The sequence below is a fragment of the Micromonospora halophytica genome (assembly GCF_900090245.1).
Lineage (GTDB): Bacteria > Actinomycetota > Actinomycetes > Mycobacteriales > Micromonosporaceae > Micromonospora > Micromonospora halophytica.
Window position 1 is genome coordinate 80169 of sequence record NZ_FMDN01000004.1, and the last position, 224490, is coordinate 304658.

212 protein-coding genes, 5 pseudogenes and 2 riboswitches (1 of these 219 cut by a window edge) are annotated in these 224490 nt (G+C 74.4%); of the genes and pseudogenes, 88 read left to right on the forward strand and 129 right to left on the reverse strand.

Annotated elements, in window-relative coordinates; translation table 11 throughout:
• The 4 genes from GA0070560_RS29020 to GA0070560_RS07865 all read right to left on the reverse strand — a co-directional run.
• The coding region (locus GA0070560_RS29020; RefSeq protein ID WP_091293688.1) for a hypothetical protein at positions 1-573 on the reverse strand (573 nt) is incomplete at its 3' end.
• A gap of 613 nt (positions 574-1186) precedes the next feature.
• Entirely contained in the window at positions 1187-1795 is a 609-nt protein-coding gene (locus GA0070560_RS07855; protein WP_091293209.1) for a hypothetical protein, read from the reverse strand.
• Positions 1796-1806: 11 nt separating this feature from the next.
• Positions 1807-3501 carry a DUF4012 domain-containing protein gene (locus tag GA0070560_RS07860; protein WP_245675411.1) on the reverse strand — a complete coding sequence of 565 codons (1695 nt, stop codon included), beginning with the start codon at positions 3499-3501 and terminating at the stop codon, positions 1807-1809.
• Between the two features lie 222 nt (positions 3502-3723).
• A complete protein-coding gene (locus tag GA0070560_RS07865; protein WP_091293214.1) occupies positions 3724-4938 on the reverse strand; it encodes a glycosyltransferase family 4 protein in 1215 nt (404 codons plus the stop codon).
• 168 nt (positions 4939-5106) lie between these two features.
• Between GA0070560_RS07865 and GA0070560_RS07870 the strand changes: the two genes are divergently transcribed.
• Complete coding sequence (locus tag GA0070560_RS07870) at positions 5107-5649, forward strand: arsenate reductase/protein-tyrosine-phosphatase family protein (protein ID WP_245675412.1); 543 nt, start codon at positions 5107-5109, stop codon at positions 5647-5649.
• On the opposite strand, the gene GA0070560_RS07875 is transcribed toward GA0070560_RS07870, so the two are convergent.
• Positions 5630-7084 (reverse strand): tyrosine-protein kinase domain-containing protein, encoded by a 1455-nt coding sequence (locus GA0070560_RS07875; RefSeq protein WP_091293220.1) that lies wholly within the window; start codon positions 7082-7084, stop codon positions 5630-5632. The genes GA0070560_RS07870 and GA0070560_RS07875 overlap by 20 nt on opposite strands.
• Positions 7085-7262: 178 nt before the next feature.
• Here GA0070560_RS07875 and GA0070560_RS07880 point away from each other — a divergent pair, with 178 nt between their 5' ends.
• Positions 7263-9116, forward strand: a complete 1854-nt coding sequence (locus GA0070560_RS07880; protein ID WP_091293223.1) for a polysaccharide biosynthesis protein — start codon at positions 7263-7265, stop codon at positions 9114-9116.
• Positions 9117-9195: 79 nt separating this feature from the next.
• Here GA0070560_RS07880 and GA0070560_RS07885 read toward each other — a convergent pair whose 3' ends face one another.
• The 7 genes from GA0070560_RS07885 to egtA all read right to left on the reverse strand — a co-directional run bounded on the left by GA0070560_RS07885 (position 9196) and on the right by egtA (position 15221).
• The gene (locus GA0070560_RS07885) at positions 9196-9507 is read right to left on the reverse strand and encodes a hypothetical protein (RefSeq protein ID WP_091293226.1); all 312 of its coding nucleotides are present in this window, start codon (positions 9505-9507) and stop codon (positions 9196-9198) included.
• Positions 9504-9878, reverse strand: a complete 375-nt coding sequence (locus tag GA0070560_RS07890; RefSeq protein WP_091293228.1) for a DUF1622 domain-containing protein — start codon at positions 9876-9878, stop codon at positions 9504-9506. The genes GA0070560_RS07885 and GA0070560_RS07890 overlap by 4 nt, the downstream gene beginning before the upstream one ends.
• 39 nt (positions 9879-9917) lie before the next feature.
• The gene (locus tag GA0070560_RS07895) at positions 9918-10502 is read right to left on the reverse strand and encodes a TMEM165/GDT1 family protein (RefSeq protein ID WP_091293231.1); all 585 of its coding nucleotides are present in this window, start codon (positions 10500-10502) and stop codon (positions 9918-9920) included.
• Between the two features lie 361 nt (positions 10503-10863).
• Entirely contained in the window at positions 10864-11829 is a 966-nt protein-coding gene (gene egtD / locus GA0070560_RS07900; protein ID WP_091293233.1) for an L-histidine N(alpha)-methyltransferase, read from the reverse strand.
• A 59-nt stretch (positions 11830-11888) separates the two neighbouring features.
• A complete protein-coding gene (egtC, locus tag GA0070560_RS07905) occupies positions 11889-12635 on the reverse strand; it encodes an ergothioneine biosynthesis protein EgtC (RefSeq protein WP_091293235.1) in 747 nt (248 codons plus the stop codon).
• Positions 12636-12651: 16 nt separating this feature from the next.
• Positions 12652-13989: an ergothioneine biosynthesis protein EgtB gene (gene egtB / locus GA0070560_RS07910; protein ID WP_091293237.1), complete on the reverse strand. Its 1338-nt coding sequence runs from the start codon at positions 13987-13989 to the stop codon at positions 12652-12654.
• The gene (egtA, locus tag GA0070560_RS07915) at positions 13986-15221 is read right to left on the reverse strand and encodes an ergothioneine biosynthesis glutamate--cysteine ligase EgtA (RefSeq protein WP_091293240.1); all 1236 of its coding nucleotides are present in this window, start codon (positions 15219-15221) and stop codon (positions 13986-13988) included. The genes egtB and egtA overlap by 4 nt, the downstream gene beginning before the upstream one ends.
• 490 nt (positions 15222-15711) lie before the next feature.
• Between egtA and GA0070560_RS07920 the strand changes: the two genes are divergently transcribed.
• Positions 15712-16092, forward strand: coding sequence for a VOC family protein (locus GA0070560_RS07920; protein ID WP_091293242.1), 381 nt, complete (start codon positions 15712-15714; stop codon positions 16090-16092).
• A gap of 72 nt (positions 16093-16164) precedes the next feature.
• Here GA0070560_RS07920 and GA0070560_RS28630 read toward each other — a convergent pair whose 3' ends face one another.
• Both GA0070560_RS28630 and GA0070560_RS07930 read right to left on the reverse strand, forming a co-directional pair.
• On the reverse strand, positions 16165-16926 hold the full coding sequence (locus tag GA0070560_RS28630; protein ID WP_170839325.1) for a hypothetical protein: 762 nt from the start codon (positions 16924-16926) through the stop codon (positions 16165-16167).
• A gap of 1 nt (position 16927) precedes the next feature.
• Positions 16928-17563 carry an RNA polymerase sigma factor gene (locus tag GA0070560_RS07930; RefSeq protein ID WP_091293246.1) on the reverse strand — a complete coding sequence of 212 codons (636 nt, stop codon included), beginning with the start codon at positions 17561-17563 and terminating at the stop codon, positions 16928-16930.
• A 555-nt stretch (positions 17564-18118) separates the two neighbouring features.
• On the opposite strand from GA0070560_RS07930, the gene GA0070560_RS07935 reads away from it, so the two are divergent.
• On the forward strand, positions 18119-19501 hold the full coding sequence (locus GA0070560_RS07935) for a serine/threonine-protein kinase (protein ID WP_091293248.1): 1383 nt from the start codon (positions 18119-18121) through the stop codon (positions 19499-19501).
• 169 nt (positions 19502-19670) lie between these two features.
• Here the strand turns inward: GA0070560_RS07935 and GA0070560_RS07940 are convergent, their stop codons facing one another.
• From GA0070560_RS07940 to GA0070560_RS07960, 5 genes are all read right to left on the reverse strand, one after another.
• Positions 19671-22151 (reverse strand): ABC transporter permease, encoded by a 2481-nt coding sequence (locus GA0070560_RS07940; RefSeq protein ID WP_091293250.1) that lies wholly within the window; start codon positions 22149-22151, stop codon positions 19671-19673.
• Between the two features lie 5 nt (positions 22152-22156).
• On the reverse strand, positions 22157-22963 hold the full coding sequence (locus tag GA0070560_RS07945) for an ABC transporter ATP-binding protein (protein ID WP_091293252.1): 807 nt from the start codon (positions 22961-22963) through the stop codon (positions 22157-22159).
• A gap of 153 nt (positions 22964-23116) precedes the next feature.
• Positions 23117-23779 carry a response regulator gene (locus GA0070560_RS07950; RefSeq protein ID WP_091293254.1) on the reverse strand — a complete coding sequence of 221 codons (663 nt, stop codon included), beginning with the start codon at positions 23777-23779 and terminating at the stop codon, positions 23117-23119.
• On the reverse strand, positions 23776-25014 hold the full coding sequence (locus GA0070560_RS07955; RefSeq protein WP_091293256.1) for a sensor histidine kinase: 1239 nt from the start codon (positions 25012-25014) through the stop codon (positions 23776-23778). Before GA0070560_RS07955 ends, GA0070560_RS07950 begins: the two co-directional genes overlap by 4 nt.
• Before the next feature lie 92 nt (positions 25015-25106).
• Complete coding sequence (locus GA0070560_RS07960) at positions 25107-25790, reverse strand: DUF305 domain-containing protein (RefSeq protein ID WP_091293258.1); 684 nt, start codon at positions 25788-25790, stop codon at positions 25107-25109.
• 139 nt (positions 25791-25929) lie between these two features.
• Between GA0070560_RS07960 and GA0070560_RS07965 the strand changes: the two genes are divergently transcribed.
• Positions 25930-27399 (forward strand): LVIVD repeat-containing protein, encoded by a 1470-nt coding sequence (locus GA0070560_RS07965; protein ID WP_091293260.1) that lies wholly within the window; start codon positions 25930-25932, stop codon positions 27397-27399.
• A 59-nt stretch (positions 27400-27458) separates the two neighbouring features.
• On the opposite strand, the gene GA0070560_RS07970 is transcribed toward GA0070560_RS07965, so the two are convergent.
• From GA0070560_RS07970 to GA0070560_RS08010, 9 genes are all read right to left on the reverse strand, one after another.
• On the reverse strand, positions 27459-28475 hold the full coding sequence (locus GA0070560_RS07970; RefSeq protein ID WP_091293262.1) for a linear amide C-N hydrolase: 1017 nt from the start codon (positions 28473-28475) through the stop codon (positions 27459-27461).
• Between the two features lie 76 nt (positions 28476-28551).
• Positions 28552-30153: an asparagine synthetase B family protein gene (locus tag GA0070560_RS07975; protein ID WP_091293265.1), complete on the reverse strand. Its 1602-nt coding sequence runs from the start codon at positions 30151-30153 to the stop codon at positions 28552-28554.
• 5 nt (positions 30154-30158) lie between these two features.
• A complete protein-coding gene (locus tag GA0070560_RS07980) occupies positions 30159-31115 on the reverse strand; it encodes a DUF5715 family protein (protein WP_091293268.1) in 957 nt (318 codons plus the stop codon).
• A gap of 99 nt (positions 31116-31214) precedes the next feature.
• The gene (locus tag GA0070560_RS07985; protein WP_091293270.1) at positions 31215-32006 is read right to left on the reverse strand and encodes an isocitrate lyase/PEP mutase family protein; all 792 of its coding nucleotides are present in this window, start codon (positions 32004-32006) and stop codon (positions 31215-31217) included.
• A complete protein-coding gene (locus tag GA0070560_RS07990; RefSeq protein ID WP_245675413.1) occupies positions 32003-33004 on the reverse strand; it encodes a cytochrome P450 in 1002 nt (333 codons plus the stop codon). Before GA0070560_RS07990 ends, GA0070560_RS07985 begins: the two co-directional genes overlap by 4 nt.
• A 122-nt stretch (positions 33005-33126) precedes the next feature.
• Complete coding sequence (locus tag GA0070560_RS07995) at positions 33127-33864, reverse strand: ArsR/SmtB family transcription factor (protein WP_091293272.1); 738 nt, start codon at positions 33862-33864, stop codon at positions 33127-33129.
• Positions 33865-33928: 64 nt separating this feature from the next.
• Positions 33929-34456, reverse strand: a complete 528-nt coding sequence (locus tag GA0070560_RS08000; RefSeq protein ID WP_091293275.1) for a 2'-5' RNA ligase family protein — start codon at positions 34454-34456, stop codon at positions 33929-33931.
• A gap of 140 nt (positions 34457-34596) precedes the next feature.
• Complete coding sequence (locus tag GA0070560_RS08005; protein ID WP_091293277.1) at positions 34597-35202, reverse strand: response regulator transcription factor; 606 nt, start codon at positions 35200-35202, stop codon at positions 34597-34599.
• Entirely contained in the window at positions 35199-36350 is a 1152-nt protein-coding gene (locus GA0070560_RS08010; RefSeq protein WP_091293280.1) for a sensor histidine kinase, read from the reverse strand. Before GA0070560_RS08010 ends, GA0070560_RS08005 begins: the two co-directional genes overlap by 4 nt.
• A 145-nt stretch (positions 36351-36495) precedes the next feature.
• Here GA0070560_RS08010 and GA0070560_RS08015 point away from each other — a divergent pair, with 145 nt between their 5' ends.
• The gene (locus GA0070560_RS08015; RefSeq protein ID WP_245675414.1) at positions 36496-37329 is read left to right on the forward strand and encodes a hypothetical protein; all 834 of its coding nucleotides are present in this window, start codon (positions 36496-36498) and stop codon (positions 37327-37329) included.
• 68 nt (positions 37330-37397) lie between these two features.
• Positions 37398-39194, forward strand: a complete 1797-nt coding sequence (locus tag GA0070560_RS08020) for a DEAD/DEAH box helicase (RefSeq protein ID WP_091293282.1) — start codon at positions 37398-37400, stop codon at positions 39192-39194.
• Positions 39195-39245: 51 nt separating this feature from the next.
• On the opposite strand, the gene lon is transcribed toward GA0070560_RS08020, so the two are convergent.
• A complete protein-coding gene (gene lon / locus GA0070560_RS08025) occupies positions 39246-41582 on the reverse strand; it encodes an endopeptidase La (protein WP_091293285.1) in 2337 nt (778 codons plus the stop codon).
• A gap of 316 nt (positions 41583-41898) precedes the next feature.
• On the opposite strand from lon, the gene GA0070560_RS08030 reads away from it, so the two are divergent.
• Entirely contained in the window at positions 41899-42246 is a 348-nt protein-coding gene (locus tag GA0070560_RS08030) for a histone-like nucleoid-structuring protein Lsr2 (RefSeq protein WP_091293691.1), read from the forward strand.
• A 540-nt stretch (positions 42247-42786) separates the two neighbouring features.
• Here GA0070560_RS08030 and GA0070560_RS08035 read toward each other — a convergent pair.
• A complete protein-coding gene (locus tag GA0070560_RS08035) occupies positions 42787-44067 on the reverse strand; it encodes a hypothetical protein (RefSeq protein ID WP_170839326.1) in 1281 nt (426 codons plus the stop codon).
• 316 nt (positions 44068-44383) lie between these two features.
• Positions 44384-45268 carry a PDDEXK family nuclease gene (locus GA0070560_RS08040; protein ID WP_091293287.1) on the reverse strand — a complete coding sequence of 295 codons (885 nt, stop codon included), beginning with the start codon at positions 45266-45268 and terminating at the stop codon, positions 44384-44386.
• 136 nt (positions 45269-45404) lie between these two features.
• On the opposite strand from GA0070560_RS08040, the gene GA0070560_RS08045 reads away from it, so the two are divergent.
• From GA0070560_RS08045 to GA0070560_RS08055, 3 genes are all read left to right on the forward strand, one after another.
• Positions 45405-46514, forward strand: a complete 1110-nt coding sequence (locus GA0070560_RS08045) for a DICT sensory domain-containing protein (RefSeq protein ID WP_245675415.1) — start codon at positions 45405-45407, stop codon at positions 46512-46514.
• A gap of 129 nt (positions 46515-46643) precedes the next feature.
• A complete protein-coding gene (locus GA0070560_RS08050) occupies positions 46644-47363 on the forward strand; it encodes a helical backbone metal receptor (RefSeq protein WP_091293289.1) in 720 nt (239 codons plus the stop codon).
• 185 nt (positions 47364-47548) lie between these two features.
• Positions 47549-48019, forward strand: a complete 471-nt coding sequence (locus tag GA0070560_RS08055) for a universal stress protein (protein ID WP_091293290.1) — start codon at positions 47549-47551, stop codon at positions 48017-48019.
• Positions 48020-48185: 166 nt separating this feature from the next.
• On the opposite strand, the gene GA0070560_RS08060 is transcribed toward GA0070560_RS08055, so the two are convergent.
• Positions 48186-48884 (reverse strand): CBS domain-containing protein, encoded by a 699-nt coding sequence (locus GA0070560_RS08060; RefSeq protein WP_091293291.1) that lies wholly within the window; start codon positions 48882-48884, stop codon positions 48186-48188.
• 224 nt (positions 48885-49108) lie between these two features.
• Here GA0070560_RS08060 and GA0070560_RS08065 point away from each other — a divergent pair, with 224 nt between their 5' ends.
• Both GA0070560_RS08065 and GA0070560_RS08070 read left to right on the forward strand, forming a co-directional pair.
• Positions 49109-49675, forward strand: coding sequence for a DoxX family membrane protein (locus GA0070560_RS08065; RefSeq protein ID WP_170839327.1), 567 nt, complete (start codon positions 49109-49111; stop codon positions 49673-49675).
• Positions 49676-49889: 214 nt separating this feature from the next.
• Entirely contained in the window at positions 49890-50267 is a 378-nt protein-coding gene (locus GA0070560_RS08070; RefSeq protein ID WP_091293694.1) for an FKBP-type peptidyl-prolyl cis-trans isomerase, read from the forward strand.
• A gap of 95 nt (positions 50268-50362) precedes the next feature.
• Here GA0070560_RS08070 and GA0070560_RS08075 read toward each other — a convergent pair whose 3' ends face one another.
• Positions 50363-50731 (reverse strand): STAS domain-containing protein, encoded by a 369-nt coding sequence (locus GA0070560_RS08075; RefSeq protein WP_091293295.1) that lies wholly within the window; start codon positions 50729-50731, stop codon positions 50363-50365.
• Positions 50732-50900: 169 nt separating this feature from the next.
• Here GA0070560_RS08075 and GA0070560_RS08080 point away from each other — a divergent pair, with 169 nt between their 5' ends.
• Positions 50901-51926 carry an SMP-30/gluconolactonase/LRE family protein gene (locus tag GA0070560_RS08080; protein ID WP_091293297.1) on the forward strand — a complete coding sequence of 342 codons (1026 nt, stop codon included), beginning with the start codon at positions 50901-50903 and terminating at the stop codon, positions 51924-51926.
• A 69-nt stretch (positions 51927-51995) separates the two neighbouring features.
• On the opposite strand, the gene GA0070560_RS08085 is transcribed toward GA0070560_RS08080, so the two are convergent.
• The 5 genes from GA0070560_RS08085 to pdhA form a co-directional block, all read right to left on the reverse strand.
• A complete protein-coding gene (locus GA0070560_RS08085; protein ID WP_425412608.1) occupies positions 51996-53252 on the reverse strand; it encodes a L,D-transpeptidase in 1257 nt (418 codons plus the stop codon).
• 203 nt (positions 53253-53455) lie between these two features.
• On the reverse strand, positions 53456-55135 hold the full coding sequence (locus tag GA0070560_RS08090; RefSeq protein ID WP_091293301.1) for a right-handed parallel beta-helix repeat-containing protein: 1680 nt from the start codon (positions 55133-55135) through the stop codon (positions 53456-53458).
• A gap of 112 nt (positions 55136-55247) precedes the next feature.
• Positions 55248-56675 carry a dihydrolipoamide acetyltransferase family protein gene (locus GA0070560_RS08095; protein ID WP_091293303.1) on the reverse strand — a complete coding sequence of 476 codons (1428 nt, stop codon included), beginning with the start codon at positions 56673-56675 and terminating at the stop codon, positions 55248-55250.
• Positions 56672-57688: an alpha-ketoacid dehydrogenase subunit beta gene (locus tag GA0070560_RS08100; RefSeq protein WP_091293305.1), complete on the reverse strand. Its 1017-nt coding sequence runs from the start codon at positions 57686-57688 to the stop codon at positions 56672-56674. Before GA0070560_RS08100 ends, GA0070560_RS08095 begins: the two co-directional genes overlap by 4 nt.
• Complete coding sequence (gene pdhA, locus GA0070560_RS08105; RefSeq protein WP_091293695.1) at positions 57688-58893, reverse strand: pyruvate dehydrogenase (acetyl-transferring) E1 component subunit alpha; 1206 nt, start codon at positions 58891-58893, stop codon at positions 57688-57690. Before pdhA ends, GA0070560_RS08100 begins: the two co-directional genes overlap by 1 nt.
• Positions 58894-58965: 72 nt before the next feature.
• On the opposite strand from pdhA, the gene GA0070560_RS08110 reads away from it, so the two are divergent.
• Together GA0070560_RS08110 and GA0070560_RS08115 are read left to right on the forward strand one after the other, a co-directional pair.
• Positions 58966-59493: an Lrp/AsnC family transcriptional regulator gene (locus GA0070560_RS08110; RefSeq protein ID WP_091293307.1), complete on the forward strand. Its 528-nt coding sequence runs from the start codon at positions 58966-58968 to the stop codon at positions 59491-59493.
• A gap of 55 nt (positions 59494-59548) precedes the next feature.
• The gene (locus tag GA0070560_RS08115; protein ID WP_245675416.1) at positions 59549-61711 is read left to right on the forward strand and encodes an acyltransferase family protein; all 2163 of its coding nucleotides are present in this window, start codon (positions 59549-59551) and stop codon (positions 61709-61711) included.
• Positions 61712-61729: 18 nt separating this feature from the next.
• Here the strand turns inward: GA0070560_RS08115 and GA0070560_RS08120 are convergent, their stop codons facing one another.
• Positions 61730-62704 carry a DNA polymerase domain-containing protein gene (locus GA0070560_RS08120; protein ID WP_091293308.1) on the reverse strand — a complete coding sequence of 325 codons (975 nt, stop codon included), beginning with the start codon at positions 62702-62704 and terminating at the stop codon, positions 61730-61732.
• Between the two features lie 123 nt (positions 62705-62827).
• Between GA0070560_RS08120 and GA0070560_RS08125 the strand changes: the two genes are divergently transcribed.
• Positions 62828-63448 (forward strand): L-threonylcarbamoyladenylate synthase, encoded by a 621-nt coding sequence (locus tag GA0070560_RS08125; RefSeq protein ID WP_091293310.1) that lies wholly within the window; start codon positions 62828-62830, stop codon positions 63446-63448.
• 33 nt (positions 63449-63481) lie between these two features.
• On the opposite strand, the gene GA0070560_RS29025 is transcribed toward GA0070560_RS08125, so the two are convergent.
• Together GA0070560_RS29025 and GA0070560_RS08135 are read right to left on the reverse strand one after the other, a co-directional pair.
• Positions 63482-64024, reverse strand: coding sequence for a hypothetical protein (locus GA0070560_RS29025; protein ID WP_211565772.1), 543 nt, complete (start codon positions 64022-64024; stop codon positions 63482-63484).
• A 169-nt stretch (positions 64025-64193) separates the two neighbouring features.
• The gene (locus tag GA0070560_RS08135) at positions 64194-64421 is read right to left on the reverse strand and encodes a hypothetical protein (RefSeq protein ID WP_091293697.1); all 228 of its coding nucleotides are present in this window, start codon (positions 64419-64421) and stop codon (positions 64194-64196) included.
• Positions 64422-64578: 157 nt separating this feature from the next.
• Here GA0070560_RS08135 and GA0070560_RS08140 point away from each other — a divergent pair, with 157 nt between their 5' ends.
• From GA0070560_RS08140 to GA0070560_RS08150, 3 genes are all read left to right on the forward strand, one after another.
• A complete protein-coding gene (locus GA0070560_RS08140) occupies positions 64579-65154 on the forward strand; it encodes a histidine phosphatase family protein (RefSeq protein WP_245675417.1) in 576 nt (191 codons plus the stop codon).
• Between the two features lie 321 nt (positions 65155-65475).
• Positions 65476-66960, forward strand: coding sequence for a S8 family peptidase (locus GA0070560_RS08145; protein ID WP_091293312.1), 1485 nt, complete (start codon positions 65476-65478; stop codon positions 66958-66960).
• A 115-nt stretch (positions 66961-67075) separates the two neighbouring features.
• Positions 67076-67576: a hemerythrin domain-containing protein gene (locus tag GA0070560_RS08150; protein ID WP_091293313.1), complete on the forward strand. Its 501-nt coding sequence runs from the start codon at positions 67076-67078 to the stop codon at positions 67574-67576.
• A 51-nt stretch (positions 67577-67627) separates the two neighbouring features.
• On the opposite strand, the gene GA0070560_RS08155 is transcribed toward GA0070560_RS08150, so the two are convergent.
• The gene (locus GA0070560_RS08155; protein ID WP_091293315.1) at positions 67628-68494 is read right to left on the reverse strand and encodes a metallophosphoesterase family protein; all 867 of its coding nucleotides are present in this window, start codon (positions 68492-68494) and stop codon (positions 67628-67630) included.
• A 124-nt stretch (positions 68495-68618) separates the two neighbouring features.
• Positions 68619-68708, forward strand: a riboswitch (ZMP/ZTP riboswitch).
• 17 nt (positions 68709-68725) lie between these two features.
• Between GA0070560_RS08155 and GA0070560_RS08160 the strand changes: the two genes are divergently transcribed.
• Positions 68726-70144 carry a glycine hydroxymethyltransferase gene (locus tag GA0070560_RS08160; RefSeq protein WP_091293317.1) on the forward strand — a complete coding sequence of 473 codons (1419 nt, stop codon included), beginning with the start codon at positions 68726-68728 and terminating at the stop codon, positions 70142-70144.
• A 196-nt stretch (positions 70145-70340) separates the two neighbouring features.
• Here the strand turns inward: GA0070560_RS08160 and araB are convergent, their stop codons facing one another.
• The 7 genes from araB to GA0070560_RS08195 form a co-directional block, all read right to left on the reverse strand.
• On the reverse strand, positions 70341-71999 hold the full coding sequence (gene araB / locus GA0070560_RS08165; RefSeq protein WP_091293319.1) for a ribulokinase: 1659 nt from the start codon (positions 71997-71999) through the stop codon (positions 70341-70343).
• 68 nt (positions 72000-72067) lie between these two features.
• Complete coding sequence (locus GA0070560_RS08170) at positions 72068-72328, reverse strand: hypothetical protein (RefSeq protein WP_091293321.1); 261 nt, start codon at positions 72326-72328, stop codon at positions 72068-72070.
• Between the two features lie 60 nt (positions 72329-72388).
• Positions 72389-73708: an aminotransferase-like domain-containing protein gene (locus tag GA0070560_RS08175; protein WP_245675418.1), complete on the reverse strand. Its 1320-nt coding sequence runs from the start codon at positions 73706-73708 to the stop codon at positions 72389-72391.
• 3 nt (positions 73709-73711) lie between these two features.
• Entirely contained in the window at positions 73712-74815 is a 1104-nt protein-coding gene (locus tag GA0070560_RS08180) for an alpha-hydroxy acid oxidase (protein ID WP_091293323.1), read from the reverse strand.
• Positions 74808-75800, reverse strand: a complete 993-nt coding sequence (locus GA0070560_RS08185; protein WP_091293325.1) for an alpha/beta hydrolase — start codon at positions 75798-75800, stop codon at positions 74808-74810. The genes GA0070560_RS08180 and GA0070560_RS08185 overlap by 8 nt, the downstream gene beginning before the upstream one ends.
• Positions 75801-75808: 8 nt before the next feature.
• Positions 75809-77026 (reverse strand): cytochrome P450, encoded by a 1218-nt coding sequence (locus GA0070560_RS08190; RefSeq protein WP_091293327.1) that lies wholly within the window; start codon positions 77024-77026, stop codon positions 75809-75811.
• Positions 77027-77087: 61 nt separating this feature from the next.
• A complete protein-coding gene (locus tag GA0070560_RS08195; RefSeq protein ID WP_170839335.1) occupies positions 77088-78371 on the reverse strand; it encodes an SGNH/GDSL hydrolase family protein in 1284 nt (427 codons plus the stop codon).
• A 357-nt stretch (positions 78372-78728) separates the two neighbouring features.
• On the opposite strand from GA0070560_RS08195, the gene GA0070560_RS08200 reads away from it, so the two are divergent.
• Both GA0070560_RS08200 and GA0070560_RS08205 read left to right on the forward strand, forming a co-directional pair.
• On the forward strand, positions 78729-80282 hold the full coding sequence (locus GA0070560_RS08200) for a class I adenylate-forming enzyme family protein (RefSeq protein WP_091293331.1): 1554 nt from the start codon (positions 78729-78731) through the stop codon (positions 80280-80282).
• Positions 80279-81502, forward strand: coding sequence for an MFS transporter (locus GA0070560_RS08205; RefSeq protein ID WP_091293333.1), 1224 nt, complete (start codon positions 80279-80281; stop codon positions 81500-81502). The genes GA0070560_RS08200 and GA0070560_RS08205 overlap by 4 nt, the downstream gene beginning before the upstream one ends.
• A gap of 40 nt (positions 81503-81542) precedes the next feature.
• On the opposite strand, the gene GA0070560_RS08210 is transcribed toward GA0070560_RS08205, so the two are convergent.
• Complete coding sequence (locus GA0070560_RS08210; RefSeq protein ID WP_091293335.1) at positions 81543-81887, reverse strand: hypothetical protein; 345 nt, start codon at positions 81885-81887, stop codon at positions 81543-81545.
• Positions 81888-81995: 108 nt separating this feature from the next.
• On the opposite strand from GA0070560_RS08210, the gene GA0070560_RS08215 reads away from it, so the two are divergent.
• Complete coding sequence (locus GA0070560_RS08215; protein WP_091293337.1) at positions 81996-82598, forward strand: hypothetical protein; 603 nt, start codon at positions 81996-81998, stop codon at positions 82596-82598.
• Between the two features lie 47 nt (positions 82599-82645).
• Here the strand turns inward: GA0070560_RS08215 and GA0070560_RS08220 are convergent, their stop codons facing one another.
• Positions 82646-83641, reverse strand: a complete 996-nt coding sequence (locus GA0070560_RS08220) for a S1 family peptidase (RefSeq protein WP_091293339.1) — start codon at positions 83639-83641, stop codon at positions 82646-82648.
• Between the two features lie 169 nt (positions 83642-83810).
• Here GA0070560_RS08220 and GA0070560_RS08225 point away from each other — a divergent pair, with 169 nt between their 5' ends.
• Complete coding sequence (locus GA0070560_RS08225) at positions 83811-84494, forward strand: SGNH/GDSL hydrolase family protein (RefSeq protein ID WP_091293341.1); 684 nt, start codon at positions 83811-83813, stop codon at positions 84492-84494.
• A 111-nt stretch (positions 84495-84605) separates the two neighbouring features.
• Here GA0070560_RS08225 and GA0070560_RS08230 read toward each other — a convergent pair whose 3' ends face one another.
• From GA0070560_RS08230 to GA0070560_RS08285, 12 genes are all read right to left on the reverse strand, one after another.
• Positions 84606-85964, reverse strand: coding sequence for a hypothetical protein (locus GA0070560_RS08230; RefSeq protein ID WP_170839328.1), 1359 nt, complete (start codon positions 85962-85964; stop codon positions 84606-84608).
• Entirely contained in the window at positions 85961-86935 is a 975-nt protein-coding gene (locus tag GA0070560_RS08235) for an alpha-ketoacid dehydrogenase subunit beta (RefSeq protein WP_091293343.1), read from the reverse strand. Before GA0070560_RS08235 ends, GA0070560_RS08230 begins: the two co-directional genes overlap by 4 nt.
• Positions 86935-87906, reverse strand: a complete 972-nt coding sequence (locus GA0070560_RS08240) for a thiamine pyrophosphate-dependent dehydrogenase E1 component subunit alpha (RefSeq protein ID WP_091293345.1) — start codon at positions 87904-87906, stop codon at positions 86935-86937. Before GA0070560_RS08240 ends, GA0070560_RS08235 begins: the two co-directional genes overlap by 1 nt.
• Positions 87903-88700 (reverse strand): DUF3050 domain-containing protein, encoded by a 798-nt coding sequence (locus tag GA0070560_RS08245; protein ID WP_091293348.1) that lies wholly within the window; start codon positions 88698-88700, stop codon positions 87903-87905. Before GA0070560_RS08245 ends, GA0070560_RS08240 begins: the two co-directional genes overlap by 4 nt.
• A 1-nt stretch (position 88701) precedes the next feature.
• Positions 88702-89625, reverse strand: coding sequence for a phytanoyl-CoA dioxygenase family protein (locus GA0070560_RS08250; protein ID WP_091293350.1), 924 nt, complete (start codon positions 89623-89625; stop codon positions 88702-88704).
• Positions 89622-90731, reverse strand: coding sequence for a 4-hydroxyphenylpyruvate dioxygenase (gene hppD / locus GA0070560_RS08255; RefSeq protein ID WP_091293353.1), 1110 nt, complete (start codon positions 90729-90731; stop codon positions 89622-89624). Before hppD ends, GA0070560_RS08250 begins: the two co-directional genes overlap by 4 nt.
• 70 nt (positions 90732-90801) lie before the next feature.
• Entirely contained in the window at positions 90802-92061 is a 1260-nt protein-coding gene (locus tag GA0070560_RS08260) for a beta-ketoacyl-[acyl-carrier-protein] synthase family protein (protein WP_091293355.1), read from the reverse strand.
• Entirely contained in the window at positions 92058-93674 is a 1617-nt protein-coding gene (locus GA0070560_RS08265; RefSeq protein ID WP_091293358.1) for a class I adenylate-forming enzyme family protein, read from the reverse strand. The genes GA0070560_RS08260 and GA0070560_RS08265 overlap by 4 nt, the downstream gene beginning before the upstream one ends.
• Complete coding sequence (locus GA0070560_RS08270; RefSeq protein ID WP_091293361.1) at positions 93671-94189, reverse strand: beta-ketoacyl synthase chain length factor; 519 nt, start codon at positions 94187-94189, stop codon at positions 93671-93673. Before GA0070560_RS08270 ends, GA0070560_RS08265 begins: the two co-directional genes overlap by 4 nt.
• Positions 94186-95391 (reverse strand): beta-ketoacyl-[acyl-carrier-protein] synthase family protein, encoded by a 1206-nt coding sequence (locus GA0070560_RS08275; protein ID WP_091293364.1) that lies wholly within the window; start codon positions 95389-95391, stop codon positions 94186-94188. The genes GA0070560_RS08270 and GA0070560_RS08275 overlap by 4 nt, the downstream gene beginning before the upstream one ends.
• Entirely contained in the window at positions 95384-95629 is a 246-nt protein-coding gene (locus tag GA0070560_RS08280; protein WP_091293366.1) for a hypothetical protein, read from the reverse strand. The genes GA0070560_RS08275 and GA0070560_RS08280 overlap by 8 nt, the downstream gene beginning before the upstream one ends.
• The gene (locus GA0070560_RS08285; RefSeq protein ID WP_091293368.1) at positions 95629-95895 is read right to left on the reverse strand and encodes an acyl carrier protein; all 267 of its coding nucleotides are present in this window, start codon (positions 95893-95895) and stop codon (positions 95629-95631) included. Before GA0070560_RS08285 ends, GA0070560_RS08280 begins: the two co-directional genes overlap by 1 nt.
• A 17-nt stretch (positions 95896-95912) precedes the next feature.
• On the opposite strand from GA0070560_RS08285, the gene GA0070560_RS08290 reads away from it, so the two are divergent.
• On the forward strand, positions 95913-96518 hold the full coding sequence (locus tag GA0070560_RS08290) for a 4'-phosphopantetheinyl transferase family protein (protein WP_091293371.1): 606 nt from the start codon (positions 95913-95915) through the stop codon (positions 96516-96518).
• A gap of 35 nt (positions 96519-96553) precedes the next feature.
• Here the strand turns inward: GA0070560_RS08290 and GA0070560_RS08295 are convergent, their stop codons facing one another.
• From GA0070560_RS08295 to GA0070560_RS08345, 11 genes and pseudogenes are all read right to left on the reverse strand, one after another.
• Positions 96554-97945, reverse strand: coding sequence for a class I adenylate-forming enzyme family protein (locus tag GA0070560_RS08295; protein WP_091293700.1), 1392 nt, complete (start codon positions 97943-97945; stop codon positions 96554-96556).
• 307 nt (positions 97946-98252) lie between these two features.
• Positions 98253-98573 (reverse strand): DMT family transporter, encoded by a 321-nt coding sequence (locus GA0070560_RS08300; RefSeq protein WP_088974806.1) that lies wholly within the window; start codon positions 98571-98573, stop codon positions 98253-98255.
• A gap of 473 nt (positions 98574-99046) precedes the next feature.
• Positions 99047-99370, reverse strand: coding sequence for an antibiotic biosynthesis monooxygenase family protein (locus tag GA0070560_RS08305; protein ID WP_091293374.1), 324 nt, complete (start codon positions 99368-99370; stop codon positions 99047-99049).
• Entirely contained in the window at positions 99367-100617 is a 1251-nt protein-coding gene (locus GA0070560_RS08310) for a beta-ketoacyl synthase N-terminal-like domain-containing protein (RefSeq protein ID WP_091293376.1), read from the reverse strand. The genes GA0070560_RS08305 and GA0070560_RS08310 overlap by 4 nt, the downstream gene beginning before the upstream one ends.
• On the reverse strand, positions 100614-101882 hold the full coding sequence (locus tag GA0070560_RS08315; protein ID WP_091293378.1) for a beta-ketoacyl-[acyl-carrier-protein] synthase family protein: 1269 nt from the start codon (positions 101880-101882) through the stop codon (positions 100614-100616). The genes GA0070560_RS08310 and GA0070560_RS08315 overlap by 4 nt, the downstream gene beginning before the upstream one ends.
• Positions 101879-102283 carry a cupin domain-containing protein gene (locus GA0070560_RS08320; RefSeq protein ID WP_091293380.1) on the reverse strand — a complete coding sequence of 135 codons (405 nt, stop codon included), beginning with the start codon at positions 102281-102283 and terminating at the stop codon, positions 101879-101881. The genes GA0070560_RS08315 and GA0070560_RS08320 overlap by 4 nt, the downstream gene beginning before the upstream one ends.
• Entirely contained in the window at positions 102280-102990 is a 711-nt protein-coding gene (locus GA0070560_RS08325) for an SRPBCC family protein (protein ID WP_091293383.1), read from the reverse strand. Before GA0070560_RS08325 ends, GA0070560_RS08320 begins: the two co-directional genes overlap by 4 nt.
• A 328-nt stretch (positions 102991-103318) precedes the next feature.
• Positions 103319-104686 (reverse strand): annotated as a pseudogene (locus GA0070560_RS08330) (acetyl-CoA carboxylase biotin carboxylase subunit); the annotation flags it as partial.
• Positions 104687-104696: 10 nt separating this feature from the next.
• Entirely contained in the window at positions 104697-105215 is a 519-nt protein-coding gene (gene accB, locus GA0070560_RS08335; RefSeq protein WP_091293387.1) for an acetyl-CoA carboxylase biotin carboxyl carrier protein, read from the reverse strand.
• The gene (locus tag GA0070560_RS08340; protein ID WP_091293388.1) at positions 105212-106933 is read right to left on the reverse strand and encodes an acetyl-CoA carboxylase carboxyltransferase subunit alpha; all 1722 of its coding nucleotides are present in this window, start codon (positions 106931-106933) and stop codon (positions 105212-105214) included. Before GA0070560_RS08340 ends, accB begins: the two co-directional genes overlap by 4 nt.
• Positions 106930-107268: a TcmI family type II polyketide cyclase gene (locus GA0070560_RS08345; RefSeq protein ID WP_091293390.1), complete on the reverse strand. Its 339-nt coding sequence runs from the start codon at positions 107266-107268 to the stop codon at positions 106930-106932. The genes GA0070560_RS08340 and GA0070560_RS08345 overlap by 4 nt, the downstream gene beginning before the upstream one ends.
• Before the next feature lie 407 nt (positions 107269-107675).
• Here GA0070560_RS08345 and GA0070560_RS08350 point away from each other — a divergent pair, with 407 nt between their 5' ends.
• The 6 genes from GA0070560_RS08350 to GA0070560_RS08375 all read left to right on the forward strand — a co-directional run bounded on the left by GA0070560_RS08350 (position 107676) and on the right by GA0070560_RS08375 (position 112499).
• Complete coding sequence (locus GA0070560_RS08350; RefSeq protein ID WP_091293392.1) at positions 107676-108485, forward strand: AfsR/SARP family transcriptional regulator; 810 nt, start codon at positions 107676-107678, stop codon at positions 108483-108485.
• 232 nt (positions 108486-108717) lie between these two features.
• Entirely contained in the window at positions 108718-109065 is a 348-nt protein-coding gene (locus GA0070560_RS08355) for a TcmI family type II polyketide cyclase (RefSeq protein WP_091293394.1), read from the forward strand.
• 14 nt (positions 109066-109079) lie between these two features.
• The gene (locus tag GA0070560_RS08360; protein WP_091293701.1) at positions 109080-110429 is read left to right on the forward strand and encodes an FAD-dependent oxidoreductase; all 1350 of its coding nucleotides are present in this window, start codon (positions 109080-109082) and stop codon (positions 110427-110429) included.
• Between the two features lie 227 nt (positions 110430-110656).
• On the forward strand, positions 110657-111565 hold the full coding sequence (locus tag GA0070560_RS08365) for a helix-hairpin-helix domain-containing protein (protein WP_091293395.1): 909 nt from the start codon (positions 110657-110659) through the stop codon (positions 111563-111565).
• 89 nt (positions 111566-111654) lie between these two features.
• On the forward strand, positions 111655-112134 hold the full coding sequence (locus GA0070560_RS08370; protein WP_245675419.1) for a low temperature requirement protein A: 480 nt from the start codon (positions 111655-111657) through the stop codon (positions 112132-112134).
• Between the two features lie 158 nt (positions 112135-112292).
• On the forward strand, positions 112293-112499 hold the full coding sequence (locus tag GA0070560_RS08375; protein ID WP_091293397.1) for a hypothetical protein: 207 nt from the start codon (positions 112293-112295) through the stop codon (positions 112497-112499).
• 282 nt (positions 112500-112781) lie between these two features.
• Here GA0070560_RS08375 and GA0070560_RS08380 read toward each other — a convergent pair whose 3' ends face one another.
• From GA0070560_RS08380 to GA0070560_RS08395, 4 genes are all read right to left on the reverse strand, one after another.
• Entirely contained in the window at positions 112782-114302 is a 1521-nt protein-coding gene (locus GA0070560_RS08380; protein WP_091293398.1) for a right-handed parallel beta-helix repeat-containing protein, read from the reverse strand.
• 354 nt (positions 114303-114656) lie between these two features.
• The gene (locus GA0070560_RS08385) at positions 114657-115085 is read right to left on the reverse strand and encodes a hypothetical protein (RefSeq protein ID WP_245675420.1); all 429 of its coding nucleotides are present in this window, start codon (positions 115083-115085) and stop codon (positions 114657-114659) included.
• A 175-nt stretch (positions 115086-115260) separates the two neighbouring features.
• Positions 115261-116031, reverse strand: coding sequence for a DUF5995 family protein (locus GA0070560_RS08390; RefSeq protein WP_091293399.1), 771 nt, complete (start codon positions 116029-116031; stop codon positions 115261-115263).
• A gap of 117 nt (positions 116032-116148) precedes the next feature.
• A complete protein-coding gene (locus GA0070560_RS08395; RefSeq protein ID WP_091293400.1) occupies positions 116149-119070 on the reverse strand; it encodes a helix-turn-helix transcriptional regulator in 2922 nt (973 codons plus the stop codon).
• A gap of 189 nt (positions 119071-119259) precedes the next feature.
• Here GA0070560_RS08395 and GA0070560_RS08400 point away from each other — a divergent pair, with 189 nt between their 5' ends.
• Positions 119260-121611 (forward strand): adenylate/guanylate cyclase domain-containing protein, encoded by a 2352-nt coding sequence (locus GA0070560_RS08400; protein WP_211565774.1) that lies wholly within the window; start codon positions 119260-119262, stop codon positions 121609-121611.
• A gap of 22 nt (positions 121612-121633) precedes the next feature.
• Here GA0070560_RS08400 and GA0070560_RS08405 read toward each other — a convergent pair whose 3' ends face one another.
• The 3 genes from GA0070560_RS08405 to paaI form a co-directional block, all read right to left on the reverse strand.
• The gene (locus GA0070560_RS08405; RefSeq protein WP_091293401.1) at positions 121634-122209 is read right to left on the reverse strand and encodes a dienelactone hydrolase family protein; all 576 of its coding nucleotides are present in this window, start codon (positions 122207-122209) and stop codon (positions 121634-121636) included.
• 54 nt (positions 122210-122263) lie between these two features.
• Positions 122264-123373, reverse strand: a complete 1110-nt coding sequence (locus tag GA0070560_RS08410) for a nucleotide disphospho-sugar-binding domain-containing protein (RefSeq protein WP_091293402.1) — start codon at positions 123371-123373, stop codon at positions 122264-122266.
• Between the two features lie 83 nt (positions 123374-123456).
• On the reverse strand, positions 123457-123897 hold the full coding sequence (gene paaI, locus GA0070560_RS08415; RefSeq protein WP_091293403.1) for a hydroxyphenylacetyl-CoA thioesterase PaaI: 441 nt from the start codon (positions 123895-123897) through the stop codon (positions 123457-123459).
• A 320-nt stretch (positions 123898-124217) separates the two neighbouring features.
• Between paaI and GA0070560_RS08425 the strand changes: the two genes are divergently transcribed.
• The 3 genes from GA0070560_RS08425 to GA0070560_RS08435 all read left to right on the forward strand — a co-directional run bounded on the left by GA0070560_RS08425 (position 124218) and on the right by GA0070560_RS08435 (position 126190).
• Complete coding sequence (locus GA0070560_RS08425; RefSeq protein WP_091293405.1) at positions 124218-124688, forward strand: FluC/FEX family fluoride channel; 471 nt, start codon at positions 124218-124220, stop codon at positions 124686-124688.
• Positions 124685-125047 carry a fluoride efflux transporter CrcB gene (crcB, locus tag GA0070560_RS08430; protein ID WP_091293406.1) on the forward strand — a complete coding sequence of 121 codons (363 nt, stop codon included), beginning with the start codon at positions 124685-124687 and terminating at the stop codon, positions 125045-125047. The genes GA0070560_RS08425 and crcB overlap by 4 nt, the downstream gene beginning before the upstream one ends.
• Positions 125048-125245: 198 nt before the next feature.
• Positions 125246-126190 carry an ATP-binding protein gene (locus GA0070560_RS08435; RefSeq protein WP_091293407.1) on the forward strand — a complete coding sequence of 315 codons (945 nt, stop codon included), beginning with the start codon at positions 125246-125248 and terminating at the stop codon, positions 126188-126190.
• On the opposite strand, the gene GA0070560_RS08440 is transcribed toward GA0070560_RS08435, so the two are convergent.
• A complete protein-coding gene (locus tag GA0070560_RS08440; protein ID WP_091293408.1) occupies positions 126184-129285 on the reverse strand; it encodes an AfsR/SARP family transcriptional regulator in 3102 nt (1033 codons plus the stop codon). The genes GA0070560_RS08435 and GA0070560_RS08440 overlap by 7 nt on opposite strands.
• A gap of 178 nt (positions 129286-129463) precedes the next feature.
• Between GA0070560_RS08440 and GA0070560_RS08445 the strand changes: the two genes are divergently transcribed.
• From GA0070560_RS08445 to GA0070560_RS08455, 3 genes are read left to right on the forward strand one after another with little or no spacing between them, the layout of a single operon-like run.
• Positions 129464-130174: a hypothetical protein gene (locus tag GA0070560_RS08445; RefSeq protein WP_139131456.1), complete on the forward strand. Its 711-nt coding sequence runs from the start codon at positions 129464-129466 to the stop codon at positions 130172-130174.
• Complete coding sequence (locus GA0070560_RS08450) at positions 130171-130692, forward strand: hypothetical protein (protein WP_091293410.1); 522 nt, start codon at positions 130171-130173, stop codon at positions 130690-130692. The genes GA0070560_RS08445 and GA0070560_RS08450 overlap by 4 nt, the downstream gene beginning before the upstream one ends.
• Entirely contained in the window at positions 130679-131161 is a 483-nt protein-coding gene (locus GA0070560_RS08455) for a hypothetical protein (protein WP_139131457.1), read from the forward strand. The genes GA0070560_RS08450 and GA0070560_RS08455 overlap by 14 nt, the downstream gene beginning before the upstream one ends.
• Before the next feature lie 96 nt (positions 131162-131257).
• Here the strand turns inward: GA0070560_RS08455 and cobA are convergent, their stop codons facing one another.
• From cobA to GA0070560_RS29765, 15 genes and pseudogenes are all read right to left on the reverse strand, one after another.
• Positions 131258-132892, reverse strand: a complete 1635-nt coding sequence (gene cobA, locus GA0070560_RS08460) for a uroporphyrinogen-III C-methyltransferase (RefSeq protein ID WP_091293414.1) — start codon at positions 132890-132892, stop codon at positions 131258-131260.
• Positions 132889-133485: a precorrin-8X methylmutase gene (locus GA0070560_RS08465; RefSeq protein ID WP_091293417.1), complete on the reverse strand. Its 597-nt coding sequence runs from the start codon at positions 133483-133485 to the stop codon at positions 132889-132891. The genes cobA and GA0070560_RS08465 overlap by 4 nt, the downstream gene beginning before the upstream one ends.
• A complete protein-coding gene (locus GA0070560_RS08470) occupies positions 133482-134579 on the reverse strand; it encodes a HoxN/HupN/NixA family nickel/cobalt transporter (protein ID WP_091293419.1) in 1098 nt (365 codons plus the stop codon). The genes GA0070560_RS08465 and GA0070560_RS08470 overlap by 4 nt, the downstream gene beginning before the upstream one ends.
• Complete coding sequence (locus GA0070560_RS08475; protein WP_091293703.1) at positions 134576-134806, reverse strand: 4Fe-4S binding protein; 231 nt, start codon at positions 134804-134806, stop codon at positions 134576-134578. The genes GA0070560_RS08470 and GA0070560_RS08475 overlap by 4 nt, the downstream gene beginning before the upstream one ends.
• Positions 134803-135969, reverse strand: a pseudogene (gene cobJ / locus GA0070560_RS30045) (precorrin-3B C(17)-methyltransferase); the annotation flags it as partial. The pseudogene cobJ and the gene GA0070560_RS08475, both read right to left, overlap by 4 nt.
• 111 nt (positions 135970-136080) lie before the next feature.
• Positions 136081-136611 (reverse strand): annotated as a pseudogene (locus GA0070560_RS30050) (precorrin-3B C(17)-methyltransferase); the annotation flags it as partial.
• Between the two features lie 116 nt (positions 136612-136727).
• Positions 136728-138011, reverse strand: a complete 1284-nt coding sequence (cbiE, locus tag GA0070560_RS08485; protein WP_091293421.1) for a precorrin-6y C5,15-methyltransferase (decarboxylating) subunit CbiE — start codon at positions 138009-138011, stop codon at positions 136728-136730.
• Complete coding sequence (locus tag GA0070560_RS08490; protein WP_091293424.1) at positions 137972-139123, reverse strand: cobalt-precorrin-5B (C(1))-methyltransferase; 1152 nt, start codon at positions 139121-139123, stop codon at positions 137972-137974. The genes cbiE and GA0070560_RS08490 overlap by 40 nt, the downstream gene beginning before the upstream one ends.
• Positions 139120-139977 (reverse strand): precorrin-4 C(11)-methyltransferase, encoded by an 858-nt coding sequence (cobM, locus tag GA0070560_RS08495; protein WP_170839329.1) that lies wholly within the window; start codon positions 139975-139977, stop codon positions 139120-139122. Before cobM ends, GA0070560_RS08490 begins: the two co-directional genes overlap by 4 nt.
• Complete coding sequence (gene cobI / locus GA0070560_RS08500) at positions 139974-140714, reverse strand: precorrin-2 C(20)-methyltransferase (protein ID WP_091293706.1); 741 nt, start codon at positions 140712-140714, stop codon at positions 139974-139976. The genes cobM and cobI overlap by 4 nt, the downstream gene beginning before the upstream one ends.
• Positions 140715-140839: 125 nt before the next feature.
• Entirely contained in the window at positions 140840-142333 is a 1494-nt protein-coding gene (locus GA0070560_RS08505; protein WP_091293426.1) for a cobyrinic acid a,c-diamide synthase CobB, read from the reverse strand.
• The gene (cobO, locus tag GA0070560_RS08510; RefSeq protein WP_091293428.1) at positions 142327-142938 is read right to left on the reverse strand and encodes a cob(I)yrinic acid a,c-diamide adenosyltransferase; all 612 of its coding nucleotides are present in this window, start codon (positions 142936-142938) and stop codon (positions 142327-142329) included. Before cobO ends, GA0070560_RS08505 begins: the two co-directional genes overlap by 7 nt.
• A gap of 113 nt (positions 142939-143051) precedes the next feature.
• A pseudogene (locus GA0070560_RS08515) lies at positions 143052-145312 on the reverse strand (VWA domain-containing protein); the annotation flags it as partial.
• Positions 145313-145367: 55 nt separating this feature from the next.
• Positions 145368-149036 carry a cobaltochelatase subunit CobN gene (gene cobN / locus GA0070560_RS08520; RefSeq protein WP_091293431.1) on the reverse strand — a complete coding sequence of 1223 codons (3669 nt, stop codon included), beginning with the start codon at positions 149034-149036 and terminating at the stop codon, positions 145368-145370.
• A 142-nt stretch (positions 149037-149178) separates the two neighbouring features.
• Entirely contained in the window at positions 149179-149307 is a 129-nt protein-coding gene (locus GA0070560_RS29765; RefSeq protein ID WP_281183835.1) for a hypothetical protein, read from the reverse strand.
• A gap of 46 nt (positions 149308-149353) precedes the next feature.
• A riboswitch (cobalamin riboswitch) is annotated at positions 149354-149483 on the reverse strand.
• Between the two features lie 19 nt (positions 149484-149502).
• Here GA0070560_RS29765 and GA0070560_RS08525 point away from each other — a divergent pair.
• Entirely contained in the window at positions 149503-150360 is an 858-nt protein-coding gene (locus GA0070560_RS08525; protein WP_091293434.1) for an MBL fold metallo-hydrolase, read from the forward strand.
• A 6-nt stretch (positions 150361-150366) separates the two neighbouring features.
• Here the strand turns inward: GA0070560_RS08525 and GA0070560_RS08530 are convergent, their stop codons facing one another.
• From GA0070560_RS08530 to GA0070560_RS08540, 3 genes are all read right to left on the reverse strand, one after another.
• The gene (locus GA0070560_RS08530; protein ID WP_091293436.1) at positions 150367-150702 is read right to left on the reverse strand and encodes a hypothetical protein; all 336 of its coding nucleotides are present in this window, start codon (positions 150700-150702) and stop codon (positions 150367-150369) included.
• Positions 150703-150792: 90 nt separating this feature from the next.
• Positions 150793-151689 (reverse strand): aldo/keto reductase, encoded by an 897-nt coding sequence (locus tag GA0070560_RS08535; RefSeq protein ID WP_091293439.1) that lies wholly within the window; start codon positions 151687-151689, stop codon positions 150793-150795.
• A gap of 80 nt (positions 151690-151769) precedes the next feature.
• A complete protein-coding gene (locus GA0070560_RS08540) occupies positions 151770-152999 on the reverse strand; it encodes an MFS transporter (RefSeq protein WP_091293441.1) in 1230 nt (409 codons plus the stop codon).
• Between the two features lie 465 nt (positions 153000-153464).
• Between GA0070560_RS08540 and GA0070560_RS08545 the strand changes: the two genes are divergently transcribed.
• Entirely contained in the window at positions 153465-154397 is a 933-nt protein-coding gene (locus tag GA0070560_RS08545) for an AraC family transcriptional regulator (RefSeq protein ID WP_091293443.1), read from the forward strand.
• Between the two features lie 42 nt (positions 154398-154439).
• Here GA0070560_RS08545 and GA0070560_RS08550 read toward each other — a convergent pair whose 3' ends face one another.
• Positions 154440-155069, reverse strand: a complete 630-nt coding sequence (locus tag GA0070560_RS08550; RefSeq protein ID WP_091293446.1) for a TetR/AcrR family transcriptional regulator — start codon at positions 155067-155069, stop codon at positions 154440-154442.
• Between the two features lie 35 nt (positions 155070-155104).
• Between GA0070560_RS08550 and GA0070560_RS08555 the strand changes: the two genes are divergently transcribed.
• The 17 genes from GA0070560_RS08555 (at position 155105) to GA0070560_RS08635 (ending at position 170975) form a co-directional block, all read left to right on the forward strand.
• Positions 155105-156331 carry an FAD-dependent monooxygenase gene (locus GA0070560_RS08555; RefSeq protein WP_245675421.1) on the forward strand — a complete coding sequence of 409 codons (1227 nt, stop codon included), beginning with the start codon at positions 155105-155107 and terminating at the stop codon, positions 156329-156331.
• Positions 156332-156502: 171 nt separating this feature from the next.
• Positions 156503-157306 carry an LppM family (lipo)protein gene (locus tag GA0070560_RS08560; protein WP_139131458.1) on the forward strand — a complete coding sequence of 268 codons (804 nt, stop codon included), beginning with the start codon at positions 156503-156505 and terminating at the stop codon, positions 157304-157306.
• A 110-nt stretch (positions 157307-157416) separates the two neighbouring features.
• On the forward strand, positions 157417-157761 hold the full coding sequence (locus tag GA0070560_RS08565; protein WP_091293453.1) for a hypothetical protein: 345 nt from the start codon (positions 157417-157419) through the stop codon (positions 157759-157761).
• 14 nt (positions 157762-157775) lie between these two features.
• A complete protein-coding gene (locus GA0070560_RS08570; protein ID WP_091293455.1) occupies positions 157776-158384 on the forward strand; it encodes a glycine zipper family protein in 609 nt (202 codons plus the stop codon).
• Positions 158381-159079 (forward strand): carboxypeptidase-like regulatory domain-containing protein, encoded by a 699-nt coding sequence (locus GA0070560_RS08575; protein ID WP_091293457.1) that lies wholly within the window; start codon positions 158381-158383, stop codon positions 159077-159079. The genes GA0070560_RS08570 and GA0070560_RS08575 overlap by 4 nt, the downstream gene beginning before the upstream one ends.
• A 23-nt stretch (positions 159080-159102) precedes the next feature.
• A complete protein-coding gene (locus GA0070560_RS08580; RefSeq protein WP_091293459.1) occupies positions 159103-160314 on the forward strand; it encodes a phage tail sheath family protein in 1212 nt (403 codons plus the stop codon).
• A gap of 1 nt (position 160315) precedes the next feature.
• Positions 160316-160798, forward strand: coding sequence for a phage tail protein (locus GA0070560_RS08585; RefSeq protein ID WP_091293461.1), 483 nt, complete (start codon positions 160316-160318; stop codon positions 160796-160798).
• Entirely contained in the window at positions 160773-162383 is a 1611-nt protein-coding gene (locus tag GA0070560_RS29370; RefSeq protein WP_091293463.1) for a hypothetical protein, read from the forward strand. The genes GA0070560_RS08585 and GA0070560_RS29370 overlap by 26 nt, the downstream gene beginning before the upstream one ends.
• On the forward strand, positions 162383-163138 hold the full coding sequence (locus tag GA0070560_RS29375; protein ID WP_091293465.1) for a CIS tube protein: 756 nt from the start codon (positions 162383-162385) through the stop codon (positions 163136-163138). Before GA0070560_RS29370 ends, GA0070560_RS29375 begins: the two co-directional genes overlap by 1 nt.
• Positions 163135-164718: a phage baseplate assembly protein V gene (locus tag GA0070560_RS29380; RefSeq protein WP_091293467.1), complete on the forward strand. Its 1584-nt coding sequence runs from the start codon at positions 163135-163137 to the stop codon at positions 164716-164718. Before GA0070560_RS29375 ends, GA0070560_RS29380 begins: the two co-directional genes overlap by 4 nt.
• Positions 164718-165056: a hypothetical protein gene (locus GA0070560_RS08605; RefSeq protein ID WP_091293469.1), complete on the forward strand. Its 339-nt coding sequence runs from the start codon at positions 164718-164720 to the stop codon at positions 165054-165056. The genes GA0070560_RS29380 and GA0070560_RS08605 overlap by 1 nt, the downstream gene beginning before the upstream one ends.
• Positions 165053-165520: a GPW/gp25 family protein gene (locus GA0070560_RS08610; protein WP_091293471.1), complete on the forward strand. Its 468-nt coding sequence runs from the start codon at positions 165053-165055 to the stop codon at positions 165518-165520. The genes GA0070560_RS08605 and GA0070560_RS08610 overlap by 4 nt, the downstream gene beginning before the upstream one ends.
• On the forward strand, positions 165517-168120 hold the full coding sequence (locus tag GA0070560_RS08615) for a putative baseplate assembly protein (RefSeq protein WP_091293472.1): 2604 nt from the start codon (positions 165517-165519) through the stop codon (positions 168118-168120). The genes GA0070560_RS08610 and GA0070560_RS08615 overlap by 4 nt, the downstream gene beginning before the upstream one ends.
• Positions 168101-168763 carry a phage tail protein gene (locus tag GA0070560_RS08620; protein WP_091293475.1) on the forward strand — a complete coding sequence of 221 codons (663 nt, stop codon included), beginning with the start codon at positions 168101-168103 and terminating at the stop codon, positions 168761-168763. The genes GA0070560_RS08615 and GA0070560_RS08620 overlap by 20 nt, the downstream gene beginning before the upstream one ends.
• Positions 168760-169698, forward strand: a complete 939-nt coding sequence (locus GA0070560_RS08625; RefSeq protein ID WP_091293476.1) for a hypothetical protein — start codon at positions 168760-168762, stop codon at positions 169696-169698. Before GA0070560_RS08620 ends, GA0070560_RS08625 begins: the two co-directional genes overlap by 4 nt.
• Complete coding sequence (locus tag GA0070560_RS08630) at positions 169695-170150, forward strand: hypothetical protein (RefSeq protein ID WP_091293479.1); 456 nt, start codon at positions 169695-169697, stop codon at positions 170148-170150. The genes GA0070560_RS08625 and GA0070560_RS08630 overlap by 4 nt, the downstream gene beginning before the upstream one ends.
• 69 nt (positions 170151-170219) lie before the next feature.
• Positions 170220-170975, forward strand: coding sequence for a hypothetical protein (locus tag GA0070560_RS08635; RefSeq protein WP_091293484.1), 756 nt, complete (start codon positions 170220-170222; stop codon positions 170973-170975).
• 298 nt (positions 170976-171273) lie between these two features.
• Here the strand turns inward: GA0070560_RS08635 and GA0070560_RS08640 are convergent, their stop codons facing one another.
• From GA0070560_RS08640 to GA0070560_RS08650, 3 genes are read right to left on the reverse strand one after another with little or no spacing between them, the layout of a single operon-like run.
• Positions 171274-172071, reverse strand: a complete 798-nt coding sequence (locus tag GA0070560_RS08640; protein ID WP_091293708.1) for a sugar phosphate isomerase/epimerase family protein — start codon at positions 172069-172071, stop codon at positions 171274-171276.
• Between the two features lie 59 nt (positions 172072-172130).
• Positions 172131-173282 (reverse strand): dihydrodipicolinate synthase family protein, encoded by a 1152-nt coding sequence (locus GA0070560_RS08645; RefSeq protein ID WP_091293486.1) that lies wholly within the window; start codon positions 173280-173282, stop codon positions 172131-172133.
• Complete coding sequence (locus tag GA0070560_RS08650) at positions 173279-174430, reverse strand: Gfo/Idh/MocA family protein (protein WP_091293488.1); 1152 nt, start codon at positions 174428-174430, stop codon at positions 173279-173281. The genes GA0070560_RS08645 and GA0070560_RS08650 overlap by 4 nt, the downstream gene beginning before the upstream one ends.
• A 116-nt stretch (positions 174431-174546) precedes the next feature.
• On the opposite strand from GA0070560_RS08650, the gene GA0070560_RS08655 reads away from it, so the two are divergent.
• A complete protein-coding gene (locus tag GA0070560_RS08655) occupies positions 174547-175602 on the forward strand; it encodes a LacI family DNA-binding transcriptional regulator (protein ID WP_245675422.1) in 1056 nt (351 codons plus the stop codon).
• Between the two features lie 186 nt (positions 175603-175788).
• Here GA0070560_RS08655 and GA0070560_RS08660 read toward each other — a convergent pair whose 3' ends face one another.
• From GA0070560_RS08660 to GA0070560_RS08700, 9 genes are all read right to left on the reverse strand, one after another.
• Positions 175789-176493, reverse strand: a complete 705-nt coding sequence (locus GA0070560_RS08660) for an esterase/lipase family protein (RefSeq protein ID WP_091293490.1) — start codon at positions 176491-176493, stop codon at positions 175789-175791.
• A gap of 276 nt (positions 176494-176769) precedes the next feature.
• Positions 176770-177366 (reverse strand): bifunctional 4-hydroxy-2-oxoglutarate aldolase/2-dehydro-3-deoxy-phosphogluconate aldolase, encoded by a 597-nt coding sequence (locus GA0070560_RS08665; RefSeq protein WP_091293492.1) that lies wholly within the window; start codon positions 177364-177366, stop codon positions 176770-176772.
• Positions 177363-178454 (reverse strand): sugar kinase, encoded by a 1092-nt coding sequence (locus GA0070560_RS08670; protein WP_245675423.1) that lies wholly within the window; start codon positions 178452-178454, stop codon positions 177363-177365. Before GA0070560_RS08670 ends, GA0070560_RS08665 begins: the two co-directional genes overlap by 4 nt.
• Positions 178451-179299: a DUF6807 domain-containing protein gene (locus GA0070560_RS08675; RefSeq protein WP_091293494.1), complete on the reverse strand. Its 849-nt coding sequence runs from the start codon at positions 179297-179299 to the stop codon at positions 178451-178453. Before GA0070560_RS08675 ends, GA0070560_RS08670 begins: the two co-directional genes overlap by 4 nt.
• Positions 179296-179904 carry a hypothetical protein gene (locus GA0070560_RS08680; protein ID WP_091293496.1) on the reverse strand — a complete coding sequence of 203 codons (609 nt, stop codon included), beginning with the start codon at positions 179902-179904 and terminating at the stop codon, positions 179296-179298. The genes GA0070560_RS08675 and GA0070560_RS08680 overlap by 4 nt, the downstream gene beginning before the upstream one ends.
• A complete protein-coding gene (locus GA0070560_RS08685; protein WP_091293498.1) occupies positions 179901-180782 on the reverse strand; it encodes a carbohydrate ABC transporter permease in 882 nt (293 codons plus the stop codon). Before GA0070560_RS08685 ends, GA0070560_RS08680 begins: the two co-directional genes overlap by 4 nt.
• Complete coding sequence (locus tag GA0070560_RS08690; protein ID WP_091293500.1) at positions 180782-181759, reverse strand: carbohydrate ABC transporter permease; 978 nt, start codon at positions 181757-181759, stop codon at positions 180782-180784. The genes GA0070560_RS08685 and GA0070560_RS08690 overlap by 1 nt, the downstream gene beginning before the upstream one ends.
• A gap of 30 nt (positions 181760-181789) precedes the next feature.
• The gene (locus GA0070560_RS08695; protein WP_091293503.1) at positions 181790-183130 is read right to left on the reverse strand and encodes an ABC transporter substrate-binding protein; all 1341 of its coding nucleotides are present in this window, start codon (positions 183128-183130) and stop codon (positions 181790-181792) included.
• A gap of 19 nt (positions 183131-183149) precedes the next feature.
• Positions 183150-184274: a LacI family DNA-binding transcriptional regulator gene (locus GA0070560_RS08700; protein WP_091293505.1), complete on the reverse strand. Its 1125-nt coding sequence runs from the start codon at positions 184272-184274 to the stop codon at positions 183150-183152.
• Positions 184275-184518: 244 nt separating this feature from the next.
• On the opposite strand from GA0070560_RS08700, the gene GA0070560_RS08705 reads away from it, so the two are divergent.
• From GA0070560_RS08705 to GA0070560_RS08735, 8 genes are all read left to right on the forward strand, one after another.
• Complete coding sequence (locus GA0070560_RS08705; RefSeq protein WP_091293508.1) at positions 184519-185847, forward strand: Gfo/Idh/MocA family protein; 1329 nt, start codon at positions 184519-184521, stop codon at positions 185845-185847.
• Positions 185848-185864: 17 nt separating this feature from the next.
• Complete coding sequence (uxaC, locus tag GA0070560_RS08710) at positions 185865-187286, forward strand: glucuronate isomerase (protein ID WP_170839330.1); 1422 nt, start codon at positions 185865-185867, stop codon at positions 187284-187286.
• On the forward strand, positions 187283-188587 hold the full coding sequence (locus tag GA0070560_RS08715) for an enolase C-terminal domain-like protein (RefSeq protein ID WP_091293511.1): 1305 nt from the start codon (positions 187283-187285) through the stop codon (positions 188585-188587). Before uxaC ends, GA0070560_RS08715 begins: the two co-directional genes overlap by 4 nt.
• Positions 188578-190068, forward strand: a complete 1491-nt coding sequence (locus GA0070560_RS08720) for a mannitol dehydrogenase family protein (protein ID WP_425412609.1) — start codon at positions 188578-188580, stop codon at positions 190066-190068. Before GA0070560_RS08715 ends, GA0070560_RS08720 begins: the two co-directional genes overlap by 10 nt.
• A gap of 55 nt (positions 190069-190123) precedes the next feature.
• Entirely contained in the window at positions 190124-191386 is a 1263-nt protein-coding gene (locus tag GA0070560_RS08725) for a Gfo/Idh/MocA family protein (protein WP_091293514.1), read from the forward strand.
• Positions 191387-191641: 255 nt separating this feature from the next.
• Positions 191642-193009, forward strand: coding sequence for a pectate lyase family protein (locus tag GA0070560_RS08730; RefSeq protein WP_091293517.1), 1368 nt, complete (start codon positions 191642-191644; stop codon positions 193007-193009).
• 185 nt (positions 193010-193194) lie between these two features.
• Entirely contained in the window at positions 193195-193362 is a 168-nt protein-coding gene (locus GA0070560_RS30055; RefSeq protein ID WP_425412612.1) for an ATP-binding protein, read from the forward strand.
• A 59-nt stretch (positions 193363-193421) separates the two neighbouring features.
• Positions 193422-194138: an HD domain-containing protein gene (locus tag GA0070560_RS08735; RefSeq protein WP_091293520.1), complete on the forward strand. Its 717-nt coding sequence runs from the start codon at positions 193422-193424 to the stop codon at positions 194136-194138.
• An 80-nt stretch (positions 194139-194218) separates the two neighbouring features.
• Here GA0070560_RS08735 and GA0070560_RS08740 read toward each other — a convergent pair whose 3' ends face one another.
• Entirely contained in the window at positions 194219-194602 is a 384-nt protein-coding gene (locus tag GA0070560_RS08740; protein ID WP_091293522.1) for a barstar family protein, read from the reverse strand.
• A gap of 55 nt (positions 194603-194657) precedes the next feature.
• On the reverse strand, positions 194658-195029 hold the full coding sequence (locus GA0070560_RS08745) for a ribonuclease domain-containing protein (RefSeq protein WP_091293721.1): 372 nt from the start codon (positions 195027-195029) through the stop codon (positions 194658-194660).
• Positions 195030-195268: 239 nt separating this feature from the next.
• Here GA0070560_RS08745 and GA0070560_RS08750 point away from each other — a divergent pair, with 239 nt between their 5' ends.
• On the forward strand, positions 195269-195799 hold the full coding sequence (locus GA0070560_RS08750) for a hypothetical protein (RefSeq protein ID WP_139131459.1): 531 nt from the start codon (positions 195269-195271) through the stop codon (positions 195797-195799).
• Between the two features lie 215 nt (positions 195800-196014).
• On the opposite strand, the gene GA0070560_RS08755 is transcribed toward GA0070560_RS08750, so the two are convergent.
• The 3 genes from GA0070560_RS08755 to GA0070560_RS08765 are packed head-to-tail and all read right to left on the reverse strand — an operon-like array spanning position 196015 to position 197626.
• Positions 196015-196245 (reverse strand): hypothetical protein, encoded by a 231-nt coding sequence (locus tag GA0070560_RS08755; protein WP_091293526.1) that lies wholly within the window; start codon positions 196243-196245, stop codon positions 196015-196017.
• A complete protein-coding gene (locus tag GA0070560_RS29770; protein ID WP_091293528.1) occupies positions 196242-197339 on the reverse strand; it encodes a helix-turn-helix domain-containing protein in 1098 nt (365 codons plus the stop codon). The genes GA0070560_RS08755 and GA0070560_RS29770 overlap by 4 nt, the downstream gene beginning before the upstream one ends.
• Before the next feature lie 47 nt (positions 197340-197386).
• A complete protein-coding gene (locus GA0070560_RS08765) occupies positions 197387-197626 on the reverse strand; it encodes a winged helix-turn-helix domain-containing protein (RefSeq protein WP_091293530.1) in 240 nt (79 codons plus the stop codon).
• Positions 197627-197931: 305 nt separating this feature from the next.
• Between GA0070560_RS08765 and GA0070560_RS08770 the strand changes: the two genes are divergently transcribed.
• Together GA0070560_RS08770 and GA0070560_RS08775 are read left to right on the forward strand one after the other, a co-directional pair.
• Positions 197932-198210 (forward strand): DivIVA domain-containing protein, encoded by a 279-nt coding sequence (locus GA0070560_RS08770; protein WP_245675425.1) that lies wholly within the window; start codon positions 197932-197934, stop codon positions 198208-198210.
• Complete coding sequence (locus GA0070560_RS08775) at positions 198207-198455, forward strand: hypothetical protein (protein ID WP_245675426.1); 249 nt, start codon at positions 198207-198209, stop codon at positions 198453-198455. The genes GA0070560_RS08770 and GA0070560_RS08775 overlap by 4 nt, the downstream gene beginning before the upstream one ends.
• Before the next feature lie 32 nt (positions 198456-198487).
• Here GA0070560_RS08775 and GA0070560_RS08780 read toward each other — a convergent pair whose 3' ends face one another.
• From GA0070560_RS08780 to GA0070560_RS08790, 3 genes are all read right to left on the reverse strand, one after another.
• A complete protein-coding gene (locus tag GA0070560_RS08780) occupies positions 198488-199561 on the reverse strand; it encodes an endonuclease domain-containing protein (RefSeq protein WP_245675427.1) in 1074 nt (357 codons plus the stop codon).
• A gap of 189 nt (positions 199562-199750) precedes the next feature.
• Positions 199751-200959, reverse strand: coding sequence for an RNA polymerase sigma factor (locus tag GA0070560_RS08785; RefSeq protein WP_091293534.1), 1209 nt, complete (start codon positions 200957-200959; stop codon positions 199751-199753).
• Positions 200956-201303 (reverse strand): YciI family protein, encoded by a 348-nt coding sequence (locus tag GA0070560_RS08790; protein WP_091293536.1) that lies wholly within the window; start codon positions 201301-201303, stop codon positions 200956-200958. Before GA0070560_RS08790 ends, GA0070560_RS08785 begins: the two co-directional genes overlap by 4 nt.
• Positions 201304-201576: 273 nt before the next feature.
• Between GA0070560_RS08790 and GA0070560_RS08795 the strand changes: the two genes are divergently transcribed.
• The 6 genes from GA0070560_RS08795 (at position 201577) to GA0070560_RS08820 (ending at position 205355) form a co-directional block, all read left to right on the forward strand.
• A complete protein-coding gene (locus GA0070560_RS08795; RefSeq protein WP_091293538.1) occupies positions 201577-202311 on the forward strand; it encodes a lysozyme in 735 nt (244 codons plus the stop codon).
• 23 nt (positions 202312-202334) lie between these two features.
• Positions 202335-203006 (forward strand): peptidoglycan recognition protein family protein, encoded by a 672-nt coding sequence (locus tag GA0070560_RS08800; protein ID WP_091293540.1) that lies wholly within the window; start codon positions 202335-202337, stop codon positions 203004-203006.
• A gap of 38 nt (positions 203007-203044) precedes the next feature.
• Positions 203045-203407 carry an ArsR/SmtB family transcription factor gene (locus GA0070560_RS08805; RefSeq protein WP_091293543.1) on the forward strand — a complete coding sequence of 121 codons (363 nt, stop codon included), beginning with the start codon at positions 203045-203047 and terminating at the stop codon, positions 203405-203407.
• Positions 203404-204042 carry an SRPBCC family protein gene (locus tag GA0070560_RS08810; RefSeq protein WP_091293546.1) on the forward strand — a complete coding sequence of 213 codons (639 nt, stop codon included), beginning with the start codon at positions 203404-203406 and terminating at the stop codon, positions 204040-204042. Before GA0070560_RS08805 ends, GA0070560_RS08810 begins: the two co-directional genes overlap by 4 nt.
• Before the next feature lie 213 nt (positions 204043-204255).
• Positions 204256-204834: a riboflavin biosynthesis intermediates N-glycosidase gene (locus tag GA0070560_RS08815; RefSeq protein WP_170839331.1), complete on the forward strand. Its 579-nt coding sequence runs from the start codon at positions 204256-204258 to the stop codon at positions 204832-204834.
• Between the two features lie 11 nt (positions 204835-204845).
• On the forward strand, positions 204846-205355 hold the full coding sequence (locus tag GA0070560_RS08820; protein ID WP_091293550.1) for an NUDIX domain-containing protein: 510 nt from the start codon (positions 204846-204848) through the stop codon (positions 205353-205355).
• Positions 205356-205508: 153 nt separating this feature from the next.
• Here GA0070560_RS08820 and GA0070560_RS08825 read toward each other — a convergent pair whose 3' ends face one another.
• Complete coding sequence (locus GA0070560_RS08825) at positions 205509-206921, reverse strand: glycoside hydrolase family 10 protein (protein ID WP_091293553.1); 1413 nt, start codon at positions 206919-206921, stop codon at positions 205509-205511.
• A 470-nt stretch (positions 206922-207391) separates the two neighbouring features.
• Here GA0070560_RS08825 and pgi point away from each other — a divergent pair, with 470 nt between their 5' ends.
• From pgi to GA0070560_RS08845, 4 genes are all read left to right on the forward strand, one after another.
• Entirely contained in the window at positions 207392-209029 is a 1638-nt protein-coding gene (gene pgi / locus GA0070560_RS08830; protein ID WP_091293728.1) for a glucose-6-phosphate isomerase, read from the forward strand.
• Positions 209030-209138: 109 nt separating this feature from the next.
• Entirely contained in the window at positions 209139-209864 is a 726-nt protein-coding gene (locus GA0070560_RS08835) for a FadR/GntR family transcriptional regulator (protein ID WP_091293555.1), read from the forward strand.
• A complete protein-coding gene (locus GA0070560_RS08840) occupies positions 209852-210709 on the forward strand; it encodes a sterol desaturase family protein (RefSeq protein WP_245675428.1) in 858 nt (285 codons plus the stop codon). Before GA0070560_RS08835 ends, GA0070560_RS08840 begins: the two co-directional genes overlap by 13 nt.
• Complete coding sequence (locus GA0070560_RS08845; RefSeq protein WP_091293557.1) at positions 210706-211371, forward strand: lysoplasmalogenase family protein; 666 nt, start codon at positions 210706-210708, stop codon at positions 211369-211371. Before GA0070560_RS08840 ends, GA0070560_RS08845 begins: the two co-directional genes overlap by 4 nt.
• 94 nt (positions 211372-211465) lie before the next feature.
• Here the strand turns inward: GA0070560_RS08845 and GA0070560_RS08850 are convergent, their stop codons facing one another.
• Positions 211466-213181: an acyl-CoA dehydrogenase family protein gene (locus GA0070560_RS08850; RefSeq protein ID WP_091293559.1), complete on the reverse strand. Its 1716-nt coding sequence runs from the start codon at positions 213179-213181 to the stop codon at positions 211466-211468.
• A 14-nt stretch (positions 213182-213195) separates the two neighbouring features.
• Entirely contained in the window at positions 213196-213756 is a 561-nt protein-coding gene (locus GA0070560_RS08855; protein WP_091293561.1) for a PadR family transcriptional regulator, read from the reverse strand.
• Between the two features lie 217 nt (positions 213757-213973).
• Between GA0070560_RS08855 and GA0070560_RS08860 the strand changes: the two genes are divergently transcribed.
• Positions 213974-214273, forward strand: coding sequence for a hypothetical protein (locus tag GA0070560_RS08860; protein ID WP_139131460.1), 300 nt, complete (start codon positions 213974-213976; stop codon positions 214271-214273).
• Between the two features lie 90 nt (positions 214274-214363).
• Here GA0070560_RS08860 and GA0070560_RS08865 read toward each other — a convergent pair whose 3' ends face one another.
• Genes GA0070560_RS08865 through GA0070560_RS08875 form a run of 3 tightly spaced genes read right to left on the reverse strand, consistent with a single transcriptional unit; the run spans position 214364 to position 216974 of the window.
• A complete protein-coding gene (locus GA0070560_RS08865; RefSeq protein WP_425412613.1) occupies positions 214364-214918 on the reverse strand; it encodes a GerMN domain-containing protein in 555 nt (184 codons plus the stop codon).
• Between the two features lie 26 nt (positions 214919-214944).
• On the reverse strand, positions 214945-216303 hold the full coding sequence (locus GA0070560_RS08870; protein WP_091293569.1) for a sensor histidine kinase: 1359 nt from the start codon (positions 216301-216303) through the stop codon (positions 214945-214947).
• The gene (locus GA0070560_RS08875) at positions 216300-216974 is read right to left on the reverse strand and encodes a response regulator transcription factor (RefSeq protein WP_091293571.1); all 675 of its coding nucleotides are present in this window, start codon (positions 216972-216974) and stop codon (positions 216300-216302) included. The genes GA0070560_RS08870 and GA0070560_RS08875 overlap by 4 nt, the downstream gene beginning before the upstream one ends.
• A 179-nt stretch (positions 216975-217153) precedes the next feature.
• On the opposite strand from GA0070560_RS08875, the gene GA0070560_RS08880 reads away from it, so the two are divergent.
• The 4 genes from GA0070560_RS08880 to GA0070560_RS08895 all read left to right on the forward strand — a co-directional run bounded on the left by GA0070560_RS08880 (position 217154) and on the right by GA0070560_RS08895 (position 219460).
• Entirely contained in the window at positions 217154-217513 is a 360-nt protein-coding gene (locus tag GA0070560_RS08880; RefSeq protein WP_245675429.1) for an STAS domain-containing protein, read from the forward strand.
• Entirely contained in the window at positions 217510-217782 is a 273-nt protein-coding gene (locus tag GA0070560_RS08885) for a GlsB/YeaQ/YmgE family stress response membrane protein (protein WP_091293572.1), read from the forward strand. The genes GA0070560_RS08880 and GA0070560_RS08885 overlap by 4 nt, the downstream gene beginning before the upstream one ends.
• Before the next feature lie 123 nt (positions 217783-217905).
• Entirely contained in the window at positions 217906-218190 is a 285-nt protein-coding gene (locus tag GA0070560_RS08890; protein ID WP_091293575.1) for a BON domain-containing protein, read from the forward strand.
• A gap of 121 nt (positions 218191-218311) precedes the next feature.
• The gene (locus tag GA0070560_RS08895) at positions 218312-219460 is read left to right on the forward strand and encodes an FUSC family protein (protein ID WP_091293577.1); all 1149 of its coding nucleotides are present in this window, start codon (positions 218312-218314) and stop codon (positions 219458-219460) included.
• A 53-nt stretch (positions 219461-219513) separates the two neighbouring features.
• On the opposite strand, the gene GA0070560_RS08900 is transcribed toward GA0070560_RS08895, so the two are convergent.
• Positions 219514-221391 carry a sulfatase-like hydrolase/transferase gene (locus GA0070560_RS08900; RefSeq protein ID WP_139131461.1) on the reverse strand — a complete coding sequence of 626 codons (1878 nt, stop codon included), beginning with the start codon at positions 221389-221391 and terminating at the stop codon, positions 219514-219516.
• Between the two features lie 104 nt (positions 221392-221495).
• Positions 221496-222275 (reverse strand): annotated as a pseudogene (locus tag GA0070560_RS08905) (CDP-alcohol phosphatidyltransferase family protein); the annotation flags it as partial.
• Between the two features lie 94 nt (positions 222276-222369).
• Here GA0070560_RS08905 and GA0070560_RS08910 point away from each other — a divergent pair.
• The 3 genes in view from GA0070560_RS08910 to GA0070560_RS08920 are tightly spaced (at most 3 nt apart) and all read left to right on the forward strand, a layout consistent with a single transcriptional unit that may run on beyond the window.
• Entirely contained in the window at positions 222370-223347 is a 978-nt protein-coding gene (locus tag GA0070560_RS08910) for a zinc-dependent alcohol dehydrogenase (protein ID WP_091293734.1), read from the forward strand.
• 2 nt (positions 223348-223349) lie between these two features.
• Positions 223350-223748: a 6-pyruvoyl trahydropterin synthase family protein gene (locus GA0070560_RS08915; RefSeq protein WP_088979233.1), complete on the forward strand. Its 399-nt coding sequence runs from the start codon at positions 223350-223352 to the stop codon at positions 223746-223748.
• Between the two features lie 3 nt (positions 223749-223751).
• Positions 223752-224490: the 5' portion of a glycosyltransferase family 4 protein gene (locus GA0070560_RS08920; RefSeq protein WP_091293585.1), read on the forward strand. 293 nt of this gene lie beyond the right edge of the window; 739 of the gene's 1032 nt are visible here — the first part of the coding sequence; the start codon lies at positions 223752-223754; the stop codon falls past the right edge of the window.

Below are 224490 nucleotides of genomic sequence, written 5' to 3' on the forward strand. Positions count from 1 at the left end.
GACGAGGTCGGCGGCCTGCTGCTCCCACTGGGCGTAGTGGTCCGGGTAGGCCGAGACCTGCACGGTCTGGGCGGCCTGGGTCAGCGGCATGTCCTGCCACCCGTCGACCTGCTTCAGACCCTTCAGGAACGCCAGCGTCGAGTACTCGGGGTCGGTGATCTGCTCGACCGTGCCCCAACCCGAGGAGGGTCGCTGCTGGAACAGGCCCTGCGAGTCGTGGTCGTTGCGGTCACCCAGGTGACCCAGGTTCTCCAACTTCGACTCCTGCAGGGCGGTCGCGATCGACACCACCGCGGCACGCTCGTCCATCCCGGCCTTCTTCGTCGCCGCGATGATCGCCTTGGTGTTGGCGACCTGCTCGTCCGACAGGTCGACACGCGACTGGGCGCCCTGCACGCCGTGCGGGATCAGCTTGGCCTTGTCCACCGTCGGCTTGTCGGCCTGCACGGCGACGGCGACGGGCATGCCCTCGACCGGGGCGGTGGTGGTGTGGTTCAGCGGGCCGGCGGCGAGGCCACCGGCGACGGCGAGACCGGCGATACCGAGAACGCTCTTACGCATGATCGTGTTCATCGGGCAAGCTCCTTCACGGGGGTCGACACACGCGCTCGATGGGGGTCGAGCCGACGTGCGGGCACCTCGACAGGCGCTGGGGAAGGTCGATGACCCGGCAGGCACGGGCGAACCAGGCTCGCGGCGCCGGGACCATGTGTAACGACCACCTGCCGGCCGGCATTCCGGCTCACGCGATCCGCGTGGCTCGCGGGCTGGCAGCGGGGGGTGCTGCTGCGGTCGTACAGAGGGTGTAACGACCCCGGCCCGGCCACCATTCCGCCACCACGATGGCACCGGCCACGGGAACCCCGACCCCAGACCCGACAACCCGCGCACCAGCCGGTACACCCACCCGCCCAACCCACGCAGGATCGGACATCCGCCCCACGGGACGCAGCCGACCCGGAGCGCCCGAACCGTGACCCGCCGGCAGGATCGGGGCGGCGGGGAAACGGTGAGCCGGGTGCTCACGGTGCCGCTGCCGCCCGCCGGTGCGGTGCGGGTCGGCAGCGCCGACGAGGTGGCACGGTCGCCGGCAGGTTGACGCGGACGGTGTGGACCGACGTGCGGCGTCCGCCGGACGGACCGGCGGACGCCCGCACCCACTGTCCGGGCCCTGCCCGGGTTCAGGTCAGCTCGCCGACCCCGTTCCGAAGCGGTTGCGCCGCCGCCACAGGACGCTACCCAGCATGAGGACCGCGCCGGCGCCGACCAGACCGCCGCCGACCTTCAGCGGCGTACCGAGGCTGTCGCCGGTGACCGGCAGGTGGTGCGGCGGCTTCTTGCAGGAACGCACGGTGAGCGTCGCGCTGGCCGTCTCGCCGGAGGTGCGCCCCTCGGCGGTGAAGGTCAGGTGGCCCACCTCGCTCGGCCGGTACGTCACGGTGAACTGCCCGGCCGCGTTGGTGTACGCGGTGAGGTGCTTCGAACCGGGGTACGGGTAGGCGACGGGCGCCATCGCGACGGTGCCGCCGTCGCTGCGCCGCGCCGTTGCCGTACCGGTCACCGCGGCGGCGAGGGGCGCCACCGACACCTTGATGTCGACCGTCTCCTTGTCCCCGAAGCCGGAGCCTTTGAGCACCACCTTCTCACCGAGGCAGACGGCGGTCCGGTTGAGCGTCAGCGACGGGGGCTTCGGTGGGTAGTCCGGTGGCGGCTTCGGCGCGGCGAAGGCCGCGGCCGGCGCCGCCGCAACGGCCAGGCCGACCGTGAGCGCCGTGATGATGCGGGATAGCCGCATGTGGTCTCCTCCTACTGGTTGCAGCTTGTTGCGGGAACTACTTGGGTGGTCCATGGGGTGGCGGTGGGGGTGAGCCAGAGTTCCGGCGTGCCGCCGGTGGCCCTGCCGGTCAGCAGGTCGACGTCGAGGGTCCGGGTGGCGCCGGGGCGTACCTCGACGTTGGCGATGGCCACCTGCCGGCGCCGGTCGGTGCCGCTGCCCAGCTGGGTCTCGACCCCGTCGAGGCGGGCGCCGACCACCGCGCCGCCGGCGGGGCTGTACACCGTCACCAGGGTGCGGGCGCTGTACGGGTCGCCCGACTTGCCCATGCCGAGCACCGCCTTCGTGAGGCCGGCGGCAGGGGCCGACGAGTGCAGGGTGAAGCGCAGTCGCAGTTCCCGTCGGCCCTCGTCCTGGCAGTCGCCGACGGTGAGGGTCGCCGAGGGCCGCAGGTAGTAGCCGAGCTTCGCGCCGCTGCCGTCATTGAGGAAGACACCGACGGTCGGTGCCTTCTCCTTCTCGGGCAGGATGCCGCTGAGCCGGTTCTCCGCGAGCGTCCGCTGCTCCTCCGGCCGGGCGCTCCAGAACAATATCCGACGTTCAGTGATGGAGCGGTTGAATGCGGACAGAACCCCTCGCGGGTTGACATCGCGACCGAGTAACGAGTTGAACACCGCCGCCGCCGAGGCCGCATAGAAGTCGTCCTGTTCGTCCAGGTCCATCGTCAGGTAGCTGTCCGCCAGCAGCGTCCGCACGACGGTCTCCGCCGAGAGGGCGGGATAGCCGGGCACGGCGACCGGGCCCACCGCCGCCAGCAGGTACGACAGTGCCACCGGGTCCACCGCGAGGACCCCGTCGGCCGTGACGCCGGCACGCTGTCGCACCATCTCGCGGTAGAGCTTCGCCGCGGTCGGGAAATGCGGGGTCAGGTTGACGTCAGCCGGATACCTGCCGGGCAGGTCGGCGTAGAGCCCTCGGGTCTCCGCGTCGAGCGCGAGGGGTGGCGTGAACGACTTCAGGTCGACGGCGGTCCCCTGCTTCACCAGTTCCAGCCGGCCGGCCCGGGCACGAACGACGGCGTACGCGCCGAACATCCCACCGGTGGCCCGCAGCTCCGACAGGTTCTGCGAGACGAGCAGGTAGGTGCGCGCCCCGTCGACCCCGAGCAGCGCGGGCAGCAACTGGGCGCCCTTGCTCATCCCGGAGAGCAGTCCGGCCAGCCTGTCGATCTCGACCCGGAGCCCGTCCAGCGCGTCCTGGACCTCCGGCAGCAGCCCACCGGTCGGCACCGTCCGCAGGCTGGCGCTGCTGTCGCGTACGGCGGCGTCGACCCGGGTCAGCCGTTGCGCGACGGAGCGCAGCGCGCCCAGGTCGAGCCGCCCCTCCTTGGGCACCAGCGCGGACACGTCGGTCTGCACGAGTGGCGGAAACGCCTTCCGGGCCAGGTCGTCGACGGCGACCGCGATCCGACGGACGGCGGTCAGGTCGTCACCGGTGTACGGCATGTTCCCCGCCAGCCACCAGGCCGGCCCGCCGGTCGTCGACCGCGCGGAGCCGCTCTGCTCCTGCAACGCGGCCAGGGTCCGCTGGGCCCGCGCGGCGTCTCCGGCAACGATCTGCGCGCTGAGCTCGCGGGCCAGGCTCGCGGCATTGAGCAGGCTGGTTCGGGCCTGCCACCCGCGGAAGCCGACCCACCCGGCGCCGGCCAGCAGGAGCGAGCCGACCACGAGACCGACGAGCAGGACACGGCGAATTCGGGCCCGCGTCCGTCGCCGCAGCCACCTCCGGCCGCGACGAGACCCACTACTTCCCGTCACACCACTCTCCAGCCTCAAAACAGACATAAATGATGAATTCGTCGTTTTTTAGCATGAACCAGGACGGTGGCATACGGATATCAGGGTTTTTGTTCCCTCAGATCCGATTCCCGGGGACGGTTCGGGTGATCGTCACCGTCGGCGGCCGACGGCCACCTCGCGCAGCAGCCCCTCGATCCGGTCCACACCGGCCCGCAGCGACATCTCCCGCAGGTACGCGTCCCGCCCCCGCCGGCCCATCTCCATCCGGGCGGCGGCCGGGATGGTGGAGGCCAGCCAGAACCGGTCGGCGAGCGTCGCCCAGTCGTCGGGCGGACAGGAGAGTCCGGCCCGGGCCCGCTCGACGAGTTCGACGGTGTCCCCACCGGCGGAGGCCACCACCGGCCGGGCGCAGGCGAGCGCGGCCTGGAGCTTGGCGGGGACGCTTCCCCGCAGCTCCGGCAGGTCGCGGAGCATGATCAACTGGTAGTCGGCGGCGGCGTACAGCTCCGGCATGTCCAGCGGTGAGCGGCGCTCCACGAAGCGGACGTTGTTTGCCCGCAACTCGGCGGCGAGCCCCCGCACCCGCCGCTCCTGGGCACCGGATCCCACCAGCACCAGATCCATCCGGTCGTCGAGCGCCACGGCCGCGCGGACCGCGGTCTCCAGTCCCTGCCGTACGCCGATCGTGCCGGCGTGCATGACGACACACCGGCCGTCACGGCGGACCAGTCCCTGCGCCGCCCGACCGGGCCGAACCGGTTGGAAGATCCGCTCGTCGGTCCAGTTGAGCACCACCCGCACCCGGTCCGGCTCCACACCGTCGGCCAGCACGAGGTCGCGCATGGACGGCGCGGCGACGGCCACGGCATCAGCCTCCCGGTACACCCGCCGCATCGTGGTGAGCAGCCGCCCCGGGCGGTCCACCCGGTCCGGGCCAGGCTCGTCCTCGGCCCACAGGTCCTGCACGTGCAGCACCGTGGGCACCTGGCCGAGCATCCGCACCAGCCCCGCGGCGGCGAAGGCGGTGGCGGGCAGCTGGAAGACGTAGAGCACGTCCTCGTCGGCCAGGTAGCGCCGCCCGACGAGGGCGACACTGCCCGCGAACGACAGGTAGCTGGCCATCCGGGCCCGCGCCGAGGCGTCACCGCCGGCGTAGCGGGGCACCCGTCGCACGGTGAGCCGCTCGCTGCGGGTCACGTGCCGCCAGCGCTGCCGCCAGCCCGGATAGACGTGTCCACCGGGGTAGTCCGGGAAGCCGGTCAGCACGCGCACCTCGTGGCCCCGGGCGGCCAGCTCCTCGGCCAGGCTGCCGGGGATGAACGCCGGCTCCGGCGGGAAGTGGTACGACAGGATGCCGATCCTCACCGGCTCCCCCTCGGCGACACGGGGACCGGCGCGGCACCCGGCAGTCGCCGCGGCGGCGCATAGGATGCCGGCAACCCCTCCCCGTTCGGCCGCCACGGCCGGCGGACCGCCGTCGCGGCGTCCCCTCCCGCGACCTGACCCAGGAGAGGGACCGAAGTGGTCGACGGGATGCTCATCGTGTGCCACGCCAACATGTGCCGGTCACCGATGGCCGAGTACATCGTCCGGCGGCTGCTCGGGAACCCGTCGGTCCCCGTCACCAGCGCCGGCACCCACGCCCTCGACGGCCGACCGATGCATCCGTACGCCGCGCAGATCGTCGCGGGCGCGGGTGCCGACCCGGCCGGGTTCGTCTCGCGGGAACTGCGGCCCGAGCACCTGACCGGAGCCGCCCTGGTCCTCACCGCCACCCGCAGCCAGCGGTCGAGGTGCACGGCGTTGGCGCCGGCCGCCCTGCACCGGACCTTCACCCTGCGCCAGTTCGGACGGCTGGCCGCGGCGGCCGGGCCCTCGACGGACCCTGCCGAGGGCCCGCTGCGGGCGGCGGTGCGGGCCGCCGCCCGCGCCCGGGGGCGGCTGCAACCCGCCGCCCCCGACGCGGACGATCTACCTGACCCCCTCGGCGGCACGCCGGAGGACTTCCGGCGCTGCGCCGAGGAGATCGAGCGGTCGATGAGACCGGTCGTGGCACTCATCGGGACAGCCGGGTGAGTTCCTGCGTCCGGTCCGGCACCCGGTTGGCACCGGCCGATCCGGCGCGGTGCGCCGCCGAGGCGCGGTCCGCCGGGACCGAGGGCTTGGTGGCGATCCGGTAGGCCTCGTACTGGTACGCGTCCGCCTTGGCGACCTTGGTCATGTTCAGCACGCAGCCGAGCAGGCGGACCGAGACCGAGTGCAGCGACCGGGCCGCGGCCGCGACCTGGGTCCGCGAGGTCCGCCCCTGCTGGGTGACGAGCAGCGCGCCGTCGGCCTGCACGGCCACCACCACGCCGTCGGTCACCGCCAGCAGCGGCGCGGTGTCGATGACCACGATGTCGGCCGACTCACGCAGCGCCAGCAGCAGGTCGGCCATCGCCTTCGAGCCGAGCAGTTCGCTCGGGTTCGGCGGGGTCGAGCCGCTCGGCAGCACCAGCATCGACTTGTCGCCCCACCGCTGCACCACGTCCCCGACCTGCACGTCGCCGACCAGCACGTCGGTGAGACCGATGCCCCCGTCGAGGCCGAGGTAGTCGGCGACCTTCGGCCGACGCAGGTCCGCGTCGACCAGCAGCACCCGCCAGCCCGCCTCCGCCAGCGCGATGGCCAGGTTGCAGGAGAGCGTCGTCTTCCCCTCGCCCTGCAGCGCGCTGGTCACCGCGATGACCCGGGCCGGCTCGTTCACGTCGACGAAGCGCAGGTTGGTCCGCAGCTTGCGGACCGCCTCGGCACGGGCCGAGGTCGCCGCCTCGCCCACGATGAGCGGGGCGCCCTTGGCGCCGGGCTCGAAGGGGATCTCACCCAGCAGCGGGCTGCCGGTGACCCGCTGCAGGCCTGCGGCGTCACGCAGCCGGACGTCCACCAGGCCGCGCAGGATGGCCAGACCGGCACCCAGGAGCAGCCCGATCAGCGCACCCATGAGCAGGTTGCGAGTGGGCTGCGGCGAGACGGGGCCGGAGCTCACCCGGGGGCCGCTGACCACCTCGATCTTGACGGGTGCCGACCGGCCCTCCGGGGGCGTCTCGACCTTCTGCACCAGCTCGACGAACTTGGCCGAGAGCGTCTCGGTGAGCTTCATCGCCCGCGTCTGGTCGGTGTCGGTGACGGTGGCCCTCAACAGCACGGTGCCCGACTCGGTCGAGGTGGCGACCCGCCGTTGCAGGTCGTCGGCGGTCAGCCCGAGCGGCGTCTCCGCCACCACGCTCTGGGCCAGCCGGTCACTGCGCAGCAGATCGGCGTACGACTTCACCCGCTGCTGGAGGAAGAGACTGCCCTGGTAGGCGTCCGTCACGCCCTGACTCGGGGTGGTGACGAAGAAGGTCACCGACGCCACGTACCGGGGCGGCGTGCGAACCGTGATCAACGCTGCTGATCCGATCGCGACCATCAGCGTGACCAGGACGATCCACCAGTGCCGGCGGATCAGGCGCAGATAGGTGCGGACCTCCATCACGCCTCCCCTTCCGCCAGGACATTTGGCCCGTAAAACTGCACGAAATCCCCCTAGATGGCACTAACGACGTGTCAGGATCAAAACGGTTCAAGACGGCGATGAAGTGAATGTAGAGGATGCAAGTACTCAACAGACCTCAATCACCGCGATTCTGGAACAAACGCAGAGGACACCGATGGATCCTGCAGCTTCCCGAGCCGACAGCCCCCCGCACCGCGACTGGGTCACCCGGCGCACCAAGGCCCTCTCTCTGCTAACGCTCGACACGGCGGCGTGGTGCGGGGGATTCCTGGTCGCCGCCTGGGCGCGATACGAGTTCGGGCTCACCCCCCGGCAGTGCGTGCTGGCGCTCGGGACGGCGCTGGTGTGCGCGATCGTCCACACGAGCATCGAGCAGGTGCGCTTCACGGCCCGGGGCCGACACCCGGTCGGCAGCGCGGGTGAGGCCCGCGACCTGGCCGCCACCGCGATCCTCGCCGCGGCCGTCGTGCTCACCGCGCTGGCGGCCATGTCGGAACGGCCGGTGCCGGCCAGCGTCCCGGTGACCGGCGGCGCCGTCGCGCTGCTGCTGATGGCGGCCGGCCGGGCCGGCTACCGGTGGCGGCGCGACCGTGACGACCGCCCGGCGCGCTCGTCGGACCGGGCGTTGATCTACGGCGTCGACGCCGCCAGCGAACGCCTGGTGCGGGTGCTCACCGGCGACCCGCAGAGCCGCTACCTTCCCGTCGGCCTGCTCGACGACGCCCCCGACAGGCAGGGCCTGCGCCTGGAAGGGTTGCGCGTGCTGGGCGGTCGCGAGCAGCTCGAAGAGGCGGTGCGCCGTACCCGGGCCACCACCGTGATCTTCTCGATCAACGGCTCGGACGCCGAGCTGATGCGCGACGTGCGCGGTCGTACCCTCCAGGCGGGCGCCGCCTTCAAGGTGCTGCCCCCGGTACGCGAGCTGCTGGACCGTCCGGTCGCCGTGACCGACGTACGCGACCTGCAGATCACCGACCTGCTCGGCCGGGCGCAGCGGGTGGCGGAGCTGGCCTTCGAACGCAACGGGCTGGCCGGGCGACGGGTCCTGGTCACCGGGGCGGGTGGCTCCATCGGCTCGGAGCTGTGCCGCCAGATCGCCCGCTGCGAGCCCGGCGAGCTGATGATGCTCGACCGGGACGAGTCGGCGTTGCACGCCCTGCAGATGTCGCTGCACGGCCGGGCGCTGCTGGACGGGCCGGAGCTGGTCCTCGCCGACATCCGCGACGCCGACGGCATCGCCCGGATCATCGCCGACCACCAGCCCGACGTGGTGTTCCACGCCGCCGCCCTGAAGCACCTGACGCTGCTGCAGCGCCATCCCGGCGAGGCGATCAAGACCAACGTGCGCGGCACGCTGAACGTCCTGGAGGCATGCCGGGGCGTGAGCGAGTTCGTCAACATCTCGACCGACAAGGCGGCCAACCCGGCCAGCGTGCTCGGCTACTCGAAGCGCATCACCGAGCGGCTGACCGCCCACTACGCCACGCAGGTCGACGGCCGGTTCCTCAGCGTCCGCTTCGGCAACGTGCTCAGCAGCCGCGGCTCGGTGCTCACCGCGTTCCAGGCACAGGTCGAGGCCGGCGTGCCGATCACCGTCACGCACCCGGACGTCACCCGCTACTTCATGACCGTGCAGGAAGCCGTCCACCTGGTGCTCCAGGCGGCCGTCATCGGGCGCGGCGGCGAGGCGCTGGTGCTCGACATGGGCGAGCCGGTGCGGATCGCCGACGTGGCCCGCCGGCTCGCCGCCGAGGCACCCACCCCGACCGAGATCGTCTTCACCGGCCTGCGCCCCGGCGAGAAGCTGCACGAGGACCTCTTCGGCATCGACGAGATCGACAGCCGTCCGCTGCACCCGCTCATCTCGCACGTGCGGGTGCCCGCGCTCGCCCCCGAGGAGCTGCACACCCTCGACCCGTACGCCGACGCCGATGAGCTGATCAAGCGGATGGCGGCGTACTGCGAGGAGCTGCCGACCCGGATGTCGGTGCTGCCCTCACCCCGCTGAACCGTACGACCACCGCTGGCGGCTGCTGGCGAACGGAGCCGCCGTCACCCGGCGGCGAAGCCGTACGCGCCATGCCCGCCTACGGGGCCGTCGTCCCGCTGTGTTCGCCCCTGCTGCCGCCGGCCACCGATCGTCTCACCCGCACGGCGGTCCCGGTGGTCGGCGTGGGGCCCGCGAGCCCTGCCCAGAGGAGCTGGCGCAGCAGGATGACGGCTCCGGCGCTCGCCAGGGCGCTCCAGCCCTGCCCGACGGTGAGCCGGAGCAGACCGGCGGCGACGAGCAGGTCCAGCAACACCCGCAGCGCGGTACGCCAGGAGCGGGCGGTGACCAGCACCACCGCGCCGCAGCACAGCGCCAGCGCGGTCACCGTGGTGGCGAGCTGCTGCCTCACCTGCCCGACCCCGCTTCCGTGCGGCTCTCGCCGACCTGCTGCTGCTCCTGGGCGATCTCCCGGCGCAGGAAGAAGTTCAGCGCGGTCCGGATGGTGGCGATGGCGGCCAGCTGACCGATCTGGTCGAAGGTCGGCGACACGGCGGTCCGCAGGATGTCCGCGGCGAGCTGGAACTCCAGCCCGAGGGTGAGGAAGCGGCCCAACGACAGCCGGATCGGGGTGAAGACGGCGGCGCTGCGGTGTCGCAGCCCTTCGACCACGAACCGCAGCGCCGCCCAGAGGGCGCCGACGAAGATCACCACCGCTCCGGCGATCTCGACCACGACGACCGCGATCTGATCGCCGACGCGGAGGATCTCCTCGAGACTCACCCGGGGGCGTTACCCGCCCCCGACCCGGCTAGTCGGCCGCTAGAGCTGGTCCACCGCCTCGAGGATCAGCCAGAGACCGCAGATGGCGAAGAGCACTGCCGCGCCGTACCGGATGGTCTTCTCCGGCAGGTGCCGGCCCAGCATCCGGCCGACCAGGATCGCGAGCGCGTCCGCGGCCACCATCCCCAGCGTGGAGCCCAGCCAGGTGCCGAACCAGCCGTACTTGGTGGCCAACGTGATGGTGGCGAGCATGGTCTTGTCGCCCAGCTCGGCGAGGAAGAACGCTACGCCGACCGCGAGGACGGCCGACTTGCCGCCCTTCTCCGCCTTACGCTTCTCCTCCTCGGTGAGCCGGTCGCCACGCAGGGTCCAGACGCCGAAGCCGAGGAACGCCAGACCGCCGATCAGCGTGATCCATCCGGTGGGCAGGGCCGCGTTGAGGCCCGCGCCGATCGCCACCGAGGCCAGGTGCACGATCGCGGTGGCGACGGTGATGCCGATCAGCACCGGGACCGGCTTGAAGCGGGTGGCGAAGCTGAGGGCCATCAGCTGGGACTTGTCCCCCAACTCGGCGACGAAGATGACGCCGAAGCTGATCACCAGCGCGGCAAGAAATCCGTCCATGAGAACCTTCCCGATCATGCCGGGAGGAGGTACAGGGGCGCCCTCGACCCGGCTGTGACAGCCTGAGTCGAAGGTCTCGCCCGCCCCGTCGGAACGGGGCCGCGTGGCCGGATGCGGAACGCACCAGTGTGTCGACCACGACATTGGGGGCTACTCCCCTTCGCGCCCCCACCCTAGCCCACCGCACCCGCCCCCCACCTGCGCGGGTAGCCACCACCACCCGCCCGACGCCGGGCCGGGCCGTCCCCGCCGGTCCTCCACGGCAACCCCACCCGCCGGGCGCGACCGGCGGGTGGGCGTCGATGTCCGGACCGCACGTCCCGATCACCGGTGACCGGCGGGACGGGTGGATGGGGCCGGGTCAGTCGGCGCGGGCGAGGGTGACGCCGAAGAGGCCATCCGGGTCGGTCCAGAACCGCTCGCCGGTGAAGCCGGCCGCCGCCAGCTCCGCCGCGATCCCCTCCGGGCGGAACTTCGCCGAGATCTCCGTCCGCAGCTCCTCGCCGGCGGCGAAGTCGACGTCCAGGTCGAGCACCCGGACCCGCATCGGGCGCTGCGCGCGCAGCCGCATCTCGATCCACTCCCGCTCGGCGTCCCAGAGCGCCACATGGGTGAACGCCTCGGGCTCGAAGTCCGCGCCCAACTCCCGGTTGACCACCCGCAGCACGTTGCGGTTGAACTCCGCGGTCACCCCGGCGGCGTCGTCGTACGCGGGCACCACCACACCCGGGTCCTTGACCAGGTCGGTGCCGATGAGCAGCCGGTCCCCCGCCTCCAGGGCGTCGCGCATGGCGCGCAGGAAGCCAGCCCGCTCGGCCGGCATCAGGTTGCCGATGGTGCCGCCGAGGAAGACCACCAGCCGCCGCCCACCGGTCGGAAGACGGTCCAGCTGCCGGGTGAAGTCGCCGACGATGCCGCGTACCCGCAGGCCCGGGTAGTCCTGCGCGATCTGCTCGGTGGACTGGCGCAGCGCGCTCACCGACACGTCCAGCGGCACGAAGGTGCCCAGCCCGCCGCGCCGGGTGAACGCGTCCAGCAGCAGCCGGGTCTTCTCCGACGACCCCGAGCCCAGCTCGATCAGGGTCTTCGCGCCGGTCAGCTCGGCGATGTCGGCGGCCCGCTCGGCCAGCACCGCGCGCTCGGCCCGGGTCGGGTAGTACTCCGGCAGCCGGGTGATCTCCTCGAACAGCTCACTGCCCCGGGCGTCGTAGAACCACTTCGGTGGCAGCCACTTGGCGTCGGCGGTCAGCCCGACGCGTACGTCCTCGCGCAGACTGCGGCCGAGGTCCTGCTCCTCAAGATAGATCTCCAGTGGCTCCGCGCTCATGAGCTGTCCCTTTCGTTGGGCGAGATGTCCCTGTCTCCAGCTGCGAAACTCCTGTGGCGTCAGGCGCCTGCCAGAGCGCGCGTACGCACCGAGGTCGAGGTAGCCACCACCAGCTGCCCGGCCGGCACCGGCCGCCAGCCCGGGTCGTCGTCGTGCGGCTCGGAGGCCAGCAGCACCGCCTCCGGCGTGGCGCGTACCGACAGGGCGTGCCCGGCCGCGCTGGCCACCACCGTCCGCCCGTCGGTGAGCAGCAGGTTCAGCCGCGACCCGGGGGCGGCCTTCTCGACCTCGCCGACCGTGGCGGCGACCGCCTCGGCCGGGTCCACGCCGGAGCGCAGCCGGTGCCGGAGCAACGCCCAGAGCAGGGCGGAGTCGGTCGGGGCGTCCAGGGTCAGCAGGTCACGCACCGGCAGGGCGGCGGCGAGCGACACCACCGAGTCCGGCCAGCCCCGCACCACCCCGTTGTGGCTGAACAGCCAGCGCCCCTCGGCGAAGGGCGCCGCCGCGGACTCCTGCACCGGCATGCCGTCGGTGGCCGAGCGCACGGCAGCCAGCACCGCGCCGGCCGTGGTGACCTCCGCCAGGCCCGGCAACGTGACGTCGCCCCAGATCGGCTGGGCCCGCCGGTACCGCACCGGCTCGCCGTCGCCCGGGTACCAGCCGACGCCGAAGCCGTCCGCGTTGACCGTCCCGCCGCCGCGCATGTCCCGTGGCGCCCACGACTGCCGCACCAGCGAGTACGGCGGGTCGAACAGCAGCGAGCGCAGGCTGACCGGCGGCCCCAGGTAGGCCAGATGTCGACACATCAGCGGGTACGCCCCGTCACCCGTGCGCCTCCTCGTCTCGCGCGTCGCGGGCGCAGCGGAAGCCGCTGAAGATCTGCCGCCGGATCGGGTAGTCCCAGTTGCGGAAGGTGCCCCGGCAGGCTGCCCGGTCGGTGCCGAACGAGCCACCGCGCAGCACCCGGTAGTCGTCACCGAAGAAGACCTCGGAGTACTCCCGGTAGGGGAAGGCGGTGAAGCCGGGGTGGCCGCGGAAGGTGGTCGAGGTCCACTCCCACACGTCGCCGATCAACTGGTGCACCCCGAGCGGGGAGGCGCCGGCCGGATACGCCCCCACCGGGGCCGGCCGCAGGTGGCGCTGCCCCAGGTTGGCGTGGTCGCCGGTCGGGTCCTCGTCGCCCCACGGGTACCGGCGGGAGCGACCGGTGGCCGGGTCCCAGCGGGCCGCCTTCTCCCACTCGGCCTCGGTGGGCAACCGCCGGCCCGCCCAGGTGGCGAAGGCCTCCGCCTCGTACCAGCAGACGTGCACCACCGGCTCGTCGTCGCGGACCGGCGACCACCGGCCGAAGCGCCGGTACGCCCAACCGTCGCCGTCGCGCCGCCAGTGCAGGGGCGCGGTCAGCCCCGCCTCCCGGCGGTGACGCCAGCCGGCCTCGCTCCACCAGCGGGGGTCGTCGTACCCGCCGTCGGCGATGAACTCGCGGTAGCGGCCGTTGGTGACCGGGGCGGCGTCGATGACGTACGCGGGCAGCTCGACGGTGTGCGCGGGGCGCTCGTTGTCCAGCGCCCACGGGTCGGTGGAGGTGCCCATGGTGAACGGGCCGGCCGGCACCAGCACCTCGCCGCCGACACGGGCCCGCGGCTCGGGCGGCGGGGGCGCGTCCAGCACCGCCGGCCCGGAGCGCAGCTGGTGGGTGGCGAGCATCGTCTCGTCGTGCTGCTGCTCGTGTTGCACGATCATGCCGAAGGCGAACCCGTCGGCGACCAGCGGCCGGTCGGTGAAACGGATCCCGTCCAGCAGGTCGTAGACCTTGTCCCGGACCGTCGACACGTACGTGCGCGCCTCGGCCGGCGGCAGCAGCGGCAGTGCCGGCCGATCCTTGCGGGGCTGCTTGAACGCGTCGTACAGGTCGTCGATGTCCCGCCGGACGGGCTCCCGGCCCCCGACGTCCCGCACCAGCCAGAGCTCCTCCTGGTTGCCCACGTGGGCCAGGTCCCAGACCAGGGGGGACATCAGCGGCGAGTGCTGGCGCATCAGGTCGCCGTCGTCGACCGCCTCGGTGAGCGAAACGGTGCGGGCGCGGGTACGCTCCAGCTCCGCCGCGATCCGGCTGCGCAGCCGTTCCGTCTCCGTGCCCGGCTCCTCGGTCGTGGTCACCGGTGCCCCCTCTCCGCGGCGGCGCGTCGCCGCCGGATCCCTCGAATCGTCTCCGTGTGGGTCTGTGCCGGCAGGTCCAGCCCGGAAAGCGCCTCCGCCGCCAGGTCGAGCAGGGCGGTGGCCGCCCGCGCCAGCGACGGGTCGGCCAGGCCGCGCCGGGCGGCGGCGTGCCAGCGGTCGGCCACCGGCACGGCGATCTCCCGGGCCGCGCGGGTGGTGTCGTCGCGGGCCAGCAGGGCGGTCAGCACGGCCAGCGGGACCGTCCATCCCGCGCCGGGCTGGGCGTCCAGGTAGCGCACCTCCAGGTAGCCGCGCGGCCGTACCGGTGGGAAGAGGGTGCTGACGTGGTACTCCAGGTCGTCGGTCGTGGGCGGTCGGGGCAACGCCCCGTCGAGCCAGTCGGCGAAGGTCACCCCGGGAGGTGGCGTCCAGTCCGGGCCGTCGTGCCGCAGGCAGAGCAGCGGGGCGGCGAGGACGTACCGGGTCCAGGCCGCGACCGGGTCCTCGTCTGACCGGTACGGCGACCAGACCGGGCGGGTGCGGGCCGGGTCGATAGCCAGCCAGGCGGCCATCCGCGCGGAGGCCCAGCCGGTCGGGCGGCCGGCGTGCCGGTCGGCGGTGGCGAAGGCGGCCACCAGTGGCGGCCCGACCGCGTGCACGGTGGCCCACCGCTGCGCCAGGTCGGCCGGCTCCCCCGCGTCGAGGCAGACCTGCAGGCCGGCGGTGCTGTACATCATGGTGCGTCCGGCCGGGCCCCGGCTGTCGAAGACGCGGCGCATGGCGCGATAGCGGGGGGTCTCGACGACCGGCCGGGGCGCCCGGTGCGGGTCGATGCCGGTGCGGCCGAGGACCAGGCCGACCGGCGCCAGCAGCGCTTCCAACTCGGCGATGTCGGCCTCGGTGGCCAGGATCAGCGCGGCGACCGACGGTCGGGGCGCGGTGGACACCTCCACCTGCCCGCCGGGCTCAACGGTCACGCTGCTGCCGTGCCGGAGCGGCAGGGCGGGGCTGGTGCTGTCCAGGGTCACGGGGCTGTGCCGCCCCAGCGCCGCCAGCAACCGCTCCCGGTCCACCGGTCGAGCGGGGTCGGCGGCGTCGTGCACGGTCCATTCCAGTTCGACGCCGGTGTGGACCGGAGGGCCGGTCTTGAAACAGATCCGGGCCAGGTGGGCCGCGGCGGACCCCGCCTCACGCAGCACTGTCGTCCGGTCCAACTCCGGCGACGTCACCACGAGATGGTCCCCCTCCCGACGCTGGACTCCGGTTAACCGCCACCACGACCGCACCGACCGTCACCGGCCGGGTGCCCGTGACTCACACCATCTTCTGTCTAGCAGACGGATCGCGCCGACCGGACGGGGAAAAATTTCTGTGAAGTCTCTTCGACCGTCCCACGCGGCGTACCCGTCCTCGCCCGACAAGGGAAGTCGGTGCCCGGCGGGATCGGTGCGCGTCCTCCGGCGCACGAGGAGGCGACCGCCGGGCATCTGGCGCGGGAGGGCGGGGCGGCGGCCAGGCGCAGTGAGCGGGCGAGGGTCGGCGGTAGCGCCTCCGCCGGGGTGGCAGGGTCGCTCACCCGGCTGCCCGGACAGGAGCGGCCCGGAAATCATTTCGCCCGTGCATCGCCTCGTCCGATACGGTCACGGAACTGTTGTCACTACTGGGAGCCATAGGTTCGCGTGTGCGCCCCCGGCTGTTCCCAGGCTGAGAGTAGGTTCGTCGATGGCGTGTCGTATCAGTGAGCTCGTGCTCGGTTGCCGCGACCCTGAGGTGCTGGCGCGGTTCTGGTGCGAGGTACTGGACTTCGTCGTGCTCGATCGCGAGGACGACGGCTCGGTGGAGATCGGGCCGCGCGAAGGGTTCGGTGGTCCGCAGCCGACGATCTTCCTCAGTCGCAGGGATGAGCCGGAGAAGGGGAAATCCCGGCTGCACATCGACGTCAACGCCACCGACCGCGATCAGGACGCCGAACTCGAACGCCTTCTGCGGCTCGGTGCGCGCCCGGCCGACATCGGCCAGACAGGGCAGGAGCAGTGGCATGTCCTGGCCGACCTTGAAGGCAATGAGTTCTGCCTGCTCAAGGCTCGCCTCGACCCACTCTGACGCGCATCGGTCACCGGAGACCTCGGGACCGCCCTGGCCTGGGGCTCCGGACCGCACTTCGAGAATGGGGCCCTAACCGTTCCGGCTCGGCCGCACCTCGGGCGTCGGGCGGGCCCGGGACGGCTCCGGGGAGACGGCGGCCGGCGACTGTTCGGGTACGAGGCCCTGGCAGTACGCGTCGACCCGCTCGGCCCCGCCTGCGGCGTCCACCAGGTCGGCGTACGCCGGGGTGCGCAGCGCCTTCTCCCGCTGCGCCGCCGGCTTGGCCAGGTAGCCGCGGCACAGCCCGGTGAGCTGCGCGGTGCCCGCCGGCCCGCCGGGAGCACCGGGTCGGTCGGAGCCGGCTGCGGTGGAGGGCACCGGGCCCGGCGTGGCGGACGGGCCGCCGGAGGAGGTGCCGCCGGTGGGCGTGCCGGTCCGGTCCGGTGTGTCGTCGGCGGAGGTCGGGGCCGGGGCGGACGGCCGGGGAGGCCGCTCCGGCCCGGTGGGACGGTCGATGGTCACGGCGGCGAAGGCGACGCCGGCGGTGGCGGTGGCCGCGACGCCGGCGATCCAGGCGACGACACCGGTGGTGAGGCCGCGTCGCCGCCGGGGCGGGGCGACCGCGGCGGGCCCGGCGGCGCGGGCGGCCCGGAACGCGGCCACCGCTGCGTCCTCCCCGGCCAGTTCGCCGGGCCGGGTCGGGCCGGCCGCGGCGGAGAGCAGCCGGGCCAGCGGGTCGACGTCGCCGGACGCACCGGTGCGGGCCGCGTCGAGCAGCCGCTCGGACCGGGCCCGTTCGGCGGGGTGGTCCGCGCTGTCGGAGCGGCGGAAGTCCATCCAGTTTCCCCTCACGTCATCCGTCCGCCGGCTCGGCGCGGGAGGCGTCGGGAGCCTGCCGGCCACGTCGGGGCCGGGGTGCGACGGCGCGCTCCTCACCACCGGCCGACCGGGGCGAGCCCTGGCGTTCCAGCATTGCGGCCAGGCGGCGCAGCCCGCGGTGCGCGGCGGTGCGGACCGCGCCCGGCCGCTTGCCGAGGACCCGGCCGGCGGTCTCGGCGTCGAGGCCGATCACCGCCCGCAGCAGCACCGCTTCCGCCTCCCGTGGGGGCAGGGTGGCGATCAGCGCGAGCGCCGACTCGGTACCGATCGTCTCACCGGCCCGCTCCGCGGTGTCGGCGTCCCCGGCCAGCTCGCTCAACGCCTGCACGGGCACCGGCAGGGAGGGCCGACGGCGTTGCCGACGCAGGTGGTCCATCGCCCGGTTACGGGCGATGGTGACCGTCCAGGCGCGGAACTCCCCGCCGGTGAAGCTGGGCAGGTCCCGGGAGATCTGCAGCCAGGTCTCCGAAGCGACGTCCTCGGCGTCCGCGCCGACCAGGGCGGTCAGGTACCGCAACAGGCCAGGCTGGAGGTTGCGGTAGAGGAAGCGGAAGGCGTCCTCGTCGCCGGCCTGCGCCGCGGCCACGGCCTCGGTCAGCTCACCGGTCATGCGTCCGCCGTCCCTGCCGTCCGGCCCGCCCCACGGCCGGCGGACGTGCGTGGTCGCGCACCCTCCGGCCCGGCAGCCGGACCCCATCGCGAACCATCAGCCCCCCGCCGACCTGATCACGCCCGTGCCGGTCGGCCCGGGCGGCATGTCTGGACACTCGCCGCGACAATACGGCCCGTCGGCGGAGATGCCGTAGCGTGCCGGCACCGTGGGCTGGCCCGAGTCGCGCTAACGCTAGGAGCGGATCGCCGAACGGACAAGTCAACGCCGCATCCGGGAAGAGTGAGAAATCTCTACCTCTCGCAGCGGCGAGTCAGCGTAACGACAACGGCGATCCGGACGCCACCTGGGCAGGCCGCCGCAGCCGGTGCGTCCCGTCCCGGGCGGTTCGCCCCGACCTCGCCGGCCGCACCGCCGCCATTGTGACACGGGGTTCGCGCATCATCACGCACTGTTCATGCGCCCCGCCGGAGGTGTCCACGGGCGGTACGGCCGGGCACGACGACAGGGAGATCACCGTGAGTCCTTCTCGCGACCTCTGGGTACGGTATTGAGGTGTTGTCATCGGAAGTCGTGCTCAGCGGTCGCTACCGCCTGGACGAACGTGTCGCCACCGGCGGCATGGGCGACGTCTGGCGTGCCACGGACCTCGTCCTGGGCCGCCGGGTCGCGGTGAAGGTGCTGCTGCCCGCACTGGTCTCCGACCCCGACTTCATCGCCCGCTTCCGCGCCGAGGCCCGCATCATGGCAGCCCTGCGCCACCCGGGCATCGTGCAGGTCTTCGACTGCGGCGAGGACCGGCTCGACGACGGCGGCCGGGCCGACTACCTGGTCATGGAGTTCGTCGAGGGTGAGCCGCTGTCCCGACGGATCGAGACCGCCGGGCACCTGGACGTCGACGAGACGATGTCGATCGTGGCGCAGGCCGCCCAGGCGCTGCACGCCGCACACGCCGGCGGGATCGTGCACCGCGACGTCAAGCCGAGCAACCTGCTGGTGCAGGAGGACGGCACGGTGGTGCTGGTCGACTTCGGCGTGGCCCGATCGACCAATGTGACGAGCATCACCAGCGCCAACGCGGTGCCCGGGACGGCCCTCTACATGGCGCCGGAGCAGGCCTCCGGCCGCCCCGTCTCGGCCGCCACCGACATCTACGCGCTGGGCGCGGTGGCGTACTGCTGCCTCACCGGCGGCCCGCCGTTCACCGGCGACAACCCCCTCCAGGTGGCGGTACGGCACCTGGACGACGAGCCGCCGGCGCTGCCGGAGGACATCCCCGCGTCGGTCCGCGCGCTGGTGACGCGCGCGCTGGCGAAGGACCCGGCGGACCGCTTCGGCACCGGCGCGGAGATGGCCGCAGCCGCCCGGGCCACGCTCGGCGACCAGGGTGGCGCGGCGACCGCGCTGGTGGCTCCCGTGCTGCGGGGCGCGGCCGGCCCGACCGCCACCCGCGACGACCTGCCGGTGCTGCCCGCGGCGACCGTCGCGCAGGCCCCTCGCGGGCGAGGGCGGCGGGGCTCACTGGTCGGCGCGCTGGCCGTGGTGCTGGTGGCGCTCACCGCCCTGGGCGCGGCGCTGGGCGCGGCCAAGGAGACCGGCGACGGAGCCACCAACATCAAGAGCACCCCGCCGTCGGCCGTGCCGAGCGAACCGGAGGAGCTACCGGCGACCCCGGTGGAGGAGGACACCTACCGGCCGGAGCGTCCCGACCGCTCATGGGCTCCGAGCACCAGCCCGTCGGCCACGGTGACCGTCACACCGTCGCCGGTGCCGAGCGGCTCGACCGAGCCGACGCCGACGGCGACCGCGCCGACCACCCCGGCCGACCCGCCGACCAGCGCGCCGACGGATCCGCCGCCGACCACCACCAAACCGGCCGACCCGCCGCCCACCACCACGACGCCGCCGATCGAGGAACCGCCGCCGGCCGGCGCCTGAGGACGCGGGGCCCCGGCAACCGACCACGACTGCTTCGTGTCCCGGCACACCCGGTACGTCTTCGACAGCCGCGACCGGTGCCGGGGTCCCGGTGGTGGAGCGACTCCGGCCCGGGCCCGTGCGCCCGGGTGACCGGGCCCGGGTGACCGCACCGACCCGGCGCACCCGTTCACTCGACGCCGAGCGCCTCCACGACCGGCCGGGCCAACGCGCGGCGGGCCGGCAGCACCGAGGCGGCCAGCGCGGCGAGCACCGCCACCGAGAAGATCCCCGCGAGCCGCCCCCAGGGCAGCACCAGCGTGAAGTCGCCGCTGATCTTCGCCACGAACGCCATCGCCCCGGCGCTGACCCCGATGCCCAACGCCACCCCGAGCACCGCCCCGACCATTGCCGTCAGCACCGCCTCCACCGCCAGCATCGCCCGCATCCGACCCCGGGTGAGGCCGACGGCACGCAGCACCCCGTTCTCCCGGGTCCGCTCGACGACCGAGAGGCTGAGCGTGTTCGCGACGCCGACCAGCGCGATCACCACGGCCAGACCGAGCAGGGCGGTGACGAAGGCCAGCAGCATGTCCACCGTGCCGGTGAGCATCTTCTTGTAGGCGGCCTGGTCCATCAGGTTCACCGTCGGATGGCGGGCGACGACCGTCTCGACAGCCGCCCGGGCCCGCGCGGCGCTCACCCCGTCCGCCGGCTCGACCTCGGCCAGGTACCCGCGTTCGGTCGGGAAGAGAGCAGCGAAGTCCGCGTCGACCACGTCCACCAGGTGACCCGCCGGCACCCGTGCCGGCGCCGGGGACGGCTCGCCGGCGGTGACCACCGCGGCCACCCGGAACGTCCGCCCGGCCAGGACGACCGGTGAGCCGACCGCCCACCCACGGGCCTCGGCCAGCTCACGGTGCGCCAGCACCGTGCCCGACCGCAGGTCGTCGACGTCCCCGGCGACCACACCGGACAGGCTGCGCCCGACCAGCTCGGGATGGGCGGACCGGATCTCGACACCGTCGGCGACCCGGCTGCGGTGCTCGTGCACCACGCCCAGCTCCGGGCGGGCGGCCAGCTCGCCGGCAAGCGTGGCCGGCAGGCCGCCACCGATGCCGGTGACCAGGTAGTCCACCCCGATCCGCGCATCCACGCTGCGCTCGATGCCCACCTTGACGCTGCCCGCCCCGACCACGAACGCCGAGACCAGCCCGATGCCGATGACCAGGGCGGTGGCGGTGGCGGAGACCCGGCGGGGGTTGCGCACGGCGTTGGCCACCGCCAGGGCGGCGGTGGCGCCGAGCAGCCGCCGGACCGGCGCGCCGAAGAGCCGGACCAGAGCGGGCACCAGCACCGGCCCGTAGAGCACGATGCCGAAGAAGGTCAGCACCCCGCCGACGGCGACCAGCACGATCTGGCCGACGGTGGCGGCGAACCCCAGCGCCGCGACCCCGGCGGCGGAGACGACCGCGCCGGTCGTCAGGCGTGCCCGGCCCGCCCCGCGGGTCACCTGCACGGACGAGTCGGTGAGCGCGGCCGCCGGGGCCACCCGGGTGCCCTGCCACGCCGGCAGGTACGCGGCCGCCACGGTGATGCCGGTGCCCAGCAGCAGGCAGAGCAGCACGGTCGGCCCGGACAGGGTCGGCCCGATCGGGACCGGCACGTCCAGCGCGGACAGCACGGCCGCCATACCGGCGGCCAGGCCGGCGCCGGCCAGCACGCCGAGCACGGAGGCGGCCAGGCCCAGCAGCGCCGCCTCCAGCAGCGCCGCCCGGAAGACCTGCCCCCGGGTGGCGCCGATCAGCCGCAGCAGGGCGGTACGGCGGGTCCGTTGGGCGAGCACGATGGCGAAGGTGTTGGCGATGACGAAACCGGCCACCACCATGGCGACCCCGGCGAACGTCAGCAGGACCAGGCCGAACTGCTCCAGGTCGCGCACCGCGTCGTCGACCGCCGCGTCGAGGATCTGCTGCCGGGTCCACACCGTCGTGCCCGGGCCCGCCACCCCGCTCAGCCGTTCGGCCAGCGCCTCCCGGGAGGTGCCGGGGGCGGCGGCCACCATGATCCGGCCGTACCCCTGCTCGCCCGTCACGGCGAGGGCGTCGGCACCGACCAGGCCGATGAAGGGGCCGCCGACGTCGCGGGAGGTGCCGGCCACGTCCACGGTGCCGACCAGGGTGTACGGCCGGGCCGCCCCGCTCACGCCACCGACGAGGACCGGAGCGCCGAGGGCGAAGCCCTCCTCCTCGGCGGTGGGGGCGTCGAGGACGACCTCGCCGGGGCGGTCCGGCAACCGGCCGGCGGTCACGTCGTACGAGCGCAGGGCCGGGTCGGTGGGGATGGCGGCGAGCACGGCGTAGCCGAGCACCGGCCGGCCGTCGGAGCCGACCACACCGGCCGAGCCGGTCAGCTCCCCCTCGGCGGCGGCCACCCCGTCGACCGCGCGCACCCGGTCGACCAGGGCCGGCGGAAGAGGCTGCTCGTCGGCGTAGACGCCGACGTCGGTGTGCCGGTCGAAGGTGCCGGCGCGGGCGTACGCGCCGGCCTTCATGCTGTCGGTGACCATCAGGGTGCCGGCGACGAAGGCCACCCCGAGCACGATGGCCAGGGAGGAGAGCAGCAGCCGCAGCGCGTCGGCGCGCAGCGACCGCAGGGTGATCCGGATCATGCCCGTCACCGCCCCCGCCGGGCGTCGGTCGCGGCGACCCGGGAGCCGTCCTGCTCGGCCGTCCGGTCCAGGCCGGCGAGGGTGTCCAGCACCCGCTCGGCGGTGGGCGCGGTGAGTTCGCGCACCGGCCGGCCGTCGGCGAGAAAGACCACCCGGTCGGCGTACGCGGCGGCGACCGGATCGTGGGTCACCATGACCACGGTCTGACCGAGGGTGTCGACGGCCTCCCGCAGCAGCCGCAGCACCTCCGCGCCGGAGCGGGAGTCGAGGTTGCCGGTCGGTTCGTCGGCGAAGATCACCTCCGGGCGGGTGACCAGGGCACGGGCCAGCGCGACCCGCTGCTGCTGACCGCCGGAGAGCTCACCGGGCCGGTGCCCCAGCCGGTCGGCGAGACCGACGGCGGCGACCACCTGCCGCAGCCAGGTCGCCTCGGGCCGGCGGTTGGCGATGGCCAGCGGGAGCACGATGTTCTCCTCGGCGGTCAGCGCCGGCAGCAGATTGAACTTCTGGAACACGAAGCCGATCCGGTCGCGCCGCAGCAGGGTGAGCCGCCGGTCGTCGAGGCGGGCGGTGTCGGTGTCACCGATGCGCACCGTGCCGGCGGTGGGGCTGTCCAGGCCGGCCAGACAGTGCAGCAGGGTCGACTTGCCGGAGCCGGACGGGCCCATGACGGCGTGGAACGCGCCGGCGGCGAAGCCGACGTCGACGCCGTCGAGCGCGACGACGCGGGCGGTGCCGTGGCCGTACTCCTTGCGCAGGCCGCGGGCGGCGACCGCGACGCCGGTACGGACCGGAGGTGGGGCGAGGGACATGCGGGTTGCTCCTGCGTGCAGTCGGTGACCAGGTACGTCTCCGACGCTAGGCAGCGCGCCCGGCGGTGGCGTCCGCCCGCGCGGTCGAGGTCGGTACGCCCCGGGTCGCCCCTGTCCGGGCGGTCCCGTACGACCCAGGTCGTACCCGCCGGCTCAGCCGCCCGGGGTGACCAGTCCGCTCTCGTACGCCAGCACCACCGCCTGCACCCGGTCGCGGAGCCGGAGCTTGGCCAGGATCCGCCCGACGTGGGTCTTCACGGTCGCCTCGGCCACGTGCACCCGGGCGGCGATCTCGGCATTGGACAGCCCCTGGGCCACGAGCAGCAGGATCTCCCGCTCCCGTTCGGTAAGCCGGGCCAGCCGGGGGTCCTCGGCGGGCCCCGGTCCGAGCCGGTCGGCGAACCGGTCGAGCAGCCGGCGGGTGATCGACGGCGCGACCACCGAGTCCCCGGCGGCGACCACCCGGATCGCGGCGAGCAACTCCTCCGGGGGCACGTTCTTGAGCAGGAAGCCGCTCGCCCCGGCCTGGAGCGCGGCGAACGCGTCGGCCTCGGTGTCGAAGGTGGTGAGCACCAGCACCCGGGGTGCGCCGGGGTTGTCCCGGCAGATCCGCCGGGTCGCCTCCACCCCGTCCATGGTCGGCATCCGGACGTCCATCACCACCACGTCCGCCTCGGTGCGGGCGAGCACCCGCAGCGCGTCCGCGCCGTCGATCGCCTCGCCGACGACCGCCAGGTCGGGCTGGGAGTCCAGCACCATCCGGAACCCGGCGCGGACCAGCGCCTGGTCGTCCACGATCACCACCCGGACCGTCATGCCGCGATCACCTCCGTCCCGGGCGTCGACGGTAGCGGTAGCCGTGCCTCGATCTGCCAGCCCCCGGCCGGTCGGGGGCCGGAGGTGAGGCTGCCGTCGTACACGCCGACCCGCTCGCGCATGCCGACCAGGCCGTGTCCGCCGGACGGCGCGGGAGCGACCGGCGGGCGGCCGCGCCCGTCGTCGACGACCCGGACCACGACGGCGTCCGGGTCGTGGTCGAGGGTGACCGTGACGTCCGCGCCCACCCCGGCGTGCTTGAGGGCGTTGGTCAGCGCCTCCTGCACCACCCGGTAGACGGTGAGGTCCAGCCCCGGGGGCAGGGCCGGCGGCTCGCCCCGCACGGTGTGCCGGACCCGTAGACCGGCGTCGCGGAAGCGGTCCAGCAGGGCGGGCAACTCGGCCACCGCGGGCCGACGGTGCTCCGGCTCGGCGAGCCCGTCGCGGTCCGGGTCACCCGTCGCGCCGGGCGCGGCCGCCGGCTCCGGTGGGCTCGGCTCCCGCAGTACGTCCACCAGCCGGCGCATCTCCTCCAACGCCTGCCGGCCGGTGTCGGCGACCACCTTGACCGCCGCCTTCGCGGTCTGCGGGTCCCGGTCGAGCAGGTACCGGGCCCCGTCGGCCTGGACGATCATCACGGCCATGCTGTGCGCCACCACGTCATGCAGCTCACGGGCGATCCGGGCCCGCTCCCCGGCGACCGCGGCGCGTGCCTCGGCCTCCCGCTCCCGTTCCAGCGTGGCGGCCCGCTCCTCCAGGGTGAGCACGTAGAGCCGGCGGGTGCGGACGTTCAGCGCGGCCAGCCAGACCCCGCCGGTGACCAGCCCGAAGTAGGCCGCGGCGGCCCACCAGGCCGGGTTGCCGACCGTCTGTGAGGCGGCCAGCAGCACGCCGATGCCCGCGACGACGCCGGCGAGCACGCCGTCGCGGAGCCGGTCGGCGTACTTGACCACGCTGTAGAGGGCGATCAGCACGCCGATGTCGAAGGCGAGCGGCCCCCAGCCGGCGACCACCTGGACCAGGGCGAGCACGGCCACCGCCGCGGCCACCGTGGACGGGTGCGTCCGGCGGAACAGCAGGGCGACGGCCATGGCGCAGCCGACCAGGGTGGCCATCGCGCCACCGGGCTGCGCCACCACGCCGACCACGGCGAAGAGCACCACGACGCCGGAGACGAGCACGTCGAAGGCGACGGAGCGCAGCGGGCGGCCGAGGACCTCACGGTACACGGTCACCCAGCGTACGTGCTCCCACCAGCGTCGATACGTCCGCTCCGACGGCCGGACGGTGATCGGGCGGGGCGCCCGCCGGCGGGCCGGGCGGTGACTCAGACGAGTTCGCGCATGCGGGCGATCTCGACCGCCTGCTCGGTGGCCACGGAGTTGGCGAACTCGTTGAGCTGCTGGTCGACGCCGACCTTGAGCAGGTCGGTGGCCATCCGCACCGCGCCGTCGTGGTGATCGGTCATCATCCGCACGAAGAGCCGGTCGAACTCGGCGCCCCGGGCGTCGGTCAGCGCCCGGATCGCCTCGGGCGACTGCATGCCCCGCATGGTGCCGTGGTCGTGGCCGGGGACGTCGGCGGCGAGGCCACGGGCGCTGAGCCACCCGCGCATCATGCCGATCTCCGGCCCCTGCGCGCCGCGGATCCGGTCGGCCACCGCCCTGACCTTCGGGCTGCCGGCCCGGTCGGGGGCGAGCTGCGCCAACTGGAGGGCCTGCTGGTGGTGCGGGATCATCATCCGCACGAACCAGACGTCGAGGGAGTTGTAGCGGGGCGCGGCGGTGTCGCGGACCTCGTGCGCGGGGCGGGTGACGGCCGACTCGCCCGGTCGGCCGGGCACGATCACCGAGGGGCCGTCCGTCGACGCGGGGGTGGGCGTCGGCTGACCGGTCGCGTCGGCCGTGACCGGGGTGGGCCGGTCGGCGGGTCGCAGGACGAGCGCCAGCGCCACCAGCACCACGGCCGCGACTGTGACGACGAGCAAGGTCTGTCCACGTCGGACGGTCATGCCATTCCCCCTCCGATCGAGGTGACAGCGATCGTATCCATTGACGACGGAGCGCTAATGTGACGCAGATCACATCGATGGCCATCGCAGGGCGGTAGGGTGTCCAGAATCGTCCTCCCCTTCTTGAAGGGCCCTGCCGATGACCAGATTCTCCCTCCCCGGACGACGGCAACTGAAGACCGCCAGCATGGTCGCCGCCGGCCTGCTGGTCGCCAGCCTCACCACCGTTCCCGCCCACGCGGCCGCGGCGCCCGACGCGGAGGCGGCCGTCGCCACCGCCGCGCAGCCGGTCGCGACCAGCGGCCTCGGCGTCGACGAGATCTCCAGCAGCCCCAACCTGCGCCAGATCGCCAACGTGCCCAAGCAGGCGCCGTTCGACACCGCCGGCGCGTTCGGCACCGACATGGCCTTCCAGGGCCGCTACGCATTCGTCGGCAACTACAACGGGTTCGTCATCTACGACATCGGCCGGCCCGCCGCGCCGAAGATCGTGTCGCAGGTGCTCTGCCCCGGCTCGCAGAACGACATCTCCATCTACGGCGACCTGCTCTTCCTCTCCACCGACTCCTCCCGCAGCGACGACTCGTGCGCCAGCGTGGCGCAGCCGGCCTCGGTCAGGGAGTCCTGGGAGGGCATCAAGGTCTTCGACATCAGCGACAAGGCCAACCCGCGCTACCTCAAGTCGGTCGAGACCGCCTGCGGCTCGCACACCCACACCCTGGTCCCGGCGAAGGACCGCCGCTCGGTCTACCTGTACGTCTCGTCGTACAGCCCACGCGCCGAGTTCCCGGACTGCCAGCCGCCGCACGACTCGATCTCCATCGTCAAGGTGCCGGTGAAGAAGCCCACCGAGGCGGCCGTGGTGGCCACCCCGAACCTCTTCCCGGACGGCGGCTACGCCGGCATCCCGGGGCAGGCGTCGGCGACCAGCGGCTGCCACGACATCACCGCCTACCCGACGAAGGACATCGCGGCCGGCGCCTGCATGGGCGACGGCGTCCTGCTCGACATCCGTGACCGGGAGGCGCCCCGGGTGATCAACCGGGTGCGCGACACGGTCAACTTCGCGTTCTGGCACTCGGCCACGTTCAACAACGCCGGCACCAAGGTCGTCTTCACCGACGAGCTGGGTGGCGGCGGCGCGGCCACCTGCAACGAGACCGTCGGCCCGAACCGCGGCGCGGACGCGATCTACGACATCACCGGCCGCGGCGACGCCCGGCAGATGGTGTTCCGCAGCTACTACAAGATCCCCCGGACCAACGCCGACACCGAGAACTGCGTGGCGCACAACGGCTCGCTGGTCCCGGTCTTCGGCCGCGACATCATGGTCCAGGCCTGGTACCAGGGCGGCGTGTCGGTCTGGGACTTCACCGACTCGGCCAGGCCGAAGGAGATCGGTTACTGGGAGCGCGGCCCGCTGTCGGACACCCAGCTCACCATCGGTGGCGCCTGGTCGACGTACTACTACAACGGGCACATCTACTCCAGCGACATCCAGAAGGGCCTGGACGTGCTGGAGCTGAACGACTGGCGGACGTGGACGGCCAACCTGGTCCACTTCCGTGAGCTCAACGTGCAGACCCAGGCCGGCTACCTGAGCTGGTAAGGGCGACGACACGAAGGGCCCGGTCCCCGTCGGGGGCCGGGCCCTCGCGCGTACGCCGGTCAGCTCACCGGCAGCCGGTAGCGGCGCTCGCCGCCGCCCGCGGGGACCAGCCGGACCTCACCGCTGCGCAGTTCGTACGTCACCGACCAGCGGGTGTGCCCCTGTCGTACCTCATCGAGCAGGCGCAGTGCCGCCGGGGCGTCCACCACCGCCCCGGACCGCTCCAGCGCCGCGGCGATGACCCCGTACCGCCGGTCGTCACGTCGTTTCGCCTCCGGCACGCCGATCACCGGCACGTTGGTCAGCGCCTGCCAGCGCCCCTCGCCGCGCTGCACCCGCATCGCGCCGTCGACGAACTCCACCACCGCCGACCGGCCGGTCGCGTCGGCGAGCAGGTAGTGCAGCGGCGGCCCGCCGTCGAAGTCCAGGTTGTGCCGCTCGAACACGGCCACCGCCTCGTCCACCGTGGCCGCCCGGTCCAGCACCAGGCGCAGGATCCGCACCGAGCCGACGGTGGGCCGGCCCGGCACCGGCTTCGCCGTGGCGTGGTCGTCGGCGGCCAACCCCACGGCGAGCCCGCGCTCGTTCATCCCGTCGAAGGGCAGCAGCGGCGCGTTGAGCAGCCGCCGGTCCCCCGTCGGGTCCGGCCCCACCCCGAGGTACGACAGGTCCACCATCGACACCGACGCGTAGCCGTCCGGCGGGTCGGTACGCAGCACCATCGCCGGATGGGCCGCCCAGTCGAAGTTGCGGGCGAACAGCGGCCGGGACGGGTCCCCGCCAGCCGCGAAGAGCGAACAGCCGAACGGGCTCGACGCCGGCCGGGCGTCGGTGCCGACCGTCGGGTCGTACCCGCCGACGTAGGTCATCTCGTACAGCGGCAGGTCGTCGACCCGGCGCAGGCTGGCCAGCGTCCGGGCGACCTCGTCGGCGTCCTGACGGGAGGCGGTGGGCGTCCCGTCGGCGGCCGGCGCGGTCGGCTCCGCCGGCCGGGGTGGGGCGTCCGCACCGGGTCCGGCACAGGCCGTGGTGGCGAGCAGCAGGGCCAGTCCGGCGCCCGCGAGAGTCCTCCGCATGCCCGCAAGCTAGGGCAGGGATCGACCGTTGTCCACCGGACGTCGTTTTCCGGTCTCCGCGACCCCGGCCGCCGGCTCAGCGCACCGGGGCGCGGCGGGTCGGACGCGGCCCGACCAGTCGACGCACCAGCGGCGCGGCGTTCCACTTCGCCGCGCCGACCAGGTCCCGGGCGTGCTCCAGCACCGTGTAGTCGGGCCGGGCCTGCCCGTCGGCGATCGCCCGGTCCAGGTCGTTGCCGCACCGGGTCAGCACCGCGTCGAAGTCACGGCGGACCGGTTCGAGCAGGTCGTAGCCGAAGGAGCGGTGCAGCCGGGCGAAGAAGGGCTTGTAGAGCCGGGCCCGTTCGTGCAACCCGGAGGAGTACGACATCGGGTTCTTCGGCCGCCGCCGGATGTAGTCCGGCAGCACGTCGGCGAAGGCTCGCCGCACGATCCACTTCTCCTGCCCGTCGCGCATCTTCAACGACAAGGGCAGCCGCATCGCCAGCTCCACCACGCTCAGGTCGAGGAAGGGCACCCGCGCCTCGACACCGTGGTCCATGCTGGTCCGGTCGACCCGCTGCAACTCCGTACGCCCGAGGTTGCGGATCTTGTGCAGGAAGAGCCGGCGGGCCCGCTCGGGGCCGACCTCGTGGTACATCGGGTAGCCGCCGAACAGCTCGTCCGAGCCGTCGCCGGTCAGCACCACCTTGACCCCCAGCTCAGCCAGCCGCCGGAAGATCGGCACGGAGACCACCGCGTTGATGATGTCGCCGTACTCGGTCAGCTCGGAGATCCGGATCGCCTCCCGGATCTCGCCCAGCCGGATGTCGCGCGGGCGCAACTCGATCACCTCGTGCGCGACGCCGAGGTCGGCGGCGAGCCGCCGGGCGTAGGCGACGTCCGGGCTGTCCGGCACCCCGACCGTCACCGCCACGCAGTCGGGGTGCAGCTCGCGTACGTGCAGCAGGGCCAGCGAGCTGTCCAGACCCCCCGAGAGCACCACCCCGACGGTGAGGTCGGTGTCGACCCGCATCCGGATGCTGTCGGTGAGTGCGGCACGGACGAGCAGGGCGGCCTCGTCCGGGTCGTCCACCTGGGGCAGTCCCTCGCCCAGACGGAGCAGGTCGAGGTACGGCAGCAGCGTCACCCGGCCGTCCGAGTCGGCCCAGCCGTGGTGCCCGGGCGGCACCTCGGCGACCGGGGCGTGGTGCCCCACCAGCGCCTTCACCTCGCTGGCGACGTGCAGGCAACCGGGCGTACGGGCCCAGTAGAGCGGCTTGACCCCGAGCGGGTCCCGGGCGAGGTACACCCGGCCGGTGGCGCGCTCGACGACGGCGAAGGCCCATTCCCCGCGCAGCCGGTGCACCGCCTCCTCACCCCAGTACCGGAAGGCGGCGAGCACCACCTCGGTGTCGCTCTCGCTGCGGAAGGCGTGGCCCAGCCGGGTCAGCTCCCGGCGCAGCTCGTGGTGGTTGAAGACCTCGCCGTTGTAGCAGAGGACGTACCGCCCGTCGTCGGAGGTCCAGGGCTGCACGGCCCGGTCCCGGTCCACGACCCGAAGCCGCCGTACGCCGGTGAGCAGCCCGGACTCCTGCCGGGTCTCGGTGACCTCGCCGCGCGGGGCGAGGACGGCGAGCATCCGGCGGAAGATGGCCGGGTCGGCCTCGGGGCCGATGCTGAGCGCGATCCCGCACATCCGCCTCAGGCTCCCATCTCGGCTTCGTACGCCGCCCGGAGCCGGACGCGGGCGGCCGGCGCGAGGCACAGGTGCCAGGCCTGCCCCTCGTCGACCACGTTCAGCTCGCCGGCGGCCTGCCGGGCGAGCAGGATCTCGGCGAGGACGTCCCGGGCGCCGAAGCGCGTGAACCAGCTCATCTCCACGTCGACGGCCCAGCCGAGGCAGTGGCCGCTGGGCACCATCGCGGCGTACCCGAGCCGGCGCAGCTGGTACTGGTGCTCGGCGCTGCGCACCAGGCTGGTGACCCAGAGCGGCGGGGTGCCGGCCGGGGTGGCCCGGTCGAACTCCCGCGCGAGGTCGTTGAGGAGCGCGATGATCTCCCGGCGGGCCCGGCGGAACTTCACCCCGGCGGTGCGCGGGGTGGCGTCGGGCCGTAGCCGCCGGCGGACGGCCCGCACGCCGCGCCCGAGGATCGTGGCGGGCTGTTCCTGGTAGCGGAAGGCGAGCATGCCCCGCCGGCGCAGCCATTCCAGGTCGACCATGTCGGGGTGCGTGTTCACCTGTTCATCGGTGAGGAAGGTGGGCGCGTCGCGCCACCACATCACGTCGATGCGGGAGAGCAGGTAGATCCGGACCAGCGCGGTGAGGTCGCCGGCGGAGCTGCGCTCGTTGGGCTGGTAGCGGGCCATCTCCAGCAGCAGGGTCTCCCGCGCGCCGATGAAGCCCTGCGGGGTGGCGTCGAGCACCGCGGCGATGGCGGGTTCACGCAGCCGTTGGTCGAGCAGGACCTGGCGGGCGGTGGTGGAGGTGGCGTCGGCCAACGCGCCGACTTCGACCAGCAGGTCGGTGACCGCGTCGCGGTAGGCGTCGAGGTCCGGCATGACCCGGGCGACCGCCCGAGCCGACCCCGGCGACCGGCGCGCCGGGGCCGGTGAGGCGACGGACGGCTGGGGTCCGGAACTTCGGCTGGGCACACGCATGGTCTGGGTCCTCTCCCGGTACGACACGGTGCGGATGAACCTGAAACACACCGTAAGCACCCTGAAGCGGAAAACCCCGAGCAATCTTCCCATCTACTCCTAAGGGCGACGCGCCGTCATCGCCTGCACGTCGGCGTACGACGGGACTCCCGGACCGGGGTCGATGCCGGCGCGGACCGCCTCGGCGGTGCCGACCACGGCGGCCAGGGCAGCCCGGAACAGCAGCGACCCGGTGCTGACCCGGGCCACCCCGAGGCGACCGAGCGTGTCGAGGTCGGGTCCGCCCGGCTGGGCGAGGACGTTGAGCGGGGCGTCGACCCGCGCGGCGAGCGTCCGGACCGTGGCCGGGTCGGTCACCCCGGGCACGAAGACACCGTCCGCCCCGGCCCGACGGTAGGCCCGGGCCCGGAGCAGGGCCTGTCCGAGGGGGTCCGGTGCCCGTAGCCACCAGGTGTCGGTGCGGGCGTTGACGAAGAGCGCCGGGACCCGGGCCTTGACCGCCGCGATCGTGGCGACCACGGCTGCGGGGTCGGCGAGAGTCCCGTCGGGCCGGCCGTCCTCCAGGTTGATCCCGACCACGCCGAGCGCCGCCAGCCGCGCGACGTACCGGGCCACGTCGTCGGGGTCGTCGCCGAACCCGGCCTCCACGTCCACCGTGACCAGCACCGGCAGCCGGACGAGCAGGGTGGCGAGGCGCATCGTCTCGACCCCGGTCGCCCCGGCCCCGTCGGGCTTGCCGCCGGCCGCGGCGACGCCGAGGCTGGTGGTGCCGATCGCCGGGTACCCGGCCGCGGCCAGAGCCGCCCCGGAGGCGTGGTCCCAGGCGTTCGGCAGCAGCAGCGGCCGGCCGGGGCGGTGCAGCGCGCGGAACGCGGCGTACGGGTCGGTCATCGCCGTGCCTCCTTCGGGTCGGTCGTGAGCGCCGGCTCCTGCCGGGGCGGCCCCCCGGCGCGCGGACTCAGGTCGCGCAGCACGTCCACCACCCCGGCGGCCAGGGCGAGGGCGTGCCGCTCACCGGGACAGCCGTGCGCACCAGCGCCGAAGGTCAGGGCCGGGCGGCCGGGCGTGAACCGGTCCGGGTCGGTGAAGACCGCCGGATCACGGTTCGCGGCGTCGAACCGCAGCAGCAGCCCGACGCCCGCCGGGATCGGCCGCCCGGCCAACTCGGCGGCGACGGTGGCGACCCGGCGGGTGGCGCGTACCGGCGGGTCGAGCCGGAGCACCTCGCCCAGCAGGTCCCGGGTGGCCACGGCGGCCGGCAGGGACCGGGCGTGCCGGGTGGCGGCGTCGATCAGCCCGGCGGTGGCGTCGCAGGCCTGCACCAGCAGGCCGATCCGGTGCGCCGTCGACTCGTCCGGGCCGGACGGGCAGTTCGTCACCAGGGCCGCCACCGCGTCGTCCGCGCGCCGGACAGCCGCCGGGCCCGCGCCCGGCTGATAGGCGGCGGCCACCACGGCGACCGCCGGCACGGCCGCCGCCGGGTCGGCCAGGCCGAGTCGGACGGCCAGCACCCGCAGCGGTACGTCCCGGGCCAGCCGGGCGGGCACGTCCACCCGGCCGGCCCGGCGGTCGAGTTCGGCGACGGTGAGCCGGGCGGCGTCGCGGGCCAGCAGGTCCGGGTCCAGGCCGGCGAGCACGGTGAGCGTCGCGGCCCGTCGGGGCGGGTGCCGCTCGGGGCCGCTGAACCGGGCGACCGTCGCCCGCAGCCAGGCGAGGGTGCCCGGCGGCCCGGGGTCGGCCTCCGGCACCTCGAAGGCGGGGTCGACGAGCGCGGCCCGGACGTCGGCGTGCCGGGTCACCGTCCAGGTGGCACCGGTGTCGTCGGGGGTCGGTGGCGCGCACGGCGGGATGTCGGACACGGCCGCGATGCGGGGCGAGGAATCGGTCACCCGCCGCACGGTAGGGCCGGTTCCGTTCGGCGTGGGCCGAAGTGTCGTCGGGTGGGAGGCGGCGGGAGTTCCCGGCGCGCGGGACGACCACGCGGGACGACCGGCGCGGGCCGGCGGCCCGGTCAGGCGCGGCCACCGCCGGTGTCCCGCACCGGCGGGGTCAGCTCGGCGGGGCTCAGCCCAAGAGTGTCCGCCAGGGCCGCGACCCCGGCGGGCGTGACCCGGACGCTGCGGCCGCTGCCGGGTGCGGTCCAGCCCAGCTCGGCGAAGCGCCGGCACAGCGCCGCGCCGAGCGCGCCGGCGAGGTGGGGCCGGCGCTCGGTCCAGTCGAGGCAGTCCCGCAGCAGCGGGCGACGCCCGGTGGGCGGGTTCACCGGCACGCCGAGGTCGGTCAGCCAGTTCCGGCCGTCCGGGGTCAGCGTCAGGCCGTGCGTGGCGTCGAGCAGCCCACGGGCCAGCAACGCGTCGCGCAGCCGGACGCCGAGCCGGCCGGCGAGGTGGTCGTAACAGGTCCGCGCGTGCGCGAGCGCGGCATCGGCGGTGGCCGCGCGCAGCGACCGGGCCGGCCGGGGCGCCGGCGGCGCATGGCCGGCCAGGTCCTCGACCAGCTGCGCCACCGCCGGGCCGGCCAGCCGGACGTAGCGGTGCCGGCCCTGGCGCTGTTCGACCAGCACCCCGCCGCGGACCAGCCGGGTGAGGTGGTCACTGGCCGTGGACGGAGCCACCCCCGCGGCCTGTGCCAGCTCCCCCGCCGTCCAGGCCCGCCCGTCGAGCAACGCCAGACAGAAGGTGGCCCGGGTGGCGTCCGCGAACAGGGCGGCGAGGTCGGCGAGGCGGGGGCCGTCGGCGGCGGCGGTCATCCGCCGATGGTCGCACGGGCCCGGTACGGCGGGGGCCGCCCGTGTCCGGTGACGCGGGGCCGGGTCAGCGCTCCCGGTGCCCCGACCCGAGCGGGACGACCGTACGGGTGTCGCCGTCGTAGCTGCGGGCGGCGACGAACTGCCCCGACGGCCGGTCGACGCAGGCGAGCGCCCGAGCCAGCCGCCGGTCGTGGTCGCGGAAGCGCAGCGCGAGGCTCAGGTGCGGGACCCACCGGCCCGGGACGTGCCACGGATGCTGCCCGTCGGCGCCGGCCAGGACGTCCCAGACCGCCTCGTGCAGCCGGGTCAACTCCGGTGTGGGGTGGACCAGCCAGACCAGCGGGGCGCTGCCGTCGAGCACCTCGACCCGGTCGAGGTGGACCGCCAGCGGCAGCGCGTCGTCGAAGAGGTCGGCCAGGCGGGACGCGGCCCCGGGCGGGAACGCGTCGACCGACGCCATGGTCAGATGCGGCCGGTTCGTGGGGTGGGTGTTGCGGGCCAGACTCGGCAGGCCGGCCACGGCGAGCCGGTCCCACGCCGCGCGCACCGTCTTCTCCAGCGGCGGCGAGCAGAGCAGTTCGACGGTACGCACGCCGCCAGGCTAACCGGCGGGTGAGCACGGCTCCGGTGGGGAACCGCGGCGGGATGAGCGGACCGACGACGAGTCACCGCGCATCCGGAGCCGAGGCTGGCCCGGTGGGCGGCCCGATCCCTCGCGCCGGACGAGAGTGCTCAGAGCCATCCCGCCTCGCGGGCGATGCGGACCGCGTCGGCGCGGTCGACCGCACCGAGCTTCTGCACGCAGGCGCTCAGGTGGTTGCGCACGGTGCCCGGGGCGAGGTGGGTACGCCGGGCGATCACGGTGACCGGGCTGCCGTACCCGGCCAGCCGCAGCGTATCCAGCTCCCGTGGGGTGAGCGGGCAGGGCGGCAGGGTCAGCGCGTCGGCGGCCAGCGCCGGGTCGACGTACCGCGCGCCGGCGTGCACCCGGCGGATGACGTCGGCGAGGGCGCCACCGGGGGCGCCCTTGGCCAGGAAGCCGCGCGCGCCGGCGTCGAGGGCCCGGCGCAGATGCCCGGGACGGCCGTGCCCGGTGAGGATGACCACCGCGCAGGAGGGCAGCGCCCGACCCAGCTCGGCCGCCAGCTCGATCCCGCCCGGCGGCGGCATCTCCAGGTCCACCACGGCCACGTCCGGTCGGTGCGCCCGGACCGCCTCCAGCGCGGCGCGTCCCTCCCCCGCCTGGGCCACCACCTCGATGTCGCCCTCCAGCCCGAGCAGGGCGGCGAGGGCCTGGCGGATCAACTCCTCGTCGTCGGCGAGCAGGACCCTGATCACGGGGCCACCGGCACGGTCGCCGTGAGCGTGAAGACGGCACCCTCGCGCCGGGTACGCAGGCTGCCGCCCGCCTCCGCCAGCCGGTCGGTGAGCCCGCGCAGCCCGTGGCTGTGGCCGTCGGGCGCCGGGGCCGCCTCGACGCCGTCGTTGCTGACCGTCATCGTCGCCACGTCGCCCTCCCGGGTGATCTCGATCCGGCACCAGGTGGCCCGGCTGTGCCGCAGCACGTTCGTCCCCGCCTCGCGCAGCACCACCGCCAGTTCGGCGGTGGCATCGGCCGGCAGCCCCGCCTCGAGCAGGTCGACGTCGCAGCGCACCCCGCTGGAGCGCAGCACCTCGCCCATCGCGGTGAGCTGCTCGGCGAGGTCGACCGCCCGGTACCCGTGCACCGCCGCCCGGACCCGGTGCAGCGCCGCACCGGCGAGCCGTTGCGCCTCGGCCGCCTCGCGGCCGGCCCGTTCGGCGTCGACCGGCGCGAGCCGGGCGGCGAGTTCGGCCTTCAACGCGATGACGGTGAGGTCGTGGCCGAGCAGGTCGTGCACGTCCCGGGCGAACCGTAGGCGCTCCTCGGCGGCGGCCAACCGGGCCTGGGCCTCCTGCCCCTGCTGGGCCGCGACGAGCAGGTCCCAGAACCAGACCTGCACCCAGTTGACCGCCGCGACCCCGACGCCGACCCCTGCGGCGATCGCCAGGTGGGCGCCGGTGGAGCCGCCGGTCCACCGGGCCACCGCGAGCGCGACGGCGACGATCGCCCCGGCGGCGGCCAGCGCCGCGTGGGGCCGCAGCAGCAGCGGGGTCATCCCCACCAGGGACGCGCCGAGCCAGGCCCAGGTCGCCCATTCGCCGGCCGCGACCGGGCCGACCAGCGGCACGCTCGCCACGGCGGCGACGGCGAGGGCGGCGTGCGAGCGGCGTCGCCGGCGTTGCGCCAGCCACGGGGTGACCGCCGCGTGCAGCACCATCGCCTGCGCGGCGGCGAAGGCGAGCAGCCCGCAGGCGCCGAGCACGAGGCGTACCGGGTCGGGCTCGCGGGCCAGGCCGACGCCGGGCAGCAGCAGGGTGGACCCCACGCTGGCGACCAGCGAGGCCAGCGCCACCCGGCGGGCCCGGCGCAGCCGCCGGTCCGCCCCCGCCGCACCGACCGTCACGTCCGCCGATCCTAGGGGCGGCTGTCGAAGTTGCCGGCCTGCCCGGGGCGTTGCGCGGACGTCACGGGCCGGCCGTGGATTCCGCACGGCTTTCCCGTGACGGGCGCACCTGCCCTCGCGCGCCGGTCGGCGGCACGGTCGAGGCATGTCCGAGACGCTCGCCGTACCCTCGTCCCCGCCCACCGACCGACCCGGCCGTCGCCTGCTGCGGCACCTGATCGGGATGACTGTCGCCATGGTGGCCGGCATGGTGCTGCTCGACCCGCTGTGGCGCACCGCCGGCACGCTGCTGGACTTCTCCGCCCTGCTGGCCCGACCGGAGGTCGCCGCCCTGGTCATGGCGACCGACATGTCGATCGGGATGGCGGTGTGGATGTGGCACCGGGGCCATCCCGCCCGGGCCACCGCCGAGATGGTCGCCGCCATGTACCTGCCGTACCTGCTGCTGCTCGTCCCGTTCGTCACCGGGCTGCTCGACGGGGACGCCCTGCTGCTCGGCGGCCACCTGCTGATGGTGCCGGCGATGGTCGTGGTGGCGGTCCGGCACCGGCACGCGCACCCGGCCCCACCTCCCCGGCACCGGGTCGTCGCCGCGCTGGTCGACCGGTGGCCGACCTGGCTGGCGCTGCTGATGACCGTCGACAACTGGTTCGCCCCGGTGCTGCTGCCGCCGGTGAGCCTGCTCGTCCTCCCGCTGGGCTTCCTGGTGGCCGGCACGGTCCGCCGCAGCTGGCGGGACCGGGGTGCGGTGGCGTCCCAGCTGGCCGGTCTGCTCGGGTGGTCGGCGCTGGCGACGCTTGCCGTTGTCGCCGACGACGGTCCGGCGCGCTGGCTGGTGGCCGGCGGCTGGCTGGCGCACGCCGCCTGGGACGCCGTGCACCACCGCCGGGACCGGGTGGCGCCGCGCGGGTACACCGAGTTCTGCGGCGTGCTGGACGTCGCCGTCGGGCTGACCATGGTGGTCGCCATCCTGGCCTGAACGTGGCGGGGGCGACGGTTGTGCCGGTCGCCGCAGCGGGCCGGCCGGGGTGATGAAAAGCTTTGCCCATGAGTTCCGCACCCGCACCGACCGACCCCACCACCCCCGCCGGCGCCGACGAGGCGACCGCTTTCGTGGATCTCGGGCTGCGCGCCGAACTGCTCGGCGCGCTGTCCGCCCTCGGCTACGAGGAGCCGACCCCGATCCAGCGGGAGGCGATCCCGCCCCTGCTGGCCGGGCAGGACCTGCTCGGCCAGGCGGCCACCGGTACGGGCAAGACCGCCGCGTTCGCGCTCCCGCTGCTGCAGCGGATGCCGGACGGCCGCTCCGGGGGCGACCCGGTGGCGCTGGTGCTGGTGCCCACCCGGGAGCTGGCGGTGCAGGTGTCGGAGGCGTTCCACCGCTACGGCAAGGACCTGGGCGCCCGGGTGCTGCCGATCTACGGCGGGCAGCCGATCGGCCGGCAGTTGCGCGCGCTGGACATGGGCGTGGACGTGGTGGTGGCGACCCCGGGCCGGGCGCTGGACCACATCGCCCGGGGGACGCTGCGCCTGGGCGACCTGGCCACGGTGGTGCTCGACGAGGCGGACGAGATGCTCGACATGGGCTTCGCCGAGGACATCGAGGCGATCCTGGAACACGCGCCCGCGCAGCGGCAGACGGTGCTCTTCTCGGCCACCATGCCCGCCCGGATCGACGGGATGGCGCGGCAGCACCTGACCGACCCGGTGCGGATCCAGATCGAGCGGGAGCGGCCGGTGGCCGGCGAGGCGCCCCGGGTGCGGCAGAGCGCGTACATCGTCGCCCGGGGGCACAAGCCGGCCGCGTTGGGCCGGGTGCTCGACGTGGAGTCCCCCACCGCGGCGATCGTGTTCTGTCGCAGCCGCGAGGAGGTGGACCGGCTCACCGAGACGATGAACGGCCGGGGCTACCGGGCCGAGGCGCTGCACGGAGGGATGAGCCAGGAGCAGCGGGACCGGGTGATGGGCCGGCTACGCGCCGGCACCGCCGACCTGCTGGTCGCCACCGACGTGGCCGCCCGCGGCCTGGACGTCGAACAGCTCACCCACGTGGTGAACTACGACGTGCCGTCGGCGCCGGAGTCGTACGTGCACCGGATCGGCCGGGTCGGCCGGGCCGGGCGCGAAGGGGTGGCGATCACCCTCGCGGAGCCGCGCGAGCACCGGATGCTCAAGACCATCGAACGGGTGACCGGCCAACGGATCGCCATCGACAAGATCCCGACGGTGGCCGACCTGCGGACCCGACGGCTGGAGCTGACCCAGGCGGCGCTGCGCGAGTCGCTGCTGGAGGACGACCTGGATCCGTTCCGGGTGATCGTCGAGTCGCTGTCGGACGAGTTCGACATGATGGAGGTCGCCCTGGCGGCGGTGAAGCTGGCCCACGAGGCGGCCGGGCCCACCACCGAGGACGAGGAGGAGATCCCCCAGGTCGCGGTCCGGGCCCCGCGGGAGGGTCGGCCGGAGGTCGGGGGCCGGGGTGAGCGGCGCGGCGGCGGTCGGCCACGCACCGGCGGCACCACCCAGGTCTTCATCGGGCTGGGCCGACGCGCGGGCGTCCGCCCGCAGGACCTGGTCGGCGCGATCACCGGGGAGACCGGGCTGGCCGGGCGGGACATCGGCTCGATCGAGATCGCCGACCGGTTCTCCCTGGTGGAGGTCCCGATCGGGGTCGCCGACGAGGTGATCGCCGGGCTGCGCGGAAGCACCATCAAGGGCCGCAAGGCGACCGTACGCCGGGACCGCGACGGCGAGGGCGGCGGCGACCGGCGTTTCGACGGCGGCGACCGGCGCGAGCGCCGGGACTTCGACGGCGGGCGGCGCGAGCGGCGCGACCGCCCCTGACGTCCGTGTCGAGGCCCCCGGCCGGTGCGACCGGGGGCCTCGGCGGTGCGGTCAGGCCGCGTTGAGCGGCTGGCCGCCGAGCGGCTGCGCGTCCACAGCGGCCGGGCGCAGCGCCAATGCGAGCACGTCGGCCACGTCGGCGAGGGTGTGCACGGTCAGCGCCTCGCGGACCTCGGTGGGCAGGTCGTCGAGGTCCGGCTCGTTGCGGGCCGGGATGATCACCTCGGTCAGGCCGGCCCGGTGGGCGGCGAGCAGTTTCTGCTTCACCCCGCCGATCGGCAGCACCCGACCGGAGAGGGTCACCTCGCCGGTCATGCCGAACTCGGGACGCACCGGCCGGCCGGTCACCAGCGACGCCAGCGCGGTCACCATGGTGATGCCGGCGCTGGGCCCGTCCTTGGGCACCGCGCCCGCCGGCACGTGCAGGTGGATCCGCCGCCCGGCGAGGGTGTTGGGGTCGATGCCGAGCCGGCGCCCGTTGGAGCGCAGGTACGACAGCGCGATGTACGCGGACTCCTTCATCACGTCCCCGAGCTGGCCGGTGAGGGTCAGCCCCGGCTCGCCCTCCATGCTGGTCGCCTCGATGAACAGCACGTCCCCGCCGGCGCCGGTGACCGCCAGGCCGGTGGCCACACCGGGCACGGCGGTACGCTCCGCCGACTCCGGGGTGAACTTCGGCCGACCCAGGTAGTGGACCAGGCTGTCGTCGTCCACCCGGGCCGGCTGCGGGTCGGTGGCCAGGGCCACCGCGACCTTGCGCAGGATCTTGGCGAGGGCGCGTTCGAGCTGCCGGACGCCGGCTTCCCGGGTGTACTCCTCCGCGATGCGCGCCAGCGCCTGGTCGGCGACGGTGACCTCGTCGGCGGTGAGCCCGGCCCGTTCCCGCTGCCGGGGCAGCAGATGGTCCCGGGCGATGGCGACCTTCTCGTCGGCGGTGTACCCGTCCAGGGTGACCAGTTCCATCCGGTCCAGCAGTGGGCCGGGGATGGCCTCCACCACGTTGGCGGTGGCCAGGAAGAGCACGTCGGACAGGTCGAGGTCGACCTCCAGGTAGTGGTCGCGGAAGGTGTGGTTCTGCGCCGGGTCGAGCACCTCCAGCAGGGCGGCGGCCGGGTCGCCGGAGTAGCCGACGGCCAGCTTGTCCACCTCGTCGAGGAGCACGACCGGGTTCATCGAGCCGGCCTCGCGCAACGCGCGGACGATCCGGCCGGGCAGCGCGCCGACGTAGGTGCGCCGGTGGCCGCGGATCTCTGCCTCGTCGCGCACGCCGCCGAGGGAGACCCGGACGAAGGCGCGCCCCAGCGCCCGGGCGACCGACTCGCCGAGGCTGGTCTTGCCGACGCCGGGCGGGCCGGCGAGGGCGAGCACCGCGCCGGAGCCCCGCCCGCCGACCACGCCGAGGTTGCGCTCGGCGCGGCGGTTGCGCACCGCGAGGTATTCCAGGATGCGGTCCTTCACGTCGGCCAGGCCGGCGTGGTCGGCGTCGAGCACCGCGCGGGCCGCGGCCAGGTCGGTGTTGTCCTCGGTACGCATGGTCCACGGCATCTCCAGCACCGTGTCCAGCCAGGTTCGGATCCAGCCCGCCTCCGGGGAGGCGTCGCTGGCCCGCTCCAGCTTGCCGACTTCGCGCAGCGCCGCCTCGCGGACCTTCTCGGGCAGTTCGGCGGACTCGACCCGGGTCCGGTAGTCGGCGGAGCCGTCTGGTTCGTCCTCGCCGAGTTCCTTGCGGATCGCGGCGAGCTGCTGGCGGAGCAGGAACTCCCGCTGGGACTTCTCCAGCCCTTCGCGGACGTCGTTGTTGATCTGCTCGGTGACCTCCTGCTCGGCCAGGTGCTCCTTCACCCAGCCGACCAGCAGTTCCAGCCGGGCGGTGACGTCCGGCGCGGCGAGCAGGTCGGTCTTCTGCGCCAGGGTGAGCCAGGGCGCGTAGCCGGCCGCGTCGGCCAGCTCGGAGAGGTCGGTCATCCGCTCCATGGCGTCGATGACCTGCCACGCGCCGCGCTGCTGGAGGACGGAGGTCATCAGCGCGCGGTACTCGCGGGCGAGTTCACGGGCCCGGCCTGCCGGGGCGGGTTCGTCGAGCGGGGTCGCCTCGACCCAGAGGGCGGCGCCGGGGCCGGGCACGCCGGAGCCGATCCGGGCCCGGCCGAGGCCGCGCACCACGGCGGCCGGTTCGCCGTCGGGCAGCCGCCCGACCTTCTCGATGGTGGCGATCACGCCGACCGAGCCGTACTCGCCGTCGATGCGGGGCACCGCGAGGAGCTTCTTGTCGCCGGTGGCGCGGGCCGCGTCGGCCGCAGCCTGGGTGGTCGGGTCGAGGGTCACCGGGATGACCATGCCGGGAAGCAGGACGGCGTCGGTCAGCGGAAGTACCGGAAGGGTTGCCATCGAACACCTGCCATCGGATTGAGTTGAGCGTGACAGGCTCAAGTCACAAAGCGTTCCCCTTGTTCCTCGCTGTGACCCAGGCCACTTTCGGGTCCACCGCCGCCAGCCCTGACGCACCTGGACGGCGCCGCCGTCGAACAACCCTCACCAGACACGACTGCCTGCTCACGGAGTACCCGACCCACGGCATTGACCGCGTACGGTTTTCCCACGATTGCGCGACCCGCCAAATGAAACAGACGCATATTGTTGCGGATTTGCCGTGGGATACGTCAAACTCTTAGCCACACCCCGCCCGACACAGGGAGTAATGGCGATGGCAAGGAAAGTAATCACTGTTCTGACCGACGACCTCGACGGGGGAAAGGCCGACCGGACCGTCGAGTTCAGTCTGGACGGCCTGTCGTACACCATCGACCTCTCGGACGAGAACGCAGGGGTCCTCCGCAAGGCGCTGGACCCGTACATCAGCGCTGGCCGGCGAATGGGGCGGGGCAGCGTGGACGCCGGCCGGCCGGCTCGCCGCCCGGCGCGCGCCGGCGTCTCCGGAATGGACCGCGAGCAGAACCGGGCCATCCGCGAATGGGCCGCGAAGAACGGCTACGAGATTTCCGAGCGTGGGCGCATCCCGGTCAGCGTCGTCGAGGCGTGGAAGAACCGCTGACGACCACCGGCGGGTCACGATCCGCCGCGCCGGGGTCACGCTGGGAAATCAGGCGGCCCCGGCGCTTTTCGCACCGTTCACAATTTCCACCCGGCCGGACACCGCTGTAGAAGATTTACCTCCCGCCCCACCGTCGACGACCTGCCGTGCCACGTCGCGCCCCACCGGCCCCGACCCTCGCCCAGCGGCCGAGGGCTGAAGCCCTCACGGCGTGGGTCGAGGGGCCGGATTCCTCGCGGCGATCGGCGGGGCCGACCGGAGGTCGCCTGCTGCGGGGACGGATCCTCTTCGCCGTCACCGTGCTCTTGCCGGCGATGATCATCGCGACCGCGTACGCCACCGGCCGGCCGGGATGCTCGCCGGGACGACGCGGGCCCCGGTGGTCTCCGCCCCCACCACGAACCTCCCCCACAGCTGAGACAGGTGCCGGGGACGAGTCCTCCCGGCAGCCTCAGTTCCCTGGGCAGCGCCACGGTCCGGGCGTACGGCTGCGGGCCGCCCGGGTTGCCCGGGCGGCCCGCGGCCGTCACGTACGTCGGGTCAGTTGACCTGGATCCGCACCACGTCGAAGGCGGGAGTCTGGTTGGCCCGCTCCATCATCGGCACCCGGTGCGAGCCGTCACCGGCCCAGACCGCGCACTGCGCGGTGCCGTTCTGCGGCAGGCCCGGGACCTGGATGACCACCTCGTCGGCCCGGCCGCCGCCCCGGCCGTCCTCGGTCGCCACGAAGAACGCCGGCACGGCCTCCGGGTTCGACGGAGCCGTGTCGGTGCTCTCCAGCATCCGGCAGGCGGTGTGGAAGTGACCACGGGTGAGGCCCTGGCCGTTGAGGACCGAGCTCTCCAGGTAGTAGCCACCCTGACCGGCCGCGAGGAACCGGTCCCGGACCAGGTTCCGGGTCGACACCCGCAGGGTGAACGCCTGGTTGCGCTGCACCTGGTTCGGGAACTGGGTGATCAGCAGCGACGGGTTGTTGGCCGCCGCACCGACCTCGCCGAAGGCGGTGCTGACACAGCGGTTGCCGTTCTGGAAACCGTCGTGCGGCTGGAGCCGGCTGTTACCGCAGTCCTTCGCCAGGACGCCGAGGGCGTTGCCGTTGTTGTTCCCACCGGCGTTGTCGTTGCCGCCGTTCTGGCCACCGTTGTCGGCACCGCCGTTCTGGCCACCGTTGTCGGCACCGCCGTTCTGGCCACCGTTTCCGGCAGCGACGGTGCACCGGGCGAGCTGGTCCAACCCCTGCGGGCGCTGTGCCACCCGGCCGATCGCCGTGGCGATCCGGTTCAGCGTCGCGCGGCGCTTGTCGGCCAACGGGTTGAGGATGGCGTTGTTGACGAAGGCCGGCCCGTTACGACTGCCCTCGGCCGCCAACCGCCGGTTCACCTCGTCGATCTGCGTCTTCAGCAGGGCCAGGTTGCGGTCCACCTCGTTGCGGGCCCGATCGGGGATCCGGGGGAGCCGGCCGGTCACGTCCGGGCAGTTCACGGTGGAGGCGAGGGTGGTGACCGGCGCTTTGCCGGCCTTGACGGACTGGCACTCGGCGACCGACATCTGGCCGTCACCCCAGTGGTTGCGTACCCAGCGACCGTTCTGCCACGTCCGGGTCGTGCTGGTGCGGCCTCCGGGCGAGGTGGCGCCGGGACTCGGCTGCACACAGTTCGAGGAGACCGTCCGCGTTTTGGCGCTCTGCCGGCGTTCTCCCGCCGACGAGATCTGCGTCACGGCGGCGATCCCGCCGAAAACCGCGAGGGCGCCGACCGCCGCCAGCAGTCGCTTGCTCCGCGCGTTACCGGATGACCGGCGCGCCCGTGGGGACCTGCGCATCGAATTGCTCTCCTTCTCGATCCGGTACCTGACTCGTGATCCCGCCGGGCGACGGAATGCGGGGTGGTCACCCCGTCGGGATCACTGCGACGTTCCGGTCGCACGTCGATGGCCGACGATGCCCTTTCCGCACCGTCCGCCGCGTCGGTGGCGCGGCTGGAAGATCCGTGTCCATTCCCGCTTGAGTACGGAACCCCGTGGGCGAAGGTTCAACGGGAACGCAGAATTCGTCGCCGGAACCTCACCGACGGTCGGACCGGCACCCGAGAGAACGGAAGGCCACCGACCAACGACGGTCAGCGACGGCGGCGGTGAGTCAGTCGGCGCAGAGATGGTCGAAGGCGAAGCCGCCCACCATCTCGTCCCGGCGGTCCCGCAACGCCCGGATCTCCTGGCGCAGGGCGTCCCGGTCCACCAGTGTCGGCTCGTCGGTCTCCAGGGCGCGCAGCCGCTCCCCGATCGCGACGGTGGCGAGGTCCTCGGCCAGCCGGGCGGCGTCGACCCCACACCAGAACCGGTGCTCCCGGACCGTCACCCGCTCCACCAGGCACCGGCCGGGGCGCACCTCGACCCAGCTCCAGCCCTCGGCGGCCCCGTCCTGGAAGCGGACGTGCAGGCCGCGCACGATCGGGTCGGCCAGGCGCCGGGACACGTACGCCTCGACGGCGTCGGCCCGGGTCAGCGCGCCGAGGTCGTTGACGTGGCCACTGCGACCGTCCGGCAGCCGACCGACGATGTCCCGGAACCCGACCGGCGGGTCGACTGTGTCGGCCTCCGGCCCGGCGGCGGGTTGCCCACCGGCGTACTCGCGGGCGTCGAGGACGTACGCGACGATCCGCCGGCCGTGCTCGGCGGCGCGCACCGTCGGCGACTCGATCCGCAGCACGGGCAGGCCGACCGCGGCGCAGACGGCATCGCGCATCCGCTCGGCGCGTTGCCGGGGCGAACCGGCCGGCGCGGCCGGGCCGATGGACACCGCCAGGCGCGGCAGACCGGTGTCGGCCGCGCATACGACGTGGTCGAACTCCTCCCGGGTCGCCGAGCTCCACTGGTGCCCGGTGATCCCCTCCGGGCGTCGCGGCACCAGCTCGCCGAGCCGGCGGCGGCCGTGCACGAGCTGACCGGCCCGGGTGAACGACCCGATGCCGTCGCCCGGCACCGGCCGCAGCCGGGAACCGTCGTCGGTGGCGGTGGGCGTCATCGTCGGCAGGTCCTCACGCTCGGTCGGTCGACCGCCGAGTCTAGGACGTCGGCCGCTCTCGTCGGACCACCGGTGCGGCCGGAGCGGTCCCGACCGTCAACGTGCGGGGGCCGATCGATTTCTCTAGGCTCACCGCGTGCTGCACTCAGGGCCCCCGACGCAACGGTTCACCAAGCGGAGTCTGGTCACGGTCTCCCACGCCATCGAGGAGGCCGCGCTGGCCACCGCCGAGGACGGGCCGCTGGTGGTGATCGCCCTGTTCCAACGGATGCCGTACTTCACCCGGGAGCTGGCCCGCTACCGGCGGATCGCCGCCGGTGCGGCGGTGACGGTCGTCGGCCTGGTCGGTGAGACCCCGCCGGAGCTGCCCGCGGGGGCGTACGGGGTGGCGCTCGACGACGTCGAGGAACTGGCCCGGGAGTGGAGCGTGGTGGCGCTCACGCCACGCTTCGGCGCCACCCTGGTGGCCCGGGACCGACGCGAGGTGGAAGCCGCCGTCACGCTGGAGGCCGGCCGACTCTTCGACGGCCGGTGGGGCTTCCGCCGCGACGAGGCGCTGCACGAGGTGGTGCGGCTGCGTGACCGGCTCGCCGACCGGCTCCCGGCGACCGCGCTGGCCACCGTCGACCAGGTGCTCGACCGGGTCCGTCACCTGCCGGCCACACCCGGCGAGAGCCGCGCCGAGGCGGGGCTGCGGCTGATGGCCGCCCGCGCCGAACGCGCCCGCCGGGCCGCGTCGGCGACCACCCGCGACGGCGAGCCGTCGGAGGTCGGGCTGGTAGACGAGCCGACGTTGCGCCGGTGGACCGGCCTGGACGGGGTGACCGCCTCCGGCACCCTGCCGGTGGCGCTGGTGGGCGTCCGGGTGGCCGAGCCGACCGGCACGCCGGAACGCTTCGGCCGGCGCAGCACGGCCCGGGAGACGCAGGCGGTCATCGGCGCGCTCACCGCCCCGCTACGCCCGGTCGACCGGGCGGTGCGCCTCGCCGGCGACGAGTACCTGCTGGTCCTGCCGGCGGTGACCGAGGAGGAGGCCCTCGCGGTGGCCGCCCGGGTGCATGCCGAGCTGGCCGGGCTGGCCCGCTCGTTCCCGTTCGTCGCATACGCCGTGCACGCGGCGGTGACGGTGACCGACCAGCGGCCACTGCCCGTCGCCGACGTCCGGCACGCGGTGGAGTGGGCGGCCCGGGAGCAGGTGCCGGTGGCGACGGTGGCCCGCGAGCCGGTCACCGCCGGCCACCGCTGACGGATCCGGCCAGCGCGCCGAACGTCACCTCCGGCGGAACGCGACCACCGGCGGATCATGGACGCCGGACCGGCGGCGCGCGACCGTCGACGAGTCGGCGCGGTCCGCGCCGCGGGAGGGAGGGACAACGTGCGGGTCGTCTCGCTGGTGCCGTCGCTGACCGAGGCGGTCGCGGTGACCGTGCCGGAGGCGCTGGTCGGCGCGACCGACTGGTGCACCCACCCGGAAGGGCTGGACGTGGCCCGGGTGGGCGGCAGCAAGTATCCCGACCTGGAAAGGGTACTCGCCCTGCGGCCGGACCTGGTGCTGCTCAACGTGGAGGAGAACCGCCGGGAGGACGCCGACGCACTGGCCACGGCCGGTGTGCCGGTACGGGTCACCTATCCGCGTACCGTGCCGCAGGCGTTGACCGAACTGGCCGACCTGCTGGCCGCACTGGGGGTCGCCGGAGAGCCGGGTTGGCTGGCCGCGGCACGCCGGGCCTGGGCGGACCCACCCGCACCGTCCGCCGTACGCCGGGCCGTCGTGCCGGTGTGGCGCCGACCCTGGGTGGTGCTCGGCGGCGACACGTTCGCCGGGGACGTGCTGCGCCGCCTCGGCGTGGTCAACCTGTACGGCGACGACCCCGAACGGTACCCACGGCCGGACCTCGCAGCGCTGCGTGCCCGGGAACCGGAGCTGGTGGTGCTCCCCGACGAGCCGTACCGGTTCAATGCCGCCGACGGCCCCGAGGCTTTCGGCGGCACGCCCTGCGCGCTGGTCTCCGGCCGCCACCTCACCTGGTACGGCCCGTCGCTGGCCGAGGCGCCCGGACTGCTGGCCGCGCAACTCGACGCGCCGCTCACCTGACGTACCGCCGAGGGCTGACGGGTCGCCCCGGGTGACGCCCGCCGGGTTGACGTGCCCGCCCGGATGACGTACCCGCACAGGACGCGACGACCCGGTGACGAAAGGCCCGTGGTCGCCGGGCCCTTCGCGCCTGTCCCCCGCCCCTCGTCCGAGGTGGACTGCGGGTAGGAGGAGAGGAGTGCGTCATGCAGAGCAACCGACTGATCGTGGTGGGGGTCGACGGATCCGAGGGCGGCCGGCGGGCGTTGGACTGGGCCGTCGACGAGGCGACCGCCCGCGGCGGCAGCGTCCAGGCGGTCGTCGCCTGGCGGTGGGACCGGATCGAGTTCGGCCCGGCGAACACGGTCACGCCCGTCGACGAGCGGCAACGCGCGACCGAGGTACTCGACGACGAGATCCGGGGTCTGGTCGTCCGCAAGGGACCGGGCTGCACGGTGGCCGGAGAGGTCGTCGAGGGGCCACCGGCGGACGTGCTCACCGCCGCCGCCCGCACCGCCGACCTGCTGGTGCTGGGCAGCCACGGGCACAACCGGCTGCGGCACACCGTACTCGGCTCGGTCAGCGAGGAGTGTGTACGCAAGGCGTACTGCCCGGTGGTGGTGATCCCGGTGCCGGCGGCGCCGCGCACGACGAGTGAGCCGGCGTTGCGCGGCTGAGCCGGCGCGGACGCGGCGGCCGTTCCCGAACGGGACGGCCGCCCCTGGCATGTCCGAGGGCCTCCGCCTCCCTCTCGGCGGGACCCCGCCCTCGAGGCACGAGCCGCACCCGCGGCAGGGAGCGGGCCCCGTCCAGGGGGTGTGGACGGGGCCCGGGGAGGATGGCTCAGGCGACCGGGGTGACCTGCCCCGGCGGCAACTCGACCAGGATGGTGTCGTCCACGTCGTACCCGATCCGGTCGACGACCCGGACGACGCCGCTGACCTGGCCGGCGAGCCGGACCGCGAGGTCGGCGGCGCTACGCCGGTCCAGACGGCCGTCCAGGGTGACCTCACCGCCGCGTACCTGCACGGTGACCAGCCCGTCGCGCACCGCCAGCACCCGGCGCAGCACCTCCTGCACCACGTCCTCGCGGATCTCGGCGTCGGTGCGCAGATGCACGCGGAGCAGGTCGCTGCGGGTGACGATGCCGACCAGCCGGCCGAGGTCGTCGAGGACCGGCAGCCGTTTGACCGCTTCCCGGTCCATCAGCCGGGCCGCGGCCGGCAGGGTGGACTCGGGGAGCGTGGTGACGGCCGGCGCCGTCATCAGCTCCTTGGCCACCAGCGCGTCGGCCTTCTCCCGGGCGGTCCGCCGCCGCCGGCCCTCGAAGACCCGCCGCTCGTCGGGGTTGCCGGCCCGCTCGACCTTGTGCAGCAGGTCGGCCTCGGACACCACCCCCAGCACCCGACGGAAGCCGTCCACCACCGGCACGGCGCTGATCCCGCGCCGGATCAGCGTGTCGACGATCTGGCGGTACGGGGTCTCCTCGCCGACCGTCGCGACGTCCCGGGTCATCACGTCGCCCACCTGCCACGTCCTCATCACGACCTCCTCGGATGGTCTCCACTCCGACGCTACGACCGCGCTGAGCAGGCATGTCAGGGGCGGTGGGCCGGGCTGCGCGGGGCCGAAGGTCCCGTCCCGGAGGCCCTTTCCGGGGTCGAAGGTCCCGCCCCCGAACGGCCCGGTCGGCCCTGCTCGGCGAGGCGCCGCAGGGGTGAAATGAATGTGCCACCGGAAAGCGCGGTGCGAGGCAGAGAAGGGACGTGGGAACAATGACCGCGACGATCGAGCGGAACACCACCGCCAGGACCATCGCTCCGGTGGCCGAAACCGAGACCACCCGCCAGCGTGCCGCCCGGTACCTCTGGGCCGGCACCCGGATCGCCCTCGGCTGGATCTTCCTCTGGGCGTTCCTCGACAAGGCCTTCGGCCTCGGTTACGCCACCGAAGCGAAGAATGCCTGGATCAACGGCGGCAGCCCGACCAAGGGGTTCCTGACCTTCGGCGCGGTCGGCCCGTTCAAGGGCATCTACAACGACATCGCCGGCGCCACCTGGGCCGACTGGCTCTTCATGATCGGTCTTGCGGGCATCGGTGTCGCCCTGATGCTCGGCATCGGGATGCGGATCGCCGCTGCGGCCGGCGCGCTGCTGCTGGTCCTGATGTGGACCGCCGTCCTGCCTCCCGAGAACAACCCCTTCATGGACGACCACCTGATCTACGCCGCGGTGCTCGCCGGTCTCGCCCTGGTCGGCGCGGAGAACACCTTCGGCCTCGGTCGGGCCTGGGGCAACCTGCCGATCGTCCGGAAGTACGGCTGGCTCAAGTGACCGAACGGATCCCGGAAGGGGCGCCACCACCCGGTGGCGCCCCTTCCGGCGTCTGCGGAACCGCGACGGGCGGCCTCGCAGACACCGTGCCCCGGGGTGTGGCCGGCATCGGCGGGACGCGATCGGGCAGGATCGACCTGGACCGGACGATGGACGGCCGTGGCCGCGCCGCAGGCGGGCCACCGCCACTACGGCAGGAGAGCAACAGATGACCATGCCCCAGGCAGGCAAGCCCGAGGTCGGCCCGATCGAGGGCGCGCCCCCGGCCGAGCTCGTCATCGAGGACATCACCGTGGGCGAGGGCCCCGAGGCCCGGCCGGGTCAGCTGGCCGAGGTCCACTACGTCGGGGTCTCCCACTCCACCGGCCGGGAGTTCGACGCCTCCTGGAACCGGGGCGAGAGCTTCCAGTTCCCGCTCGGCGGCGGTCAGGTCATCGCCGGCTGGGACCAGGGTGTGGTCGGCATGAAGGTCGGCGGTCGCCGCCGGCTGACCATCCCGCCGCACCTGGGCTACGGCGCGCGGGGCGCCGGCGGCGTCATCAAGCCGAACGAGACCCTGGTCTTCGTCGTCGATCTGGTCGGCGTCCGCTGACCGGCCGCGGGGTCGCCGGCCCGGCCGGCGGCCCCGCGCACCCACCCGGCCCGCGCACCCACCCCGGCGGCGGCGGTCGGTGCCGGGACCGCCGGTCAGGCGCAGGCGGCCAGTTCGCTGCGCCGGCAGGGCCCGGCCGGCGTGGTCGTCACCACCGGGATCACCCGGTGCACGCCGGTGGCGCGCAGCACCCGCCACACCACCGGATCAGGGTCGACCAGCACCAGCTCCCCGCCGCGGGCCCGCACCCGCAGCCGCGCGGCGAGCAGCGCCCGGACGCCGGCCGCGGAGAGGAGCCGGACCCCGGAGAGGTCGACCCGGAGCACCGGTCGGGCCGGGGCGGCCCAGAGCGCCGCCCGCAACTCGCCGACCGAGGCGAGGTCGATCTCGCCGGCCACCCGTACCTCGACCGCGTCGTCACCCACGCCGAGCTGCACGTGGAGTCGGTCATCGCGCTGTCCCATACGGACGAATCTAGCCCCGCCCTCCGACATTTCCGCCCTGCCGCCGATCGAATCCGGGTACACCCCGGGTAGTCCCCGAGACCGTCTGCGGCTCCTCCCTCAGGAGGAGACGCGCCACGACACGCCTCCCGGTCGGGCGGAACGCGGATCCGCAGGTGAGAATGGTCCGATGGTCGTACCGCGCCAGCGCCAGCGCCCGCCCCGCATGATCCGGCCCGTCCGCGAGCCGGCCACCGTCCCGCCGCCGCTGGACGGGGCGTGGGCCGCCACCGACCGGCGGCTCGACCACGCCGAGGTGCTGCCCCTGCCGGCCGGCGCGTACGGCCCCGAGGACGTGCTCGTCGACCCCGACGGCCGGGTGGTCAGCGGCGACGAGGACGGCCGGCTCTGGTGGTGGCCCGCCGACGCGCCCGCCGGCACCACGCCCCAGCTGCTCGCCGAGACCGGGGGCCGGCCCCTCGGCATCGAGCTGGACCCGGTCGACGGCAGCCTGGTGGTCTGCGACGCGTACCGGGGACTGCTCCGGGTCACCGCCGACGGGGCCGTACGGGAGCTGACCGGCACCGCTGTCCCGGTGCACCTGCCCGACAACGCCACGGTCGCTCGTGACGGCGCCATCTACTTCACCGACAGCTCCGACCGCTGGCCGCTCTCGCACTGGAAGCACGACCTGCTGGAGCACCGCCCCAACGGGCGGGTGCTGGCGTACGACCGCCGGAGCAGGCGCACCGAGGTGGTGGCCGAGGGGCTCTACTTCCCCAACGGCGTCGCCCTGACGCCGGACGAGTCGGCGTTGATGCTGGTCGAGACGAGCACCCACCGGCTGGTCCGGGTCTCCCTGCCCGACGGCGCGGTCACCGTGCTGACCGACCTGCCGGCGTACCCCGACAACCTGACCGCCGTCGGCGACGGCACCTACTGGATCGCGCTGCCCAGCCCCCGGCTGCCGGTGGTCGAGCGGCTGCTGCCGCACCCACGGCTGCGGCAGCTGGTGGCCATGCTGCCCGACGCGGTACGACCGCAGCCGCAGAAGTACGGGCTGGTCGCCCTGGTCGACGGCGACGGGACGGTGCTGCGGACCCTGCACGGCCCGGGCGGGGCGTACTGGATGATCACCGGGGTCCGGCAGTACGGCGACCGGCTCTGGCTGGGCAGCCTGATCGGTGCTGGCATCGCCCGCGTCGACCTGGGCTGACCCGCCACGACCGCGACCGGCCCGCCGCCCGGCGGGCCGGTCGTACCGGCCGTTCCTCCCCCTGCGGTGTCAGCCGCCGCTGGCCGACGGCCCCGGCGCGGGCGACGAGCCGCCCGCCACCGCGCCCGGGTGCCCGTGGCCCAGGGCGGGCGCCGGCTTGAGACCCGGCGGCACGGGCAGCGCGCTGCCCCTGACGAACTCGTCCCAGCTGACGTTCCAGGCCGTCCAGCCGTTGCCGGGTTCCAACTGCACCTCGGTGCCCTTCACCGTGATCAGGTCACCGACCTGGGTGACGCCCATCAGCCAGTCGGCGGCCGAGGACGAGATGTTGGCGCAGCCGTGCGAGACGTTGGTGTTGCCCTGGTCCCCCTCCGACCACGGCGCGGCGTGGATGAACTCGCCGCCCCAGGTGTAGCGCTGGGCGTCCTCGACGTCGACCACGTAAGGATCGGCCGAGCCCCGGGTGTCGAAGGTCGTCTGCTGGAACTTCTCCATGATCACCATCTTGCCGCTGGAACTCGGCGTACTCGCCTTGCCGAGGCTCACCGGGATCTTGCGGACCAGCCGGTGGTCCTGGAAGACCGACATCTGCTTGGTGGCGTTGTCGATCTCGAGGGCCACCTGACGGCCGATCTTCGAGGTCGCCTTGCGATCGTCGTCGCCGACGTACTCCTTGCCGATCGGCAGGCCCTCCAGCGCCGAACGGACGCTGATCTTCGTACCCGGCTTCCAGAAGTCCGGGGCCCGGTAGTAGACCTGACTGCCGTCCTCCAGCCACGACCAGGTGCCCGGCTGCGGCGGATCGGTCTTGACGAACAGTCGGCGCTGCACCGCCGCCCTGGCCTCCTTCGGAATTCCCGGATCGAATGCGACCGTCACCGGCATCGCCGTGCCGTACGTCTGGTTGCCGGTGAAATAGAGGGTGCTGGTGATTGCCTGCTTGTTCGACTTCGGCGCCGTGGTGAACGTCGTCCGTTTCACCGTGGTACGCCCCGACGCGCCGGTCGCGGTCACCTCGGCGGTGTAGGTCCGCCCGTTCTCCAGCGGGGTGCCCGGCACCCAACTGGAACCGTCCTCCCTCGGCTCCCCCGTGACCTTCCTGCCCTGGTCGTCGGTGAGCGTGACGGTCGTGACCTTTCCCCCGGTCACGCTGGTGCCGACCTCCGCGCTGATGGGCACGTCCCTGGTCCGGTCGACCGGGCTGAGCGTGACCGCCAGGTCCTCCGCCGCCCGTCCGGGCGCCGACCCCTCGGCCGGCTTCCGTTCGGCGGTGCAACCGCCGAGGATCAACGGTGTGGCTGCGATGGTCACCGCGAATAGCGTCAATCGCCGCCTCACGTCCATGTTCGGCCCCCCATTTCCGCTTCCCTTGGCCACATTCTGTACGGCGTTTCCGCCGGCGCGGCGCTCTTTCGCGGGAATTGCTCGGAAACGGGCGGGCATTTGGTCGTACGTGTGCTGGCAGATCGCCGTAAGGGGTGGACGTCCCGGTTCGGCGTGGCTGGCACGGCCCGTACCGGCCGTGCCGGTCAGTCCCAGTCCTCGTCGCCGTGGTTGCGGTCCCACCGGCCGCCGACCGGCGGGGTGTCCAGCCGGACGGCGCCTTCGACGTTGCCGGCGAAGTCGTTGTCCTCGACCCGGCAGGACACGCAGCTGCCCCGGTCGGTGATCCAGAGTCCGTGGGTCTGGGTCCGCTCGTCGTGGTGGTCCCAGACCCGGTTGCCCCGGATCGTCGCCGAGTCGATCGGCGCGTCGATGGTGATCCCGGCGCGGACGGTGGCCGCCGCCGGCAGCTCGTACCGCGCCCCGGGCGGTGGGGTGTCGGCGCTCCACGCGGTGAACGAGTCGGGACGGATCGGGGCGAGGCTGAGCTCGGTCGCATCGTTGGCGGCCACCACCGCGATCCGGTCACCGACCCGGACGACCTTGCCCCGGTGCCCGTCGTGCTGCCAGTTCGCGTGGCGGTCCACGACCAGCTTCTCGGTGTAGCGCACCGAGTCCCCGCCACCGGACTCGGCGCCCGCGCACTGCCGCCCGTTGCCGCGGATCCGGTTGTTGATCAGCATGGCGTCCCGGACCGGCCGGTCGATGCGGATGGCGTCGCCGCTGTTGCCGTAGAAGTCGTTGCTCTCGATGACGATCTCGCGGGCGTGCTCCTGATCCCGCTCCTCGATGCCCAGGCTGCGCTGGTGGTACCCGTAGCGACCGTTGCCGCTGATCCGGTTGCCCCGGATGGTGTACGGGCCGGGGGTGTTGCCGATGCTCACGCCGTCACGGATGTTGCCGTCGATCACACAGTCGGTGAGGATGCCGCCCCGTCCGGCCGTGTGGGTGGTGCCCTTGGCCGAGACGTGGAAGCCGGCCTCCAGGTTGCCGGTCATGGTGCAGGCGGAGACGATCAGCCCGTTGGCGCCCCAGTCGGAGATGCCGAACCGGTTGCCCTGCGCGTGGCAGCCGATGATCCGGATGCCCCGCGGCCGCAGGCCGCCGCTCTGCTGCAACTCCAGGAAGATGCCGTTCGTGGCGTTGCCGACCGCCGAGCAGTTGATCACGTTGAGCCGCTCGACGCTGCCCCACCCGCCGATACCGATACCAATGCCCGCACCGCCCATCTCGGTGCCGTTGTCCAGCCGCCCGCAGCCGACCACCAGCACCCCGTCGACCAGCGTGTCCTGGAGGAAATCGCAGCCCAGCCCGGTCGCGGCGGTGTGGTGGATGTAGAGGTTGCGGAACACGCCCCGCGCGACGTACTGCAACCCGAGCCCTTTGGCCAGCGGGTTGTACTCGGCCGACGAGACCCCGGAGCCGTCGATCTCGAAGTCGGCGAAGGTGCAGTAGGCCAGGTGCCGCTCGGGGTCCGCCCCGTGCTGCTGGGCGGTGTAGTAGGCCAGCGGGACCGGGTCGGCGCGGTTGCCGGCGTTGCTGAGCACGAACCGGGTCGCGCCGGGACCGGCGCCGATCAGGGAGACCCCGCTGCGCCAGACCGTCCCGGAGTCCCGGATCGAGTACACCCCGGGCGGGCAGTAGATCACCCGGGCCCGCCCGTCCGCCGCGTACGCGTCACCGAGCCGGTCGACCAGCGCGGCGAACGCGGGCTGGTCGTTGGTGCACCCGTCGCCCGTCATCCCGTGCTCGCGCGCGTCGCACATCAGCGGTGCGCCGGCGACCGGGTGCCGCCGCACGCCGCCGGGCACGTTCGGGTGAGCCATCGGTTCCTCCCCTCGATGACCGGGCTCGCATTCCCGGTCCGCGCGGGGGGAAACAGGGACACCCGGCGTCCCGGCACCGAGGGTGGACGGTGCCGGGACGCCGGGGGCGGATTCAGACGTTGGCGACCAGCAGCGCCGGCTGCTCGACGCAGTCGGCGACGTGCCGCAGGAAGCCCCCGGCCACCCCGCCGTCGCAGACCCGGTGGTCGAAGGTGAGGCTGAGCTGCGTCACCTTGCGCACCGCGAGCTGCCCGTCGACCACCCAGGGCTTGTCCACGATCCGGCCCACCCCGAGCAGCGCCGCCTCCGGGTGGTTGATGATCGGGGTGGAGCCGTCCACCCCGAACACTCCGTAGTTGTTCAGGGTGAAGGTGCCGCCGGTGAGCCGGGCCGGCGGCAGCGTGCCGGCCCGCGCGGCCGCGGTGGTCTCCGCCAACGCGGCGGCCAACTCCCGGGTGGTGAGCCGCTGGGCGTCGCGCAGCACCGGCACCAGCAGGCCCCGGTCGGTCTGCGCGGCGATGCCCAGGTGCACCCCGGCCGACTGGACGATCCGCTGCCCCTCGGTGTCGACGTGCGCGTTGAGCTGCGGGTACCTCCGAAGCCCGCTGAGGCAGATCCGGGCCAGCAGGGCCAGCACGCTCACCGGGGCGTCCGGGGTGGCCGCGTTGATCGCCGCCCGGGTCTCCAGCAGGCCGGTGGCGTCCACGTCGACCCAGATGGTCACCTCGGGGATCTCCCGCCGGCTGCGGGAGAGCTTGTCGGCGATCACCTTGCGGATGCCGGTGAGCGGGATGACCACGTCACCGTCGCCGGCCGGGGCGAGGCCGACGTGGGCCTGTCCGGTATCCGGCACGGCGGCGAGCCGGGCCGCCGGGGCGGCCGTCGCGGCCTCCACGTCGGCGCGACGGATCACTCCGCCGGTGCCGGTGCCGCGCAGCGTCGCCAGGTCGACGCCGCGCTCCTTCGCCAGCCGGCGCACGATCGGCGAGATGACCAGCGGGGCTGGCCCGCCGGCCGGCGCAGCGCCACCGGGGGCCGGCGCGGTCGGCCCGCCCGGCGTCGTCCGGCCGGTGCCCTCCGCCGAGCCGACACCGGCAGGGACGCCGGTCGAGGCGGGCACGCGATCGTCGGTCTCGGGGGCGATCGCCAGCCGGGGCCGGCGGCGCCGCCGGCCCGAGCCGCCGTGCCCGGTGCCGTACCCGATCAGCACGTTGCCGGAGCCGGCCCGTTCCTCCTCGCGGTAGGTGGCGTGCCCGGCGGGCTCCTGGTCGTCGGGGCCCGCACCGCCCAGCGGCGCGACGGTGATCAGCGGCTGGCCGACCGGACGGACCTCGCCCGCCGCGCCGTGCAGGGCGACCACCCGACCGGCGTACGGGCAGGGCACGTCGACGACGGCTTTGGCTGTCTCCACCTCCACCACGGTCTGGTCCACGGTGACCACGTCACCGACGGCCACCCGCCACTCGACGATCTCGGCCTCGCTCAGCCCCTCCCCCAGGTCCGGCAGGAGGAAGACCTGGACCCGCTCCACCGTGGTCATGCCGCGCTCCCCTGCGACAGCCAGCGGGCGTCCGGCTGGTCGTCCCACTGGAGGCGGGCCACCGTGTCGAGCACCCGGTCCACCGAGGGCAGGTGGGTGTGCTCCAGCATCGGCGCCGGGTACGGGATGTCCAGCCCGGACACCCGCAGCACCGGGGCGTGCAGGGCGTGGAAGCAGCGCTCCTGCACCCGGGCGGCGATCTCCGCGCCGACCCCGGCGAAGCCCTGCGCCTCCTGGATCACCACACACCGGCCGGTCCTGCGCACCGAGGCGGCGACGGTGCCGTCGTCGAACGGCACGATGGTGCGGACGTCCACGACCTCCAGGTCCCAGCCCTCCTCGCGGGCGGCCTCGGCGGCCTCCATCGCCACCGGCACCGCCGGGCCGTACGCGACCAGGGTGGCGTCGGTGCCCGGCCGGCGGACGACGGCCGTGCCGAACGGCGCGGTCCGCGCCGGCAGCTCCGCCTCGGCACTGGAGAAGTAGAGCTTCTTCGGCTCCATGAACACGACCGGGTCCGGGTCCTCGATCGCCTCGCGCAACAGCGAATACGCATCCTCCACGGTGGCCGGGGTGACCACCTTCAGGCCCGGGGTGTGCGCATAGTAGGCCTCGGACGAGTCGCAGTGGTGCTCGACGCCGCCGATGCCACCGGCGTACGGCACCCGGATGACGATGGGCACGCTCAGCGACCCGCGGGTACGGTTGCGCAGCTTCGCCACGTGCGAGGCGATCTGCTCGAACGCCGGGTACGCGAACGCGTCGAACTGCATCTCCACCACCGGGCGCAGCCCGGACATGGCCAGGCCGACGGCGAAGCCGACGATGCCGGCCTCGGCGAGCGGGGTGTCGAAGCAGCGCTTGTCGCCGAAGCGGGCCTGGAGCCCGTCGGTGATCCGGAAGACACCGCCGAGCTGACCGACGTCCTCACCGAAGACGAGCACCCGCTCGTCGTCGAGCATCGCGTCGGCCAGCGCGGCGTTGAGCGCCTTCGCCATGGTCATGGTGGCCATCAGGCGTCCCCCTCGGAGTCGCGGGCCGCGGCCAGCTCGGCGCGGACCTGCTCGCGCTGCTCGACCAGCTGCGGGGTCGGCTCGGCGTACACGTGGTCGAAGAGGCTGAGCGGGTCGACCGTGGGCTGGGCGTTCATCCGCTCCCGCAGGTCCGCGGCGTACGCCTCGGCCTCCTCGGCGATCGCGGCCACGGCGGCGTCGTCGAGCACGCCCTTGGCCCGCAGGTAGGTCTCCAGCCGGGCGACCGGGTCGCGGTCGCGCCACGCCTCGACCTCGTCGGCGTCCCGGTAGCGGGTGGCGTCGTCGGCGTTGGTGTGCGGCTCCATCCGGTAGGTGTGCGCCTCGACCAGGTACGGGCCGTGCCCGGCGCGGGCGTGCGCCACCGCGCGGGTGAGCACCGCCAGCACGGCGACGGGGTCGTTGCCGTCGACCTGCTCGCTGGGCACGCCGTAGCCGACGCCCTTGTACGCCAGGCTCGGCGCGGCGGTCTGCCGGGACAGCGGGACGCTGATCGCGTACTTGTTGTTCTGCACGAAGTACACGACCGGCGCCTTGAACACGGCGGCGAAGTTCACGCCCTCGTGGAAGTCGCCCTCGCTGGTGGCGCCGTCGCCGATGAAGGCCAGCGCCACGGTGTCGCGCCCCTGGTAGGACTCGCCGTACGCGAGGCCGGCGGCGTGCACGCACTGGGTGGCCAGCGGGGTGCACTGCGGCGCGGTGTGCCGCTGCGCCGGGTCGTACCCGCAGTGCCAGTCGCCGCGCAGCAGGGTGAGCACCTCGACCGGGTCGATGCCCCGGGAGGTCAACGCCATCGACTCGCGGTAGGTGGGGAAGACCCAGTCGTCGTCGCGCAACGCGAGGATCGCGCCGACCTGACAGGCCTCCTGGCCGCGGGAGGACGGGTAGACGGCGAGCCGGCCCTGCTTGGTCAGGGCGGTGGCCTGGACGTCGAAGCGACGCCCGACGACCATCCGGCGGTACATCTCCCGCAACGCCTCGACGGGCGGCTCGGGACAGTCGGCGCGGGACGGCAGCGCGGTGCCGTCCGGGTTCAGCAGCCGGACCGGCTCGGCCTGCGGCAGCAGACCGGCGGACGGGTCCGGCGCGGCCGGGGTGGCCGGCCGGCGGGTGCGCGGGGATGCCCTGCGGACCGCCTGGGGTGTGGTCGTCACGGCGGGGACCTCCTGGACGTGTGGTGGCCTTATGCTCCTGCCGTCGGATGATTGACTCAAGACGCGCGGTGAACGTGGGATGAATGGCATGGACAGAGGGCTGATGTGAGCCAGGAGACCCCGCCGACACCGGGCGGGCCGGGCGGAACGGGACGTTCGGCCGGCCCGCTGGACGAGGTCGACCGGCGCATCCTGGACGAACTGGTCCGCGACGGCCGGCTGTCCATCCGTACGCTGGCCGAGCGGGTGCACGTCTCGCGCACCAACGCGTACGCCCGGGTGGAGCGGCTGCTGCGCGACGGGGTGATCACCGGGTTCGCCGCCCGGGTCGCCCCGGAGCCCGCCGGGCTGGGCACCTCGGCGTACATCGCGCTGACCATCCAGCAGAACACCTGGCGGGAGGTGTCGGCGGAGCTGGCCCGGGTGCGCTACGTCGAGCACGTCGCGCTGCTCAGCGGCGAGCACGACGTGCTCGCGCTGGTCCGCGCGCCGGACAACGCCACGCTGCGGGACGTGGTGCTGGACCGGGTGCAGGGCATCGCCGGGGTCCTGTCGACCCGCAGCTGGCTGGTCTTCGAGGAGTTCACCGGCGCGCAGACCCCCTGGGAAACCGGAAAAACGCCACCGAGATGAATAAATGACTCCAACACGGTAAATAGCTTGCCAAATCACCCGTACCATCTCTGCCGTGGCTATCCGAACAGCGCTGTGGACCAACGCCCGAACGGCAGTGCCGGCACCGATCAAGCCGACGCAGCGTGTCCCGGGGTCGTTCCGCGGCGACATCGAAGGCATGCGCGCCGTGGCAGTGCTGCTGGTGCTCCTCGGCCACGCCGGGGTGCCCTACCTGCCCGGCGGCTTCGTCGGCGTGGACGTGTTCTTCGTGATCTCAGGCTTCCTCATCACCGGCCTGCTGATTGAGGAGTTCGACCGCCGTGGACGGATCTCGCTCACCGCCTTCTACGCCCGCCGGGCGAAGCGCCTGCTGCCCGCCGCAGCCACGGTTCTGCTCGCGACCCTCTTGCTTACCTACTTCTTCCTGCCGCGTACCCGTTGGTCCGCGACCGCCTGGGACGTCGTTGCGAGCGCCGGCTACGCGATGAACTGGCGGATGGCCGCCGAGTCCCTCGACTACGCCAACGTCGATCAGGCGCCGAGCATCCTCCAACACTTCTGGTCGCTCGCTGTGGAGGAGCAGTTCTACCTGGTCTGGCCGCTGCTACTGATCATGCTCGGGTGGATCGCTCACCGCCGGCGGCGGGGTCGCACGGGCCTCCTCCTGCTCGGGCTGGCACTCATCGCGCTTCCGTCGTTCGGCTGGGCACTCGTCGTTTCACCGACGGACCCGTCGGCCTACTACGTCACCACCACCCGGATGTGGGAGTTGGCCGTGGGTGGCGCCGTCGCCGTGACTGCGGCCTGGCTGAGTCGCACCCCCCGCGCCATGGCGGCGCCGCTGGCCTGGGCCGGGCTCGTCACCGTCGGCGTCTCGGCGGTGCTGATCGACACCGAGGCCGGGTTTCCGGGGTCCGCCGCCCCGGGGCCCACGCTGGGCGCGGCGGCGGTGGTCGCCTTCGGTTCCGCGGCCGGGCGCGCCGGGCCCGCCCTCCTGCTCGGGCAGCGGCCACTGCGGGCCGTGGGGGCGATCTCTTACTCGTTGTACCTGTGGCACTGGCCGCTGCTGATCGCCGCCCAGGCGCACTTCGGTGACCTGTCCACCGGCGGCGCGCTCGCGGTCGTTGCCGCCTCGGCCATCCCGGCCACACTCACCTACCACTACATCGAGAACCCGCTGCGTCGGTCCCGGAGCCTCACCGAACGGCCGATCGCCGCCCTGCAGGTCGGTGCCGGGTGCACCATCGCCACCGCCCTGGTCGGGCTGATGTTCCTGCTGACCGCCGTGCCCACGGCCCACCCCGGCACACCGTCGGTCATCCGGGGTCAGGTGACCTCCGGCGGATCCACGGCGGCGCCGTCACTCCCACCCGGCGCCGCGGTTCTCGGTTCCTCCCCGCGTACCAGCCGCGCCGGGGTCCCCGTCGACCGGGTCGCCTCCATCTACCCGGACCCGCTCTCGGCAGGGAGCGACGGCCCCAGAACCGCCGGGGACTGCGGTACGGACCAGGCGACCGCGACCGTCAAACGGTGCGTCTTCGGACGTCCGGATGCGAGGACGACCCTGGCCCTCGTCGGCGACTCACACGCCCACCAGTGGCTTCCCGCAGTGGATCAGTTGGCGCAGCGGAACAACTGGCGGGTCGTCCTCTACACGAAAGCCTCCTGCCCCTTCGTGCAGGGCGTGGTCGTCCTCGCCGGCCGCCCCTACTCGACCTGCGCCGAGTGGAACAGGTCGGTGCGTGCCGCGCTGCTCGGCGCCGACCGTCCTGACCTGCTGCTGGTGAGCAGTTCCGCTTACCTGACCTGGCAGGACGGGAGACCGGCCACGGACGGCACGGCGCTGGCTCCGATGTTGCGGAGGACCTGGGGCGGCATGGTCGCGGAGGGCGTGCCGGTGGCGGTGCTGCGCGACGCGCCGTACCACGACCGGAACATGCCCGAGTGCGTGGCGGAAAACAGGAACCGCCTGACCAGGTGCGCGCCGTTGCGCAGTCGGGTGCTGAACCTGGGTGGCGGGCTCGCCCACGAAGAGGCGGCCGAAGGGCTCAGTGGCGTACACCTGATCGACCTGACCGACGCGATCTGCCCTGCGGAGAGGTGCGCTCCCGTCATCGGAGGTGTGCTCGTCTACCGCGACAACAACCACCTGACCGCGACGTACGTGACGACTCTCGCGCCCCGCCTGGAAGCAGCCCTACGACCCCTGATGCCGAAACGTCCGGGACCGGGGTGAGAAGAAGCAGGAGCCAGGTCAACGTTCCGGCGGAGCCTCCAACCCGTCCCGGTCGGCCAGCTCCAGCAAGGGTTCCAGCGAGAAACGCCGCTCGTCCAGCCCGGCGTGCGGGTCGCCACGCCCGGCGAACCGCGCCGGCATACCGACCACGTCGAAGTCCTCCGGGCGGGCGTCGTCCAGCTCCGACCAGTCCAGCGGCGCGGACACCAACGCCGCCGACGTGGGCCGGATCGAGTACGCCGAGGTCATCGTGTGGTCGCGGGCCATCTGGTTGTAGTCGACGAAGACCGGTCGGTCGCGCTGCTCCCGCCACCAGGTGGTGGTGACCAGGTCCGGGCGACGGCGCTGCATCTGGCGGCCGAGCGCCAGCACCGCCCGCCGGCACTCGCCGAAGCTCCAGCGGGGCTCGATGGAGAGGTAGACGTGCAGACCCCGGCCGCCGGTGGTCTTCGGGTAGCCGACCAGACCCAGCTCGTCGAGGAAGGCCCGCACCTCGTGCGCCACCGGCACCACCTGCTCGAAGCCCACGCCCGGCATCGGATCCAGGTCGATCCGCAGCTGGTCCGGGTGCTCCACGTCGGCCGCGCTCACCGGCCAGGGATGGAACCGCAGGGTGCCCAGGTTGGCCGCCCAGATCACCACGGCCAGCTCGCTCGGCGCGACCTCGTCGGCCGTCCGGCCGCTGGGGAAGGTGATGTGTGCGGTGCGCACCCAGTCGGGCGCGCCGACCGGCAGGCGCTTCTGGTAGAAGGCGTCACCCCGGTTGTCCTGCCGGGTGCCGATCTTCGCCCCCTCGAACACCCCGCGCGGCCAGCGTTCCAGCATGGTGGGGCGGTCCCGCAGGGCGCGCAGGATGCCGTCGCCGACGGCGAGGAAGTAGCGCACCACGTCCAACTTGGTCAGCCCACGCTGCGGGAAGTAGGGCTTGTCCGGGCTGGAGACCCGGACGACCCGCTCCCCGACCTGGATCTCCTCGGCCGCCGTCGTCGCCACGCCTCACACCGTAACGGCAGGCTCCGACACCCGGGCCCGGCTCGCGGGGACCCGGCGACGACCGGCACGGTACGCGGGTGGGCCGCCTCCACCGGTCCCGGCCTGCGCTCCTAGGCTGCCGCCATGGCGACGTACTTCGACGTGCACCCGGAGAACCCGCAACCGCGGACGATCAGCCGGGTGGTCGACCTCCTGCGCTCCGACGGGTTGATCGCGTATCCGACGGACTCGTGTTTCGCCCTGGGCTGTCGGATCGGCAACCGGGACGGCATCGACCGGATCCGGGACATCCGCCAACTCGACAGCCGGCACCACTTCACCCTGGTGTGCCGGGACTTCGCGCAGCTCGGCCAGCTCGTCCAGATCAACAACGCCCTGTTCCGGTCGCTGAAGGCGGCGACTCCCGGCAGCTACACGTTCATCCTGCCGGCGACGCGGGAGGTGCCGCGCCGCCTGCTGCACCCGAAGAAGAAGACCGTCGGCGTACGCATCCCCGATCACCCGGTGGCGCAGGCGCTGCTGACCGAACTGGGCGAGCCGCTGGTGTCGAGCACCCTGCTGCTGCCCGACGAGGCCGAACCGATGACACAGGGCTGGGAGATCAAGGAGCGGCTCGACCACGTACTCGACGCGGTGATCGATTCCGGCGAGTGCGGCACCCTGCCCACCACGGTGGTCGACTTCTCGCAGGGCGAGGCGGAGATCGTCCGCCGGGGCGCCGGAGACCCGTCCCGCTTCGAGTAGGCCGGGGCGTCGACGCGACCACCGGCGGGCGGCTCAGGGCGTCGGGTCGTCCAGCGCCGGCAGGGGCAGCCGCACCACGGCGGCGCTGCCGGCGCCCTGCGGCGAGTGCTCGGGTGGCGGCCGGTGCGGCTGCGGCGTCCGGGTGTGCAGCCGCCCCGCCGGCCCGTTGCGCCGGTCCACGTGGCACGTCACCAGGTGGATCGGCGGCGGGGGCACGGCGTGCCGGCCCGGCCCCCAGCGCACCCACACCGCGACGCGACCCGCGGCGGCCTCCGCGGCCAGCTTGTCCCAGGTACGACGCCGGTCGGTGTGGTCGACCTCGACGACGACGGGTGGCCCGTCCGGCCGGGCGCACGCCACGTCGAGCACGGACCGCTGGTGCGACAACGGCGGTGGCAACGGCAGCACGCTCGGCGCCCGGCGGTAGACCCGCCAGCCCTGCCCGCTCGCCCAGTCGAGCACCGACCCGATGATCCGCGCCGTCACCGCGTCGGTGGTCAGGTCGACGAAGGTGAGCCGCGCGAGATGGCGCCCGAGTGACGCCGCCAGCCGTTCGCCGTCCCGCCCACCGTCCATGGCGGCAGGGTAACGGCTCGCCCTGCGCCCCCGGCCGACGGCCGCGGGCCACAGGTCGGCAGCGGAACGGCCACCCGGGCGCGGTTCGCACGGAGCGACGGGGCCGTCCGGGGTGAGGAAGCGTGGCGACCGGGCGGACCGTCGGCCCGCCCGGTCGTCACCACCGGCCTCAGCTGTTCTCGCGCAGCCGCGACATCAGCATCTGCTTGCCCTGCTCGCCGGCCTTGCGGTTGCTCTCCTGGATCTTGCGGAACCAGGTGGCCAACTCGCTGTCACCCCGGGCGTCGGCGTCCGCGATGTACGTCTCCAGCTGCCAGATGTGCTGCAACGACATCTGCACGGCGTGGATCAGGTCGTAGTTCTTGTCCTTCACCGGGCTGGCCGGCTCCCTGACCATGGTGGCCACGGCACACCTCCCTGTGTCGGTTTCGGGTGAGCCCAGCGGTTACCCGCCCCCGGTGGCTTCACGCACCGCCGACCGGCGGCATCGGCGACGGACGTGGCGGACGAGCCCACACGATTACCCCGCGCGGCCCCCGGGTACGCATGGGCCCATGGCGGAACTGGCAGCCCTCTGGATCGTCCGACACGGTGAGAGCACGGCCAACGTGGCGGCCTCCGCGGCCGAGCAGTCCGGCGCGGAGCTGATCGACCTCACCCACCGGGATGCCGACGTGCCGCTGTCGGCCACCGGCGAGGAGCAGTCCCGGGCCACCGCCCGCTGGCTGGCCGGCCTGCCCGAGCAGCGCCGCCCGGACGTGGCGGTGGTGTCGCCGTACCTGCGGGCGGTGCGGACCTCGGAGCCGGCGCTGGCCGGCACCGGCGTCCCGGCCAGCCGGGACGAGCGGCTGCGCGACCGGGAACTGGGCATCCTCGACGGGCTGACCGGGCACGGGGTCGCCCGCCGGTTCCCCGACGAGGCCGCCCGCCGGCAGCGGCTCGGCAAGTTCTACTACCGGCCCCCGGGCGGCGAGTCGTGGACGGACGTGGCGCTGCGGCTACGCGCGCTCCTCGGCGACCTGCGCCGCGACCACGAGGGGCGGCGGGTGCTGCTCTTCGGCCACGACGCCCTGGTCTTCCTGCTCCGCTACCTGGTCGAAGGGCTGACCGAGGCCGAGCTGATGGGCTGACCGGGGAACACGTGATCGCCAACTGCTCGGTGACCGGCTGGTCGGCCGACGCCGACGGTCGCCTCGTCCGGCGCACGCGGTGAGCGGACAGCGGCTGGTGCCCCGGTTCGGGCGGATCGGCTTCCTCGCCCGCGAGCTGCTGGACGAGATCCCGCACACCCTGGCCACCGTATGACGGTCGTCGACCAGCCGAACGGATGTGTGTAACGCCACACGAGACTTCTACGCTGTTGGTTCGGAAGCGGGCAACCCGCCCCCTTCCCGCCGGCCGCTCCCCACCAGGGGGCGTATCCCGGCTGGAAACAGCCCCTGGGAGTCTGTGTGAAGAACCTCCGTCGCAAGACACTGGCTGCCGCGTCCGCAGTGACCCTCGGTGTCGGCCTCGCCGTCACCGGCGGGCTGGCTCCGGCGGCGTCGGCCGCCGGTCCGGACACCACGTTCCTGGTCCTGGCCCCGCAGGGCGCCACGACCGACAAGGCGGCGGCCCGCGTGGCCGCGGCCAACGGCACCGTGGTGGCCTCGTACGACCAGATCGGCGTGCTCGTCGTCCGCTCGACCAACCCCGAGTTCGTCACGGACGTGGCGGGCGCGGGCGTCGAGTCGGTGGCGTCCACCGCCGGGCTGGGCACCGCCCTGGAGGAGGGCGAGACCCTGGAGGTCTCCGCGGCCGAGGCGGCGAACACCACCGCCGACCCGACCAAGGAGCCCCTCTTCGGTCAGCAGTGGGACATGCCGATGATCGGCGTCCCGCAGGCCCACGCCGTCAACGCCGGCAGTGCCGACGTGGTGGTGGGCGTGCTGGACAGCGGCATCTCCAGCAGCCACCCCGACCTGGCGACCCAGATCGCCAAGGACAAGAGCACGTCCTGCATCGGCGGTGTCACCGACACCACCGAGGCGGCCTGGAACCCGACCACCTCCGACCACGGCACCCACGTGGCCGGCACCATCGCCGCCGCCGTCAACGGCGTCGGCGTGACCGGTGTCGCGCCGGGCGTCAAGGTCGCCGCGGTGAAGGTGGTCAACGACGACGGCTACATCTTCCCGGAGGCTGCGGTCTGCGGGTTCATGTGGGCCGCCGAGCACGGCATGGAGCTGACCAACAACAGCTACTACATCGACCCGTGGGAGCTGAACTGCCGCAACGACGCACGCCAGCGTCCGGTGTGGCAGGCGGTCCAGCGGGCCATCCGTTACTCGCAGAGCAAGGGCGTGCTCCACGTCGCCTCCGCGGGTAACTCGAACTACGACCTCGCGCACAAGCTCGACGACGACGGCAGCCCGAACAACGGCACGCCGGAGGAGCGCGAGAACCTCACCAACGCCTGCCTCGACCTGCCGGCCGAGGCTCCGGGTGTGGTCACCGTCTCGGCGGTCGGCCCGACCGGGGCGAAGAGCTACTACTCCTCGTACGGCCAGGGCGTCATCGACGTGACGGCGCCGGGTGGCGACACCCGGTTCCGCACCCAGGGCGTCCGCTCCACCCTCACCGACGCCATCCTGTCGACCACCTGGTCGCGCGCCAACGGCAACGGTTGGGGCTACAAGCAGGGCACCTCGATGTCCGGCCCGCACGCCACCGGTGTGGCGGCGCTGGCCGCGTCGGCGCACCCGGGCCTCAACCCCGGCCAGCTGGCGGCGTTGCTGGAGCGCACCTCGGTGTCGCAGTCCTGCCCGGAGGGCGTCTACAACCCGGTACCGCTGATCCCGTCCGGCCCGAACGCCTACGACGCGACCTGCTCCGGCGGCGAGCGTAACGGCTTCTACGGCGCCGGCATCGTCAACGCGTACAACGCGGTGAAGTAGCAGCAACCCGGCACCAGCGGTGGGACCCGGCGGACATCCGCCGGGTCCCATCCGTTTTCGCAGCTCATGCCTGGGGTAGGGGATCCGGCGTCAGACGAACCAAGGAGGTCCGCCGGTGTCCACCGATGCCATCGTCCTGCTCAAAGAGGACCACAAGGAGATGCGCCGCCTGTTCCGGGAGTTCCAGAAGGCCGAGGACGGCCCGGCCGACGCGCGCGGCCGGCTGGTGCGGCAGATCCTGGAGGCGCTGACGGTGCACACCTACCTCGAGAACGAGGTGATGTACCCGGAGGTCCGCAAGCTGCTGCCGGACCTGGAGGACGACATCCTCGAGTCGTACGAGGAGCACCACGTCGCCGACCTGCTCTGCGCCGAGCTGGCCACCATGGACCCCTCCGACGAGCGCTTCGTCGCCAAGACCACGGTGCTCATCGAGAACGTCGGGCACCACGTCGAGGAGGAGGAGCAGGAGTGGTTCCCCAAGGTGCGCGAGGCGCTCGGCCGTAACCAGCTCCAGGAGATCGGCCAACGGATGATCGACCTGCGCGCGGACGCGCCGCGTACCCCCACCGACCCCGAGGCGGTCCGGAAGGCCGTCGACGCGGTCACCGCCTGAGCTGCTACGACGCGACGCGGGGCCCGGCCGACCGCCGGGCCCCGTCGCCTGTCACCTGACGACCGGCGGATCGCCGTCCGGCGCGGGCAGGATCCGGCGCAGCTGCCCCGGAGGTACGGCCCGCCGCCGCCACTCCCTCGGGTAGCCCACCGAGACCTCCTCGAAGCGCACCCCGTCGTGCCAGGTGGTCCGGGGAATGTGCAGGTGCCCGTAGACGACCGCGACGGCGTCGAAGCGCCGGTGCCAGTCGGCGGTGGCCTCGGTGCCGCACCACTGGGCGAAGATCGGGTAGTGCAGTACCCGGGTCGGATCCCGGACCAGCGGCCAGTGGTTGACCAGCACTGTCGGCAGGGCCGGGTCACGACCGGCGAGCCGCCGGGCCGTCTCGGCGACCCGCGCCGCACACCATTCCGCCCGGCCCGGGTACGGGTCGGGATGCAGCATGAACTCGTCGGTGCAGACGATCCCGGTACGGTACGCCTCGGCCAGGGCCGCTTCGCGGTTCAGCCCGTCGGGGCGCCAGCTGTAGTCGTAGAGCAGGAACAGGGGCGCGACCAGCACCGGCCCGCCCGCACCCCGCCACACCGGATACTCGTCCTCCGGGGTGAGCACGCCCAGGGCCCGGCACCGCTGCACCAGGTGCTCGTAGCGGGCCAGGCCCCGCAGCGTGACCGGATCGCCCGGCGGGGTCCAGAGCTCGTGGTTACCGGGCGACCACACCACCTTCTCGAACCGCTCGGCGAGCAGCCCGAGCGCCCACTCGACGTCGGCGGCGGTGTCCGCGACGTCCCCGGCGACGATCAGCCAGTCCCGGGGCGAGGCCGGTCGCAGCGCCTCGACCAGCGCCCGGTTCTCCGAATACCCGATGTGCAGGTCGCTGATGGCGACCAGACTGCCGCCGTTCTCCTCCCCCAACATCAGCCGATCGTACGCAGATCGCGACGCGACGTGGGGAACGCGAGCCCCACTCCGCCGAGCCCTCACCGCGACATGCTGCTGGCGAGGTGGATCCGGACGCCACGACGGCGACCCGGTAGGATCGCCGATGGGCCGTGACTGGCGCGTGGGGATGGAGCACCATCGGGAAGCGGTCCCGTCATGAGGACGCACGCCGAGCGCCTGGGCCTTCCGCACGTAACTGGAGGTCACATGTCGCTGAACGCCGAATCCACCGCCTTCCGCAGCGCGCTCGAGGTGATCCGCGCCGTCGAACCCCGGGTGGCCGACGCCATCGGCGCCGAGCTGGCCGACCAGCGCGAGTCGCTCAAGCTCATCGCCAGCGAGAACTACGCCTCCCCGGCCACCCTGCTGGCCATGGGCAACTGGTTCAGCGACAAGTACGCCGAGGGCACCGTCGGCCGCCGGTTCTACGCCGGCTGCCAGAACGTCGACACCGTCGAGGCGCTCGCCGCCGAGCACGCCAGGGAGCTGTTCGGCGCCGCGCACGCGTACGTGCAGCCGCACTCCGGCATCGACGCCAACCTGGTCGCCTTCTGGGCGGTCCTGGCCGACCGGGTGGAGTCCCCCGCCCTGAAGAAGGCCCAGGTACGCCAGGTCAACGACCTCACCGAGGCGGACTGGTTCGCGCTGCGCCGGGAGCTGGGCAACCAGCGGATGCTGGGCATGTCGTTGGACGCCGGCGGCCACCTCACCCACGGCTTCCGCCCGAACATCTCCGGCAAGATGTTCGACCAGCGCAGCTACGGCACCGACCCGGCCACCGGGCTGATCGACTACGACAAGGTGGCCGAGGCGGCCCGGGAGTTCAAGCCGCTGATCCTGGTCGCCGGCTACTCGGCGTACCCGAGGAAGGTCAACTTCCGGATCATGCGGGAGATCGCCGACTCGGTCGGCGCCACCTTCATGGTCGACATGGCGCACTTCGCCGGCCTGGTCGCCGGCAAGGTCTTCACCGGCGACTTCGACCCGGTGCCGCACGCGCACATCGTCACCACCACCACCCACAAGTCGCTGCGCGGCCCGCGCGGCGGCATGGTGCTCTGCGGGCCCGAGCTGGCCGACCAGGTCGACCGGGGCTGCCCGATGGTGCTCGGCGGCCCGCTGCCGCACGTCATGGCGGCCAAGGCGGTCGCCCTGGCCGAGGCCCGCCGCCCCGACTTCGCCGACTACGCCCGGCGGATCGTCGACAACGCCCGGGCCCTCGCGGAGGGGCTGCTGAGCCGGGGCGCGAAGCTGGTCACCGGCGGCACCGACAACCACCTGGTGCTCATCGACGTCTCCGGCTACGGCCTGACCGGTCGACAGGCCGAGCAGGCGCTGCTCGACTCGGGCATCGTCACCAACCGCAACGCCGTCCCGCAGGACCCGAACGGGGCCTGGTACACCTCCGGCATCCGGATCGGCACCCCGGCGCTGACCTCCCGTGGCCTGGGCACGGCGCAGATGGACGAGACCGCCGAGCTGATCCACACCGTGCTCAGCCAGACCACGTCGGGTGAGTCGAAGGCGAAGTACGTCCTCGACCCGGCGCTGGCCGACAAGGTCGCCAAGCAGGCCAACGAGCTGCTCGCCGGCTTCCCCCTCTACCCCTCCGTCGACCTGGGCTGAACCCACCGCACTGCCCCGACGCCCCGCCCGGCCCGGCCGAGCGGGGCGTCGGCCCGTCCCGGCCCACCGACCCCGGGCGGGGAGATCGACTCCGTGTCGGCGATGTGGCGGTATCACGGGCGCACGGATGCCGCCACCTCGCCGACATGGCGAGCCGATGCCGGCCGGGACGGCCCGAGCAGCGCGGGCGGGCCGGTCAGGCGGGGCGCCTCAGGGCACGGTTGCGCAGGGCGCGCAGGCGGTGCAGGACGTCGCTGCCGCCCCGGCCGAAGTGGTCGTGCAGGGCGCGGTACTCGGCGTACAGGTCGTCGTAGGCCGCGGCGCGGGCCGGGTCCGGGTGGTACGTCTCCCGGTGCGGGGCGCCCATCGCCGCCGACGCGGACTCCACGTCCGGGTACGCCCCGGCGGCCGTCGCCGCATGGATCGCCGCGCCGAGCGCCGCCGGGTGCGCCGAGTCCAGCACGTGCAGTGGGCGGCGCAGCACGTCGGCGTAGACGCGCAGCAGCAGCCGGTTGGCGGTGAGACCACCTGCTGCGGTCAGCTCGTCCACCGACACCCCGGCAACGCCGAACGCCTCCACCACGGTGCGGGCCCCGAAGGCGGTCGCCTCCAGCAGCGCCCGCCAGATCTCCTCCGGCCGGGTGGCCAGGGTCAGGCCGACCAGCACGCCGCTGAGCTCGTGGTCCATCAGCACCGACCGGTTGCCGCTGTGCCAGTCCAGCGCGAGCAGCCCGTGCCCGCCGACCGGTTGGTCCGCCGCCAGCTCATCGAGCAACTCGTGCACGGTGACGCCCCGGTCGGCCGCCAGCGAGGCGTACCCGGCGGGCAGCGCCCTCTCGACGTACCACGCGAAGATGTCGCCGACCCCACTCTGGCCGGCCTCGTAGCCCCACCGGCCGGCGGTCACCCCGCCGTCGACCACCCCGCAGAGGCCGGGCACCTCGTGGCAGGCGTCCGCGTTCATGATCAGACAGGTGCTGGTGCCCAGCACGGCGAGCATCCGACCCGGGGCCACCGACCGGGCCGCCGCCGCGGTGACGTGCGCGTCGATCGCGCCGACCGCCACCGGCGTGCCTTCCGGCAGCCCGGTCCAGGCGGCCGCCTCGGCGGTGAGCGTCCCGGCGCGGGCGCCGGCGGGCGCGAGCGGACCGTCCACCTTCGGCAGCAGCCCGGGCAGGGCGGGGTGCACCGCGGCGAGGAAGTCGGCGGACGGGTGGCGACCGGCCTGGACGAGGCCCTTGAAGCCGGCGGCGGAGACGTTGCGGGTCCGCCGCCCGGAGAGCTGCCAGACGAGCCAGTCCGCCGTCTCGATCCAGCAGTCGGCGGCGTGGAAGATCTCCGGGTCGGCCTCCAGCAGTTCGAGGACCTTGGCGAGCTGCCACTCGGCGGAGACCCGGCCGCCGTAGCGGGCCAGCCAGGGCTCGCCGCGTTCCCGCGCCACCGTGTTGATCCGGTCGGCCTGGCGCTGCGCGGCGTGGTGCTTCCACAGCTTGGGCCAGGCGTGCGGTCGGTCGCGCAGGCCGGGCAGCGCGCAGAGCGGGGTGCCGTCGGCGCGGGTGGGCAGCACGGTGCAGGAGGTGGCGTCGACCCCGATGCCGACCACGTCGCGCCGGTCGACCCCGGCGGCGGCCAGCGCGGCGGGCACCGCGACGCGTAGCACGTCGAGGTGGTCGGCGGGGTCCTGCAACGCCCAGTCCGGGGGCAGCGGGACGCCGCCGGGCAGCCGGTCGGTGAGCACCCCGTGCCGGTACGCGTGCACGGCGCTGCCGAGTTCCGCGCCGTCGTCGACGGCGACGACCACCGCCCGGCCGGAGAGCGTGCCGAAGTCCACCCCGACGGTGTACCGCCGTGTCACCGCCGATCCTCCCGTCCCCGCCTCCGGCGCTCGCGGGACGGCCGGGCCACGCTAGCAGCCCTGGACGGTCAGCCGAGCTGCCGCTTGAGGTGGTACCGGTGCACCTCGGTGCTGCCCTGCACGTTGTTCACGTCCTCGGCGGCCGAGACCAGCTCCCAGCCCTCCCGGCCGGCCCGGTTGAGGTGCGCGATGGCGGTGTCGCCGTACGCCGTGATGTCGGTGCGCGACCCGTCCGGGCCGTACCAGACGAACGAGACGTGGAAATTGCGTCCCTGCGCCTGATAGCGACGGACCAGCAGGGCGTACTCCCAAGCGACCATGCGGCCCATTATGACTGTCCGATGAGGACGGGAGAAGCACGGGGGGTGGTGGATCGGCGACGGTCCGCATCACCGTGCGGGCGCCGGGGCGCGATCCAGTTCGTCGGCGACGAGGGCGGCGAGCCGGTCCAGGCCGAGGTCGATCTGCTCCGGGGTGACCGCGCTGGCCGACAGGCGCAGCGCGTCGACGGGCGTGCCGTCGTCGTAGAAGTGGGCCATCGGCGTCCAGAGCACCCCGTACCGTTCGGCGGAGCGGCGCAGCAGCGCGTCGTCGACCCGGAACGGCACGCTCACCACCACGAAGAAGCCGCCGGACGGTGCGTTCCAGGTCACCGGCGAGGGCGGCGGGAAGCGCCGCGCCAGGCCGGCGAGCAGGTGACGCATGTTGCGCGCGTACGCGGCCCGCTCGCGTACGTTGGCGGTCACCAGCGAGCAGTCGTGTTCCAGCAGCGCGCCGCCGATCACCGCCTGGGCCAGCGCGGAGGTGTTCACCGTGACCATGCTCTTGATCTTGGCAAGCTGGTCGGCGAGGAGGCCGACGGCGCCGTCGGCGCCGGCCACCCGCTGGTCGGCCACGACGTAACCGACCCGGGCGCCGGGAAGCACGGTCTTGGCGAAGGAGCCGAGGTAGACCACCCGGCGTCGGGTGTCCAGCGCCTTCAGCGTCGGAAGCCGGCCCTGGTCGCCGACCGGAAAGAGGCCGTACGGGTTGTCCTCGACCAGCAGCAGCTCCTCCTCGGCGGCCAGGTCGAGCAGCCGCCGCCGGTCGTCGAGGCCGATGCTGGCGCCGGAGGGGTTGGCGAAGTCCGGCATCACGTAGCAGGCCCGGGGTCGCAGCCCCTCGTCCCGCGCCCGCCGGGCCTGCTCGCGCAGGTCGGCCAGGTCGACACCGGCGGACCCGCCGGCCACCGGGCGCACCGGCAGGTCGACCAGGCGGGCCGCACCCGTCAGGCCCACGTACGTGGGGGCGACGGCGAGCAGCACGTCGCGCGGCCCGGCGCGCAGCGCCCGCAGCACCAGGAACATCGCCTCCTGGCAGCCGACGGTGACCACCACCGCCTCCGGGTCGACCGACACGCTCTCGTCCACGGCCAGGTTGCGGGCGACGAGGTGGTGCACGATGCCCTTGGTGCGGCCGTACTGGAACAGGGTGCGCTGCGCCTGCGCCGGGCTCTGGCCCAGGTCCTCGACGAGGTGCCGGCGGAACCGGTCCAGCCACCGCCGGGGCGCGTCGTCGTCGAAGAACTCCTCGTACGGCCGGCCGGCGGCGAGCGACACCGCGTCCGGCCAGTGCTGCGCCACCTCGTTGAGGAAGTTCATCGAGTTCAGGGCGGGGTCGTCGACCGCCGGGTGCAGGTCGGCGACGGCCAGGTCCACCGGTGCGTCCACGGCTCAACCTCCGGTCAGGGTGCGCAGCTGGCGGGCCTCGGTCGGATCGGCGCAGCCGCCGAGGGTCAGGGCGTCGCGCAGTTCGGCGGCGAGCAGGGCCAGCGCGGTGCCGGCGCCGGCCCGGCCGCCGGCGGCGAGGGCCCAGAGCAGGGGCCGGCCGAGGAGCACCCCGCTCGCACCGAGGGCGAGGGCACGCAGCACGTCGGTGCCACTGCGCACGCCGCTGTCCAGCAGCACCTCGGCCCGGCCGTCGAGCGCGGCCACCACCTCGGGGAGCACGGTGGCGGTGGCCGGCGCGCCGTCGAGCTGCCGGCCGCCGTGGTTGGAGACGACCACCGCGTCCACGCCGGTCTGCGCCGCCCGCACCGCGTCGCGCGGATCGAGGATCCCCTTGACCAGCAGTGGCACCGGCGTGCGGGCGCGCAGCCATTCCAGGTCGGCCCAGCGCAGCGCCGGGGCGAAGACCGCGCCGGTGTGCGCCGCGATCGCGGAGACCCCCGGGGTGCCGGCGTGCGCCAGGTCGTCCCGCCCCCGGGGCAGGTTGGCTGCGGTGACGTGCGGCGGCAGCGCGAAGCCGTTACGGACGTCGCGCAGCCGCCGGCCCAGCACCGGCACGTCGACGGTCACCATCAGCGCGGCGCAGCCGGCGGCGATGGCGCGGTCGAGCAGGTCGGCGACGAGCCCCCGGTCGCGCAGCCAGTAGAGCTGGAACCAGACCGGGCCGCCGGTCGCGGCGGTGACCTCCTCGATCGGGGTGCTGCTCAGCGTGCTGAGCACGTAGGGCACCCCGGCGGCGCCGGCAGCCGCGGCGAGTGCCGGCTCGCCGTCGGGGTGCAGCAGCTTCTGGTACGCCATCGGCGCGACCGCGACCGGCATGGCCTGCTCCCGCCCGAGCAGGGTCGCCCCGGTACGTGGGCTCTCCACTCCGGTGAGCACCCGGGGCAGCACGGCGACCCGGTCCAGTGCGGCCCGGTTGGCGGCGAGGGTGGTCTCGGCGCCGCTGCCGCCGTCGACGAAGTCCCAGGTGTCCGCGGGCAGCACGGCCCGGGCCAGGTCGGCGAAGTCGGTGAGGCAGGCCGGCGGCGGGATGTCGGGCGGGTCAGCCATCGGCCGGCCCGCCCGCCACCGTGGCCCCGGACCGCCCGCCGGTGTCGGCGGGATCGGGCCGGGCGAAGCGCTCGCGCAGGAAGGCCGCCGCCTCGTCCTGTGCCCGCCGGCCGGCGTCGAAGACACCCGGCATGGCGAAGAAGCCGTGGATCATCCCGTCGTAGCGGCTGGTCCGCGCCGGCACGCCGGCCTCGCGCAGCCGCTGGGCGTACCGCTCCCCCTCCTCGCGCAGCGGGTCGTACTCGGCGGTGACGACCAGGGCCGGCGGCAGGCCGGAGAGGTCGTCGGCGAGCAGCGGTGAGGCGAGCGGGTCCGTCTCGTCGGCCGGGTCGGGCAGGTAGTGGCCCCGGTACCAGGCGACGGAGTGCCGGTTGAACAGCATCGGGTCCTCGTCCGTCGCCGGCGTCCGGTCGGCCCGCTGGTCGGTGTTCGGGTAAACCAGCAGTTGGCCGGCGAGCCGGGGCCCGCCGGTGCGGGCCAGCAGGGTCACCGCCGCGGCGAGGTTGCCGCCCGCGCTGTCGCCCCCGACGACCAGCCGCTGCGGGTCCGCCCCGAACTCGGCGGCGTGCGCGGCGATCCAGGCGGTGGCGGCGTGGCAGTCGTGCACGGCGGCCGGGAAGGGATGCTCGGGGGCGAGCCGGTAGCCCACCGTCACCACCTGGCAGGGCGTGGCGTTGGCCAGCCGGCGGCAGATCCCGTCGGCGGTGTCGACGCTGCCGAGCGTCCACCCGCCGCCGAAGAAGTAGAGCAGGGTGGGCATCGGGCCGTCGCCGGCCGGCCGGTGGACGCGGATCGGGATGTCCCCGGCGGGTCCGGGGAGGTGCGTGTCGCGTACCTCGTGCACCGGCTCGACGTCGCCGCCGCCGGCGCGGATCGCGGCGAGGTCGGCGGCGCGGGCCTCGGCGAGGGTGCGGCTGTACAGCGGCGGGGTGCCGGCGGCCGCCCGCGCGGCCCGGTACGCCACCACCTGGGGGTCGAGGGGCATGTCGGCTCCTATCCGCCGGTCGAGACGAAGAGCTTGTCGATCCCGCGCAGGAAGAGGCTGCCGCTGTAGGTCGGCCTCCGGGTGACGGTCAGGTCGGGGAAGCGGGCGAAGAGGCGGGGCAACGCCACCGTCCCTTCCAGCCGGGACACCGCCGCGCCGAGGCAGAAGTGCAGGCCGACGCCGAACGCGAGCGAGGGCGGACCGTCCCGGCGCGGGTCGAAGCGGTCCGGCTCGGGGAACCGCACCGGGTCGCGGTTGGCGCCGGCAATGATCAGCAGCACGTTCTCACCCTGGCGCACCGGCACGTCGCCGAGGTCGGTGTCACGCGGCGCGGCCCGGGCCAGGAAGTGCACCGGGCTCTGCATCCGCAGCACCTCGTCGACGCAGCCGCGGGCCAGCGTCTCGTCACCGGGCAGCGCCGCGACGGTGTCCGGGTGGGCCAGCAGCAGCGGCAGCCCGTTGCTGAACATGTAGACGGTGGTCACGAAACTCGCGTTGAACAGCACGATCAGGTTGCTGATCAGCTCGTCCTCGGTCAGGTCGACCTCGCCGGAGTCGAGCGCCTCGACCAGCCCGCTGATCAGGTCCTCACCGGGCCGCCGGCGGCGGTGGGCGATCAGGTCGCGGTAGAACACCCGCAGCTCCTCGGCGGCCCGGTTGGCCAGGGCGAGGCGTTCCGGGGTCTTGCCGGCCACGTCCATGTACTCGTCGATCCAGTCGACCCGCTGGCGGTACCAGGCCAGGTCCGCCTCGGGCAGGCCGATGAACTCCGCCATCACCAGCGCCGGGACCGGGTACGCGAAGTCGGCCACGAAGTCCACCTCGGCGCCGCCGGCGCCGGATTCGGCCATCCGCTCCAGCATGGTGTCGACCACCCGGGCGATCACCGGCTCCAGCGCGCCCAGCCGGCGCGGGGTGAAGGTCTTCGCGAACACCGCCCGCATCCGGGTGTGCTCCGGCGGGTCGGTGAACATCATCGACGACATGAAGGTGCGCAGGATCTCCTGCTCCTGCCAGCCCGGCGGGGACCCCTTGCGCCACTCGGGGTCGCGCAGCACCGCATCGACCAGGTCGTACCCGACGGCCACCGCGCCGACGGTGCGGTGCTCGGGCCGGGGTGGGATCGCGCTGACCGGCCCGAGCGCGTGCAGGGCCGCGTACCACGGATAGGGGTTCTGCCGGCCCTGCTCGCTGTAGAGGCCGGACAGGATCTCGTTGACGTCCACGGTGGTGCTCCCTCCCCAGGAATGGACGGTGGGGCGGCGGGTCACCCCGCCGCCCCGGATGTCACAGGCCGAGCAGGCGTAGCGGCACCGAGTCCGCCATGGCCTTGTTCCCGGCGTCGTTCGGGTGGATGTGGTCACCCGAGTCGTACGCCGGCAGCAGCCGGCTCGGCTGGGCCGGGTCGCGCAGCACGGCGTCGAAGTCGAGCAGGCCGTCGAACTCGGCGGCGCCCTCGCCCCGCAGCCAGGTGTTGACCGCCTGCCGGGTGGCGTCCTTCTCCGGCGTCCACACGCCCGGGTTGCCGTGTCCCTCGTACGGGGTGAGGGTGGCGGCGAGGCTGCGCAGGCCGCGCGCCTTGGCCTGCTGGTTGATCTGGCGCAGCGAGGCGATGATGTTCTCGGCGGAGTCGCCGGACATCCAGATGTCGTTGATGCCGAGGTGGGTCACCAGGGTCTTCACGCCGGTCTGCGGGAAGACGTCCTCGTTGAGCCGGGCGAGGGCGTTCGGGCCCAGCTCGGGGTAGCCGGGGAAGCCGCCCGCGCCGGGCTCGGGGCCCTCGTGGTTGAGCCGGTTCCCGGCCAGGCTCAGGTTGAGCACCCCGGGGGTGCGCACCTCCGGGCGGGCGTCGACCAGCCGGTCGGCGAGCAGGTCCGGCCAGCGCTTGTGGGCATTGACCGTGCTGCCGTTGCCGTCGCCGATCGAGTCGCCGAGCACCACGATCGCGCCCGGGCTGTGCCGCCGCTGCACGTCGAGCCCGGACAGGAACATCCAGCAGCAGTTGGGCCTGATGGTGAAGCCGGCGCCGTCGGCGGCGGTGGTCAGGTCGCTGGCCCCGATGAAGTTGGTGACCTTGGACTGGCCGTGGAAGGTGACCGGGCCGGTGAGCACCGGGAAGTGCAGGGTGACGACCAGTTCCTCCTGCTCGTCGACCGGGAAGTCCAGCGGGTCGCTGAGCAGTTCGGCGCCCTTGTTCATGGTGGCCGAGGTGGACCCGCCGAAGGTCAGCTCGCGCAGCGTGGCCGCGTCGATGTCGGAGCGGTCGTCGGGCGTGCCGGTGTTCGGCCGGGCGACGGTGGCGTGGCCGACCTGGACGGCCTGCTCGCCGTAGAGGTTGCTCAGCCGCACCCGCAGCCGGTCGCCGCCGACCGTGGTGCGGACGGTCATCCGGATGCTCTGGTTGTTCAGGCCGGTGTTGGTGAGGCCGACGGTGTTGCCGCGGGTGACGGCGGCGGCCCAGGTGCCCGCCCACTCGGCTCGGGCGTGGCGGGCGGTCTCAGCGTCCGACGGGCCGGCGCTGGCCACCACCGCCGGGGTGCCCACGACCAGCAGCGCGGCCGCGGAAGCTATGACGTGCCATCGTTTCGGGGTCGACATTGAACCTCCATCTGTGGCAGCCCAGGGCCGGCTCCATGATCACCACGGCCCGGGCGATGGACGGAAACCTAACCGCCGCTTCTGACAGGCGTCAATCAACCCGATCGACATGATCAAAAGTCCACTGTGTGGACTCGACCACCGTTCGGCTCTGTCCGCCGACACCGCCGCGTGCCTAGGCTCGACGTCGGCGGCGGTGCGGTCGCCATCTCGCGCACCCCGTCGCGTACCGGGCCCTGACCTGCCCGTACGCCTCTCTCGGCCGGTCGCCGCACGCGTCTGACGCAGGCCGTTGGCGTCGACCGCCACGCATCGACTGGGGGCTTCGCGATGACCGATCGTCCGACGACCTACGTGCACGACGCGCTGGAGCTGTTCGCCGGTTTCGGCGACCGTGAGGCACTGGTCGGCGACGGCCGCCGACTCAGCTACACCGAGGTCGCCGCCGAGGTGCGCGGCCTGGCCGGGGCGCTGAGCGCGCACGGCGTACGGCCCGGCGCGGCGGTGCTGGTCATGCTCGGCAACGCCGTCGAGGGCCCCCTGCTCCAGCTCGCGCTGCACCTGCTCGGCTGCCGGACGATGTGGATCGCCCCGGTCACCTCGCGCCGGGAGATCGACGAGTTCGTCCGGCTGGCCCGCCCCGACGTCTTCGTGCACCATGCCCACGCCGCCGACGACCTCGGCGCGCAGATCGCCGCCGCGCTGCCCGGGGTGCCGGTACTGCGGCTCGGCGCGGAGCTGACGCCGACCGCCGGGACCACACTGCCCGACGCGGTGCCCACGCCGGAGTCGTTCCTGCAGACCAGCGGCACCACCGGCACCCCCAAACTGGTGCACCACAAGGAGAGCTTCTACCGGCAGGTGCTCGCCCTGGCCGCCGACTTCCGCGCCGCCGGCTTCCCGCTGCTGCGCCACCTGTCGCACTCGCCGATGTGGCTGGCCAGCGGCCAGATCACCACGCTGTTCAACCTGTTCACCGGAGGGGTGCTCTTCCTGCGCCAGCAGTGGGACCCGGAGGCGTTCATCCGCACCGTCGACGTCGAACGGCTCACCTCGACCTTCGTCACCCCGCCGATGCTCTACGAGGTGCTCGACCACCCGGCGCTGCCCGGGGCGGACTTCTCCGCGATGTTCATGTTCAACGTGGGCGCCGGGCCCGCCGCGCCCGCCCGGCTGCGGCAGGCGATCGCCCGCTTCGGCCCGTGCCTGCGCATCGTGTACGGACTCAGTGAGGCCGTGGTGATCTGCGCGCTGCCCGGCCTCACCGACGACCCGGAGCACCCGCAGCGGCTGCGCTCCTGCGGCCGTCCGTACGGGGACGTGACCGTGCAGATCCGCGACGCCGAGGGCCGGGTGCTGCCGGCCGGTGTCGACGGTGAGGTCTGGGTCCGCACCAACCTCAGCTTCCACGGCTACCACGGCCAGCCGGAGCTGACCGCCGAGACGCTGGTCGACGGCTGGGTACGCACCCGCGACATCGGCCACCTCGACGCCGACGGCTACCTCTACCTGGTGGACCGGTTGCAGGACCGGATCCTCACCCGGCAGCGCAGCTGGCCGATCTACTCCCGCCCGATCGAGGACGTCCTCGCCGCCCACCCCGGGGTACGCGCCGCCGCCGTGATCGGCGTGCCCGACCCGGTGGCCGGCGAACTGCCGTACGCGTACGTGGTCCGCACGCCCGGCGCGTCCGTCACCGGTGACGAGTTGATCGCGCTGGTGACCGCCGAGCTGAGCGACACCTGGGCCCCCGGCGGGGTGGAGTTCGTCGACGCGCTCCCGCTCAACCGTTCGGCGAAGGTGGACAAGCGGGCCCTGCGCGCCCGGTACGCCGCCACGCACCCCAGCACCGAGGAGGTCGCGGCGACCGGCGGGACGCCGTGACACCGCGCCGGGAACTTCACGTCCTGGTCGCCGCCGACCTGATCTCCAACCTGGGCAGCCGCATCTCGCTGGTGGCGATCCCCTGGCTGGTGCTGGAGACCACCGGCAGCCCGGCCCGGATGGGCGTGGTGGCGGCGGCGGAGGCCCTGCCGTACATGCTCTCCAGCACGCTGGCCACCCCGTGGGCCGACCGCTTCGGGGTCCGGCGTACCTCGATCGTGGCGGACGCGGCCAGCGCGGTGGCCGTGGCGCTGGTGGCGCTGGCGCCCTGGCTCGGTTTCGGCACCCTGGTGGCGCTGGTCGCCGTGGCCGGCGGGCTGCGCGGCATCGGCGACCGGGTCAAGCACGTCATGTTCCGCCCGGCCGCGCAGCGGGCCGGAGTGCCGCTGATCCGGCTGACCTCCGCCTACGACGGCCTGGTGCGCGGGGTGAGCCTCTTCGGGGCGGTGCTCGGCGGGCTGCTCATCGACTGGGTCGGGGTGACCCGGGCGATCTGGATCGACGCGGGCACCTTCGCGCTCTGCGCGCTGCTGGTCGGTGTCGGGGTCCGCCCGGGCGCACCGGGGGAGCCGGCGCCACGGGAGAGTTACCTGCGGGCGCTGCGCGGTGGCTTCGCCTACCTGCGCACCGACCGGACGTTGCTGGCCATGCTGCTGGTGATCTCGGCGTTGAACCTGTTCGCCAACGCCAGCGTCGCGGTCTACATCCCGCTCTGGGTGGCCGAGGTCTTCGGCGACCCGGCCGGTTTCGGCCTGGTCCTGGGGGTCTTCGCCGGTGGCGCGTTGCTGGGCAACCTGATCTTCACCGTCGCCGGGCCCCGGCTGCCGCGCCGGTTGACCTTCGCGGTCGGCGCGGCGGTCAGCGGCACGCCCCGGCTGCTCGCGCTGGCGCTCAGCGACGATCTGGTCGTGGTGCTCACCGTGACCTTCCTGTCCGGGGTGGGCATCGCGGCGGTGAACCCGCTGCTCGGCGCGGCGCTCTACGAGCGGGTGCCGGAGGCGTTGCAGACCCGGGTGATCGGCATCTCCGGCTCGCTGGCCTTCCTCGGCCTGCCGGTGGGGGCCCTGCTCGGCGGCTGGACGGCGGCCGGGCTCGGGCTGGTGCCTGCACTGTGGCTGATGTCGGCGGCGTGCCTGGCCCTGACCGTGGTGCCGCTGCTGGTCGGCGGGCTGCGGGCGGGTGGTCGCGAGCCGGAGCCGGCGGTGCCGGCGGGTTCGTGAGCGGACGCCGGCCCGGTTGGTCGTGGGCGCTCGGGGGCGCTCAGCGGCGCTCCTCGTCGGTGCGGCGGGCCACCAGCAGCCCGCTCCGGGCGGGGCCGGGCAACCAGGTCGCGACCACGCCCGCCTCGGCGCCCAGCCGGTCGCCCTCGACCGGCACGCCGCCGTCCCACGGCAGCGGCCAGGTGGTGAAGCGTCGCACCTGGACCAGCCCGCCGGCGGCGAGCCCGGTGAGGGCCTCGGCGAGAGCCGGCACCGCCTGCCCGACGGAGGGGACCCGCTGCCCGCCGTCGACCCAGGCGTCGGCGATCTCCGGCAGCGGCACGTCACCCTCGGACTCGCGCAGCACGAACCGCTGCACGGTGGTCAGGCCGGTGTGCTCGCTCATCGCTCCATCTTCGCCTCTTGCGCCCGCCTGGTCGGCGGCAGCCCCGCCCGGCGTGCCCGGATCAGCCCGGTGCCCGCAACGTGCGCGCCGCTTCTACCATCGGCGGGCATGGAACGTGAAGCTGCCGGTGTTCCCGGCAGACGTCGGCGGTTCACCACCGCCGGTGCGGACTGGCAGCTGGTCCTCATGCTGGGTGCGCTCGCCACCGTCTTCGTGGTGCCCGGTCTGCTGCTGCTGGGGCAGGGAGTCACGGCGGCCCTCGCCGAGTACGCGGGCACCCCCGGCACGGTCCAGGTGACGGCCTGCGTGCCGTTCGAGGGCAAGAGCAGAGGATGGACCTGCTCGGGCGAGTTCGTGGCCGACGAGGGCGAGTTCCGGATCTCCCGGGTGACGATCGAGCCATTCGTCGAACAGCGGCCGACCGCACCGGTCGAGGCGCGGGTGGTCGGGCCTGCTTCCGACGAGGCGTGGATTCCGAGCCTGGTGCCGCTCACCGCGGGTGGCGGCGGCCTGGCGTTCCTCGGCCTCGCGGCATGGATTGTGCTGGGCGTCTTTCGTAACGACGACGCCCCGGAGCAGCGGCTGTCGAAGCGGGCCCGTCGCCGGCTGGACCGGCGACGCGAGGGCGGGGCCGGCCCGCCGCAGGTGGGAAACCGGGCCCGGAAGCGCCGCCGCCGGCGCCGCGTCGCGCGACCCCGGCCCGGGGCGTGACGCTGCTCCCCGGTGAGCGCACCGGGGAGCAACGTGGGCGGGAACCGTCAGAAGACGGAGACGCGGTACTTGCTCAGGGCCTCCTTGACCGGCTGGAAGAAGGTCTGGCCGCCGGTGCGGCAGTTGCCGCTGCCGCCGGAGGTGAGGCCGAGCGCGACGCTGCCGGCGTAGAGCGGGCCGCCGCTGTCGCCCGGCTCGGCGCAGACGTTGGTGGCGATCATGCCGCGCACGGTGCCCTCGGCGTACCGGACGGTGGCGTTGAGGCCGGTCACCGTGCCGCTGTGGGTGCCGGTGGTGCTGCCGCGCCGGGTCACGGACTGGCCGACGTACGCGTCGCCGGCGCTGGTGATGTCCTGCGCGCCGACGGAGCCGTCGATCGCCACCGAGGTGTTGGTGTAGCGGACGATGCCGTAGTCGTTGCCGGGGAAGCTGGTGCCGGTCCGATCGCCGAGCTTGGTGCTCTGCGCGGAGTTGGCGTACCAGGTGGCCACCACGTCGGTGCAGTGTCCGGCGGTGAGGAAGTAGTAGGTGCTGCCGCTGCGCACGTTGAAGCCGAGCGAGCAGCGGTACCCGCCGCCGTAGATGGCGTCCCCGCCGGAGGTCCGCGTGCTCAGCGTGCCGGCCAGGTCGATGGTGCGCGCGGCGCCGTCGGAGCCGGCGACGGCCGCCCGGATCCGGGCCCGGTCGGTGGCGGTGACCGTGGCGTCCACACCGACCACGACCTGGTTGGTGACCGGGTCGACGTAGACGGCGGTGCCGGTGACACCGAGGTCCACCCGGGACTGCGCGCGCTCCAGCGCGGCGGCGCTGCGGCTGACCAGGCGGGCCTGGCCGCCGGCCGCGCGGACCGTGGCGGCGGCGCGGACGTCGGTGACCGCGACGACGGTACGCCCCGACTCGTCGACCCAGGAGCCGGCGGTACGGTCGGCGCCGAGGGTGGCCGTGAGGGTGGCGGCCCGCTCGGCGGACAACGGTGCGGGGGCGGCCTGCGCCGGGGACACGGCGACGACGCCGGTGGTGAGGGCGACAGTGACCGCGGACATCACACCACGTCGAGTGAGTCTCACACGTTCCTCCCGGGAATACTGGACGGCCGGGTAAGGCCGATCGATGGATGCAGATGCTCGCATCGACACCCCTTCCGGGTCGAGGTCTCCGACGTCCGTTTGTGCACCCCTGGTCGGACCGGGACAGGACCGGTAACGTGCCGGCATGCCATCGACGCTGAGCGAAGCGACGGACCCCTTCTGCCTGCGCGCCGGGGAGAGCGCCGAACTGCTGCGCGGCCACCCGTGGCGACGATTCGTGGTGCTGGGTGACAGCGTCGCGGAAGGGATGTGCGAGCCGGTCGACGGGTACAGCGACCTGCAGTGGGCGGACCGGATCGCCGCCGAGCTGCGCGCGACCCGCCCCGGGCTGGCGTACCTCAACCTGGGCCGGCGCGGGCTGCGGGCGCACGAGGTGCACGGGACGCAGTTGGACGCCGCGCTGGCCTTCACCCCCGATCTGGCGCTGGTGGTGTGCGGCGGCAACGACGCGTTCCGCTCCTCGTTCGACGCGGACGCGGTGGACGTCGAGGTGGCCGCGATGGTCACCGCGTTGCGGCAGGCCGGCGCGGACGTGATCACGGTGGGCATGTTCGACGTCTCGCACAGCCCGGCGGTGCCGGCGGCGATGCGGCCCGGACTCGGCGAGCGGATGCGACGCCTGTCGTCGCACACGGCGGCGCTGGCGGCGCGGCTGGGCGCGGTGCACGTGCACCTCACCGATCACCCGGCGGTGGCGGACCCGTCGCTCTACAGCAGCGACGGCCGACACGGCAGCGCCCGCAGCGACGCCATCGCCGCGGCGGAGACGGTACGCCGCCTCGGCGCGCATCTCGTCGGGCGTCGCTGACCGGCGGGCCGGCCCCGCCTCATGATCGGGTAGCGGTTCGGGACACGGACGCCGGCGTGTCGTGCCGGAATCCGCTACCCGATCTTCAGCGAAGCGGGTGGGCGGGACCGGTCAGTCAGTGAGGAGCATGCCGGTCAGCAGAACACCGCGGGCGAGGTTGAGCACGCCCTCGCAGCCCGGGTAGCCGACCCGGGCCAGGGCCCCGGAGCCGGTGCGGCCGAACAGGTACGGGGCGATGCTGTACGGCACGTCGGCCGTGACCACCTCGCCGGTCTCGATCTGCACGAAGTCCATCGCCACCCGGTCGGCCGGCATGTACGCCTGCAGGATGTTGCCGCCCCGGGCGATCGCCGCGCGCACCCCGTCGGCCCAGGCGGCCGGGCTCAACTCCGGGCCGATCAGCACGTCGTGGCCGGCGGAGCCGTCGGCCGGCTTGGCCACCAGGTTGGCCTGGTCGGCGAGGGCCCGGTCCAGTTCGGCCCCGGTGAGCGCCACGGTGTGCGGCACGTACCGGCGGATCAGGGCCTGGTCGTCGGCGGGAAGCCGGTCGAGGTCCTCGTACAGCCAGGCGAAATTGATCTTGTTGCCGAGCAGCCAGGCGGCGGCGCTGACGAACATCGGCAGAGTGCCGGCCGCCAGGGCGCCGGCCACCGCCTCCAGCCCGGCGCTCGGGGTGACCCGGTTCGGCACGAAGAGCCGGAACAGCGCGTCCACCGGCGCGCCGCCGACCACCAGCCGCTTCGCGTCGTCCAACCGCGCCGTGGCGACCGGGGCGATGACCAGGTCGATGCCGAAACGGGCGGCCTGCGCGACCAGGGGCGAGAGGATCCGGATGAACGTGTCGGGGTCGTCCAGACCCGGATACTCGGCGTCGAAGTCCATCAGCAGCGCCACCCGGGCCCCGTCGGCCAGCCCCAGCTCGTCGCGGATCGCCACGAACCGCTGGTCCAGCAGGGACGGCGCGGGCCGGGCCGGCACCCCGTCGAGCAGGCCCCGCTCCCGGTACAGCGCGGCGAAACGCTGGATCACGGTGTCGGCGTCGAAGCCGCCGCCGAGGCTGCTGTCGATGTTGTACTCGACGATCCGCGGCTCACCGCCGGAGAGCAGCACGTCCGGCCGGTACGCCGCCAGCAGCGCCTCGGACAACGGCTCGTCCTCGTCGAGCAGCCGGGTGTCGCCCTGCGGCACGCCGAGCAGCGCGCGCAGCTCCCCCGCCGTCCGGGCACGCCGCCGGCAGGCGTCCAGGATGAGCTGGGCGATCCGGTCGCAGACCTCGTTCAGCTCCCGGAACGAGTCGGCCGTCATCACCGTCGGCCGGGCCAGCCGCCACTGCTTGTTGTACGTCGCCCGGCCGTGGAAGATCCGCTCCCACTCCTGCGCGCCGGCGGCGACCATCGCCCGCCGGGTCTGCGCCGGCAGGCTCTGCCACGCCTGCCCGGCCGGCGGCCACGGGTAGTTCACGTCGATCATGTTCCGTCCTTGGTGACGAGGTGGATGGCGGCGGTGAGGGCGGCCCGGCCGGGCTGCACGGCCCGGTCCAGCCCGGGGGCGAAGGGGAGCACCGCCCCGTCCGGGCGGGTGACCCGGCGGGGCGGGGCGGCCAGCGGCACCCGTTCCACGATGCTGGCGATGATCTCGGCGGCGATGCCGCAGGACCGGTTGGAGTCGTCGACCACCACCAGTCGACCCGTCCTCGCCACCGACGCGCACAACCCGTCGAGGTCGAACGGGTAGAGCGTGCGCGGGTCGAAGACCTCCACCGACACCTGCCCGGCCAGTTCCTCGGCGACGGCGAGGGCGTCGTGCACCAGGTGCCCCACGGCGACCACCGTGACGTCGTCGCCGGCCCGGCGTACCACGCCCCGACCGAGCGGCACCGGGGCGAGGGCGGCGAAGTCGACGTCCTCGCGCACGTCGAGCGCGCCGGCCGGAGCGAACACCACCACCGGGTCGTCGTGCCGGATCGCCGACACCAGCAGCCCGTACGCGTCGGTCGGGGTGGCCGGCACCGCGGTGACGATCCCGACGTGCGCGAAGAGCGAGTACGGGTGGTCGGAGTGCTGCCCGGCCCAGCCGGTCCGGGAGCCGGAACCGGGCACCAGGTAGGTGACCGGGGCGGCGCACTGCCCGCCGGTCATCAGCGGGAACTTGTGCGCGTGGTTGACGATCTGCTCGAAGACCAGGAAGAGCAGCGACGGGATCTGGAACTCCACCACCGGCCGCATCCCCGCCAGCGCCGCCCCGGTGGCGAAACTGGTGAACGCCTGCTCCGACAGCGGGGTGTCGAGCACCCGCTCCGGGCCGAACCGGGTGAACAGTCCGGCGGTGACGTGCGAGGCGGCCACCCGGATGTCCTCGCCCAGCAGGAACACCCGCTCGTCACGGGCGAGTTCGTCGGCGAGCGCCCGGGTGAGCGCCTTGCGGTACGACAGCCTGGGCATCAGGCACCTCCCGACCGGGCGTTCAGCCCGCTGGCGTACAGGTGGTCGAGCGCCCCGGCCGGGTCCGGTTCAGGGCTGGCCAGGGCGTACGCCACGGCCGCGTCGAGGGTCGCCTCCACCTCGGCGTCGACGGCGGCCCGCTCGGCGTCGGACAGCCGCCCACCCTGGATCCGCACCGGGTCGCGGGAACGGCCGGCGGTCACCTCCTGCGGCGGGCGGTAGTCGAGGCGTACCACGTGTTCGAAGGTGTGGTGGGCGTCGAAGCGGTAGGTGCGGGCCTCGACCAACTCCGGCCCGCCGCCGTCGCGCATCCGCCCGACGGCGGCCGCCGCGGCCGCGTGTACCTGCTGCGGGTCCTGACCGTCGACGACGGCGGCCGGCATGCCGAACGCCTCGGCGCGGCCGGTGATGGTCCCGGCCACCGCGCCGTCGACGGGCATGGTGGTGGCGTAGCCGTTGTTCTCGCAGACGAACAGGACCGGCACCCGCCAGAGCGCGGCCAGGTTGAACGCCTCCAGCAGCATCCCCTCGTTGACCGCGCCGTCGCCGAAGAAGGTCGCCCCCACCACGTCCTCGCCGCGCCGCCGACGCGCCCACACCGCTCCGGTGAGGATCGCGCCGGCGGCGCCGACGATGGCGTTGGCGCCGAGCACCCCGACCGAGAAGTCGGCGGCGTGCATCGACCCGCCCCGGCCCCGGTTGAGGCCGGTCTCCCGCCCGCACAGCTCGGCCATCATCCGGGCCGGGTCGGCACCCTTCGCGAGCACGTGCCCGTGCCCGCGATGGGTGCCGGTGACCAGGTCCGTCCCGCGCAGCGCGGCGCACACCCCGGCGGCGATCCCCTCCTGACCGAGGTACGGGTGGATGCCGCCGACGATCGTCCCGGCGCGGACCAGGTCGATGGCCCGCTCCTCGAAGCGGCGGATCAGCCGTACCGTGCGGTAGAGCCGGACCGGGTCGGCGTCGGTCACCTGTCGCGCCCCTCCTTCACCGCGGCGAGGATGTCGTCCCAGAGCTTCGCCCGGGCGGTCAGCGCCAGGTTGACCGTGTCGGCGCACTCCTGCCACTTGACGTCGTCGTCGCCGCACAGGTCGGCGAGCATCTGCATCGCCATCGGGGTGTGCTGCTCGCCGTCGACCTCGATGTGCCGCTCCAGGTAGTCGACGAACGTGTGCAGCCGGCGGCTGCGCTCGTTGACGGCGACGACCTGGGTGAACATGTCGGGGATCAGGTCCTCCCGGCCGAACGCGAAGGCCGCGGCCTGGCAGTGCACCGGGGTCGACTCGATGATCTTCCAGGTGGTGGCGGCGAACTCGGCCGACGGGCCGGGCACACCCGCCTCGGCCAGCGCCCCGGTCACCGGCCGGCCGGCCCGCAGCAGGTCGACCAGCCGCTCCACGGCGGTGGTGTCCGCGCCGGCCTCTTTCATGCCCTCGACGTACAGCTCGAAGTGGCTGATGTAGCCGTCGCCGCGCTCGTCGCTCTCCTCCACCATCACGATGTCGTTGATCAGGCGGCGGCTGCCGGTCGGACCGGTCGGGATCCACGGCACGCTCACGCAGGTGAGCTGCCGCTGCAACGACTTCAGCAGGGACATGAAGTCCCAGACCGCGAAGACGTGGTGCTCCATGAAGGTCACCAGCGCCTCGTGGGTGTCCAGGTTGGCGTAGAGCGGGTGCTTGACGACCGCGTCGCGGCGGTCGGCCACCGCCTGCTCCAGCCGCTCGATGCCCGGGTGGGTCCTACCCCAGTCGTACCGTGACATGTCAGCCTCCCTGCGGGGCGCGCTCGCGCCAGATGACCGGGCAGTAGTCGGGGTCGGCGTAGTCCGGCCGCCCGTCGTCGGTGCGACGGACCAGCACGTCGTGGTTGTACGAGGCGTGCGTGCCGTCCGACAGCGGGAACTCCCGCCAGGCGTTCGCGCCGTCCTGCAGGTGCAGGGAGATCGCCCGGCGGGGACGATCGCTGACATTGGCGCCGCTGCCGTGGTAGATGCGGCAGTGGTGGAAGCTCATGTGTCCCTTGGGGATCACCATCGGGATCTTGCGGATCTCCGCGCCGTTGTGCGCCGCGTTCTCGGCCAGCATCTCTTCCAGCTGGTCGCGGTCACGCTCGGCGAAGTGCCGCACCACGGTGTCGTCGGCACCGATCTCGGACCAGCGGTGCGAGCCGTCGACCATGGTGATGGTGCCCATCTCCGCACCGCAGTCGTGGAACGGGATGAACGCGGTGAGCATGTCGTCCGACGACGAGGACGCCCAGTAGTGCTTGTCGAAGTGCCAGGGCACGATGTTCGAGGGCTCACCGGAGATCGGCGGCTTGTAGATCAGCGTGGACTGGAAGACGCGGATCTCGGCGGCACGGGCCAGCCGGGCGGCGACTGCCCCGATCAGCGGCTTGCGCAGGATCGCGCCGATCGCGTCGTGCTCGTAGTGGACGTAGTCGTTGTGCCGCTGCACCGGCCCCTTGGACGGGTCCCAGTAGGCGAGCTTCGGCGGCCGTACCGGCAGGGTGCGGTCGCGTTCGCCGTCGTAGTAACGGTCGGTGGCCGCGGTGAGCGCGTCCACCTCCTCGTCGGTGAACAGCTTCTTCGACAGGTACCAGCCGTGTTCGGCGTAGAAGCGCACGTCGGAGTCGGAGGGCAGCAGCGCCTCCTCCTCGGCGGTCAGTGTCGGATGTGTGGTGGTCATGCCCCAACTCCTCGTGCCGTGCCGGCCCCGACGCCGGGGGTCGCCCCCGCCGCGGCCAGCTCCCGTTCCTTGGCTTCGTAGAGCGCCTTGATGTTGCCGCTGCCGAAGGTGCGCGCCCCGCGCCGCTCGATGAGTTCGAGGAAGAGGGTGCGCCGCACGTGCATCGACTCGGTGAAGATCTGCAGCAGCTGGCCGCCGTGGTCGCGGTCGACCAGGATGCCCAGCTCGCAGAGGCGGTCCAGCGGCGCGTCGACCGTGCCGACCCGCCGCTCCAGGTCGTCGTAGTAGGTGGCGGGGGTCCCGGCGAAACGCACCCCGCGCTCGGCCAGCGCGCCGACGGCGGTGACGATGTCGTCGGTGCGCAGCCCGAGGTGCTGCACCCCGGCGCCGTGGTGCGCGGTGAGGAACGCGTCGATCTGCCCGGGCCGCCGGGACGTGTCCGGCTCCAGCAGCACCAGCGTGACCCGCTCGGAGTCGCTCTGCACCACCGTCGAGTTCATCGCCTGGCCGGCCACCTCGATGTGCTCGGTGAAGATCTCCCGGAAGCCGAAGACCCGCTGGTAGTGGGCGACGGTGGCGGCCAGCTGGCCGGGCGGCACACAGACCGCCAGGTGGTCGACGTCGAGCAGCAGCTTCTGCCCGGCACCGGCCGCCGGGGCCAGCTCCACCGCCCCGGGCAGGAACTCCGCCCGGTCACCGCGCCGCTCGACGAGGCGGTGCAGCACGTCACCGAAGCCACCGACCTCCGCGGTCACCACCTCCGCGTCCGCACCGGTCCAGGTGCGCGGCGCGGTCACCCCGGTCGCACCCCGGGCCACCAGCTCCGCGTACGCCCCGGCGGCGTCGTCGACCTCGAAGGCCACCACGGCGATCCCGTCGCCGTGCCGGCGGACGTACTCGGTGGCGGGGTGCTCGGCGGTCAGCCCGGTGGTGAGCACCATCCGGATGTCGCCCTGGGTCAGCAGCAGGGAGCGCTGCCCGTCGAGCCCGGTCTCCGGTCCTCCCTGTCCCCGCAGCTGGAAGCCGACGGCGGTGCCGAAGTAGAAGGCGGCCTGCCGGGCGTCCCCCACGTACAGTTCGATGTGGTCGATTCCATGTATGTCCATCTGTCCAGCCCTTCCCCATGTCCCCCCGTGACCGCTGCCCGGGCGCGTGCCGCCCGGGGTGGAGCGTCGATCAGTTGCCCGGCCCGGTCGCCCGCGCGCCCGCCCCGGCGACGCGCCGCAGCAGCAGGCTGACGTTCTGGCCGCCGAAGCCGAACGAGTTGGTCAGCGCGAACTCCGTCCCGCTCGGCCGGGCCCGGCCACGGACGTGGTCCGCCGGGCAGTCCGGGTCCGGGTCGTCGAGGTGGTACGTCGGGGGCAGCAGTCCCGCGCCGAGCGCCAGCGCGCAGGCCGCCGCCTCCACCACCCCGGAGGCGCCGAGGAGGTGCCCGGTGAGTGCCTTGGTGGAGCTGACCGGCACTCCACCGTCGCCGAAAACCTCTCTCAGCGCAGTCGTCTCGGCGACGTCGCCGAGTTTGGTGCCGGTGCCGTGGGCGTTGACGTAGCCGACGTCGCCCGCTGTCACTCCCCCGGCGGCCAGCGCCCGCCGCATGCACTCGGCCGCTCCCGCGCCGTCGGGGCGGGGCGCGGTCGGGTGGTGGGCGTCGGTCGTCGCCCCGTACCCGGTGACCTCGGCGTAGCCGGTGACGCCGCGCGCGGCGGCGTGCTCGGCGCGCTCCAGCACCAGCAGCGCCGCCCCCTCGGCCAGGACGAATCCGTTGCGCCGGCGGTCGAACGGCCGGCTGGCCTCGGTCGGGTCGTCCCAGCCCCGCGCGAGGGCCCGGGCGTTGCCGAAGGTGTCGGCGAAGGTCGGGAACAGCGGCGCCTCGCTGGCCCCGCAGACCACCACGTCGGCCTCGCCGGCGCGGATCAGCCGGACCGCGTCGGCGACCGACTGCGCGCCGGAGGCGCAGGCCGTGCCGACCGAGGAGCTGTAGCCGCGGATGCCGTGCGCGATGGCGATCCGCGCCGCCGGCATGTTCGGCAGGATCCCGGTCAGCAGGTACGGGCTGACCGCGGCCCGGCCCCGGGCGGCCCGGGCGATCACCTGCGACTCCAGCGTCGACATGCCGCCCACTCCGCCGACGATCACCCCGATGCGCCGGGGGTCGACGTCCCGGCCGACCTCGATGCCGGCGTCGGCGAGCGCGTCGGCGGCGGTGAGCAGGGCCAGCACCACGATCCGGTCCAGCACCTTGGTCTCCGGGCCGGAGGCGACGGTGCGCGGGTCGATCGCCGGCAGCAGGCCGGCGACCTCGAGCGACTCCCGGGCGGGGTGCCCCTCGGGCGGTCGGGTCAGCCCCGACTTACCGCTGGTCAACGCGTCGAAGGTGGCCACCGCTCCCCGCCCGACGGGGCTGAACAGCCCCATCCCGGTGATGACGGCGCTCATGACGGTGACTCGCTCAGGTAACGCTCACGCAGCGCCACCTTGCGGACCTTGCCGGTGACGGTGACCGGGAGGTCGTCGGCGCGCACCGGCACCACCCGGCGCAGGGTCGCCCCGACGTGCGGGCCGAGCGCGGCGCGTACCGCCGGGGTGCGGTCGGTGTCCGGGTCCGCGCCGGCAGCCAGGTCGAGCAGTACGTCGGTGATCACCGTGTCGCCCTCGCGGACGATGACCACGGTGCAGTCGGTGACGTCGGGGCAGGCGGCGAGGATCCGCTCCTCCGACAGCGCGGTGAAGAACCACCGTCCGTCCCCGGCGTCGACCGAGTCGACCGCCCGGTCCATGTGGTAGTAGCGGCCGTCGGCGTCGGCGTGCACCAGGTCGCCGGTGAGGTACCAGCCGCGCAGCCGGGACCGGTACGTGGTGACCGAGTCGTTCCAGTAGCCGCGGAACAGCGAGGGTGAGTCGATACCGAGCCACCCCACCTGCCCGGGCGGCAGTTCGTTGCCGTCCGGGTCGAGCACGGCGACCTTGGTGAACCGGTACGGGCGGCCCACGCAGCGGCCGTACCGGTCGGTGTCGACGGTGTGCGTGACGTGGAACATCGAGTGGCCCATCTCGCTGGAGCCGAGCCCGTCGATGAAGACCGACCCGGGCACCCGGGTCACCCCGTCGCGGGTCATCACGTCCCGGGAGCCGACCGCGACCAGGCGGCGTACGTGCGGCTCGTGCGAGCAGTCGCCGGTGTTGAACCACAGCCGCACCGAATCCAGGTCGTATGCGGAGAGGTCGAAGCGGGCCAGCTCCGCCCAGGTGACGGAGAAGCCGAACACCCCGTCGGGACGCCACCGCTGGATGGCGTCGAGCACCCGCTCCCCGCCCTGGTCGGAGAGGAGGAACATCTCCGCCCGGTTGCCCAGCGCCTGGTTGACCATCAGCACGGTCGCGGTGTGCGGGGCGGGCAACGCGTTGAGGATGCGGCTGGTGCCCTGCGCCTGCGGCATGGACAGCAGGTGCCGGGTGGCGGCGAAGAGGCTGGCGTGCGAGTGCAGCACCGCCTTGGGCACCCCGGTCGTGCCCGAGGTGTGGGTGATGACGATCGGATCCTCGTCGTGGTGCCGGTAGTGGGCGGGGGCGGCTGCCGGGTCGCCGGCGCCCGCCTCGGCGGGCTGACCGAGCAGCGGCGCGCCCAGCTCGTGGCCGACGAGCAGCTCGGTGTGCGCGGCATCGGCGAGCACCCCGGCGGCCCGCAGCCGGCGGATGTACTCGGCGGCGATCTCCGGGCGCAGCCTGCCGTTCATCAGCGCCGGGATCGCGCCGAGGCGGGCCAGCGCCAGGAAGCTGAGCACCATGTCGGCGGCGCCGGTGGCCCAGACCGCCACCGGGTCACGGGGCCGGACCCCCCGCTCGTGCAGCCAGGCGGCCCGGGCGGCCACCCGCTCGTCGAGCTGGCCCAGGGTCAGCGGCTGCTCGGCCGGGTGCCCGTCGACGGCGGTGTCGAAGGTCAACCCCGGCCCCTGCGGGTCCGCCCCGTGCGCCAGCACCCGGGCGAGCACGTTGCCGGCGCCGATCTCGGTGTCGGCGGCGAGCGCCCCGCGCAGTCCCTTCGTCCTCATGGACTCGTTCCTCCCCCCAGCAGCACCGCGACCGCCCCGGTGGGGGCGCCGTCGGATGCCTGTTCGATCAGGACCAGCAACGCCTCGTCGGCGTCGCCGTCATGCAGCAGCAGTTCCGCCTCGGCGGTGACGTCGGCCCTCGGATCCCCCGTCGGGCTCAGGCACACCACCGGGCCGGCCAGTCCCCAGCGCGCCGCGACGTGCCCGGCGACGCTGTTCGGCACCGACTGGAAGAAGAACAGCGGCCCGATCCGGCCCCCGGCGGCGACCGTGGCCCGGACGTGCTCGGCGCTGGGCCGGTCCCCCGCCGCGCTGGCCAGCACCACCGCGCAGCGCACTCCCGGCGGGACGGGGCGTTCGCCGTACCGGCGGGTGAGGCAGCGGTCGGCGACCGCGGCCACCAGCGGGTGGAACGGCGAGTGCACGAACCCGGGCAGCGGCGGTGGATCACCGTCGCCGGGTTCGGGCCAGCGCGCCTCGGCCAGCAGCCGGGGCGTCGCCGACCCCGCGCTCACGGCGCGCCCACCAGCAGGGCGGTGTTCGCGCCGCCGAAGGCCGCGTTGAGGCTGAGCGCGTACGGGCTGCCGACGGGCCGGGGCGCGTCGATGACCACGTCCAGCGGGCAGGCCTCGTCGGGGCCGAGCCAGCCGGCGTTGACCGGCAGCTTGCCGTGCCGTAGGGCCAGCACGGTCACCACCAGCTCGAGCAGGCCGGAGGCTTCCAGCGCGTGCCCGTGCAGCGACTTGGTGGAGCTGACCGGCACCCGGTCGGCGAGGTCGCCGAGGGCGAGGCGCAGCGCGGCCGCCTCGGAGGCGTCGCTGTACCCGGTGCCGGTGGCGTTGGCGTTGACGTAGCCGACCGCGGCGGCCGGCAGTCCCGCTCTGCCCAGCGCCGCCCCGACCGCCCGGGCCAGCCCGCGTCCGGCCGGGTCCGGCTGGCACGGGTGGTACGCGTCCCCGGCCCGCCCCCAGCCGTGCAGGGTCGCGACCGGCTCGGCGCCCCGGCGACGGGCCGCCTCGGCGGATTCCAGCACCACCGCGGCCACCCCGTCGCCGAGCAGCAGGCCTTTGCGGCCGGCACTGAACGGGCGTACGGCCCCGTCGGCAGCGAGCGCCCGGCCGGCGTCGAAGAGCGCGAACTGGTCCGGCTCGACCAGGTAGCCGGCGGCGACCACGACCCGTTCCCGATCGCCCCGGCGGATCATGGCGGCGGCGTCGGCCACCGCCGTGCTCGCCGAGACGCAGGCGCTGGTGTAGATCCGGGTCGGACCGCCGAGGCCGCACCGCCGGGCGAGGTGACCGGCGAGCGCCGGCACCTGCGGCCCGCCGGGCGCCTGCGCCCGCCGGTCGGTGCTGCCGTCGGTCCCGCCGGTCGAGCCGTCGACGGGATCGACGGGCCGGTCGGCACGGAACGGTCCGGGTTGCGAGATCGGGCCACCGTGGGTGGCCAGCAGCAGGGCGGAGTCCGCCCGGTCGGCGGGGTGCAGGCCGGCCGCCCGGCAGGCGGCGTCGATCGCGTCGGCCAGTTCGTCGGACAGCGTCCCGACGTCGGGCAGGGTCGCCGCGACGGTCACCCGGCGGCCGGTGGTGTCGAATCGGCGTACCGGCCGGAACGCCGGCGCTCCGCAGAGCACACCGGCGAGCTGCGCGTCGGCGCCCCTGCCCAGGGCGCTGACCGCATGCATTCCGGAGATCGGTACGGGCTCCCGCTCACCCATCTGCGGGGCTGGTCAGCGAGGTACGGAACACCGCCAGGGCGTCGTCGACGGTGCGGATCCCGGCGAGCTGGTCGTCGGTGAGGTCCATCCGCCGGTCGTAGCGCTGCTCGACCAGGTGCACGAGCCAGGCGAGTTCCATCGAGCCGACCCGGTGCGGCACCTGGTCGACGGGTTTCGCGGTCAGTTCGGCGAGCATGCTCACCAGGTCAGCTCGCCCCAGGTCGGGCCGACCGGACATCAGCGGTTGTCGCTGGTCGACCCGGCGACCCGGTCGGCGACCATGGTGGTGAACTCGCCGACGGTCATCAGGGCGAGCTTCTCCGACTCGTCGTCGGCGAACTTCACGCCGTAGCGGTCCTCCACCCGTACGGCCAGGTCGGCCAGGGCCAGGGACTCCAGGTCGACGCCGGACGGACCGAGGGTCGTCGTGTCGTCGATCTCCTCGACGTCGTAGTTCATGTCCTCGAGCTGCTCGATGACGAAGGTGCGGACCTCGTCTCGCATGGCTTTAACCTCTTTTCGTGAGCGAGCTACCGGTGTCCGGTCAGGACACCGTGCACGTGTGGGTCGGCCGTACCGCCGGCGGTCGGCCGGAGGTGGCGCGGCGGCTGTTGCGGCGCGCGGGGTCCGCGCTGCTCGGCCGGGTGGAGCGGGAGGTCGTGGTCGGTCACGGGCCGGACGGTCGGCCCCGGGTACGGGCCGGGGCCGCGGTGCTGCCGGTGAGCGTCAGTCACGGCGACGGCGTGGTGGTGGTCGCCGCCCGCCGGGCCGGAGCGGTCGGGGTGGACGTCGAGCGGCGCCGCCGGCTGCCCGCGGTGGCGCTGGCCCGCCGCTGGTACGCCCCGCAGGAGGTGGCCTGGCTGAGCGGGTTGCCGGAGGACGCCCGGGCGGACGGTTTCCTGCTGCTCTGGACGGCCAAGGAGGCGGTCGGGAAGGCGCTCGGCCGGGGGCTGCGCGACGGCGGGTTGCGCCGTCGCATGCCGGTGCCCGATCATCCCCGGTCGCTGCTGCGCCCCGTCCCGCAGCTGGCCGACGTCCGGGTCGGGCACCCGCCGTGCCCGGACGGGTTGGTGCTGGCCGTCGCGGTCGCCGCGCCGGTCGGCGAGGTGACCGTCCTCCTCGGGTAGCGGGGCGAGGCCCGGGTGCTCGCCCAGCGGGCCGGTCACGGGGCGGCCGCCCGCAGCACGGGGACCGCGCGCACCAGCTTGCCGGTGGTGGTCCGGGGCAGCTGGTCGACCAGGTGCAGGGTGCGCGGACGCTTGTAGCCGGCGAGCCGTTCGGCGAGGAGCTTCTCCAGCACCTCCTCCGACAGCGGCCCGTCGGGCTGCACGTAGGCGGTGATGCCGTCGTCGTAGACGACCACGGCGGCGGCGACCCCGGGCAGCCCGGTGAGGGTGGCCTCGACCTCGGTGAGGTCCACCTTCAGGCCACCGACGGAGACCTGCGAGTCGAGCCGGCCCTTGACGGTGACCAGGCCGGTGGCCGGGTCGACGGTGCCGGCGTCGCGGGTGTGCAGCCAACCGTCGGCCCACCGGCTGGGGTCGCTGAGCCCGACGTACGGCGAGGCGGGACAGCTCACCCGGAGCTCGCCGCCGACCTCGCGCACCTCGATGCCGGGGGCGGGCATGATCGAGGGGCGGTGCCGGCCGTACAGGTCGGTGCCGATCACCCCGACCTCGGTCATCCCGTACATGTTGCCCAGCGGGACGCCGAAGCGGTCGGCGAACGCCTGGGCGGTCGCCGCGGGCACCAGTTCCCCGCCGGTGGTCATCCGCTTGAGCTGTGGCAGCGGGCCGTCGGCGCGGGTGGAGGCGAGCAGTCCGATGTGGAACGGCACGCCGAGCACGGTCGCCGGGGTGTCCTGCGCGCGGATCGCGGCGAGGATCGCGTCCCCGCCCAGTCGCTCGGGCGGGACCAGCTCGACGTTGGCGTGCAGGCCGTAGAGCAGGCCACCGACGAGGCCCAGCACGTGCACCATGGACGGCAGCAGGATGATCCGTTCGCCGGGCAGCGCCACCCCGTCGATGCGGGTGTAGCGGTGCACCTCGGCGACGAGGTCCGCCGCCGTACGCCCGATCACCTTGGACGGTCCGGTGGAGCCGGAGCTGAGCTGGATCACCGCGTGCCCGCTGACGGCGGGCTGCGCCGAGTGGGCGGTGACGCCCTCGGTGACGTCGACGAAGATGCGCAGCGCGCCGCCGCCGGTGCGGACCGGGGCGACGACCACCTGCGGGGTGAGCCGCTGCAGTGCCCGGTCGACCTCGTGGTCGGTGAGCCGGTGGTCGAGCAGGATCGCCTGCGCGCCGCTGCGCCAGGTGGCCAGCAGGTTCACCACGTACGCCAGCGAGGGCGGCAGCCGCAGCGCGGCGGCCCCACCGGGACGCAGTCCGGCGGCGGCCAGACGGGTCTGCGCATCGCCGACCAGTTGCCGCAAGGTGCCCCGGTCGACCGCTTCCGGAAGTCGGAGACAAATGTCGGTCGCAGGACCGGCGAGCAATACGTCATCGACCCAGGCCGGGTCCTGTGCCGTAAGATTTTCCGTCGGACGATCCATGGTCACTGCCGCCCACCGCCCAGCGTCAAATAGGGCGTAATCCGCCCATCAAGTGCATCTTTCGGGGTGCTGTCGGAACACTACGACAGCCCCGAGAATCATTGCTAGGTGCAAATGGCTAGATCAAAAAGGGCGGCTGGCCGGATTGCCGACACTCGATCGGACAGGCAGGATCAGGCGCGTCCGGCGATCGTGCTGCCACTGTGGACGCCTCATGCCCACATGCCCGGGCACGTCGGATACACCCGGCCAATACCCGACAGGACGGTCGGCCGGAGGCCCGGACAACAAAGGGTGGCGGAGACGCCTAGTGGGCGCCGCCGAGGTTAAGCACCACCACCCCGGCGACGACCAGGCCGACACCGACCACCTTGGTCACGCTCAGCGGCTCGCCGAGGAACACCGCGCCGATCGCCACGATCGCCGCCGTGCCCAGCCCCGACCAGACCGCGTAGGCCACGCCGACCGGGATGTCGCGCACCGCCAGGGCGAGCATGCCGAAGGCGAACAGGTACGACCCGGCCAGCCCGAGGGTCGGCCAGAGCCGGGTGAACCCGTCGGTCGCCTTGAGCAGGCTGGTGCCGAGGACCTCGGCGGAGATCGCGAGCAGCAGGAAGACGTACGCCATGCCCGTCATCCTCGACGACGGCGCGCAGCCGGACGTGGGCCGGCAGGCCATTCCACCGGGCGCGGCTGCGGCTGCGGCCGGCGAGACCCCATCGGCGGTCGTCGCCTCGTGCCCTCCTTACGGCCGCCACCGGGCCCCTGGTCCCGGTCCGGCGATAGCGACAGGCGCTTACCCGGCGTAAGCAGACGGCACAGCGACGGCACCGGGGCTGACGCGCTTTGCTCTGCACCCACGGACGCGCCGGTCACATCGGGTAGCCGGACGGCGCGATCGTGGCCGCCACCTCACCTGGTCCACTACCTGGTCACGACGGTGGCGCGTCGATGGGTGCAGAGCAAAGGACGCGCGATGGAAATGCGGACCCCACCAGCCCGATGACCCACCGTAGCGATCCGAAGTGACGGCTGACGATTACCTTCAGTAACGGTCCAGTGCCGTCGTCCACGACTGTGGAGAGCCGGACCGCCGCCGGTTCAGACCCGGGCGACCTCCGGCGTCTGCGCGTGGATGACGAAGCGCAACGACCGCGCATCGCTGAAGCACTCCCGCATCGGCCGCACCAGGTCCCGGTGCTCGGGGCTGCGTTCCCAGGCCTCGAAGTCGGCCAGGGTCTCCCACTCGCTGGTGATCAACCACTGCTCCGGGTCGGCGGCCGACCGGCACACCTGGTCGACCAGGTGCCCCGGCACGCCCTCGGCGACCAGGTGCCGCACCGCCTCGTACGCCCGCAGGAAGTCCGCCGTGCGCTCCTCGGCGACACGAACCAGAAAGACGATCCGGGCCCGTTGCGTGCTCATTCCGCTGCTCCTCTCGGTGCCGGCGGCGCTCCGCGCAGCACCAGCGCGCTGTTGAAACCGTCGAACCCCCTGGCGCAGACCAGCGCGAGCCGGCTGCGCGGCTGCCGAGGCGTACGCAGGAAGTCCAGCTCGCAGCCCGGCGCCGGCCGGCGTGGGCCGGCGGAGGCGGGCAGCGTGTCGTGGCGGAAGGCGAGCAGCGCGGTCGCCACGTCCAGCGCGGAGCCGCCCTGGTGGGCGCGGCCGGTCAGCGGCTTGTGCGTGCTCACCGGCGGTGGCCGGTCGCCGAAGACCGCGCGCAGCGCCTCGGCCTCGGCGCGGTCGTAGCGGGGCACCCCGAGGGCATCGGGCAGGACCACGTCCACCTCGTCCGCGCCGACGCCGGAACGGTCCAGGGCCAGCCGCATCGCCCGGGCGTACCGGCCCGGGTCGCCTGCGCCGTCCGGGCCGGTGTGCACGGCGTCGTGGGTGGCACCCCAGCCGGTCACCTCGCCGTACACCCGGGCCCCCCGGGCCAGGGCGTGCCCCAGCTCCTCCACCACGAACACCGCCCCACCCTCGGCGGGCACGTAGCCACCGGCCGAGCGGTCGAACGGCCGGTACGCCGCCTCCGGGTCGGAGACGTCGCTGAGCAGGCCGGAGCGGAGCTGGCAGGCCAGCGCGTACGGGCTCAGCGGGCACTCGGTCGCGCCCGCGAGGACCACCGGCGTACCCCGGCGCACGGTGCGCACCGCGTGGGCGAGGCTGTCCAGCCCGCCGGCGGACTCGGCGACCAGCACCCCGCACGGCCCCTTGAACTGGTGGTGGATGGAGAGCTGCCCGACGCTGGCCGCGTAGAACCAGGCGATCGACTGGTACGCCCCGACGGTGCGGCTGGCGCCGCCCCAGAGCCGTTGCAGCTCCCGCTGCCCGAACAGGTTGCCCCCCGACGAGCTGGCCAGGGTGACCGCCCAGCCGTACGGGTCGGGGGCCCGCTCGGGCAGCCCGGCGTCGGCGAGCGCGAGCTTCGTGGCGGCGAGGCCGAGGTGGGTCCAGCGGTCGGTCTGCACGAGCTGCCGGGCGTCGGCGTACGCCGACGGGTCGAAGCCGGACACCTCGCCGGCCACCCGGGTCGGATAGCCCGCGGGGTCGAACAGGGTGATCGGCCCGGTGCGCCGGGTGCCGTCGACCACCGTGCGCCAGTGCGCGTCGACCCCGACGCCGCTGGGGGCCACCACGCCGATCCCGGTGACCACCGCCCGGACGCTCATTGGTGCACCGCCAGCCGGCGGAGGACCATCGCGGACTGGAACCCGCCGAAGCCACTGCCCACCGACAGCGCCACGTCCACCGGGGTCTCCCGGGCCACGTTCGGCACGTAGTCCAGGTCGCACTCCGGGTCCCGGGTGGCCCAGTTGGCCGTCGGCGGCACCACGCCGTACTCGATGGCGAGGGCACAGGCGGCCATCTCGATCGAGCCGATCGCGCCGAGCGAATGGCCGACCATCGACTTGATCGAGCTGATCGGCACCCCGTACGCCGCCTCGCCGAGCGCCCGCTTGAACGCCGCCGTCTCGTGCCGGTCGTTCTGCCGGGTGCCGGAGCCGTGCGCGCTGATGTACGACACGTCCTGCGGGGACAGCCGGGACTGGCGCAGCGCGTCGGTGATGGCCAGGCCCATCTCCACCCCGTCCGGGCGCAGCCCGGTCATGTGGAAGCCGTTGGCGCGGCTGGCGTACCCGGACAGTTCGCAGTAGACGTGCGCGCCCCGGCGGCGGGCGTGCTCCCACTCCTCCAGCACCAGCACCGCGGCGCCCTCGGCGAGGACGAAGCCGTGCCGGTCGGCGTCGAACGGGCGGGAGGCGTGCGCCGGATCGTCGTTGTCCGGGCTGGTCGCCTTGATCGCGTCGAACGAGGCGACGGTGACCGGGGAGATCGGCGAGTCGGACGCGCCGGCCAGCACGACGTCGGCCTCGCCGTCGACGATGAGCTGGTGGGCGTAGCCGATGGCGTCGATGCCGGAGGTGCAGCCGGTGGAGATCACCTGGGCGGGGCCGTGCAGGCCGTGCCGCACGGCCACGTCGGCGGCGAGGCTGCTCGGCACCAGCGCCGGGTAGAGGTACGGCCCACCGAGGGCGTGGTCGACCAGCCACCGCCGGCCGGAGTCGCTGACCCGCACGTACTCCTGCTCCAGGGCCATGGTGCCGCCGACGGCGGTGCCGAGCACCACGCCGGTGACGTCCCGCTCGGCGTCGGTGAGTTCCAGGCCGCTGTCGGCCAGCGCCTCGGTGGAGCAGGCCAGCGCGAACTGCACGTACCGGTCGGCGCGCTGCCGCTCGGCGAGGGTGATGCCGGCGGCATCGGGGTCGAAGTCGCACTCGGCGGCGATCTGGGAGCGGTACGGCGACGGGTCGAAGAAGCTGATCCGCCGGGTGGCCGTACGCCCCTCCGTCACGGTCTTCCAGAAGCGGTCCCGGGTGGCGCCGCCCGGCGCGACCACCCCGACGCCGGTGACGACCGTGCGGCGCCCGGTCACGACCCGCCCCGCTGTTCGACGAGCTCGGTGTCGACGTGGCCGAGCTCCGGGCGGGGTGCCAGGGGGCCCAGGTGGAAGACCACCTCGGCCGGCTCGTCGCCGGTGTTGCGCAGCCGGTGACGCACGTTGCGCGGTACGAACAGCGCCTCCCCGGCGGCCAGCGGCACCGGCTCGTCGTCCAGGTCGACGGTGATCGCGCCCCGCGCCACGTACAGGAACTCCTCGCTGTAGGGGTGGTAGTGCTCGGCGATCCGCTCCCCGGAGGCCAGCGCCGCCACCCCCATGAATCCGGAGGTGCTGCCGACGGTGCGCGGGCCGAGCAGGACCCGCAGCTCGCCGCCGCGCCGCCGGTCCGCGGCGACGTCCCGGGCGGCGACCGGCCCGGTGGTGATCTCGGTCATCGGGTGCCTCCCGCGTACGCCCGCTCGATGGTGTCCTTGATGACGGCGAGCTGGATCCTGCTGTTGGTGTTGATCCGCTCGGTCATGCCGGCGTCGTCCACCGGCGCGCTCGGTTTCATCGCGAAGTCCTGCACCCAGGTCATCCGGGTGCCCTCGGGCTCCTCGGTGTAGCTCCAGTGGATTCGCATGTACTCGAACGGCCCGGTCTCCACCCGGTGCGCCCGGACCTGCCGGGTCGCGGGGTCGGCGGTGCGTTCGCTGACCCAGCTCCAGGAGATCCCGTTCTCGTCGGGGTGCATGGTGAGCCGGAAGCGCACCGTGTCGCCGTCGCGGTGCAGGATCTCCACCACGGCGTACTCGGTGAACAGCTCCGTCCAGCCGGCCACGTCGTTGGTGATGTCCCAGACCAGGGCCAGCGGGGCGGCGATGACGATGCTGTTCTCGGTGTGCCCGGCCGCCGGCCGGGCGTCCCGGGCGACCAGGTCGGCCACGGCGGGGATGCTGAGCTGCCCGGCCTGTTCGGGGATCTGCACCCGCCACCGGTCGGCGACCACGGCGGAGAGCTCCAGCAGAGCCAGGGAGTCCATGCCCAGTTCCTCCAGCGAGGCGGCGGGCGCGCGGGCGGCCGCGTCGGCGTCCAGGCCGCAGTGCGCCACCAGGATGGCGGTGATCTCGGTGGTGAGTGGCTGGCCGTGCGTGACGGTCATCGTTCCTCCTCGGTCGCGGTCAGGACGGATGGGCGGTCGACGCCGTGGTGGCGGCGACCGGACGGGTGGATGGCGAGGGCGCGGCGGGGTCCGGCCCGACGGCGGCCCGCAGCGGCGGCACAGCCGGACGCAGCGGCGGCGCGACGCCCGGCCGCGGCCCGGCCGGCGCCGGCACCCCGGACACCGGCGGCGCGGCGGACGATCGCGGCGCGGCGGCCGGCTCCGGGCCCGGCAGGTCGGCGGGCCCCGGGTCCGGCGCGGACTCCGGCGCGGACCCCGACGCCGGCACGTCGGCGGACCCCGGGCGCGGCAGCTCGGCGGAGTCCGGGCGCGGCACGGGCGGGCGGTCGGCGCCGAGCAGCCGGTCGACCAGGGCGGTGGTGTGCCGCCCGGCCCGGAAGTCCGGGTCGTCCAGGACCCGATGGACGAAGGGAATCGTGGTACGCACCCCCGGGCCGGCGACGTCGAACTCGGCCAGGGCGCGGTCCAGCCGGCGCAGCGCCAGGTCCCGGTCGGGTGCCCAGACCGCGACCTTGGCCAGCAGCGAGTCGTAGTGCGGCCCGACCAGGTAGCCGGGGTGGCCGTGGGTGTCGACCCGGGTGAACGGGCCGCCGGGCGGGACGAAGCGGTCCAGCCGCCCCGGCGTCGGCGCGAAGTCGCGGTACGGGTCCTCGACGTTGACCCGGCACTCGACGGCCACCCCGTGCGGGCGCACGTCCTCCTGCCGGATCCGCAGCGGCAGCCCGGCCGCGACGTGCAACTGCTCGTGCACCAGGTCGATCCCGGTGATCATCTCGGTGACCGGGTGCTCGACCTGGATCCGGCAGTTGATCTCCAGGAAGTGGAACCGTTCCTCGGCGTCGACCAGGAACTCGACCGTGCCCACCCCCGCGAAGCCGACCTCCAACGCCCCGCGCAGCGCGATCTGCGCCATCGCGTCCAGGGTCGCGGCGGACAACGCCGGGGCCGGGGCCTCCTCCACCAACTTCTGGTGCCGCCGCTGCACGGAGCAGTCCCGGGTGCCCAGGTGCACGCCGTTGCCGTGCTGGTCGCAGAGGATCTGCACCTCGACGTGACGGGCCTCGGTCAGGTAACGCTCGACGTACACCCGGTCGTCGCCGAAGGCGGACTGCGCGGCGGCCCGGGTCCGCGCGTACGCCCGGGACAGCTCGGCCGCGCACCGGACCACGGTCATCCCCCGTCCCCCGCCCCCGGCGGCGGCCTTCACGATCACCGGGTAGCCCACCTCGGCGGCGATCTCGGCGGCGTGGGCGGCGCTCGGCACCGGGCTGACACTGCCCGGCGGCAGCGGCAACCCGGCCCGGCTCATCAGCGCCCGCGCCGAGGACTTGTCGGCCAGGGCGGCCATCACCTGCGGCGGCGGCCCGATGAAGGTCAGCCCGTTGTCGGCGCAGATCTCGGCGAAGTCGGCGTCCTCGGAGAGGAACCCGTAGCCGGGGTGCACCGCGTCCGCGCCGACCAGCCGGGCGGCCTCGACGATCGCGGCGGCGTTGAGGTAGCTGCGTCGGCTCAGCGCCGGCCCGATCAGCACGGCCTGGTCGGCCAGGCGCACCGCCGCCGAGTCGGCGTCCGCGGTGGAGTAGACGACCGCCGTACGGATGCCCAGCTCACGGCAGGCGCGCAGCACCCGCACCGCGATCTCGCCCCGGTTGGCGACCAGCACTGTGGAGAACATCCGCACCGCCTCAGGCCGGGTCGAGCGCGACCAGCGGCTGGTCGTACTCCACCGGCCGGCCGTCGTCGACGAGGATCTCGACCACCCGGCCGGCCCGCTCGGCGGTCACCTCGTTCATCAGCTTCATCGCCTCCACGATCCCCACCACCTGCCCGGGCCGGACCAGATCGCCGACCCGGACGAACGGCGCGGCACCCGGCTCGGGGGCGCGGTAGAAGGTGCCGACGATCGGGGAGCGCACCTCGACCCGGCCGGGCGCCGCCGTCGGCGGGGCGGGCGGCGGCGCACCCGACGCCGACGTCTCCGGGACCCGGATCGGCTCCGCCGCGGCGGCGACCCCGTGCCACTCGACCTCCAGCACGGTGTCCCCGCTGCGCAGCCGTACCCGCCGCAGCGGGCCGGCGACCTCGGCGACGAGCTGCCGGGCGTGCCGGCGCAACCCGGCCAGCACGGCGTCCACGTCGTGCGCCGCCGCCGCGCCGTCGGCCTCGCCGGAAACGGCGCCGGCCGGGACGGCGCCGGTGCTCACCGGGCACCCGCCCGTACACCGGTGCGGGCGGCGCCGAAGCGCCGGAAACGCTGCCGTCGACGGCGCACCAGGGTCGCCCTCGGCACGTCCAGCAGCGGCAGCAGGTGGGCCAGCACCGCCTCGCGCAGCAGCCGCGCGGCGGCCTCCGGATCGTGGTGCGCGCCCGGCGCCGGCTCGGCGACGACGTCGTCGACGACACCGAGGCGGCACAGGTCCGGCGCGGTCAGCCGCAGCGCGCGGGCTGCCTGCGGGGCGGCGCCCCGGTCGGGCCACAGGATCGCGGCGCAGCCCTCCGGGCTGATCACCGAGTAGACCGCGTGCTGGAGCATCAGCACCCGGTCGGCGACCGCGAGGGCCAGCGCGCCGCCGCTGCCACCCTCGCCGGTGATCACCGCGACGACCGGGGTGGGCAGCACGCTCAGGGAGAGGATGTTCTCCGCGATGGCGGCCGCCTGGCCCTGCTGCTCGGCGTCCACGCCGGGGTCGGCCCCGGGGGTGTCCACCAGGGTGATCACGGGCAGCCCGAGGCGGGCGGCGAGCCGCATCAGCCGCAACGCCTTGCGGTGCCCGGCCGGGCTGGCCATGCCGAAGTTGCGCGCCACCAGCTCGCCGGTGGTGTGCCCCTTCTGGTGGCCGATCACCATGACGTGCCGGCCGTCGAGCCGGGCCAACCCACCGACGACGGCCGGGCAGTCCCCGCCGAGCCGGTCGCCGTGCAGCTCCACGAACCCGTCGAACGCGGTGTCCAGGTAGTCCAGTGTGGTCGGCCGGCCGGGATGCCGGGCCAGCCGGACCGTTTCCCAGGCGTCGCGGCCCTCCGCCACCGGGGCCGGGCGGGCCGGGCCGTCGGCGGGGCGGGCCGGCGCGGGCGGCGGCTCCTGCCCGGGTACGCCGGGCGGCGTGCCCGGCCGGCGTCCGGCGCGGGCGGCGGCCAGCAGCGCCACCAGCCGACCGCGCAGCGCGTGCCGGGGCACCACCATGTCGACCTGGCCGTGGCGCAGCAGGAACTCGGCGGTCTGGAACCCGTCGGGCAGCTCTCGACCGGTGACCTGCCGGATCACCCGGGGCCCGGCGAAGCCCATCCGCGCCCCGCTCTCGGCGAGCACCACGTCGGTGTTGGTGGCGAACGACGCGGCCACACCCCCGTAGGTGGGGTCGGTGAGCACGCTGACGGTGAGCAGGCCCGCCTCCCGCAGCCCGGCGACGGCCTGGCTGACGGTGGCCATCTGCATCAGCGACAGCGCGCCCTCCTGCATCCGCGCCCCGCCGGACGCGGTGACCAGCACCAGCGGCAGCCGTTCCTCCAACGCCCGTTCGGCGGCGCAGGTGATCAGCTCGCCGACCGCGGAGCCGAGGCTGCCGCCGAGGAACCGGAAGTCCATCACGGCCAGCGCGCAGCGGTTACGGCCGATGGTGGCGGTGCCGCAGACCACCGCCTCGGCCAGCCCGGTGCCGGCGCGGGCGGCGCTGAGCCGGTGCGGATACGGCAGCACGTCGACGAAGCCGATCGGGTCCACCTCGGCCGCGCGCTCGGGCAGCGGGGTGAACGATCCCGGGTCGACCAGCTGGGCCACCCGCACGGGCGCGTCGAGGCGGGCGTGTTCGCCGCACTCGGGGCACACGTCGAGGTTGCGCCGCAGCCGCTTGCGGTACAGCAGCGTGGCGCAGCCGCCGCAGCGTGACCACAACTGCCCCTCACGGGGGGCGGTGACGGTCACGACCGCCGCCCGACGGCGGTGGCGTCGAACCGGTAGAAGCAGCGGGCCATGGCGTCGCGCGGCTCCCGCCACGTCGGCAGGTACGGCGAGACGTAGGGCCGCAGCCGCTCGCTGACCCGGACGAACTCGGGATGGCCCCGGGCCGCCTCGACCGCCCCTTGCGTCGGAGTCTCCGTCTCCAGCAGGTGCACGTACAGGTCGTGCAGCCGGTAGAGCGACCGGTGCCGCACCCCGACCAGTCGGGGCAGCTCGGTCGCGTCGGACTCCGCGAAGATCTCGGCGACCCGCGCCTCGGCGGTCGGGACCACCTTCGCGACGATCAGCGAACGGTCCATGGATGGGCCTCCCCCCACGGCCTCCGGCACGGTGTGGACCGTGCCGGCCGGGCCGGACGACTGGCGACACGATGCGCCGGGCCCCGTCACCGGGGCGTCAACGATCACCCACCAAAGGCCGCCATCGGTGACGGTGCGTTGACGCAACCTGTGTATGAGCTGTGCGAAGATCCACCGACCGCTGTCCCCTCTGACCAGTTCAGAGCGGCATTCACGGAAGCGCGGCCGCCAGCATCCGACACAGAGCAACGTTGACCGAGAGTGACCGTGATTGATAATCTTCGTCACGGTCAGCCCGGTGGCTGCGGCGCGACGCCGTGCCGCGGCGTAGCAACCCGACAGTGGGGTCACGGGCAGCCGCGCCGGGGACACACAATCGGGACCAGGGTTCCACAGGGGGTGCCGCCGTGGCCGCTGATCCGTCCATGTCGACCACCGGGCCACGGCCCGGCACACCGATCTCGCTGCACCTGCTCGGCGGCTTCCAGCTGCAGCACGGCGACCTGCCGATCGTGGTGCCCCGCGGCCTGCAACGGGTGATCGCGCTGATCGGCCTGCACCCCGGGGCCACCCGCAGCCACCTGGCCGGCCTGCTCTGGCCGGACGCGCTGGAGGAGCGGGCGTTGTCGTCCCTGCGCACGGCCCTGTGGCGGCTGCGCCAGGACCCCTGCTGCCCGCTGGTCACCAGCGGCGACACGGTACGCCTCGACCCGGCCGTCCAGGTCGATGTGGACGCCCTGGTCGGCACCGCCGCCCGGGTCCGCGACGGCGACGACCCGTGCACCGCCGAGGCGCTCGCCGCCGGCCGGCACGACCTGCTCCCCGGCTGGTACGACGACTGGGTGCTCGCCGACCGGGAGCGCCTGCGCCAGCTACGCCTGCACATGCTGGAGGACCTGGCCGACCAGCACCTGGCCGCCGGACGGCACGGGGAGGCCCTCGAAGCCGCCCTGGAGGCGATGGCCGCCGAGCCGCTGCGCGAGACCCCGCACCGCCTGGTGGTACGCATCCACCTCGCCGAGGGCAACGCCTTCGAGGCGGTGCACGCCTTCTACGTCTACCGCGACCTGCTCCTGCGGGAACTGCGGCTGGAGCCGTCCACGGCGATGACCGCCCTGCTGAAGGACACCCTCGCGCCCATTCGCGAGGCCACCCGGGAACTGCCCGGCGGCTCCCGCCGACCCCCGACCGCCCGCCTCGGCCATCGCACTCCCTGACCCGCCCCGCCCCGCCGGCGGCCACCCACCGGCCCGGTCGACCACGCCGGTGTGCCGCCACCCGCACCCCGTGATCGGCGGGCCCGCACGACGAAGAACTGCCGGACGGGCCGCAGCGTCACCGGTACGCGGGCAAGCGTGACGGCGAGGTGACAGCGGGCAGGCAGGGTGGGGCGCACAGCAGTCCGAGGCGTCCGAACTCCGGCGGAGCGCCACCGGCGAGAGGGGTCCCATGAGTCGTCTACTGATCGTCAGCAGGATCATCCCCGGCTCGGAGGGGCGGGTGGCACAGATCTTCGCCGAATCCGACGCCACCGAGCTGCCCGCCCTCACCGGCGTCCGGCACCGGTCCCTGTACTGCCTGCACGACCTGTACGTCCATCTGATGGAGACCGAGGACGTGGACCCCGACGCACTGGCCGAGGCCCGCAACCATCCGCTCTACCTACAGGTAAACGAGCGGCTCTCCGCGCACACCTCGCCGTACCTGCCGACCTGGCGCTCGCCGCGCGACGCGATCGCCGGCTGCTTCTACCGCTGGGACGCTGCCGACGTGCCGTCGCCGCGGCCGGCCGGATGACCGGGACGGCCGCCATGGCATCCGGACCACCGCACGTCCTGATCATCGGGGCCGGCACCGGCGGGCTCTGCCTCGCCCACGGCCTGCGTCGCGCCGGCATCAGCGTCGCCGTCTACGAGCGCTACCGCACCCGTGGCGAGGGGCTGCTCGGCTACCGCGTCGGCATCGGACCGACCGGCAGCAAGGCGCTGCGCGAGTGCCTGCCGCCGGAACTGTTCGACGTCTACCTCGCCACCTGCGCCCGCTCCCCCCGCTACTTCAACGTCATCACCCAGCGGTTGCGCCGGACCGCCTCGTTCACCCTCCGGCCGGACACCGACCCGGTCGAGACCGAACGGTCGGTGGCCCGGATGACGCTGCGACAGGTCCTGCTCACCGGCATGGAGGACGTCGTCCACTTCGACAAGACCTTCACCCGGTACGAACAACGCGACGACGGCACGGTCACGGCGCACTTCGCCGACGGCAGCACCGCCACCGGCGACCTGCTGGTGGCCGCCGACGGCACCCACTCCGCGGTCCGCCGCCAGTACCTGCCGCACGCGGTCGTCCGGGACGCCGGCACCATCAACATCGCCACCCGCGTACCGCTGACCGCGCACACCCGCCAACTCCTGCCCGAGCGCGTCGAGAAGGGCATCTCGCTCATCTTCGGCGCCGGCGGAATCATGGGCGTACTGCATGTGATGGAGTTCAAGTGGGACCGCGACGGCGAGATCAAGCCGGACGTCGGCGACGACGACGCCACGCTGCTGCGCAACTGGCCCGGACGCCGGCACGACAACACCCGCGACAACATCAACTTCATCATCTGGAGCACCGCCCGTCGGTTCCCGCCGGACGTCATGCAGCGCCGCGGCGAGGACCTCGTCCAGACCGCCCGCAACCTCACCCGGCACTGGCACCCGAACCTGCGCGAACTGCTCGCCCGCAGCGACCCGGGCAGCGCCCTGCCGATCAGGGTGGCCACCAGCGAACCGGTCCCGGCGTGGAAGAGCAGCACCGTCACGCTGCTCGGCGACGCCATCCACACCATGACCCCCGGTCGCGGGGTGGGCGCGAACACCGCCCTAAGGGACGCCGCGCTGCTCTGCCGGCAGCTCCGACAGGCCGCCGCCGGAGACAAGACCCTGTTGCAGGCCGTCGCCGACTACGAGGCCGCCATGGTGCCGTACGGCTTCGCCCGGGTCGCCGACTCACTCAACCGCAGCGGCACCAGCGGCGACGACCGGATGTACAAGCCCGTCGTCGGCCGGCTCGCCCTGCTCGGCGCGCGCGGCTACTTCGGCGTCACCAGCCGGGTACCCCGACTGGCCCGCAAGTTCGTCAACGACTTCTACACCTATCGGGGCGAAGAGGACTGAGCCGCCCGGCCGGGTCGCGACGACGGCACCGCGTCACGCCCCGGCCGGGTCAGTCGCGACGACCATCGCCCCCGTACCGTCGGTCATCCTGCCACCACCCCCCGACACCAACCGTCCCACCTGCGACGTCGGTGCCGGTCCTCCCTGTCGCCCGACGTGCGCGTGTGCGAAGCTGCGGCGAGTTTTCTTCGCCACTTTCACCGACATACGCAAGAGGGAGGTTCGCCGTGCCGTCGAGTTTCGGGCAATGGCTGATCGTGATCCTGGCCCTGGCGCTGGGCGGTGCCGCCGGCTGGCTGGCCCGTGGCCGGCAGCTGACGGCCGCCGCGCCGAGCGCACCCATCGTGGAGGGTGACCCGGTCGTCGGCCTCACCGAGGTCGAGAAGGCCGAGGCGACGACCGCCACCCTCGACACGCCACGGCCCGAGGCCACCGTGGACCGCTCCCCCGCGCCCGCCGCGGTCGTCGACGAGCCGACCACCCTCGATCTCGCCGCCCCGCCGGCCGCCGCTTCGCCGGCCGCCACCGAGACCGCCGACGAGCCGGCGACCACCGACGCCGACCTGCCGCCGACCGAGGTGCAGGACTCTCCGGTGACGGCCGAGGCCGACGCCCCGGCCGAGGACGCCACGCCTGCCATCCCGGCGCCGCGCGCCGCCGTCGAGGACGCCACGCCGGTCGCGGAAGCCACGCCGGTCGCGGAAGCCACGCCGGTCGCGGACCAGGAGGTCGCCACCCCGGCGACCACCACGCAGCCGGCGGCGAGCACGCCGGAGCCGGCCGCCGCCGAGCCGGCCGTTGTCGCCGAGCCGTCCTCCGGTCCCGTCGCCGCCGAGCCGGCCGTTGTCGCCGAGCCGGCCGCCGTGGCCGAGGACGCCGCAGCGGCGGACGACTTCCGCCGGATCCAGGGTGTCGGGCCGAAGATGGCTGCCGCGCTGCAGGACGCCGGCATCCGCACCTACCGACAGCTCGCCGAGCTGGACGAGGCCGCGTTGCGGGACACCATCCGCGCCGCCGGGCTGCGGGCTGCGGCCAGCCTGGCCACCTGGCCGCAGCAGGCGAAGGTGCTGGCCGGCGCCGGCACCAAGGCCGACGCGGTGCTGCCCGTCCCGACCGGGGCCGGCGAGCAGGGCTGAGCCACACCGGTGGGCGTGCCGGGTTTCGGCACGCCCACCGACTCCGGCCGACGGCGGTTTCCGGCTGGCGTACCCGGTGCCGGGGCTGGGTGGCGGCGTTCACCGTCGCCTTCGTCAGCACGCTGCTGCTCTGGCGGATCTACGTGCACAAGTCGGGCGAACTGCTGCCGCAGGCCATTCAGAGTTCCCGCACCCCGAACAAGTTCCTGCGGACCGCCCCCTACACCCACCTGATGATGGTGGCCGGGGTGGTCACCACCGCGGCCGGCTTCGACCTCGTGCTGCACGAGCCGTCCGGACGTACCCCACCGGCCTGGGCGGCGGTCATCCTGGGCGGCCCGGCCCTGTTCCTGGTGGGCCGCTGCTGCTTCGAGTACGAGGTGTTCAGCCGGGTGTCGCCGTCCCGCCCCGGCGGGCTGCTGGCCCTGCTCACCATCGCGCCGGCGGTGCTCTTCCTACCGCCACTGTTCGCCGCCACCGGGGCGATGGCGGTGCTGGCCGGGGTGGCGGTCGCCGACCACCTGCGCAGTCGGGGTCGACCGCCGGAGGACCCCGCGCCGCCGCACTGACCGGGCGGTGCGTACGCCTCGACCCGCACCCGGGGCCGCCGTACGTGCCGCTGCACGGTCGCCCCGTGCCGCCCTGTCCGGAACGGACGTCGTTTATCCGTTCGCCGTGTCTGGGTACACAGCCGTCACCTCGAACCACCACGACCCGGGAGGCCCCCATGCGCGGAACGTCGATATTCGGAGTCCTCGTCGTCATCTGGCTGCTCATCGGCGCCATCGCCGCCGGCCAGCGCGGCTACTACGGCAACGACGACACCAACTGCGCGGAGGCCGGCACCATCCTGGTGACCATCGTGGCCGGACCGCTGAACTACATCGGCGCCAACCCGAAGGTCGACTGCAAACTCCCCGAGCCGTCCGAGTAGCCGTCCCCGCGCCCTGCCGGCCCGCGCCCATGTCCCGGGGCGCGGGCCGTTCCGTGTCCGCTTACGACCACGGCCGTCACCACCTCTAGAGCGACCTAGGAGGCTGGGTCACGGTTCGATCGTCCGTTCGACCGGCCGCAGCGCGACCCTGCCGTCGCCGGCCGGGGTGAGCTGAGGAGTCATCTGGCGCACGGTCCGGGCCGGCGGCCCTGGACCGCGCACGACAGGGCGCGTCCGCCCGGACCGTGGCCCGGGCGGACGCGCCCTGTGACAGCGAGACCGTCAGCGGAAGCAGTGCGGGATCGGCACCGTGCTGCCCTCGCAGTTGGTCGGGGCGTTGCCGACGATGTCCGTCTCGTCGTCGACGCGGACCCCGGCCTGCGCGGCGAACACCCCGCCCGGCTTCAGAGTGGCGGCGTTCTCGAAGACGCTGCTCTTGAAGACCGAGAGCTTGCCCATGGTGGCGTAGATGCCGCCGGCCTTGGACAGGTTGCCGACCGCGTGGTTGCGGTTGACGTCGGTGGTCCGCACCAGCACGTTCGACTTCTCCGCGTAGATGCCGCCGCCGTGGCCCCGGGCGGTGTTGCCGGCGACGACGCTGTCGTCGAGCGGAAGCAGACCCTGGAAGGTGGAGATCCCGCCGCCGTTGACCGTCGCGGTGTTGTCCCGGATCTTCATGCCCCGCAGGATGATCACCGCGTCGCTGTTGGCGATGCCGCCGCCGGTCTGGGCGGTGTTGCCGATGACTGCGGTGTCGGCCACCTTCGTCCGGGCCGAGAAGCTCGCGATGCCGCCGCCCTGCGCCGCGTTGTTGTGCACGAAGGTGGCGCCGTCGACCTCCGCCGCCGCGCGGAAGTTGCCGAGGCCACCGCCGTACGCGACGGCGCTGTTGTCGCGGAACTCCGACTTGCGCAGGGTGAGCACGCCACCGTTGAGCAGGCCCCCGCCCTTGCCCGCGGCCCCGGCGGCCCGGTTGCCGATGAAGGTGCTCTCGTCGACCACCAGGTTGCCGTCGTTGAAGACGCCGCCGCCACCACTCTCGGCCGAGAGCGAGGTGCTCTGGACGACGGTGACCCGGGTCAGCACGGCGGCCGCGCCGTGCACGACGTGGACGCTGCCACCCTCGCCGGTCGACTTTCCGTTGCGCAGGGTGACGTCGCTGAGGAACAGCTCTCCGCCGTCACGGACGGTGAAGAACCGGAACGCCTCGGCGTTGCCACCCCGCTCGATGGTGGCGCCGGCCCCCCGGATGGTCACCGGCTGGTAGATCACCGGCAGCCCGGTGGCGTCGTCGCGCGGGTCGCGCGGGGGCGCCTCGGCGTCGCCGGGCTGCTCGGCGGCGTCGTTGGCCTCCCGGGCGTCCCGGAGGCCGCCGTCCCACTCCTCGTTCTGCAGGAAGGCGTGCCCGAGCGTGTACGTGCACTTCGGCGCGAGCTGGAGCACCGCCCCGCCCTCCGCGTTGGCGCGGACCAGCGCGGCGATCAACTTGGTCGCCTCACAGGGCACGAAGATCGGCTTGCGGTCGTCGTGCCGCCCACCGGGCGGCGCGGGCCTGCCTCGCTCGTGGTTCTGCTCGCGACCGGTGTCGGGGCGCTCCCACCGGCCGCCGTCGTCCTTGGTGACGGCGCTGGTCGGGGCGCCCAGTTTGGCGAAGGAGAGACCCCGGTCGGCGGCCATCGCGGCGACGCCGGTCAGCCCTGCCGCTCCCGCCACCAGGCTTCCCGCCACCAGGCCGCCCGCCAGAAACCACCCGGGCCGGCGCCCGGGGCGTGCTGCGCGCCGGCCTCCTCGGTACGTGGACATGGCGCTTCCTACCTCTCGTGCGTGCGATACACGGCCGCACCGAATCGGGCGCGGGGTAGCTGAGATCCCCTCAGCTACCGAAGGTCACCATACGACCGCAGATCGGGCAGAGTTCGTGAAAGCGAATAAAGCTGAGATTCGCGTTATCCGCCCCAGGGCAGCCTGAATCAGGCGTAGCGTCCCGAGGGACCGCAGGACGGCGTCAACCGCCGACGCGGATGCCCGGACCCCGGGACGGGTCCGGCTCGGTCTTCGCGAAGGATCTCCCGGACCACCGGTGGCGTGTCGCCCCGACCGGGGATCAGGTACCGCAGCAGGTGGGCGACAAGCCCAACCTGCTCGCCACGGCGCCGGTCAGCCTGGCGGCGGCTCCCGCAGGACCCGCTGCAGCGCCTCGGGGTCCCCGACGGTCACGGTGGCCGCCGAATGCCGCAGCCACGGCCCGGGCACCAGGGCCGGGACGCCCTCGGCGAAGCGGACACAGACCCCCGCCGCCGTGCTGCTGCCGAAGGAGACCCCGCCGTCGGCCAGCGACAGGTGCGGCCCGACCGCCCGCCACCAGCGGTACGGCCCACCGAGCTCCGCACCGGCGACGTTGGCGCGCGGGGTACGCAGCCGCCACGGCCCGAAGCGGATCTCCAACGCCTCGTCGTCGACGACCACCCAGGAGGTCTCCGGCCGGACGCCGAGCAGCGCCAGCGGGACCCGGAAGGCCGGGTCGAACCGGAACGCCGAGCGGTGCGCGGGCATGCCCCGGCGTACCCGGTGCGGGGCGGCCGACACGCAGGGTGCGGGCCCGGGCCTCGGGGTGCGCGTCGAGGTACCCGGCGACTCCCCCGCCAGACGGGCCGTCCCCGGTGAGGATCCCGGCAGGGGCTGCTCGATCACTCCGACGTCCGGCCCGGGCGGACGCGTCCCCGCGCCCCGGTTCCCGGAGCGCGGGGACCCCCCGTCCCGGCTACTGCAGGAACGCCCCCAGCGGCGAGAGCAGCAGCCGGCCGAGCGCGGCGGCGTTGTCGTCCAACCGCGCGCGCTCGCAGTCCCGGGCGTTCGGGTCGTGCCGGCAGCGCCAGATCTTCTGCGCGTTGCGCCAGGCCACGTCCCGGGTGTACTCCACCAGTTCGCCCTGGTACCAGTCGTCGATGTCGCCGTTGAGCATGTCCAGCAGGAGCTGCCAGCGCTCCAGGTAGCCCCGGCGCAGCGACGGGATCTTGTCGGCGAAGATGTCGTTGATCTTCAGGTAGTCGCGGTGCTGGTCGCTGCCGTCGACCGGCTCCGACTCCAGGTGGCTGAAGGTGGTCACCAGCGCGAACGGCAGGTCGAAGTTGATGTGGGCGTTCACCCCCGCCGCCGCCGAGGGCAGCGGCCGGGCGTCCGGGCCGCGCATCCGCCTGAACAGGCAGGCCCACGCCTTCGGCGTGGTCGGGCTGGACTCCGTCCACATGCGCAACGCGTCGAAGTACCGCGCGGCGAACTCCACGTCGAGCCGGGAGAGGAACACCGGGTCGGCGAAGAAGTCGTCGTACAGTCCCTCCAGCACGCTGGTGGTGATGGTCAGGTACAGCTTGTTGAAGTCGGCCAGCGGGCAGCTGGCCTCCAACGGGGGCAGCCGGACCAGCAGGTCCTGGAGTTTGGTGAGGTGGTCCACCACCGCCGGCACGTCCTCCGGATGGTCGGCGAGCAGGCCGACGATGTCCGCGTGGACGGGGCCCCAGACCGGCTCCGTCATGTCTCCTCCACTGTGTCAGGGGCGACCCCGTGCCGTCGTCTCTCGGTGCCAGAGCCTGCCAGCGGCCGACGCCGGTGGGATCAGTAGAACGACGTATTCGCGCCGGACGGGCGTACGTCACTCGCCCCGGGTGCGCAGGAGGATCGCGCTGGCCTGCACCCGGGTACGGACCTGGAGCTTGTCGAAGATGTGCGAGACGTGCACCCCGATGGTCCGTTCGCTGATGAACAGCCGCTGGCCGATCTCCTTGTTGGTCAACCCCTCGGCGACCGCGGCCAGCACCTCACGTTCCCGGGCGGTGAGCAGCGCCAGCTCGTCGCTGGCCGGCTGACCCCGGGTTGCGGACCGGCCGGCGGGCTGCGCCCGCTCCTCCAGGTCGACCCGAGCGCGACCGGCGAGGGTCCTGATCTCGCTGGTCAGCGGCACCGCGCCGAGCCCCTGCGCCATCTCGTACGCCCGCCGCAGCAGCTTCGCGGCGGTGGCGTTGCGGCTGCGCCGCGCCAGCAGCGCCTCGGCCTGACGCAGCCGCGAGTACGCCGCCGGGTACGGGTGGTTGCGCCGATCCCACTCGAGGGCCGACCGGGCCCACGCGTCCGGGTCACCGCGACCGTCGAGCCGGCTCAGCTCCGCCGTGCAGAGGGCGAGGAAACCGTCGGCGACGTAACGGACCGGGCGGGCCGCCGTCCCGCTCTTCGTCGCCACCCGGTCAACGGCGTCACGCAGCCGGCGCAGGGCGGTCTCGTCGACCGGCACGGTACGGCTGGCGAGTGCCTCCGCCTCCGCCCGCAACCCGTGCCAGGCCAGCGTGGCCAGCAGCACCACGTCGTCGGAGCGGCTCTCGGTCAGACCGCGCTGCACCGCCTGCCGGGCGACGTCGTGCCGCCCCTGCCACATGGCCAGCCCGGCACGAAGGATCAGCATCGGCAGCACGTGCCGGGGTGCGCCGCCGCCGGCGAGCATGGTCGCCACCGCCTCCAGGTCCCGGTCGGAGGCCTCGATGTCGCCGTACCCGACGGAGAGCCGGCAGCGGGCCAGCAGCAGTTCCACCGCGTCCGCGCCGGACGGGCGGTGCCGCAGCGCCGCCGCGACCACCTTCTCCGCCTCGGCCCACTGCCCCACCCGGAACAGCCCGTTGGTGGCGATGGCGAGCAGCCGCGTCTCGTAGGTGCGCCCCAACCCCAGCTCGGCGACCCGCTCGGCGCCCCGGCGGGCCACCACCACACCCTCCTCGAGGATGTTCAACGGCCCGGTCAGCAGCTCCGCCAGGTGCAGGTACGCGCACGCGACGTCCTCGGGCCGGCCGGCCCGCTCGGCGATCTCCAGCGCCCGCCGCACCACCGCCAGTCCGGCGTCCGGGTCCTCCAGGAACGCCTCGCTGAAGCCGAGCGCCGAGCTGGCGAGGACCACCTCGGTGGTGCTGCCGTCGACCTTCGCCGCGAGTTCCAGCGCCTCCCGCGCGCGCCGGCCGGCGTCGGCGTACCGCCCCAGGTGCAGCAGCAGCTCGGCCAGGTGCGCCGCAGCGGTGGCCCGTTCCCGGGCGGTGCAGTCGGGAGCCGCCAGGACCCGCTGATACTCCGCCTCGGCGGGGGCGGAGCGGCCGGCGGCGGCCAGGTAGCGGGCCCGCCGGATGCGCACCGCGCAGGACGGCTCGGTCTCCTCCGCCCCGGCCAGCTCCGCCAGCAGGGACAGCGCCCGGGCGTGCTCACCGCACTGGTGGGCGGTCTCGGCGGCGTGCTCCAGCAGCGCCGCCCGGTCGACGTCGCCCGGCACGGGGCCGGTCGGAGGACCGGCCGGGGTGGACGCCAGCCGCAACGCCACCGACCAGTGCCGGTGTGCCTCGGCGAAACCGTGCAGCCGCTCGGCCTCGCGGGCGGCGGCCATCGCGGCCGGCAGGGCGCGGCCGGGCTCACCGGCCAGCCGCCAGTGGTGCGCCAGCCGGGCCTGGTGCAGCTCGGCCGGGGCCCGGGTGAGCGCCTCCGCGTACCGCCGGTGCAGGGCGGAACGTTCCGCCGGGAGCAGCTCGTCCTCCAGCACCTCGGCGACGAGCCGGTGACGCAGCCGGTAGCCGTCGTCGGCGGAGACGATCAGGCGGTGGGCCACGGCGGCGCGGGCCGCCTCGATCAGCTCCTGCTCCGGCAGGGCCAGCACCTCGGCCAGCAACCAGTGCTCGACCGGCTCCACCCCGGCGGCGACGGCGTGCACCACCGCGTGCGCGTGCTGGGGCAGCGCGTCGACCCGGGTCAGGAAGATCTCCCGCAGCGTGTCGGAGAGCCCGTCCCGGCCGTCCCGCAGGTCACGGGCCAACTCCTCGACCACGAACGGGTTGCCGCCGCTGCGCTGCCAGACCTGCTCGGCCGCCTCTGGGGTCAGCGGGGCGCCGACGATCGCGGCGGCGAGCCGGTCGGTGTCCGCGCGGTCCAGCGGGGCCAGGTCGAGTACCCGCACCGACCGCAGTCGACGCAGCTCGGTGAGCACCCGGCGCAGCGGGTGGGCGCCCTGCAACGACTCGGCCCGGACCGCGGCGAGCACGGAGAGCTGGAGGTCGCCCAGACCGGCGAGGAGGTACAGCAGCAGCTGCCGGGTGCTCCGGTCGACCCACTGGAGGTCGTCGAGGACCAGCACCAGGGGGCGGCCCTCGGCGATCAGGCTCAGCCCTCGGGAGACCCGTTCGAGCAGCGTTCCGCCGTCCGGCGTCGCCGGCTCCTCGGCGAACATCCCCAGCAGGCCGCGGACCGCCGACGAGGTGCGGGCCTGGGCGGCGGTCAGGTCGGCGTCGAAGCGGCGCAGCGCCTGCAGCACCGGGTGCAGGGGCGAGGCGTCGCCGATGTCCAGGCAGGAGCCGGTCAGCACGACCGCTCCCGCGTCACGCAGCCGCGCCCCGGCCTCGTGCAGGAGGCGGGACTTGCCCACCCCGCTCTCGCCGCTGACGAAGACCGCCGCGGTCTGCCCCGGGCCCAGCTCGCCGAGGAGCGCGGAGCGCAGCATGGTCAGCTGGTCGGCACGGCCGACGAGCGGTGCGGTGTCCACATCGCTGGCCATGCTCGCAGCCTAGTCACAGGTCCCCGGACCGTCCTACGGGATTGATCCCGCTGTGGTACCTCTCGCGTCGACATTGCGACCAAAGGTTGCGGCCGGCCGACATACGTCGTTCTGCAGATCCCCTGTCGGCCCGGTGGTGACAGTCTCCGGAGGTCGTCAGGCACCGCGGCTGGGGGAAAGGTGGGTGCGATGCCACTGTCCACGATCGTCACCGGTCGGAAAGACGTCACCATGCCGGCCTGGCCGGTGCCGGAGGAGCGGCGCACGGTCACCGTGCTCTTCGCCGACATCATCGGTTCCACGACACTGACCGAGCGGCTCGACCCGGAGGACGTGCGGGCCCTGCAACGGGCGTACTTCGACACCGTCGCCGGAGTGCTGCGGCGGTGGCACGGCGTGGTGGAGAAGTACGTCGGCGACGCGGTGATGGCGCTGTTCGGCGCCCGCCGCTCCGACGGGCTCGACGCGTACCGGGCGGTGCGGGCCGGGTTGGCGATCCAGCGGGCGCTGGACCGGCGGCCGATGCCGGGGGGCGTACGGCTGCGGGTGCGGGTCGGGATCGCCACCGGCGAGGCGATGGTCGACCTGGCCGCCGCCCGCGACGGCGGCCACTTCGCTGCCAGCGGCGCGGTGACCACCACCGCCGCCCGTTTGCAGGAGTACGCCACGGCGGGCGGCGTGGTCGTCTGCGCGGCCACCCACCGGGCCACCGCCGGGCTGGTCGACCAGCACGCGCTCGCCCCGGCGGCACTCGCCGGCAAGGCGCTTCCGGTGGACGTCTGGCGGGTCACCGCGGCGGCCCGGCCCCGGCCGGCGCGGCACGAGGGGCCGCTGGTGGGCCGGCGACGCGAGCTGGCCACCGCCCAGGACCAGCTCGTGCGCGCCGCCCGGGAACGCCGGCCCCGCTGGGTGTCGCTGGTCGGCCCGGACGGCATCGGGCGCAGCCGGCTGCTGCACGAGTTGCGCCGCACGGTGCGGCAGGTGGACGGGACGCCGGTGCGCTGGGGCGTGACGCACTGCCCGCCGTACCCGGAGGGGTCGCTCGCCCCGCTCGCCGACCTGGTCCGTGACCTCGCCGGGGTGGGCGGGACGGACCCGGCCCCGCTGGTCCGCCGGCGGCTGGCCGCCCTGGTGGACGGCCTGGGGCGGCCCGCCCGGTCGGCGTCGACCGTGGCGGCGCTGGCGGCGCTGCTGGCCCGGGACGACGCGGTGAGCGCGACCCGCGGCGCGGCCGCCTGCCGGCAGGTGCTGCTGGCGCTGGCCGCCCGGCAGCCGCTGGTGGTCGCGGTCGACGACCTCGACCGCGCCGCCCCCGAGCTGGGACGGTTCCTGCACACCCTGTTCGCGGCGGCCACCCTGCGCGGGCTGCCGCTGGCGGTGGTGGCCACCCACCGGCCGCACCGGGCCGACCTGCTGCCCGGCCCCACCGACCGGTGCTGCCGGGTGGCGCTGTCGCCGCTCGGCACGGTCGACAGCGGACGGCTGCTGCGGCGGATGCTGACCCGCTCCGGCCGCCCGGCCGCGTTGGCCGCCCGGCTGCTGCCCCTGGTCGCCGGCATCCCCGGCCACGCCGCCGCCTACGTGGCCGACACCGGCCGGGCCGCAGACGTCCGGGCGGCCGGCTCTCCGGACGCCGCCGCACGCCCGTGGCCCACTGCAACTGCGGCGGAGCCGACGCTGCCCGAGTCGGTACGACGGGTGGCCGGCGCCCGGCTGGACCGTCTCGACGGCGCGGGCCGGGCGGTGCTGATGGCCGGCGCGACCCTCGGCGGGGAGTTCACCCCGACGGCGGTCGACCGGCTGCTCGGCTGGTCGAGCGGCCTGGCGGCGGCGGCGCTCGGCCGGCTCGCCGGGGAGGAACTGCTGCGACCCGCGCCGGGCGGCCGGTACGTGATCGTGGACCCCGCCGTGCGCCGGGTCGCCTACGACCGGCTGCCACGGGCGGTGCGGGCCGAGTTCATCCGGCGGGCCCGGGCGTACCTCGCACCGACCGGTGCCGCCCAGGGCGACCGGTCGCCGGCCACCGGGGCGGCTCAGGGCCCCCTGGCCGACCCCGGCCGCCGGCCCGAGGGCCCGGTGCGCCGGCCGGCCGCGCCTGCCGCAGCCACGGCGGTCGCCCGTCGACCGGGCAGGTCCGCCGGGCACGCGAACGCCGTCCCGCACGCCGGTGGCGCACTCGCGCCGGCGTCCACGATGGTCGACCAGGGCGCCGCCGGACTCGACGAACTGTCCGGCCCGACCGGGCGGCGACGCCCACCCTGGTCGCCCGGGTTCGTGCCGGCCGCCGTCGCCGTCCCGTCGTCACCCGCCGCCGTCGCCCTGCCGCCGTCACCGGCCACCCCGGTCGCCGTCGCCCTCCACCGGTCACCGGCCGCCTTTGACGCCGCTCTCCCGCCGTCACCGGCCGTCGTCACCCTTCCCCGGTCACCGGTCGCCGCCGTTCTCCCGCCGTCATCCGTCGTCACCGGTGGATCGGTCGGGTGGACCGGCGCCCCCGCGCCACCGCTCGTCGCCGGACCGGCGCGGCCCCGCGCGGCGTGACGCGTCGATCCGGCCGGGCCGGTCAGCCGGCGGGCAGTGCGGCGAGGAACCCCTCGACGCGGTCCCAGGTCAGCGCCGTGGCGTCGGCGTCGTGGTCCGGCACGTCGGGATCGGTGAAGAGGTGGCCGGGGCCGGGGTACCGGAAGACGCGCAGCCGCGCGCCGGCGGCGTTCATCGCCCGTTCCCAGTCGTCGATCTCGGCCTGTGGCTCGTACTCGTCGGGATCGGCCAGGTGCAGCTGGACCGGCAGCCCCGGACGGACCGTCGCCGGGTCGGCGCCGGTGCCGTGCAGGAGCAGCAGCCCGGCGGCGGCGGGCCGTTCGGCCAGCAGCGCGCCGGCCACCCCCGCGCCCATCGAGTAGCCGGCCAGCACCGTCTCCGGCGGCAGCGGGGCGAGCGCCGCCCGGCCGCGCCGCAGCACCTCGTCCTGGCTCACCTTCGCCAGCAGGGCGAAGCCCTCCTCGACGGTGGCGGCGGCGGGCACGCCGTACAGGTCGGGGGTGACCACCCGGTGCCCGGCGGCGCGCAGCCGCTCGGCGTCGGCCAGCACGGCGGGCCGCAGCCCGAAGACGGAGTGCAGGAGCGCGATGTGGGCCACGGCCCCATCCTGCCCCGTCCGGCCGGCCGTGTCCGACCGCCACGGCGTGGCCGGTCAGACCAGCGCCTCGAGCCGAGGCACCAGCTCGGCCGGCGCGGGCATCGTGGCCATCTCCCCGGCCACCTCACGGGCGGCCGAGGCCAGCGCGCCATCGGTGACCAGCCGGGTCAGCAACGCGGCGGTGACGGCGCGGACCGGCGCGGCCAGCCCCGCGCCCCGGGCGGCCACCAGCTCGGCGTTGTGCCGGCGGTCGCCCGGCCCCACCGTCGCCAGCTGCGGGGCCCCGGCGGCCAGGGCGGCGTAGACGCTGCCGGCGCCGCCGTGGTGGACCAGCGCCGCGCCGGCCGTCAGCGCCGTGCCCAGCGGGATCCATCCGACGGTACGCACGTTGCGCGGCAGGCCGGCCCGGGCCAGCCGAGGCTCGGGGCGGACGAGCACGAAGTCGGCGTCGACCCGCTGCGCGGCGGCGACCACCGCTCGCATCGGCCCCGCCGCACCCGGCCCGGCCACGGTGCTGCGGCTGACCAGGATCCGGGACCGGTCGCCCGGCTCGCGCAGCCAGTCGGGCAGCTCTCCCGCGCCGCCGTGCGCGGCGTACCGCATCGGCCAGCCCTGCTGGGTGAGCACGCTCGGCGGGGCGACGGCGATCGCGGCGGCCGGTGACGGCACGGCGCTCAGCCCGTGCCGCGCCAGCGCCCCGCCGAGCCGTTCGGTGGTCGCCCGGACCAGTTCCCGACCGTCGAAGAGGGAGTTCTCCTGGCGTACCGCCGGGACGCCGACCCGGGCGGCGGCGAGCGCGCCCGCCACCGCGAGCGGCTCGTGGACGACCAGGTCGGGCCGCCACTGCCGGGCCAGCGCGACCAGCCCGTCGGCCAACTGGTCGTTGACCCGCCCGAAGAGCCGGGCGGCACCCCGGGTGCCGGCCGTGCCGGCCAGCTCGGCCCGGGCGAGCAGCGGGTGACGCAGCAGCAGGGACCGGGCGATCGGCCCGAAGGCGAAGCGCGGCGCGACGTCGCGCACCGGCAGGCCCACGTCGGGCCCGGGAAGGCCGTCGGCGGCGCTGGCCACGAGCACGTCGTGGCCGGCGTCGCGCAGCGCCACGGCGAGCGGGACCATCGGCAGGACGTGACCCGTCATCGGTGCGGAGACCACCAGCACACGCATCCGTCCGATCGTAGGCCGTGCCGCACCGGCCGTGGGGGCGGCCGGTCAGCCGGGCGGGCCGGCGGCGGCGCCCCGGCCGCAGTTCAAGCCGTACTTCGACCAGCGTCCGGGACGAGCGTGCGGCTGCGCCCGCGGAACTCGGCGACCACCTCGTCGCCGCGCCGGACGGTGACGTCGTAGATGCCGCTGCGGCCGTACCGGGTGCGTTCGGTGGCGTGCGCGGTGAGCAGGTCGCCCTCGCGGACCGGGCGCAGGAAGCTGATCTCGCCCCCGGCGGCGACGGTCACCGGGCCGTGGCTGTTGCAGGCCAGCGCGAACGCCGTGTCGGCGAGCAGGAAGACGTAGCCGCCGTGGCCGATGGCGTGACCGTTGAGCATGGCCGCGGTCACCCGCATCCGTGCCTCCGCCGCCCCGCCGCCGGCGGAGACCAGCTCGATGCCGAGGCTGCGGGACGCGACGTCCGCGTCGAACATGTCGTGCGCGGCGGTACGCTCCGACGCCGCCGCGCCGTTCCCGGCCGCCATCAACCCACCCGCCGCCGGTCGACGGGTGTCCGCTCCTCCGGTCGAGGGACCGCGGTCCTGCACGACGCTCCTCCTGCCAGTCGTCACCGACGACCGGGACCCGCGCCGGCCGCCCCGCGTACCGTACGCCGCCCCGGCGCAGGTCACCATGGCGACGGCGGGTGATTGACGGGTGCCACTGACCGGGCGACGCGGCGGGTGGGGCGCGGGTTAGGGTGGGTGTCGGCGGTGGGGCCCGCCGTCCCGGTCGTGGCCGGGAGAACCGCGTCGGGTACGCCAACGGTCCCTGCCAGTGGCCCGCGTACTGGTGGGGAGGACGGGTGTCGGAACCGCGTCGTATCGACCCCGACGTCGACCTGCGGGTGCCTGCCGACCGCGGTGAACTCGACGCGCACCCGGTGACGGTGCTCGGCGCCATCGCCGCGGGCGGGGTGCTCGGCGCGCTGGCCCGGGCCGGCGTCCAGGCGGCCCTGCCGCACTCCCCGACCGGTTTCCCCTGGGCGACCTTCGCGGTCAACGTGACCGGGTGCCTGCTGATCGGAGCGCTGATGGCGGTGCTCGGCCGGCGTCGGGTCGCCCCGCTGACCCGCCCGTTCCTCGGCGTCGGCGTGCTGGGCGGGTTCACCACCTTCTCCGCGTACGTGGTCGACGTCCACGCGGCGCTCGTCGCCGGTGCCCCGGTGACCGCGCTGGCGTACCTGGCGACGACCCTGGTGGCCGGGTTGCTGGCGGTCGTCGCCGGGGACGCGCTGGCCGCGCAGGTGCTGGCGCACCGCGGAGGTGGACGGTGACGGTGCTGCTCGTCGCCCTCGGGGCTGCGCTCGGTGCCCCGCTGCGCTACCTCGTCGACCGGGCCGTGCAGGCCCGGCACGGCTCGACCCTCCCCTGGGGCACGTTGACCGTCAACGTCGCCGGGTCGCTGCTGCTGGGCGTGGTCGTCGCGATCCCGGCCGGGCCCGCCGTCAGCGCGCTGCTCGGCACCGGCTTCTGCGGCGCGCTCACCACCTGGTCCACCTTCGGGTACGAGACGGTGCGGCTGGCCCGGGCCGGCGACCGGCATCGCGCCCTGGCCAACGCCCTGCTCAGCGTGGTCGCCGGGCTCGCCGCCGCCGCGCTCGGGTACGCGGTGGCGCGGCTGGCGGCCGGCTGACACCGCCCCGGCGGCCGGGGCGTGCCGGCGTACGGCCACCGGGCCGGAGCAGGCGTATGGTGGGCCCACGCGGTCGTCGTCAGGGACACCCGCACACCCGACGGATCCGGGACTGACCGACCAGCCACGGCCACACGGACGTTGTTTCCGGGCCGACGAGGCGTCCGATCGGCACGACACGGGGATCGAGGTGGCGCGATGGAGTGGTTGCTGGCACCGGCGACCCCGGCGGCGGCGAGCGCGCTACGCACCGAGTTGACCGCGTTCCTGCGCCGGCACGCCCAGGAACGCGACGAGGTCGAGGACGCCGGCCTGGTCGTCTCCGAGCTGGTGGGCAACGCGGTCGAGCACGCCGGCGGTCCGGTCTGGGTGGGTCTGGACTGGTCCGCCGCGCAGCCCTCGCTGGTGGTGCACGACCTCGGCCCCTCCTTCGACCTCGCCGCCCTGCCGCCGTCCGGGATCGGCAGCATCCGGGGCCGTGGCCTGTGGCTGGTGCGCCAGCTCGCCGGGGATCTGGACGTGGTGGCGAAACGCGGCACCGGCAAGCGGGTACGCACCGTGCTCCCGGTCACCCGCCGGGTCGAGCCGACCTACGATCCGCCTCGTCGCGAGGTCAACCCGCTGCCCACCCCCGACGAGGCCGGCCCGCGCGGGTTCGGCAGGGAGCCCTTCCTGCGCGCGCTCGTCGTCGAGCTGGCCCGCACGGCGGAGAACCGGCAGGGCCCGGCCGCGGCCGAGGAGATGGTGGCCCAGGTGGGCGCGACCGTCGGCGGGCAGATGGAGGACGAGTACCGCCGGGCCCGGGAACTGGTCGGCCGGCTCACCGCCGAGCAGGTCGCCGACTGCTACCTGCGGCTCAAGTCCGCCATCGACGGCGACTTCTACGTCATCTCCGTCGGCACCGACCGGATCGTGCTGGGCAACCGGCACTGCCCGTTCGGTGACACCGTGCGCCGGGCGCCCGCGCTGTGCCGGATGACCTCCAGCGTGTTCGGCGGCATCGCCGCGCGCAACCACGGGGAGGCCACAGTGCTGCTCGACGAGCGGATCGCCGTCGGTGACCCGGAGTGCCGGGTCACCGTACTGCTCGGCGACGCCGCCCGGAACAACCCGGGCGGCCACCACTACCGACAGGATCACTGAGCCTCGCCGGACGGCGCCGCGTACCCGGTCTCCCGCGCCAACCGGGTCACCCGGTCGTCCCACCTGGCCGCCTCGGCGGCGTCACCGGACCGCTCGGCCACCCGGGCCAGCACGCGGGACGCCCGGATCTCGATCGGCCGGTACCCGGCCCGAACGGCCAGGTCCACCGCGGCGCGGCCGTGCTCCCGGGCCGCGACCGGGTCGCCGGCGGCCAGCCGGGCGTCCGCGAGCCCGGCCAGCGCCGTCGCCTCGCACCAGCAGAACCTCGTCCGCCGGGCCAGGTCCAGGGCCCGGCCGTGCTGCTCGGCCGCCTCGGCGGGGCGGCCCAACTCACGCAACACCCGGCCCAGTGCGTCCAGCGCCCACGCCTCGGTGCCGGTGTCGCCGATCTCCCGGGTCAGCTCCACGGCGCGTTCGGCGTCCGGCCGGGCCGCCGCCGCCCGACCGGTCCCGGACCAGAGCACGGCCCGCCCGGACAGGGCGGTCGCCTCGCCGTAGCGGTAGCCGAGGTCGCGGTTGGCCGCCAACGCCCGCGCGTACAGCTCCTCGGCGGCCCGGTGCTCGCCCCGGTCGCGGCTCACGCTGGCCAGGTCGACCAGCAGGACCGCCACGTTGTAGCGTGCCCCGGCCCGCTCGCCGTGCGCCAACGCCTCCCGGAAGTGGCTGTCCGCCTCGGCGAACGCACCCAGCTGCCAGTACGCGAACCCGAGGTTGGCCAGCGACATCGCCGCCCCGCCCTCGTTGCCCAACCGCCGGTTGAGCGCCAGTGAGTGGCGGGCGCAGGTGATCGCCTCCTGCGGGTCGCCGAGGCGCTGGTGCACCGCGCTGAGGTTGTTGAGCATCCCGGTACGCCCCTGCGGCCAGCTGTCCTCGGCGTCGATGCGCAGGCCGTCCAGGAGGTGCCGGCGGGCTTCCTCGTAGCGTCCACTGTTGACACACACCAGCGCGATGCTCTGGTGCATGGCGGCCTGCGCCCGGGAATCCCCCTCGTCGCGCGCGGCGGCCAGGGCGAGCGTCGCCGCCTGCTGCCACTCCTCCCGCCGCCCCCGCTGGTGGAAGTACGCCCGCAGCGCGTCGGTGAGGTGCCAGGCGTAGTGGCGCGGGCCCTGCCGGGCTGCCTGTTCCACGGCCGCGGTGAGGTTCGTCCACTCGGCGTCCAGCCAGGCCAGCGCCGCCTCGGTGTCGCCGAAGGGGTCGGCCGCGGCCGGGCGCGGCAGCCGGACGAAATGCGGGATGAGCCGCCGGCCCGCCGCGTCGGCGGTGTCCAGGTAGTGGTCGAACAGGCGCCGCCGGGCCTGCTCCCGCTCGGTGGCGTCCTCCTCGCCGACGATCCGGTCCATCGCGTACCGGCGGAGCAGGTCGTGGAAGCGGTAGCGCCCGCCGCCGTGGCGTTCCACGAGGTGGGCGGCGGCCAGCGCGCGAAGCCGGCGGTCGGCGGCGGCCGACGGGGTCCCGGCGACCGCGCCCGCCGAGCCGGCGGTGAAGCTCTGCCCGGGGACCAGCCCGAGGCGGCGGAACAGCTGCCGCTGCCCGTCCGGCAGCGCCCGGTACGACAGCGCGAACGCCTTGGTCACCGCCCCCTCCTCGGCCCCGTCGACGGTGAGCCCGGCCAACGGGTCGCCGTCGGAGAGGTCCCGGACCACCCCGGCGATCCCCGGCTCCCCCGCCGACTGGACGTTGGCGGCGGCGATCCGCAACGCGAGCGGCAGGTGCCCGCAGAGCCGGGCAAGTTCGGCCGCCGCCGTCGCCTCGGCCCGCACGGGCGCGTCGCCCAGCAGGGTGGCCAGCAGGCGCACCGAGTCCGCCGGGGTGAGCACGTCCAGCGGAAGCGTCCGGGCGCCGGCCCGTACGACCAGGTCACCGAGGCGGTGCCGGCTGGTGACCAGCACCGTGCCCGACGACGGGATCAGCGGCAGCACCTGGTCGGCGTCGCGGGCGTTGTCCAGCACCAGCAGCACGTCACGACCGGCCAGCAGGGAGCGGAACATCGTCGCCCGGGCGTCCGGGGCGTCCGGCACCGACCGGGGGTCGGCCCCGAGCCCGCCCAGGAGTTGGGCGAGCGCGGCACCCGGCGTGACCGGCTCCCGCTCGGCGTCGAAACCGCGCAGGTCCAGATGGAGCTGGCCGTCGGGGAACGCGTCGCGGACCCGGTGCGCCCAGTGCACCGCCAACGCGGTCTTGCCCACTCCTGCCGTGCCGCTGAGCACCCAGACGCGGGTGCCGGTCGACGGCTCGGCCAGTCCCGCGTCGAGCCGGGCGAGGTCGGCGTCCCGGCCGGCGAAGCCGGGAATGTCGTGGGGCAGCTCGGCGGGGCGTACCGGAACGGGTGTGGTCCGCCGATCGTCGCCGAGGGACGGGACCAGCGTCGGATCGGCGCGCAGGATGCGTCGCTCCAGCCGGCACAGCGTGGGCGCGGGGTCGAGGCCGAGCTCGTCGGCGAGCCGGGCGCGCACCTGCCGGTAGGTGGCCAGTGCCTGGTCGGTGCGGCCCTCCCGGTGCAGGGCGAGCATCAGCTGCCCGGCCAGCCGTTGCCGGCCGGGGTGCCGGGCGACCACGTCGGTCAGGTCGGTGACCACCTGCCGGGACCGCCCGAGGCGCAGCAGCGTCTCCGCCCGGTCCTCCACCGCCGTCCAGCGGGCCTCCCGCAGCCCGGCGCAGAGCCGGTGTCGGACCTGCTCGTCGGCGACGTCGGCGAGCGGCTCGCCCCGCCACAGCTGCAGCGCCCGGTCGAGCAGGTCGGCGGCCTCCTCGTCGCCGGCACGCCGGGCCCGGGCGAGCAGCGCGGTGAACCGGTGGGCGTCGACCGCGAGCGGGTCGACCCGCAGCAGGTAGCCGGAGCCCTGGTTGGTGATCGTGACGGGCGCGTCGGCGTGCCGGAAGACTGCCCGTAGCCGGGAGACGAGGGCCTGCACCGTGCCCCGGGCGCTGCGCGGGGGCGCCTGTGCCCAGACCAGGTCGATCAGCCGTTCCACCGGCACCACCCGGTCGGCCGCCAGCAGCAGTACGGCGAGGACGAGCCGCTGCTGGCGGCCGCCGACGTCGACCCGGCTGCCAGCCGAGAACACCTGTACCGCGCCCAGGACCTGGAACTCCATCGACGAACCTCCCCCGGTGCCGCAGTATGCCCGTCCGCTGTGGAGGGTCTGCAAGCCGGTTGCAAGGCGGCTGCATGCCGGGCTGTGGATCGTCGTGTCCGTCCCGCCCGGCGGCCACGTCGTCGGTGGGACGGGCACGGTCGGCACGGGCCGTGCCGGACCTCGGACAGGGGGAACGATGAAGAGAATCAGGCGGCCCGGCGTACGCCGGCTGGGCCTGGCAGCGGCGGGTGCGGTCGCGGTGACCGCGCTCGTGGCGTCCGTGGGAGTCGGCAACGCCGACACCGGGGTGCGCTACGACGCCCGCCCGGAGGGGCTGGCCTTCGGCAAGGAGGCGTACCACTTCGACACGGTCGAGCAGATGACCGCCACGTCGCACCTGGTGGTCCTCGGCACCGTCCTGTCGGCGGCGCCCGGCCGGCTCGGCAGCGTCGACGAGGACCCGGCGGCGGTGGGCGGGGACATCCGGCTGCGCACGGTGACCCTCGATGTGGTCGACGTCCTGCACAACCCGAAGAACCTGCTCGTCCCGCCACGGATCACGCTGGAGGAGGAGGGCTGGGACGAGGAGGGCCGCGGCTACGTCGCCAACAACGTGGCATGGAGCGAGGTGGGCGACACCGGCTACTTCTTCCTGCGGCGTGCGGCCGGCGTCACCGACCCGCACACCTTCCAGCTGGCCAGCTCCGACGGGCGGGCCCTGGTGGTCGACGGCGCGCTGAAGCCCAGCAACCCGGAGAACGACCTGGCGACGTCGATCAGCACGATGGCGCCCAGCTTCCTGAACAACAGCGTCGTCGTCGCCAGCGGGCAGGTCGCGGCGGGCACGCTGACCCCGTCGGTGCCGACCGGCGATCTGCCGCTGCCTCCGGAGGAGAGTGGAGAATGAAGCGTACGACGATGGTCCTCGGCGCGGCGCTGACCGCCGTGCTGGCGTTCGCACCGCCGGCCCTGGCCGGTCACGGCGGCAAGGCCAACAGCGGCAAGCCGGACAACAAGGAACAGGACGTCGAGTCGAACTCGCTGACCACCAACGGCAAGGCGGCGGTGTCGCACGGGCGGGCGCAGCTCAACCGGTCACAGATCAACACCTCGACCGGGAACTCGGACATCCACGTCTACGACAAGTCGTACTCCGCCTCCTGGTACGGGCAGACGAGCTGCACCGACACCAACTGGTGGAACGGCCTGTGCGACCACTACGACGTCAAGTTCAACACCCGCATGATGAGCGGGAAGTCGACGTACTACTGGCAGAGCCTCGGCTGCCACGAGCTCGGGCACACCGGCTCGCTGGGCCACCGGTGGCACAGCACCGACTCCAACGACAACTCGTGCATGCGCAGCAACATCTGGCCCAAGTACCTCGACCTGCACGACATCGACGCGATCAATGACAACGTCTGACCGACGACTGATCGCCGGCGGGGCGCTCGCGGTGGTGGCCGCCGTCGCCGTGGGCGGCTGGTGGCTGTCCCGGCCGGAGCTGCCGACCGACTGGTCCGGCCGGGACCGGTTCTGCGCCGAGGCGGAGACCTTCGCGCTGACCAACCAGGCCGCGCTCACCGGCGAGCAGCGGTCGGCGGCGATGGCGGCGCTGATCCGGGTGGCACCCCGGGAGCTGACCCCGGACCTGCAACGGCTGGCCGGCTCGATCGCGGCCGACCCGGCGCAGGCCGGGCACGACCACGGTCCGGTCACCCCGGAGGCCGGACACGACCACGACGCGGCCGGGGACGGGCACGACCACGACGCGGCCGGCAACGTGTCCGGTGCGCCGGCAGACGCGCCGGAGGTGGTGGCGGCGAGCGGACGCCGGGCGGGCGAGTTCATCGAACGCGCCTGCGGGATCAACCTGCCCAACGTCCGCACCTGACGGCGGGCACGACGGGGTGGGCCGCCGACGCGACGGCCCACCCCGTTTCGGGGGCGGCCGGCCCGGCTCGGGGGAACCGGGCCGGCCGGCCCGCCGTCAGTCGCGCAGCCCCACCACCGGGCCGAGGACGAAGACCGACGGCGGCCGGACGTCCTCCCGGGCGGCCAGCTCGCCCACCTCGTCCAGCCGGGACGCCCAGGTCCGCTGCTGCGGGTGTCCGGCGTCCCGCACCACCAGCACCGGGGTGTCCGGTGCGCGGCCGTGCTCCACCAGCACCGCCGCGATCTTGGAGATGGTGTCGACCGCCATCAGCAGCACCAGGGTGCCCCGGGCGCGGCCCAGCGACGCCCAGTCCACCAGGGAGTCCGGGTGCCCCGGCGGCAGGTGTCCGGAGACGACGGTGAGATCGTGGGCGACGCCCCGGTGGGTGACCGGCACCCCCGCCAGGGCGGGCGCGGCGAGCGCGCTGCTGACCCCGGGCACCAGCACCGTCTCGATCCCGGCCGCCGCACACGCCTGGACCTCCTCGTGGCCCCGGCCGAAGACGTACGGGTCGCCGCCCTTGAGCCGGACCACCCGCCTGCCGGCGCGGGCGTGCGTGACCAGGGCGTCGTTGATGGCGTCCTGCGTCATCGACGGGCCGCGCGGCACCTTCGCGGCGTCGACGACCAGCACGTCGGGGCGGAGCCCGGCGAGCAGCCCCTGCGGGGCGAGCCGGTCGGCCACCACCACGTCCGCGCTGTCCAGCAGGGCCCGGCCGCGTACGGTGATCAGGTCGTCGGCGCCGGGGCCGCCGCCGACCACGGCGACCTGCCCGGGGCGCAGGCCCGGCCCGTGGTGACGGTCGCCGTGGTGGTGATGGTGGTGGTGGCCGCCGACGGGGTCGTCGGGGTGGTCGTGCGGGGTCTGCGGCCGGCCCACCTTGTCGGCGAAGCCCGGCATCAACACCCGGTACGCGCAGGTGTCGCAGTTCATCCGGATGTCCCCGCCCAGCGCCTCGGCGTGGCGTTGCAGGACCAGGTCGGCCAGCGCGTCGCAGTCGCCGATCAGGTCGGCCACCCGCACGTCGAGGTCGGGGTGGCCGGCGGCGAACGCCCGCGACTGCGCGACGATCCGGTCCGGCAGCACCCCGGCGAAGAGGAAGTACGGGGCGACGACGATCCGCCGGGCGCCGAGCCGACGCAGCCGCTGAAGCACCGCCGGCACGGACGGCTCGGCCAGCGAGATGAAGCCCGGCTCGACACCGGCGTACCCGCGCCCCTCCCAGAGCAGCCGGGCCACCTTGGCCACCTCGGCGTTGGCGTCCGGGTCGGTGGAGCCACGGCCGATCAACGCGACCCAGGTGCCGCCGCGATCGGCGCCGGCCAGGGCCGCGTCGATCCGCTTCTCGAGCGCGGTGTGCAGCAACGGGTGCGGGCCGAGCGGCCGGCCGTACCGGTAGGTCAGGCCCGGGTGCCGCTCCTGCTCGCGGGCCATCGCGGCGGGGATGTCGCCCTTGCCGTGCCCGGCGGCCGTGAGCACCAGCGGCAGCGCGACAAGGCTGCGGTGTCCCCGCTCGACGAGCGCGGTCACCGCGTCGGTGAGCGGTGGCCGGGACAGCTCGATGAAGCCGCCCTCGACGTCGCCGACGCGGCCGGCGGCGCGGCGGCGGACCCGGTCGACGAGCGCGGCGAACTGGTCGACCCCGGCCGCGCTGCGCGTGCCGTGCCCGACGATGACCAGCGCGGTCATGGTGTCTCCTCCTGGTAGAGCAGGGCGTTGAGGGCAGCGGCGGCGACCGCCGAGCCGCCCTTCTCGCCCACGTTGGACACGGCGGGCAGGCCGCTGGCCCGCAGCGCCGCCTTGGACTCGGCGGCACCGACGAAGCCGACCGGCAGCCCCACCACGAGGGCGGGCGCCGCGTCCAGGGTGATCAGTTCCGCCAGCGCGGTCGGCGCGCAGCCGACCACCCAGACCGCGCCCGGGCCCACCCGGTCCAGGGCGACCCGGACGGCGGCGGCCGAGCGGGTCAGCCCGGTGGCGGCGGCCAGCTCGGCGGTGGCCGGCTCGGCGACCGGGCAGACGATCTCCCGTCCGGCGCGGGTGATGCCGGCGGCGACCATCCACACGTCGGTGACGATCGGCGCTCCGGCGCGCAGCGCGGCCAGGCCGCCGGCCAGCGCCGCCTCGTCGCAGACCAGTTCGGTGACGTAGGCCAGGTCGGCGCTGGCGTGCACCACCCGTTCGGTCACCGCCCGGGTCAGCGGCGGCAGGTGCGTCAGGTCGACCCGGGAACGCAGGATGCGGTACGACTCCGCCTCGATCGGGTGCACGAGGCGGGTCACGCTCCCGTCTCCGCGCCCGCGTCGACGCCGCGGCCGTAGCGCCGGTCGTGCCCGCGCAGCTTCCACAGCAGCACCGCGCCGCCCCAGGCCAGCGCGAAGAGCGCCACCACCACGTAGCCGAGCTGTTCGAAGTGGTCGCCGAGCGAGGCGTAGCCGGACAGCGCGGTCGCACCGAGGTGGTCGACCAGCAGGCCGGACAGGTAGACGCTGGCGACCAGGGCGCCGACGACGACGGTCATCGCGGTGGTGGCGAGGTTGTACCAGAGCCGCCGGGCCGGCTGCCGGTACGCCCACGAGTAGGCGCGCGCCATCAGCAGGCTGTCCGCGGTGTCCATCGCCGACATTCCGGCGGCGAAGAGCAGCGGCAGGGTGAGCAGGGCCAGCACCGGCAGGCCGCCGGCCGCGGCGGTGCTCGCCGACAGCGACAGCAGGGTGACCTCGCTGGCGGTCTCCAGGCCGAGTCCGAAGAGGAACCCGACCGGGGCCATGTGCCAGGAGGAGCGCACCAGCGACCGGGCGCGGGAGCCGAGGATCCGGTGCACCAGGCCCCGGTTGAGCATCAGCAGGTCCAGCTCGGACTCGTCGAGCGCACCGGCCCGCAGCCGGCGCCAGAGCTTCACCAGCCCGGCCAGCACGGCCGCGTTGAGCCCGGCGACCAGCAGCAGGAACGCGGTGGCGGTGGCCGCGGCGACCACCGCGCCGACCTCGCGGACACCGGCCAGGCCCCGCTCGGTCATGCTCGCCGAGGCGAGCCCGATCACCAGGGCGAGCAGCAGCACCACCGCGCTGTGCCCGAGGGCGAAGAAGAAGCCGACGCCGACCGCGCGCCGGCCGCGCAGCAGCATCAGCCGGGTGGTGTCGTCGATGGCGGCGATGTGGTCGGCGTCGAAGGCGTGCCGCACGCCGAGCGCGTACGCCAGGGCGCCCGCCCCGGCCAGCCCGCCGGCCGCCGCCGGCTGGTCGTTCCAGTACAGGTAGAGGGTCCAGCCCGCGACGTGCAGGGCGGCGACGGCGAGCACCACGCCGCCGAGGCGTACCCGCTCGGCACGGCTCCACCGGCCCACCGGTGGGGCGGCGGTCGGGATCGGGGTCATCGCTCTCCTCGGGGTTCGGCGGTGGCGCGGATGGCGTCCACCGGGCAGATCTCCACGCACTCCAGGCAGCCGGTGCACCGGTCGGCGCGGACGGTCAGCCCGAGCGGGACGGGACGGATGGCGTGCGTCGGGCAGGTAAGCAGGCAGGCGCCGCAGCCCTGGCAGGCGCCGATGCTCACGGGCGCGGGCGGGTCCGGCGCGGCGACGGCGGTCGGCGGCGCGGTCACCGTCGCCACCGGTACCCGCGCGGGGTGACCATCCGGCCGGCGACCACCCGGGTCTGCGAGCTGCCGACCACCACCACGCTGTACATGTCGACCACGGCGGCGTCGAGGGTGGCCACGGTGGCCAGGTGGACCTGTTCGCCGGCGCGGCTGGCGTTGCGCACCACGCCGACCGGGGTCTGCGGCGGGCGGTGCGCGGCGAAGGTCTTCAGCACGGCCCCGAGCTGCCAGTCCCGGGCCCGGCTGCGCGGGTTGTACAGCAACGCCACCAGGTCCGCCTCGGCGGCGGCGGCCACCCGTCGCTCGATGACCTCCCAGGGGGTGTGCAGGTCGGACAGGCTCAGGTACACGTGGTCGTGGCCGATCGGCGCGCCGAGCAGGGCGGCAGCGGCGAGCCCGGCGGTCACCCCGGGCGCCCCGACCACGTCGATCCGCTCGTCGGCGTACTCCAGGGCGGGGCTGGCCATCGCGTACACCCCGGCGTCGCCGGAGCCGACGAGCGCGACCGCGTGTCCGGCGGTGGCCTCGACGACGGCGGCGCGGGCCCGCTCCTCCTCCGCGCCGAGCCCGCTGGCGAGCACCCGGGTGCCGGGGCGGAGCAGGTCGCGGACCTGGTCGACGTACTGGTCGAGGCCGACGACCACGGCGGCCCGGCGCAGCTCGGCGACCGCGCGCGGGGTGCGCAGGTCGGGCGCGCCCGGCCCGAGCCCGACGAGCGCCAGCCGGCCGCGCGCGTTGTGCCGGGCGACGGCGACGGTCGCCATCGCCGAGGCGGTCTTCGGCACCAGCAGCGTGCCGCCGCCGGCCAGCGCCGCGGCCTCCGCGACGCTGGGGGTGCCGACCACGGCGCGGACCACGTCGCTGGGGTGCGGCACGTCGACCGCCGCCAACTCCGCCGCAGGCCGGGTCTCCAGGGGTACGCCGAGCGCGCGGGCGGTCGCCAGGATGCCCTCCTCGTCGGCCTTGAGGTCGACGCTGGCCAGGCAGCGCAGGCTGGCCGGGGCCAGGTCGGCGTCGGCGAGCGCCCGGTGCAGCAGGTCGGACACCTCGGCGGCGGCGACGCCCCGGCTGGAGCCGATCCCGGCGACCAGCGAGGGTGGGCGCAGCACGGCGGTCCGGTCGTCCAGCGGGACGATCCGGTCGGTGACCAGCAGCCGCCAGCCGCCGTCGCCGGTCCCGCCGTCCGGGTCCGGGCCGGCCACCCGGTGTCGCCCCGCGACACCGGGGCCAGCCAGCTCGTCCCGCTGGGCCCGCTGGGCCCGCTGGGCCGGATCGGTCGGGGCCATCCCGTCGGCGGGGACGGGCTCGACCAGGACGTTCGGCGGCAGCGCGGGCAGCGGCCAGGTGGAGTCGGCGAGCAGCCGGACCGGCTCGCCGTCGAGGATCGCCCGGGACACCGCCGCGACGGCCCCCTCGACCGGCCAGCCGAGCGTGTCCAGCCCGGGCAGACCGACGGCGTCGGTGGCGGTGGTGACCACCGGGCGGGCGTCTAGCAGCGCGGCCACCTCCACGGCGAGGGTGTTGGCGCCGCCCGCGTGCCCGCCGAGGAGCGCGACGGCGTGCCGTGCCGCCTCGTCCACGACCACCACCGCCGGGTCGGTGCGCTTGTCACCGAGCAGCGGCGCGAGGATCCGGACCACCGCCCCGGTGGCCAGGAACGCCACCACCGCCGAGCACTGCGTCCACGCGGCACGCAGCGCGTCGGCCACGCCGGCGGACTCGACGAGCCGGGCGTGCGGCCAGGCGTCGGCGAGGATCCGGGCGTGCCGGCGGCCGGCGGCGGTGGCCGCCACGAGTCCGACGGTCACCGGGCCGCGCGGCGTAGTGGCCGCCCCGGATCCGATGGTCACCGGGCCGTCTCCGGCGGTGTCGACGGAATTGTCCACGGGTGCTCCTGCTCCGAGTGGGTGGCGGTACGGCCGGGTCACGGGCTCTCCCCGGTGAGGACGACCACCGGGTTGGTGGCGGCGAGGCGCACGGATCCGCCGGGCAGGTCGGCCAGGCGGGCGGCGGAGAGTTGGCTGCCGTCGACGGTGTAGCCGGCGTCGCGCAGCAGGTGGACGGCGGGCGCGACCCGGTCCAGCGCGGCGAGGGTGACCACCACCCGGCCGGGACGGCGGGCGGCCACCGCGGCGAGCACGTCAGTGCCGCCCCCGCCGACGAAGACGGCGTCCGGGTCGGGCAGGTCGCGCAGGACCGCCGGGGCCGGGCCGGTCACCACCCGCACGTGCACCCCGTGGCGGGCGGCGTTCGCCGCGACCGGCGCGTCCGGGTCCCGCTCCACGGCGATGACGGCCGCGCCGAGCAGGGCGCACTCGATGCCGACCGAGCCGCTGCCCGCGCCGACGTCCCAGACGAGCCGGCCCAGGCGGGGACGCAACCGGGCCACCGCGAGGGCGCGTACCTCCACCTTGGTGATCATGGAGTCGCGGTGGTGGTACGCGGACTCGGGCAGCGCCCAGCCGCCGGCCGGCGCGGCGGCCGGCTGGTTGTCCGTCCGCATCGGCCCGACACCGGGCAGGGCGGACGGGGCGGGCCCGCCGGCCGGGAGCGCGCCGGGGGCGAGGCTGAGCAGCACGTGCGGGTCGGCCCAGGCCCGCGTGGCTGCCTGCTCCGGGGTGGTCCAGGTGACCCGTTCGGCGTCGGTGCCGAGGTGTTCGGCGACCACGAGGTGGCGGGGCCAGCCGGTCAGCCCGGCCCCGATCTCGGTGGCCCCGGCGCCGGGAGCGGTGAGCACCGCGACCGCGGGCAGCGCCCGGCAGGCGTTCAGGGCCGGCCCCGGGTCACGACCGTGCGCGGTGACCACCGCCGCGCCGTCCCAGTCGAGTCCAGCCCGGGCGAACGCTGCGGCGACGCTGGAGACCGCCGGCAGCACCCGCACCGGCAGCCCGGCGACCCGCAACCGGCGGACGATGCCGAAGAGCCCGGGATCGCCGCTGGCCAGCACGACCGCCGGCGCTCCGGCCTCGACGGCGGCGGCGAGCCGGTCCAGCGCGGGGGCGAGCGGCCCGAGCACGATGGTGGGGCAGCCCGGCAGCACCGGCAGGGCGGCCAGGTGGCGGGCCGCTCCGACGACGAGGCGGGCCCCGGCCAGCGCGGCATGCGCGTCGGGGTGCGGCGGCCGGCCGGCGGCGTCGACCCCGACCACGGTGACCGCCGGCGGGGCGGTCACCCGGACCACCGCCCCGAGGAGGCGACCACCCGGGATCCGGTGAAGTCCACCATGGCCACGTCGACGGCGACGGCGTGCCCGGCGAAGCGCCGCAGCACCTGACGTACCCGGCGGCAGAGCAGGTCACCGGCGCGGCCGAGCAGACCGGCGGCCTCCCACAGCTCGTAGGCGTGCCGCCCGGTGTTGGCCGCCGCGACGGCCGCCACCAGGTCGGCGTCGCCGCCGGCCTCGGCGGTGACCGCGCCGAGCAGCGACAGGTCCACCTTGGAGCGGGTGTAGTGGGTCATCAGGATCCCGGCGGCCAGCTTGGCGAGCTTGCCGGCCATGCCGACGAACACCACACCGGTCATCGCGTCGCCGACGGCGGCGGTGACCGCCGCGCCGGTGAAGTCGCCGACCTCGACGAAGCACACCTCGGGCAGCTCCGGCAGGAGCGCCCGGGCGGCCCGCTCGGTACGCCCGCCGGTGCACAGCACCACGGTCCGCTCCCCCTGCGCGGCCATCACGTGCACCGCCTGCACCACACTGGCCCGCCAGGAGGCGGTGGAGAAGGGCCGCACGACGCCGGTGGTGCCGAGGATGGAGATGCCGCCGAGGATGCCGAGCCGCCGGTTGGTGGTCTTGCGGGCCATCACCTCCCCGCCCGGCACGCTGATCACCACCCGGACGCCCACCTCGGTCAGGTCGACCACCTCGGCGACCGCCTCGCCGATCATCCGGCGCGGGGTGTCGTTGATCGCCGGGCCACCGACGGCCAGACCGAGCCCCGGCCTGGTGACCGTGCCGACGCCGGGTCCCCCGTCGAGCTGGAGACCCGGGCGGTCGTGCCAGCCGACGGTGGCGGTGAGGTGCGCGCCGTGGGTGACGTCCGGGTCGTCCCCGGCGTCCTTGACCACGACCGCCTCGACGTGCACGTCCGGCAGCGGGCTGAAGTCGCAGCGGTGCACGGTGAAGCGCACCCGCCGACCGGCGGGCAGCCCGATCTCCACCTCCCGCTGCGGGGCGCCGGTGACCAGCGCGGTCACCGCCGCCTTCGCCGCCGCCGTCGCGCAGGCGCCGGTGGTCCAGCCGGTACGCAGCGCGGTGGGCCGGACCTTCGCGGTACGCGGCAGGTCCGGCTCGCGCAGCGGCGGCTCGGCGTACGTCATCGCGGCGGCTCGGACGACGTCGGGCGGTCGGCGGTGCCGCCCGCCGGGGCCCCCGCCCGCGAACGGCGCAACTCGGCGCGGGCGGCCGGCTCGGCCCGGCGGAAGGTGTGGAAGTGCCCGGGGTGGTACAGGTGTGAGCGGGTGCCGGTGGCCGCCAGGGCCGGGCCGACCAGGAACAGGGTGTGCTTCCAGAGCTTGTGCTCCTTGACCGTGGCCTCCAGTTTCCCGAGCGTGCAGCGGACCACCAGCTCGTCCGGCCAGGTCGCCTGGTACGCCACCACCACGGGGGTGTGCGCGGGGTAGCCGCCGGCGAGCAGTTCGGCCTGGGCCTGCCCGGAGCGGGCCGCGGAGAGGAAGAGCGCCATGGTGGTGCCGTGCCGGGCGAACTCGCGGACCCGCTCCCCCGGCGGCATCGGCGTCCTGCCACCCTCGAGGCGGGTGAGGATGACCGACTGGGCCACCTCGGGGATGGTCAGCTCCCGGCCGACGATCGCGGCGACGGCGGTGAACGAGGAGACCCCGGGCACGATCTCCACGGCCAGGTCGAGGGCGCGACAGAGGTCGAGCTGCTCCTGCACCGCGCCCCACAGCGCCGGGTCGCCGGAGTGGATCCGGGCCACCGTCAGCCCCTCGGCGGCGGCCCGCCGGTACAGCGGCAGCACCCCCTCGATGGGCAGTTGGGAGGAGTCGACGATCTCGGCGTCGGGGCGGGCGTGGGCGAGGACGTCGGCGTGCACCAGGCTGGCCGCCCAGATCACCACGTCGGCCTCGGCGATCACCCGCGCGGCGCGCAGGGTGAGCAGGTCGGCGGCGCCGGGGCCGGCCCCGACGAACCACACCTTCGCGTTGGTCACAGCTTTCCTCCCCGCCGGTCCCGGCGGGCCGGGACCAGCAGCGTCGACAGGTACGGCAGGTCGTCGTCGGCCCGGTCAACCGGACCGACCCGCTCGTCGGGCAGGCCGAGGCCCCGGCCCAGCACGGCGTCGGCGAGCCGGCCGTGCCGGCGCAGCACGTCAACCAGCTCCCGGTGGCGCCGCCAGCCCTTGTAGACCACGACGGTGCCGGGGCCGGCCAGGGCGTCGTCGACGAGCGCGAGCCCGGCGGTGGCCGGCAGCAGGGTGAGCGGCTCCCGGCCCTCGCACAGCGGCACGCCGCTGCCGGCGGCGAGGTCCTGCATGGCGGTGATCCCGGGGACGGTGCGCACCTCGACCGCCGGGCGCCGGGCGCGCACACTCTGGGCCAGGTAGCCGAAGGTGGAGTAGACGTTCGGGTCGCCGATGGTGGCGAAGGCGATCGCGCGGGCCCCGCCGTCGAAGGCGGCGACCACGGCCGCCGCCGCAGCGTCCCACGCGGCCTCCCGGCGGGTGGTCACCCCGCCCCGGTCGTCGAGGGCGAACGGCAGCCGGCGCAACCGGTCGGCCGGGACGTGCGCCCGCACCGTGGCCTCGGCGCGGCCCTGGGGCGCGCCGGCGTCGGCGGCGAGCCGGTCCAGCACCGGTACGACCACCAGGTCGGCCTCGCGCAGCACCCGTACCGCCCGCAGGGTGAGCAGGTCCGCCTCGCCCGGCCCGACGCCGACCCCGGTCAGGATGCCGGCCCCGGCACCGCTCCGGCCGGGGTCCGCCACGCCCTCGCCCCGGCCGCCGTGGGGGACGGTCTGGGCCCGGCTGTCGGCGGGCCGGTCCTCGGTCGGGCGGCCGGCGTCGGCACGGGCGGTCACCGGCTCGCCGCCTCGACGAGGCGGCGGGCGGCCGACGGCCGGCCGGCCCAGTGGGTGTGCAGGTAGGAGGCGTGCACCCGGCCGGTGACGAAGCCGTGGCGGCTGTCGTCCCAGCGCCACGCCGGCCGGTCGCCGTACGCCGGGTCGGTGGCGGTGCGGTGGAACTCGTGTCCACGTACCGGCTCCCCGGCGGGGTGGACCGGGGAGTCGGTGGCGGCGACGGCGTCACGGTAGCCCAGGGTGAGCCGGCCGGTCATCCGGGCGGTGTGCGGCAGCCGCCCGCACATCGGCGCGCCGTCGAGTGCCTTGCCGAGGTAGAGCAGCCCGGCGCACTCGGCGACGAGCGGCCCGTCGAAGTCGGCGAGTTCGGCGCGGAGCGCGGTGTTGGCCGCGAGGGCCTCGGCGTGCACCTCGGGGAAGCCGCCGCCGATGACCACGGCCCGGGTGCCGGCCGGCAGGGCCGGGTCGCGCAGCGGGTCGAAGGTGACCACGGCGGCACCGGCCGCGACGAGCAGTTCGGGTGTCTCGGCGTACGAGAAGGTGAAGGCCGGCCCACCGGCGACCGCGACCACCGGGCGGCCGGTGCCGGCCGGGCCGCCGACGGCGGGACCCGGGTCCCAGGCGGCGACGGTCAGCGGTGGGGCCGATCGGGCCAGGTCGAGCACGGCGTCGAGGTCGACGGTGGACTCGACCAGGCCGGCCAGCGCCTCGACGACCGCCAGGGACTCCGGGGCCCGCTCGGCGACCGGCACCAGCCCGAGGTGGCGCGCGGGCGCGGCGACCTCGACGGCGCGGGTGACCGCCCCGAGCACCGGTACGCCCACCTCGGCGAGCGCGTCGCGCAGCAGCGTCTCGTGCCGGGGCGAGCCGACCCGGTTGAGGATCACGCCACCGACGCGCACGCCTGGGTCGAAGGCGCGCATGCCGAGCACCAGGGCGGCGGCGGAGCGGCCCTGAGCGGTGGTGTCGAGGACCAGCAGCACCGGCGCGTCGATCAGCCGGGCGACGTGGGCGGTGGAGGCGTACGCGCCCCGGCCGACCGCGCCGTCGTGCAGGCCCATCACGCCCTCGACGACGGCGACGTCGGCGGGGGTGGGGACGGTGGCGCCGTGCCGCAGCAGCGGCGCGATCCGCTCCTCGCCGACCAGCCACGGGTCGAGGTTGCGGCCCGGCCGGCCGGCGGCGAGCGCGTGGTAGCCGGGGTCGATGTAGTCGGGGCCGACCTTGTGCGGGCTGACGGTCAGGCCCCGGCGGCGCAGCGCGGCGAGCAGCCCGGTGGCCACCGTGGTCTTGCCGTGCCCGCTGGCCGGCGCGGCGACCACCAGCCGGGGCAGTGCCCACGGCGCGGCCGGACCGGCGGCGGCCCGGTCGGCGGCACCGGCCCGGTCGGTGTCGGAGGTGACCGGGGCGGTGGGGCCGGGGTGCCCGGCCGGGGCGGGCGGCCCGTCGGGACGTCGCTGGTCGGTCCGGCGGGTCGGTCCGGTCACCATTCGATGCCCTTCTGGCCCTTCTGGCCGGCGTCCATCGGGTGCTTCACCTTGGTCAGCTCGGCGACCAGGTCGGCCGCCTCGACCAGGCGCGGGTCGGCGTCCCGGCCGGTGATCACCACGTGCTGGAAGCCGGGCCGCTCGGCGAGGGTCCGCACCACCTCGTCGACGTCCACCCAGCCCCAGGTCATCGGGTAGGTGAACTCGTCGAGCACGTACAGGCCGTAGCGTTGCGCGGCGAGGTCCCGCTGGATCTGCCGCCAGCCCTCCAGGGCGTCGGCGGCGTGGTCGGCCTCGCCGCCGCGCCGGATCCACGACCAGCCCTCGCCCATCTTGTGCCAGGCGACCGGTGCGCCCTGGCCGGTGCGCTCGTGCACCTCGCCGAGGGCCCGGAACGCGGCCTCCTCCCCCACCCGCCACCGGGCGCTCTTGACGAACTGGAACACCCCGACCGGCAGCCCGGCGGTCCAGGCCCGCAGCGCCAGCCCGAACGCGGCGGTCGACTTGCCCTTCATCGTTCCGGTGTGCACGACGACCAGCGGGCGGTTGCGCCGCTGCCGCGTCGTCAACCCGTCGGCCGGTACGTGGGACGGCTTTCCCTGCGGCATCAGGCGACACTCCTCGTGGTGGTGGCGGGGATCGTGGCGGACGGCGGTCGGCTCCGGGCCGCCCGCGACGGCGACACCGGCAGCGCCCGGGGACGCGACGGCGCGGCGGGGTGGGTCGCGAGGCCGGCGAGCGGGTCGGCGGCCACCGCGTCGAGCGGGTGGTGGTCCGCGCCGAGCTGGGTGGCGAGGCGGCGGGCCAGGCCGAGGCGGACCGGCCCGGACTCGCAGTCGACGACGACGCAAGGCGTGCCGGTGGCGGCCAGCACGGCCGCCGCGCGGGCGGCCCGGTCCAGCGGGCGTGCCCCGGCGGTGGCCCGGCCGTCGGTGACCACCAGCACCAGGGGGCGGCGGCGCGGGTCGCGCAACCGTTCCACCCGCAGCAGGTCGGCGGCGGCGAGCAGCCCCTCGGCGAGCGGGGTGCGCCCGCCGGTGGGCAGCTCGGCCAGTCGTGCCGAGGCGGCCAGCACGGAGGAGGTCGCCGGCAGCAGGACCTGCGCGCCGGTGGCCCGGAACGCGACCACCGCGACCTTGTCCCGACGCTGGTAGGCGTCGGTGAGCAGGGCGAGCACCGCGCCCTTGACGGCGGACATCCGCTGCCGGGCCCCCATCGACCCGCTGGCGTCGACCACGAAGAGCACGAGGTTGCCCTCGCGCCCCTCCCGGACCGCCTCCCGCAGGTCGTCGGGGCGCAGCACGAGCGGCCCGTCGCGCCGGCCCCGGCCGGCCTGGCGGGGAGCGGCGGCGCGCAGCGTCGCCGGCAGGTGCAGCGCGCCCGGGCGGCCGGCGGGCACCCGCGCGCCGGTGGTCCGGCCCCGTCCGGTCCGCGCCCGGGACCGCCGCCCGGGCACCCCGTCGCCGACCCCGGGCGCGGTGAACAGCCGCGCCTTCAGCCCTTGCTCGGGTACGGCGACCGCCTGCGCCCGGTGCGCGTCCGGCCCGGAGCGCGGCCGGCCGTCGTCACCGGCGCGGTGCCCGGCGTTACCGTCGAACGGATCGGCGCGCTGATCCGGTCCACCGTCCATCCCGTCACGCCGTCGGTCGCCGGCGCACCGGTCGACAGCCTCCGGCCCCCGGTCCGAAGGGTCACCGTCGCCGGAGAGGTCGAGGTCAGCGTGCTGCCGTGCGGGAGCGTCCCCCGGTCGCCCGGCGAGGTCGTCGGCGTCCGGTCCACGGTCCTGCCCGGTCACCGGACCACCCACGTCGCGGCCGGCGCCCGGGTCCCGGCCACCGCCGCCGGGTCCACCGGGCCCACCGGGGCCCGGACCGCCGCCCGGGCCGTCGTCGTCCGGGTCGTCGGGGTGTTCCTCGCGGGCCCGCTCCAGCGCCTCGTCGAGCCGCTCGTCATCCAGGCCGGGGGTGTCGAACGGGTCCCGGCGACGCCGGTGCGGCAGGGCCAGCCGGGCGGCCACCCGGACGTCCTCGGCGGTCACCCGCTCCCGGCCCTGCCAGGCGGCGTGCGCGACGGCGGTACGGGCGGTGACGATGTCGGCGCGCATGCCGTCGACGTCGAACGCGGCACACACCTCGGCGATCTGCCGCAGCGCCGCGTCGGGCAGCAGCACGCGCTCCAGCCGCGCCCGGGCGGCGGCCACCCGGCAGGCGACCTGCGCGTCGGCGTCGGCCCAGCCGGCGGCGAACCCGGTCGGGTCGGCGTCGGCGGCGAGCCGGCGGCGGACCACCTCGACCCGTACGGCGGGGTCGCGGCTGGCGGCCACCTCGACGGTGAGCCCGAACCGGTCGAGCAGCTGCGGGCGCAGCTCCCCCTCCTCCGGGTTCATCGTGCCGACCAGCAGGAACCGGGCGGCGTGGCTGACCGAGACGCCCTCCCGCTCGACGTGGCAGCGGCCCATCGCGGCGGCGTCGAGCAGCAGGTCGACCAGGTGGTCATGGAGCAGGTTCACCTCGTCGACGTAGAGCACCCCACGATGCGCGGCGGCGAGCAGTCCCGGCTCGAAGGCGCGTACCCCCTCGGCGAGGGCCTTCTCCAGGTCGAGCGAGCCGACCACCCGGTCCTCGGCGGCGCCGACCGGCAGCTCGACCAGGCGGGCCGGGCGGCGCTCGGCCGGCGACCCGGCCGGGTGCGGCCCGTCGGGGCAGCCGGGGTCCGCAGCGGCCGGGTCGCAGCCGAAGCGGCAGCCGGCCACCCGGTCCACCGGGGGCAGCAGCGCCGCGAGGGCCCGCACGGCGGTCGACTTGGCGGTGCCCTTCTCGCCCCGGACGAGCACCCCGCCGATGGCCGGGCTGACCGCATTGAGCAGCAGGGCCAGGCGCATGTCGTCCATGCCGAGCACCGCCGAGAACGGGTATGCGCTCACTGTGACTCCTTCGTTCGCGACTGCGGGGCTCGCAGAACCGGCTCACTCCTCGCGCTCACTGGGACTCCTTCGATCGCGACTGCGGGGCTCGCAGAACCGGCTCACTCCTCGCGCTCACTGGGACTCCTCCAGGTCGCCCTCGCTGGTCAGGTACGTCTCGCGGAGCCGGTCGAGGGTGGCCGGCTCGGGCCCGGCCCACAGCCCCCGGTCGGCGGCCTCCAGCAGGCGTTCGGTGATGCCGCGCAGCGCCCACGGGTTGGACTGCTCCAGGAAGGCGCGGGTCTCGGCGTCGAAGACGTACGCGTCGGCCAGGTGCTCGTACATCCAGTCGTCGACCACCCCGGCGGTGGCGTCGTAGCCGAACAGGTAGTCCACGGTGGCGGCCAGCTCGAACGCGCCCTTGTAGCCGTGCCGGCGCATCGCGGCGATCCACTTCGGATTGACCACCCGGGCCCGGAACACCCGCCGGGTCTCCTCGCCCAGCGTGCGGGTACGCACGTCGTGCGGCATCGCCGAGTCCCCCACGTACGCGGCCGGGGCGGCGCCGGTGAGATGACGGACCATCGCCACCATCCCGCCGTGGTACTGGAAGTAGTCGTCGGAGTCGACGATGTCGTGCTCGCGGGTGTCCTGGTTCTTCACCGCGACGGCGATCCGGGCGAAGGAGCGTTCCATGTCCGCACGCGCCTGGCGCCCGTCCAGCCCCCGGCCGTACGCGTAGCCGCCCCAGACGGCGTACACCTCGGCCAGGTCGGCGTCGGTACGCCAGTTGCGGGCGTCGATCAGCGGCAGCAGTCCGGCCCCGTACGCCCCGGGCTTGGAACCGAAGATCCGGGCGGTGGCCCGGCGCTCGTCGCCGTGCCCGGCCAGGTCGGCGGCGACGTGCGCCCGGACGTGGTTCTGCTCGACCGGCTCGTCGAGGGCGGCGACCTGCCGCACCGCGTCGTCGATGAGGGCGACGACGTGCGGGAAGGCGTCACGGAAGAAGCCGGAGATACGGACGGTGACGTCGACGCGGGGGCGGCCCAGCTCGGCCAGGGGCACCACCTCGACGCCGGTGACCCGGCGGGAGCGGTCGTCCCAGACCGGCCGGCAGCCGAGCAGGGCGAGGATCTCGGCGATGTCGTCGCCCTGGGTCCGCATCGCACTGGTGCCCCAGACCGTCAGCCCCACCGAGCGCGGGTACGCCCCGGTGTCGGCGAGGTGCCGGGCGAGCAGCGAGTCGGCCAGCGCCACCCCGACGTCCCAGGCGTTGCGGCTGGGGATGGCCTTCGGGTCGACGGAGTAGAAGTTGCGGCCGGTGGGCAGCACGTTGACCAGGCCCCGGGTCGGGGAGCCGGACGGGCCGGGCGGCACGAACCGGCCGTCCAGCGCGCCGAGCACCCGGTCGATCTCGTCGGTGGTGCGCGCCAGCCGGGGCACCACCTCGCGGGCGGCGAAGCGCAGCACCTCGGCGGCGTCGGGGACGGGCCGGCCGACGACCTCCTCGACCACGGCGTCGACCGCGTCGCCGTCCCAGCCGAGGGTCTCCATGCCGACGACGAGGCGGCGGGCCAGTCCTTCGATCAGGTCGATCGCGTCGGCGGCGGTGGCGGACGGGCCGTCCACGGCGTCGGTCAGCGTCTGCGGCACGGCCACCCGCTCCCCCGGCGCGGCGAGCAGCGCCTGCTCGTCGAGGCCGTGGCCGGCGGCGAGCGCCTGGCGCAGGCCGGGCAGGGCACGGGTGCCGCCCCAGACCTGGGGGGCGCGCAGCACCGCCAGCACGAGGTTGACCCGGGCCTCGCCGGTGGGCGCCTCGGCGAGGACGTGCAGGCCGTCGCGGATCTGTACGTCCTTGACCTCGCAGAGGTAGCCGTCGAGGTGCAGCACGAAGTCGTCGAAGTCGTCGGCGGCCGGCATGTCCTGCTGGCGCAGGTCGTGGTGCAGTTCGGCGGCGCGGACGAGCTGCCAGATCTGCCCCTGCACGGTGGGCACCTTGGCCGGGTCGAGGGCCTGCACGGTGGCGTACTCGTCCAGCAGCTGTTCGAGTTTCGCCAGGTCGCCGTACGTCTCGGCGCGGGCCATCGGCGGCACGAGGTGGTCCACGACGACGGCGTGGGCGCGGCGCTTGGCCTGGGTGCCCTCGCCGGGGTCGTTGACGATGAACGGGTAGACCAGCGGCAGGTCGCCCAGGACGGCGTCGGGGGCGCAGTCGGCGGCGAGCCCGAGGCCCTTGCCGGGCAGCCACTCGAGGGTGCCGTGCTTGCCGAGGTGCACCACCGCGTCCGCGCCGAAGCCGCCGTCGGTGACCGGCGCGGCCAGCCACCGGTACGCGGCCAGGTAGTGGTGGCTGGGCCGCAGGTCGGGGTCGTGGTAGATGGCGATCGGGTTCTCCCCGAAGCCGCGCGGCGGCTGGATCAGCAGGGTGACGTTGCCGAAGCGCAGCCCGGCCAGCACCACGTCGCCGCCGTCGGTGTACAGCTCGCCGGGCGGCTCGCCCCAGTGCTGGCGCATCCGCTCGCGCAGCCCGGCAGGCACCTGGCCGAACCAGCGCCGGTAGGTCTCCTGCGGCACCCGGGCCTCGGCGGCGGCGAGCTGGTCGGGGGTGAGCCACTCGACGTCGTGCCCGCCGGCGGCGATCAGCGCGTGGATCAGCGCGTCACCGTCGGTGGGCGGCGGCGCGTCACCGAGGTGGTAGCCGGCATCGGCGAGGGCGGCGAGCAGCCGCACCGCCGAGGCGGGGGTGTCCAGGCCGACGGCGTTGCCGACCCGGGAGTGCTTCGTCGGGTAGGAGCTGAGCACGACGGCGAGCCGCTTCTCGGCGTTCGGCACGTGCCGCAGCCGGGCCTGACGCACGGCGATGCCGGCCACCCGGGCGGCCCGTTCTCCGTCTGCGGCGTAGACCGACAACCCGTCGGCGTCGATCCGCTTGAACGAGAACGGCACGGTGACGATCCGGCCGTCGAACTCGGGGATGGCCACCTGCATGGCGGCGTCCAGCGGGGAGAGTCCGGCGTCGCTGCCGGCCCACTGCTCGCGGGTGCTGGTCAGGCAGAGCGCCTGCACGATCGGCACGTCGAGGGCGGCGAGCGCGCCGACGTCCCAGGCGTCGTCGTCGCCCCCGCCGGAGGCGTCGGCGGCGACCGCCCCACCGGCGGCGAGCACGGTCACCACCAGGGCGTCGCAGCGGGCGAAGAGGTCCAGTGGCCCGTCGCCGGGGGCGAGTCCGCGCAGTGAGCCGCAGAAGACCGGCAACGGGTCGCCGCCGGCCGCGTCGACCGCGTCGGCGAGTGCGTCCACGAAGCCGGTGTTGCCGGCCAGGGCGTGCGCCCGGTAGAAGACGATGCCGACGGTGGGCCGGTCCGGGTGGACCGGCCGGTCGCCGTGGATCCCGTACGCCGGGGTGGGCGCGGGCGGGGCGAAGCCCTCGCCGGTGAGCAGGACCGTGTCGGAGAGGAACCGGGCCAGCTGGGCCAGGTTGTCCGGACCCCCTTCGACCAGGTAGGACAGCGCCTCGGCGGACACCCCGGCGGGCACTGTGGAGGCCGCCATCAGCGCGGCGTCGGGCACCGCCTCGCCGCCGAGCACCACGGTGGGCACACCGGAGGCGAGCACCGCGGCGAGCCCGTCGGGCCACGCCTGCCGGCCGCCGAGCAGCCGTACGACGGCCAGGTCGACCCCGTCGAGCAGGGCCGGCACGGCGTCGACGTCGACCCGGGCGGGGTTGGCCAGCCGGAAGTCGGCGGCGCTGGCGCGGGCGGCGAGCAGGTCGGTGTCGGCGGTGGAGAGCAGCAGGATGCGCACGGACGGCTCCGGAGAGTGACACCCGGACCGGCGCGGGGACGGTCGGGCGGGGCGGGGGGCGGGCGCGGTTCAGCGGGTACGCCGAGCGGCCGACCGGTTCACCGGCGGTCAGCCGGTGGACGCGGACGGCGCGGTACGGGACTCAGCGGTGAACGGCGGAGCGGTCGGCACGCGGGCCGGCAGCGGCCCCGGCACGGCCGGGCAGGGGCGCGACGACGCGCCCGGCACGGGTACGACGGGTGTCGTCGACGGTGGAGACGCTGCGCGTCATCGGGTCCTCCTCGGGTGTCCACGCCCTGGGGTCACTCCGACGGCCGAAGTATCCTGGCTTCCGGATCGACGCTCTCCCCCGGCCTTCCAACCGCAGACACACGGCCGTGACTCACGAGGGGGGATCGCTCCCCGGTGACAGTGGCGGGACCGCGCCGGAATCGCACCGGCTTCCTTCACTGCCGTCAGGCCGCGAATGCTGCCACACCCGTCACCGCCGGGTCAACGCCGCCCGGTTGCCGACCAGCCGGCAGCGACGTCCACGGGGCAGCGGGACGTCGGCCCTGCGCCTACCATCGGCCGGCGTGGGTCGACGACCACGCTCGATCGGAGGGGGCACGTCATCAGCGGCTCGACGTTCCAGCACCTCACCGGGCGGGTCTGGCTGCTGCCCGGTGACCCGGACCCGCTCGCCGTCCAGGCCGGCGTGGCGCTGATCACCGACGAGCGGGGCGGCGTGCTGGTCGACGCCGGCCAGAGCCCGGCGCACGCCCGGGAGATCCGCGCCGCGCTGGCCGCGACGGGGCTGCCCGAACCGTGCTGGCTGGTCTACACCCACCACCACTGGGACCACGTCTGGGGCGCCTGCGCCTGGCCGGGCGTGGAGATCGTCGGCCACGTCGCCGGGGAGTCGCTGCTGCGGGCCGAGGCGGCCCGACCGTGGAGCCACCGCTACCTGCGCGAGCAGGTCCGCACCGAGCCCCGGCTCGGGCCCAGCTTCCGGGCCCGGGCCCTGGCCATGGAGACCTTCGACGATTTCGCGGTGCTGCCGCCGACGCGCACCTTCACCGACGAGATGGAGCTGCCCACCGGCGTACGACTGCGGCACGTCGGTGGCCGGCACGCCCCGGACTCCACGGCGGTGCTGGTGCCGGACTCCGGGGTGATGCTGCTCGGCGACTGCTGGTACCCGCCGCCGGCGCACCTGCGCGAGCCGGACGACGGCCCCGACCTCGCGCTGGTCCGGCAGCTGCTCGACGACGCCTACGGCTGGTACGTCTCCAGCCACTCGGAGCCGATGACCCTGGCCGGGGCGCGCGCCGCGCTGGCCTGAGCCGGGTCAGCGCATCCGGCGCTCCGGGTGGGCCCGGTTCCAGACGCGCATCCGCTCCGGGTAGCCGGTCCGTGCCGCCTCGTAGAGCGGCACCGCGTGCCGGTGGGCCAGCTTCGCCGCCGTCTGCGGCGAGCCGGTCCGGCGACGGATCCACTCGCCGTCGTGGGCGATCGCCACCACCGTGGTGTCGGTGGCGGTGGTCTCCGGTTCGAGGTAGAACTCCACGCCGTGCCGGCTGGTCACGAACGCCTCCAGCGCCGCGAGGTCCTCCCGGGTGGCCTCCCGGTCGAGCCTGGTCGGGGTCCCCTCGGCGGCCCGGGGCCGTCGGCTGAACCAGCCCATCTCCACGCTCCTTCCCGCTCGGCCTGCCCTCCAGTGGAGCACCCGAACCTGGCAGGAGGCTGCGAGCCCGGTGACAGCGACCTGACCGGGTCAGCCGAGCGCGGCCATCTCCTCGTCGCTCAGGCGCAGCGCCCCGGCGGCGATGTTCCGCGCCAGGTGCTCCGGGTCGCCGGTGCCGGGGATGGCCAGCACGTGCGGCCCCCGGTGCAGGGTCCAGGCCAGGCGCACCTGGTGCGGGGTGACCCCGTGCGCGCGGGCGACGGCGTGCACGGCGACGGCGTGCTCGGCCGCCGCGCCGGACTCCCGCCGCGTGCCGGCCAGCGCGAAGAACGGCACGTACGCCACCGCACGCGCCCGGCACTCGCGCAGCAGCGGGTCCTGGTCGCCCCGGTTGTCGACGGCGTAGGCGTTCTGCACGCAGACCACCGGGGCGATCGCCTGGGCCTCGTCCAGCTGGTCGAGCCGCACGTTGGACAGGCCCAGGTGCCGGATCAGTCCGGCCTCGCGCAGGTCGGCGAGGGCGCCGAATGCCTCGGCGACCGAGTCCCGTCCCGGCCGCCTGACGATGCGCAGGTTCACCACGTCGAGGTGGTCGCGGCCGAGCCGGCGCAGGTTCTCCTCCACCTGGGCGCGCAGCCCGGCCGGCGAGGTGTCCTCACGCAGGCCGTGCGCCGGGTCGTACCCGAAGCCGACCTTGGTGGTGATCACCAGGTCCTCCGGGTACGGCGCGAGGGCGGCGCGGATCAGCTCGGTGGCGTAGCGGGCGGGGCCGTCGCCGACGTTGAGGGTGCCGCCGGGCGAAACGTAGAACGCCGCCGTGTCGATGTGGTTCACGCCCAGTTCGACGGCGCGGCGCAGCACCCGGATCGCGCGGGCCGGGTCGGGGTCGGGGGTGGTCCGCATGGAGCCGAAACCCATCCGGTGCACGGTCCTGTCGCCCAGGGTCCAACTACCCGCGGCAGCCGCGGTGATCTCGTCGACTGGCATTCGGCGACCCTAGCCAGCCCCGGTGAGCCGCTTAGTCGGCCGCGCACCCGATACCGGAGACGATCTTTCGCTGTTAGGTTCTATGTGCTGGAGCGGTGCGCCGGCGGGCGGGTCGCCGGCACCAGGGCCAGCGTCGGGATCAGCAGCAGCGGCACCACCAGCAGCGCGCGCAGTGTCCCCACCCGGTCACCGAGCAGGCCGAGCAGCGGCGGGCCGGCCAGGAACGCCGTGTAGCCGATCGCCGCAACCACGCTGACCCGGTACGGCGCACGGTCCTCGTCGTCGGCGGCGGCGCTCATCCCGACCGGGAAGCCGAGCGAGGCGCCGAGCCCCCAGAGCGCCACCCCGACGATCGCCACCGGCCCGTTGCCGGCGAGCACCGCCAGGCCCGCGCCGGCGGCGGCGAGCAGGATCGTGCCGAGCAGCACGGGCACCCGCCCCCACCGGTCGATGGTGACCGTGCCGGCGGTGCGGCCCAGGGTCATGCCGGCGACGAAGACGGCGAAGACGGCCACGCCGGTCGCCTCGCTGACGCCGTACCCGTCGATGAAGGCGACGGCGACCCAGTCGTTGGCGGCGCCCTCGCTGAACGCCATGACCATGACCAGCGCGCCGACGAGCAGGGTGCGCGGCTCACGCCACGCGGTGAGCAGCCCGCCACGTCGGGCCTTCGCCCCGGCCTTGCCCGGTTCGGGGCGCTGCGCGGGCAGGAACGCCCGCGCGCCGAGCAGGGTGCCGCCGAGCACCACCACGGCCAGCAGGCCCAGGTGGGCGGCGACCGGCACGCCGAGCCGCGCGGCGCCCGCGCCGAGCCCGGCGCCGGCGACCGAGCCGAGGCTCCAGGCGGCGTGGAACCGGGGCATGACGGTACGCCCGAGCCGCCGCTCCACCGCCGCGCCCTCGACGTTCATCGCCACGTCGCAGGTGCCCGAGCCGTAGCCGAGCGCGAAGAGGCCGACCGCCACTCCGGGCAGCGAGCCGGCGACCCCGGCGGCCAGCCCGACCACGACCAGGCCGAGGGAGAGCAGCACCGTGGCGAGCACCACCGCCCGGGCCGCGCCGAGGCGCTGGGCGACCAGCCCGGCGGTCGGCAGGGCCAGCATCGCGCCGATCGACATGGCGACCAGCAGCAGGCCGAGCCGGCCGGGGCTGAGGTCGAGGGATTCACGGACGGCGGGGACCCGGGCGAACCAGGAGGCGACGGCGAGGCCGTTGAGGGCGAAGACCACCGCGACGCCGGTGCGGGCGGCGAGCACCGCCGGGGGTACGGCGGGGGCGGGCGGCGCGGTGACCGGGTCGGCTGACCTCACGGGATTCCTCTCGTCGGTGTCGTGCCCGACGATCGCACACCTGGAAGCGCTACCACCACAAGCCGCCCCGCCCCTTACCCGGGCGACGCCCGGCGGGGCACGCGTGTCGAGCCCGAGGGTGGTACCGGATCGCCGACTGAACACCAGCAGGAGGCGACCCCCTGACCCGAGGGAAGTCACCAACCGCCCCGACCGCGGCGATGTCGGCGGCCGACTCGGCGAAGGTCAGCAGCCGGGGCCGGTCAGGTGTCCGGGTCGGTCCAGTCGAAAGGTCGCGTGCCGGCCCGGGAGCCGATCCGGTGCGGTACGCCGCACGGGGCCAGTTGTGACGCGACCCGCCGTCCGGTCCTGCCGGTGCCGCCGAGGACGAGTGCCGTCAGATGTGCTGCCAGTCAACCCGCCCGCGGTGAGACGCTGAATGGCTCGCACGCGCAGGGACATTCGCGAGCGTCTACGCTCTCCGGCGTGGATCTGTTGACCGGTCTCCTCGACGGCCCCCGGGCCCGGGGGGCGTTCCTGCTCCGGTCGCTGCTGGACCCGCCGTTCGCGCTGCGCATCGAGGACCGCGCGCCGCTGACCGTGGTGGCCCTGGTGCACGGGACCGCCTGGGTGGTGCCGGACGGCAGCGCGGCGGAGCTGCTGCACCCCGGGGACGTCGCGGTGCTGCGCGGCCCCGACGCGTACACCGTCGCCGACGATCCGGCCACGCCGGCGCAGGTGGTCGTCCACCCCGGGCAGCGTTGCACCGACCTGCGCGGCGAGTCGCTGGCCACGACGTGGGGGCTGGGGGTGCGCACCTGGGGCACCGGCACGCCGGGCGACACGGTGCTGCTGACCGGCACGTACCAGCTCCCGGGTGAGATCAACCGGCGGCTGCTCGGCGCGCTGCCGCCCCTGCTGGTGGTCCGGGCGCAGGATTGGCACAGCCCCCTGGTCGGCCTGCTCGCCGAGGAGGTGACCCGGGACGCTCCCGGTCAGGAGGCGGTCCTGGACCGACTGCTCGACCTGCTGCTGATCGCGGTGCTGCGCAGCTGGTTCGACCGGCCCGGCGGAGGCCCGTCCTGGTACGCGGCCAACGCCGACCCGGTGGTCGGGCCGGCGTTGCGGCTGCTGCGCGCCGAACCCGCCCGGGCGTGGACGGTGACCTCCCTCGCCGCCGAGGTGGGCGTCTCCCGGGCAGCGCTGGCCCGCCGCTTCACCGAACTGGTCGGCGAGCCGCCGATGACCTTCCTGACCGACTGGCGGTTGAGCCTCGCCGCCGACCTGCTGCGGGAGCCGGACGCCACCCTCGCCGCGGTGGCCCGTCAGGTCGGCTACGGCAGCCCGTTCGCGTTGAGCACCGCCTTCCGCCGGGTACGCGGCGTCAGCCCCCGCGAGCACCGCACCCGTACCCCTTGACCCTCCGCCCCCGGTGGCGGGGGCGGTGGCGGAGTAGCCGGGTCAGGTGCCGGTGAAGGCGTGCAGCAGGGTGCGTACGGCCGTTTGCAGGTCGGCGCGGCTCTCCGGGGTGCCGGGCGGCGGGGCGCTGAGTGCCCCGGCGCCGACCAGACGGTCGAAGAGCAGCCCGTCGACGAAGGCGACGAACTGGTCGCCCTGCCGGCGCGGGTCCGCCGCCCCGGCGCCGGCCAGCAGCGCCCGGGCCTGTTCCCGCAGGGCGGTGCCGTGCTCCAGGACGGGCCGCAGCTCGGGGCGGTGAACGGCCTCCAGCAGGCAGGCGTACCGGGCGAGGGTGCGGTCGCGGTCGGTGGTGAGCCAGCGGTCGAGCACCTCGGCGGCGCCGGCGGCGAGCCGGTCGAGGTCGGCGGCGGTCAACCGGGGTGGCGGGCCCGGTGGCGGTGTTCCGGTGGGCAGTGCCCGCGCGGTCAGGTCGGCCCGGTCCAGCTCGGCCAGCCGCCGTACCACCGCCTCGATCAGCGCCTGCCGGGTACGCAGGTACGCCGAGGTGGTGCCGAGTGGCATGCCGGCCCGGGCGTCCACCCCCCGGTGGGTGAGCGCCCGCATGCCACCCTCGGCAAGCAGCGCGATCGCCGCGTCGGCCAGCGCCGCGACCCGCGCGTCCCGAGCGTTCATCCTGCACCACCTCCGCCTTCTTCTACGCCTGTAGTATGACCTTCTACAGCTGTAGAAAGGTGGTCGGGATGGACGGACACGCGGTGGTCGTCGGCGGCGGCATCGGCGGCCTGGCCGGCGCGCTCGCCCTGCACCGGTCGGGCTGGCGGGTCACCGTGCTGGAACGCGCACCCGAGCTGCGCGAGCTGGGCGCCGGGCTGACCCTGATGAGCAACGCGCTGCGCGGACTGGACGCGCTCGGCGTCGGGCCGGCGATCCGCGCGCACGGCCGCGTCGACGGCCCGGGCGGGCTGCGTACCCGGACCGGCCGCTGGCTGTCCCGGGTCGAGGCCGCCGGGATGACCGGGCAGCTCGGCACCACCATGCTCGGCATCCACCGCGCCGACCTGCACGGCATCCTGCGCGACGCCCTGCCGCCGGGCACGCTGCGCACCGACGCCGAGGTGCTCGACGTGACGACCGGCCCGGACGGCGCCCGGGTGCGCCACCGCCGGCACTCCGAGCCGACCACGCTCGCCGCCGACCTGGTCGTCGGCGCGGACGGCCTGCGCTCGACGGTCCGGTCCCGGCTCTGGCCGGACGCCGCCGCGCCGGTGTACGCCGGCGCGACGGCCTGGCGGGCCGCGATCGGTTGGACCGACCCGCTGCCGACCGCGGTGAGCTGGGGCCCCGCAGCGGAGTTCGGCATGGTGCCGCTCGGCGGGGGCCGCGTCTACTGGTACGGCGCGGTCACCGCCCCGGCCGGCGGGCGGGCCCCGGACGAACTGGCCGCCGCGCGGGAGCACTTCGGCGACTGGCACGACCCGGTCCCGGCGCTGCTCGCCGCCACCGCGCCGGAGCAGGTGCTGCGGCACGACCTGTACCACCTGGCCACCCCGCTGCCGTCCTACGTGCACGGTCGAGTGGTGCTGCTCGGCGACGCGGCGCACGCGATGACCCCGTACCTCGGGCAGGGGGCCGCCCAGGCGATCGAGGACGCGGTGACCCTCGGCGCGGCGTGCGCCGGCGGGCCGGCCCACCTGGACACCGCCCTCGACCGGTACGACCGGGAACGCCGCCCGCGCACCCAGGCGCTCGCCCGCGCCTCGGCCCGCGCCGGCCGGTACGGCCAGCAGCTGCGCCACCCGGTCGCGGTCGCGTTCCGCGACACCCTGATCCGGCTCACCCCGTCGGCGATGGCGCTGCGCCAGGCCGCCCGGTACGCCGACTGGCACCCGCCGCTCCCTGAGCCGGCGACAGACCGCTCGGCCCGACCGTGGTGACGAAGCCCCCGGATCGTGCGGGAAATTGTGCGCCCGGCCAACCTTTCAGATTATCGGCCGCGCTCGTTTTTCCGGCTCCACCGAAAGGGATATCGCACCGGTAAGATCGGCGACAACGATGTGACTGATCATTGACTGCTCCCGGTGACGCCGATCACACACACTGCTGACATGAATACGGGACTCACACGCGGCAGGGCATTCCGCGTCGCGGTGTGTCTCGCGCTGGTGGCCGCGCTCGCCGGCTGCATGCAACTGCACGTCGGGCTCACCGTCCACGCCGATGACACGGTCGACGGACAACTGCTCCTGACCGCCGAGAAGAGGTGGCTGACCACCAGGAACAGGACCGTCCAGGTCGGCTTCGCCGAGCTGCGGCAGAACATGCCCTCGCTGCCGCCCGGCGAGGAGAGCGTCTACGAGAACCCGACCCACTACGGTTCTCTGATCAATTATCGGCGTACCCCGCTCGCGGATTTCCGCAGCGACAGCCTCAATCTGGTCCGGGACGGCGATCTCCTCCGGTTCCACCTCTCGCTCGATCCGCGGAAATACGGCGGGAAGGTGGCCGAACAGGATCCGCGTAACCAGGCCCTGTTCCTCCAGTCGGCGTCGTTCGAGATCTCCGTGACCTTTCCCGGTCGGGTGATCGATTCCAACGGCGCGGTGACCGGCCGGTCGGTCACCTGGAAGGTCGGGCCGAACCGCGACAAGCCGACCGAACTGCGGGCCGTCGCCGAGGCGCCGCCACCGGCCGCGCCGGCCGCCACCGAGCCGGGCGGCACGACCCGGGACGCCGACGACGGCTCCTTCCCGTGGCTCGTGGTCGGCGCCGGCGTCGGCCTGGCCGTGCTGCTGGCCGGCGCGGCCGTCGTCGTCCTGCTGCGGCGACGGGGCGGTGCCGCCCCGACCCCGTCGGCCCCGACGGACACTCCCACCGCCGCATCGGCGGTGGAGCATCCGGGGTCGGTCTGACCGGCCACCGGCCCGACCACCCACCACCGTCACCCGGACGTCCGCCTACCGGCCGTCGCACCTCCCCACCACCCCACCCGCTGCACCGCACCGTCCGAAGGGAGAACGCCGTGAACGATCTCTTCACCTGGGCCGCCCTCGGCAGCCTCACCGGCGCCAGCGCCGCCACCCTGCTGACCGCCAACGTCGTCGGCGGGCTGATCGGCCCCCACGGCGACAAGGCCCGCAAGTGGATCGCGCTGGGCGTCGCCCTCGCGCTCTCCTACGCCACCGCGGCGTTCGCCGCCGACGCCGGCGCCGAGAAGTGGATCATCGCGTTCTTCAACGGGCTGGTCATCTTCTCCGCCGCCCTCGGCGCCAACCAGCTGCCGCCGGGCAACCGACAGGCGACACAGGCGTCGCCCACCCAGCTCGCGCAGAACCGCGAGCCCCGCTTCATCCGCTCCTGGGTCTGAGAGAGGTGAGCCCCATGATCTTCGGATTCGTCAGCGCCGCCGTCCACGTCGTCCTCGGCGCCCTGCTCGGCGGCCTCGCCGGTGGGATCCTCGGCAGTGTGATCGGCGGGGTCGTCGGACTCCTCGTCGGCGCCCCGTTCGGCTGGGCGGTCGCCTCGGCCGGGGTGTACGGCCCGGACGCCCGCGGCATCGCGCTCTTCGTCGTCGACCACACCTGGAGCCTGCCCAACACCGCCGCCGGCGCGCTCTTCCTCGCCACACACCTGGTCTTCGGCCACCGGCTGGACCGGACCGTCTCGCAGCGCAGCTGCCGGGTCAACGTCGTCGAGGGCGTCTCCCCCCGGTACGCCACCACGATCGGCACGGTCTGCGCCGGCTCCAGCCCCGGCATCCAACGCCACGAGGACGTGCACATCCTCCAGGGCCGGCTGCTCGGCCCGCTCTACCTGCCGCTGGTGGCGCTGAACTACGTCCTGTTCACCATCGCCCCGGTCTGGCTGCTCTGGCACGACCACACCAACGCGCCGATCAACCGCTTCACCCGGTACTTCGAGATCGGCGTCTACCCGCACGTCTGGAACGAGGCCATCGCGTACCGGATCCAGGGGACGCCGCCGCGATGACCGACGACGGGCGTGGACCGATCGAGGCGGCCACCGCCGACCTGGCGGCGTGGCTGGCCGGGACGGCCGGCGCGGCCGTCCCGGTCGGCCCGCCCACCGACGGCGGGGCCGCCGACGGGCTGACCGTGTGGCCGCTGGAACTGCGGCCCGCCCGGCAGACCCACGGCACCGGCGGCCGCCAGGCGTACCGGTTCCAGGTCCGGCACCTGCTCGCGGCGGCCGGGCCGGCGGCGCTGCCCCGGCTGGACCGGGTGCTCGCCGCCGCCGTCACCGCCGGGGAGCCGGAGGTGGTGCTGGAGGCCGGCGACCCGGGACTGTGGCGCGCGTTCGGGGTGCCGCCCCGGCCGGCACTGCTGATCGACGTGCCGGCGCAGGTGGCCCGGCCGGCGCCCGTCGCCCCGCCGGTGCTGCGCCCGCTGCGGCTGCGGCAGGTGGCGATGCGTCCCCTGGACGGCCGGGTGGTCGGCCCGCAGGAGCAGCCCCTGGCCGCCATGCGGGTCGAACTGGCCGGCACCCCGTACGCGACGCACACCGACGCCGCCGGCCGGTTCCGGCTCGACGGCGTGCCGCACGACCCGGAGCAGCCCGGCCGGCCGGTCCGACTGCGCCTGGTCGGCCGCGGTCACACCCTCACCGCCGAGGTGGACCCGGCCGACACCGACCTCGTCATCGTCTGCGCACCGCCGGCCCGCTGACCCGAGAAGCACCAGGAGGACCGATGCCCCACTACTTCTCCCCCGGCATCTACGTCGAGGAGGTGCCGGGCGGCTCCCACCCGATCGGGCCGATCGGCACCAGCACCGCCGCGTTCGTCGGGGTCGCCCCGGACCGCACCGCGCACGTGGACCGGGCGGTGCCGGTGAACAGCTGGTCGGAGTTCCTGCGGCTCTACGCCTCCGGTGAGCGTCCGGAGAGCACGCCGCTGGCCCGCGCGGTCTTCGGCTTCCTGGACAACGGCGGCACCCGCTGCTGGGTGGTCAACGTCGGTGAGGGCGGCCAGCTCACCGGCTCCGGCCGGCGGCGCACCGGCCTGCAACTGCTGGAGGCGGTCGACGAGGTCGCCATCCTCGCCGCGCCCGGCTTCCACGACCCGGTCTCGCACGAGGCGCTGCTCGCCACCGCCGAGCGGCTGCGCACCATGGTCGCCATCTGCGACCCGCCACCCGGCGTCGACGACGTCTCCGCGCTGACCCGGGTCGCCACCGCCCGCGACGGCAAACCCGCCGGCAGCGCCGGCAAACCGGACGACGACCAGACGCCGAAGGCGTACCGGCCCCGGCAGTCGGACTTCGGCGCGTTCTACTTCCCCTGGCTGCGGGTGCGCGACCCGATCAACGGCGAACTGGTGGCCACCCCGCCGAGCGGGCACATGGCCGGCATCTGGGCCCGCACCGACGCCCTGCGCGGGGTGCACAAGGCCCCCGCCAACGAGCCGGTACGCGGCGCGGTCGACCTGGAGTACCTGGTCACCCGCCCCGAGCACGACGTGCTCAACCCCAAGGGCGTGAACGTGATCCGCTACTTCGCCGGCGAGGGCATCCGGGTCTGGGGCGCCCGTACGCTCGCCGCCGAGGCCGGCGAGTGGCGTTACCTCAACGTCCGGCGGCTCTCCATCTCCATCGAGCAGGCGATCGCCAACGGCACCCGGTGGATGGTCTTCGAGCCGAACGACTTCTCGCTGTGGCGCTCGATCCGCCGGGACATCGGCGCGTTCCTCACCCGGGTGTGGCGCGACGGCGCGCTGCTGGGCCGTACGCCCGAGGAGGCGTTCTTCGTCAAGTGCGACGAGGAGACCAACCCGGCCGACGTCCGCGACGCCGGGATGGTGGTGGCGCACATCGGCATCGCGGTGGTCAAGCCCGCCGAGTTCGTGGTGTTCAAGCTGAGCCAGTGGGCCGGCGGCGCCGAGACCGAGACGATCGGAGGCTGACATGACCACCCCCGCCACGCCGCAGCCGGGCGCGCCGGTCGACCCGTACCGGGCCTACAACTTCAAGCTGCTCATCAACGGCGTCACCAACGGCCACTTCACCGAGGTCAGCGGCCTGGAGGTGACGATCGGGCGGCGGGCGTACCGGGAGGCCGGCAACGACCGGATCCGGGCGATCCCCGGCCAGGTGGACTACGCCCCGGTGACCCTGCACTTCGGCCTGACCTCGTCGCGGGAGCTGTGGGACTGGGTGCAGACCGCCGCCCGGGGCGCGGTGAGCCGGCGCAACGTCTCGGTGGTGCTGCTGGACGCCGCCGGCACCACCGAGGTGCTGCGCTGGAACATGATCAACGCGTGGCCGATGCGGTGGCGCGGCGCGCACCTGCACACCCTGTCCCAGGAGATCGCCATCGAGGCGTTGACCCTGGCGTACGAGGGTCTGGAGCTGGAGGCGGGCAGTGCCGCCGCGCCCCGCACCGCGTAGCTGGCTCGCCCGCCGCCTGCGGGACGCCGCCGACGCGGCCGAGCGGTGGGCCGCCGGGTCCGGGCCGGCCGACGCCGACCCGCCGGTCGACGTGCCGCCGCGCCGCCCGGGCCAGCCTCCGGAGCACTGGCTGCGGCTGGTCGCGGAGCACGCTCCGGGCCTGCTGCGCGACCTCGACCTGCCGCCCGACACCGCCGGCCGGCCCGCCGGTCCGGCTCCCTCCGGGGTACGCGGACAGCCCACCGCCACGGGCCACGCGCCCGAGCCGCACCCGACCGCCGGTCGGCTGGCCCCCGCCGCCCACCGGCCCGGCACCGGCCTCGCCGCTACGGCCGCACCACGACGGCACGACCACCGCCCCGACCGGTCCGGTCCGCCCGGCGGCACCCCGGTCGCCGCCCCGCGTGCCGGCGTCGACCCGGCCGGCGTGCCCACCGTAGCGGGTGACCAGACACTCCGGCGGGTTGTCGCGTCCGGCCGCACCACCGCCTCCGGTGACGGCGAGGACCGGGGCGACCTGGCATCCGAGGCGTGGCCCGGGTCCGCGTCGTCGACCGGATCGGGTGGCGGCGGCCATGCGCCGGCCGGGATCCCCGCCCGCCTCCGCCCGGCGGTACCCCCACCGGGCTGGCTGCCGCCCGTCGCCGGCAGCGCACCCGACCGCCCGGCTCGTCCCGACACCGGACGGGACGCCGGGGCGGCGTCGCACGCGCTCCCGCTCCTGCCCGCCCGCCCCGCCCCGGTGGACGCCGTCGCACCCGGGCTGCCGGGTGGACCGCACGACGCGGCGCCGACACACCCGCTCGGGTCCCGGCCCGAAGGTCCGGACACTGTCCCTTCCGAAGAACGCCGGGGCAGCCACGCACCGCACGGCTCGGCAGGTGGGGTCGGCAGCTCCGGCGGTGTCCGGTTCACCGAACGGCCCGCCCCGGGCCACCCCGGCGGCGCCGGGACCGGCCACCCCGCGCTCTCCCCCGCCGCCCCGGCCGACGCCGGGTACCTCCCGTCCCCGCCCCTGGGACACCTCCGGGGCCGGGCCACCGGTTCCGAGCCGTTCCCCTTCCCTCCGGGCGGCCCCGGAGGGTCCCCGTTCCCGGGCAGCGGTCCCGGGCGTGCGGCCGGCGAGGGACGAGAGGCGGAACGGGAGAACCCGCCCGGCGGCGAAGCGCGCCTCCCCTGCGCCGCCGGCCCCGACGGTGTCCCGCCCGTCCCCGACGGCCTTCGCGTCGGCGCGGCCCGGGTCGCGTGGCGGCCGGAGGCCGATCCGCTCCCGGCCGGCACGGTGCCGCCCGCCGGCCGGTCCGGCCCGGCTCGCCCACCCCACGGAGGCCAGCACGCCGACGACGCCCCGGACAGGCGGTGGGCGTACCCGGGGGACCCGTGGCCGGCGCTGCCGGACGAGCCGCCCGGGCCGGGGCGGGACGCGGTGGTCGTACCCCCGGCGGGGACGACCACGACGGCGCGGTGGTGGGGCGACGACCCGTGGCCGGCGCTGCCGGACGACCGGGACCGGCGGCCGGCGGCGGACGCCGACCCCGGCGGCGCGCGGTGGAATCGGCTCGACCGGGAACAGCGGGGCGCCTGATGGAACGGGTGGCCTTTCTGGAGGACTCCTCGGGGCTGCGGGTCGACTGCCTGCTGAACCCGGAGACCGTCCAGGTGACCCGGCTGGCCGGGGTACGCCCGCGCGGCGTCGCCGACGCCCGGCTCACCGGCGCCGGCCTCGCCGACGACCCGCTGGTCTTCACCGGCGGCGGGCGCACCGAACTGGTGCTGGACCTGCTCTTCGACACCGACCTGGTGGAAGGGCCGACCCGCCCGCAGGACGTCCGCGCCCTCACCCGTCCACTCTGGATGCTTGCCGAGAACTCGGCCACCGAGCACGGCTGGCTACGGCCGCCGCTGGTCCGCCTGGTCTGGGGCAAGACCTGGAACGTGCCCGGGGTGATCGTGGCGATCGCGGAACGCTTCGACGCGTTCGGCCTCACCGGCTCGCCCCGCCGGTCCTGGCTGCGGCTGAAGCTGGTCCGGGTCGCGGAGGCCGCCGACGAGGCGCGGGAGGGCTTCGCCGACGAACTCGCCGCGGCGAGCACCCCCACCGCGGCGCCCGGCTCGGCGGTCGTCGCCACCGGGGACGGCTCGGCGACGCCGGGCCACTCCGGGGTCCGCTTCGACCTGCTCGCCCACGACGCGCTCGGCTCACCGCTGCGCTGGCGGCTGCTCGCCGAGCACAACCGGATCACCGACCCGCTCGCCGTGCCGGCCGGCACCACGCTGGCGGTGCCCCCACTCGCCGCGCCCCCGACCGCCGACGCGACGCCGGGAGGTGGTCAGCCGTGAGCCCGTGGCCGACGGTGCTGCTCGACGGCGTACCGCTGGACGCCGCCGCCCGGCGGCTGCGCGAGGTGCGGGTCGCCGCCCGACTGGACCAACCCACCCAGTGCGAGGTCACGTACGCCGCGCATCCCGGCCCCGACGCCCTCGACGTCGGCGGTGGCACGGCGGTGCCCACCGGGGCGGCGCTGGCGGTCCGGCTCGGCGACCGTCCGCTCTTCACCGGCGAGGTCACCTGCGTCGAGGTGGAGTACGCCCCGGACGGCGCCGGCCTGCTGCGGCTGCGCGGGTACGACCGGCTGCACCGGCTGCGCAAGCGGCAGCAGCTGCGGGTGTTCGAGGCGGTCACCGCCGCCGACCTGGCCCGCGACCTCTGCGCCGACGTCGGCCTCGACGTCGACGCCGAGGCCGACGGGCCACACCTGGACCGGCTGCTCCAGCACCGGCACAGCGACCTCGACCTGCTGCTGGAGGTCGCCGGCCGGGCCGGGCTGCACCTGGCCGCCGCGCCCGACCGGCTGCGCCTGGTCACCCTGGACGGGCACGGCGAGCCGGTGCCGCTGACCCTGGGCCACAGCCTGCACTCGGTGCGGGTCACCGCCAACCTGGACCGGGCCGCCGGCGGCAGCGCCGCGCTGGGCTGGCACCCGCAGCGGGCCGAGCCGATCAGCCAGCGCGTCGACACCGCCCGCACCGGCCGGCGCATCCCCCTCGACCCGGACCCGGCCGACGTCGGCGCGGACGGGGTGCGCACCGCCGTCGACCAGCCCGGTCGCAGCGACGACGAACTGGCCGCCCTGGCCCAGGCCGGCCTGGACGCCCGGGTGGCCGCGCTGGTCACCGCCGAGGGGATCGCCGAGGGTGACCCGGAGCTGCTGCCCGGCCGCCGGATCGCCCTGGCCGGGGTCGCCGAGGACCTGGCCGGGGTGTACGTGCTGACCGAGGTGGTGCACACCGTCGACGGCGACGGCCACCTGACCCGCTTCGCCACCGCCCCGCCGCCCGCCCCGGCCCCCGCGTCGACACCCGGCGCGGTGGTGACCCTCGGCGCCGTCACCGACGTCGACGACCCCGACCGGCTCGGCCGGGTCCGCCTCACCCTGCCCGGGTACGGGGACCTGGACGCCGGCTGGCTCGCCGTGCTCTGCCCCGGCGCGGGACGGGACAAGGGGATCGTCGCGCTGCCCGACCCGGGCGACACGGTGCTGGTGGCGCTGCCCGGCGGCGAGCCGACCTCCGGCATCGTGCTCGGCTCGCTCTTCGGCGCGGTCGCCCCGTACGACGCCGGGATCACCGAGGGACGGTCCCGGCGCTGGTCGGTGCGGACCGGCGGCGGGCAGACCATCGTGGTCGACGACGCGGCGCGGACCCTGCGGCTGGCCACCGAGGCCGGCAGCTTCCTGGAGCTGACCCCGGAACTGACCACCCTGCACGCCGCCACCGACCTGGTCCTCTCCGCGCCCGGACGGGCGATGGTCGTGCGGGCGCGCAGCGTCGACTTCCTGCACGCCGACGCCGTCGAGGACCCGGCGACCGCCCGGGACCGGGCCGGCGCGCTCGCCCGCGACGCCTCGGGAGGTGGCTGATGCGCTGGATTCACCTGCGGTCCGTGATCACCTGCGACCACGACGGCCGGGTGACCAACCGGGCCTCGCAGCACTGGGTGACCGTCACCGGCGTGCCGGTGCTGGTCGACGACGACCCGGAGGGGCGGAACATCGTGGCCTGCCCCAACTACGGGCCGACGGTCAAACCGTGCGCGAAGACCCTGCCGGTGCGGGTCGGCTACAGCGACTGGCTGCGCGTCGACGGGCGCCGGATCGTGCTGTCGCACCTGGACGGGCTCACCGACGGCACCCCGCCGGGCCTGGTCCACCACACCGTCCGCGACCCGCGGCAGAGCCTGGTGGAGGCGGACCGATGAGAGCGTTCCGGTTCGTCGGTGCCGGCTTCGACGCCGGCCGCACCGGTGGCCTGACGTTGACCGCGGCCGGCGGGATCGCCATGACCGACGGCGACGAGACGGTACGCCAGGCGTTGTACCTGCTGCTGTCCACCACGCCCGGCGAGCGGCTGATGCGCCCCGGGTACGGGTCCCGGCTGCACCGGCTGGTCTTCGCGCCGAACGACGACACCACCGCCGGGCTGGCCATCCACTACGTCCGGCAGGCGATCCGGCGGTGGGAGCCCCGGGTGGAGGTGCTCGACGTCGACGCCGGGCCGGACCCGGACGACCCGTGGCGGCTGGTGATCCGGCTGGACTACCGGGTGCGGGCCAGCCTCTCCCCCGGCCAGCTCGTCTTCTCCGTCGACCTGCAACCCGACACCGCCGACGATCCGCCGGCCGGCGCGCCCGGCACCGAGCCCGCCGAGGGGAACCCGTCATGACGCTGCCCGTGCCACACCTGGACGACCGCACCTTCCTCGACCTGGTCACCGAGGCCAGGGAGCGGATCCGGCAGTCCTGCCCGGCGTGGACCGACCTCTCCGCGCACGACCCGGGCATCGCCCTGGTCGAGGCGTTCGCGCACCTGACCGAGGTGATGATCTACCGGCTGAACCAGCTGCCGGAGAAGGCGTACGTGCAGTTCCTCAACCTGCTCGGGGTGAGCCGGCACGCTCCCTGCGCGGCCTGGGCGGACGTGCGGTTCAGCCGTACCGGCGCGGACGGCGGCGCGGTGCGGATCCCGGCCGGCACCCGGGTGGCCGCGGCCCGGGGCGCCGACCCGAGGCCGGTCGTCTTCGTCACCACCGAGCCGGCGCTGCTGCCCGCCGGGCAGGCCGAGGTGACCGTCCGGATGCACCACTGCGAGCCGGTGGAGGCGGAGCTGCTGGGCACCGGCACCGGGCAGCCGGGGCAGGTGCTGCGCGCGGCGCGGGCGCCGCTGGCCCGTACCGCCGAGCCGCTGGACCTGCTGCTCGGCGTGCAGGTGCCGACCGGCTCGGTGGAGCTCGGCGCGGCGGCCCGGGAGCACGACGGGCGCAGCTACGAGATCTGGCGGCCGGTGGACAGCTTCGCCGGGGTCGGCGCCCAGGCCAAGGTCTACCTGGTGGACCGCTGTTCCGGGGTGGTCACCTTCGCTCCCGCGCTGGACCTGCGCCCGCCGGCCGACGCCGGATCCGCCCCGGGCGGCGACCTGGTCACCGTGGCGGCGGTGCCACCGGCCGGGGCGCAGGTCCGGCTCTGGTACCGGGCCGGCGGCGGGCGCGCGGGCAACGTCGCCGCCGGCGCGCTGACCGGCCTGCGCGATCCGCTGCCCGGGGTACGGGTGTCGAACCCGGAGCCGGCCGGCGGCGGACGGGACGTGGAGACGCTGGACTCGGCGCTGGTCCGGGGGCCGTACGAGTTCTTCGCCCAGCAGCGGGCGGTGACCGCGCGGGACTTCGAGATCCTGGCCGTCTCCGCCGGTCCGGTGGCGCGGGCGCGGGCCTTCACCCGGGCCGCCGTGTACAGCTTCGCCCGCCCCGGGGAGGTCGAGGTGGTGCTGGTGCCGTACGTGCCGGAGCAGGCCCGCCCGGGTGGGCGGCTGCCGGTGTCGGTGCTGCGCGCGCACGAGGTCGAGGAGGCTCGCCGCCGGGTGGAGGCGGACCTGGACCGTCGGCGGGCCCTCGGCACCACCTGCCGGGCCGGCTGGGCGCGCTACAAGGCGGTCTCGGTGCGGGCCCGGGTGGTGGTGCGCCGGGAGGAGGACGTCGAGGCGGTGCGCGGGCGCATCCACGACCGGCTGCACCAGACGCTGAGCCCGCTGCCGACCGCGGTCAACCCGTCCGGCTGGGCGTTCGGCGAGCCACTGCGCGCCTCGAACGTGTACCGGCTGCTGGAGCACGCCGAGCCGGGCGTGCGCTACGTCGAGTCCGTCCGGTTCGTGGTGGACGAGGCGCCCGACGCGGCGGTCCGCGCGCTGGCCGTCGACCAGTACCAGGCGCGGACCTGGTACGCCGGCCGGGGTGAGGTGCTGTTCCGCTCCACCGACGCCGGGGCGGGCTGGGAGCCGGCCGGCCGGTTCCCGGGCGAGACCGTCGTCAGGGTGGCCCCGGCCCCCGCCCCGGTACGCCCCGGTGTCGTGCCCCGCCCCGGCTCGGTGGCGTGCGTGACGCTGGCCGACGGCGGTGGTTCCCGGGTGCACCTGAGCACCGACCTCGGCGAGACCTGGTCGCTGCTGACCGACCTCGGCGCCCGGATCACCGACGTCGCCTGGATCGACCGGGACGGCGCCGGGGCGCTGCTGCTCGCCACCGACACCGGCCTGTACGAGGTGTCCCTGCTGCCCGGCTCGGTGCCGTTGCAGATCCTGGTCGACCCCGCCGACGCCGACCGCGGCTTCTACGCCGTCCGGTCGTTCGTCTCCGAGCGGGGCGCGCCGGGCGTGGCGGTCGCCGCGCAGGCCGGTTTCGGGGTCTACCTCTCCACCGCCGCGGGCCGCCCCGGCACCTTCGCCCACGTCGGCCTGGCCAACGTGGACAACCGGGTGCTCGCCGTCCAGTACGACGGGCCGGCCACCCTGCTCTGGGCCGGCGCGGGCGAACCGGACCCGAAGAGGCCCGGGCAGGGCTGCCACCGCACCCGGCTGTTCGAGTCCGACGTGAAGTGGCAGCAGGTGCAGGCCGGCTGGATCGGCGGCACCTGCCGGGACCTCGCCTTCGTCGGCACCCTGGCGGTGGCTGCCACGCAGTCCGGCGGGGTGCTCCGGCTGGACACCCTCGCCCCGCAGCCGCAGTGGCAGCCGGTGATGGTCAACTGCGGGCTGCCGCTGCGGGACCGGTCCCGCTTCGTGCCGGTGGACGCGATCGCCGCCACCGCCGGCCCGCAACGGCTGATCCTGGCCGGTGGCGAGCGCGGGGTGTACCGCAGCGGCGACGCCGTCGACTGGACGGCCGGCGCCAACCAGGCCACCGCCGACGTGGTGACCGTTCCCGACACCTGGCTGCTCTGCTCCGGCGAGCACGACATCGAGGTGGTGCGGCAGGATGCGCCGAGCGGCGATTGAGCGGCTGCTGCCCGCGGCGTACCAGCGGGCCGCCGTCGACGGCAGCGTGCTGGGCGCGCTGCTGGAGGTGATGGAGGCGCTGCACGCCCCCGACGAGGCGGTGCTCGCCGACGTCGACGCGCTCTTCGCCGCGTACCGGGCGCCCGACGCGCTGGTGGCGTACCTGACCCGGTGGGTGGCGATGGACCACGTGCTCGCCCCGCCCCGCCCGGACGCGCCGCTGCCGCTGCCGGTGGGGCGGCTGCGGGATCTGGTGGCGCACGGCGCGCACCTGGCCCGCTGGCGCGGCACCCCGTACGGGATGCGGACCGCGCTGGAACTGGCCACCGGCGTGACCGGGTTCGTGCTGGACGAGCCGGCTGACCGCCCGTTCCACCTGGTCGTACGGGTGCCACCGGCCGCTGCCGGCCTGCTCGCCGTGGTCACCCGGATCGTCGAGGCGGAGAAGCCGGCCGCGGTGACCGTCGAGGTGCTGCCGGCCGGCGACGTACCCACCGACCCGCCGTCGAGCGGGCCGCCCGCCACGCCGACCACCGGGCCCGCCACGCCCGCCGAGCCGGCCGCGCCCACCGGGCCGGCGGTCGGCCGGGCCACCGTCCCCCGCCACGTACCGCCCGGACCGTCCGCAGAGGAGCCGACATGACCACCGAATGGGCCGTCGTCGCCGCCGCCGAGCAGTTCAACCTCGACGCCGGCAACCGCGGCGAACTCACCTTCACCGTCACCAACCCGGGCGTCGCACCGGACACCGTGGTCTTCGACATCGCCCCGGGCGAGGGCAGCCAGCGGTCCTGGTTCACCGTCGCCGAGCCGCAGCGGGTGGTGCCCGGGCAGGGGTCGGTCTCCTTCCTGGTCCGCCTCGCCGTGCCGTCGGGCACCGCGCCCCGCCGGTACGACATGACCGGCTTCGCATACTCGGCCAACACCGCGCCGGAGGAGAGCTCCCGCCCGAGCAACCGGGTGACGTACGAGGTCCGGGCCCTCGCCCCGCCCCGGCGGGCGCCCTGGCCGTGGATCGCCGCGGCGGTGGCGCTGGTGGTGCTGGTCGGCGCGGTGGTCGGCTGGCTGGTGACCCGCCCGGAGGACGTCCCTGCGCCGCCGCCCGGCGAGCCGCAGGTGATCACCCTGGAGGCGGAGAGCCTGGTGCCGACGGCGACCGTGCAGTCGCCCACCGGCACGGCGGTGCGGGTGGTGACGCAGGCGAACTGCTGCGGCGTGACCTGGTCGGAGAATCAGCAGCTCTTCTTCCAGGGGCTGGCCCAGGGCGATCAGGTGACGGTGACCGTAGACCTGCCGGTCGCGGCGGCCTGGCGGTTCTCCGCCGCGCGCACCACCTCGTTCGACTACGCCAACACCATCTGGCAGATCGACGGGGCGCAGGTCGGCGGGACGTTCCTCGGCTTCAGCCGCACCGTGGTCGCCGGTGACCTGGCCGACGTCGGCACCATCCGGCTCGACAAGGGCCGGCACACCCTCACCCTGATCGCGGTGGGCAAGACGCAGGGCTTCGACCGCTACTTCGCCGGCGTCGACCGGATCCGGTTCACCGAGGTCCGTGCGGCGGCGGCCCCGCGATGAGCCGCCGCCGTGCCCTGCTGCTGGCGGGGCTGGCCGTCCTGCTGGTGGCGCTCTTCGCGGTGGCGACCGGCGCCGGACGCGGCGACCGGGGTGACCCGGGCGACGCCGGGGCGGTGCGTTGGCTGGGCCGGCTCGCCGGGGGCGGCGTCGTGGTGGACCCGGCGACGGTGCGGGCCGGCTGCGACCGGGAGGGTGACACGCTGCGCGTCGTCGGCGGCTGCGTACTGCGGGTGGCCGACCCCGGCGGGCTGCGGACGCTGGTGCTGCGCGGCCCGGGCCGGTTCACCGTCACCGCCCCCGCCCCCGGGGACGCCGACCTCACCGTGCGCGACGAGGTGGAGCCGGGCGACGACGGGCAGGCGGTCGCCCGGATCGCCGTCGACGACGCGACGGAGATCGTCGTGAACTGCCCGGGAGGTGCGGCGTGCCTGGTCACCGTCGCCACCTCCTGACCCGCCGGCCGCCGGTAGCCGGGCGGGGTACGCCGCGCCGCCCCGCCCGTCTCGGGGAGGAGATCCGTCATGGGTGAGCTGCGCAAGCCGTTCCTGCTGCTGGCGTTGCTGGCGATCGCGCTGGTGGTCGGGGTGGAACTGGGCGCTTCGCTGCTCACCGGCGGCGGGGACGCCAGCGGGGCGCTGCGGGCGAGCGCCGGGGACCTGGGCGTGGACGTCGGCGAGGTGGGGCGGATCAGCGAGCCGTCCGGGCGGGGTACGGGCCACCTGGCGCTGATCGACGTGGTGGCCCTCTGGACGACCGGGTTGTTCTGCCTGAGCCTGGTGCTGCCGGACCGGATCCAGGGTCGGATGCAGGGCGTCGCGACGCTGGCCTTCTCGGTCCTGCTGATCCTGGCCGCGCTGGTGCTGCTGGTGACGGCCTTCGTGGAGCTGACCGTGATGGTCTCGCTCTTCCTGGCCCCGCCCTTCGGGACGCTGGCGTACCTGGCGCTGTGGGGGTTCTTCCCGGTCGGGGAGGCCAGCCTGCTGCTGGGCCTGGTGCTGCTGCTCAAGCTGGTCTGGGCGGGGCTGCTGCTCGCCGCCCAGCCGCGTTTCCTGCAGAACAAGGGCCTGGTCCTGCTGGCGCTGACCACCCTGCTCTGCACGGTGCTGCTGGAGTTTCTGCACCGGCTGGCCCCGGTCGTGGTGACGAGCATCCTCGACGACGTCGGCGCGGTGGTCTTCGCCGTGGTCGCCCTGGTCTGGGCCGTGGTCCTCCTGATCGGCTCGATCCCCGCGATCGTCAAGGCCGTCCGCGTCACCGCCGCCCTCCCCACCCGCTGATTCCCTGTCGGGATCGGCTGTCAAGGTGGTGGCTGGCTTGACCTTGCAGGTCGGCTGACACCCCCCACCCCCCGCCCTCCCACCTCCCCGCCCTCGCCCTCGCCCTCATCGTCGCCGACCCGGGCCCGCGCGCCGAAGATCACGCAGAAACCTGGAAGTAGTGGTGTCGGAGCGCGCCGATGCCACTACTTCCACGATCGAGCACGATCTTGGCCGGCCAGCGGTCGGGCAGCCGTCAGGCGGGCGGGCCGGGGCGGGCCGGGGCGGGGTGGGCCGGGGCGGGGTGGGGCGGCGGGGGCTAGGGGATGTGGGTGAGGTAGGTGTCGATGGTGGCGGCGAGGATGTCGGGGCCGGGGCGGGACCAGAGGTCGGCCTGGAAGACCTCCACCTCGACGGGGCCGGTGTAGCCGGCCGCGTCGACCGCCTCGCGCAGCCGGCGCAGCTCGACGGTGCCCTGCCCGGGCAGGCCCCGGCCGAGCAGCACCCCCTCGGGCAGCGGGGTGACCCAGTCCGCCACCTGGAAGGCGGCGATCCGGGCCCCGGCCCGGGCGATCTGGTCGTAGACGGTGTCGTCCCACCAGACGTGGTACGTGTCCACCACCACCCCGACCACCTCCGGGGCGAACCGTTCGGCGATGTCGAGGGCCTGGCCGAGGGTGGCGACGACGCAGCGGTCGGCGCAGAACATCGGGTGCAGTGGCTCGATGGCCAGTCGTACGCCGGCGGCGGCAGCCTGCGGGGCAAGTTCGGCGATGGCGTCGGCGACCGCCCGCCGTGCGCCGTCGACGTCCCGGCTGCCCGGCGGCAGCCCGCCGGAGACCAGCACCAGCTCGGTGGTGCCGAGCGTGGCGGCCTCCTCGATCGCCCGGCGGTTCTCGTCGCGCCACCCGGGGGTGGTGAAGAAGCCGCCCCGGCACAGCGAGGTGACGGTCAGACCGGCGTCGCGGACCAGCCGGGCGGCGCGGTCGAGGCCGTACTCGGCGACCGGCTCCCGCCACAGGCCGACGCCCGGCACGCCGGCCGCGACGCAGCCGGCGACGACCTCCGCCAGCGGCCAGTGCTTGGCGGTCGCCTGGTTGAACGAGAAGCGTGCCAGCCCGGCGGCCGGCGCCACCCGGGCGGCCGGGGCGGCGGCGCCGGCCGGCGGTACGGCGCTCACTGCGCCACCCCCGCCACGGTGAAGTACGCCCGGGCCCGGGCGGCGGCCAGCTCGGCGTCCGGCAGCAGGTCGGCGGCGTCGGCGAGGACCAGCAGCCGGGCCAGGTGCGCCGGCGAGCGGCCCGCCTGCTGCCCGGCGAGCATGGTGAAGTGGTCCTGGTGGCCGGCCAGCCAGGCGAGGAAGACGATGCCGGTCTTGTAGTGCCAGGTGGGCGCGGCGAACAGGTGCCGGGCCAGCGGCAGGGTCGGGGCGAACACCTCGTCGTAGGTGGCGAGGTCACCGGCGTCCAGGGCGGCGAGGGCGGTGGCGGCGGCCGGGGCGATGGCGGCGAAGACGCCGAGCAGCGCGTCGGAGTGCCCCTGCGCGTCGCCGCGGATCAGCTCCGGGTAGTGGAAGTCGTCGCCGGTGTAGAGGCGTACCCCGTCGGGGAGCCGGCGGCGCAGGTCCACCTCGCGGTCGGCGTCGAGCAGGGACACCTTGATCCCGTCGACCCGCGCCTGGTGGTCCTTGATCAGGTGCAGCATCGTCTCGGTGGCCTCGTCCAGGTCGGTCGAGCCCCAGTAGCCGGCCAGGGCCGGGTCGAACATGTCACCGAGCCAGTGCAGGACGACGGGCTGGTCGGCGGCGGTGAGCAGCCGGTCGTACACCCGTAGGTAGTCCTCGGCGTCGGTGGCGGTGGCGGCGAGCTGCCGGCTGCACATCAGCACCGGCCGGGCCCCGGCAGCGGCCACCTCGGCGAGCTGTGCGGTGTACGCGTCCACGATCAGGGTCAACGAGGTCGGGCCGGGCGGGAGCTGATCGGTGGCGACGCCGGCGACGATCCGCCCGCCGACGGCGCGGGCCTCGGCGGCGCTGCGCCGGATCAGTTCCCGGCAGGCGGCGTGGTCCAGCCCCATGCCGCGCTGGGCGGTGTCCATCGCCTCGGCGACCCCGAGCCCGTACGACCAGAGGTGGTGCCGGAAGGCCAGGGTGCGTTCCCAGTCGACGGCGGCCGGTGCCCCCGGCACGTTCTCCGCCCCCGGGTCGGCGACGACGTGCGCCGCCGCGTACGCCACCCGGCTGGTTGACGGCCCTGCGGGGCGCGGGAAGCCCCGCCCTCCGCGCAGCCGGTACGCCTCGCCGCCGGGCAGGTGGACGGTGGCGCTCACCGGGTCAGCTCCGGCACCTCGACGCGGCGCCCCTCGCGGGCCGAGCGCAGCCCCAGCTCGGCGAGCTGCACGCCGCGCGCCCCGGCGAGGAAGTCCCAGCCGAAGGGCGCGCCGGCGACGACGTGCCGCAGGAACGCCTCCCACTGCACCTTGAAGCCGTTGTCGAACTCCTCGTTGTCGGGCACCTCGGTCCACTGGGCGCGGAAGTCCTCGGTGGCGGGCAGGTCCGGGTTCCAGACCGGCTTGGGGGTGACGGCGCGGTGCTGCACCCGGCAGCGGCGCAGTCCGGCGACGGCGCTGCCCTCGGTGCCGTCGACGTGGAACTCGACGAGTTCGTCACGGTGCACCCGGGTGCACCAGGACGAGTTGAGCGCGGCGACGATCCCGCCGTCGAGTTCGAAGATGCCGTACGCGGCGTCGTCGGCGGTGGCCGGGTAGCTGCGGCCGGCCTCGTCGACCCGCTCGGGTACGTGGGTGGCGGCGAGGCAGGTGACGGCCTGCACCGGGGCGAAGAGCTCCTCCAGCACGTACTGCCAGTGCGGGAACATGTCCATGACGATGCCGCCGCCGTCGGAGGCCCGGTAGTTCCAGGAGGGACGCTGGGCGGGCTGCCAGTCGCCCTCGAAGACCCAGTAGCCGAACTCGCCGCGTACGGAGAGGATCCGGCCGAAGAAGCCGCCGTCGATGAGCCGCTTGAGCTTGCGCAGGCCGGGGAGGAAGAGCTTGTCCTGTACGACGCCGGTGCGGATGCCCGCCGCGTCGGCGGCCCGGACCAGTTCCATCGCGGCGGCGCTGGACTCGGCGAGGGGCTTCTCGGTGTAGATGTGCTTGCCGGCCTCGATGGCCTGCCGGATGGCCTTCTCCCGCTGCTGGGTGACCTGCGCGTCGAAGTAGATCTCCGCGTCCTCGCGGACGAGCGCGGCGGCGAGGTCGGTGGTCCAGTCGGTGAGCCCGTGCCGCTCGGCGACCGCGCGCAGCCGGCCCTCGTCGCGGCCGACGAGGATCGGCTCCGGCCAGATCCGGGTGCCGTCGGGCAGCGCCAGGCCGCCCTGTTCGCGGATGGCCAGCAGCGACCGGACCAGGTGCTGGCGGTATCCCATCCGACCGGTGACGCCGTTGACGATGATGCCGATCGACCTTCGGGACATGGTCGTCCTTCCCTGATTGACGGCGCAGGTAAGCGCTTTCCTGGCAGCGTAGGTGGCAACGACCAAGCCGGGCAAGGGCTTTCCCGATGATCTTGCGGTAGCCTGTCCGCGACCGCATGGCACGCGGGACCGGGCAGGCACTGGGGGGTGACTCGTTGGCGACGCTGGCCGACGTGGCCCGCCGCGCGGGCGTCTCCCCCGCCACCGCGTCCCGGGTGATCAACGGCAGCAGCAAACCCGTCGCCGACGAGCTGCGCGAACGGGTGCTGAGCGCCGTCGCCGAGCTGCGGTACGTCCCCAACGCGCACGCCCAACTGCTGGCCCGGCCGCAGCGCAGCGTCGTCGGCGTGGTGGTGCACGACGTCTCCGACCCGTACTTCGCCGAGGTGACCCGGGGTCTGCAACGGGTGGCCACCGACCGGGGCCGGCTGGTCATCATCTGCAACAGCTACCGCGACCCCGAGCGCGAGCTGGAGTACGTCGAGATGCTCCGCGGTCAGCAGGTCGCCGCGATCGTGCTGGCCGGCTCGGGCTACCACGACGCCGACTTCACCGCCCGGCTCACCGAGAAGCTTGCCGCGTACGAGGCGACCGGCGGCCGGGTGGCGGTGATCGGCCGCCACGAGCACCCGGGCGACGCGGTGATGCCCGCCAACGACGTCGGTGGCCGACTGCTCGGCGAGGAACTGCTCCGCCTGGGCCACCGGCAGATCGGCGTGATCGCCGGCCCCCGGGTGCTCACCACGATCACCGACCGGCTGCGCGGGCTACGGGCCGCCCTGGCCGACGGCGGCGTCACCCTCGACGACGACCACGTCCGGTACGCCGACTTCGACCGCGACGGCGGCGCCCGCGCCGCCGCCGAGCTGCTGGACACCGTCGACGGGTTGACCGCGCTGGTCGCCCTCAACGACTCGATGGCCGTGGGCGCCCTGGCCCTGCTGCGTCAGCGCGGCGTCCGGGTGCCCGACCAGGTGTCGGTGGCCGGCTTCGACGACATGCCGGTCGCCGCCGACGTCACCCCGACGCTGACCACCGTCCGGCTGCCCCTGGTGGAGCTGGGCGCCCGGGCGATGACGCTCGCCCTGGGCCCGGCCGCCGACCGCTCCCGGGTCGAGGTCCTCCCCGCCGAGCTGGTCCGCCGGGAGAGCCTGGGCCCCGCCCCGCGCTGAACGGCGCGGCGCCTCGACACGCGCCCCGTTCCGAATCTGACAGGCGGGAAGTTGGCGAGGAAATCGCCGAACTCGGCGACCAACGCGGTCCGGTCCTGAGACCGGGAGAGCGAGCGCCTCTTCTGCGAACGACCGGCTCCCGTCAGCCGGCACCGTGGGGCCGGCTGACGGGAGCACCGGCACGGCTCACATGGCGAAACCGACCACCTGGGCCGCGACGGTGCGGTTGGTGGGGATGCTGTTGTGCCCGATACACCCGGTCTTGGTGTTGGTCGCGCCGCTGAGGATCACGCTGCTGTCAGGGTTGATGATCCCGTCGCAGGGCGACCACCAGGTGGCGTACCGGACGGAGCCTGGGGTCTCGTCCCCGGCGTTGAGCGTGGTGAGCAACCCCGAGCCGGGGCGCATGTCGTAGCAGGCCTGAACCCAGCAGGCGTAAGCCCAGCCGGTGCCGTGGTTCGGGCCGCCGAGCGAGACCCAGGCGTCGACCTTGCTGGTGCCGCCGAGGAACTTGAGGTACCAGCGGCTGTTGAGCCCGCCCATGGAGTGGGTGACGATGTCGACCTTCGCCGCACCGGTCTGGGCGAGCACCGAGTCGACGGCCTTGGCGAGCTCCTGCGCGGTGGTCTTGTTCGACTGCGGCGACCAGTACGTGAACTCCCACAGCGAGGTGACGCCCTCCTTGCGGAATTCCTCGACCAGCACGCTCCAGTCGGTCTTGACCTCGCCCAGGAAGCCGTGGACGAAGATCACCGGATTGCGGGGGGTGGCGGCCGCAGGGGCGGCGGCGCCGAAGACGGCGGTGACGACTGCGACGAGGACGCTCGCGGCGAGCGCCGTCAGTCGGGCCCAGCGGGTATGGGCGATGGTGCCGTCGGGGGGTACGGCCATGGTCGCTCCTAATTCATTTAGGTTACCGGCAGGTAATTAGCGTGTAATCTAGACCACATCCACGACCGTGAGTGTGTGACCTGGGTCACAAATTCTGCGGCCAGCCGCCGATCTCGTCGCCGTCCACGTGGGACGTCGTCCCCTGGCTGAAGAACAATGGCTCGCCCACCGGCTCTCGCAGCAGCCAGACGCAGACGCCGACCGAGCTCCCCTTGAACACGCGCGACGGCCGCGGCGGATCCGTCTCCGGTGGCCTCGGACCGACGACGCTGAGGCTCAGATCAGCGCCGCCAGCCGGGGGATCTGCCGCGGATCGGACAGCGCCGACCCGACCGCCACCACCCTGACGCCTGCCGCGAGAAAGTCTCCCGCGTTGTCCGCGTCGATCCCGCCGGTGGCCACGAAACGCAGTTCCGGCAGCGGCCCGGCCACCGCCTTGAACCACTGCGGCCCGAGGCTCACCGCCGGGAACGCCTTGAGCCAGAACAGCCCGTGATCGAGGGCACGCTGCGCCTCGGTCGGGGTGGCGACCCCCGGCAGGTGCGGGATGCCGTAGGTGACCGCCGCGTCGGCGACCGCCAGATCCAGCCCGGGCGCGACGGTGAACGCCGCGCCGGCGCTGGCGGCCTGGCGTACCTGGGCGGGGGTGCGGACCGTCCCGGCGCCGACCAGCCTGCCCCGCTCCCGCCCGGCCTGCACCACGGCCCGCAGGGCCAGCACCGCGTCGGCGGTACGGATCGGCACCTCCACCACGTCGATGCCCAGCTCCCACGCCTGCTCGGCGAGGCGGACGGTCTCCGCCGGCGGCAGGTCGCGCAGGATCACCATCACCCGTGCGTCGGCGAAGATCCCCCCGAAGTCGTGCGACGTCATCCGTCGTTCCTTCCCTGGTCAGTGGTGGTCGCGGGACGGACGAGCCCCACCGCCACGGGGTCCAGCGCGGCCCATCCGGCGTCCGGCAGGGCGAGCAGACGGTCGATCAGTGCCGGATCGGGCGGCGGCGCGGTGTCGCCGGCCACGGTGAGGGTGGGCGCGGCACAGAGGTGCCCGAGCCGCAGGCAGTCGCGCGGGGCGAGGCCGCGCAGCAGCCCGGAGAGGAACCCGGCGGCGAAGGCGTCGCCCGCGCCGACCGGTTCGCGTACCGGCACCGGCAACGCCGGCACGAAGACGGCCGCGCCGGCGCGGGGCAGCGCGGTCGCGCCGACCGCCGCGTCCTTGACCACCACCAGCTCCGGGCCGGGCAGCAGCGTCCGCACGGCGACCGGATCCGGAGTGTCCCAGAGCGTCCGCGCCTCGTCGAGGCCGACCAGGACCACGTCGGCGTGGTCGGCGAGCCGGCGCAGCACCGGCGCGGCGGTGGGGGCGGGCCAGAGCCGGGCCCGGTGGTTGACGTCGAAGCTGACCCGGGTGCCGGGCAGCGGTCGCCCGACCAGCGCCCGCTCCATCAACGCCGTGCAGGACGGCGAGAGCGCGGCGGTCACCCCGGACAGGTGCAGCAGCCGGACGCCGGCCAGCCGCCGGTCGTCCAGCGCCTGCGGCCCGAGCCGGGAGGCGGCGGAGCCGGCCCGGTAGTAGTGCACGGCCGTGCCCCCGGGGGCCGGGTCCTTGAGGTAGACGCCGGTGGGCGCGGCCGGGTCGACCTCGACCAGCGTGGTGTCCACCCCGGCGGCGGCGACCTGCCGCACCACCCGACGCCCGAACGGGTCGTCGCCGACCCGGCTCACCCAGCTCACCCGGTGTCCGAGCGCGGCCAGCCCCACCGCCACGTTGGACTCGGCGCCGCCGACGGAGACCCCGAGCCGGTCGGCCCGATCGAGCGGCCCCGCCGGATCGGGGCTGAGCAGCACCATCGTCTCGCCGACGGTGGCCACCTCCGGACCGGTGGTGTCGGCCGGCACCGACGACGCCCCGTGGCCGTCGTCGACCGGCCCGACACCACCCGGCTCACTCCTCGCGCTCACGCGGTGGCCCCGCCGTCGAGCAGGGCGGCGATCCGCGGCCGGTCGAGCGTCCCGTCGGCGACCAGCACCGCGTGCCGGCCGCGCCGGTCGCCGCCGGCCGGCACCACCGCCGGCCGATCGAAGGCGAAGGCCACGCAGACCCCCGGGTACATCGCGGTCCGCACGAACCACCGGTCGCCGGGGCCGAGGCCCGTGAAGACCAGGGTGTACGCCCCACCGCCCGGCCCGACGCCGGTCAACGCGACCCACGCCTCGGCGCTGCCGTTGACCGACTCCTCCCCGTCCGCCGAGGCGCTGAAGGCCCGGGGCTCACCCTCGGCGACGGCCCGCCAGAAGAACCCGCCGTAGCCGGCACCGCCGGGGCGGCCGTTGGTGGCGGGGCTGCCCAGGTGCACGTCCCGCCCGGCGGGGGCGGTGAGGGTGTAGTCGACGTCGAGCCGCCACACGCCCGGGGCCACCGGTGCCGCGCCGAGCCGGCGGCGCTCGGTGAGCAGCACCCCGCCGTCGGGGTCACGCCACCGCAGTTCGTGCTCCAGCCGGTCCGGCCTCCGGTCGACCCACCCGGTGTGGGCGATCACGCCGTGGTCGTCCCGCCAGGTGTAGCCGGTGTCCCGGACGTACGTCCGGCCGCCCCACAGGTTGGTGCCGTCGACGTCCTGCACGGCCAGGGACGCCCCGAGGTGCCAGACGTGGTCGGCCGGGAGGGTGTCGGTGACCGGCGTGCCGGCGAGCGTACGGACCGGGTGCAGGTACGGCCGGGGGCCGTGTCTGCGGTCCAGGTCGGGGTGGAGCACGTAGCGGGCCACCTCGACGTCGCCGACCCGCAGCCGGGGCTCGTCGCTCACGACGCCTCCGTCCGGGCCGCCGGCCGGCGGGTGGCGACGGCGTGCAGGGCGGCCAGGGCGTACCCGGCGAGGATCGGCGCCGCCACCGGGGTGACCAGCACGCCGAGCAGCCCGGCGACCGCGCACACCCCGCTCGTGGCGGCCCAGGTGCCGGGCTGCCGCGCCGCGGTGCGCGCCGCTGCCCGGGCCGCGTCCCGCCAGCCCCGCCCGCCGGCCCGTCCGACCTCGACCACGACCAGGCCGGCGTACCCGGCCAGGGCGGCGGTGACCACGACGGTGAGGGCCAGCGCGGGCGGACCCCCGGGGACCCGCCCGGCGGCGAGCGCGGCCAGGTCGACGCCGAGCGCGGTGGCGACCGCCAGCGCGGCGACGCTCACCGCCAGGCCGGCCGGCAGCGCCCGGCCGAACCGGGACAGCGTGGTCCGCAGGGCCGGCCAGCCGCCCAGCGCCACCCGGTCGTGCACCGCGGCGCTGGCGGCGGCCGCCGCCGGGGCCAGGGTGAGCAGCGGCAGCGCGGCCAGCACCAGGGCGAAGCCGAGCAGCGCCAGGTCGGTGGCGTCGCGCAGGGTGTCCCGCCAGTCGCGGCGGGGCCGCTCGTCGCTCATCCCTTGAGCCCGCTGGTGTTGATGCCCTCGACCAGCATCCGCTGGAAGGCGAGGAAGAACAGGAAGACCGGCAGCAGCGACAGCACCGACATGGCGAACATCGGCCCGACCGCGCTCTGGCTGGTGGAGTCGATGAACAGGGTCAGCGCCACCGGCACCGTGTAGTCCTCCAGATTGGACAGGAAGACCAGTTGCCGGAAGAAGTCGTTCCAGGTCCAGATGAACGAGAAGATCGCGGTGGTGACCAGCGCCGGGCGACTCAACGGCAGGATGACGTGCCGGAAGATGCCGAACGGACTGGCCCCGTCGATCTTGGCGGCCTCGTCCAGTTCGCGCGGGATGCCCCGCATGAACTGGACCATGAGGAAGACGAAGAACGCCTCGGTGGCCAGGAACTGCGGGATCAGCAGCGGCAGGTACGGCCAGTCCGCGCCGACCAGCCCCAGGCTGCGGAACAGGATGTACTGCGGCACGATCAGCACGTGCCCGGGCAGCAGCAGGGTGCCGATCATGACGGCGAACCAGACGCCGCGCAGCCGGAAGCGCAGCCGGGCGAAGGCGTACGCGGCCAGCAGGCAGGAGACCGCGTTGCCGACCACGGTGAGCAGGCTGACCATCGCGCTGTTGAGGAAGAACTTGCCGAAGCTGAAGTCGAAGTTGCGCCACCCGTCGGTGTAGTTGCCCGGGGTGAACGTCTCCGGCAGCAGGCCGATGTTGTTGACGATCTCCTCCTGGGACTTCACCGACGTCCCGAGCATCCACAACAGCGGGTAGAGCACGACCGCGACGATCGCGATCAGGACGATCAGGCGCAGCGCCTGCCGTCCACTCGGCTTGCGGGCGCCCACCCGGGCCCCCGTCGAGGTCACCGCCGTCATCACCGCTCCCCGTCGGAGTAGTGCACCCAGAACCGCCCGGTGCTGAAGAAGACCGTGGTGATGAGCCCGATCGCGATCAGGAAGACCCAGGCCATCGCCGAGGCGTAGCCCATCTCCAGGTCGGTGAAGCCGGAGATGTACAGCTTCAGCGTGTACATCAGGGTCGAGTCGACCGGGCCGCCGGTGCCGTTGCTGAGCACGAAGGCCGCGGTGAAGCCCTGGAATCCGTTGATCGTCTCGAGCACCAGGTTGAAGAAGATCACCGGCGAGAGCATCGGCAGGGTGACGTGCCAGAACTGGCGGAACCGGTTCGCGCCGTCGACCGAGGCGGCCTCGTACAGCTCGGACGGGACCTGCTTGAGCCCGGCCAGGAAGATCACCATGGGGGCGCCGAACTGCCAGATCGCCAGCAGCATCAGGGTCTCCAGGGCCCAGTCCGGGTCGTTGACCCAGGGCAGCCCCTCGATGCCGAAGATCGCCAGGAACGAGTTGAACGCGCCGTCGCGGTTGAACATGTTGACCCAGACGATGGCCAGCGCGACGCTGCCGCCGAGCAGCGACGGCAGGTAGAACAGGCTGCGGAACAGCCCCACCCCGCGCCAGGCCTTGTTGAGCAGCAGCGCGACGCCGAGCGCGGCGGCGAGCTTCAGCGGCACGGCCACCAGCGCGAAGGTGAGGGTGACCTGGACGGCGTGCCAGTACGACGGGTCCTGGGTGAACATCCGTTCGTAGTTGGCCAGCCCCACCCACTCGACCTCGGACAGCGGGGTGAGGATGTCGTAGTTGGTGAAGCTCAGGTAGAGCGAGAGCAGCATGGGGATCGCCGTGACGCCCATCAGTCCGATGAGCCAGGGCGAGAGGAATACGTAACCCGCCAGACCTTCGCCGTGCCGGTCCCGGCCGGCCCCACGCCGGGTGGCGTGGGGCCGGGGGGAACCGGTCCGGGTGGTCCGGCCGGGGGCCGTGGTGAGGGCCACGGGGCCGGCTCCTTTCCGTCGACCGCGAGGTCAGACGATCGCGGACTTGCAGGCCGCGACGTACTGCGCCGCCGCTTCGGCCGGGGTGATCCGGCCGTACTGGACGTTCTCGGCGGCCTTGACCAGCTCCGACTTGACCTTGCTGTGGCCCTTGATCGGCACCTGCGCCGCCTGGCCGAACTTCTGCGCCAGCTCGGTCTCGACCTGGATGGACTGCTTCATCGCCGGGTCGGTCGCCGTCTCGCTGACCTTGGCGCGCAGGTCGAGGTTGGAGGGCAGGCCGCGGTCGGTGCCGAGCAGCGCGACCGCCTCCGGGTCGTTGGCCAGGAAGTTGATCACGTCAACCGCGACGTCCCGGTTCTTGCTGCCCTTGAACACCGACCAGTACATCGCGGCCCGGGCCCACTGCCCGCTCGGGTCACCCGGGTACGCCACGACGCCCAGTTCGTCCTTGGTGTTCTTCTTCAGGTCGGGCATCTGGTTGACCCAGACCCAGCTCGTGGCGGCCTTGCCGGTGACCACGAGCTGCTTGGTGACGTCGCTGGCGTTGCCCTCGTGGATCACGTCCGGGGTCGGGGTGGCGCCCCGCTCGCGGGCACCCTTCCACAGCTCGAACCACCTGGTCACGTCCGCCTCGTCGAAGCCGAGGTCCTTGCCCTTGTACAGGTCCTTGCCCTGCTGGCGCAGCCACACCCAGAACGCCTTGTAGTCGGCGCTCGGGTCCTGGGTGCCGGGGACCTTGGTCTTCTTCGTCACCTGCTCGGCCCAGGCGATGTGCTCCTCCCAGCTCATGCCGGTGGTCGGCTCGGGCAGCCCGTTCCTGGTCAGCAGGGTCTTGTTGTAGACCAGGCCCTGGGTGTTCTCGCCGGAGGCCACCCCGGCGAGCTTGCCGTCGACGACGCCGTACTCCAGCAGGCTCTTGGGGAACTTCGACACGTCGAGCTTGCCGGAGTCGGAGTAGCTGTTGAGGTCCAGCACCGTGCTGCGCTCGGCGTACTCGGACAGGTAGTTGTCGTCGATCTGGAAGAGGTCCGGCGGGTTGCCGCCGGCGGTCAGCGTGGCCAGCTTGTCGAAGTAGCCCTGGTTGGCCTGCCAGGTCTTCTCGAAGGTGACGTTCGGGTTCTTCTTGGTGTAGAGGGCCAGGGCGTCCTCGGTGAGCTTGGCCCGGTTCTCGCCGCCCCACCAGAAGATGGAGAGCTTGACCTTGCCGTCACCGGCGTCACTGTCGTCGCCGCAGGCCGCGGCGCCGAACAGCAACGGCGCGGCGACCACGGCGGCGACCAGGCCGCGCAGGAATCGACGGCGGGGGGCGAGGGTACGGTGGGAGGGTTCGGCCGGCGTGCCGGCGGTGGGGGACGTTGCGGGGTGCATCTGCGCTCACTCCTCGGCGTTAGGAGGCGACGACGCCACCGGTGGTGCGGGCCGGGCCGCCCGGGTCCGCAAGGCGATGCGGACCCGGGCTCTCCGGGGTACCTCCGGGGCGGGTTCGACCGGTTTCCGGAACGGGTCCGGTCGAGTCGCGGATGACCAGTTCGGTCTGGAGCATTACCTGTGCGGTGGTGCGACGGTCGCCGACTGCCGCTGACCGACCCCCACCGCGCGGGCGGGGCTCGGAGTCGTGTTGCAACAGCATGTCGACGGCCGTCCGGCCGGCGGCCGCGGTCGGCGTGGCCACCGTCGTCAACTTGGGGCGGGTGAGCCGGCTCAGCGCGATGTCGTCGACCCCGACGACGCTGACGTCCTGCGGGACCCGCAGGCCGAGCTGGTCGAGTCCCTCGATCAGCCCGATCGCCATCAGGTCGTTGTAGGCGAGCACGGCGGTGACGCCGCTGCGGCGTACCTGCTCGGCCTGCGCGCCGCCACCGGTCTCGGTGGGCGGGTTGGGGCCGAGCAGGGTCAGCTCGGCGCCGCCGGCGCGGGCGGCGGCCCCGGCCGCCCGCCGGATCTCACGGTTGGTCCAGGAGCCGCGCGGGCCGCCGAGCAGGGCGATCCGCCGGTGACCGAGGCCGAGCAGGTGCTCGATCGCGGACCGGGCGCCCTGACCGACGTCCATCATCACGCAGGGCAGCCCGGCGACCTGCCGGTTTATCACCACCACCGGGACCTCCCTGCTGACCTGCTCGATGAGGCTGTTGCTCATCCGGGGGCTGCACAGCAGCACGCCGTCCACCTGCTTGGCCAGGGCGTGGACCAGCTCCTCCTCGGCCGTCGGGTCCTCGTTGGTGTCGGCCACGAAGACGTGGTAGTCCCGGTGCCGGGCCTGCCCCTCGGCCGCCTTGATCAGCGGCGGGAAGAACGGGTTGGCGATGTCGGCGATGATCAGGCCGATGTTGTGCGTACGGCCGGTGATCAGCGCCCGGGCGGCCCGGTTCGGCCGGTAGCCCAGCTCCTCGGCGCTGGCCAGCACCCGTACCCTGGTTTCCGGGTTGACCAGGTGCGGTGCCGAGAAGGTGCGCGACACCGTGGAGATGTGCACGCCGGAGGCCCGCGCGACGTCGCGGATGGTGGCTGGCACGGGCAGGCCCCCTCGTCAGGTGTTGTGGCTGCGGTCACATGGGTGCCGCCAATTAATGCAAACGGTTGCTCTGGTGTCAACGGCAGATTGTTACGGCTCGGTTGCGACCACGCTCCCACGGGGCCATCAAATTCCCATAAATCGGGGCGAGTGCCACGGGATTGGTCTCCATCGTTGACGCGGTCTTCATCGGCGTGGTTTCTTCGCTGCAAACCTTTGCAGTGAAGAGCGGAAGGTCCACCGCATGTCACCACCACCCGGGCGGCGACGCCGCCATGCCCTCGTCGGCACCGGAGCCCGCGCCGAGATGTTCGTCCGCGCCCTGGTCACCGAGCACGCCGACCACGCGGAGCTGGTCGCCTTCGCCGATGTGAACTCCGCCCGGATGGACGCCCACAACCGGTGGCTGGTCGAGCTGGGCCACCCGGCCGTGCCGACGTACCGGGCCGGGGACTTCGTCGCCATGCTCGAGAAGGAACGCGTCGACGTGGTCCTGGTGACCACCGTCGACGCCACCCACGACGAGTACATCGTCGCCGCGCTGCACGCCGGCTGCGACGTGATCACCGAGAAGCCGATGACCGTCGACGCCCCGCGCTGCCGGCGCATCCTGGACGCCGTCGCCGAGACCGGACGGCAGGTCACCGTCGCCTTCAACTACCGCTACAACCCGCTGCACGAGCAGCTGCGCCGGCTGCTCGCCGACGGGGCGGTCGGCGAGATCGGGTCGGTGCACTTCGAGTGGCTGCTCGACGTCCGGCACGGCGCCGACTACTTCCGCCGCTGGCACCGGGACAAGGCGTCCTCCGGCGGACTGATGGTGCACAAGGCCAGCCATCACTTCGACCTGGTCAACTGGTGGCTCGACGCCGAACCGGTCGAGGTGTACGCCGCCGGCCGGCTCTTCTTCTACGGCGACGAGGGCCGCCGGCACGGGTACGCCCGCGACTACGACCGGGCGCACGACGCCCCCGCCGCCGCCGACGACCCGTTCGCGCTGCGGCTGGCCGAACATCCCCGGCTGCGCGAGCTCTACCTCGACGCGGAGGCCGAGGACGGCTACCAGCGGGACCGCAACGTGTTCGCCCCCGGCGTCACCATCGAGGACGACATGGCGGTGCTGGCCCGCTACAGCAGCGGCGCGACGATGACCTACCACCTCACCGCGTACGCCCCCTGGGAGGGCTACCGGGTGATGGTCAACGGCAGCCGGGGCCGGCTGGAGCTGGAGGTCGTCGAGAGCGACTTCGTCAGCCCGGCGGCGGCCGGCGCGCTCAAGGGCGCGGCCCTGCACGGCGACGAGGCCGCCGCCGAGTCCGGCGGCGCCACCCTCACCCTGCGCCCGTTCTGGGAGCCGCCCACCGTCATCCCGGTCGAGGGTCACACCCGGCAGGGCCACGGTGGGGCGGACGCCCGGATGACCCGGGTGCTCTTCGGCGGCGCGGCCGACCCGCTGCACCGGGCCGCCACCGCGCGCGACGGCGCGCTCGCCCTGCTCACCGGCCTGGCGGCCAACCGCTGCATGGAGACCGGCGAGCCGGTCCGGGTCGCCGACCTGCTCCCCCTGCCCTGACCCTGCGAGGAGTCCCCGTGCCAACCCCTGACCTGCTCCTGCCCGCGGACCCGGGCGTCCGCGGGCTCGCCCGGGAGCTGTACGCCCTGGCCGCGCCGCAGCCGATCATCTCGCCGCACGGGCACGTGGACCCGGCGATCCTCGCCGAGGACCGCCCGTTCCCCGACCCGGCCCGGCTGCTCATCGTGCCCGACCACTACCTCACCCGGATGCTGCTCAGCCAGGGGGTGCCCCCGGCGCGGCTCGGGGTGCCGACGGTGGACGGCAGCCCGGTGGAGACCGACGGGCGGGCCATCTGGCGGCTCTTCGCCGCGCACTGGCACCTGTTCCGCGGCACCCCGTCCCGGCTCTGGCTGGAACGGACCTTCGCCGACGTGTTCGGGGTGACCACCCTCCTCTCCCCCGCCACCGCCGACGCCGTCTACGACGAGCTGGCCGCCCGGCTCGCCGAGCCGCAGTTCCGCCCCCGGGCGCTGTTCGAGCGGTTCGGCATCGAGGTCCTGGCCACCACCGAGTCGCCGCTGGACGACCTCGGCCGGCACGCCAAGCTCGCCGCCGACGGCTGGGGCGGGCCGGGTGGCCGGGTGGTCACCACCTTCCGGCCCGACAACGTCGTCGACATGGAGTTCGACGGCTGGCGGACCAACGTCGAGCGGCTCGGCGAGATCGCCGGCGAGGACACCGGCACGTACGCCGGCTACCTGGCGGCGCTGCGCGCCCGACGGGCGGCCTTCATCGCCGCCGGCGCCACCTCCTCCGACCACGGCCACCCGACCGCCCGCACCCTGGCGCTCTCCACGGCGGAGGCCGCGGCCCTCTACAGCAAGGGCCTGCGCGGCGAGGCCGACGCGGCCGACGCCGAGGCGTTCCGGGCGCACATGCTGGTGGAGTTCGCCCGGATGTCACTGGACGACGGCCTGGTCCTGCAACTGCACCCGGGAGCGGCGCGCAACCACAACCGCTGGCTGTACGCCACCCACGGCCGCGACGTCGGCGGCGACGTCCCGCAGGCCACCGAGTACGTCAACGCCCTCGCCCCGCTGCTCGACGCCCACGGCAACGACCCCCGGCTGCGGGTGGTCGTCTACACCCTGGACGAGTACACGTTCAGCCGGGAGCTGGCCCCGCTCGCCGGCGGGTACGCCGCGCTCTACCTCGGCGCGCCCTGGTGGTTCCTGGACTCCCCGGAGGTGCTGCGGCGCTTCCGGGAGGCGGTCACCGAGTCGGCCGGCTTCTACAACACCGCCGGGTTCGTCGACGACACCCGCGCGTTCTGCTCCATCCCGGTACGCCACGACGTGGCCCGCCGGATCGACGCCGGTTTCCTCGCCCGGCTGGTCGCCGAGCACCGGCTGGCCGAGGACGAGGCCGCCGAGACCGTCGTCGACCTGGCGTACCGGCTGCCGAAGAAGGTCTTCAAGTTCGGGGAGATGTCATGAGTGTCAGGATCACCGGCGTCGACGTGCACGACGTGCGCTTCCCCACCGCGGCGGCCGGCGACGGCTCCGACGCGATCAACCGGGGCGACTACTCGGCCACCTACGTCGAGCTGCGCACCGACGGCGGCCCGACCGGCGCCGGGTTCACCTTCACCAACGGCCGGGGCAACGAGATCACCTGCGCCGCGGTCCGCGCCCTGGCCCACCACGTGCGGGGACGCACCGTCGCCGAGATCGAGGCCGATCCGGTGGTGTTCTGGCGCTCGCTCGTCGCCGACGTGCAGCTGCGCTGGCTGGGCCCGGAGAAGGGCGTCATCCACATGGCCACCGGCGCGCTGGTCAACGCGGTCTGGGACCTGCGCGCCAAGCTCGCCGGCAAGCCGATGTGGCGCTACCTGGCCGAGCTGCCCACCGACGAACTGGTCGCCAACGTCGACTTCCACCACATCACCGACGCGCTGACCCCGGATGAGGCCGCCGCCATCCTCGACAAGGGCCGCGACGGGCTGGCCGACCGGCTCGCCGAGCTGGAGCGCGACGGGCTGCCGTCGTACACCACCTCGGTCGGCTGGCTGGGCTACCCGGACGACAAGGTGCGGGCGCTGACCCGCGAGGCGTACGCCCAGGGGTGGCGGGCGATGAAGATGAAGGTCGGCGGGCCGCCGGAGGACGACCTGCGACGGGCCCGGATCATCCGGGCCGAGATCGGCCCGGACGCGCTGCTGATGATGGACGCCAACCAGGTCTGGGACGTGGACGAGGCGATCACCAACATGACGGCGCTGGCCGAGGTGGACCCGTACTGGATCGAGGAGCCGACGCACGCCGACGACGTGCTGGGCCACGCCCGCATCGCCCGCGCGGTGACCGAGCTGACCGGCGGGCGGTGCCGGGTCGCCACCGGCGAGGTCGCCGCCAACCGGGTGATCTTCAAGCAGCTGCTGCAGGCCGAGGCGATCGGTGTGATGCAGGTCGACGCCTGCCGGGTCGGCGGGATCAACGAGGTCCTCGCCGAGCTGCTGATGGCGGCGAAGTTCGGGGTGCCGGTCTGCCCGCACGCCGGCGGGGTCGGGCTCTGCGAGTACGTGCAGCACCTGACCGCGTTCGACTTCCTGCGGGTCGGCACCAGCCTTCAGGGGCGGATGGTCGAGTACGTCGACCATTTGCACGAGCACTTCGTCGACCCGGTCCGCACCCACGGCGGCCGGTACGTGCTGCCCACCGCCCCCGGCTACAGCACCAGCATGAAGCCGGAGTCGATCGCCGAGTTCCGCTTCCCGGACGGCCCGGCGTGGCGGTGAGCGTGGGCACGGAGCGGCTCGGCCTGGCCACCCTGCGCCGGGTGCCCGCCGAGAGCCGGCCACTGCTGCGTCCGGGCACGGTGCCGGCCGGCGTCGTGCACCTGGGGCTGGGCGCGTTCCACCGCGCCCACCAGGCCGTCTACACCGAGGCGGCGATCGGCGCGGCCGGCGGGGAGTGGGGCATCGTCGGGGTCGCGCCGCGCAGCACCGCGCTGGTCGAGGCCCTGACGGCGCAGGACGCCCTGTTCAGTGTCACCACGCTCTCCGCCGAGGGCGCCACCACCCGGGTGGTCGGGGCCCTGGCCGGGGTACGCCACGCCGCCGGCGACCCGGGGGCGGTCGTGCGCCTGCTCGCCGACCCGGCGATCCGGGTGGTGACCCTGACCGTGACGGAGAAGGCGTACCAGCTCGACCCGGTCAGCGGAGTGCTGCGCGCCGACCCGGAGCTGACCCTCGACCTGACCAGTGACCGACCGCCGGTGACGGTGCCCGGCCTGCTGGTGCGCGGGCTGCTCGCCCGGGCCGCCGCCGATGCCGGCCCGGTCGCGCTGGTCAGCTGCGACAACCTGCCGGCCAACGGCCACCGGCTGCGCGGGCTGGTACGCCAGGCGCTGGCCCTGGCCGGCACACCGGACGCGACGTTGGACCGGATCGCCGCGCAGGTGAGTTTCCCCTCGACGATGGTGGACCGGATCGTCCCGGCCAGCACCGGGGAGACCCTGGCCACCGCCCACGCGAGGCTCGGGGTGGCCGACCTGGCGGCGGTGGCGGCCGAGCCGTACACCCAGTGGGTGGTCGAGGACGACTTCCCCGGCGGCCGGCCGGCCTGGGAGCGGGCCGGCGCGGTGCTGACCGACGACGCCGGCCCGTGGGAGCGGCTCAAGCTGCGCGGTCTCAACGGGGTGCACTCGGCGGTGGCCTACCTGGGCGCGCTGGCCGGTTGCGAGACGATCGCGGACGCCCTCGCCCTGCCCGGCCTAACCGGGGTGCTGCGCCGTTTCGTCGCCGAGGACGTGGCCGCCAGCTTCACCCCGCCGGACGGGGTCCGGGTGACCGACTACGGCGAGGAGGTGCTGGCCCGCTTCGCCAACCCGGCGATCCGGCACCGCACCCTCCAGGTGGCCATGGACGGCTCCCAGAAGCTGCCGCAGCGGGTGCTGCACACCATCGGGGACCTGCGCGCCCAGGGACGACCGGCGCACTGGGGCGCGCTGGTGGTGGCGGCCTGGCTGCGCTTCGTGGGCGGGCAGGCCGACGACGGTCGGCGACTACCGCTGGACGACCCGCTCGCCGACCGGATCCGGGCCGCGCTGGCCGCCGCCCCGGACACCCCGGCCGGCACGGTGGACGCGCTCTTCGCCCTCCGGGAGGTGTTCCCGGCCGCGCTGGCCGAGGATGACGAGGTGCGCGACGAGGTGACCGGCTGGCTGACCGCCCTGCGCGGCCACGGCGTGGCGGCGACCCTGGCGGGTGCACCGTGAGCGCGAGGAGTGAGCCGGGCCTGCGAGCCCCGCAGTCGCGAACCGAGGGTGCGGCATGAGCGCGGTGCCGCCCGCCGCTGCCGGCGGGCTGGCCGCGTACGGCGCGCCGAGCGGTCGGGCCGCCGGGCATCGGGCGCCGGCGGCCCCGGCGCGGGTGGCGATCGTCGGGGCGAACGGGCACGGCCGCTGGCACCGCCGGGTGGTCGCCCCGCTGCACGAGACCGGCCGGGTACGGCTGGTGGCGCTGGTCGACGTACGCCCGATCGAGGAGGAGCCGGCCGCGCCGGTGCCACCGGACGTCACGGTGCACACCGATCACCGGGAGATGCTCGCCGCCGCCCGGCCGGACGTGGTGATCGTCTGCACCCCGCCACACACCCACCTGCCGATCGCCCTGGACGTCCTGGCCGCCGGCGCGGACCTGCTGCTGGAGAAACCACCGGTGCTCTCCACCGCCGAGCACCGGACGCTGTCCCGGGCGCTGGCCGACACCGGCCGGGCCTGCCAGGTGGGCTTCCAGGCGCTCGGCTCGGCCGCCCTGGCCGAGTTGACCGGCGCGGTGCGGCAGGGCCGGCTCGGCACGGTCACCGGCATCGCCACGGTCGCGGCCTGGCAACGCTCGGACGGCTACTACGCCCGCTCCCCCTGGGCGGGGCGGCGCACGCTGGACGGGCGGCCGGTGCTGGACGGGGCACTGGCCAACCCGCTGGCGCACGCCGTGATGCAGTGCCTGGCGGTGGCCGAGACGGTGGCCGGCAGGCCCGTGCGCCCGGCGGCCGTCGAGCTGGAGCGGTACCGGGTCCGCCCGATCGAGGTGGACGACACGGCCACCCTGCGGGTGGTCCCGCGCGGCGGGCCGCCGATCGTGGCGGCGGTGACCCTGGCGGGTGAGGACTTCGTCGCCGGTGAGGTGATCGTGACGGGCACGGCGGGCCGGGCGGTGCTGGAGTATCCGACCGACCGGCTGCTGCTGCCCGGCGACGACGCGCCCCGGGAGGTGCCCGGGCGGCGCGGCCTGCTGGAGAACCTGGTGGCGCACCGGGCCGACCCCGCCGGTGTGCCGCTGATCGCGCCGCTGGCGCGTACCGCGCCGTTCACCGCGGTGCTGGAGGTCGTTCAGGCGGCGCCCGAGCCGACCCTGCTCGGCCGCGAACTGGTGAGCGTGACCGGGGAGGGGCCGCAGCGGGTGGTGACGGTACACGGGGTGAACGCCGCCCTGCGCCGGGCCGCCGAACGGGGGGCGCTGTTGTCGGAGCTGGCGGTGCCGTGGGCGGTGCCGCCGGTACGCAGGGAGCTCACGGACGAGGAGGACGGCTGAGCCGCGGGCCCGGGCGTGGGCCACGGAAAACGCACTGCAAATGCTGGAGGATCCGGCCGCTGGCAAATAGGGCGCAACAGTCGCAATCCCGACCGCAACCGGCCGGGCAAATGCCGCTTGTCATGATTCAATGCAAAATAACTGCATATTGAATTCATTGACTACCTTGTGCGACTTTCCATACCGTCAGTCGTATCGGCATTTCGTACCCGTCACGGGATCTGCCGCATCGACCGGACACTTCGGAGAGCTCACATGCGTCCACCGATTCTCGGGGCGACCCTGGTCGCCTTCTCCCTGCTCCTGGTGCCGGGCGCGGCGGCGACCGCCGCGCCCGGCACCACCGCGTCCGCCGACCCCGCCGGCGTCCCCCGGGCCGTCGAGGCGCTGGCCCGCCAGACACTGCCGGCCGGCGACGGCTGGGCCGCCGACGGGGTCGGCACCACCGGCGGCGCGGCGGCCGGGGCCGACCAGGTGCACCTGGTCCGCACCCGCACCGAGCTGGTCCGCGCCCTGGGCGGCGACAACGCCACCAACCGGACCAACGCCACCCCGAAGGTGATCGTCGTCGACGGGGTCGTCGACGGCTTCGAGGCCGACGACGGCACCCTGTTCGACTGCACCGACCTGGCCGACCCGGCGTACTCGCTCCAGGCCTACCTGGCCGCGTACGACCCGGCGGTGTGGGGCCGGGTGAAGCCGGCCGGCACGCTGGAGGACGCGCGGGTGCGCTCGGTGAAGAACCAGACCCGGCAGACCCAGATCAACGTCGGCCCGAACACCACCATCGTCGGGCTGCGCGGCGCGACGCTGACCGGCCTGACCCTGATGATCGACGGGGCCAGCAACGTCATCGTGCGGAACCTGACCTTCGACGACGCCCGGGACTGCTTCCCGGCCTGGTCCCCCACCGACGGCGACGCCGGCAACTGGAACTCCCAGTACGACCAGATCTCGGTGCGCCGCAGCGAGCACGTCTGGATCGACCACAACACCTTCACCGACGGCGACAACCCGGACAGCGCCCAGCCGACGTACTTCGGCCGGCCGTACCAGGTGCACGACGGGTCGCTGGACATCACCCACACCGCCAGCCTGGTGACCGCCTCCTGGAACCGGTTCACCGGGCGGGACAAGCTGATGCTCATCGGCTCGTCCAACACGGTGGGCCCGGACGTCGGCCGGCTGAAGGTGACGCTGCACCACAACCTGTTCGACCGGGTGCTCCAGCGGCTGCCCCGGGTCCGGTTCGGCCAGGTCGACGTCTACAACAACTGGTACCGGCTCGCCGGTGCGGACTTCGAGTACGCCATCGGCGTCGGGGTGCAGTCCGCGGTGCACGCCGAGAACAACTACTTCTCCCTGGGCGCCGACATCGCCGCCGGGGACCTGCTCCACGACTGGGGCGGCACCGCCCTCACCGCCCGCGGCAACTGGGTCCGCGCCGACGGTGACCGGCCGCGCCCGGTCGACCTGGTCGCCGCGTACAACGCCACCCACGACCCGGACCTGGGCGTCGACGCCGGCTGGACGCCGACGCTGCGCGCCGGCCGGGTGCTGCCCGCGCCGGTGGTCCCGTTCGCGGTCGGGGCGCTCGCCGGAGCGGACCGGCTGCCGCGGTAGGCCCGCCGGGGGCACCGCGTGGCCCGCGCGGTGCGCCCGACGGGACGTGGGCCGCCACGCCGCCCGGCGCTCAGCGTGGCGGCCCACCCACTGCCCACCACAGGAGGCTCCGCCGACCGCGACCTGCTCGACTTCGCCCGCATCGAGCGCGGGCGGACCGGCCCGGAGCGGGTGCCCACCGACCTCTGGTCGAGGTCGCCGACACCGGCGGGTGGCGGGAGGCCAGCTCGGAGGGGTCGGAGCGGGGCCGAGGTCGGTTGATCATGGCTCGGCTGATGGACGAGGCCGACATCGACGGCACCCCGCAGGGCACGGTCGTACGGCTGGTCAAGCGGCTGTCGGGCACCGCCTGAGTCGTCGCCCATCCGACGGCCGCGACCATCGGCCAGTGAAGATCGGCTATAAGTAGGTGATGGAGCTCCCGCCGTACCTCGCCACCATGCCGATGCACGCGATCACCGAGATCCACGGTGAGCGTGGCCTGCTGGAGCGGTTCCGGCTGGAGATCCGGGCCTTCGACCCGGCAGCGCGCGACCGCCTCACCGAGGCCCTCGACCTCGCCGCCGAGCTGCACCGCGACGACCGGCGGGTGCGCGAGCCGTACCTGAACCACCTGCTGCGGGTGGCGATCCGGATGATGCACCACTACCAGGTGCGCGACGTCGACGCCATCGTCGCCGGTCTGTTGCACGACGCGGTGGAGGACCACCCCGACGAGCTGGCCGGTCCGGGTGTCGCCGACCCTACGGCGGCGGCGCTGGCCGCCCTCGCCGCCCGCTTCGGCCCGCGCGTCGCCCGCCTGGTCGGCGCGGTCACCAATCCGGAGTACGACCCCGACCGCGACCGGCACGTCCAGTACCGGGAACACGTCACGGCCAGCCTGGACCGGGAGCCGTGGGCCCGGGTCATCAAGATCTCCGACTTCACCGACAACGGGGTGGGCGTGGTCTACACCATCGGCCCGAAGGTGGCCCGGTCGGCGGCGAAGTACCGCCCGCTGGTGCCGGTGTTCCGGGACCTGATCTCCCGGCCGGACACCCCGCTGTCCGCGCCGGTGAAGCAGCACATCTTCGCCCAGCTCGACCTGGCCGAAGAACGGTTCAGCGCGATCCTCGACACGCCGAACTAGGGTCGGCGCGACGCCCCCGGCGACCACCAGGTCGGCCTGGCCGGAGAGCACCGGCCCGGCTGGCTCGGAGCGCGGTGGCGTCAGCCGGTGGCGGTGACCCGGCGGCGCAGCTCGGGCAGCCGTTCCGGCCCGGTGCGCAGCACGACCCGCACCGGGTGCCGGCCGTGCGACCAGGCGTCGCCGAACACGTCGAGCAGGGCGGCCAACTGCGCGGGCGGCTCGTCGCCGAGGAGTTGATCGGCGTCCTCGACCGTCAGGGTGAGCGGGCCGGCCTCGACCAGGTCGAGCAGGCAGTCGGCCAGGGCGTCCCAGTTGCGCCCGAAGTACCCGGGCAGGTCGAGCGTCTCCGCCAGCCGGGTGAACAGCTCGGCGCGGGTCCGCGCGCCGGCACCCGGGACGGCGCCGGTGCCGTCGCCCCGCTCGGCGGTCAGTTCCAGCCACGGCGGCGGTTCGGTGGTGCGCATCCGGTCATCCTTCCACCGGTCGGGCCGGGTGACCCCGGCCCGACCGAGGGCGCAGTCAGAGCAGGTAGAAGTTCGCGTAGTGGTCCGGCGAGAACCAGGTCTTCCCGGTGCTCTTGTTGACCACGATCCGGTAGGCGTCGCGCGAAGCCCCGTACGGGCGGGGGTAGACGTCGTACTCGTAGTAGGCGGCGCTGGCCGGGAGCTGGCCCTCCCGGTTGTAGAACCGGCCACCGGCGAAGTTGTAGAGCCCGCCGCTCCAGGTGTACCAGCCACGGCTGGTCGGGAAGCCCTTGGCCGCCCAACCGGTGCGGGCGGCACGGGCGTCCGCGCAGCGGGTCATCGTGCAGGAGTTGTAGACGGCGGCCGAGGCGGAGTCGGTCAGCGTCGGCGCGACCACGGCCGGGCCGACGAGTGCCGCGGCGACCATGGCGGTGATCAGGGCGAACGTGCCGACCAGGCGGCGCAGGCGGGTCAGCGGGGCGGACGGATCCACGGTGCCTCCAGATCATGGGACATCGAAGCTTGTCGACAAATATTCTCGACGGGCGGCCCGCCGGCGTACAAGCCCACGCCGAAACTTCTCGGTGAACGTCAAATGTCCGCCGACCCGGTGCCGCCCACCGGGCGACCAGACTCGATCATGGCCACTTTCGTACGGATGGCACGATGTCCAGCATGGACTGGATGCCGTTGCTGAGCACGGGAGCGGGTGCCCTCATCGCGCTCTCCGGCAGCCTCCTGGTCGACCTGCGCCGGGAGCGCGACACCCGCTCCCGCGACCGCGACCTGGACCGCTGGCGTACCTGCGTGGACTTCGCCCTCGCCCTGGACTCGGCGCACACCGCGCTGCGGTCCGCCCCCGCCGGCGACCGGCAGGCGGCCGGCCTGGCGATGACCGAGGCCGGGGCGTACCAGGCACGCGAGCGGCTGCTGATGTCCGGCACACCGCATCTGGTGGTGGCCGGCGAGGCCGCCTTCCACCGCCTGGTGGCGATACGCAAGCTGATCGGCGCGGGTTCGGACCTGCGGTCGCCCGACGGACACGAGTCGTACCACGAGTTCGCCGAAACACTGTGGACGTTTCGGATGGCGGTCCGCAAGCACTTCGGGCACCGGGCGCTCCAGCCCGGGGCGCTGGAGCGTAAGGACTGGTCAGAGCGGCACGAGTGCGCGTACTGCGCGGCGACGCCCGACTGATCCGTGCTCAGAGGTAGGCGAAGCGCACGGGCTCCCGCAGCACTACTGCGGCGGAGTCGACGTCGGCGAGCCGGGCGGCGAGGGCCGCAACCGCCAGACGAGGCGGAAGGGCGGCGCTGAACTTCAGCCCGGCGAGCGCCTTTTCCGTGACGTCCGGCAGGCAGATCCGCTGATCGGCGTCGGCTGTCGCAACCTGTCACATCTCGCGGTTCAGGTCACCGCACCTCGCCATGAACCGCCCCGGGACGCCGCCCTCCGTCAGGTTGACTTCGCCAGCACCGACTACAGCAGATTGTGCTTAGCTCCTCCACGACCACCTGGGTCGTCCAGCAGTCGGCGTCGATCAGCAGATCCTGGAGGACGTCCAACCGGTCGGCGAGCGTGAAGTGGCTGAGCACCATGGTGTCGAGCACGAGGACGGCGGTCGGCTGTGCCGACAGACTCACGGCGCGATCTCCAGGTCGTCGTCCTCAGGCAGGTCCGCCTCGGTGATCTGACCGTGCATCAGCTCGACCGCGCGGATGCTGGTGATCCGATGGGTCCGCCACGCTTCCATCACGGCGTGCGCGTAACTCGGCGGCACCCGGACCGCTTCCAGATCGGGCTGCGGCGCCCAGCCGAGCGCCTCCATGAACTCCGCCCGCGTCGGACGCGCCTGGCCCCAGGCCCGCCGGGTGCCGGCATCGAGCGCCCGCGCCTGCTCAGCCTGGCGCAGCGCCAGCACCCATGAGGTACGGTACCGAGCCGCGAGACCGATCAACTGCTCCCGGCTCAGCGGCCCCTTGCCCGCCTCGGCCGCGACAGCCTGCTCCGGTAGCAGCAGTTCAGCCGCGAACGCATCGATGGCCGCCTCGCGATCCGCCCGGGAGGCGTGCACGCCGAGGTCGCTCGAATACTCGTCCCCGATGATCAGGTGACCCAGTTCGTGGGCGGCGGTGGCGCGCCGCCTTCCGGGGTCGCCCTTGGTGCTGACCACCGCGACGGCGATGTCACCCTCGACCAGCGACGCGCCGTCACCGGGCAGATCCGTGACCAGCACCCACTGGCCGGCGCGCTGGCAGACCTCCATGATGCTGTCGATCGGCCCGCCACCCAGCCCGAGCTGCTGGCGCACCCATCGCGCCGCCTGCCGGGCGTCTGATTCCGACGTGACAGGCTGGACGTAGCGGAGCAGCGGGTGGGCGCGCAGCACGCCCAAGGCCCTGAGTTGCTGCACGTTGCGCAGCCACTCGACCATGGCGATCTCCAGGCGTTCCGACGACCGGGCCGCCTCGCTGTCGATCTCCTCGGTGAGTGGTACCGCCCGCCGGGACAGGACCGCCGGCCGAGGCGTGATCAGGTACTCCATCGACACACGAAGCGCGCGGGAGAGCCGCGCCAACTCCAGACCGTCCAGCCTTCGGGTGCCGGCCTCGACCTTGTTCAGCATGGTGCGGTCGAGTCCCACGGCAGCCGCCAGATCGTGCTGCGACATGCCCGTAGACAGTCGCGCCTGACGCACGCGCTCGCCGATCTCGCCCCACGCCAGCTCCTCAGCCATGGTGCGATAATCGCACACCATTGTGCGATCGCGTGCGCGCACGCAAATCAGGGCTCGCGCATCCAGGTCTTCGGATCGGTGACGAAGATGCCCTTGCCCTGATGCCGTCGGATGACGCGCAGGGCTTCGAGCCGCACGTAAACCATCTGGATCGTCGACGTGCCGACCTTGTAGTCCGCCGCCATCTGCGCGATCGATGGCAGCTTGTCCTCGGGCTTGAGCCGCTTGGCTCTCACCCCGGCGATGATGTCGTCCGCGATGCGGATGTAGTCGGGTGTTATAGGCATGGCGCTCCTTGCGTGGCACGCCAATTCGATCACGAACCGCCCCCGGGCAACAACAATCGGTGGTTGACTTACACGGCTTAGCCGTTAGGGTTGTCCGCGAGCCGCTCCTCGCGTGGCAACGAGTACGGCTCATCCCCCTGGTCGGGGCGGGTGCGCGTGCCCGTCCCGACCCACCGGACCGCTCCGCTGTCGTACCGCTGATCCCAGGCTGCGGCGGCGGGGCCGGCGGGTCGCGCGCTGCCGGCGTGCGCGCGACCCGCCTTCCAGGCAGCGCACGGCACACCGACGCTCAGGAGAGGACCGACGTGGCCCAGGTGTATCGATCCGGCCGGCTCTACGGGACCGGCCGCCCGGCCCGGACGACCCCGCACGAGGTGCGCACCCGCACGTTCGCGCCGCGCTGGCGCGGCGTCGACCCCGATCAGGTACGCCAGTTCCAGGCCCAGGTCGCCGACGAGCTGGCCGACCTGCACCGGCAGGTACGCGAGCTCGCCCAGGAGAACGACCGGATCAAGCAGGCGCTGCGCGACTGGCAGACCCTGCACGCCCGGGAGTGCCGCGCGGCGAACTCCGGGCACTGGTGAACGAGCGGCCCTTCCCCGGCGACCTGCTGATCGTCGACGGGGCGGCGTCGGTGCAGTTCGCCGGGGACCGGGCGCTGCGGGTACGGGTGGTGTCGGTCGACGCGGACGAGCCGTACCCGGGTTGGCTCTGGCTGACCGGGTACGTGCTGAACCGGCGAGACCGGGCGACCGCCAAGCGCGAGATCTACGTCCGGCTCGCCGGCCTACGTGCCCCGTCGACTTCTGCGTCACGCGTTCGAATCTGACCGCGCCACTCGACCCGTTGCTGGCTCACGAGTCATGTATTCACGATCGAGTCTTCTCCTCGGTCCTGGCGGCTGGCGAGGATCGCCAGCACCTCTCGGCGTACCGCCTCGGGTTCGTGCACCAGGCGGCGGTGGGCGAAGCGCACGACGAGCACGCCCACGGTGGCCAGCAGCGCGTCGCGGCGCAGGTCGACCTCCCGCTGCCGGGGATCGCCGTGGGTCGTCGCGCCGTCGAGTTCGAAGTCGACGCGTTCCCGCTCGGCGTACACGTCGAGGTACATGACGCGCCGGCCGACGACGACGCGGGTCTGACGCCGGAACGCCGGCATCCCCGGGCCGGTGAAGACGTGGTCGTGGCCCCACACCTCCAGCGGGCTGCGGCAGCCGGCGTCGAGCCGGGCGAGCAGGGTACGCAGCTGCACGCGGTCGGCCAGCCGGGGTGCGGTGGCGAGCGCGGCCCGGATCCGTTCCGGTGTGGTGAGCCGGTCGTTGACCGCTCTGATCACCGGGGCGGCCCGATCGGCGGGCGGAAGCAACGGCCAGGCGTCGACCAGTGCCCGTTCCAACCGCACGACCGGCATCCCGGCCCGGACCACCACGCCGGGCGGGCCCATCGTGAGCCCGTGCCGGTGGTGCACGGCCAGCAGCGGGCGGGGACGCAGCCCCGATCCGTGCGGCGTGTCGAGATGCGTCGGCTCGTCAGCGGACTGCCGACGCAGACCCCAGACGTCCAACGCGGTGACACTGCTCAACGCCGCCCGCCCGTCGGCGTAGGCGAGGGCGACCCGTCGCCGTGTGTCGAGGTCGAGTTGTCCGAAGACGTGCTCGCGCACGCCCGGTCCGGCGACGCGGGCTCCGCCCTGCGCGGGCCGGACGGTTGCCGTCGGCGGTCCGTCGCCGGCCGCCGGCTCGCGGAGCGCGCTCGGAGTCAGGGGCGGAGACCACGGCGCGGGCCTCAGCAGGATGGCGTCGACGTAGACGCCGGGCAGGGCCGGACGGAGGGCACCGGTGCGGCAGTTGTGCCGCAGGACCCAGCCGGGTACGACCTGGATGACCGCCTGACGGGTCACCACCCCGCCGCTCCGCTCGACAAGGGATCGCAGCACCGGATGCACAGCGGCGAGGATGCACCACGGCGCGCTTTCGGTGCCCTCTCGACGCCGCCGCCCTGTGGACATCCACCGGTCTGTGCACAACGCCCACTCCCGCTGAGCGTCTGCTATGGCTGCTCATGATCGGGTAGCGCTTCTGGACAGTTTCACCGGCGTGTCGTGTCCCGAATCGCTACTCGATCATTAAGGCGGGGCAGGGCGGGTGAGCTGCTGCTGCAGGAACGCCTGTTCGGCGGGGTTGGCGGTGCGCCTCAGGGCGGCGGTGTAGGCGTCGGCCGCCTCCTCGGTGTGGCCCAGGCGGCGCAGCAGGTCGGCGCGGACGGCATGGAAGACGTGGTAGTGCGCCAACGGCAGGTCGTCGACGAGGGCGAGCGCCACGGCGGGCCCGTGCACCTCGGCCACGGCGACCGCCCGGTTCAGCGCCACGACCGGGCCGGGGGCGAGCGCGTGCAGGTGGTCGTACAGTGCCAGGACCTGGACCCAGTCGGTGTCGGCGGCGGTCGCGGCGTCGCTGTGCACCGCGTTGATCGCGGCCTGGATCTGGTACGGGCCGGGACGCCCGCGGCGCAGGCAGCGGCGCACGAGCGCCTGGCCCTCGGCGATCAGGGGGCGGTCCCAGCGGGTGCGGTCCTGCGCGGTCAGCGGCACGAACCCGTCGTCGGTGACCCGGGCGGGCCGGCGGGCCTCGGTGAGCAGCATCAACGCGAGCAGGCCCAGCGCCTCCGGCTCGTCGGGCATCAGCTCGACCAGCAGCCGACCGAGTCGCAGGGCCTCGACGCACAGGTCCGCGCGAACCGGTTGCGGCCCACTGCTGGCGGTGTGCCCCTCGTTGAAGACGAGGTAGACCACGGCGAGCACGGCGCGCACCCGGTCGGGCAGGTCGGCGTCGCGCGGCACCCGGTACGGGATGCCGGCGTGGCGGATCTTGGCCTTGGCGCGGACCAGCCGCTGCGCCATGGTCGGCTCGGGGACCAGGAAGGCGCGGGCGATCTCGGCGGTACTGAGCCCGCCGAGCAGGCGCAGGGTGAGCGCGACCCGGGCGGCCGGGGCGAGAGCCGGGTGGCAGCAGGTGAAGATCAGGCGGAGCCGGTCGTCGCGCACGGGTCCCTCCTCGGCGGGTGGTTCCTGGGCGTGCAGCAGGGCGGCCTGGGCGTGCCGGTCGGCCCGGGACGCCTCCCGGCGCAGCCGGTCGATGGCGCGGTTTCGGGCGGTGGTGATGATCCAACCGGCCGGGGCCGGGGGCGGCCCGTCGACCGGCCAGCGCCGGACGGCCTCGGTGAACGCGTCCTGGACGGCCTCCTCGGCGAGGCCGATGTCGCCGAGGAGGCGGACCAGGACGGCGACCGCGCGGCCGTACTCCGCGCGGAACACCCGCTCGACCGGGTCGGTCACCCGTCACCCTGGAAGGGGCGGACCTCGATGGGCAGGGTGGTGGCGCGGGCGTAGCGACGACCCCAGTGCAGGGCGGCGTCCAGGTCGGACGCCCGCAGGATGGTGAAGCCGCCCAGGTGCTCCTTGCCCTCGATGAACGGTCCGTCGGTGACCAGCACCTCGTCGCCCTCGGCGCGCAGCACGGTGGCGGTCTCCGGGCCGTGCAGGCCCTGCCCGAAGACCCAGCAGCCGGCGGCCTCCAACTCGTCGCGGATCGCGCCCAGCTCGCGCATCACCCCGGCCAGGAACTCCGGGTCGGGCGTGCCGCCCTCGGGCTGGTAGATGCTCAACAGGTACTGCTTCACGTGACGCCTCCTGGTGGATGTGGGTCAGCTTCCACCTTCCACACGATCGGCGACCCGGCGAATCGACACTCCGGCACTGGGATTCTCCGGCCAGTGCCGGGCGAGCCGGTGGGCGGACGAGCCGGTGGGCGGGCGGCGGCCGAGGCAATGGCCGCACCCCTGCATAGACAATCTTGATTGCAGCTATTGAAAAGTATCTACGTCTCGTGCCCTAATACTGACAGTTCCTTTCACCACTCCCGCCGCCCGCGCGGCACTCCCCAGGGAGGAAAAATGAACCGTCTGCGCGCGAGCGCGGCGGCCCTGCTGGCGACCGTCATGGTGCTCGCCGGCGCCGCCGCCCTCCGCCCCACCCCCGCCGACGCCGCCCCGGCCGGACTACCCGGCATGGACGTCTCCAGTTGGCAGGGCAACGTCAACTGGTCCGCCGCCTGGAACAACGGCGCCCGCTTCGCGTACGTGAAGGCCACCGAGGGCACCGGCTACACCAATCCGTACTTCGCCCAGCAGTACAACGGCTCCTACAACGTCGGGATGATCCGGGGCGCGTACCACTTCGCCCTGCCCGACCGGTCCAGCGGCGCCACCCAGGCCAACTGGTTCGTCGACCACGGCGGCGGCTGGTCGCGGGACGGCCGGACGCTGCCCGGCGCGCTCGACATCGAGTACAACCCGTACGGCGCGACCTGCTACGGGTTGAGCCAGAGCGGCATGCGCAACTGGATCACGTCCTTCGTGAACCAGTACCGCGCCCGCACCGGCCGCTGGGCGACGATCTACACGACCACGGACTGGTGGCGCACCTGCACCGGCAACTACAGCGGATTCGCCGCCACCAACCCGCTCTGGATCGCCCGGTACGCCGGCACGGTCGGCACCCTCCCGGCGGGCTGGCCGGTCTACTCCTTCTGGCAGTGGTCGTCCTCGGGCATCCTCCCCGGCGACCAGAACGTCTGGAACGGCTCGCTCGACCGGCTCAGGGTGCTCGCCTGCGACGGACCCTGCTGACTTCGGAACTGAGGAGGACGAGAATGTCCGTACCCGTCTCCCGCCGCACCGCGCTGCGCGGCGCGGTCCTGCTCGGCGCCGCCGCCGGTGTCTCCGCCCTGGCCCAGCTCGGCGGCGACCGGGGTGTCCGCGCCGCTGCCACCCGCGTCGACCAGCCGACCATCGCCAACTGTGCCACCTGGGGCGCTCGGCCGCCGGCCTCCCGGGTCAGCGTGGTGCCGAGCCGCCCCAACAAGATCATCGTGCATCACACGGCGTTCCCGAACTCGACCGACTACAGCCTGGCCCACGCGTACGCGAACTCCCGCGACATCCAGGACCTGCACATGGACACCAACGGCTGGTTGGACTCCGGGCAGCACTTCACCAACAGCCGCGGCGGTCACCTGACCGAGGGCCGGCACGGCAGCCTGTACGCGCTGCTGCACGGGCAGACCATGGTGCAGGGGGCGCACTGCGTCGGGCAGAACAGCCAGGCGATCGGCATCGAGAACGAGGGCATCTACCTGGACGTGCAGCCACCCAAGGCGCTCTGGGACAGCCTGGTGGTGTTCTGTGCCTTCACCTGCCAGCAGTACGCCATCGCGCCCAGCGAGATCTACGGCCACAAGGACTTCAACGCCACCCAGTGCCCGGGGCTGCTGCACGGTCGGCTCCCCGAGCTGCGCGCCGCGGTCGCCGCGCGCCTTGCCTAAGGCGTTGCTTATATAACTCGGGATTGATAGAAAGAGCTGTGCACGCCTTCGACGTCCTCGGCGACCCGGTACGCCGCCGCATCCTGGAACTGCTGGCCCAGGGTGAACGGACCGCCGGTGGAGTCTGCGCGGTGATCCAGGAGGAGTTCGGCATCTCCCAGCCGGCCGTCTCGCAGCACCTGCGGGTGCTGCGGGACAACGGTTTCGCCACGGTGCGCCCGCAGGGCACCCGCCGCCTCTACGCCGTGGACCCGCGACCGCTGCGGGAGGTCGACGAGTGGCTGGCCGGCTTCCGTGGGTTCTGGGGCCCGAAGCTCGACGCCCTGTCCACCGAACTGGCCCGCGGCCGGCGCGAACGGCGTGTGCGCCCACCTACGAGCACACCCGAGGAGCACCCATGACCGACGTCATCCACCAGATCAGCGCCGTACGACGCAGCGTCGGCAACCGGACGCTGGAGGCCGGCGAGGCCCGCGTGCTGACCATCAGCCAGACGTACGACGCGCCGCTGGAGGACGTCTGGGACGCCTGCACCAGCGCCGAACGGATCCCCCGCTGGTTCCTGCCCATCTCCGGTGAGCTACGGCTGCACGGCCGCTTCCAGTTCGAGGGGAACGCCGGCGGCGTGATCCAGCGCTGCGACCCGCCGAAGAGCTTCAGCGCCACCTGGGAATACGGCGACGAGGTGAGCTGGATCGAGGTGCGGCTGACCCCGGAGGGCGGCGGACGCACCCGGTTCGAACTGGAACACGTCGCGCACGTCGACGACGAGCGCTGGCTGCAGTTCGGTCCCGGCGCGGTGGGCGTCGGCTGGGACTCCGGCCTGCTCGGCCTCGCCTCCCACCTGGCCGCCGACGGCAGCGGGATCACCCCCGAGCAGGCCACCACCTGGATGGCCTCCGACGAGGGGCGGCAGTTCTTCACCCTGGCCGGCGAGCGCTGGTGCGAGGCCGACATCGCCGGCGGCGCCGACCCGGAGGCCGCGCGGGCGGCCGCCGCGCGCACCATCGCCGCCTACACCGGCACGCCGGCCTGACCGTCTCGCGCCGGCGCCGGGCCGTACCGCCACGCGGCCTGATCGGGGGTACGCCGGGCCGCGTGACAGGCGCGGCCCGGCGTCGCCCTCAGCCGCCGACCTGCCGGACCGCCGGACGTTACCGGCCGACGGCCGGCGGCCGGCGCGACGAGGCGGTTTCCGGCGCGGAAAACGGAGGGCGGGCTGTCGGTGGTCTCGGGGAGACTGTCCGGCATGCCGCCACCGCGTACCGCCGAGGACCTCGTCGCCCTCGTCCGCAAAGGTCGGCGGCTGAAGTACCTCTGCTTCTGGGGGCACCGGCCACAGCGGGACGGCACCGTCGGCGCCGGTTGCCTGAGCCAGTGGTGGCCGGCCCCGTTCGAGGTGGACGGCCGGCGCTTCGCCACGGCCGAGCACTGGATGATGTGGCACAAGGCGGTGCTCTTCGGCGACGGGGAGACCGGGGAGCGCATCCTCGTCGCCGGGCACCCGCAGCGCGCCAAGGCGCTCGGCCGTCAGGTGCGCGGCTTCGACGAGGCCGTCTGGCAGACCCGGCGCTACGACATCGTGGTCGCCGGCAGCGTCGCCAAGTTCGGCCAGCACGACGACCTGCGGGCGTACCTGCTGGGCAGCGGGGACCGGGTGCTGGTCGAGGCGAGCCCGGTCGACCGGGTGTGGGGCGTCGGCCTGGCCGCCGACGACCCGCGCGCCGAGGACCCGACCCGCTGGCGCGGGCTCAACCTGCTCGGCTTCGCGCTGATGGAGGCGCGGGAGACGCTGCGTGACGCAGCGGCGTGCCGCGCCGGGCGGTAACGTGCGGCGACATGACCGGCGTACCGTACTCGTACTGTTCCTACTGCGGCGTCGCCTATCCGGCGGACGTGGCCTGGCCCCGGGTCTGCGCGGCCTGCGGCGAGACGGTCTGGCGCAACCCGCTGCCGGTCGCGGTGGCGCTACTGCCGGTGCGTACCGACGTCGGCCTCGGCCTGGTGGTGGTCCGCCGGGACATCGAGCCGGCACGCGGGCTGCTCGCCCTGCCCGGCGGCTTCATCGAGTACGGCGAGGAGTGGTCGCAGGCGCTGGTGCGGGAGTTGCGGGAGGAGACCGGCCTGGTCGACGACGCCGGCCAGGCGCGCCTGTTCGCCGTGCACGGCGCCCCGGCCGGCGGCACCATCATGATCTTCGGTGAGCTGCCGGAACGGCCGGCGGCCGGGCTGCCCCCGTCGGCCCCGACCGAGGAGGCCACCGAATGGCTGGTCCTCACCGAGCCGGTGGAGCTGGCCTTCTCCACCCACACCCGCGCGATGGCCGACTTCTTCGCCCGCCACCGCTGACCCGCCGGGCACCGCGCCCGGGTCGGGCATGAGGTTGGTGGTACGACACGCCGTGTCGTACCACCAACCTCATGGTTCCGGGCGCGGCTCACGGGCGGAGCCGGTGCGGGTGGCCGACGCGGCGGGTGCGCTCCGCCGCGCCGGGCCGCAGGGTCAGCTCGCCGAGCAGATCGGCGTGGCGGACGGGCCGACGCCGGTGCCCTGGAAGCCGAAGGTGGTGCTGGTGCCGGCGGCGACGCTGCCGTTGTAGCTGACGTTGCGGAACGTCACGGCGCCGCTGGTGCCACTGGGCTGCGCGCTCCAGGTGTTCGTGATCGCCGCGCCGGCGGGCAGGGTGAGCCCGACGGTCCAGCCGCTGAGCGACGACGCACCCGCGGTGACCGTCACGTTCGCCACGAAACCTCCGGTCCAGGAGTCGAGCCGGACGGTGGCGACGCAGGCGGCGTTGCCGGGCGGCGGAGTGGTCGGCGGGGTCGTGGTGGTCGGCGTGGTGGTCGGCGGGGTGGTGGTCGGCGGGGTGGTCGTTCCGCCGTTGTTGAGCGCGGTCAGGACGGCGTCGTAGGCGGCCTTCTTGTTGCCACCGCCGTCGAAGAGCAGCGGGCTCTCCCCAGAGCGCCACGAGTCGGAGTCGCGGATCCCCCAGACGGTGATGCCCTTGCACCGCGCGACCGCGAGGCAGTCGTTGACGACGTTGCGGTACGCGTCGGACGGCGCGTTGCGGATGTCCAGCTCGGTGATGTGCACGTCGACGCCGAGGGCGGCGAAGCTGGACAGCGTGGTGCGGTAGTTGCTCGGGTAGTTCGAGCCGCCGGTGAAGTGCGACTGCAGGCCGACGCAGTCGATCGGGACCCCACGGCTCTTGAAGTCCTGCACCATCCGGTAGACGGCCTGGGTCTTGGCGTCGTTCCAGTTGTCGATGTTGTAGTCGTTGTAGCAGAGCTGGGCGTTCGGGTCCGCCGCGTCGGCGGCCCGGAACGCCGCCTCGATCCAGTCGTTGCCGGTGCGCTGCAGGTTCGAGTCGCGGCGCGCTCCGGTGCCGCCGTCCGCGAACGCCTCGTTCACCACGTCCCACCACGCCACCTGGCCACGGAAGTGGGTGGCGACCTGGGTGACGTGGTTCAGCATCGCGCTGCGCAAGGCGCTGCCGGACATGTTCTGCATCCAGCCGGGCTGCTGCGAGTGCCAGGCCAGGGTGTGCCCGCGGACCTTCATGCCCTGGCTACGGGCGTGCGCGACGATCCGGTCCGCGTTGCCGTACGTGAACACGCCCTGCTGCGGTTCGGTCGCGTCGATCTTCATCTCGTTCTCGGGCGTGACCTGGTTGAACTCGCGGTTCAGGATGGTCGTGTACGCCGAGTCGCTCAGCTTGTTCGCCGCGACGGCGGTGCCGAAGTACCGGCCGGTCTGGGCTGCGGAGGCGCCCAGGGTCGTCGCGGCGCTGGCGTTGGGGGCCAGGGCGACCGTCGTGCCGACGGCGGCGACCCCGGCGACGGCGGCGATGAGGGCGGCGCGGAGCCGGGCCCGGGTCGTCGAACGCCCGCTGGAGCGGGCGGGGACATGGTTCATGGCAGATCGCCTTTCGACAGGTGTGGTGGGGGACCGACGCCTCGACCGTCGCCCGACGCGGTGGCCGTCGCCGACGCGCCCGCCCGGAGGCCACGTCGGGATCCGCCGTGCTGCGCGATGCCACCGCGAGGGTCGAAGCGTTCCCGTCGCCACGGTATCGAAATGCTTTCGATAGTTCAACGAAAGTCGATGGGTCGTCCGATCGCCCTCCGGGAGCCGGAGCGCAGGCAGGATGGAGCAGTCGGCACCGAAACTTTCGGCACCGCGAGCCTTGTTGACAACCGTCCGGCGTCTGCGCGTGACCGGCGTGGCGTACGCCTGTCGTGACGGCGTGTCGGCGACCACCCTGCGGGACGGGTCTGACGCGTCGCGTCGCGCGGGTCCCCCACGGGTGGCAGGCTGGACGGCGAGCCGGCGGCCGGCGCGAGGCCCACCGCCGGGCGAACGTCGTGAAGGAGAAGATCGACCCGATGGCAGCGAGTGTGACCACCACCGACGAATGGCAGGCGCTGCGCAAGCACGCCGAGACGATGCGCGGCACCCACCTGCGGGAACTGTTCGCCGCGGACCGGCGCCGAGGTGAGCGGCTCACCGGCGAGGTCGCCGACCTGCACGTCGACTACAGCAAGAACCTGGTGACGGACGAGACGCTGACGCTGCTCACCGCGCTGGCCGAGCGGGTCCGGCTGACCGACCGGATCGCCGCGATGTTCGCCGGTGAGCACATCAACTCCACCGAGGACCGGGCGGTGCTGCACACCGCGCTGCGGCTGCCCCGCGACGCCTCGCTCAGCGTGGACGGCCAGGACGTGGTCGCCGACGTGCACCGGGTGCTGGACCGGATGGCGGCGTTCGCCGAGCGGGTCCGCTCCGGGCAGTGGCGGGGGCACACCGGCGAGCGGATCACCACCGTGGTCAACATCGGCATCGGCGGCTCCGACCTCGGCCCGGTGATGGCGTACGAGGCGCTGAAGGCGTACCGGGACGGCGGGATCAGCTGCCGGTTCGTCTCCAACATCGACCCGACCGACATCCACGACAAGACCCACGACCTGGACCCGGCGACCACCCTGTTCGTGGTCGTCTCGAAGACCTTCTCCACCCAGGAGACGCTCGCGAACGCGAACCAGGCGAAGACCTGGCTGCTGTCCGGACTGGACGCCGAAGACGACGCGGCGATCGCGAAGCACTTCGTGGCGGTCAGCACCAACGCGCAGCGGGTCGCCGACTTCGGCATCGACCCGGAGAACATGTTCGGCTTCTGGGACTGGGTCGGTGGGCGGTACTCGCTGCCGTCGGCCGTCGGCCTGTCGGTCATGCTGGCCGTGGGCCCGGCCCACTATCGGGACCTGCTGGCCGGGTACCACGCCGTGGACGAGCACTTCCGGACGACGCCGGTGCAGCGCAACGTGCCGGCCCTGCTGGGCCTGCTCAACGTCTGGTACACGAACTTCCTCGACGCGCAGACCCACGCCGTGCTGCCGTACTCGCAGTACCTGCACCGGTTCCCGGCGTACCTGCAGCAGATGACGATGGAGAGCAACGGCAAGTCGGTGACGCTGGACGGCACCCCGGTCGACCACGCCACCGGGGAGATCTTCTGGGGCGAGCCCGGCACCAACGGCCAGCACGCGTTCTACCAGCTCATCCACCAGGGCACCGTGCTGATCCCGGCCGACTTCATCGCGTTCAGCCGGCCCAACCACGACCTGGGCGACATGCACGACCTGTTCATGTCGAACTTCTTCGCGCAGACCGCGGCGCTGGCCTTCGGGCGCACGCGCGAGCAGGTCGAGGCGGAGGGCACCGCGCCGGACGTGGTGGCGCACCGGGTGATGCCGGGCAACCACCCGACCACCTCGATCATCGCGCCGAAGCTCACCCCGTCGACGCTGGGTCAGCTGATCGCCCTCTACGAGCACATCGTGTTCACCTCCGGCGCGATCTGGGACATCAACCCGTTCGACCAGTGGGGTGTCGAGCTGGGCAAGGTGATGGCCAACCAGCTCGCGCCGAAGCTGACCGGCGACGCGCCGGACCTGTCCGACGTGGACTCCTCCACGGCGGCGCTGATCCGTCGCTACCGCAGCGAGCGCGGCCGGGCCTGAGGTTCGGCGGAACGGGTGGCCGGGTCACCACGACCCGGCCGCCGTTCCTCTGGCACGAAACTGGTCCAACCAGTTGACGGGTTGATGTGTCTGCCGCCACACTGCTGCCGTGGCCTTCGTCCCCGTCCCCCGCAGCTCCGTCTCCGACCACGTCTTCGCCCAGCTCCGCGACGCCATCGTCAGCGGGCGCTACCGCCCCGACGACCCCCTGCCCGGCGAACGGGAGCTGGCCGCGGCGTTCGCCGTCAACCGGCACGCCGTCCGGGAGGCGCTGCGCCGGCTCCAGCAGCTCGGCCTGCTACGGGTCAGCCAGGGCGGCGCGACCCGGGTGCTCGACTGGCGCGAGCACGCCGGGCTCGACCTGGCCCTCTCGCTCGCCCAGTCCGGCGACGTGCTGCCGGTCGACAACCTGGTGCGGGACATGCTGGAGATGCGGGCCTGCATCGGTGTCGACGCCGCCCGGCTCTGCGCCGAGCGGGCCGACGCGACGCTGCGACGCACCGTCGTCCGCACCGTCGAGGAGATCGCCGCGCTCGCCCCCGACCTGCACAACATGGACGAGGCGAACATCGCGCTCTGGCGACACGTCGTCAACGGCTCCGGCAACACCGCGTACCTGCTGGCCTTCAACAGCCTGGTAGCCGGGGCGGTGGCCGTCGGCGAGGTGCCGCCCGAGCGGCGGGCCGCCGAACTGCTGGACGTCGCCGGGCACCGCCGCCTCGCCGAGGCGATCGCCGACGGGCGGGGCACCGACGCCGCCCGGGAGGCGCACGCCCTGCTCACCGCCGCCCTCACCACCCCCACCACTCCACCGGAAAGGGAATGCCGAGCATGATCCCCGCCGTGCTCTACGCCGTACCGGCGTTCCTGCTGCTCATCGTCGTCGAAGCGTGGTCGTACCGGTTCGCCCCGGACGACGACGAACGCGGCTACGAGCTGCGCGACACCACCACCAGCCTCACCATGGGCGCCGGCAGCCAGGTGATCGGCTTCCCCTGGAAGCTGCTCACCGTCGGCCTCTACGCGGCGGCCTGGACCGTCGCGCCGGTGCAGCTCTCCCCCACCAGCGTCTGGACCTGGGTGCTGCTCTTCTTCGCCGACGACCTGGCCTACTACTGGTTCCACCGGGTCCACCACGAGGTGCGGTTCTTCTGGGCCGGGCACGTGGTGCACCACTCCAGCCAGTTCTTCAACCTCTCCACCGCGCTGCGGCAGAGCTGGACGCCGATGACCTCGCTGCCGTTCTGGCTCGGCCTGGCGCTGCTCGGCATCCCGCCGTGGATGATCTTCCTGCAGCAGTCGATCAGCCTGCTCTACCAGTTCTTCCTGCACACCGAGCGGGTCGACCGGCTCCCCCGGCCGATCGAGTTCATCTTCAACACCCCGTCGCACCACCGGGTCCACCACGGCGCGAACGCCGAGTACCTGGACCGCAACTACGGCGGCATCCTGATCATCTGGGACCGGCTCTTCGGCAGCTTCGAGCCGGAACGTTCCACCGTCCGGTACGGGCTGACCAAGAACATCACCACGTACAACCCGTTGCGGGTGGCCACCCACGAGTACGCCGCCATCTGGGCCGACCTGCGCTCGGCCAGCTCCTGGCGGCACCGGCTGGGCTACCTGTTCGGCCGGCCCGGTTGGCAGCCGGCCTCGCCGCAGCCGGCGGTCAGTCGATGAGGCGGCTCTGGCCCTGGCTGTTCGGGCTGGTCGTGGCCGTCGAGCTGACCGGCGTCACGCTCGACGTACCGGCGTTGCAGTGGGCGGCGAAGCCGCTGCTCGCGCCGCTGCTGCTGGTCCTGCTGCTGGGCGTACGCCGACAGTGGGACCTGGTCGCGACCGGGCTGGTGTTCGCGACGGCGGGTGACGTGGCGCTGCTGCTGCCCGGCACCACCGCGTTCCTGGTCGGGATGGGCTGCTTCCTCGGCACCCAACTGGCCTTCCTCACCGCGTTCCTGCGACACCGGCGGGCCCCGCTGGTGGTCTTCGCCGGCTACCTGGTGCTCTGGGCGGCGGCGAACGCGCTGCTCTGGGGGCAACTGGGCGACCTGCGGCTGCCGGTGCTCGGCTACAGCCTGGCGCTGTGCCTGATGGCCGCCGCCGCGGCCGGGGTGTCCCGGCGGGCGGCGGCCGGCGGGGCGCTCTTCCTCCTCTCCGACCTGCTGATCGGTGTCGGCGCGGCGGGGGTCGAGCTGCCCGGGCGCGGACCGCTGGTGATGGTCACGTACATCGCCGCGCTCTACCTCATCACCACTGCCTGGGCCCGGCTCGACGAGCCCGAGGGTCGTGCCGGGTCAGCGTCCGGGGCCCTGGCCCGGACGGGGCCCGCGATCGGCGCCTGATCGACTCGCTTTGCGGCGTGTCGGGTGTCCGAGTGTGCTGACACCCGACACGCCGCAAACCGTGGGCCGATCCGGCCCGGCGGGACCATGTCCGTCAGGGGGTCATCTCGTAGGCGCCGGAGAGGGCGGTGACCTGGGTCCAGACCCGGGCGGTGCGCTCGGGGTCGGTGACCGGGCGACGGACGTGGGCCAGCGCCCAGGCCGCCTGCGCCTCGGTGGTGGCCGTCTTGCCGTGCAGCTCGGTGGCGTGACCGGAGAAGTCCCGGACCAGCACGTCGAAGATCTCGTCGAGCAGGTCGGCGTCGAGGCCGGTCAGCTCGGCCTGCTCCAGGATCAGCTGCCCGTAGACCACCAGCGCGAAGAGCTGCCCGAGGGCGAGCAGGAAGTCCAGGTCGCGCTGCTGCTCCTCACTCGGGGCATGGGCGGCGAGCAGCGCGCAGAGCCCGTCGGCCTGCTCGGTGAAGCGGGCCACGTTCGGCACGTCGGCGTGCGCGCCGTACGCGGCCCGCCAGTCGTGGAAGCGGATCGCGCCGAGACCCCGCGCCGGGCCCTGCCGGAACAGGAACTCGTCGTCGGCCGGGTCGTGCCGGGTCGGCACCGGCGCGAACTCGGCCGGGGCGAAGAGGTAGTTCGCCATGAACTTCAGGATCAGGGCCAGGTTGACGTGCACGGTGCCTTCGAGCTTGGGCAGGCCGCGGATGTCCCGGGCGGCCTTGTCGAAGTAGGTGTCCGCCTCGAAGCCCTTGGCGGCGATGACGTCCCAGAGCAGGTCGATCACCTTCTCGCCCTCGGTGGTCACCTTCATCTTGGTCATCGGGTTGAACAGCAGGTAGCGGCGGTCGTCCGGCCCGGCCGAACGGAAGTAGTCCACCGCCCGGTCGCTGAACAGCTTCATCGCCACCAGGCGGACGTACGCGTCGGTCAGCTCCCGCCGCACGTGCGGGAAGTCGGTGACCCGCCGGCCGTAGAGGACCCGGTTGTGGGCGTGGGTGACCGCCTCGAACATGGCGTGCTCGCAGATGCCGACGGAGGCGGTGCAGAGGTTGAACTTGCCCACGTTGACGGTGTTGAGCGCGGCGTCGAAGGCCGCCTTGCCGGTGTGCAGCACGTCCTCGGCGCGCACCGGGTAGTCCTCCAGCCGGAACTCGCTGACGAACATCTGCGCGTTGACCACGTTGCGCACCAGCCGGTACGCCGGGTGCCGGCTGTCGGCGGCGAAGAAGACGTACCCGTCGGGGCCCTCGACGTCGGCCCGACGGCCGAAGACGGAGACCAGGCCGGCGACGTTGCCGTTGCCGATGTAGTACTTGCCGCCGGTGGCCCGGAAACCGCCGGAGCCGTCGGGGGTGAGCAGCATGTCGGTGGAGTAGATGTCGGCGCCGTGACTGCGCTCGGAGAGGCCGAAGGCCATCACGTGGCCGGTGTCGAGCAGCTCGGCGGCGCGGGCCCGGGCGGCGGCGTTGTCGCTCTGCCAGACCGGGCCGAGGCCCAGGACGGTGACCTGCCAGGTGTACCAGTAGCCGAGGCCGTAGAAGCCGAGCACCTCGCTGAGCGCGGCGTTGCGGGCGGTGTCCCAGCGCTTGGCCGGGTCGCCGCCGCCGTCGGCGGCCGGGGTGCAGAAGGCGGCAAAGAGGCCGGACTTGGCGGCGAAGTCGAGGAAGTCGCCGTACCAGTCGTGCCGGTTGTAGCTGTCGACCAACGCCTTCTTGCCGCGCTGCTCGAAGAAGTCGACGGTGGCGCGCAGCAGCCGCCGGGACTCGTCGTCGAGGTGGGCGGGGTCGTAGGTGCGGGGGTTCAGCAACACGGACATGCGGGCGTCCTTCCTCAGGGGGTGGGGCGGTCGAGGTCGCGCAGGGTGGCCAGGACGTCGTCGAGCCAGGCCAGCACCATCCGCTCGTACGCGATGCCGCCGCGCAGCACGACGTGCTGGAGGGCGGCGCGGGCGTCGGGGTCGGCGGGGTCGGGGAAGTCGCGGCGCTCACCGGCGAGGTAGCGGGCGAGGACCGCCTCGTGGTCGGCCCGGTAGCGCTCGACCTCGGCGACGAGCGCGGCGCGGCCGGCCGGGTCGGCGAAGGCCGCGCCGCGGATCTTCACGGCCAGCTCGTGCCGGACCGCCTCGGGCTGCACGGGCGCGTGCAGCCACTCGGCGAGGGCGGCCCGCCCGGGCGGCGCGGCGGACCAGCGCCGCTTGTCCGGCCGGCCCTCCTGCCCGACCTGTTCGGCGGTGACCCAGCCGTCGGCCTCCATCCGCTTGAGCACCCGGTAGATCTGCTGGTGGGTGGCCGTCCAGAACCGGCCGATGGAGCGGTCGAAGCGCCGGGCCAGCTCGTATCCGGACGCCGGCTGCTCCAGCAGGGCGACCAGGATCGCGTGTTCGAGGGCCATGCCGGCATCCTGCTATGCAACGAGTTGCATAGGCAAGGTGTCAGGGGCATCCGTCACACGGCGACCCCGCGCTCCCCGCAGGGATGCGCGGCCGCCCGGCCCGCGGGAGTGGGGCGGCGGGCACGAACCGCGCGACGTGGCGAGGACCACCCGCGCCGGAGGTTTGGCGTACGGCACGCCGGGAGACTGTCCTCCGGTGCGAACAGAGGGGGAAACCGTGTCCGAGCAGACCCGACCGCAGTCGCGAACAGCGCCCGCCGGGGTGACCGACCCGCTGCTGTGGCGGCTCGCCGCCGATGTGGCGCAGGCGCACCAGCCGGACCGGACGGGGCACTGCGACAATCTGCTCTGCGCCCGTCAGGAGTGGCCCTGCGAGGCCGCCCGCAACGCACGACGGGCCCTGGAGATGTCCGGCGTCACGGCGGAGGAGACCGCCGCGCCGCGCCGGGCGGAGTCGGAGCGGCCCCTGCCCGCCCCACCGCACCGCCGCTCGCGTGCCGCCGCCGAGGCGGCCTGATCCCTCGACCGCCGACCGGGCCGGGGCGACGCCGACGACCCGGCGTCCGCGTGCCCGGACCGCGCCCGTGACCGGCGACGCGCGGCCCGGTCACCTCGGGACGGTGAGCGCGGCGTAGTCGGCGGCGGTCAGCGGGCCCGGGGAGAGCGACCCGTCGGCCCGGGGCACGCCCAGCGGCCGCCCGTCCCGGACGAACGACACCCCGCTCACGTCGTCGCGGGCGTCCAGCGTGCAGACGACCTGCCCGTACGCCAGCACCTCGTCGGTGCGCCCGGACTCTTCCGGCGGCGGGGCTACCGACACCTCGGCCCGGCCGTCCACCAGCCGCGCCCCGGTGACACCCACCGCCCCGGGCAGGGCACTGCCCAGGCCAGCCTCCCGTTCGACCGAGGAGGCACCGGCGAGCAGCCGGCGCAGGTGCAGGTCGACGTCGCCGGCCACGTCGACCTGACGCACCACCCGGACCAGCCGGTCGTCACGGACCAGCCAGATCGGCTGCGCCACCCGACCGGTCGCCGGGCTCGCCGCCGTCACCGGCGGCGGCATGACCACGCCGGGCGGTGGCCGGACCCCACGGGGCCGGTCCTCGGCGGACACCCCGCAACCGGCCAGCACCAGCGCGAGCACCGCGAGCAGGGCGGACAACCGGGCGGTGACGTTCCGGCCCCCGGTCACGACAGTGCTCCCGGCAGCTCGACCCGGAACCGCGCCCCACCACCGGGCCGGTCCCCCACCACCGCCCGGCCACCGTGCGCGGCGGCATGCTGGGCGACCAGCGCCAGGCCGAGCCCGGTGCCGTCCCCGCCGGCGCGGGCGTGCGCCGCGCGGCCACGGACGAACCGGTCGAAGACCACCTCCCGGTCGACCGGCGGCACGCCCGGGCCGGCGTCGTCGACCTCCACCACTCCAGACCCGCCGGTACGGGACAGCCGCACCGCGACCGGACCCCCGCCGTAGCGCACCGCGTTGTCGAGGAGGTTGACCAGCACCTGCTCGACCCGGCGCGGATCGACCGACCAGAGGACGGCCGCCGCCCCGGGGCCCGGGCGGACCAGCGACTCCGGCAGACCGTGCGCGCGGCACACCCGGCGGGCCAGGGCCACCACGTCCACCGGCTCCCGCTGCGCCGGCCGGTCGCTGCGGGCCAACTCGATCAGGTCGTCGACGAGGTGCTCGAAGCGGGTCACCTCCTCGACCACCAGGCCGGCAGCGGTCGCCGTGCGCTCGTCAAGGTGCTCCCGGCGGCGGGCGAGCACGCTCGCCGCGGCGGAGAGGGTCTGCAACGGCGAGCGCAGCTCGTGGCTGACGTCGGCGGCGAACCGGCGGTCCCGCTCGATGCGCTCCGCGACCTGGTCGACCATCCGGTTGAACGAGGTGGAGAGGCGGGCCAGGTCGGGGTCGGTGCCCGGAGCCAGCCGGGCCGTGACGTCCCCGGCGGCGATCTTCTCCGCCGCGTCGGCGACCGCGGTCAGCGGCCGCAGCCCGTGCCGGGTGGCGTACCAGCCGAGCGCCGCCCCGGAGCCGGCCACGGTCATCGCCACGACGGTCAGCGCCAGCGCCAGCACCTGGAAGGTCTGCTCCAGCTCGCGCAGCGAGGTGATCTCGTAGTAGCCGGTCGACTTCGACAGCGGCAGCCCGACCAGCAGCGCCGGCTGGCCGTCGACGTTCACCCGCTGCACCCCCGGCTCGCCCGCGGCGACCATCGCCACCAGCCCCGCCGGCACCGCCCCGGACGGGCCCTCGTCGGCGGTGCGCGCGTACCACTGCCCCTCGCGGTGCACCAGGGCCCGGCGGCTACCGCCGGTGTCCAGCGACCGCAGTACCTCGTACACGTCCGGCGTCTCGGTGTCCAGCCCGGTGCGCACCACGGCCGCGTCGAAGTACGCCGCCCGTATCGCGGTGCGTTCCCGCTCGTCCAGCAGCGAATGCCGGACCAGCTCGTACGAGACCAGGGCCATCAGCGCCGACAGCAGCAGGGCGCCCACGGCGAACGCGGCGGTGACCCGGGCCCGCAGTCCGAGGCGCCTCATCGCTGCATCTTGTAGCCGAGACCGCGGAGCGTGACCAGGTGCCGCGGGTTGGCCGGGTCGGCCTCGATCTTCTGCCGCAGCCGACCCACGTGCACGTCGACCAGCCGCTCGTCGCCGGTGTCGTACCCCCAGACCCGGCTGAGCAGCTGCTGGCGCGACAGTACCCGGCCGGCGTGCTCGGCCAGCTCGCACAGCAGCCGGAACTCGGTGCGGGTGACCGGCACCGGGCGGCCGTCACGGCGTACCTCCCCCTCCTCCGGGCTGATCTCCAGGCCGCCGAAGGCGTACACCGGCACCGGTGCGGCGGCGGTACGGGCCCGGCGGCGCAGCGCCCGCAGCCGGGCGGAGAGCTCCTTGATCGCCACCGGCTTGACCACGTAGTCGTCGGCGCCGGCCTCCAGCGCCGCGACGATGTCGTGGGTGTCGTCACGGGCGCTGACCACCACGATCGGCACGTCGTCGTCGCGGCGCAGCTGCCGGATGCACTCGAAGCCGTCCAAACCAGGCAGCATCAGGTCGACCAGGACCTGGTCGGCGGGGTCCTGCCGCTGCGCGCGCAGCCCCTCCTCCGCGGTGGCCGCCCCGCGCACCACGTAGCCCTCGTCCTCCAGGGCCAGCAGCAGCGCCAGACGGATCCGGTCGTCGTCCTCGATCACCAGTACGCCCGCCATACCCGCATCGTGCCCGGGCCGGGGCGGCGACGGCCAACCGTGTCGGGCGGACGCGGGATTTGTCACGCAACTGTCATCCGACCGCGGGGCGGTCGCCAAGGGCCGTGACCAGGCTGGGCACCGACGACGACGCCGAGGGGGCCCGATCCGTGACACCGTCCGTGTGCAGCGTACCGCTGGTGGAGATCAGCGTCACCGACGAGCTGGACCTGGCCGGTCTGGAACGGACCCGCCGGGTCCTCAACCGGCTGCTGGCCCTACGGCCCGCCCGGCTGGTGGTGGACCTCTCCGCCTGCCAGGTCCTCGACGCCGCGGCAGTCGGCCTGCTGCTCGACACGCACCGACGGCTGGCCCGCCACGACGGCGCGCTGACGTTGCGCGATCCCAGCGAGCGGGTCCGCCGGGTGCTGCGCGCCGCCGGGGTGGCCTGGGTGCTGCCGGTGACCAGCACCGTCGGGACGTGGCCCCCGGGCCAGGCCCACCCGGCCCCGGATCACCACCGGGCCACCCGCGGAGACGGAAGGGAGCGGATCCAATGACCGTCACCGGCATCGTCAGCGCCGTCGTCGTCGGCCTCGTCGTCGGCAGCCTCGGCCGGCTCCTCATCCCCGGCCGGCAGCGGATACCGGTCTGGCTGACCGCGGCGACCGGCCTGGTGGCCGCGCTGCTCGGCACCATCGTCGCCCGGCTGGCCGGCATCGACGCCGACGGCTTCGGCCCGCTGCAACTGGTCGTCCAGGTCGGTCTCGCCGGTCTCGGCGTCGCGCTCGTAGCGGGCACCGCCGGAGGATCCCGATCCGAGCGCTGAACCACCGGAACCCGGCCGCGCGCCCGCCACGCGCACTCGTCGTCCGCCGCCCCGCGCCGGGAGGCGGTGGACCGGTCACCGGCCGGCCCGCCCCCGGTACCCGCCCCGAAAGAGGAGCTCCGCATGGTGATGCCCTGGCCGCTGCCGGACGAGAGCTGGTTCCGGCCCGATCCGCAGCCGCCCGCGCCGGGCGGGGACGACGCCTGGCTGGCCGGCGAGATCGCGTACCGGATCGTCGGCGGCGTCGGCCCCCGCGCCCGGGGCGTCTCGGTCACCGTGCAGAACCGGGTCGCCATCCTCACCGGCACCGTGCGCGACCCGTCCACCCGGCGGCTCGCCGGCGAGCTGGCCTGGCTGGTCCCGGGCGTGGCCGACGTCTGCAACAGCCTTCGGGTCCGCGTCCGCTGACCGCCGGCCCCGCGTGCACCCGCAGCACCCGGTGGGCGTTTGCGCCACGCCCCGCTGCGGGTAGTCACGACCCCCGGGACCGGGCGGCACGATCCGGTGGACAACCGGAGGAGAGTCAGCGATGGCGCGCGTGCGGCAGTGGGCGGGGACGGCGGCCGGCCGGTTACGGCAGGGCTGGCGGCCCGCGCTGGAGGCGGCGGTCGCCGCGACGATCGCCTGGGTGGTGGCGGCCCGGCTGATCGGCCACCCCGACCCGTTCTTCGCCCCGAGCGCCGCGCTCATCGTGCTCGGCGAGGCGCGCGGCAAGCGGGTACGCCAGACCGTCGAGATGGTGCTGGGGGTGGCCGCCGGGGTGCTCGCCGCCGACCTGGCCGTGCAGGCGCTACCCACCGGCACCGGCACCATCTTCCTCGTCCTGCTGCTGACCATCGGGCTGATGGTCGGCGTCGGGGCGAGCAGCACACTGACCGTCCAGGCCGCGATCTCCGCGCTCTACCTGGTGGTGGTGGCCGCACCGCAGGACACGATGGTGCCGTTCCGCTTCGTCGACGCGCTGATCGGCGGCGCGGTGGCGCTGGCCGCGAGCCAGCTCATGGTGGCCCGCGACCCGCTCGCCCCGCTCGTCGCCGAGGCCCGCCGCACCTACGGCGACCTGGCCGAGCTGCTCACCCGGCTCGACGAGGCGCTGTGCCGCTGCGACGAGGAGGCCGCACGGGCGGCGCTGGAGCGGGCGCGCGAGGTGGACGGCTGCGTGGACCGGTTCCGCACCGCCGTGCAGGCGTGCACGGAGTCGCTGCGGCTGCGGGTGCGCAAGCGCCGCCACCTCGGCCAGGTGGAGGAGGTCGAGGCGACCTGCCGTCAGCTCGACTACGCCGTGCGCAACATCCGGGTGCTGGCCCGCAACGGGGTGACCCTGACCCGGCTGAACACCGCCTGGCCCGGTGAGCCGGGCGGAGGCGTCGCGACCCCGCCGGAGCTGGGCGCCGCGCTGCGGGCGCTCGCGCAGGCGGTCCGCGCCGCCGCCGACGCCCTCTCCACCGACCTGGTCGGGCGGTCCGACGCCGACCGGTACGCCCAGCGGGCCGACGAGCACGCCATGGAGGCGGTCCGGATCGCCGCCGGGCTGCTGCGGACCGACCCGCCGCTGCCGGTGGTGATGATCGTGGGCCAGATCCGGGCCACCGCCATCGACCTGCTGCGCGGCGTCGGGGTGGACGACGCGGCGGTGCTGGGGCGGGTGGACGAGGCCCTGGGTCTGCCCCGCGCCTGACCGGCCCCGGAGCACGGGTGGGCGGGACGGCCGGCGACGGGCGGCAGGGCTGGTCAGCGGGGCGGCGGGGTGGCGGGCACCGGCGGTCGGGGGCCGAAGGCGGTGAGGAAGCGGTCCCGGAAGGCGTCCATCCGCCACACCGGCGCGTCCGGGCCGGGCCGCAGCCCCTCGTGCCAGCCCCAACCGTCCACCCGGGCCAGCACGGCCGGGTCCCGGGCGACGATGGTGACCGGCACGTCCCGCCCGGCGTCCTCGCCGGTGATCATCGGGGCGGGCTGATGGTCGCCGAGGAAGACCAGCACCAGGTTGTCGTCGCCGTAGGTCTCCACGTAGGAGATCAGGCTGTTCAGCGAGTAGTCGACGGCCTGCCGGTAGCCGGTGCGCACCTCCGGGACGCTGCGCCCCACCACGTCGGTCGGGTTGGCCGCCACCGAGGTGGGCCGCCGGTAGATCGAACCGTCGCCGACGTGGTCCCAGTCCAGCATCCGGGGGATCGCCGCCCAGGGCGAATGGCTGGAGATCAGCGGGATCTCCGCCATGATCGGGGCACGGTCCTTCGTGGCGCGCTCGCGGCGCTGGAACTCCGCCAGCGTGTACTGGTCGGGCATCGGGGCGTAGCTGAACTTCGGGCCCCGGTAGCCGAGACCGGCCGCGTCGTGGTAGCGCGCGTAGTCGAAGAACTTCCCCTCCGGCCAGGGCGCGGTCGCCGCCGGCATCACCCCCACCGTGTCCCAGCCGGCCCGCCGGAACACGCCGTTGAGGGTGAGCCGGTCACTGGCCAGCAGGGTGAGGTGGCGCTGCTGGTTGTCGACCCAGAGCCCGGACAGCAGCGTGTCGTGGGCCAGCCAGCTGCCGCCGCCCGCCGTCGGGGAGGTGAGGAAGCCGCTGCGGGCCGCGTACCCGGCCGCCGCCAGCCGCCGGGTGCCGCCGTCGAGGACCGCGCCGATCCGTGGCGCGTACTGCGGGTCCTCGACCGCGTCCCGGCCGTAGCTCTCCACGAAGGCCAGGACGACGTCCTTGCCGCGCAGCCCGGTCAGCAGCCGGTCGCCCGGGACGTCCCGGAAGGCGTCGACGGCGAGTTCAGCGGCGAACGCCTGCCGGTCCCGCAGCCCCGCGCCGAACTGGCCGACGTGCTGGCCCACCAGGACCGACGAGCGGGAGTCGGCGACCGGCACCCCGATCGTCGCCCCGGCCACCCAGACCGCGGCGAGGGCCGCGAGCACCCGGACCGTCGCCCGGTCGTGGCGGGCCACCAGCCGGGTCAGCCGCAGCACCGACCGGGTGGTCAGCACCAGCAGCGCGACGACCAGGGCGACCAGCCCGACGGCGGCGCCGACCGCGCCACCGGAGCCGACCGAGTCGGTGACGAAGCCGTACGCGTCGTCGAGCAGCACCCAGTCGAGCACCAGGTCGAAGGGGCGGGCCAGGCTGGCGGACATGCCCATGTCGAGCAGCTTGACGACGGCGAGCAGCCCGAGGGCGACCCCCAGCACCAGGGCCGCCGCCCGCCGGGCCCAGCCGCGCAGCACCAGCAGCAGCACACCGGCGGCCAGCGCCTCCACCGGCACGCGCAGGAACGCGGTGGGGGTGAGCTGGTCGAGCCGGCTCGGCGCGGCCAGCACCGCGAAGACCAGCAGCACGGCCAGGACGCTGGTCGCCGCGCCGGCCACCGTACGCAGCCGACCGCGTGGGGTGGCGGATCCGCCGGACGCGGCGTCGGGCGTCTGTGACGTGGCGTCGGCCGGTGGGGTGGTGTCCTCGCCGGCGGGGGTCCGGACGGGCGGGCGGGTGGCGTCCGTCCGCGACGGCTCCTGCTCCCTGGCGTCCGGCGACGGGTCGGAGCGGGGGGCGGGCGGGCGGGTGACGTCGCCCGCGACGCCCGGCGGGTCGTCCGCCGGCGGTCGGGTCCCGGCACGCGACGACACTGACACGGTGGTGTCCCTTTCTGGGCAGGTCCCGGCGGCGGCCGGGTGGACGGTACGGCTCAGACCGGCTGGTGCGCGACCAGCGGGCGCTCGGACACGGCGACCTCCCGCCGGGACCGTCCACCCGCGACGGACTGTGGCGCCGGAACAGGCTGTGGCGCCGGAACGGGCTGTGGCGCCGGGAGCGCGGTGGCGGCGCGGGCCGGACGGTGCCACCAGAGCCAGCCGACGTCGTGGCCGAACGACTCCACCAGCAGCGCCAGCGAGACCGCCACCAGCACGACGGTCACCGGCCCGGGCAGCACGTCCGCGACGGCGGTCAGCAGGAGGACGCCCTGCGCGGCGGCGACCACCTTGCGCCAGTAGCGCGGTGGCAGGGTGCCGCGCATCCAGGGCAGCACCCAGCTCGCGGCGACGAAGGCGTACCGCATGCCGCCGATGGCGAGCGCCCAGGGCCCGACGACCGGGGCGACGTGCAGGCTCAGCACCAGGATGAGGAACGCGTCGACCTCCATGTCGAACCGCGCCCCGAGCGCGCTGGCGGTGCCGGTGCGCCGGGCCACCCAGCCGTCCACCGCGTCCAGGGCCAGCGCCACCACGGTCAGCGGCACCAGCACCGCCAGCGGGGCCGGCCGGTCGACGGCGTCCACCACCAGCGCGGTCACCCCGCCGGCCAGCACCGCCCGGGTCAACGTCACCCGGTCGGCCGGCCCGAGCCGGTCGCCGCCGTGCCGGCGTACGCCGCGCGCCAACACGGCGCACAGGACGAGCCCGTACCCGGCGCCGGCCAGCCACCCGGCGACGTCGAGCCCGACGGTCGCGGCCAGTACGGCCAGCAGGACGAGCTGCGCGGTCAGTCCGACCACCGGACCGGTTCGAACCCTGGACACGCTGCCTCCGTGTTTATGATCGACGACCTCGACAGAGCAGTACGCAGCGCGCGGCCGATCGGTTCGGTTCCGCCGCCAGATGGGAGACGACCGCGTGATCCGCGACGCCCGCGCCTTCTGGCTCCGCTCCCCCGGCGAGGGCGAGATCCGACCGGTGACGCTACCCGGCCCGGGGCCGGAAGACGTGCTGGTACGCAGCCTCTTCTCCGGCGTCAGCCGGGGCACCGAGACGCTGGTGTTCACCGGGGGCGTGCCGCAGAGCCAGTACGCCGCGATGCGCGCCCCGTTCCAGGAGGGCGACTTCCCCGCCCCGGTCAAGTACGGCTACCTCAGCGTCGGCGTGGTCGAGGCCGGACCGGAGCGGCTGCGCGGACGTACCGTCTTCTGCCTGCACCCGCACCAGACCGCGTACGTGGTGCCCGCCTCGGCGGTGACCCCGGTGCCGGACGGGGTGCCGGCCGCCCGGGCGGTGCTGGCCGGCACGGTGGAGACCGCGGTGAACGCGCTCTGGGACGCCGCCCCCATGGTCGGCGACCGGGTGAGCGTGGTCGGCGGCGGCATGGTCGGCTGCGCGGTCGCCGCGCTGCTCGCCCGCTTCCCCGGCGTCCGGGTGGAACTGGTCGACACCGACCCGACGCGCGCCGCCGTGGCCGACGCGCTCGGCGTCGGGTTCGCCGCGCCGGACGACGCCACCGGCGGACGGGACCTGGTGGTGCACGCCAGCGCCACCGGCGCGGGCCTGCAACGCTCACTGGACCTGCTCGCGCCGGAGGGGACGGTGGTCGAGCTGAGCTGGTACGGCGACCGGCCGGTGCAGGTGTCGCTGGGCGGCGCGTTCCACTCGGGACGACTGACGGTCCGCAGCAGTCAGGTCGGCACGGTCTCGCCGAACCGGGCCCGGCGCAGCTACGCCGAGCGCCTCGCGCTCGCCCTGGAACTGCTCGCCGACCCGACGTTCGACGCCCTGCTCACCGGCCGGTCGCGCTTCGACGACCTGCCCGACGTGCTCGACCGACTGGCCGCGGGGACCCTCCCCGCGCTCTGCCACCTCATCACCTACGACGGGGAGTGACCGTGTTCAGCGTCACCGTACGGGACCACATCATGATCGCCCACAGCTTCCGGGGGGAGGTCTTCGGGCCGGCGCAGAAGCTGCACGGGGCCACCTTCGTGGTGGACGCGACGTTCCGCCGGGCCGATCTCGACGCCGACGGCATCGTGGTCGACATCGGCCTGGCCACCACCGAGCTGAAGGCCGTGCTGGCCGAGCTGAACTACCGCAACCTGGACGACGAGCCGGCCTTCGCCGGGGTCAACACCACCACCGAGGTGCTCTGCCGGACGATCGCCGACCGGCTGGCCGAGCGGGTGCACGCAGGCTCGCTCGGCGAGGGCGCGCGGCAGCTGGCCGGGATCACCGTCACGCTGCACGAGTCGCACGTGGCCTGGGCCGCCTACGAACGGTCGCTGTAGCCCGTGCCCGTGGTGCACGTCGTCCTCCCCGGCGACATCGACGACCCGGCGACCCCGAGCGGCGGCAACAGCTACGACCGGCGGGTCTGCGACGGGCTGGTCGAGCTGGGCTGGACGGTGCGCGAGCACGGCGTACCCGGGGAGTGGCCGCGTCCGGACGGGCCGGCGCGCACCGGGCTGGCCGGGTTGCTCGCGGGCCTGCCCGACGGCACGCCGGTGCTGCTGGACGGGCTGGTCGCCTCGGTGGTGCCGGAGGTCCTGGCCGGGCACGCCGGGCGGCTGCGGCTGGTGGCGCTGGTGCACCTGCCGATGGAGGGCGACACCGAGGCCGCCGCGCTGGCCTGCGCCGCCGCCGTGGTCACCACCAGCGAGTGGACCCGGCGGCGGCTGCTCGACCGTTACCGGCTCGACCCCGCCCGGGTGCACGTCGCCGCCCCCGGCGTGACGCCGGCCAAGCCGGTCGAGGGCACGGCGGCCGGCGCCCGGCTGCTCTGCGTCGCGGCGGTCGTCGCGCACAAGGGGCACGACGTGCTGCTGCGCGCCCTCGCCGAGGTCCCCGCGCCGTGGACGCTGGACTGCGTCGGGGCGCTCACCCGGGATCCGCGGTTCGCGGCGGGGCTGCGCCGGCTCGCCGGCGACCTGGGGCTGGCCGGGCGGGTGCGGTTCACCGGCCCGCGCACCGGCGCCGCCCTGGACGCCGCGTACGCCGACGCCGACCTGCTGGTGCTCGCCTCGCGCGCCG

Excerpts from the sequence above, each read along its gene's own strand:
- GA0070560_RS08470 (WP_091293419.1), bottom strand. The coding sequence starts at position 134,579 with ATGACCCCGATCCCGACCGCCGCCCCACCGGTGGGCCGGTGGAGCCGT.
- GA0070560_RS08535 (WP_091293439.1), bottom strand. The coding sequence starts at position 151,689 with ATGCCAGTCGACGAGATCACCGCGGCTGCCGCGGGTAGTTGGACCCTG.
- GA0070560_RS08725 (WP_091293514.1), top strand. The coding sequence starts at position 190,124 with ATGAGCGCGGTGCCGCCCGCCGCTGCCGGCGGGCTGGCCGCGTACGGC.
- GA0070560_RS08310 (WP_091293376.1), bottom strand. The coding sequence starts at position 100,617 with ATGAGCGTCCGGGCGGTGGTCACCGGGATCGGCGTGGTGGCCCCCAGC.
- GA0070560_RS08715 (WP_091293511.1), top strand. The coding sequence starts at position 187,283 with ATGAGTGTCAGGATCACCGGCGTCGACGTGCACGACGTGCGCTTCCCC.
- GA0070560_RS08635 (WP_091293484.1), top strand. The coding sequence starts at position 170,220 with ATGGGTGAGCTGCGCAAGCCGTTCCTGCTGCTGGCGTTGCTGGCGATC.
- hppD (WP_091293353.1), bottom strand. The coding sequence starts at position 90,731 with ATGGACATACATGGAATCGACCACATCGAACTGTACGTGGGGGACGCC.
- GA0070560_RS07965 (WP_091293260.1), top strand. The coding sequence starts at position 25,930 with ATGACCAGATTCTCCCTCCCCGGACGACGGCAACTGAAGACCGCCAGC.
- GA0070560_RS08225 (WP_091293341.1), top strand. The coding sequence starts at position 83,811 with ATGCCATCGACGCTGAGCGAAGCGACGGACCCCTTCTGCCTGCGCGCC.
- GA0070560_RS08220 (WP_091293339.1), bottom strand. The coding sequence starts at position 83,641 with ATGTCCGCGGTCACTGTCGCCCTCACCACCGGCGTCGTCGCCGTGTCC.
- GA0070560_RS08180 (WP_091293323.1), bottom strand. The coding sequence starts at position 74,815 with ATGGCTGACCCGCCCGACATCCCGCCGCCGGCCTGCCTCACCGACTTC.
- GA0070560_RS08890 (WP_091293575.1), top strand. The coding sequence starts at position 217,906 with ATGGTGATGCCCTGGCCGCTGCCGGACGAGAGCTGGTTCCGGCCCGAT.
- GA0070560_RS08435 (WP_091293407.1), top strand. The coding sequence starts at position 125,246 with ATGGAGTGGTTGCTGGCACCGGCGACCCCGGCGGCGGCGAGCGCGCTA.
- GA0070560_RS08455 (WP_139131457.1), top strand. The coding sequence starts at position 130,679 with ATGACAACGTCTGACCGACGACTGATCGCCGGCGGGGCGCTCGCGGTG.
- GA0070560_RS08840 (WP_245675428.1), top strand. The coding sequence starts at position 209,852 with ATGCCGAGCATGATCCCCGCCGTGCTCTACGCCGTACCGGCGTTCCTG.
- GA0070560_RS08020 (WP_091293282.1), top strand. The coding sequence starts at position 37,398 with ATGAGTTCCGCACCCGCACCGACCGACCCCACCACCCCCGCCGGCGCC.
- GA0070560_RS08250 (WP_091293350.1), bottom strand. The coding sequence starts at position 89,625 with ATGACCACCACACATCCGACACTGACCGCCGAGGAGGAGGCGCTGCTG.
- GA0070560_RS08850 (WP_091293559.1), bottom strand. The coding sequence starts at position 213,181 with ATGTCCGTGTTGCTGAACCCCCGCACCTACGACCCCGCCCACCTCGAC.
- GA0070560_RS08280 (WP_091293366.1), bottom strand. The coding sequence starts at position 95,629 with ATGTCCGGTCGGCCCGACCTGGGGCGAGCTGACCTGGTGAGCATGCTC.
- GA0070560_RS08215 (WP_091293337.1), top strand. The coding sequence starts at position 81,996 with ATGGAACGTGAAGCTGCCGGTGTTCCCGGCAGACGTCGGCGGTTCACC.
- GA0070560_RS07855 (WP_091293209.1), bottom strand. The coding sequence starts at position 1,795 with ATGCGGCTATCCCGCATCATCACGGCGCTCACGGTCGGCCTGGCCGTT.
- GA0070560_RS07970 (WP_091293262.1), bottom strand. The coding sequence starts at position 28,475 with ATGCGGAGGACTCTCGCGGGCGCCGGACTGGCCCTGCTGCTCGCCACC.
- GA0070560_RS08070 (WP_091293694.1), top strand. The coding sequence starts at position 49,890 with ATGCCCCAGGCAGGCAAGCCCGAGGTCGGCCCGATCGAGGGCGCGCCC.
- GA0070560_RS08125 (WP_091293310.1), top strand. The coding sequence starts at position 62,828 with ATGGCGACGTACTTCGACGTGCACCCGGAGAACCCGCAACCGCGGACG.
- GA0070560_RS08200 (WP_091293331.1), top strand. The coding sequence starts at position 78,729 with ATGACCGATCGTCCGACGACCTACGTGCACGACGCGCTGGAGCTGTTC.
- GA0070560_RS08300 (WP_088974806.1), bottom strand. The coding sequence starts at position 98,573 with ATGGCGTACGTCTTCCTGCTGCTCGCGATCTCCGCCGAGGTCCTCGGC.
- GA0070560_RS08585 (WP_091293461.1), top strand. The coding sequence starts at position 160,316 with ATGACCACCCCCGCCACGCCGCAGCCGGGCGCGCCGGTCGACCCGTAC.
- egtC (WP_091293235.1), bottom strand. The coding sequence starts at position 12,635 with ATGTGTCGACATCTGGCCTACCTGGGGCCGCCGGTCAGCCTGCGCTCG.
- GA0070560_RS08490 (WP_091293424.1), bottom strand. The coding sequence starts at position 139,123 with ATGACGTACGCCGAGCCGCCGCTGCGCGAGCCGGACCTGCCGCGTACC.
- GA0070560_RS08735 (WP_091293520.1), top strand. The coding sequence starts at position 193,422 with ATGGAGCTCCCGCCGTACCTCGCCACCATGCCGATGCACGCGATCACC.
- GA0070560_RS08660 (WP_091293490.1), bottom strand. The coding sequence starts at position 176,493 with ATGGCCGTACCCCCCGACGGCACCATCGCCCATACCCGCTGGGCCCGA.
- GA0070560_RS29375 (WP_091293465.1), top strand. The coding sequence starts at position 162,383 with ATGGAACGGGTGGCCTTTCTGGAGGACTCCTCGGGGCTGCGGGTCGAC.
- GA0070560_RS08080 (WP_091293297.1), top strand. The coding sequence starts at position 50,901 with ATGGTCGTACCGCGCCAGCGCCAGCGCCCGCCCCGCATGATCCGGCCC.
- GA0070560_RS08550 (WP_091293446.1), bottom strand. The coding sequence starts at position 155,069 with ATGAACGCTCGGGACGCGCGGGTCGCGGCGCTGGCCGACGCGGCGATC.
- GA0070560_RS08570 (WP_091293455.1), top strand. The coding sequence starts at position 157,776 with ATGATCTTCGGATTCGTCAGCGCCGCCGTCCACGTCGTCCTCGGCGCC.
- GA0070560_RS08040 (WP_091293287.1), bottom strand. The coding sequence starts at position 45,268 with ATGACGCCCACCGCCACCGACGACGGTTCCCGGCTGCGGCCGGTGCCG.
- GA0070560_RS08395 (WP_091293400.1), bottom strand. The coding sequence starts at position 119,070 with ATGGCCAGCGATGTGGACACCGCACCGCTCGTCGGCCGTGCCGACCAG.
- GA0070560_RS08765 (WP_091293530.1), bottom strand. The coding sequence starts at position 197,626 with ATGCCTATAACACCCGACTACATCCGCATCGCGGACGACATCATCGCC.
- GA0070560_RS07960 (WP_091293258.1), bottom strand. The coding sequence starts at position 25,790 with ATGACCGTCCGACGTGGACAGACCTTGCTCGTCGTCACAGTCGCGGCC.
- GA0070560_RS08610 (WP_091293471.1), top strand. The coding sequence starts at position 165,053 with ATGAGAGCGTTCCGGTTCGTCGGTGCCGGCTTCGACGCCGGCCGCACC.
- GA0070560_RS08090 (WP_091293301.1), bottom strand. The coding sequence starts at position 55,135 with ATGGCTCACCCGAACGTGCCCGGCGGCGTGCGGCGGCACCCGGTCGCC.
- GA0070560_RS08655 (WP_245675422.1), top strand. The coding sequence starts at position 174,547 with ATGGCACGCGGGACCGGGCAGGCACTGGGGGGTGACTCGTTGGCGACG.
- GA0070560_RS08400 (WP_211565774.1), top strand. The coding sequence starts at position 119,260 with ATGCCACTGTCCACGATCGTCACCGGTCGGAAAGACGTCACCATGCCG.
- GA0070560_RS07940 (WP_091293250.1), bottom strand. The coding sequence starts at position 22,151 with ATGATCCGGATCACCCTGCGGTCGCTGCGCGCCGACGCGCTGCGGCTG.
- paaI (WP_091293403.1), bottom strand. The coding sequence starts at position 123,897 with ATGGCGGCCGGGAACGGCGCGGCGGCGTCGGAGCGTACCGCCGCGCAC.
- GA0070560_RS08030 (WP_091293691.1), top strand. The coding sequence starts at position 41,899 with ATGGCAAGGAAAGTAATCACTGTTCTGACCGACGACCTCGACGGGGGA.
- GA0070560_RS08745 (WP_091293721.1), bottom strand. The coding sequence starts at position 195,029 with ATGGTCGCCGCGGCACTCGTCGGCCCGGCCGTGGTCGCGCCGACGCTG.
- GA0070560_RS08360 (WP_091293701.1), top strand. The coding sequence starts at position 109,080 with ATGGCATCCGGACCACCGCACGTCCTGATCATCGGGGCCGGCACCGGC.
- GA0070560_RS08325 (WP_091293383.1), bottom strand. The coding sequence starts at position 102,990 with ATGACCGTCACGCACGGCCAGCCACTCACCACCGAGATCACCGCCATC.
- GA0070560_RS08680 (WP_091293496.1), bottom strand. The coding sequence starts at position 179,904 with ATGAGCGACGAGCGGCCCCGCCGCGACTGGCGGGACACCCTGCGCGAC.
- GA0070560_RS08895 (WP_091293577.1), top strand. The coding sequence starts at position 218,312 with ATGGCGCGCGTGCGGCAGTGGGCGGGGACGGCGGCCGGCCGGTTACGG.
- GA0070560_RS08705 (WP_091293508.1), top strand. The coding sequence starts at position 184,519 with ATGTCACCACCACCCGGGCGGCGACGCCGCCATGCCCTCGTCGGCACC.
- GA0070560_RS08390 (WP_091293399.1), bottom strand. The coding sequence starts at position 116,031 with ATGACGGAGCCGGTCTGGGGCCCCGTCCACGCGGACATCGTCGGCCTG.
- pgi (WP_091293728.1), top strand. The coding sequence starts at position 207,392 with ATGGCAGCGAGTGTGACCACCACCGACGAATGGCAGGCGCTGCGCAAG.
- GA0070560_RS08620 (WP_091293475.1), top strand. The coding sequence starts at position 168,101 with ATGCGCCGAGCGGCGATTGAGCGGCTGCTGCCCGCGGCGTACCAGCGG.
- GA0070560_RS08525 (WP_091293434.1), top strand. The coding sequence starts at position 149,503 with ATGCTGCCACACCCGTCACCGCCGGGTCAACGCCGCCCGGTTGCCGAC.
- GA0070560_RS08305 (WP_091293374.1), bottom strand. The coding sequence starts at position 99,370 with ATGAGCACGCAACGGGCCCGGATCGTCTTTCTGGTTCGTGTCGCCGAG.
- GA0070560_RS08410 (WP_091293402.1), bottom strand. The coding sequence starts at position 123,373 with ATGCGTGTGCTGGTGGTCTCCGCACCGATGACGGGTCACGTCCTGCCG.
- GA0070560_RS08615 (WP_091293472.1), top strand. The coding sequence starts at position 165,517 with ATGACGCTGCCCGTGCCACACCTGGACGACCGCACCTTCCTCGACCTG.
- GA0070560_RS08170 (WP_091293321.1), bottom strand. The coding sequence starts at position 72,328 with ATGGGCCGCATGGTCGCTTGGGAGTACGCCCTGCTGGTCCGTCGCTAT.
- GA0070560_RS08665 (WP_091293492.1), bottom strand. The coding sequence starts at position 177,366 with ATGACGTCGCACGACTTCGGGGGGATCTTCGCCGACGCACGGGTGATG.
- GA0070560_RS08155 (WP_091293315.1), bottom strand. The coding sequence starts at position 68,494 with ATGTTGGGGGAGGAGAACGGCGGCAGTCTGGTCGCCATCAGCGACCTG.
- GA0070560_RS08440 (WP_091293408.1), bottom strand. The coding sequence starts at position 129,285 with ATGGAGTTCCAGGTCCTGGGCGCGGTACAGGTGTTCTCGGCTGGCAGC.
- GA0070560_RS08235 (WP_091293343.1), bottom strand. The coding sequence starts at position 86,935 with ATGCCCAGGCTGTCGTACCGCAAGGCGCTCACCCGGGCGCTCGCCGAC.
- GA0070560_RS08800 (WP_091293540.1), top strand. The coding sequence starts at position 202,335 with ATGTCCGTACCCGTCTCCCGCCGCACCGCGCTGCGCGGCGCGGTCCTG.
- GA0070560_RS07930 (WP_091293246.1), bottom strand. The coding sequence starts at position 17,563 with ATGACCGGTGAGCTGACCGAGGCCGTGGCCGCGGCGCAGGCCGGCGAC.
- GA0070560_RS08855 (WP_091293561.1), bottom strand. The coding sequence starts at position 213,756 with ATGGCCCTCGAACACGCGATCCTGGTCGCCCTGCTGGAGCAGCCGGCG.
- GA0070560_RS08185 (WP_091293325.1), bottom strand. The coding sequence starts at position 75,800 with ATGCCCCTCGACCCCCAGGTGGTGGCGTACCGGGCCGCGCGGGCGGCC.
- GA0070560_RS08530 (WP_091293436.1), bottom strand. The coding sequence starts at position 150,702 with ATGGGCTGGTTCAGCCGACGGCCCCGGGCCGCCGAGGGGACCCCGACC.
- GA0070560_RS08885 (WP_091293572.1), top strand. The coding sequence starts at position 217,510 with ATGACCGTCACCGGCATCGTCAGCGCCGTCGTCGTCGGCCTCGTCGTC.
- GA0070560_RS08650 (WP_091293488.1), bottom strand. The coding sequence starts at position 174,430 with ATGTCCCGAAGGTCGATCGGCATCATCGTCAACGGCGTCACCGGTCGG.
- GA0070560_RS07995 (WP_091293272.1), bottom strand. The coding sequence starts at position 33,864 with ATGACCGCCGCCGCCGACGGCCCCCGCCTCGCCGACCTCGCCGCCCTG.
- GA0070560_RS08260 (WP_091293355.1), bottom strand. The coding sequence starts at position 92,061 with ATGAGCGCCGTCATCACCGGGATGGGGCTGTTCAGCCCCGTCGGGCGG.
- GA0070560_RS08810 (WP_091293546.1), top strand. The coding sequence starts at position 203,404 with ATGACCGACGTCATCCACCAGATCAGCGCCGTACGACGCAGCGTCGGC.
- GA0070560_RS08055 (WP_091293290.1), top strand. The coding sequence starts at position 47,549 with ATGCAGAGCAACCGACTGATCGTGGTGGGGGTCGACGGATCCGAGGGC.
- GA0070560_RS08375 (WP_091293397.1), top strand. The coding sequence starts at position 112,293 with ATGCGCGGAACGTCGATATTCGGAGTCCTCGTCGTCATCTGGCTGCTC.
- GA0070560_RS08210 (WP_091293335.1), bottom strand. The coding sequence starts at position 81,887 with ATGAGCGAGCACACCGGCCTGACCACCGTGCAGCGGTTCGTGCTGCGC.
- cobO (WP_091293428.1), bottom strand. The coding sequence starts at position 142,938 with ATGCCGCAGGGAAAGCCGTCCCACGTACCGGCCGACGGGTTGACGACG.
- GA0070560_RS08575 (WP_091293457.1), top strand. The coding sequence starts at position 158,381 with ATGACCGACGACGGGCGTGGACCGATCGAGGCGGCCACCGCCGACCTG.
- GA0070560_RS08630 (WP_091293479.1), top strand. The coding sequence starts at position 169,695 with ATGAGCCGCCGCCGTGCCCTGCTGCTGGCGGGGCTGGCCGTCCTGCTG.
- GA0070560_RS08560 (WP_139131458.1), top strand. The coding sequence starts at position 156,503 with ATGAATACGGGACTCACACGCGGCAGGGCATTCCGCGTCGCGGTGTGT.
- GA0070560_RS08555 (WP_245675421.1), top strand. The coding sequence starts at position 155,105 with ATGACCTTCTACAGCTGTAGAAAGGTGGTCGGGATGGACGGACACGCG.
- GA0070560_RS07870 (WP_245675412.1), top strand. The coding sequence starts at position 5,107 with ATGCTCATCGTGTGCCACGCCAACATGTGCCGGTCACCGATGGCCGAG.
- GA0070560_RS07975 (WP_091293265.1), bottom strand. The coding sequence starts at position 30,153 with ATGTGCGGGATCGCGCTCAGCATCGGCCCCGAGGCCGACCCGGCCATC.
- GA0070560_RS29765 (WP_281183835.1), bottom strand. The coding sequence starts at position 149,307 with ATGACGCGCAGCGTCTCCACCGTCGACGACACCCGTCGTACCCGTGCC.
- GA0070560_RS08265 (WP_091293358.1), bottom strand. The coding sequence starts at position 93,674 with ATGAGGACGAAGGGACTGCGCGGGGCGCTCGCCGCCGACACCGAGATC.
- GA0070560_RS08845 (WP_091293557.1), top strand. The coding sequence starts at position 210,706 with ATGAGGCGGCTCTGGCCCTGGCTGTTCGGGCTGGTCGTGGCCGTCGAG.
- GA0070560_RS08380 (WP_091293398.1), bottom strand. The coding sequence starts at position 114,302 with ATGTCCACGTACCGAGGAGGCCGGCGCGCAGCACGCCCCGGGCGCCGG.
- lon (WP_091293285.1), bottom strand. The coding sequence starts at position 41,582 with ATGGCAACCCTTCCGGTACTTCCGCTGACCGACGCCGTCCTGCTTCCC.
- GA0070560_RS08035 (WP_170839326.1), bottom strand. The coding sequence starts at position 44,067 with ATGCGCAGGTCCCCACGGGCGCGCCGGTCATCCGGTAACGCGCGGAGC.
- GA0070560_RS08605 (WP_091293469.1), top strand. The coding sequence starts at position 164,718 with ATGCGCTGGATTCACCTGCGGTCCGTGATCACCTGCGACCACGACGGC.
- cobA (WP_091293414.1), bottom strand. The coding sequence starts at position 132,892 with ATGACCGCGCTGGTCATCGTCGGGCACGGCACGCGCAGCGCGGCCGGG.
- GA0070560_RS29770 (WP_091293528.1), bottom strand. The coding sequence starts at position 197,339 with ATGGCTGAGGAGCTGGCGTGGGGCGAGATCGGCGAGCGCGTGCGTCAG.
- GA0070560_RS08505 (WP_091293426.1), bottom strand. The coding sequence starts at position 142,333 with ATGGTGACCGGACCGACCCGCCGGACCGACCAGCGACGTCCCGACGGG.
- GA0070560_RS08140 (WP_245675417.1), top strand. The coding sequence starts at position 64,579 with ATGGCGGAACTGGCAGCCCTCTGGATCGTCCGACACGGTGAGAGCACG.
- GA0070560_RS07980 (WP_091293268.1), bottom strand. The coding sequence starts at position 31,115 with ATGCGTGTGCCCAGCCGAAGTTCCGGACCCCAGCCGTCCGTCGCCTCA.
- GA0070560_RS08815 (WP_170839331.1), top strand. The coding sequence starts at position 204,256 with ATGCCGCCACCGCGTACCGCCGAGGACCTCGTCGCCCTCGTCCGCAAA.
- GA0070560_RS07985 (WP_091293270.1), bottom strand. The coding sequence starts at position 32,006 with ATGACCGACCCGTACGCCGCGTTCCGCGCGCTGCACCGCCCCGGCCGG.
- GA0070560_RS08345 (WP_091293390.1), bottom strand. The coding sequence starts at position 107,268 with ATGGACCGTTCGCTGATCGTCGCGAAGGTGGTCCCGACCGCCGAGGCG.
- GA0070560_RS08750 (WP_139131459.1), top strand. The coding sequence starts at position 195,269 with ATGTCCAGCATGGACTGGATGCCGTTGCTGAGCACGGGAGCGGGTGCC.
- GA0070560_RS08015 (WP_245675414.1), top strand. The coding sequence starts at position 36,496 with ATGTCCGAGACGCTCGCCGTACCCTCGTCCCCGCCCACCGACCGACCC.
- GA0070560_RS08160 (WP_091293317.1), top strand. The coding sequence starts at position 68,726 with ATGTCGCTGAACGCCGAATCCACCGCCTTCCGCAGCGCGCTCGAGGTG.
- GA0070560_RS08580 (WP_091293459.1), top strand. The coding sequence starts at position 159,103 with ATGCCCCACTACTTCTCCCCCGGCATCTACGTCGAGGAGGTGCCGGGC.
- GA0070560_RS08355 (WP_091293394.1), top strand. The coding sequence starts at position 108,718 with ATGAGTCGTCTACTGATCGTCAGCAGGATCATCCCCGGCTCGGAGGGG.
- GA0070560_RS08870 (WP_091293569.1), bottom strand. The coding sequence starts at position 216,303 with ATGAGGCGCCTCGGACTGCGGGCCCGGGTCACCGCCGCGTTCGCCGTG.
- GA0070560_RS07895 (WP_091293231.1), bottom strand. The coding sequence starts at position 10,502 with ATGGACGGATTTCTTGCCGCGCTGGTGATCAGCTTCGGCGTCATCTTC.
- GA0070560_RS08075 (WP_091293295.1), bottom strand. The coding sequence starts at position 50,731 with ATGGGACAGCGCGATGACCGACTCCACGTGCAGCTCGGCGTGGGTGAC.
- GA0070560_RS07950 (WP_091293254.1), bottom strand. The coding sequence starts at position 23,779 with ATGACGGTCCGGGTGGTGATCGTGGACGACCAGGCGCTGGTCCGCGCC.
- GA0070560_RS08095 (WP_091293303.1), bottom strand. The coding sequence starts at position 56,675 with ATGACCACGGTGGAGCGGGTCCAGGTCTTCCTCCTGCCGGACCTGGGG.
- GA0070560_RS08730 (WP_091293517.1), top strand. The coding sequence starts at position 191,642 with ATGCGTCCACCGATTCTCGGGGCGACCCTGGTCGCCTTCTCCCTGCTC.
- GA0070560_RS07945 (WP_091293252.1), bottom strand. The coding sequence starts at position 22,963 with ATGTCCCTCGCCCCACCTCCGGTCCGTACCGGCGTCGCGGTCGCCGCC.
- GA0070560_RS08450 (WP_091293410.1), top strand. The coding sequence starts at position 130,171 with ATGAAGCGTACGACGATGGTCCTCGGCGCGGCGCTGACCGCCGTGCTG.
- GA0070560_RS08060 (WP_091293291.1), bottom strand. The coding sequence starts at position 48,884 with ATGAGGACGTGGCAGGTGGGCGACGTGATGACCCGGGACGTCGCGACG.
- GA0070560_RS08275 (WP_091293364.1), bottom strand. The coding sequence starts at position 95,391 with ATGGGTGAGCGGGAGCCCGTACCGATCTCCGGAATGCATGCGGTCAGC.
- GA0070560_RS08625 (WP_091293476.1), top strand. The coding sequence starts at position 168,760 with ATGACCACCGAATGGGCCGTCGTCGCCGCCGCCGAGCAGTTCAACCTC.
- GA0070560_RS08320 (WP_091293380.1), bottom strand. The coding sequence starts at position 102,283 with ATGACCGAGATCACCACCGGGCCGGTCGCCGCCCGGGACGTCGCCGCG.
- GA0070560_RS29025 (WP_211565772.1), bottom strand. The coding sequence starts at position 64,024 with ATGGACGGTGGGCGGGACGGCGAACGGCTGGCGGCGTCACTCGGGCGC.
- GA0070560_RS07920 (WP_091293242.1), top strand. The coding sequence starts at position 15,712 with ATGGCGTGTCGTATCAGTGAGCTCGTGCTCGGTTGCCGCGACCCTGAG.
- GA0070560_RS08685 (WP_091293498.1), bottom strand. The coding sequence starts at position 180,782 with ATGACGGCGGTGACCTCGACGGGGGCCCGGGTGGGCGCCCGCAAGCCG.
- GA0070560_RS08695 (WP_091293503.1), bottom strand. The coding sequence starts at position 183,130 with ATGCACCCCGCAACGTCCCCCACCGCCGGCACGCCGGCCGAACCCTCC.
- GA0070560_RS08445 (WP_139131456.1), top strand. The coding sequence starts at position 129,464 with ATGAAGAGAATCAGGCGGCCCGGCGTACGCCGGCTGGGCCTGGCAGCG.
- GA0070560_RS08820 (WP_091293550.1), top strand. The coding sequence starts at position 204,846 with ATGACCGGCGTACCGTACTCGTACTGTTCCTACTGCGGCGTCGCCTAT.
- GA0070560_RS08295 (WP_091293700.1), bottom strand. The coding sequence starts at position 97,945 with ATGGATCGTCCGACGGAAAATCTTACGGCACAGGACCCGGCCTGGGTC.
- GA0070560_RS08875 (WP_091293571.1), bottom strand. The coding sequence starts at position 216,974 with ATGGCGGGCGTACTGGTGATCGAGGACGACGACCGGATCCGTCTGGCG.
- GA0070560_RS08135 (WP_091293697.1), bottom strand. The coding sequence starts at position 64,421 with ATGGTCAGGGAGCCGGCCAGCCCGGTGAAGGACAAGAACTACGACCTG.
- GA0070560_RS08740 (WP_091293522.1), bottom strand. The coding sequence starts at position 194,602 with ATGCGCACCACCGAACCGCCGCCGTGGCTGGAACTGACCGCCGAGCGG.
- GA0070560_RS08100 (WP_091293305.1), bottom strand. The coding sequence starts at position 57,688 with ATGGCCACCATGACCATGGCGAAGGCGCTCAACGCCGCGCTGGCCGAC.
- GA0070560_RS08245 (WP_091293348.1), bottom strand. The coding sequence starts at position 88,700 with ATGTCACGGTACGACTGGGGTAGGACCCACCCGGGCATCGAGCGGCTG.
- GA0070560_RS08285 (WP_091293368.1), bottom strand. The coding sequence starts at position 95,895 with ATGCGAGACGAGGTCCGCACCTTCGTCATCGAGCAGCTCGAGGACATG.
- GA0070560_RS08825 (WP_091293553.1), bottom strand. The coding sequence starts at position 206,921 with ATGAACCATGTCCCCGCCCGCTCCAGCGGGCGTTCGACGACCCGGGCC.
- GA0070560_RS07880 (WP_091293223.1), top strand. The coding sequence starts at position 7,263 with ATGGATCCTGCAGCTTCCCGAGCCGACAGCCCCCCGCACCGCGACTGG.
- GA0070560_RS08230 (WP_170839328.1), bottom strand. The coding sequence starts at position 85,964 with ATGATCGACGTGAACTACCCGTGGCCGCCGGCCGGGCAGGCGTGGCAG.
- egtD (WP_091293233.1), bottom strand. The coding sequence starts at position 11,829 with ATGAGCGCGGAGCCACTGGAGATCTATCTTGAGGAGCAGGACCTCGGC.
- GA0070560_RS07875 (WP_091293220.1), bottom strand. The coding sequence starts at position 7,084 with ATGGAGGTCCGCACCTATCTGCGCCTGATCCGCCGGCACTGGTGGATC.
- GA0070560_RS08795 (WP_091293538.1), top strand. The coding sequence starts at position 201,577 with ATGAACCGTCTGCGCGCGAGCGCGGCGGCCCTGCTGGCGACCGTCATG.